Origin of the sequence: Erythrobacter sp. YT30 (assembly GCF_001542875.1) — a bacterium.
GTDB lineage: Bacteria > Pseudomonadota > Alphaproteobacteria > Sphingomonadales > Sphingomonadaceae > Erythrobacter.
This window is the reverse complement of record NZ_LMAF01000001.1, coordinates 571194-799916: the sequence shown is the minus strand read 5'-3', so window position 1 is coordinate 799916 and position 228723 is coordinate 571194. Positions and strand designations below refer to the sequence as shown.

225 protein-coding genes and 2 tRNA genes (2 of these 227 running past the window's edge) are annotated in these 228723 nt (G+C 57.2%); 142 read left to right on the top strand and 85 right to left on the bottom strand.

All coding sequences use genetic code 11. The annotated features are described in order from the left end of the window. From smpB to AUC45_RS03770, 9 genes are all read left to right on the top strand, one after another. Positions 1 to 22, top strand: the end of a protein-coding gene (gene smpB, locus AUC45_RS03810) for an SsrA-binding protein SmpB (protein ID WP_067598333.1). It extends 461 nt beyond the left edge of the window; the window shows 22 of its 483 coding nt (coding positions 462–483); the start codon falls outside the window, past its left edge; it ends in the stop codon at positions 20 to 22. 170 nt (positions 23 to 192) lie between these two features. Next, positions 193 to 714 (top strand): DUF2062 domain-containing protein, encoded by a 522-nt coding sequence (locus tag AUC45_RS03805; RefSeq protein WP_067599044.1) that lies wholly within the window; start codon positions 193 to 195, stop codon positions 712 to 714. 30 nt (positions 715 to 744) lie between these two features. After that, positions 745 to 3264, top strand: a complete 2520-nt coding sequence (locus AUC45_RS03800) for a response regulator (RefSeq protein ID WP_369815212.1) — start codon at positions 745 to 747, stop codon at positions 3262 to 3264. Between the two features lie 65 nt (positions 3265 to 3329). Beyond that, positions 3330 to 4835, top strand: coding sequence for a DUF4139 domain-containing protein (locus AUC45_RS03795; protein WP_067599038.1), 1506 nt, complete (start codon positions 3330 to 3332; stop codon positions 4833 to 4835). Between the two features lie 22 nt (positions 4836 to 4857). After that, on the top strand, positions 4858 to 6504 hold the full coding sequence (locus AUC45_RS03790; protein ID WP_067598330.1) for a DUF4139 domain-containing protein: 1647 nt from the start codon (positions 4858 to 4860) through the stop codon (positions 6502 to 6504). Positions 6505 to 6640: 136 nt separating this feature from the next. Continuing rightward, complete coding sequence (gene recA / locus AUC45_RS03785) at positions 6641 to 7705, top strand: recombinase RecA (protein WP_067598327.1); 1065 nt, start codon at positions 6641 to 6643, stop codon at positions 7703 to 7705. Between the two features lie 174 nt (positions 7706 to 7879). After that, on the top strand, positions 7880 to 10552 hold the full coding sequence (alaS, locus tag AUC45_RS03780) for an alanine--tRNA ligase (protein WP_067598324.1): 2673 nt from the start codon (positions 7880 to 7882) through the stop codon (positions 10550 to 10552). A 100-nt stretch (positions 10553 to 10652) separates the two neighbouring features. Beyond that, positions 10653 to 11177 (top strand): hypothetical protein, encoded by a 525-nt coding sequence (locus AUC45_RS03775; protein WP_156423728.1) that lies wholly within the window; start codon positions 10653 to 10655, stop codon positions 11175 to 11177. Further along, on the top strand, positions 11155 to 11718 hold the full coding sequence (locus AUC45_RS03770) for a hypothetical protein (RefSeq protein ID WP_156423727.1): 564 nt from the start codon (positions 11155 to 11157) through the stop codon (positions 11716 to 11718). Before AUC45_RS03775 ends, AUC45_RS03770 begins: the two co-directional genes overlap by 23 nt. Here the strand turns inward: AUC45_RS03770 and AUC45_RS03765 are convergent, their stop codons facing one another. The 6 genes from AUC45_RS03765 to cpdR form a co-directional block, all read right to left on the bottom strand. Beyond that, a complete protein-coding gene (locus tag AUC45_RS03765) occupies positions 11719 to 13482 on the bottom strand; it encodes a cation:proton antiporter (protein ID WP_067598315.1) in 1764 nt (587 codons plus the stop codon). Between the two features lie 9 nt (positions 13483 to 13491). After that, positions 13492 to 15147: a bifunctional GNAT family N-acetyltransferase/carbon-nitrogen hydrolase family protein gene (locus AUC45_RS03760; protein ID WP_067598312.1), complete on the bottom strand. Its 1656-nt coding sequence runs from the start codon at positions 15145 to 15147 to the stop codon at positions 13492 to 13494. A gap of 123 nt (positions 15148 to 15270) precedes the next feature. Next, positions 15271 to 16491 carry an NADP-dependent isocitrate dehydrogenase gene (locus tag AUC45_RS03755; RefSeq protein ID WP_067598309.1) on the bottom strand — a complete coding sequence of 407 codons (1221 nt, stop codon included), beginning with the start codon at positions 16489 to 16491 and terminating at the stop codon, positions 15271 to 15273. 153 nt (positions 16492 to 16644) lie between these two features. Beyond that, on the bottom strand, positions 16645 to 17340 hold the full coding sequence (locus AUC45_RS03750) for an NAD(P)-dependent oxidoreductase (RefSeq protein ID WP_067598306.1): 696 nt from the start codon (positions 17338 to 17340) through the stop codon (positions 16645 to 16647). A 71-nt stretch (positions 17341 to 17411) separates the two neighbouring features. After that, a tRNA-Val gene (locus AUC45_RS03745) sits at positions 17412 to 17486 on the bottom strand. Positions 17487 to 17594: 108 nt separating this feature from the next. Beyond that, positions 17595 to 17984 carry a cell cycle two-component system response regulator CpdR gene (gene cpdR, locus AUC45_RS03740; RefSeq protein ID WP_067598303.1) on the bottom strand — a complete coding sequence of 130 codons (390 nt, stop codon included), beginning with the start codon at positions 17982 to 17984 and terminating at the stop codon, positions 17595 to 17597. 152 nt (positions 17985 to 18136) lie between these two features. Between cpdR and AUC45_RS03735 the strand changes: the two genes are divergently transcribed. Next, on the top strand, positions 18137 to 19141 hold the full coding sequence (locus AUC45_RS03735; RefSeq protein WP_082700941.1) for an N-formylglutamate amidohydrolase: 1005 nt from the start codon (positions 18137 to 18139) through the stop codon (positions 19139 to 19141). Positions 19142 to 19414: 273 nt separating this feature from the next. Here the strand turns inward: AUC45_RS03735 and AUC45_RS03730 are convergent, their stop codons facing one another. Continuing rightward, positions 19415 to 20200, bottom strand: coding sequence for a SapC family protein (locus AUC45_RS03730; RefSeq protein WP_067598300.1), 786 nt, complete (start codon positions 20198 to 20200; stop codon positions 19415 to 19417). 125 nt (positions 20201 to 20325) lie between these two features. Next, positions 20326 to 21813, bottom strand: a complete 1488-nt coding sequence (locus AUC45_RS03725) for an FAD-binding oxidoreductase (RefSeq protein WP_082700940.1) — start codon at positions 21811 to 21813, stop codon at positions 20326 to 20328. A 159-nt stretch (positions 21814 to 21972) separates the two neighbouring features. Between AUC45_RS03725 and AUC45_RS03720 the strand changes: the two genes are divergently transcribed. The 3 genes from AUC45_RS03720 to AUC45_RS03710 all read left to right on the top strand — a co-directional run bounded on the left by AUC45_RS03720 (position 21973) and on the right by AUC45_RS03710 (position 24831). Beyond that, positions 21973 to 22557, top strand: coding sequence for a hypothetical protein (locus tag AUC45_RS03720; RefSeq protein ID WP_067598296.1), 585 nt, complete (start codon positions 21973 to 21975; stop codon positions 22555 to 22557). Between the two features lie 203 nt (positions 22558 to 22760). Beyond that, the gene (locus AUC45_RS03715) at positions 22761 to 24119 is read left to right on the top strand and encodes a DEAD/DEAH box helicase (protein WP_067598293.1); all 1359 of its coding nucleotides are present in this window, start codon (positions 22761 to 22763) and stop codon (positions 24117 to 24119) included. 55 nt (positions 24120 to 24174) lie between these two features. After that, complete coding sequence (locus AUC45_RS03710; RefSeq protein ID WP_067598290.1) at positions 24175 to 24831, top strand: hemolysin III family protein; 657 nt, start codon at positions 24175 to 24177, stop codon at positions 24829 to 24831. A gap of 29 nt (positions 24832 to 24860) precedes the next feature. Here AUC45_RS03710 and AUC45_RS03705 read toward each other — a convergent pair whose 3' ends face one another. Beyond that, positions 24861 to 25952, bottom strand: coding sequence for a helix-turn-helix transcriptional regulator (locus AUC45_RS03705; RefSeq protein WP_067598287.1), 1092 nt, complete (start codon positions 25950 to 25952; stop codon positions 24861 to 24863). Between the two features lie 206 nt (positions 25953 to 26158). On the opposite strand from AUC45_RS03705, the gene AUC45_RS03700 reads away from it, so the two are divergent. Beyond that, positions 26159 to 26482 carry a UrcA family protein gene (locus AUC45_RS03700; RefSeq protein ID WP_067598284.1) on the top strand — a complete coding sequence of 108 codons (324 nt, stop codon included), beginning with the start codon at positions 26159 to 26161 and terminating at the stop codon, positions 26480 to 26482. A 69-nt stretch (positions 26483 to 26551) separates the two neighbouring features. On the opposite strand, the gene AUC45_RS03695 is transcribed toward AUC45_RS03700, so the two are convergent. Beyond that, the gene (locus AUC45_RS03695) at positions 26552 to 28855 is read right to left on the bottom strand and encodes an ATP-dependent helicase (RefSeq protein ID WP_067598280.1); all 2304 of its coding nucleotides are present in this window, start codon (positions 28853 to 28855) and stop codon (positions 26552 to 26554) included. A 169-nt stretch (positions 28856 to 29024) separates the two neighbouring features. Between AUC45_RS03695 and AUC45_RS03690 the strand changes: the two genes are divergently transcribed. Then, complete coding sequence (locus tag AUC45_RS03690) at positions 29025 to 29327, top strand: hypothetical protein (protein WP_156423726.1); 303 nt, start codon at positions 29025 to 29027, stop codon at positions 29325 to 29327. Positions 29328 to 29589: 262 nt separating this feature from the next. Then, positions 29590 to 30060 carry a hypothetical protein gene (locus AUC45_RS03685; RefSeq protein ID WP_156423725.1) on the top strand — a complete coding sequence of 157 codons (471 nt, stop codon included), beginning with the start codon at positions 29590 to 29592 and terminating at the stop codon, positions 30058 to 30060. Positions 30061 to 30134: 74 nt separating this feature from the next. Here the strand turns inward: AUC45_RS03685 and rsmD are convergent, their stop codons facing one another. The 3 genes from rsmD to AUC45_RS03670 are packed head-to-tail and all read right to left on the bottom strand — an operon-like array spanning position 30135 to position 32653. Beyond that, a complete protein-coding gene (rsmD, locus tag AUC45_RS03680; protein ID WP_067598272.1) occupies positions 30135 to 30677 on the bottom strand; it encodes a 16S rRNA (guanine(966)-N(2))-methyltransferase RsmD in 543 nt (180 codons plus the stop codon). Beyond that, a complete protein-coding gene (locus AUC45_RS03675; protein WP_067598269.1) occupies positions 30674 to 31453 on the bottom strand; it encodes a pseudouridine synthase in 780 nt (259 codons plus the stop codon). Before AUC45_RS03675 ends, rsmD begins: the two co-directional genes overlap by 4 nt. A gap of 21 nt (positions 31454 to 31474) precedes the next feature. After that, positions 31475 to 32653: an aromatic ring-hydroxylating dioxygenase subunit alpha gene (locus AUC45_RS03670; RefSeq protein ID WP_067598266.1), complete on the bottom strand. Its 1179-nt coding sequence runs from the start codon at positions 32651 to 32653 to the stop codon at positions 31475 to 31477. 84 nt (positions 32654 to 32737) lie between these two features. On the opposite strand from AUC45_RS03670, the gene AUC45_RS15675 reads away from it, so the two are divergent. After that, a complete protein-coding gene (locus AUC45_RS15675) occupies positions 32738 to 34543 on the top strand; it encodes an MFS transporter (RefSeq protein WP_233998516.1) in 1806 nt (601 codons plus the stop codon). Positions 34544 to 34549: 6 nt separating this feature from the next. After that, on the top strand, positions 34550 to 35845 hold the full coding sequence (locus tag AUC45_RS15670) for an MFS transporter (RefSeq protein ID WP_067598260.1): 1296 nt from the start codon (positions 34550 to 34552) through the stop codon (positions 35843 to 35845). On the opposite strand, the gene AUC45_RS03655 is transcribed toward AUC45_RS15670, so the two are convergent. The 8 genes from AUC45_RS03655 to purB all read right to left on the bottom strand — a co-directional run bounded on the left by AUC45_RS03655 (position 35842) and on the right by purB (position 43388). Then, the gene (locus AUC45_RS03655; protein WP_067598257.1) at positions 35842 to 37149 is read right to left on the bottom strand and encodes a folylpolyglutamate synthase/dihydrofolate synthase family protein; all 1308 of its coding nucleotides are present in this window, start codon (positions 37147 to 37149) and stop codon (positions 35842 to 35844) included. The two genes, AUC45_RS15670 and AUC45_RS03655, sit on opposite strands and share 4 nt — an antisense overlap. Positions 37150 to 37154: 5 nt before the next feature. Then, positions 37155 to 38018 carry an acetyl-CoA carboxylase, carboxyltransferase subunit beta gene (accD, locus tag AUC45_RS03650; protein WP_067598254.1) on the bottom strand — a complete coding sequence of 288 codons (864 nt, stop codon included), beginning with the start codon at positions 38016 to 38018 and terminating at the stop codon, positions 37155 to 37157. Beyond that, the gene (gene trpA, locus AUC45_RS03645) at positions 38015 to 38797 is read right to left on the bottom strand and encodes a tryptophan synthase subunit alpha (protein WP_067598251.1); all 783 of its coding nucleotides are present in this window, start codon (positions 38795 to 38797) and stop codon (positions 38015 to 38017) included. Before trpA ends, accD begins: the two co-directional genes overlap by 4 nt. Positions 38798 to 39056: 259 nt before the next feature. Next, positions 39057 to 40292: a tryptophan synthase subunit beta gene (trpB, locus tag AUC45_RS03640; protein WP_067598249.1), complete on the bottom strand. Its 1236-nt coding sequence runs from the start codon at positions 40290 to 40292 to the stop codon at positions 39057 to 39059. Further along, positions 40289 to 40942, bottom strand: coding sequence for a phosphoribosylanthranilate isomerase (locus AUC45_RS03635; RefSeq protein ID WP_067598246.1), 654 nt, complete (start codon positions 40940 to 40942; stop codon positions 40289 to 40291). Before AUC45_RS03635 ends, trpB begins: the two co-directional genes overlap by 4 nt. A gap of 13 nt (positions 40943 to 40955) precedes the next feature. Continuing rightward, a complete protein-coding gene (gene pyrF / locus AUC45_RS03630) occupies positions 40956 to 41630 on the bottom strand; it encodes an orotidine-5'-phosphate decarboxylase (RefSeq protein WP_067598243.1) in 675 nt (224 codons plus the stop codon). Further along, positions 41627 to 42007, bottom strand: coding sequence for a hypothetical protein (locus tag AUC45_RS03625; RefSeq protein ID WP_067598240.1), 381 nt, complete (start codon positions 42005 to 42007; stop codon positions 41627 to 41629). The genes pyrF and AUC45_RS03625 overlap by 4 nt, the downstream gene beginning before the upstream one ends. Positions 42008 to 42077: 70 nt before the next feature. Continuing rightward, positions 42078 to 43388, bottom strand: a complete 1311-nt coding sequence (purB, locus tag AUC45_RS03620) for an adenylosuccinate lyase (RefSeq protein ID WP_067598236.1) — start codon at positions 43386 to 43388, stop codon at positions 42078 to 42080. A 274-nt stretch (positions 43389 to 43662) separates the two neighbouring features. Between purB and AUC45_RS03615 the strand changes: the two genes are divergently transcribed. Together AUC45_RS03615 and AUC45_RS03610 are read left to right on the top strand one after the other, a co-directional pair. After that, complete coding sequence (locus tag AUC45_RS03615; protein WP_082700938.1) at positions 43663 to 46479, top strand: DUF3857 domain-containing protein; 2817 nt, start codon at positions 43663 to 43665, stop codon at positions 46477 to 46479. Positions 46480 to 46557: 78 nt separating this feature from the next. Next, the gene (locus AUC45_RS03610; RefSeq protein WP_067598230.1) at positions 46558 to 48753 is read left to right on the top strand and encodes an FAD-dependent oxidoreductase; all 2196 of its coding nucleotides are present in this window, start codon (positions 46558 to 46560) and stop codon (positions 48751 to 48753) included. Here AUC45_RS03610 and radC read toward each other — a convergent pair. Further along, positions 48750 to 49418, bottom strand: coding sequence for a DNA repair protein RadC (gene radC / locus AUC45_RS03605; protein ID WP_082700963.1), 669 nt, complete (start codon positions 49416 to 49418; stop codon positions 48750 to 48752). The two genes, AUC45_RS03610 and radC, sit on opposite strands and share 4 nt — an antisense overlap. A 151-nt stretch (positions 49419 to 49569) precedes the next feature. Here radC and AUC45_RS03600 point away from each other — a divergent pair, with 151 nt between their 5' ends. The 8 genes from AUC45_RS03600 to AUC45_RS03565 all read left to right on the top strand — a co-directional run bounded on the left by AUC45_RS03600 (position 49570) and on the right by AUC45_RS03565 (position 56328). Next, positions 49570 to 52806: a YdbH domain-containing protein gene (locus AUC45_RS03600; RefSeq protein ID WP_067598224.1), complete on the top strand. Its 3237-nt coding sequence runs from the start codon at positions 49570 to 49572 to the stop codon at positions 52804 to 52806. A 77-nt stretch (positions 52807 to 52883) separates the two neighbouring features. Further along, positions 52884 to 53075: a YnbE family lipoprotein gene (locus AUC45_RS03595; protein ID WP_067599029.1), complete on the top strand. Its 192-nt coding sequence runs from the start codon at positions 52884 to 52886 to the stop codon at positions 53073 to 53075. 27 nt (positions 53076 to 53102) lie between these two features. Beyond that, positions 53103 to 53495: a YdbL family protein gene (locus tag AUC45_RS03590; protein WP_067598221.1), complete on the top strand. Its 393-nt coding sequence runs from the start codon at positions 53103 to 53105 to the stop codon at positions 53493 to 53495. A 216-nt stretch (positions 53496 to 53711) separates the two neighbouring features. Then, positions 53712 to 54050: an AtpZ/AtpI family protein gene (locus AUC45_RS03585; RefSeq protein WP_067598218.1), complete on the top strand. Its 339-nt coding sequence runs from the start codon at positions 53712 to 53714 to the stop codon at positions 54048 to 54050. Positions 54051 to 54163: 113 nt separating this feature from the next. Beyond that, positions 54164 to 54922 (top strand): F0F1 ATP synthase subunit A, encoded by a 759-nt coding sequence (locus AUC45_RS03580; RefSeq protein ID WP_067599026.1) that lies wholly within the window; start codon positions 54164 to 54166, stop codon positions 54920 to 54922. Between the two features lie 57 nt (positions 54923 to 54979). Beyond that, a complete protein-coding gene (locus tag AUC45_RS03575) occupies positions 54980 to 55207 on the top strand; it encodes a F0F1 ATP synthase subunit C (RefSeq protein ID WP_040964046.1) in 228 nt (75 codons plus the stop codon). A 109-nt stretch (positions 55208 to 55316) separates the two neighbouring features. Beyond that, positions 55317 to 55808 carry an ATPase gene (locus AUC45_RS03570; protein WP_067598215.1) on the top strand — a complete coding sequence of 164 codons (492 nt, stop codon included), beginning with the start codon at positions 55317 to 55319 and terminating at the stop codon, positions 55806 to 55808. Continuing rightward, complete coding sequence (locus AUC45_RS03565) at positions 55801 to 56328, top strand: ATP synthase subunit B (RefSeq protein ID WP_067598212.1); 528 nt, start codon at positions 55801 to 55803, stop codon at positions 56326 to 56328. Before AUC45_RS03570 ends, AUC45_RS03565 begins: the two co-directional genes overlap by 8 nt. 13 nt (positions 56329 to 56341) lie before the next feature. On the opposite strand, the gene AUC45_RS03560 is transcribed toward AUC45_RS03565, so the two are convergent. The 4 genes from AUC45_RS03560 to rpsA form a co-directional block, all read right to left on the bottom strand. Next, positions 56342 to 57322 (bottom strand): NADPH:quinone oxidoreductase family protein, encoded by a 981-nt coding sequence (locus tag AUC45_RS03560; protein ID WP_067598209.1) that lies wholly within the window; start codon positions 57320 to 57322, stop codon positions 56342 to 56344. Positions 57323 to 57329: 7 nt separating this feature from the next. Then, complete coding sequence (gene gloB / locus AUC45_RS03555) at positions 57330 to 58085, bottom strand: hydroxyacylglutathione hydrolase (protein WP_067598205.1); 756 nt, start codon at positions 58083 to 58085, stop codon at positions 57330 to 57332. Beyond that, positions 58085 to 58423 (bottom strand): GFA family protein, encoded by a 339-nt coding sequence (locus tag AUC45_RS03550; protein WP_255356283.1) that lies wholly within the window; start codon positions 58421 to 58423, stop codon positions 58085 to 58087. Before AUC45_RS03550 ends, gloB begins: the two co-directional genes overlap by 1 nt. Before the next feature lie 226 nt (positions 58424 to 58649). Then, positions 58650 to 60356 carry a 30S ribosomal protein S1 gene (rpsA, locus tag AUC45_RS03545; protein ID WP_067598199.1) on the bottom strand — a complete coding sequence of 569 codons (1707 nt, stop codon included), beginning with the start codon at positions 60354 to 60356 and terminating at the stop codon, positions 58650 to 58652. 342 nt (positions 60357 to 60698) lie between these two features. Here rpsA and AUC45_RS03540 point away from each other — a divergent pair, with 342 nt between their 5' ends. Continuing rightward, positions 60699 to 61277 (top strand): hypothetical protein, encoded by a 579-nt coding sequence (locus tag AUC45_RS03540; protein WP_156423724.1) that lies wholly within the window; start codon positions 60699 to 60701, stop codon positions 61275 to 61277. 12 nt (positions 61278 to 61289) lie between these two features. Here AUC45_RS03540 and AUC45_RS03535 read toward each other — a convergent pair whose 3' ends face one another. Genes AUC45_RS03535 through aroA form a run of 4 tightly spaced genes read right to left on the bottom strand, consistent with a single transcriptional unit; the run spans position 61290 to position 63728 of the window. After that, positions 61290 to 61913 (bottom strand): d(CMP) kinase, encoded by a 624-nt coding sequence (locus AUC45_RS03535; RefSeq protein ID WP_067598193.1) that lies wholly within the window; start codon positions 61911 to 61913, stop codon positions 61290 to 61292. Continuing rightward, positions 61910 to 62128, bottom strand: a complete 219-nt coding sequence (locus tag AUC45_RS03530) for a hypothetical protein (protein WP_067598190.1) — start codon at positions 62126 to 62128, stop codon at positions 61910 to 61912. Before AUC45_RS03530 ends, AUC45_RS03535 begins: the two co-directional genes overlap by 4 nt. Next, positions 62125 to 62400 carry a permease gene (locus AUC45_RS03525; protein ID WP_067598187.1) on the bottom strand — a complete coding sequence of 92 codons (276 nt, stop codon included), beginning with the start codon at positions 62398 to 62400 and terminating at the stop codon, positions 62125 to 62127. The genes AUC45_RS03530 and AUC45_RS03525 overlap by 4 nt, the downstream gene beginning before the upstream one ends. Then, positions 62397 to 63728 (bottom strand): 3-phosphoshikimate 1-carboxyvinyltransferase, encoded by a 1332-nt coding sequence (gene aroA, locus AUC45_RS03520; RefSeq protein WP_067598184.1) that lies wholly within the window; start codon positions 63726 to 63728, stop codon positions 62397 to 62399. Before aroA ends, AUC45_RS03525 begins: the two co-directional genes overlap by 4 nt. Positions 63729 to 63907: 179 nt before the next feature. On the opposite strand from aroA, the gene AUC45_RS03515 reads away from it, so the two are divergent. The 11 genes from AUC45_RS03515 to AUC45_RS03465 all read left to right on the top strand — a co-directional run bounded on the left by AUC45_RS03515 (position 63908) and on the right by AUC45_RS03465 (position 72485). Beyond that, positions 63908 to 64249, top strand: a complete 342-nt coding sequence (locus tag AUC45_RS03515; protein WP_067599023.1) for a TIGR02300 family protein — start codon at positions 63908 to 63910, stop codon at positions 64247 to 64249. A 184-nt stretch (positions 64250 to 64433) separates the two neighbouring features. Next, a tRNA-Ala gene (locus AUC45_RS03510) sits at positions 64434 to 64509 on the top strand. Between the two features lie 122 nt (positions 64510 to 64631). After that, a complete protein-coding gene (gene ffh / locus AUC45_RS03505; protein ID WP_067598182.1) occupies positions 64632 to 66122 on the top strand; it encodes a signal recognition particle protein in 1491 nt (496 codons plus the stop codon). A gap of 44 nt (positions 66123 to 66166) precedes the next feature. Further along, entirely contained in the window at positions 66167 to 66730 is a 564-nt protein-coding gene (gene rpsP, locus AUC45_RS03500; protein ID WP_067598180.1) for a 30S ribosomal protein S16, read from the top strand. A 120-nt stretch (positions 66731 to 66850) separates the two neighbouring features. After that, positions 66851 to 67369 carry a ribosome maturation factor RimM gene (gene rimM / locus AUC45_RS03495; protein ID WP_067598177.1) on the top strand — a complete coding sequence of 173 codons (519 nt, stop codon included), beginning with the start codon at positions 66851 to 66853 and terminating at the stop codon, positions 67367 to 67369. 4 nt (positions 67370 to 67373) lie between these two features. Next, complete coding sequence (locus AUC45_RS03490) at positions 67374 to 67709, top strand: hypothetical protein (protein ID WP_067598174.1); 336 nt, start codon at positions 67374 to 67376, stop codon at positions 67707 to 67709. After that, complete coding sequence (locus tag AUC45_RS03485) at positions 67706 to 68662, top strand: carbon-nitrogen hydrolase family protein (protein ID WP_067598171.1); 957 nt, start codon at positions 67706 to 67708, stop codon at positions 68660 to 68662. Before AUC45_RS03490 ends, AUC45_RS03485 begins: the two co-directional genes overlap by 4 nt. Further along, the gene (locus AUC45_RS03480; RefSeq protein WP_067598168.1) at positions 68637 to 69026 is read left to right on the top strand and encodes a hypothetical protein; all 390 of its coding nucleotides are present in this window, start codon (positions 68637 to 68639) and stop codon (positions 69024 to 69026) included. Before AUC45_RS03485 ends, AUC45_RS03480 begins: the two co-directional genes overlap by 26 nt. After that, positions 69023 to 69763: a tRNA (guanosine(37)-N1)-methyltransferase TrmD gene (gene trmD / locus AUC45_RS03475; RefSeq protein WP_067598164.1), complete on the top strand. Its 741-nt coding sequence runs from the start codon at positions 69023 to 69025 to the stop codon at positions 69761 to 69763. The genes AUC45_RS03480 and trmD overlap by 4 nt, the downstream gene beginning before the upstream one ends. Beyond that, complete coding sequence (gene rplS, locus AUC45_RS03470; protein WP_067598161.1) at positions 69760 to 70128, top strand: 50S ribosomal protein L19; 369 nt, start codon at positions 69760 to 69762, stop codon at positions 70126 to 70128. The genes trmD and rplS overlap by 4 nt, the downstream gene beginning before the upstream one ends. Positions 70129 to 70265: 137 nt before the next feature. Next, entirely contained in the window at positions 70266 to 72485 is a 2220-nt protein-coding gene (locus AUC45_RS03465) for a S9 family peptidase (RefSeq protein WP_067598158.1), read from the top strand. On the opposite strand, the gene AUC45_RS03460 is transcribed toward AUC45_RS03465, so the two are convergent. Next, positions 72486 to 73352, bottom strand: a complete 867-nt coding sequence (locus AUC45_RS03460; RefSeq protein WP_067598155.1) for an alpha/beta fold hydrolase — start codon at positions 73350 to 73352, stop codon at positions 72486 to 72488. Between the two features lie 70 nt (positions 73353 to 73422). Between AUC45_RS03460 and AUC45_RS03455 the strand changes: the two genes are divergently transcribed. From AUC45_RS03455 to AUC45_RS03410, 10 genes are read left to right on the top strand one after another with little or no spacing between them, the layout of a single operon-like run. Beyond that, positions 73423 to 74448, top strand: a complete 1026-nt coding sequence (locus tag AUC45_RS03455) for an aspartate-semialdehyde dehydrogenase (RefSeq protein WP_067599020.1) — start codon at positions 73423 to 73425, stop codon at positions 74446 to 74448. A gap of 5 nt (positions 74449 to 74453) precedes the next feature. Continuing rightward, entirely contained in the window at positions 74454 to 75020 is a 567-nt protein-coding gene (locus AUC45_RS03450; RefSeq protein WP_067598152.1) for a hypothetical protein, read from the top strand. A 12-nt stretch (positions 75021 to 75032) separates the two neighbouring features. Then, a complete protein-coding gene (locus AUC45_RS03445; RefSeq protein ID WP_067598149.1) occupies positions 75033 to 75683 on the top strand; it encodes a 2-hydroxychromene-2-carboxylate isomerase in 651 nt (216 codons plus the stop codon). Positions 75684 to 75712: 29 nt separating this feature from the next. Beyond that, entirely contained in the window at positions 75713 to 76123 is a 411-nt protein-coding gene (locus AUC45_RS03440; RefSeq protein ID WP_067598146.1) for a GFA family protein, read from the top strand. After that, positions 76120 to 76878, top strand: a complete 759-nt coding sequence (locus AUC45_RS03435; RefSeq protein ID WP_067598143.1) for an alpha/beta fold hydrolase — start codon at positions 76120 to 76122, stop codon at positions 76876 to 76878. Before AUC45_RS03440 ends, AUC45_RS03435 begins: the two co-directional genes overlap by 4 nt. Then, entirely contained in the window at positions 76875 to 77402 is a 528-nt protein-coding gene (locus AUC45_RS03430) for a hypothetical protein (protein ID WP_067598139.1), read from the top strand. The genes AUC45_RS03435 and AUC45_RS03430 overlap by 4 nt, the downstream gene beginning before the upstream one ends. A gap of 28 nt (positions 77403 to 77430) precedes the next feature. Further along, positions 77431 to 78450 (top strand): YncE family protein, encoded by a 1020-nt coding sequence (locus tag AUC45_RS03425; RefSeq protein ID WP_067598136.1) that lies wholly within the window; start codon positions 77431 to 77433, stop codon positions 78448 to 78450. Further along, positions 78447 to 78902 carry a RimK/LysX family protein gene (locus AUC45_RS03420; RefSeq protein ID WP_067598133.1) on the top strand — a complete coding sequence of 152 codons (456 nt, stop codon included), beginning with the start codon at positions 78447 to 78449 and terminating at the stop codon, positions 78900 to 78902. Before AUC45_RS03425 ends, AUC45_RS03420 begins: the two co-directional genes overlap by 4 nt. Continuing rightward, positions 78899 to 79804, top strand: coding sequence for a 30S ribosomal protein S6--L-glutamate ligase (rimK, locus tag AUC45_RS03415; protein ID WP_067598130.1), 906 nt, complete (start codon positions 78899 to 78901; stop codon positions 79802 to 79804). The genes AUC45_RS03420 and rimK overlap by 4 nt, the downstream gene beginning before the upstream one ends. A gap of 36 nt (positions 79805 to 79840) precedes the next feature. After that, positions 79841 to 80359, top strand: coding sequence for a YbjN domain-containing protein (locus AUC45_RS03410; RefSeq protein WP_067598127.1), 519 nt, complete (start codon positions 79841 to 79843; stop codon positions 80357 to 80359). On the opposite strand, the gene AUC45_RS03405 is transcribed toward AUC45_RS03410, so the two are convergent. The 8 genes from AUC45_RS03405 to rpsF form a co-directional block, all read right to left on the bottom strand. Then, the gene (locus AUC45_RS03405; protein WP_082700935.1) at positions 80356 to 81864 is read right to left on the bottom strand and encodes a methyl-accepting chemotaxis protein; all 1509 of its coding nucleotides are present in this window, start codon (positions 81862 to 81864) and stop codon (positions 80356 to 80358) included. The two genes, AUC45_RS03410 and AUC45_RS03405, sit on opposite strands and share 4 nt — an antisense overlap. Continuing rightward, positions 81861 to 82160, bottom strand: a complete 300-nt coding sequence (locus AUC45_RS03400; protein WP_156423723.1) for a hypothetical protein — start codon at positions 82158 to 82160, stop codon at positions 81861 to 81863. The genes AUC45_RS03405 and AUC45_RS03400 overlap by 4 nt, the downstream gene beginning before the upstream one ends. 143 nt (positions 82161 to 82303) lie before the next feature. Next, the gene (locus tag AUC45_RS03395; RefSeq protein WP_067598118.1) at positions 82304 to 83758 is read right to left on the bottom strand and encodes an AMP nucleosidase; all 1455 of its coding nucleotides are present in this window, start codon (positions 83756 to 83758) and stop codon (positions 82304 to 82306) included. An 85-nt stretch (positions 83759 to 83843) separates the two neighbouring features. Further along, a complete protein-coding gene (locus AUC45_RS03390) occupies positions 83844 to 84506 on the bottom strand; it encodes a Fe2+-dependent dioxygenase (protein ID WP_067598115.1) in 663 nt (220 codons plus the stop codon). Between the two features lie 10 nt (positions 84507 to 84516). Beyond that, a complete protein-coding gene (locus AUC45_RS03385; protein WP_067598112.1) occupies positions 84517 to 85551 on the bottom strand; it encodes a hypothetical protein in 1035 nt (344 codons plus the stop codon). A gap of 46 nt (positions 85552 to 85597) precedes the next feature. Further along, positions 85598 to 86269: a 50S ribosomal protein L9 gene (gene rplI / locus AUC45_RS03380; RefSeq protein WP_067598108.1), complete on the bottom strand. Its 672-nt coding sequence runs from the start codon at positions 86267 to 86269 to the stop codon at positions 85598 to 85600. A 12-nt stretch (positions 86270 to 86281) separates the two neighbouring features. Beyond that, positions 86282 to 86506 carry a 30S ribosomal protein S18 gene (gene rpsR / locus AUC45_RS03375; protein WP_034904833.1) on the bottom strand — a complete coding sequence of 75 codons (225 nt, stop codon included), beginning with the start codon at positions 86504 to 86506 and terminating at the stop codon, positions 86282 to 86284. Next, on the bottom strand, positions 86506 to 86871 hold the full coding sequence (rpsF, locus tag AUC45_RS03370) for a 30S ribosomal protein S6 (protein WP_067598104.1): 366 nt from the start codon (positions 86869 to 86871) through the stop codon (positions 86506 to 86508). Before rpsF ends, rpsR begins: the two co-directional genes overlap by 1 nt. A gap of 204 nt (positions 86872 to 87075) precedes the next feature. Between rpsF and AUC45_RS03360 the strand changes: the two genes are divergently transcribed. From AUC45_RS03360 to AUC45_RS03350, 3 genes are all read left to right on the top strand, one after another. After that, positions 87076 to 88023: a DUF808 domain-containing protein gene (locus AUC45_RS03360; RefSeq protein ID WP_067598098.1), complete on the top strand. Its 948-nt coding sequence runs from the start codon at positions 87076 to 87078 to the stop codon at positions 88021 to 88023. 10 nt (positions 88024 to 88033) lie between these two features. After that, on the top strand, positions 88034 to 88675 hold the full coding sequence (locus AUC45_RS03355) for a glutathione S-transferase family protein (protein WP_067599017.1): 642 nt from the start codon (positions 88034 to 88036) through the stop codon (positions 88673 to 88675). An 82-nt stretch (positions 88676 to 88757) separates the two neighbouring features. Next, on the top strand, positions 88758 to 89573 hold the full coding sequence (locus AUC45_RS03350; protein WP_067598095.1) for a zinc-dependent peptidase: 816 nt from the start codon (positions 88758 to 88760) through the stop codon (positions 89571 to 89573). A gap of 13 nt (positions 89574 to 89586) precedes the next feature. Here AUC45_RS03350 and AUC45_RS03345 read toward each other — a convergent pair whose 3' ends face one another. Further along, positions 89587 to 90270 carry a LuxR family transcriptional regulator gene (locus tag AUC45_RS03345; protein WP_197409497.1) on the bottom strand — a complete coding sequence of 228 codons (684 nt, stop codon included), beginning with the start codon at positions 90268 to 90270 and terminating at the stop codon, positions 89587 to 89589. A 236-nt stretch (positions 90271 to 90506) separates the two neighbouring features. On the opposite strand from AUC45_RS03345, the gene AUC45_RS03340 reads away from it, so the two are divergent. Further along, the gene (locus AUC45_RS03340; RefSeq protein WP_067598090.1) at positions 90507 to 90812 is read left to right on the top strand and encodes a hypothetical protein; all 306 of its coding nucleotides are present in this window, start codon (positions 90507 to 90509) and stop codon (positions 90810 to 90812) included. Positions 90813 to 90846: 34 nt separating this feature from the next. Here AUC45_RS03340 and AUC45_RS03335 read toward each other — a convergent pair whose 3' ends face one another. The 3 genes from AUC45_RS03335 to AUC45_RS03325 all read right to left on the bottom strand — a co-directional run bounded on the left by AUC45_RS03335 (position 90847) and on the right by AUC45_RS03325 (position 94175). Beyond that, positions 90847 to 92391: a class I adenylate-forming enzyme family protein gene (locus AUC45_RS03335; RefSeq protein WP_067598087.1), complete on the bottom strand. Its 1545-nt coding sequence runs from the start codon at positions 92389 to 92391 to the stop codon at positions 90847 to 90849. 75 nt (positions 92392 to 92466) lie between these two features. Further along, on the bottom strand, positions 92467 to 92739 hold the full coding sequence (locus AUC45_RS03330; RefSeq protein WP_067598084.1) for a hypothetical protein: 273 nt from the start codon (positions 92737 to 92739) through the stop codon (positions 92467 to 92469). Beyond that, positions 92736 to 94175 (bottom strand): Mur ligase family protein, encoded by a 1440-nt coding sequence (locus AUC45_RS03325; RefSeq protein ID WP_067598081.1) that lies wholly within the window; start codon positions 94173 to 94175, stop codon positions 92736 to 92738. The genes AUC45_RS03330 and AUC45_RS03325 overlap by 4 nt, the downstream gene beginning before the upstream one ends. A gap of 54 nt (positions 94176 to 94229) precedes the next feature. On the opposite strand from AUC45_RS03325, the gene AUC45_RS03320 reads away from it, so the two are divergent. The 6 genes from AUC45_RS03320 to AUC45_RS03295 all read left to right on the top strand — a co-directional run bounded on the left by AUC45_RS03320 (position 94230) and on the right by AUC45_RS03295 (position 99867). Continuing rightward, complete coding sequence (locus AUC45_RS03320; RefSeq protein ID WP_067598078.1) at positions 94230 to 95057, top strand: LD-carboxypeptidase; 828 nt, start codon at positions 94230 to 94232, stop codon at positions 95055 to 95057. A 32-nt stretch (positions 95058 to 95089) separates the two neighbouring features. Next, positions 95090 to 96028, top strand: coding sequence for an ACP S-malonyltransferase (fabD, locus tag AUC45_RS03315; RefSeq protein ID WP_067599014.1), 939 nt, complete (start codon positions 95090 to 95092; stop codon positions 96026 to 96028). Continuing rightward, complete coding sequence (fabG, locus tag AUC45_RS03310) at positions 96028 to 96792, top strand: 3-oxoacyl-[acyl-carrier-protein] reductase (RefSeq protein WP_067598075.1); 765 nt, start codon at positions 96028 to 96030, stop codon at positions 96790 to 96792. The genes fabD and fabG overlap by 1 nt, the downstream gene beginning before the upstream one ends. A gap of 173 nt (positions 96793 to 96965) precedes the next feature. Then, complete coding sequence (gene dnaN, locus AUC45_RS03305) at positions 96966 to 98093, top strand: DNA polymerase III subunit beta (RefSeq protein WP_067598072.1); 1128 nt, start codon at positions 96966 to 96968, stop codon at positions 98091 to 98093. A gap of 20 nt (positions 98094 to 98113) precedes the next feature. Further along, positions 98114 to 98740, top strand: a complete 627-nt coding sequence (locus tag AUC45_RS03300) for a glutathione S-transferase family protein (protein WP_067598069.1) — start codon at positions 98114 to 98116, stop codon at positions 98738 to 98740. Between the two features lie 35 nt (positions 98741 to 98775). Continuing rightward, positions 98776 to 99867: a DUF2855 family protein gene (locus AUC45_RS03295; protein WP_067598067.1), complete on the top strand. Its 1092-nt coding sequence runs from the start codon at positions 98776 to 98778 to the stop codon at positions 99865 to 99867. A gap of 72 nt (positions 99868 to 99939) precedes the next feature. Here the strand turns inward: AUC45_RS03295 and AUC45_RS15665 are convergent, their stop codons facing one another. Further along, entirely contained in the window at positions 99940 to 100149 is a 210-nt protein-coding gene (locus tag AUC45_RS15665) for a hypothetical protein (RefSeq protein WP_156423722.1), read from the bottom strand. 261 nt (positions 100150 to 100410) lie between these two features. Between AUC45_RS15665 and AUC45_RS03290 the strand changes: the two genes are divergently transcribed. Then, positions 100411 to 101385 (top strand): glycerophosphodiester phosphodiesterase family protein, encoded by a 975-nt coding sequence (locus AUC45_RS03290; RefSeq protein WP_197409496.1) that lies wholly within the window; start codon positions 100411 to 100413, stop codon positions 101383 to 101385. A 3-nt stretch (positions 101386 to 101388) separates the two neighbouring features. On the opposite strand, the gene AUC45_RS03285 is transcribed toward AUC45_RS03290, so the two are convergent. Both AUC45_RS03285 and AUC45_RS03280 read right to left on the bottom strand, forming a co-directional pair. After that, on the bottom strand, positions 101389 to 102258 hold the full coding sequence (locus tag AUC45_RS03285; protein ID WP_233998513.1) for an alpha/beta fold hydrolase: 870 nt from the start codon (positions 102256 to 102258) through the stop codon (positions 101389 to 101391). A gap of 131 nt (positions 102259 to 102389) precedes the next feature. Next, positions 102390 to 104087 carry an alpha/beta hydrolase gene (locus tag AUC45_RS03280; RefSeq protein WP_067598059.1) on the bottom strand — a complete coding sequence of 566 codons (1698 nt, stop codon included), beginning with the start codon at positions 104085 to 104087 and terminating at the stop codon, positions 102390 to 102392. Between the two features lie 256 nt (positions 104088 to 104343). Between AUC45_RS03280 and AUC45_RS03275 the strand changes: the two genes are divergently transcribed. The 4 genes from AUC45_RS03275 (at position 104344) to lepA (ending at position 113697) form a co-directional block, all read left to right on the top strand. Then, positions 104344 to 106545 (top strand): bifunctional diguanylate cyclase/phosphodiesterase, encoded by a 2202-nt coding sequence (locus tag AUC45_RS03275; protein WP_067598056.1) that lies wholly within the window; start codon positions 104344 to 104346, stop codon positions 106543 to 106545. 93 nt (positions 106546 to 106638) lie between these two features. Then, positions 106639 to 109386: an EAL domain-containing protein gene (locus tag AUC45_RS03270; protein ID WP_067598053.1), complete on the top strand. Its 2748-nt coding sequence runs from the start codon at positions 106639 to 106641 to the stop codon at positions 109384 to 109386. A gap of 184 nt (positions 109387 to 109570) precedes the next feature. Further along, positions 109571 to 111763, top strand: coding sequence for an EAL domain-containing protein (locus AUC45_RS03265; protein ID WP_233998512.1), 2193 nt, complete (start codon positions 109571 to 109573; stop codon positions 111761 to 111763). Between the two features lie 116 nt (positions 111764 to 111879). Then, the gene (gene lepA / locus AUC45_RS03260) at positions 111880 to 113697 is read left to right on the top strand and encodes a translation elongation factor 4 (RefSeq protein ID WP_067598050.1); all 1818 of its coding nucleotides are present in this window, start codon (positions 111880 to 111882) and stop codon (positions 113695 to 113697) included. Between the two features lie 91 nt (positions 113698 to 113788). Here lepA and AUC45_RS03255 read toward each other — a convergent pair whose 3' ends face one another. The 5 genes from AUC45_RS03255 to AUC45_RS15465 all read right to left on the bottom strand — a co-directional run bounded on the left by AUC45_RS03255 (position 113789) and on the right by AUC45_RS15465 (position 117279). Beyond that, positions 113789 to 114640 carry a hypothetical protein gene (locus tag AUC45_RS03255; protein WP_067598048.1) on the bottom strand — a complete coding sequence of 284 codons (852 nt, stop codon included), beginning with the start codon at positions 114638 to 114640 and terminating at the stop codon, positions 113789 to 113791. Between the two features lie 233 nt (positions 114641 to 114873). Next, positions 114874 to 115494, bottom strand: a complete 621-nt coding sequence (locus AUC45_RS03250) for a hypothetical protein (protein ID WP_067598045.1) — start codon at positions 115492 to 115494, stop codon at positions 114874 to 114876. Positions 115495 to 115518: 24 nt separating this feature from the next. Next, positions 115519 to 116172: a TetR/AcrR family transcriptional regulator gene (locus tag AUC45_RS03245; protein ID WP_067598042.1), complete on the bottom strand. Its 654-nt coding sequence runs from the start codon at positions 116170 to 116172 to the stop codon at positions 115519 to 115521. 109 nt (positions 116173 to 116281) lie between these two features. Beyond that, complete coding sequence (locus AUC45_RS03240; protein WP_067598039.1) at positions 116282 to 117067, bottom strand: hypothetical protein; 786 nt, start codon at positions 117065 to 117067, stop codon at positions 116282 to 116284. Positions 117068 to 117120: 53 nt separating this feature from the next. Continuing rightward, entirely contained in the window at positions 117121 to 117279 is a 159-nt protein-coding gene (locus tag AUC45_RS15465) for a Flp family type IVb pilin (RefSeq protein ID WP_082700933.1), read from the bottom strand. 174 nt (positions 117280 to 117453) lie between these two features. Between AUC45_RS15465 and AUC45_RS03235 the strand changes: the two genes are divergently transcribed. Continuing rightward, on the top strand, positions 117454 to 118260 hold the full coding sequence (locus AUC45_RS03235) for an outer membrane protein assembly factor BamD (RefSeq protein ID WP_067598035.1): 807 nt from the start codon (positions 117454 to 117456) through the stop codon (positions 118258 to 118260). 7 nt (positions 118261 to 118267) lie between these two features. On the opposite strand, the gene AUC45_RS03230 is transcribed toward AUC45_RS03235, so the two are convergent. Then, positions 118268 to 118705, bottom strand: coding sequence for a DUF1499 domain-containing protein (locus tag AUC45_RS03230; RefSeq protein ID WP_067598032.1), 438 nt, complete (start codon positions 118703 to 118705; stop codon positions 118268 to 118270). Positions 118706 to 118797: 92 nt separating this feature from the next. Then, positions 118798 to 120345 carry an EF-hand domain-containing protein gene (locus tag AUC45_RS03225; RefSeq protein ID WP_197409495.1) on the bottom strand — a complete coding sequence of 516 codons (1548 nt, stop codon included), beginning with the start codon at positions 120343 to 120345 and terminating at the stop codon, positions 118798 to 118800. Between the two features lie 242 nt (positions 120346 to 120587). Here AUC45_RS03225 and recN point away from each other — a divergent pair, with 242 nt between their 5' ends. The 7 genes from recN to AUC45_RS03195 all read left to right on the top strand — a co-directional run bounded on the left by recN (position 120588) and on the right by AUC45_RS03195 (position 127157). Then, positions 120588 to 122255 (top strand): DNA repair protein RecN, encoded by a 1668-nt coding sequence (gene recN, locus AUC45_RS03220; protein ID WP_067598027.1) that lies wholly within the window; start codon positions 120588 to 120590, stop codon positions 122253 to 122255. Continuing rightward, the gene (locus AUC45_RS03215; RefSeq protein WP_156423721.1) at positions 122255 to 122764 is read left to right on the top strand and encodes a hypothetical protein; all 510 of its coding nucleotides are present in this window, start codon (positions 122255 to 122257) and stop codon (positions 122762 to 122764) included. Before recN ends, AUC45_RS03215 begins: the two co-directional genes overlap by 1 nt. Further along, positions 122761 to 124824, top strand: a complete 2064-nt coding sequence (gene ligA / locus AUC45_RS03210; RefSeq protein ID WP_067598021.1) for an NAD-dependent DNA ligase LigA — start codon at positions 122761 to 122763, stop codon at positions 124822 to 124824. The genes AUC45_RS03215 and ligA overlap by 4 nt, the downstream gene beginning before the upstream one ends. A gap of 11 nt (positions 124825 to 124835) precedes the next feature. Further along, positions 124836 to 124976: a hypothetical protein gene (locus AUC45_RS15830; protein WP_197409494.1), complete on the top strand. Its 141-nt coding sequence runs from the start codon at positions 124836 to 124838 to the stop codon at positions 124974 to 124976. Continuing rightward, positions 124977 to 125471 (top strand): CinA family protein, encoded by a 495-nt coding sequence (locus AUC45_RS03205; RefSeq protein ID WP_067598018.1) that lies wholly within the window; start codon positions 124977 to 124979, stop codon positions 125469 to 125471. A gap of 101 nt (positions 125472 to 125572) precedes the next feature. Beyond that, positions 125573 to 125923, top strand: coding sequence for a YciI family protein (locus tag AUC45_RS03200; RefSeq protein ID WP_067598009.1), 351 nt, complete (start codon positions 125573 to 125575; stop codon positions 125921 to 125923). A 1-nt stretch (position 125924) separates the two neighbouring features. Next, positions 125925 to 127157, top strand: coding sequence for an RNA polymerase sigma factor (locus tag AUC45_RS03195; protein ID WP_067598006.1), 1233 nt, complete (start codon positions 125925 to 125927; stop codon positions 127155 to 127157). 14 nt (positions 127158 to 127171) lie between these two features. Here the strand turns inward: AUC45_RS03195 and AUC45_RS03190 are convergent, their stop codons facing one another. From AUC45_RS03190 to AUC45_RS03170, 5 genes are read right to left on the bottom strand one after another with little or no spacing between them, the layout of a single operon-like run. Next, positions 127172 to 127843 carry an SDR family oxidoreductase gene (locus AUC45_RS03190; protein WP_067598003.1) on the bottom strand — a complete coding sequence of 224 codons (672 nt, stop codon included), beginning with the start codon at positions 127841 to 127843 and terminating at the stop codon, positions 127172 to 127174. 54 nt (positions 127844 to 127897) lie between these two features. Next, positions 127898 to 128611, bottom strand: coding sequence for a DUF2459 domain-containing protein (locus tag AUC45_RS03185; protein ID WP_067598000.1), 714 nt, complete (start codon positions 128609 to 128611; stop codon positions 127898 to 127900). Beyond that, positions 128604 to 129515 (bottom strand): 50S ribosomal protein L11 methyltransferase, encoded by a 912-nt coding sequence (locus AUC45_RS03180; RefSeq protein ID WP_067597998.1) that lies wholly within the window; start codon positions 129513 to 129515, stop codon positions 128604 to 128606. The genes AUC45_RS03185 and AUC45_RS03180 overlap by 8 nt, the downstream gene beginning before the upstream one ends. Next, complete coding sequence (gene bla, locus AUC45_RS03175) at positions 129512 to 130444, bottom strand: subclass B3 metallo-beta-lactamase (RefSeq protein WP_067597995.1); 933 nt, start codon at positions 130442 to 130444, stop codon at positions 129512 to 129514. Before bla ends, AUC45_RS03180 begins: the two co-directional genes overlap by 4 nt. Then, positions 130422 to 131147 (bottom strand): SDR family NAD(P)-dependent oxidoreductase, encoded by a 726-nt coding sequence (locus AUC45_RS03170; protein ID WP_067597993.1) that lies wholly within the window; start codon positions 131145 to 131147, stop codon positions 130422 to 130424. The genes bla and AUC45_RS03170 overlap by 23 nt, the downstream gene beginning before the upstream one ends. 141 nt (positions 131148 to 131288) lie before the next feature. Here AUC45_RS03170 and sdhC point away from each other — a divergent pair, with 141 nt between their 5' ends. From sdhC to AUC45_RS03140, 6 genes are all read left to right on the top strand, one after another. Beyond that, complete coding sequence (gene sdhC / locus AUC45_RS03165; RefSeq protein ID WP_067597990.1) at positions 131289 to 131669, top strand: succinate dehydrogenase, cytochrome b556 subunit; 381 nt, start codon at positions 131289 to 131291, stop codon at positions 131667 to 131669. Between the two features lie 14 nt (positions 131670 to 131683). After that, positions 131684 to 132070, top strand: coding sequence for a succinate dehydrogenase, hydrophobic membrane anchor protein (gene sdhD, locus AUC45_RS03160; RefSeq protein ID WP_067597987.1), 387 nt, complete (start codon positions 131684 to 131686; stop codon positions 132068 to 132070). Positions 132071 to 132108: 38 nt separating this feature from the next. Continuing rightward, positions 132109 to 133926: a succinate dehydrogenase flavoprotein subunit gene (sdhA, locus tag AUC45_RS03155; protein ID WP_156423747.1), complete on the top strand. Its 1818-nt coding sequence runs from the start codon at positions 132109 to 132111 to the stop codon at positions 133924 to 133926. A gap of 73 nt (positions 133927 to 133999) precedes the next feature. Beyond that, positions 134000 to 134839: a hypothetical protein gene (locus tag AUC45_RS03150; protein WP_067597981.1), complete on the top strand. Its 840-nt coding sequence runs from the start codon at positions 134000 to 134002 to the stop codon at positions 134837 to 134839. A 51-nt stretch (positions 134840 to 134890) separates the two neighbouring features. Further along, on the top strand, positions 134891 to 135589 hold the full coding sequence (locus AUC45_RS03145; protein ID WP_067597978.1) for a hypothetical protein: 699 nt from the start codon (positions 134891 to 134893) through the stop codon (positions 135587 to 135589). Positions 135590 to 135605: 16 nt separating this feature from the next. Further along, complete coding sequence (locus tag AUC45_RS03140) at positions 135606 to 136634, top strand: C13 family peptidase (RefSeq protein WP_233998511.1); 1029 nt, start codon at positions 135606 to 135608, stop codon at positions 136632 to 136634. On the opposite strand, the gene AUC45_RS15460 is transcribed toward AUC45_RS03140, so the two are convergent. Further along, positions 136635 to 138215 carry an esterase-like activity of phytase family protein gene (locus tag AUC45_RS15460; protein WP_197409493.1) on the bottom strand — a complete coding sequence of 527 codons (1581 nt, stop codon included), beginning with the start codon at positions 138213 to 138215 and terminating at the stop codon, positions 136635 to 136637. It lies immediately after the preceding gene. 132 nt (positions 138216 to 138347) lie between these two features. Here AUC45_RS15460 and AUC45_RS03130 point away from each other — a divergent pair, with 132 nt between their 5' ends. From AUC45_RS03130 to creD, 3 genes are all read left to right on the top strand, one after another. After that, entirely contained in the window at positions 138348 to 138746 is a 399-nt protein-coding gene (locus AUC45_RS03130; RefSeq protein WP_067597973.1) for a BlaI/MecI/CopY family transcriptional regulator, read from the top strand. Further along, complete coding sequence (locus AUC45_RS03125) at positions 138743 to 140437, top strand: M56 family metallopeptidase (protein WP_067597970.1); 1695 nt, start codon at positions 138743 to 138745, stop codon at positions 140435 to 140437. The genes AUC45_RS03130 and AUC45_RS03125 overlap by 4 nt, the downstream gene beginning before the upstream one ends. A gap of 182 nt (positions 140438 to 140619) precedes the next feature. Beyond that, positions 140620 to 142020, top strand: coding sequence for a cell envelope integrity protein CreD (gene creD / locus AUC45_RS03120; protein ID WP_067597967.1), 1401 nt, complete (start codon positions 140620 to 140622; stop codon positions 142018 to 142020). Between the two features lie 63 nt (positions 142021 to 142083). On the opposite strand, the gene AUC45_RS03115 is transcribed toward creD, so the two are convergent. Together AUC45_RS03115 and AUC45_RS03110 are read right to left on the bottom strand one after the other, a co-directional pair. Further along, positions 142084 to 142617: a hypothetical protein gene (locus tag AUC45_RS03115; protein WP_156423720.1), complete on the bottom strand. Its 534-nt coding sequence runs from the start codon at positions 142615 to 142617 to the stop codon at positions 142084 to 142086. After that, positions 142580 to 143446 (bottom strand): neutral zinc metallopeptidase, encoded by an 867-nt coding sequence (locus AUC45_RS03110; protein ID WP_067599005.1) that lies wholly within the window; start codon positions 143444 to 143446, stop codon positions 142580 to 142582. The genes AUC45_RS03115 and AUC45_RS03110 overlap by 38 nt, the downstream gene beginning before the upstream one ends. Before the next feature lie 108 nt (positions 143447 to 143554). On the opposite strand from AUC45_RS03110, the gene AUC45_RS03105 reads away from it, so the two are divergent. From AUC45_RS03105 to AUC45_RS03080, 6 genes are all read left to right on the top strand, one after another. After that, positions 143555 to 144322 carry a 3-hydroxybutyrate dehydrogenase gene (locus AUC45_RS03105; protein WP_067597961.1) on the top strand — a complete coding sequence of 256 codons (768 nt, stop codon included), beginning with the start codon at positions 143555 to 143557 and terminating at the stop codon, positions 144320 to 144322. Beyond that, positions 144319 to 145779: a M20/M25/M40 family metallo-hydrolase gene (locus AUC45_RS03100; protein ID WP_067597957.1), complete on the top strand. Its 1461-nt coding sequence runs from the start codon at positions 144319 to 144321 to the stop codon at positions 145777 to 145779. The genes AUC45_RS03105 and AUC45_RS03100 overlap by 4 nt, the downstream gene beginning before the upstream one ends. Before the next feature lie 93 nt (positions 145780 to 145872). Further along, complete coding sequence (guaB, locus tag AUC45_RS03095; protein ID WP_067597954.1) at positions 145873 to 147327, top strand: IMP dehydrogenase; 1455 nt, start codon at positions 145873 to 145875, stop codon at positions 147325 to 147327. A 24-nt stretch (positions 147328 to 147351) separates the two neighbouring features. Then, complete coding sequence (locus tag AUC45_RS03090) at positions 147352 to 147609, top strand: hypothetical protein (RefSeq protein WP_067597952.1); 258 nt, start codon at positions 147352 to 147354, stop codon at positions 147607 to 147609. Continuing rightward, positions 147606 to 148784 carry an RsmB/NOP family class I SAM-dependent RNA methyltransferase gene (locus AUC45_RS03085; RefSeq protein ID WP_067597949.1) on the top strand — a complete coding sequence of 393 codons (1179 nt, stop codon included), beginning with the start codon at positions 147606 to 147608 and terminating at the stop codon, positions 148782 to 148784. Before AUC45_RS03090 ends, AUC45_RS03085 begins: the two co-directional genes overlap by 4 nt. Positions 148785 to 148846: 62 nt before the next feature. Continuing rightward, positions 148847 to 149341, top strand: coding sequence for a lipopolysaccharide assembly protein LapB (locus AUC45_RS03080; RefSeq protein ID WP_233998510.1), 495 nt, complete (start codon positions 148847 to 148849; stop codon positions 149339 to 149341). Between the two features lie 18 nt (positions 149342 to 149359). On the opposite strand, the gene AUC45_RS03075 is transcribed toward AUC45_RS03080, so the two are convergent. Beyond that, complete coding sequence (locus tag AUC45_RS03075) at positions 149360 to 149845, bottom strand: RNA pyrophosphohydrolase (protein ID WP_067597943.1); 486 nt, start codon at positions 149843 to 149845, stop codon at positions 149360 to 149362. Continuing rightward, entirely contained in the window at positions 149842 to 150789 is a 948-nt protein-coding gene (locus tag AUC45_RS03070; RefSeq protein ID WP_067597940.1) for an alpha/beta hydrolase, read from the bottom strand. Before AUC45_RS03070 ends, AUC45_RS03075 begins: the two co-directional genes overlap by 4 nt. A gap of 81 nt (positions 150790 to 150870) precedes the next feature. Here AUC45_RS03070 and AUC45_RS03065 point away from each other — a divergent pair, with 81 nt between their 5' ends. The 3 genes from AUC45_RS03065 (at position 150871) to AUC45_RS03055 (ending at position 154530) form a co-directional block, all read left to right on the top strand. Then, positions 150871 to 151857 carry a metal-dependent hydrolase gene (locus tag AUC45_RS03065; RefSeq protein WP_067597937.1) on the top strand — a complete coding sequence of 329 codons (987 nt, stop codon included), beginning with the start codon at positions 150871 to 150873 and terminating at the stop codon, positions 151855 to 151857. A 15-nt stretch (positions 151858 to 151872) separates the two neighbouring features. Next, positions 151873 to 153264, top strand: a complete 1392-nt coding sequence (locus AUC45_RS03060) for a deoxyribodipyrimidine photo-lyase (protein WP_067597934.1) — start codon at positions 151873 to 151875, stop codon at positions 153262 to 153264. Positions 153265 to 153333: 69 nt separating this feature from the next. Then, entirely contained in the window at positions 153334 to 154530 is a 1197-nt protein-coding gene (locus tag AUC45_RS03055; RefSeq protein ID WP_067597931.1) for a serine hydrolase, read from the top strand. Between the two features lie 20 nt (positions 154531 to 154550). Here the strand turns inward: AUC45_RS03055 and AUC45_RS03050 are convergent, their stop codons facing one another. The 3 genes from AUC45_RS03050 to purF form a co-directional block, all read right to left on the bottom strand. Next, entirely contained in the window at positions 154551 to 154898 is a 348-nt protein-coding gene (locus tag AUC45_RS03050; protein ID WP_067597927.1) for a PilZ domain-containing protein, read from the bottom strand. A gap of 141 nt (positions 154899 to 155039) precedes the next feature. Continuing rightward, a complete protein-coding gene (locus AUC45_RS03045) occupies positions 155040 to 155756 on the bottom strand; it encodes an SDR family oxidoreductase (protein WP_067597924.1) in 717 nt (238 codons plus the stop codon). After that, complete coding sequence (gene purF, locus AUC45_RS03040) at positions 155756 to 157255, bottom strand: amidophosphoribosyltransferase (protein WP_067597920.1); 1500 nt, start codon at positions 157253 to 157255, stop codon at positions 155756 to 155758. The genes AUC45_RS03045 and purF overlap by 1 nt, the downstream gene beginning before the upstream one ends. 219 nt (positions 157256 to 157474) lie before the next feature. On the opposite strand from purF, the gene AUC45_RS03030 reads away from it, so the two are divergent. The 5 genes from AUC45_RS03030 (at position 157475) to AUC45_RS03010 (ending at position 160866) form a co-directional block, all read left to right on the top strand. Beyond that, positions 157475 to 158713: a lipoprotein-releasing ABC transporter permease subunit gene (locus AUC45_RS03030; RefSeq protein WP_067597913.1), complete on the top strand. Its 1239-nt coding sequence runs from the start codon at positions 157475 to 157477 to the stop codon at positions 158711 to 158713. Beyond that, a complete protein-coding gene (locus AUC45_RS03025) occupies positions 158706 to 159386 on the top strand; it encodes an ABC transporter ATP-binding protein (protein WP_067597909.1) in 681 nt (226 codons plus the stop codon). Before AUC45_RS03030 ends, AUC45_RS03025 begins: the two co-directional genes overlap by 8 nt. Positions 159387 to 159451: 65 nt before the next feature. Further along, positions 159452 to 159733 carry a hypothetical protein gene (locus AUC45_RS03020; protein WP_067597906.1) on the top strand — a complete coding sequence of 94 codons (282 nt, stop codon included), beginning with the start codon at positions 159452 to 159454 and terminating at the stop codon, positions 159731 to 159733. A 120-nt stretch (positions 159734 to 159853) separates the two neighbouring features. Next, complete coding sequence (locus tag AUC45_RS03015) at positions 159854 to 160390, top strand: hypothetical protein (protein WP_067597902.1); 537 nt, start codon at positions 159854 to 159856, stop codon at positions 160388 to 160390. Further along, entirely contained in the window at positions 160387 to 160866 is a 480-nt protein-coding gene (locus AUC45_RS03010) for a glutathione peroxidase (RefSeq protein WP_067597900.1), read from the top strand. Before AUC45_RS03015 ends, AUC45_RS03010 begins: the two co-directional genes overlap by 4 nt. Positions 160867 to 160884: 18 nt before the next feature. On the opposite strand, the gene AUC45_RS03005 is transcribed toward AUC45_RS03010, so the two are convergent. Both AUC45_RS03005 and AUC45_RS03000 read right to left on the bottom strand, forming a co-directional pair. Next, complete coding sequence (locus AUC45_RS03005) at positions 160885 to 161400, bottom strand: DUF2165 domain-containing protein (RefSeq protein WP_067597898.1); 516 nt, start codon at positions 161398 to 161400, stop codon at positions 160885 to 160887. Positions 161401 to 161425: 25 nt separating this feature from the next. Further along, positions 161426 to 161725, bottom strand: a complete 300-nt coding sequence (locus tag AUC45_RS03000; protein ID WP_067599002.1) for a hypothetical protein — start codon at positions 161723 to 161725, stop codon at positions 161426 to 161428. Positions 161726 to 161823: 98 nt separating this feature from the next. On the opposite strand from AUC45_RS03000, the gene dnaE reads away from it, so the two are divergent. Then, positions 161824 to 165312 (top strand): DNA polymerase III subunit alpha, encoded by a 3489-nt coding sequence (gene dnaE / locus AUC45_RS02995; protein ID WP_067597896.1) that lies wholly within the window; start codon positions 161824 to 161826, stop codon positions 165310 to 165312. 57 nt (positions 165313 to 165369) lie between these two features. Here dnaE and AUC45_RS02990 read toward each other — a convergent pair whose 3' ends face one another. After that, the gene (locus AUC45_RS02990; RefSeq protein ID WP_067598999.1) at positions 165370 to 166500 is read right to left on the bottom strand and encodes an OmpA family protein; all 1131 of its coding nucleotides are present in this window, start codon (positions 166498 to 166500) and stop codon (positions 165370 to 165372) included. 120 nt (positions 166501 to 166620) lie between these two features. Then, positions 166621 to 166989 carry a hypothetical protein gene (locus AUC45_RS02985; RefSeq protein ID WP_067597893.1) on the bottom strand — a complete coding sequence of 123 codons (369 nt, stop codon included), beginning with the start codon at positions 166987 to 166989 and terminating at the stop codon, positions 166621 to 166623. 98 nt (positions 166990 to 167087) lie between these two features. Between AUC45_RS02985 and AUC45_RS02980 the strand changes: the two genes are divergently transcribed. The 5 genes from AUC45_RS02980 to AUC45_RS02960 all read left to right on the top strand — a co-directional run bounded on the left by AUC45_RS02980 (position 167088) and on the right by AUC45_RS02960 (position 170400). Beyond that, positions 167088 to 168686 carry a long-chain fatty acid--CoA ligase gene (locus AUC45_RS02980; RefSeq protein ID WP_067597890.1) on the top strand — a complete coding sequence of 533 codons (1599 nt, stop codon included), beginning with the start codon at positions 167088 to 167090 and terminating at the stop codon, positions 168684 to 168686. 5 nt (positions 168687 to 168691) lie between these two features. Further along, positions 168692 to 169057 carry a hypothetical protein gene (locus tag AUC45_RS02975; RefSeq protein ID WP_067597887.1) on the top strand — a complete coding sequence of 122 codons (366 nt, stop codon included), beginning with the start codon at positions 168692 to 168694 and terminating at the stop codon, positions 169055 to 169057. Then, positions 169050 to 169511: a DUF1330 domain-containing protein gene (locus AUC45_RS02970; protein ID WP_067597884.1), complete on the top strand. Its 462-nt coding sequence runs from the start codon at positions 169050 to 169052 to the stop codon at positions 169509 to 169511. Before AUC45_RS02975 ends, AUC45_RS02970 begins: the two co-directional genes overlap by 8 nt. A 146-nt stretch (positions 169512 to 169657) precedes the next feature. Then, a complete protein-coding gene (locus AUC45_RS02965) occupies positions 169658 to 169849 on the top strand; it encodes a hypothetical protein (protein WP_067597881.1) in 192 nt (63 codons plus the stop codon). A gap of 332 nt (positions 169850 to 170181) precedes the next feature. Next, the gene (locus AUC45_RS02960; protein WP_067597879.1) at positions 170182 to 170400 is read left to right on the top strand and encodes a cold-shock protein; all 219 of its coding nucleotides are present in this window, start codon (positions 170182 to 170184) and stop codon (positions 170398 to 170400) included. A gap of 47 nt (positions 170401 to 170447) precedes the next feature. Here the strand turns inward: AUC45_RS02960 and AUC45_RS02955 are convergent, their stop codons facing one another. The 4 genes from AUC45_RS02955 to AUC45_RS02940 form a co-directional block, all read right to left on the bottom strand. Then, on the bottom strand, positions 170448 to 171548 hold the full coding sequence (locus tag AUC45_RS02955; protein ID WP_067598996.1) for a PA0069 family radical SAM protein: 1101 nt from the start codon (positions 171546 to 171548) through the stop codon (positions 170448 to 170450). Between the two features lie 80 nt (positions 171549 to 171628). After that, positions 171629 to 172159: a molybdenum cofactor biosynthesis protein B gene (moaB, locus tag AUC45_RS02950; RefSeq protein ID WP_067597876.1), complete on the bottom strand. Its 531-nt coding sequence runs from the start codon at positions 172157 to 172159 to the stop codon at positions 171629 to 171631. Positions 172160 to 172171: 12 nt separating this feature from the next. Next, the gene (locus tag AUC45_RS02945; RefSeq protein ID WP_233998509.1) at positions 172172 to 173941 is read right to left on the bottom strand and encodes a lytic transglycosylase domain-containing protein; all 1770 of its coding nucleotides are present in this window, start codon (positions 173939 to 173941) and stop codon (positions 172172 to 172174) included. Next, positions 173938 to 174714: a hypothetical protein gene (locus tag AUC45_RS02940; RefSeq protein WP_067597870.1), complete on the bottom strand. Its 777-nt coding sequence runs from the start codon at positions 174712 to 174714 to the stop codon at positions 173938 to 173940. Before AUC45_RS02940 ends, AUC45_RS02945 begins: the two co-directional genes overlap by 4 nt. 104 nt (positions 174715 to 174818) lie before the next feature. On the opposite strand from AUC45_RS02940, the gene AUC45_RS02935 reads away from it, so the two are divergent. Genes AUC45_RS02935 through AUC45_RS02900 form a run of 8 tightly spaced genes read left to right on the top strand, consistent with a single transcriptional unit; the run spans position 174819 to position 183062 of the window. Next, a complete protein-coding gene (locus tag AUC45_RS02935; protein ID WP_067597867.1) occupies positions 174819 to 176465 on the top strand; it encodes an electron transfer flavoprotein-ubiquinone oxidoreductase in 1647 nt (548 codons plus the stop codon). A gap of 31 nt (positions 176466 to 176496) precedes the next feature. Next, positions 176497 to 176802, top strand: coding sequence for a hypothetical protein (locus AUC45_RS02930; protein WP_156423719.1), 306 nt, complete (start codon positions 176497 to 176499; stop codon positions 176800 to 176802). 2 nt (positions 176803 to 176804) lie between these two features. After that, a complete protein-coding gene (locus AUC45_RS02925) occupies positions 176805 to 177614 on the top strand; it encodes a 4-(cytidine 5'-diphospho)-2-C-methyl-D-erythritol kinase (protein ID WP_067597861.1) in 810 nt (269 codons plus the stop codon). A 9-nt stretch (positions 177615 to 177623) separates the two neighbouring features. Further along, entirely contained in the window at positions 177624 to 178346 is a 723-nt protein-coding gene (locus tag AUC45_RS02920) for an N-formylglutamate amidohydrolase (RefSeq protein WP_067597858.1), read from the top strand. Between the two features lie 41 nt (positions 178347 to 178387). Then, positions 178388 to 180103: a dihydroxy-acid dehydratase gene (gene ilvD / locus AUC45_RS02915; protein WP_067598993.1), complete on the top strand. Its 1716-nt coding sequence runs from the start codon at positions 178388 to 178390 to the stop codon at positions 180101 to 180103. Beyond that, on the top strand, positions 180084 to 180461 hold the full coding sequence (locus AUC45_RS02910) for a hypothetical protein (RefSeq protein WP_067597855.1): 378 nt from the start codon (positions 180084 to 180086) through the stop codon (positions 180459 to 180461). The genes ilvD and AUC45_RS02910 overlap by 20 nt, the downstream gene beginning before the upstream one ends. Positions 180462 to 180471: 10 nt before the next feature. Continuing rightward, entirely contained in the window at positions 180472 to 181863 is a 1392-nt protein-coding gene (locus AUC45_RS02905) for an NAD(P)H-hydrate dehydratase (protein WP_082700928.1), read from the top strand. Then, positions 181860 to 183062 carry a class I SAM-dependent RNA methyltransferase gene (locus AUC45_RS02900; protein WP_067597849.1) on the top strand — a complete coding sequence of 401 codons (1203 nt, stop codon included), beginning with the start codon at positions 181860 to 181862 and terminating at the stop codon, positions 183060 to 183062. Before AUC45_RS02905 ends, AUC45_RS02900 begins: the two co-directional genes overlap by 4 nt. On the opposite strand, the gene AUC45_RS02895 is transcribed toward AUC45_RS02900, so the two are convergent. The 4 genes from AUC45_RS02895 to AUC45_RS02880 all read right to left on the bottom strand — a co-directional run bounded on the left by AUC45_RS02895 (position 183059) and on the right by AUC45_RS02880 (position 185998). Then, positions 183059 to 183862 (bottom strand): hydrolase 1, exosortase A system-associated, encoded by an 804-nt coding sequence (locus AUC45_RS02895; protein ID WP_067597846.1) that lies wholly within the window; start codon positions 183860 to 183862, stop codon positions 183059 to 183061. The genes AUC45_RS02900 and AUC45_RS02895 overlap by 4 nt on opposite strands. Beyond that, positions 183859 to 184404, bottom strand: a complete 546-nt coding sequence (locus tag AUC45_RS02890) for a hypothetical protein (RefSeq protein WP_233998508.1) — start codon at positions 184402 to 184404, stop codon at positions 183859 to 183861. Before AUC45_RS02890 ends, AUC45_RS02895 begins: the two co-directional genes overlap by 4 nt. 159 nt (positions 184405 to 184563) lie before the next feature. Beyond that, positions 184564 to 184881, bottom strand: coding sequence for an acyl carrier protein (locus AUC45_RS02885; protein ID WP_082700927.1), 318 nt, complete (start codon positions 184879 to 184881; stop codon positions 184564 to 184566). An 85-nt stretch (positions 184882 to 184966) separates the two neighbouring features. After that, positions 184967 to 185998, bottom strand: coding sequence for a GNAT family N-acetyltransferase (locus AUC45_RS02880; protein ID WP_067597840.1), 1032 nt, complete (start codon positions 185996 to 185998; stop codon positions 184967 to 184969). Positions 185999 to 186026: 28 nt separating this feature from the next. Between AUC45_RS02880 and AUC45_RS02875 the strand changes: the two genes are divergently transcribed. From AUC45_RS02875 to AUC45_RS02815, 13 genes are all read left to right on the top strand, one after another. Then, entirely contained in the window at positions 186027 to 187583 is a 1557-nt protein-coding gene (locus AUC45_RS02875) for an acyl-CoA ligase (AMP-forming), exosortase A system-associated (protein ID WP_067597837.1), read from the top strand. Then, positions 187580 to 188806, top strand: coding sequence for a pyridoxal-dependent decarboxylase, exosortase A system-associated (locus AUC45_RS02870; RefSeq protein ID WP_067597835.1), 1227 nt, complete (start codon positions 187580 to 187582; stop codon positions 188804 to 188806). The genes AUC45_RS02875 and AUC45_RS02870 overlap by 4 nt, the downstream gene beginning before the upstream one ends. Positions 188807 to 189006: 200 nt before the next feature. Further along, complete coding sequence (locus tag AUC45_RS02865) at positions 189007 to 189648, top strand: XrtA/PEP-CTERM system exopolysaccharide export protein (RefSeq protein WP_067597832.1); 642 nt, start codon at positions 189007 to 189009, stop codon at positions 189646 to 189648. Between the two features lie 15 nt (positions 189649 to 189663). Beyond that, positions 189664 to 191184: an XrtA system polysaccharide chain length determinant gene (locus AUC45_RS02860; protein WP_067597830.1), complete on the top strand. Its 1521-nt coding sequence runs from the start codon at positions 189664 to 189666 to the stop codon at positions 191182 to 191184. A gap of 10 nt (positions 191185 to 191194) precedes the next feature. Then, on the top strand, positions 191195 to 192157 hold the full coding sequence (locus AUC45_RS02855) for an AAA family ATPase (RefSeq protein WP_067598988.1): 963 nt from the start codon (positions 191195 to 191197) through the stop codon (positions 192155 to 192157). 2 nt (positions 192158 to 192159) lie between these two features. Then, positions 192160 to 193830: a hypothetical protein gene (locus AUC45_RS02850; protein ID WP_067597827.1), complete on the top strand. Its 1671-nt coding sequence runs from the start codon at positions 192160 to 192162 to the stop codon at positions 193828 to 193830. Between the two features lie 21 nt (positions 193831 to 193851). Then, positions 193852 to 195000: an XrtA/PEP-CTERM system-associated ATPase gene (locus tag AUC45_RS02845; RefSeq protein ID WP_067597824.1), complete on the top strand. Its 1149-nt coding sequence runs from the start codon at positions 193852 to 193854 to the stop codon at positions 194998 to 195000. A 2-nt stretch (positions 195001 to 195002) separates the two neighbouring features. Beyond that, a complete protein-coding gene (locus AUC45_RS02840) occupies positions 195003 to 195938 on the top strand; it encodes an XrtA system polysaccharide deacetylase (RefSeq protein WP_067597821.1) in 936 nt (311 codons plus the stop codon). Beyond that, the gene (locus tag AUC45_RS02835; RefSeq protein WP_067597818.1) at positions 195935 to 197008 is read left to right on the top strand and encodes a FemAB family XrtA/PEP-CTERM system-associated protein; all 1074 of its coding nucleotides are present in this window, start codon (positions 195935 to 195937) and stop codon (positions 197006 to 197008) included. Before AUC45_RS02840 ends, AUC45_RS02835 begins: the two co-directional genes overlap by 4 nt. Positions 197009 to 197021: 13 nt before the next feature. Further along, a complete protein-coding gene (locus AUC45_RS02830) occupies positions 197022 to 198245 on the top strand; it encodes a TIGR03087 family PEP-CTERM/XrtA system glycosyltransferase (protein ID WP_067597815.1) in 1224 nt (407 codons plus the stop codon). Then, entirely contained in the window at positions 198235 to 199266 is a 1032-nt protein-coding gene (xrtA, locus tag AUC45_RS02825; protein ID WP_067598985.1) for an exosortase A, read from the top strand. The genes AUC45_RS02830 and xrtA overlap by 11 nt, the downstream gene beginning before the upstream one ends. Before the next feature lie 11 nt (positions 199267 to 199277). Continuing rightward, positions 199278 to 201176, top strand: a complete 1899-nt coding sequence (locus AUC45_RS02820) for an XrtA/PEP-CTERM system amidotransferase (protein WP_067597812.1) — start codon at positions 199278 to 199280, stop codon at positions 201174 to 201176. Positions 201177 to 201363: 187 nt separating this feature from the next. Next, positions 201364 to 202287: a crotonase/enoyl-CoA hydratase family protein gene (locus AUC45_RS02815; RefSeq protein ID WP_067597809.1), complete on the top strand. Its 924-nt coding sequence runs from the start codon at positions 201364 to 201366 to the stop codon at positions 202285 to 202287. Between the two features lie 18 nt (positions 202288 to 202305). Here AUC45_RS02815 and zapE read toward each other — a convergent pair whose 3' ends face one another. From zapE to AUC45_RS02800, 3 genes are read right to left on the bottom strand one after another with little or no spacing between them, the layout of a single operon-like run. Next, positions 202306 to 203430, bottom strand: coding sequence for a cell division protein ZapE (gene zapE, locus AUC45_RS02810; RefSeq protein ID WP_067597806.1), 1125 nt, complete (start codon positions 203428 to 203430; stop codon positions 202306 to 202308). Next, positions 203427 to 203912, bottom strand: coding sequence for a PaaI family thioesterase (locus tag AUC45_RS02805; protein WP_082700926.1), 486 nt, complete (start codon positions 203910 to 203912; stop codon positions 203427 to 203429). The genes zapE and AUC45_RS02805 overlap by 4 nt, the downstream gene beginning before the upstream one ends. 49 nt (positions 203913 to 203961) lie before the next feature. After that, a complete protein-coding gene (locus AUC45_RS02800; RefSeq protein WP_067597804.1) occupies positions 203962 to 204744 on the bottom strand; it encodes a succinate dehydrogenase iron-sulfur subunit in 783 nt (260 codons plus the stop codon). A gap of 301 nt (positions 204745 to 205045) precedes the next feature. Between AUC45_RS02800 and AUC45_RS02795 the strand changes: the two genes are divergently transcribed. Continuing rightward, the gene (locus AUC45_RS02795) at positions 205046 to 205780 is read left to right on the top strand and encodes an SDR family NAD(P)-dependent oxidoreductase (RefSeq protein ID WP_067598980.1); all 735 of its coding nucleotides are present in this window, start codon (positions 205046 to 205048) and stop codon (positions 205778 to 205780) included. On the opposite strand, the gene AUC45_RS02790 is transcribed toward AUC45_RS02795, so the two are convergent. Next, complete coding sequence (locus AUC45_RS02790) at positions 205777 to 206820, bottom strand: hypothetical protein (RefSeq protein WP_067597801.1); 1044 nt, start codon at positions 206818 to 206820, stop codon at positions 205777 to 205779. The genes AUC45_RS02795 and AUC45_RS02790 overlap by 4 nt on opposite strands. 163 nt (positions 206821 to 206983) lie before the next feature. Between AUC45_RS02790 and AUC45_RS02785 the strand changes: the two genes are divergently transcribed. Together AUC45_RS02785 and AUC45_RS02780 are read left to right on the top strand one after the other, a co-directional pair. Continuing rightward, positions 206984 to 208582, top strand: coding sequence for a hypothetical protein (locus AUC45_RS02785; protein WP_067597798.1), 1599 nt, complete (start codon positions 206984 to 206986; stop codon positions 208580 to 208582). 40 nt (positions 208583 to 208622) lie between these two features. After that, positions 208623 to 209258, top strand: a complete 636-nt coding sequence (locus AUC45_RS02780) for a class I SAM-dependent methyltransferase (protein ID WP_067597795.1) — start codon at positions 208623 to 208625, stop codon at positions 209256 to 209258. Positions 209259 to 209296: 38 nt separating this feature from the next. Here the strand turns inward: AUC45_RS02780 and AUC45_RS02775 are convergent, their stop codons facing one another. Further along, positions 209297 to 211969, bottom strand: coding sequence for a ribonuclease E/G (locus AUC45_RS02775; protein ID WP_067597792.1), 2673 nt, complete (start codon positions 211967 to 211969; stop codon positions 209297 to 209299). A gap of 430 nt (positions 211970 to 212399) precedes the next feature. Here AUC45_RS02775 and AUC45_RS02770 point away from each other — a divergent pair, with 430 nt between their 5' ends. The 11 genes from AUC45_RS02770 to AUC45_RS02720 all read left to right on the top strand — a co-directional run bounded on the left by AUC45_RS02770 (position 212400) and on the right by AUC45_RS02720 (position 222677). Next, positions 212400 to 213293 carry an N-acetylmuramoyl-L-alanine amidase gene (locus tag AUC45_RS02770; protein WP_067597789.1) on the top strand — a complete coding sequence of 298 codons (894 nt, stop codon included), beginning with the start codon at positions 212400 to 212402 and terminating at the stop codon, positions 213291 to 213293. Between the two features lie 95 nt (positions 213294 to 213388). Beyond that, positions 213389 to 215905 carry a penicillin-binding protein 1A gene (locus tag AUC45_RS02765; protein WP_067597786.1) on the top strand — a complete coding sequence of 839 codons (2517 nt, stop codon included), beginning with the start codon at positions 213389 to 213391 and terminating at the stop codon, positions 215903 to 215905. Between the two features lie 54 nt (positions 215906 to 215959). After that, entirely contained in the window at positions 215960 to 216493 is a 534-nt protein-coding gene (locus AUC45_RS02760; RefSeq protein WP_067597783.1) for a peroxiredoxin, read from the top strand. 73 nt (positions 216494 to 216566) lie between these two features. After that, positions 216567 to 217694 carry a peptide chain release factor 2 gene (prfB, locus tag AUC45_RS02755; protein ID WP_067597780.1) on the top strand — a complete coding sequence of 376 codons (1128 nt, stop codon included), beginning with the start codon at positions 216567 to 216569 and terminating at the stop codon, positions 217692 to 217694. After that, the gene (locus AUC45_RS02750) at positions 217691 to 218404 is read left to right on the top strand and encodes a class I SAM-dependent methyltransferase (RefSeq protein ID WP_067597777.1); all 714 of its coding nucleotides are present in this window, start codon (positions 217691 to 217693) and stop codon (positions 218402 to 218404) included. Before prfB ends, AUC45_RS02750 begins: the two co-directional genes overlap by 4 nt. Before the next feature lie 118 nt (positions 218405 to 218522). After that, positions 218523 to 219032, top strand: a complete 510-nt coding sequence (gene fabA / locus AUC45_RS02745; protein WP_067597774.1) for a bifunctional 3-hydroxydecanoyl-ACP dehydratase/trans-2-decenoyl-ACP isomerase — start codon at positions 218523 to 218525, stop codon at positions 219030 to 219032. Positions 219033 to 219040: 8 nt separating this feature from the next. Next, positions 219041 to 220270 carry a beta-ketoacyl synthase N-terminal-like domain-containing protein gene (locus AUC45_RS02740; protein WP_067597771.1) on the top strand — a complete coding sequence of 410 codons (1230 nt, stop codon included), beginning with the start codon at positions 219041 to 219043 and terminating at the stop codon, positions 220268 to 220270. Between the two features lie 25 nt (positions 220271 to 220295). Then, on the top strand, positions 220296 to 221084 hold the full coding sequence (locus AUC45_RS02735; RefSeq protein WP_067597768.1) for an enoyl-ACP reductase: 789 nt from the start codon (positions 220296 to 220298) through the stop codon (positions 221082 to 221084). 20 nt (positions 221085 to 221104) lie between these two features. Then, positions 221105 to 221494, top strand: coding sequence for a hypothetical protein (locus tag AUC45_RS02730; RefSeq protein WP_067597765.1), 390 nt, complete (start codon positions 221105 to 221107; stop codon positions 221492 to 221494). Continuing rightward, positions 221491 to 221961, top strand: coding sequence for a GNAT family N-acetyltransferase (locus AUC45_RS02725; RefSeq protein ID WP_067597762.1), 471 nt, complete (start codon positions 221491 to 221493; stop codon positions 221959 to 221961). The genes AUC45_RS02730 and AUC45_RS02725 overlap by 4 nt, the downstream gene beginning before the upstream one ends. Then, complete coding sequence (locus AUC45_RS02720; protein ID WP_067597759.1) at positions 221958 to 222677, top strand: triacylglycerol lipase; 720 nt, start codon at positions 221958 to 221960, stop codon at positions 222675 to 222677. Before AUC45_RS02725 ends, AUC45_RS02720 begins: the two co-directional genes overlap by 4 nt. On the opposite strand, the gene AUC45_RS02715 is transcribed toward AUC45_RS02720, so the two are convergent. Then, positions 222674 to 223690, bottom strand: coding sequence for a D-glycerate dehydrogenase (locus tag AUC45_RS02715; RefSeq protein ID WP_067597756.1), 1017 nt, complete (start codon positions 223688 to 223690; stop codon positions 222674 to 222676). The two genes, AUC45_RS02720 and AUC45_RS02715, sit on opposite strands and share 4 nt — an antisense overlap. A gap of 89 nt (positions 223691 to 223779) precedes the next feature. Here AUC45_RS02715 and AUC45_RS02710 point away from each other — a divergent pair, with 89 nt between their 5' ends. Beyond that, complete coding sequence (locus AUC45_RS02710) at positions 223780 to 224277, top strand: SH3 domain-containing protein (RefSeq protein ID WP_233998507.1); 498 nt, start codon at positions 223780 to 223782, stop codon at positions 224275 to 224277. 37 nt (positions 224278 to 224314) lie between these two features. On the opposite strand, the gene AUC45_RS02705 is transcribed toward AUC45_RS02710, so the two are convergent. Further along, positions 224315 to 225511, bottom strand: a complete 1197-nt coding sequence (locus AUC45_RS02705; protein ID WP_067597753.1) for an acetyl-CoA C-acyltransferase — start codon at positions 225509 to 225511, stop codon at positions 224315 to 224317. A gap of 164 nt (positions 225512 to 225675) precedes the next feature. On the opposite strand from AUC45_RS02705, the gene AUC45_RS02700 reads away from it, so the two are divergent. The 4 genes from AUC45_RS02700 to AUC45_RS02685 all read left to right on the top strand — a co-directional run. Next, the gene (locus tag AUC45_RS02700; RefSeq protein WP_067598973.1) at positions 225676 to 227106 is read left to right on the top strand and encodes a coniferyl aldehyde dehydrogenase; all 1431 of its coding nucleotides are present in this window, start codon (positions 225676 to 225678) and stop codon (positions 227104 to 227106) included. Between the two features lie 157 nt (positions 227107 to 227263). Continuing rightward, positions 227264 to 227638, top strand: coding sequence for an NADH-quinone oxidoreductase subunit A (locus tag AUC45_RS02695; RefSeq protein WP_067597750.1), 375 nt, complete (start codon positions 227264 to 227266; stop codon positions 227636 to 227638). After that, positions 227635 to 228204: an NADH-quinone oxidoreductase subunit B family protein gene (locus tag AUC45_RS02690; RefSeq protein ID WP_197409492.1), complete on the top strand. Its 570-nt coding sequence runs from the start codon at positions 227635 to 227637 to the stop codon at positions 228202 to 228204. Before AUC45_RS02695 ends, AUC45_RS02690 begins: the two co-directional genes overlap by 4 nt. Positions 228205 to 228206: 2 nt before the next feature. Continuing rightward, positions 228207 to 228723 carry the 5' portion of an NADH-quinone oxidoreductase subunit C gene (locus AUC45_RS02685; protein ID WP_067597748.1) on the top strand. Its footprint extends 242 nt past the window's final position, so 517 of the gene's 759 nt are visible here — the first part of the coding sequence; its start codon is at positions 228207 to 228209; the stop codon falls past the right edge of the window.

Genomic DNA, 228723 nt, shown 5'->3' with positions numbered 1-228723 from the left:
CCTGATGCGAGAGAAGGGGTGAGTTTTTCCGGGAATCTTGCATTCCCTCGATTCACCCACTGGTCATAGAGCCTCGGCTACCCATATGCCCTCTATGGAAAGTCTGCGGAGATAATGGGAAAAACGCGCGCATCGGATTGGTTTCGGGCATTCAACTCGAAAACCTTTGGAGCGGATACGATCCGCCGTCTGATGCCATCGCGTGAGCAATTGGCGAATAACAAATACCTGGCCCCCATCGCGCACCGTTTTCTATCACCTGAGTTGTGGCGCTTTACCCGGCGCTCGGTCCCACGCGGGGTCGCCTTGGGGCTGTTCTCGGCGTTCATCATCCCTGTCGGCCAGATTTTCCTGTCGGCATTTCTTGCGCTTCCCTTGCGCGCCAATGTGCCTGTGTCGGCGCTGGTCACTTTCATCACCAACCCCTTCACGTTTCCATTCTGGGTGGTCGTTGCCAACCGGGTGGGGGCGCTCTTTATCGAATTTGAAGCTGTCGATGCCGACGAATTGAGCGGCGGAGCGTGGACTTGGCTGGTCGACTTTTTCGAGATGGCGGGCACCACCGTGTTGGGATTTGTCGTGCTGGCGATTGCCACGTCTGCCTTGGGTTATCTCATCTCGGGCGCTGTCTGGCGCGTGATAGTTGCACGCAAGCGGGCAAAACGTCTTGCTGCAATGCGAACCCGTCTCGACCATACGCCCGGCAGCAACTAAGTGTGCCTGCCGATTTGAGAGCAGGCACGCGTGAGCACAGATTCGTCCAAAATCATTCCGGCAAGTGAGACTGAAGCTGCGCCATTCGGCGCGTCCAAATCATCGCTTAATCGCGCGGTCTTGGGCGGACTTGGTCTTGCTGTCGTTATCAGCGCCGTCGTTATCTATGTCGCGACGTCGCAAGCGGTTTTGGCGCTGGTCTTTGCAGTCGGGCTCGCCGCGATTGTAGGCATCATCCTGGCGGTTGAGAATATGCGGGTGCTGCCCGTCGCCGCTGAAGAAGCATCGCCTGACTGGTCTGTCACCATTGCCGCGATTGAAGCGCTTGGCGATGACGCTGGCGAGGCAGTGGCCATTACAGACCGCGCCAATCGCCTCGTCTGCGCGAACACCGCTTTTTCCGATGCATTCGGGCTCAAAAGCGCGCCGCCAGCGTTGCCACTGGAGCGCGAGGCGTTCGAAGCGATGACGCGCGTCGCGCGCGAGGCGTGGCGCGATGGCATGGCGAACATTGAGGAATTTGAAAACCGCGAAGATCAATCCGCGTGGCGCGCCATTGCAAGGCGTGCAGGGCGCGGGGACGATCATCTTATCTGGCGGTTCAAACGGCTCTCGACTTCAAGCGAGCAGGCCTTGGCTGAACTCGATCTGGGCGGGGCATTCGGGCAGATGCTGAGCCGTGCCGGAATTGAAACCGCGATCACGACCGCTAGCGGTGTGATCCGCTCTGTCAGCAGCGGCTTTGCCGAAAGGGCCGCAGGCGATCAAAGCGCGACACTGGCGGGGCAGGACTTCGTCTCCTTCCTCCGCTCAGATGAGCGCGAGCGGCTGTTCTTCGCGCGCGAAGGGCGTGGCGGCACGCCGCAAACGCTGATCGACGTTCCCTTGATTGATCCTGAAACACAGCCTCAGCTGGAAAGTGGTGTGGGGCCTGACGAAACCACTACCTTGATGCTGGTCGTGGATAGCGGTGTCGGGATCGGAAGCGGCTGGGATGGCTCAGCGCAAGCGGGTGTCGCACAGCTCGATGCTTTGCTGGCGCAATTGCCTTTGGGCCTTGCCATGACGGATCGCGATGGGCGGTTTCTGTTTGGAAACCAGGCATTCCTGCGCGCAATCGATCGCGAAGGGCGCGGGCTGCCCGCATTCCCGACCGATCTGGTCGTGCGCGAGGATAAGGGCGCTTTGTCCGATGCGGTACGCCGCCACGGTCGCGGCCCTGCAACGAGCGGCGATATGGCCGTGCGCCTCACATCGCGGCCCGAAGAGCCCGTTTCACTGGGTCTTGCCGGTGTGCGCGGGCTTGGCGAGGCGGCAGTGCTGGTCAGCCTTGCCGATTCGGCAGAGGAGAACCAGCTCAAACGTCAGGTCGCACAGGCGACAAAGATGCAGGCGGTGGGCCAGCTCGCAGGCGGCGTCGCGCACGATTTCAACAATGTCCTCACTGCCATCATCGGCACGTGTGACTTAATGCTGCTGCGCCATACGCCGGGCGACAGCGATTATGACGACATCCAGCAAATCCGCGCCAACTCCAACCGCGCCGCTTCGCTGACGCGGCAATTGCTCGCCTTTTCGCGTCAACAGACCTTGCGGCCGGAAATCCTTCAATTGCCCGACGTGGTGAGCGAAGTGAGCCCGCTGATCAAACGTCTGCTCGGTGAGCAGATCACCTATTACGTGCAGCACGATCGCAATCTTGGTGCTGTCCGCGCTGACCCGCAGCAGCTTGAGCAGGTGATAATGAACCTTGCGGTTAATGCGCGCGACGCGATCCAGGAAAAGACGCGCGGGGGAGGGCGCATCTCGCTTTTCACGCGCAGCCTTCAAGCAAAGGAAGTTATCAAGCTCGGATCAGAAGTGCTGCCCGCTGCTGATTACACCGTGCTGATCGTTCAGGACACGGGCGGCGGCATCCCGGCTCACGTCCTGCCCAAGCTGTTCGAGCCGTTCTTCACCACCAAAGAACAGGGTAAGGGAACCGGCCTCGGCCTTTCCACCGCTTATGGTATCGTCAAACAGTCGGGCGGCTTTATCTTTGCCGACAACGTGACCGATCAGTCCGGGCAGCCTGTAGGGGCTCGTTTCACAGTCTATTTTCCGGTCCACCGCGGCGAAGCTCCCAAGCGCAAGGAGCCGAAAGCCCCGGCACCTTCTTCCGATTGGTCGGTCGGCGGATCAATTCTCTTGGTTGAAGACGAAGATATGGTCCGCGCCGTGGCCGAACGCGCTCTCACCCGAGCAGGCTATGAAGTCACAGCATGCGAGGGCGGCGAAGAAGGCCTAGCAGCGATTGGCGAGGGCAAGGCGTTTGATCTTGTCGTTAGCGATGTTGTCATGCCCGGAATGGACGGCCCCGCCATGGTCCGCGCCATTCGCGAGCGGCTACCCGATATGCCGATCCTCTTCATGTCCGGTTATGCCGAAGAGCAATTGCGCAAGGACATCGACATCCCCGACATGCACTTTATCGCCAAGCCTTTCAGCGTTGCTGCGATAGGCGACAAGGTGGGCGCCGTGCTCCAATCGGCCAAGGAAAACGCTGAGTAACTTGCCCATTCACCTTGGATAAACCGAGCGATTGCATCATGATGCTGCATCTTGGGGAGGGCATCATGAACAATCTAAAGCGTATTGCAGGTCTGGGACTTGTTTCAGCGGCAGCCTTGGCAGCGAGTTCCGGCACGGCGCAATCGGTGCCCGATCATGACGCGACAGAGCAGGGCGACGTTTCGGTTACAATCTACAACAGCAATCTCGCGCTGGTGCAGGATGTCCGCCAACTCGATATCGCGCAGGGGCAAAGCCGGATCGAATTTCCTGACGTTTCGGCTCGCATCAGGCCTGAAACGCTTAGCTTTTACGCGCCCGACACCACCATCGTAGAGCAGAATTTCGATTATGATCTGCTGACGCCCACCAAGATGATGGAAAAGGCGATTGGCCAGACGGTCTCCTTACTGCGCACCAATCCCGCCACTGGCGCTGAAACGCGCGAGCGGGCCAAGGTTCTTTCCACCGCAGGCGGCGTGGTGATCCAGATTGGCAACCGGATCGAAGTGTTGCGCGATGATGGTTTGCCCGTGCGCGTTATTTTTGACCGCGTACCGCCAAACCTGCGCGCACGCCCCACGCTTTCGGTCAATCTAGATTCCACGCGCCCCGGCCGCCGCCCCGTTTCGCTGCGCTATCTCTCCAGCGGGCTCGGTTGGAAGGCAGATTATGTCGCCCTGTATAATGAGGGTGACAATTCGATCGACATGCAGGGCTGGGTGACGCTTACCAACAATTCGGGCACCACTTTTCACCGCGCGGATACCCTGCTGGTTGCGGGCAATCCCAGCGGCTCTGGCGGTCGCGGTTTCGGCAATCGCGGCATGACCCGTGCGGGCACCGAAAGCGCGGATCGTGAGCGGCTCGGCGATTTCTACCTTTATCCGATCAGCGGTCGCACCACGATTGCCAACGCGCAGACCAAGCAGGTGAGCTTCCTTGATGTACAGGGTGTTCCAGCGCGCAAAGTCTATTCCATTGCCGTCGGCTGGCAGCAAAACGACAGCACTCCGCGCAATGTCGCCAGTGCAATCAGCTTTTCCTCCTCGCGCGATCAGGGTCTGGGCGATGCCTTGCCCGCTGGCACGGTGCGCTTCTACCAACGCGACAGCCAGGGCACGCCGCAATTCATCGGCGAAAACTCCATCGGACATACACCCATGGGTAGCGAATTGACGCTGACAACGGGCGATGCTTTCGACATCACAGTGCAGGCCGAGGTCGAGAAACGCGAAACCATCACCGAACGTCAATGGCGCGAGAGCGAGCGCTTTCAGGTCTTTGATGCTGACGATAATCTGGTGTCGCGCGGATCGGTCGAGCGGCAGGAACGCACCTATTATTATCGCACGACCATGCGCTACACTTTGACCAATGCAAAAGACGAACCGATTGAGGTTGATCTCATGCAGACCGGCCTTGACCGGTATTGGTGGGCCTATGACTATCGCGTCGTCAGCGAGGATGTTCCGGGCGAACAGATCAACTACAGTCGACGCAAATACGTGATCCCCGTCCCCGCAGAGGGTAAACGCGTGGTTCGCGTCGTATACGAGACCCGCTGGTAAGCCGCCCGCAGGAGGCTGAGCCATGCGTTGGTTTCTCACTTTAGCAGCGATAGCAGGGCTGGGCGCGCCCGTCCTTGCGCAAGATTTGGCGCCGCCGCGCGCCATTGTCGAAGCGTCCGCGCCAAGCGATCTCTCGGTCACGATTTACAGAGATCCAGATCGCGATCCTGAAGAGGAGATAGAGCGCGATTATCCGCAAGGCTTTGCAATGGTCAGCGAAACGCGGAGAGTCACTCTGCCTGCCGGCGAATCGACTATCCGCTTCATTGGCGTTGCAGAAGGGATGGTGGGCGTATCAGCCATCGTCACCGGGCTTCCCGGCGGCACGATTGAGAAAAACCGCAATGCCGAATTGCTCTCTCCCGCCGCATTGGTGAATGGGGCGCTGGGCAACCGGGTCACCATCACCCGGACCAATCCCGCGACCGGAACGTCCGCACCCGAACAGGCGATAGTCCGCACGCGGGCAGATGGCGGACTTGTCCTGCAATCTTCCGCCGGTTTTGAAGCGGTGCGCTGCGCGGGTCTTCCTGAAAAGCTCACCTTTGACCGAGTGCCAGCAGGGCTTTCAGCGCTGCCCATCTACTCGGTCGACACCCGCTCTGACGCGGGCGGCACTTATGAAGTGACGCTTACCTATCTTTCATGGGGTTTCGATTGGCAGGCCAATTATGTTGCCACCATGGGAGAGAAGGCTTCGGGCGATGATTTCACCATGCAATGGCTCAGCTGGCTGACGCTGGTGAACGACAATGGGCAGAGCTTCGACAATGCCAAGCTACAGATCATCGCGGGCAGGCTCAATGTCGATAGTGATTATGAAAGTCTGGCCGATCTACCTGTGGCGCGTCCCTTGCGTCTGACTTGCTACCCTATCGGCAGCACGGCGAGGGGATCACCGGTGCCTGATTATTCCGACGGCCCGCCGCCAGCGCCTGTTGCCGAAGCGGCTTACTATGGCACCGACGCCGATACGATCGTCGTGACAGGATCGCGCCTAAGACGCGAAGCGCTGCAGTCAGCGGCCCCGGTTTCTGTCGTGACGGCGTCTGAGGAAAATCTCGGCGATCTCAAGCTGTTTCGTGTGCCGAGCAGAGTGGATGTTTCGGCCAAGGGGATGAAGCAGGTCGCGTTTCTCAATCAGGAAGCCGTAAAGGGACGCTTCCTCTACACGTTCGAATGCCAGCGCTACAATTGGATCGAGGATCTGGGCGATCCGCAAAATGCCAATCTTCTGCTTGTGACCAAGAACGAGAAGAAGAAAGGTCTAGGCCTCGCCCTCCCGCAAGGCGCGATGACCCTTTTCGAGCCGACCTCGCGCGGGATGCAATTGGCGGCAACGACCAATCTGCGCGATTTTGGCCGGGGGCAGGAAGTTGAGCTTGAACTTGGATCGAGTGCGCAAGTCTTTGCGCAATGCGCCCGGCTTAAAGAAGATGACTTCGACAACGAATCGCCCAAATGGACGAAAATGGTCACGCGATTAACAAACGCTAATCCGCACGCTGTCACCATGCGCTTGGAGCTTGCCTATTCGGGTGAATACGATGTGCAGTTCCCGCGTCACAAGGTTCGCGTCAAGAACGGCTACGACACCGTAGAAGTGCGTATTCCCGCCAATTCAGAGCGTGAATTCACGTGGAAGCTGCGCAGCGCCTTGGCGGATTGATCCGCTCTAAAACGCTGAAGTAGGAAAAATTCTGTTCCACTCTTGTTCTTTCGGAACAAACGCGGTACATGCTGTTCCCAACAGGAGGCGTCGATAACTTTTTCGGCGGCACTGGTGAAGCAAAGGAGGCCGTGCAATGTCTGCGAAACTCAAGCTGGTTGAAAAGGAAAAAGACGTGGACCGTCAAAAAGCGCTCGACGCAGCGCTCGCGCAGATTGATCGGGCATTCGGCAAGGGTTCGGCGATGAAGCTGGGCTCGAAAGAGGCGATGGAGGTTGAAGCGATTTCAACCGGTTCGCTCGGCCTTGATATTGCTCTTGGAATTGGTGGCCTTCCCAAAGGCCGTGTGATCGAAGTGTATGGGCCTGAAAGTTCGGGCAAAACGACTTTGGCGCTGCATTGCATTGCCGAGGCGCAAAAGGCTGGCGGGACCGCTGCCTTTGTCGATGCCGAGCACGCTCTTGATCCCGTTTACGCAAAGAAACTGGGCGTTGATATCGATGAGCTGATCGTCTCGCAGCCCGATACGGGTGAACAGGCACTGGAGATTACCGATACGCTGGTGCGCTCCAATGCGATTGATGTGCTGGTGGTCGATTCGGTCGCGGCGCTCGTACCCCGCGCAGAAATTGAAGGCGAGATGGGCGATAGCCATGTCGGCCTCCAGGCGCGTCTTATGTCGCAATCCCTGCGCAAGCTGACAGGGTCGATCAACCGCTCGAAATGCATGGTGATCTTCATCAACCAGCTGCGCATGAAAATCGGCGTCATGTACGGCAACCCCGAGACGACGACCGGCGGCAACGCCCTGAAGTTCTACGCATCGGTGCGCCTCGACATTCGCCGGACAGGCCAGATCAAGGACCGCGACGAAGTGATCGGTAACTCAACCCGCGTCAAAGTGGTGAAGAACAAGGTCGCGCCGCCGTTCAAGCAGGTCGAATTCGACATCATGTATGGTGAAGGTATCTCGAAGCTGGGCGAAATCCTTGATCTTGGCGTCAAGGCAGATCTCGTGGAGAAATCGGGCAGCTGGTATTCCTATGACAGCGTCAGGATCGGCCAGGGCCGCGAAAACTCCAAGACATACTTGAAAGAGAACCCCGAAGTTTGCGCCAAATTGGAAGCCGCCATTCGCGGCCGCACCGATGAGGTCGCCGAGGAGATGATGACGGGCCCGGACGCGGAGCCTGACAGCTGACCCTCAAGCGGACGGCTGCCTTGAAGGCAGTGTAGAGCGAAGGCTCATCAGTCCGGAAAAATGGAATACCGGCGCATGCTTCCCCGTGCATGTGCCGGTTTTTCGTGTGGCTCGTTAAGGGCGTGTTGCTGCAATGGCTTGTCGCCTTGCTTCGCATTGCCTAACTGCACCTCCATGTCTTCAAGCACGCTTACATCGACCAACGATATTCGCCGCTCCTTTCTCGAGTTTTTCGGCGCCGCCGATCATGCGGTGGTGCCAAGTGCGCCATTGGTGCCGCACAACGATCCGACCTTGATGTTCGTGAATGCGGGGATGGTGCCTTTCAAGAACGTGTTCACAGGCTTCGAAACCCCTCCAGCACTGCGCGCGACCTCGTCGCAGAAGTGCGTAAGGGCTGGGGGCAAGCACAACGATCTCGACAATGTCGGCTATACAGCGCGGCATCACACGTTCTTTGAAATGCTCGGCAATTTCTCATTTGGCGATTATTTCAAGGAACAGGCGATCGAGAATGCCTGGACGCTTTTGACGCGTGAATGGGGACTTTCCCCCGATCGGCTCACAGCAACCGTCTATCACACTGACGATGAAGCGTTTGACTTGTGGCGCACAATTTCGGGCCTTCCCGAAGAACGCATCATTCGCATCAGCACCAACGATAATTTCTGGTCGATGGGTGACACCGGGCCTTGCGGACCTTGCTCCGAGATTTTCTACGATCACGGCGATCATATTGCCGGTGGCCCTCCCGGAAGTCCGGATGAAGACGGAGATCGGTTCGTCGAGATCTGGAATCTCGTCTTCATGCAATTCGATCAGGGTGCGGATGGGACACGCCGCGATTTGCCCAAACCTTCGATTGACACAGGGATGGGCCTCGAACGGATCGCAGCTGTTATGCAGGGCGTGCATGACAATTACGACACAGACACGTTCAAGACGCTGATTGCGGCTTCTCAATCCATCACGGGAGAGGCCGGTTCCAAGGAACAAACAGCCAGCCACCGGATTATCGCAGATCACTTGCGCTCGTGTAGTTTCCTGATGGCCGACGGTGTGTTGCCGTCGAATGAAGGGCGCGGCTATGTCCTTCGCCGCATCATGCGCCGCGCGATGCGACATGCCCATTTGCTGGGCGCCGATGCTCCTTTGATGCACCGTCTTGTCGGCCAGTTGGTCACCGAAATGGGGCAGGCATTCCCTGAACTCGCCCGAGGTCAGGCACTGATCGAAGAAGTGCTCCTGCGCGAAGAAACCCAGTTCCGCAAAACGCTCGATAAGGGCCTCAAGCTCCTTGATGAAGCCACAGGCTCTCTCGAAGAAGGCGCGGAACTCGACGGGGAAACTGCGTTCAAGCTCTACGATACCTATGGCTTCCCATACGATCTCACCGAAGACGCACTGCGCGCGCGCGGGATTGGCGTTGACAAGGGCGGGTTCGATGCCGCCATGGAGCGCCAGAAAGAGGCCGCGCGCGCTGCCTGGAAAGGTTCGGGCGAAGCTGCATCGGGCGAGGTGTGGTTCGACATCGCAGAACGCGAAGGCGCGAGCGAGTTTACCGGCTATTCCGCGGACAAAGGAAGCGGCCGGGTTGTCGCAATCGTCAAGGATGGTGCCGAAACCGAGCGCGCAGCAAAAGGCGACGAGGTGGTCATCATCACCAACCAAACGCCCTTCTATGGCGAAAGCGGCGGTCAGATTGGCGATACAGGCGTCATTACCTCCCCATCGGGATTGAGCGCGAAGGTGACCGATACGTCCAAACCCTTGGGCAGACTGCACGCGCATCACGCCGCGATTGAAGCTGGTGAGGTGGCCGTGGGCGACACCGTTGATCTCGAGATCGATGCCGAGCGGCGCGAGCGCGTCCGATCAAACCACTCTGCAACACACCTCGTTCATGCAGCGTTGCGCAACCGGCTTGGCGGGCATGTGACGCAAAAGGGCTCGCTTGTGGCCGAAGACCGACTGCGCTTCGATTTCTCTCAGCCCAAGGCGCTTTCAGCTGAAGACATTGCCGCAATCGAAGCTGAGGTAAACGCGGAAATCCGTGCGAACGAGCCTGTCTCAACCCGCTTGATGAGCCCCGATGATGCCGTTGAAGCTGGCGCGCTGGCTCTGTTTGGCGAGAAATATGGCGATGAAGTGCGCGTCCTCGCGATGGGCCGCGAGGGCGGTGAAGGCCGGAACTACTCGGTCGAATTGTGCGGCGGCACTCATGTGAAAGCGACCGGCGATATCGGCGTGTTCCGCATCATATCGGAAAGCGCCGTTTCCTCTGGCGTGCGGCGGATCGAAGCGTTGACAGGCGATGCTGCCCGGCAATGGCTGGTGACACGAGAGGAAGCGCTCAAGTCTGCCGCAAGTGCAATTCGCGCGACACCCGAGGAAGTGCCTGAGCGGATTTCCGCGCTTTTGGATGAACGCAAACGGCTCGAGAAAGAGTTGGCCGAGGCGAAGAAGGCCTTGGCCCTCGGAGGCGGAGGAGCGAGCGCGGGCGGTGCAACTTCGCAAGACGAAGAGGTTGCCGGGATCAAGTTCAGCGGACAGGCGATTGACGGCCTCAACCCCAAGGAACTGCGTCCGCTACTCGATGAAGCCAAGCAACGCCTGGGCTCAGGTGTCGCGGCAATCGTGGCCGTCAATGATGGCAAGGCAAGCATAGCTGCCGCAGTTACCGAGGATCTCACGGAGAAATTCAGCGCGGTCGATCTGGTGCGGGCTGGAGTGGAGGCGCTCGGCGGAAAAGGCGGCGGTGGCCGTCCAGACATGGCCCAAGGCGGCGGCCCTGATGGGTCAAAAGCCGATGCAGCGATCGATGCGGTGAAAGCGATGCTGGCCTGAAGCGTTACGCTGCTATGGCACTGAAATTCAATCTTTTGTAACCAGAGCGTTCTATCTTCGCAAGCCGGAGTGCTGATCTCCGCTAAGAGGATGGATGTTTATGACCACCCATGTTTGCCAGAGGATTACCGCGCCTTTGGTGGCACTTTGCTTTGAGATTGCAGCTCCGCTTTCGGCGCAAGATGCAATCCCGATGCAATCTGCGCCATCTGTCAGCACCGCAGCCGATGAGGAGCCGACTTCGTCCGAGCCCAATCCCGAATATTGGCTATACGCGCGTGTGTTCGGCGGCAAAAGAGAGCTTTGGGCGGGCTATCTGGCGATGACGCCTTATGGCAGGGCGAGCGTTCACACCGATGTCCAGGAAATGGATGCGAATTGTCCTGTGCGAAACAATCGATTTGCACCCAAGCGGAACACCGTTGAACTGAGAATCCGACCGGGCAGGCGAGAGGGCGAAGCGCTCTACGGAGTTGAGGTGAGCTGGACTCGCCCAGCTGAACCATGCTCGGACCGCGGGACGCGTGCGGCCGGTTTCGATATTGAGGTCGAGCTAGTCGACAAAGAAACGCGCGTTATCGAAGGCGAAGGAGGCTTGCGTCTTGAGCTTACACGCAATCCTTGATCGGTTTCCCCGCATTGCTTTGATCAGCCTTGTCAGTGTTTCTGTCTTGCTCGCGCCGTCGGATGGGTTGGCGCAGGATGGCACTCCGCGTGAAAGGGACAAGCCGCGCGAGATGCCCAATATTCACTACTTCACTGAAACGCCGAGGCGCGACACTGCGCTGCAGAACTTTCATTTCTTCGTGAAGGTCATGGGTAAGGACCGCCAGTTGTGGTCGGGCGACTTATGGCTCGCAGAGTATGATGGAGCGAGAATTGAAATCGATTTGCAGGATATCAATCCAAAGTGCAGTTACGAAGAGCGCCGCAAGGTTTCGCGCAACAGCGGCCTGGTGCTTACGCTCAGGTCCTGGGATGGCGTCGATGGATACGGATTCTGGCTGAGAAGCTATTGGACGCACCGTCTGCCGCAATGCGATGAGTTGCGAAATGAGATTTCGTGGATCAGTATTCCCGTCGAGCTAGATGAGGGCGAGACCGAGACTTTCACGGGCAATTCAGGGCTTTCGGTGGAACTGACGCGCCAGCCCTGGATCGAATAACTAGCTCGAAACGCTCGACGTCCGCAGTTTCGGCTTTTCCGAAAGCCCGCCGTCAATCTCCAGTCTTTCGCGGTATTCGTCGCGCTTTTCGTGGATCGAGGCGATGACCGGGCCCATGGCGACGCCGATATCGACGAGCACAGCTTCGGACAATTGCAGCGAACTCTCCAGCGTTTCTGGCACGGCGTGGCTGGCGCCGGCGCGGTACAGGCTGGCCGCGTGTTCTCCATCACGGGCGCGCGCCACGATTAGTAGGTTGGGATATTCTTTGCGCAGTTTGGTGACGATGCGTTGAGCCAAAACCGGTTCGTCCATGGTGAGGACCACAGCGGGTGCCTGCTCCACGCCCAGTCGCGTCAAGGCATCGCCGCGCGCCGCATCTCCAAACGTCGCGCGATAGCCATCGCGTTTGACACGCGCGATCATGTCTGGGTTTGAATCGAGCAAGACATAGGGCTGTTCGTGTGCCGTCATCATATCGGCGACCAGCCGCCCCACGCGGCCTGACCCGATGATGATTGTGCGAGCGATGTCTTCATCGTCGTCTGGCAATTCAGGCGTGCTTTCAATGCGGCGTGCAATGAAGCGGCCAAGCATTGCGAGAAGCGGCGTAATGGTGAGACCAATGGCCGTCACGACCTGCCAGAATTGTGCGGTTTCTGTGTCGACGACGAGAGCACTTGTCGCTGCGGCGAGAACGATCAAGGTTGTTTCCGAAGGGCTCGCCATAAGCACGCCGGTTTCCGCAGCAGTGCTGCGCCGCGCGCCCATGAGGCGAAGAAGCACGCCCGTCACAATGGCTTTGAAAACCAGCACGCCCACCACGGCAAGCATGATGGGGCCAAGGTCTGCCCAGATCTCGAGCAGATCAATGCTCATCCCGATGGTGATAAGGAACACGCCGAGCGCGAGGCCTTTGAACGGCTCGATAATGCTTTCGACTTCGCCGTGATATTCCGTCTCTGCAATCAGAAGGCCTGCGATGAGCGCACCCACAATCGGCGAAAGCCCGGTCGCGGAAGTCGCAAGGCTCGCGCCGATCACCACAAGCATGGTTGCTGCGAGAAACAGCTCAGGGCTTTTCGTGCGCGCAGCTTGAGAGAAGAGGCTTGGAAGGGCGAAGCGGCCCAGAACCAGCAGGATCAGGACGACGAAACCGCCTTGTATCAGCGTGTCCGTCAACCCCGATACACCTTCGGCAGAGGCGTTGGGAGCGAGTGCGCCGAGGATAAAGACGATCGGGACGATCATGATATCTTCGAACAAAAGCATTGAAAGCGCTGCGCGGCCCACCGGGCTCTTCGTGCCCGATATGGGGAGCACGATGGCAGTCGAAGAGAACGCGAGCGCAAAGCCCAGCGCGAGCGCTGCGGTCCCGTTCATGCCGCTCACATAATACAGGAACGCCGCCCCGCAGGACCCGATAATGAGCAGTTCCAATGAGCCGAGCCCGAAGACGTATTTGCGCAATTGCCAAAGCCGGTTGAACGACAGCTCAAGCCCGATTGCGAATAGCAGCAATATTATCCCGAAATCAGCGAACGGCGTCAGTCCTTCAGGGTCTGAAATCGTGACGTATTGCAGCCAGGGTATCTCGCCCACCAGCTTGCCGAGGCCAAACGGCCCCACCAGAACTCCAATAACGATAAACCCGATAATGGGCGTCACGCGAAAGCGTGCAAACACCGGGATCACAATGCCTGCCGCGCCGAGGATGACCAGCGCGTCCTGCATCATGGGTGTTACGGTGAGTTCGCCTGCCATAATGAGGGTTTAGCCAGCGCCGCCGCCCCTGTCATCGTCTGTGTCATCGTCTTCATCGCGGGGAAGGCCAAGGGGATCGGAGATATTGCCGACCCTTTTGTCCCACTCGATGCGGTAGAGATCGAAGCGCCTGTCCGCGAGGTTCTGCACGGTCCCCTCAGCTCTGGCCCATTGCAAGTCAGCAAGGTTCACATCGCTGATGGTGAGCGTTTCGACATTTTCGCTTGCCTCTGCGGCAATCCCGTCGCGCGCAAACGGGAAGTCGCAGGGGGTCAGGATGCAGCTTTGCGCGTACTGGATATCCATATTGGCGACATTGGGCAGATTGCCGACATTGCCGCTCATCACGACATAGCACTGGTTTTCAATCGCGCGTGCTGCCGAGCAATAGCGAACCCGCATGTAGCCTTGGCGGCTGTCGGTGCAGAAGGGCACGAAAATGATGCGCGCACCTTCGTCGACCAGCCTTCGGGCAAGCTCGGGAAATTCGCTGTCATAACAGATGAGCACCCCGATAGGCCCGCAATCGGTGGGGATCGCATCGATGCTGTCGCCGCCTTTGATGTTCCACCAATAGGCCTCGTTCGGGGTGGGGTGGATCTTCTCCTGCGCGTAAATCGACCCATCGCGCAGGCACACATAAGCGACGTTGTGAATGTCGCCATCGGGCATTCGCGTAGGGTGCGATCCACCGATGATGTTGATATTGTACGAGAGCGCCATTTCGGAAAGGCGCTTGCGAATGCGGGGCGTGTATCGACTGAGCGCTTCGATCGATTCCTGCGAGGACAATTCCTCATCCTCCGCCGACAGCAGCATCAGCGTGAACATTTCCGGAAACACGATGAAGTCCGCTTCGTAATCCGCTGCAACATCGACGAAATATTCAACCTGGCGCATGAACTCGTCAAAGTCGGAAACTGCGCGCGCCTGCAATTGGCAGGTCGCAATTCGAACGCTTTCGACATCGCGCGGTAAGCGGTGCTTTCGAGGAGCGTCGGCATCAACGTAGGGGTTTCGCCAGACCATGCGAACGGCATTGCCGCGGCTTGCTTTGTCTTCGGGCAGGTATTTGTGAAGGATGCCGGAAGGCTCAAACCCGTTGGCAAGCTGGAAGCGGAGAACCGGATCGTGGACTTTGCCCTCAAGGATCAGATCGAGATATTCCTGCGGATCATCAGCGCGATTGGTCTTGCGCCGTTTAGCCCGCGCGTATCCCGGCATGCGCCCCCCAAATACAATACCGGTCAGATCAAGCCTCTCTGCCAGAGCGCGGCGTTCTTCATAAAGTCGCCGGCCAAGCCGCGTTCCGCGCACTTTGGGATCAACGCAAAGCTCATAGCCGTAAAGCCAGTCGCCTGTCGGATCGTGGCGCGAGCCAAAGCCATTGCCCGTAACCTCGTCCCAGGTGTGGTCCGATAGAGCGACGTCTTCATCAAGCCGCATCGACGCGCAATATCCCACCAGCTTGCCATCGAGTTTCGCGACAAAACAGCCATCGGGGTAATTGTTTATCTGTCCGCGAATCTCGCCCTGCGTGTAAGCGGGCAGGTCTGCGTAGGCGCGGCGCACGAGGTCGCCGATAGCGCGCACATCGCCAAGCTTTGCCTGTCGAACTTCCAAACGCGCTTTGGGCAGCTTGGTTTTGGCGGGTTTATCGCTCATGCGGGAGGCATCCTGAGATACAATAGAGAAGGGCGGTACGCTCATCGAAGCGCCCGCCCTTTCTCTACGCTGCTTTGTCGCAGCGGTTCCTGTGTTTGACGGTTGGGGAGTGGCGCTAGGCGATCAGGCCCAGCTCTCCATTTCCTTTTCAAGATTGGTCACAATCGCTTCAAAGAATTGCTCTGTCGTCAGCCAGTTCTGGCCCGGGCCGATAAGGAGAGCCAAATCCTTGGTCATCGCGCCGTTTTCGACGGTTTCGATACAGACGCGCTCAAGCGTTTCAGCAAAGCGCACCACGTCCGGGGTGTCGTCGAACTTGCCGCGATACATGAGGCCGCGCGTCCAGGCGAAGATCGATGCAATCGGGTTGGTCGATGTCGCTTTGCCCTGCTGGTGCTGGCGATAGTGGCGCGTCACCGTGCCGTGGGCTGCTTCCGCTTCGACGGTTTTGCCATCGGGTGTCATCAGAACTGATGTCATGAGGCCAAGCGAGCCGAAGCCTTGCGCGACGGTGTCTGACTGAACATCGCCGTCATAGTTCTTACACGCCCACACAAACTTGCCCGACCATTTGAGCGCAGATGCGACCATGTCATCAATCAGGCGGTGCTCGTAATGGATGCCAGCTTCCTTGAAGCGCTCTTCGAATTCGGCTTCGTACACTTCCTGAAATAGGTCTTTGAAACGGCCATCATACTTTTTCATGATGGTGTTCTTGGTCGACAGGTAAACCGGCCACTTGCGATCAAGGCCGTAATTCATTGACGCGCGAGCGAAGGCGCGGATCGAATGGTCAAGATTGTACATCGCCATGGCGACGCCCGAGCTTTGGAATTCGAACACGTCGAGGTCGATTTTCTCGCCATCTTCGCCTTCGAATACGAGGCGCAGCTTGCCCGCGCCGGGGATCAGGGTGTCGGTAGCGCGATATTGGTCACCAAAGGCGTGACGGCCAACCACAATCGGGTCGGTCCAGCCAGGAACGAGGCGCGGCACGTTGTCAATCACGATGGGTTCACGGAAAACAACGCCGCCCAAGATATTGCGGATCGTGCCGTTGGGCGAACGCCACATCTTTTTAAGGTCAAACTCTTCAACGCGCGCTTCATCGGGAGTGATGGTCGCGCATTTTACGCCGACGCCGTGTTCCTTGATGGCGTTGGCGGCATCGACCGTTATTTGGTCGTCCGTCTCATCGCGTTTTTCGATGGAGAGGTCGTAATATTTCAGATCAACATCGAGATAGGGCAGGATCAGCCTTTCGCGAATCCACTGCCAGATGATTTTCGTCATCTCGTCGCCGTCGAGTTCGACAACTGGGTTTTTGACCTGAATTTTCTGCATGGCTTAGCTGCTCATCCCACAAGAGTGATTGTGCACAACAGTATGTCTGATGTGATCCCTGCGGAGCCTCTAGCAGAGGTGGGCAAAGGTTCAAGGTGGGGTGGCGGTTGATCGCTTTTTTCAGGCTGGGCGGGCCAATCCTGGGCGCTTAGCTTAGAAGGGAAGAAGCTCTTCAATCAGCGCTGGCGGTGTCTCAAGCGTGATGCTTTCCTTGCGAGCTATAAAGGGACGCTCGTGCACATGCTTTTCTTCGGCCACGCAATCGAGCATGAATTGCGCCAGATCAGCACGCCGTGTGCGAAGCTTGCCCGCGGGCAGATCATCGAGTGACACCTCAAAATCCCCGGTGCGCTCTCGGCTGAGGAGCCATCCAGGGCGCATCGCTGTCCATTCAATATCCTCACAAACGCGCAAGACCCGTTCCATCTCTGCCATTTGGCGAAAAATACGATCAAGCGGCGCGGTTGCTGCCTTGAACCACAACGGCACCGTGGCATCGGGATCGGCAAACGCTGCCGAGATGGTCACAAAACGTTTCACGCCCGTTTTTCGCATGGCGGAGATGATGTTGACTGCGCCTTCGGTGTAGAGCGGCGGCGGATTGATCAGCGTTTGAGGATCGCGGGGAAGGCCGACAGCAGAGACAACAGCATCAACGCCGTCCATGACTTCGGCCAGATCGCCTTCGATTAAATCTGCCTCTCGCGTTTCGAGGCGCTCATGGCTGGGGAATTTCTCGGAAAAACTGGGTTCTGCTGCGCGCACGCTCCAACCACGGTCCAGAGCCTGATCCATGGCATGGCCGCCGGTATCGCCGCTTGCGCCAAAAAGTAGAATTGAATGCGTCATGCACACATTACGCATGGGAACCGGTTAAGGTTCAAAACAGTGCGAGATTTCTGTGAGCGTACGGAGGACGATGGTGGGCGTAGGAAGAGTTGAACTTCCGACCCCTGCAATGTCAATACAGTGCTCTACCACTGAGCTATACGCCCGCACCATCGTGTGGCCTTGGCAGCGCCAAAGCGAAGCGGCGAATTAGCGAAGCATTTCGGAGTGCGCAAGCCTGTAAGTGGATGGCACCGTAATTGGTCCTTTGACGCCTAGACTTTGGCTTGTTGCTGCTCTTCAAAAACGCGTTCCACCTCAAGTACGAGGTCGCGCAGATGGAAAGGTTTCGACAAAACCTTCGCATGCGGCTGCTCGCGGCTTGCGCGGAGCGAAACGGCAGCAAAGCCTGTGATGAACATCACTTTGGTTTTCGGGCTCACCTCCGCACATCGCTGCGCCAATTCGATCCCGTCCATTTCAGGCATGACAATGTCTGAGAGCAGAAGATCGAACGATTCGCTTTCCAAAAGCGGTACGGCTTCTGTCCCGCGATCCACCGCTTTCACGTCGTATCCTGCATTGGAAAGCGCACGCACGAGATAGGTGCGCATGGCTTCGTCATCTTCAGCCAACAGGATGCGGGGAGCGTGAATTTCGGTCATGCGATGCCCATACCAGCACGGGCTTAAGAAATCTTTCCTGAATCGATGAGTGTCGCAGATTGAGATAGTGGCACACCGCAAAGTGAATATTGCGGCGGATCTTGAGGAATGACCCTTTGACTTGGACTTGGAAACGGGGCAGCACGCACATTATGAGATCCCCTCGCAATCCCGCGAAAATCGGCAGTTTTGAGCCCGTCAATCAATCCGACCTCGTGAAGATTGAGCGAGGCGAAGTGGGCATCGCCAAGGACGCGTCATCGCTCGGCCCCGCGTTCACCTACATCGCGCCGCCTAGCATGCCTTTACCCGTTTTGATTGCGGTGCCGCATGCCGGACGTCTTTATCCGCCATCGGTTCTGAAACAGATGCGCGATGCGGAGCTGGGCCAGCTGCGACTCGAAGATCGTTATGTTGATGCGATCGGGGTCGAAATGGCCAAGGCAACCGGCGCAGGCCTGCTTGTGGCCCACGCACCGCGCGCGATGCTCGATCTGAACCGGGCCCACGATGATGTCGATTGGGACATGATCGTTGGCCAAAAGCGATCCGATCAAACCAAAAAAGGGCATTCCGCCGGGGTTAATCGAAGAGCGAGAAGCGGACTTGGCCTTGTGCCGCGCCGCTTGCCGGGGTTTGGCGAAATCTGGCGGTCGAGACTTGATCGCGATGAGTTGGATCGGCGGATTGACAGCATTCACCGGCCGTATCACGATTTTCTGGCGAGCGAATTGGAGCGTATTCGAGATATCTGGGGGGCAGCTCTCCTCATTGATTTGCATTCGATGCCGCCGCTTCGCCGACAAGTGGGTCAAAGCAGCGCGCCGCGCATCGTTTTAGGGGACCGTTTCGGTGCAGCTTGCGATGCTTCTATCATCGCCAGGGCCATGCGCTTCCTCGACAATTTCGGCTGTTCGTCGGCGCACAATCGGCCTTATTCGGGTGGATACGTGCTCGATCGCCACGCTTCACCGCCGCGCGGCCTGCATGCGGTGCAGGTCGAAGTATGCCGTTCCTCTTATCTGGATGACCGGCTGAGCGAACCAAGCGCAGAAGTGAAACCCATGGCCGCTATGCTGGCCGGGTTGGTGCGGGAATTGGGCGCTGAAGCTGCAAGGCTGGGCGGTGAAGGGGAAATCGCGCAGGCGGCCGAGTAATCCAGATTCACATCATTTGCGAAAAACGCGCTTCAGGCATTTGAACTTCAAAGAAAAAACCACCTCGCGCACACTGGCACGAGGTGGTCAGAGTTCAGGGAGGGCTGCTCTTTGGAGAACAGCTCTTGAGCGGCAAATGAGGGGGGTGCGCCGCTCACTTGTAAAGATGGGAATTGCGCCAGGCGCGTTCAAGAGCCGAGCGTCGCACATGCTTTGATTGCTTAAGGATGCTGCGGGGTCTGCACTTGCAAACCCCGCAAGATGTCAATCCGCTCAGTTGACCTGTTGCGGTGCGGGCGCAGGCTCTGGAACCTTGCCCATGCGCGATTGCTTTTCGAAAACAGAGCGCATCAGGTTCATTGAGAACAGGTGTGCGTGGATCAGCATGATCATGCCGTTTTTGTTAAGAGCCTCGAGCGTGTCTTTGTCGAGTTCGCGCAGCTTGTTCTCGTCAACCATCTTGAAGCCGCGATAGACAAACGGCTTTTCAGGGTTGTCCGAACGCGTGATGGCGATCTCGCCGTCCATGAGGATGTCGAGTTTTTTGAGCTCTTCAAGAAACGCCTTGGTACGCTGGCCCGATTCTTCGAACTTACGGCAGAATTCGAGCACACCCTTGGTGTATTCGGTTGCCTCACCACCTTCGAAGAGGAGGTTGCCTTCGTCTTGCTTCTTGATGACGTCCGCGCTTGGGTCAAAGCACAGCGACATATCATCGCTGTCTTGCTGAAGTTTGGCGAGGATGAAGGGGTAACGGCGCACATATGCTGGGACATAAACCTCTGACACCAGCTTGCCATCATCACCGATAAAGACGTTGACGCCTTCATTGAGGCCCATCAGCGCGATTGGCAGCGGATCATCACCTGCGGTGAACACGATCGGATAGTTGCGCTGTGCATCGACGAATTCGTCAACCGTCAGCGGAATTGCGTGCGTTGAAGCGAGGAAATCAGCATTGCTGAATGAGCCTACTCTCCAGTCGGCATGATCGCGGCTGTTGAGTGGAAGCAAATCTTTGTAAAACAGCGGAAGTTGTGGCTGCGGCGCGCTGGCCATGAGGTGTCTCCGATAAAGAGGTGAAAACTGGTTTCGGTGTGTTGCGGAAAGCCAAAATGCCCTCCCACAGGCCGAATGCATGGCGCTTTAGGCTTTCCTTTGGCTTGGTGCAAGCGCGGCTGCGGCTAGTTGTGGGTGAGAGGCACCAGTTTGCCAGGATTGAGGATGTTGAGAGGATCAAGCGCCTGTTTGACCTGGCGCATCATTGACAAGGAAGTCGGATCGCCAAGGCGGCCAAGCTCATCCACTTTCATTTGCCCGATGCCGTGTTCAGCGCTGATGGAGCCGCCCCAATCAGTGACGAGATCGTGAACGCGCGCGCTGACTTTCTTGCCTTCCGTTTCTTCCCACTCCCCGCGAACGGCTCCTGGCGGCGCGAGAATGTGAAAATGCACGTTGCCATCGCCCAGATGACCGAAAGCGACGCCGCGCGTGCCGGGGAATTCTCCTTCGATGGAGGGGATCGCGGACAGGATGAATTCGGGCATTTTCTCGACCGGTACAGATATATCGTGCTGCATCGCGGGGCCCAGCGCGCGCTCTGCAGCTGAGATTGAGTCTCGCAAATGCCAGAACGTGTCCGCTTGTTTCTCGCTAGATGCGATGACGGCATCTGCCAGCAATCCGCGCTCCAACGCTTCGCCTAGCGCGATCTCCAATCGCCCGCGCAGTGCCGCATCATCACCCGTGGTCGCGACGCATTCGACAAGCGCATTCCATTCATGCCGTTCGCTGAGAGGCGAGCGGCTATCGGGCAAATGCGCCAGCACACTGTCGAGGCAATGGGCGGGGACGACTTCAAAGCCTTCCAGCGTGTCGCCGAGTGCACTCTCAACATGACGCAGCAGCGCGCGTGCCTCTTTGATGCCCGGCAGACCGATCCACGCTGTTGCTCGCGCGGTGGGGGCGGGAAGCAGGCGCAGTGTCGCGGCAGTCACAATGCCCAATGTGCCTTCCGATCCGATCAGTAATTGTTTGAGATCAAAGCCGCGATTGTCCTTTTTTAGGGGTGTGAGGCCATTGAATATCTGACCATCGGCAAGGACACCCTCAAGTCCCAGGACCTGCGCGCGCATCGTGCCGTGGCGCAGCACCTGTGTGCCGCCCGCATTGGTCGATATGAGCCCCCCAATCGTTGCTGAGCCGCGCCCTCCCAAAGTCAGCGGGAAACGCAATCCGTTCTCCTCGGCCGCTTCTTGAAAGGTTTGCAGTATGACACCCGCATCGCAAACGGCCTGTCCTGATGTCGCGTCGATCGAACGGATCTGGTTCATACGCCGCAAGGACAGGAGCAATGATTTGCCGCTTGTATCCGGGGTCGCGCCGCCCACCATGCCGCTATTGCCGCCCTGGGCCACGACAGGAATACGGTAACGCGCGCACAGGGCGACGAGATCGGCGACTTCCCGTGTGGAGGCAGGCGAGGCGAGGCCCAATGCCGAGCCGGTGTAGCGTCCGCGCCAATCGGTGAGCCAAGGTTCAAGTGCATCTGCCTCGGCGGTGAAGCCTTTAGGCCCCAAAAGATCTGAAACCTGCTGCAAAAACGCCGCATCATCGCGCCCGGTATCCGGACGGTCGGCCGCATCGCTATTCACAATTGTGCTCGTTGCCATAATTGTTGCGCCTATGCCACAATCGAACGCGTTTTGACCAGACGCTTGCAACGTCTGACCGTACAGTTAAGCCGTCGTTCAACCCTTTTCTCTAGGGACAGCAAGTCGCCCACGGGCCTGACAACGATATCGGGAGCTTAGGAGGGTCCCCCCTTTACCATGCCGAGCCTGCTTACTCTTGCTGCGCCTGCGGTGCTGCTCATGCCAGCGCTTGGGGTGAGTGGTGCGTCGGTTAATGAGACAGGGACCGGTACACAAAGCGCGCGAGAGGCCGCTTCCACTTTGAACGCGACCTATCCCGCAACAGAGCAAACCGGCAGCCCGCTTCGCGAATTGCGCGTACATCGCACTTGGCGACAGGCGCAAACCCGGATTGAACAACGGGTCATCATTCGCATATCTCCGCAGCGTGCCAGCAACAGCGACAGCCTGTTGAACCGATTGCCCCGTCAGTCGCTCAATGCGCGCTATGTCGAGAAGAAGACGGACAAATGTCTCGCGGTGGAGGGTATTGCGGGGGTTCAGACCGGCAGCGGCAATCGTCTTTTGCTGTTCCTGCGCGACAAAAAGATCATCACGATCAACCTCGAAAAGGCGTGCCGCGCGCGCGATTTCTACTCCGGTTTTTACATCGAGAAGAACAAGGATGGTAAGCTGTGCGTGAAGCGTGATCGCTTGCATTCGCGCAATGGTGTGAAATGCGAAGTTGAGCGCATGCGGCAATTGGTCGCGGTGACCGAGTAATCGAGCGCAACCCGTTCGCTGTGCGCCATGTTGCAATGCAGCGCGAATCCTTGACTTTTACGCCATTTTGCGACTAGACGCGCCGCAATTGGAGACGCTTTGCGTTTTCGATCTTACAGCTTTGCCAAATGCATCGCTGCTTCATCCCGATCACCGGCCATTGCTGGACAGGTGATCGCCTTTTCAAAGATTGATGTTGCTGCATGAAATTTGCCGATCTCGGCCTGTCCCCTGAATTGCTGAAAGCCGTCGAGGATGCGGGCTATGAAGAGCCGACCGCGATCCAGGCTGAGGCTATCCCCGCCATCCTGATGATGAAGGATATGATCGGGATCGCGCAGACGGGTACGGGCAAAACGGCGAGCTTTGTGCTCCCGATGATTGATGTGATGGCGGCCGGGCGCAGGCGCGCATTGATGCCGCGCTCGCTTATTCTGGAGCCGACGCGCGAATTGGCCGCGCAGGTTGCCGAGAATTTTGAAAAGTACGGCAAAAACCATGATCTAAAAATGGCACTGCTAATCGGCGGTGTGCAGATGGGCGATCAATTGAAAGCGCTGGATGAAGGTGTCGACGTCCTGATCGCGACGCCAGGCCGATTGATGGACCTGTTTGAGCGGGGCAAGATCTTGCTTTCCGGCTGCGAGCTGTTGGTCATCGATGAGGCGGACCGGATGCTCGATATGGGCTTTATTCCCGATATCGAATTCATCTGCTCCAAACTGCCCGAAACGCGGCAAACCATGCTTTTCTCGGCCACCATGCCGCCGCCGATTGAGAAGCTGGCAAAGCAATTCCTTTCCAGTCCGAAGCGGATCGAAACAGCGCGCGCGGCGACGACCAACAAGGACATCACCGCGTTCAAAGTGCCGGTGCATTCCCGCAAAAAGCGCGAGACGCTGCGCTGGCTACTTGCTCATGACCAAGTTGAAACGGCAATCATCTTTGCAAACCGCAAAACGACAGTTCGCGAGCTTAACAAGAGCCTCCAGCGTCACGGCTTTGCGAGTGGTGAGATCCATGGCGACATGGATCAGAACTCGCGCCTTAAGGAGCTTGATCGATTTAAGGCCGGTGATGTGAACATTCTGGTTGCGTCCGATGTTGCAGCGCGCGGGCTCGACATCAAAGGCGTCAGCCACGTCTTCAATTTCGACACACCCTGGCACCCGGATGATTATGTTCACCGCATTGGCCGCACCGGCAGGGCAGGGGCGAAGGGCCGCGCATTTACCTTCGTCACCGATGAAGATGCCGAGGCCATTGCCAATGTCGAGAAGCTAACCGGCGCCAAAGTGAAAGTGTTCGGCAAGGACGATGTTCGTGTTGAACTTGCTGAACCGGGCGATGAGGCAGAGCCGCAGGAAGGCGCGAAAGATACCTCTCGCGAAGAAAAGCCCAAAAAGCAGTCCAAAAAGCAAAGCCGCGAACGCAGCCCTCGCAGCGAAAAACCAGAGCGTAAAGCCCGCTCCCGCCGCGATCGCGAAGAAGACAACGAGCCCGTCCCGGCAGGCGAATGGAATGGCCCGCGCCCGGGCTTCCTCGACGTAGGTTTTGGTTGAACGCTAACCCGGCCCTACCTGAAAGTTTCGCATAAAGAGGGTCGGCGGCTTCTCGATGCAACCCACTGATCATTCCCCGACCTTTCCGAGCAAAACCGCTGCGGAACGCCGCGCGGATTTCGCCATCCATGCGGTCAGCCTCGTCGGTTTTGCGACTGCGTGCGGCTTCTTGATGATGCGCGGTACAGAGCGGGGTGATCCCCTCTTGCTCATCGCCATCCTCGTCTACGCATTTGGTGCAATTTTCTCGATCAGCATTTCCTTCGCCTACCACCTTCTGCCTCGTCATCAATGGCGCGGATCATTGCGAAAGTGGGATCATGCCGCGATTTACGTGGTGATAGCAGGCACATTCACCCCGCTGCTTGTGAGGGCAGGGACCGACTATGCCTATTCGGTGCTGGTGCTGATCTGGATTTGCGCGATTGCGGGTTTTGCAGTCAAATTGAACACGTCAAATCTGGATTCGCGCTGGTCGCTGATGTCCTATCTTGGCCTTGGCGGTTTCGCGCTTATCGCCTTGCCAAGCTTTTGGAGCGAGCTCCCGCTGTTTTCGACCATCGCGATTGTCTTGGGCGGAACATTCTACACCATCGGCACGCAATTCTACCGGCGCAAGGAAATGGTGTTCCGCTATCCGATCTGGCACACATTCGGGACGCTTGGTGGAACGGCGTTTCTTGTCGCGATTTGGGTGGCGGTTTCAGCCTAGTAACCTTCCGGTGTTCGGTCGGTAGCAAATCAGCCTGCAAGCAATCGAACCAGTTCAGACTGACGATGAATTCCGAGTTTCTCGAATATCACGGTTAAATGGCTGCGAACTGTGCTTTCTGAAATTGACAAACGTCGTGCCGTTGCGGCCCTGCCATCTCCTTTGATGATCTCCATAGCAACGGCCTCTTCTGCTGGAGTTAGCCCGAATTCCACAGCAAGTCCTTTCAGCCTCAAATCGATCCGCTTGTTAGGTATAGACAATTGTAGAAGCGCAATTGGCTTTTCGAAGTTCAGCAAGTCCCTTTTGCGATTGTCGCCCGGCCTGACCGGGATGACATCAACCCACAACGACTCCCCACTTTCCGTTGAAATGCAACATGAGCCACCTGAATACTTCGGCGGCCGGGTTTCATCGATCAGTCGACAGAGTGGGTCATTTCTAGATATTTTCCGGACGCCTGAGGCAGATGTTGATACTAAGCCAATGCGATGAAGCATCTCAGCGACTTCGCCGTCTTCGCCAAGAAGTGTGTAATCTTCGTCGACGGTGATAAAGCCTGCATGCCCAAAGTCTCTGGACATGTTTGCCTTGGCGCTTCCTAATCTAAAGCGCTGCTGGATCTGGCTCGCTCTGACTACATGCTCGCAAAGCTGTGCGAACTTTGTGCGATCATCGGAAGTAAATCCTGATTCTTGGGGTCTATAGAGTCCAATCTGAGCGAGCCGGGAGCCTCCAAACGAGACATTTGCAAACAGCGCTCCGATCCCCAGATCGTGTTCAGTCCACCATTCTTTGAATTCGGTGCTCTTTGTGAAGTTTTCCCTCGCGCGCGGATCGTCAATTCCTACAACTTTGCCCAAAGCGGCGGTTGCAGGTGTCTCAATGGAGCTTTGCTTTGCAGTATGTTGCTGAATTTCGGCATATGTTTGAAGGTCTTCAGGGTCCATCAAAGGCATAATTCCGGCCACTAGACGACCACCGTTCAGCACCATGAGTGCCGACTGGCTCGCCGACATTGCTTCCGCAATCGAGACAAGAGCCTGGTCCCAGAGATCAGGTTCCACTGCGGCATCGTAAATTGCCGATACCGCCCGCGTGAATGTGGCAAATTCGGTCATTTCGTTCCCACTGCTCGATTGAGGCCTGTGGAGGACACTCTTTTGAAAGATACCAGAACTGGGCCTCGGCTGCATCTTTCAGCTTAAGTTTCTGACTCTGGACGGCATCAGACGTTCGTCCGATGTGACGAATCCCGAATCGCCATAGCCTTCAAATCAGCTTCCCGGCTTGGGGGGGTGATTGGAACCAAGTATGGAGATTTGTAATGAATACGAACTTGAAGCTCTTCCTTTCGGCACTGACGCTCGCCTTTGTTTCAACTCCGGTTGTAGCCGAACAAGTTACTGTCAGTGTTGAACATGCCGACCTCAACCTATCGAATGAAAAGGGCATCGAAACTCTAAAAGGCCGCCTCAATGGCGCAATCAATAGAGTGTGTGGCCCGGTTGGATTCAGATCTGTGACCCAGATTTACCGGGCGCGAAAATGCAGGCGGACATTGCGGCGTCAGGCACGAATGCTGTTGAGCGAAATCAGGGGAGGAAATGTAGCAATCGCGTCGAATTTCGAAATTGAGTACCGCGGTTGATTCATTCCCATTACCCTCATTCCAAAATGAGGCGGCGATTGAACGCAATCGTCGCCTCTTGGGCGCAAGCTAGTCAACAACCTTCACAAAGCTATCGATCACCCGTTTCGTGCCGTGGTTTTCAAATTCGATCTCCAGCTTGTTGCCTTCCTGATCGATGACGCAGCCTGTGCCGAATTTCGCGTGCTCAACCATCGCGCCGATGCGGATGTCGGGGCGGGGTGGGGCGGCAAAGCTCGCCGCGGATCGGCCGGGTTCTTTTACGCGCACCTGTTTTGTTTCGTAGCCGGACGAGATCGCGCGCTGCCATCCCGGTCCGCGCTTTTCGGCTTTTCCCGGACGCTGCGCGGCGACGTGGGCGAAGGGATCTTCGTTTTCAGACCAATTTGCCCGCCATAGCGATGCACCGCCCGTCATCGTCGTTTCCTGCTCGATATGATCCTCGGGCAATTCCTCGATAAAACGGCTGGGGATCGAGCTTACCCATTGGCCGTAAATGCGGCGGTTTGCCGCGTGATAGATATGGCAGCGCCTGCGGGCACGGGTGATTGCGACATAGGCGAGGCGGCGTTCTTCTTCGAGGCTCGCCAAACCGCCTTCATCGATGGCGCGCTGGGAGGGGAAGACGCCTTCTTCCCAGCCAACGCAGAATACGTGATCGAATTCGAGGCCTTTTGCCGCGTGGATCGTCATTATGGTGACGGTCTCTTCCTCGTCACCGCGATCATTGTCCATGACGAGGCTGACATGCTCGAGGAAATCGCCGAGCGTCTCGTATTCTTCCATCGCGCGGGCGAGTTCGGAGAGGTTTTCCGCCCGGCCTGCGCTTTCAGGAGAGCGATCATTAGCGAGCATGTCGTTGTACCCGCTCTCATCAAGCACAAGCCGCAGAAGGTCCGCAGGGGTCATTTCCTCAGAAGCCTGACGCCAGCTCAAAAACTGTCGCATCAGCCCGCCGATGGTGTTGGCGGCGCGCTTGGGCAATTCGTCACTGTCGGCCAATTCCAAGGACGCTGCCGCGAGCGGCAGGCCTACCCTGCGCGCGTGCTGGTGCATCTTTTCAAGCGTCTTGGAGCCCAGCCCGCGTTTGGGCTGGTTGTAAATGCGCTCAAAAGCGAGATCATCCTGCGGTTGCGCGATCACACGTAAATAGGCGAGTGCATCGCGAATTTCGGCGCGCTCATAGAAGCGAAAGCCGCCGATAATGCGGTAGTTGATACCGATCTGGATAAAGCGGTCTTCAAATTCGCGCGTTTGATATTGCGCGCGCACAAGGATGGCGACCTGATCGAGCGGGGCGCCTTCGCCTTCCAGCCGTTCGATCTCTTCGCCCACGCGGCGGGCTTCTTCTGGAGCATCCCACACGCCAACCACCCGCACCTTGTCGCCGCCGTTTACTTCGGTCCACAGCGTCTTGTCATGACGATCCGAGTTGGCCTGGATCAATCCTGAGGCAGCACCAAGAATATGCGGGGTGGAGCGATAATTCTGCTCCAGCCGCACGACATGCGCGCCGGGAAAATCCTTTTCGAAACGGAGGATATTGGCGACTTCCGCCCCGCGCCAGGAATAGATTGACTGGTCGTCATCGCCGACCACGCAGATATTCGTGCGAGTTTGGGCCAGCAGCCGTAACCACAGATACTGGACCGCGTTCGTGTCCTGATATTCGTCGACCAGAATGTATTTGAAGCGCTGCTGGTATTCGGCGAGCACATCGGTGTGCTTTCGGAAAATGTTCAGCACATGCAGCATCAAATCGCCAAAATCGCAGGCATTGAGGGCCTTCAACCGGTCCTGATAGAGGCCATACATCGCCTGGCCGCGACCATTGGCGTAGGATTCGTTTTCGACCGCATCGAGATCAGCCGGATTGAGGCCGCGGTTTTTCCAGCGATCAATCAGCCCCGCCAATTGCCGCGCTGGCCAGCGTTTTTCATCGAGATCATTGTCCGCGATCAATTGTTTGAGCAGCCGCAGCTGATCGTCGGTATCGATGATGGTGTAGTTCGATTCCAACCCAACCAGCTCTGCATGCCGGCGCAGCATCTTTGCGCAGATCGAATGAAACGTGCCGAGCCACGGCATGCCTTCGCCCGGTGCGCCCAAATGGCTCGCGACACGCTCCCGCATTTCGCGCGCGGCCTTATTGGTGAAGGTCACACACAGGATTTCACTGGGCCAGGCGCGCCGCGTCGCCACCAGATGCGCAAGGCGCGCTGTTAGGGCTGCTGTCTTGCCAGTGCCAGCGCCCGCCAGCATCAACACCGGGCCTTCGGTTGTCAGCACGGCTTCGCGCTGCGGCGGATTGAGCCGCGCCGCGTAAGGCGGGACCTGATCATCATGGGAGTGCGGGGCGGGGGCATTGGTCATGTATCAATCGAACAAGTAGGGAACGCATCCGTCGCCCGCAAGCGCGCAATTGCCCGTTATCGACCGGATGGCGTTGCAATCACCGTCAAGCGCGCCGCCCGATTTGGAACGATTGGGAGCGGGAGCGGATAAGTGCCCCGTACCCAAACCCGAACGAACGGAGCAACAATTGAAAAACCTGATCCCAACGGTAATCACCACCGCCTCACTCGCAGTGCTGGGTGTCTCAGCACCAGCGCTCTCACAAAATGATACGATGACAATGAACGACGGATCGACCAAGGCCGAGACCCCGGTGGTCGTCGAGCGCAACGCCAAAGGCAAAGCGACCAAGGTCCGCATCGGTGGCGAGATTATTGATGTCTGTATGAACGATCGCCAGGATCAATGCATCAATCCGCGCGCAGCAAAGCTGGGTTGGGGCGATCGTCCGCTTGAAACCTACAAGAGCGACTCGAACGACAAGCGGTAAACTTCTGCTTTGAATTCAAACAAAAAGGGGCGGCCAGCCGGCTGCCCCTTTCTTGCATTCAGCGCGCCATCCCATTTCTGACACCCCTTTCGGCAACCCGTGCCCGCCATGCGCTTGGCAAAGCCGCAAAACCTGTTCGGCATGGGTTTGAAGAGGCACAAGGATAGGCGTCTGGACGTCGTGGGGACAAAGGCAGTCAGACAAACCCGCGTTCGTCAATGCTTGGGACCGAGAACATGGAAGAAACCCTTCGGAGAACCCAATGCCTACCCATTCACTCACCCGTACCCAGTCAATGTACCTCGTCAGTGGCAGTTTCGCCGCCCTGACCATGGCCAATCCGACCCTGGTCGCGGCCATGGTTCAGGATGAAGCCACTGTCGCGCAGGGCGATGCGATGACCGATACCTCTGCCGCGATGACTGATGAGCAGCAGGCCATCTTCGACACGTGGCCCGCTGACCAGCAAAGCGCCTTTATGACATGGCCCGCCGAAACGCAGGGTTACTATTGGACGCTGCCGCCTGAACGTCAGGAACTCTTCTGGCGGCTTACCGATGACAACAAGGTCTCACTCAGCGCCATGAGCGAAGAGGATCGCGCCAGTGCCTGGCAGATGATCGAAGCGCGTGCAGCCGCAGTAGAAGGCGGGGAAGCACCACCGCCATCAGAGCCGCAGGCACAAGCACAGCCCGAGACCGAAATGGAAACCGAAATGCCATCCCAAAGGTGATGACGCCCAAGGGTCGCTATACCTCGCCCACGTATGGGTGGTCATTGGGGTGAGGTTGCCGGGTCGCAAGGTTTCTAGGCGAGGCGCAAAAGCGTCAGCTTTGCCTTGCCGACCCGGCGCTCTTTTTCGATCGATAGGCCTTTGACGGCCACATCCTCATTGGCGGCGGTTTCAAGCGCGATCCACGTCGCCTCTCCAATCCATCCCAATCTTAAAAGACGATCAAGCGCCACCGCGCCTGCGCCTGTGTGATAAGGCGGATCGGCAAGTATCAGATCGTATTCCTCTTTTGCAGGGCCTAGCCGCGTAACTGAACTTGCATCGATGCGGGATCTTGTCCGCGCATCAAGTGTTTGAATGTTGGCTTTGATCGCGTCAAGAGCCGCGCGATCGTGTTCAATAAACAGACAATGCGCCGCGCCGCGCGATAGGGCCTCAAGCCCAAGCGCACCTGATCCGGCAAACAGATCAGCTACCCGCAAGTCTTCGAATGAACCGAGCCGGCTTGTGAGCATGGAAAAGAGCGTCTCACGCGTCCGGTCTGCCGTGGGACGCGTGGCATCCTCTGGAGGTGCCACCAGTTTCCGGCCCCGCCAATCGCCTGCAATGATCCTCATGCGCGCTTCTTGAGCGAGCTTTGAAACCGCGACAGATCACCTTTGCGGATCATTGCGGCACGTCCACGCGGCAAATCGCCCAATTCAAACGGGCCATAGGCGGTTCGGATGAGGCGGTTCACCTTAAGCCCCAAATATTCGAGCACTTTGCGCACTTCGCGGTTCTTGCCCTCGGTGATGGTCATCTCGATCCACTGGTTCTTGCCCGAACCTCCGCCTCGCTCCAGATTTGCGTCGATTGAGCCATAGCGCACGCCATCGATGGTCACCCCTTCAATCAAATCCTCAAGCTGTTCCTGCGAGACATCGCCGAAAGCGCGGGCACGATAGGTGCGCGGAATGCCGGTCGCAGGAAGCTCCATCTGGCGTTTCAGACCGCCATCATTGGTGAGGAGCAACAGGCCTTCGGTGTTCAAATCGAGCCTGCCGACAGGCATCAACCGCGGTGTGCCTTTGGGCAGGGCATTGGTGAGCGCGGAATAGATCGTAGCGCGGCCAGCTGGATCGCGCTCTGCTGTGATGAGTCCCGTAGGCTTGTGAAACGCAAACAGCATTGTGGCGTCGGCTTTGCCAACGGGCTTTCCATCGACTGTCACGCCTTTCAAATCCTTGAGGATTGTTGCGGGTGTTTCGAGCACTTTGCCATCAATCGCGACGCGCCCATCGCCAATCATTCGCTCCACTTCGCGGCGGCTTGCGACACCAGCGCGTGCGAGCAATTTGGCTATACGCTCGCCTTCAGGGCGGTCAGCGGATCGGGTTGGGTTGGTTGGCATATCGCCGACGCGCCTAGGCGCTCAGCCGTGCTCCCGCAAGGCATCTGCGAGAACCGAATGAAACCGCGTTATGCCAGCTTCCAGCGTGCCAAGCGTGATATGCTCAATCGCGCCCGACGATAGGCCTTGCTGACCAAGTTCTGCCGCTCGGAAGTCTTCCGATGCAAAGACCCCGCCATCTAGCAAAGCCCAGCTACGTTCCCAGTGATCGCGCGCTTTATCCGTGGGAGGCGCTTCTGGGATGAGCATGAAGTCCTCGACCAGTGTCAAATCGGCTGCCTGCGGCATGAGGACCATGATGTTCACATAGTCAGGGCTGGGCACAATCACTGTCGCGGGCACGAGTTGATAGGCGAATGTGGCAAGCTTTCGCAGCACCGCCATATCGCCAAGATCAAGCCCATCCATTTCTTCGAGCCGCCCGACAAGGCTGCGCTGGTGCGGCCCCACCTGATCGCCCGAGGTCACGCCATCTTTGAAGAAGGGCCCGATGGTGTCGGCATGAAGCCGCGTCACGTGATAGCTTTCCAGAAACGCATCCATGATGAGCTTCCAATTGCCTTTCACCGTGTGCGTCTTGCGCCGGAAAAGGTAAGCATCGGTCATTCCGAAGGCGGCGAAGTCCTCTCCCAGCGTTTCGGCGTGCGAGAAATCAGGTTCAGGATCAGCCGACGGGGCGAACCAGATGACACCGCCTGCCTCGCAGCTCGGCAATTCAGTTAGGGCGTGCTCGCTCTTGTCGAGGCCGGGGAAAGTCTCTGGCCGGGGCAGGGCGAGCAGCTTTCCATCGAGTTTATAGGTCCAGGCATGATACGGACAGACCAGCCGCTTGGCGCATTGAACCTCTTCTCCTTCAACAAGCCGCGTACCGCGATGCTGGCACACATTGAGGAACACATGCGCCTGGCCATCCGCATCACGCGTAATGAGTAAGGGCCGCCCTGTGCCATCGTGCGGAACTGCCATTCCGGGATCGGGAAGCAGAGCCGAAGGGCACAAAACTTGCGGCATCCGATCAAAAAGTGCCGCCTCCTCGCGCGCAAAGTGATCGGGGCAGGTATAAAGCGAGGCGGGCAGATGTCCGACGCTATCAGCCGTCCGCGCCTCGCCAGACCGGATCGCCTCAGCCAAAGCCAATTGTCCCGGTGTCGCGCGAAGGCCCTGGGGCTGTTTGGTCGCTTGTGTTGTGGACGCATTCATATGGGCGTTCCTATTCCTCTCTTGCCCCGCTAGTGTGGCAGAAACCGCATGCGATCTAAAGACGGGATCGAAAGGGATCACAAGTTGACCGAAGCAGTTGCCAAAAAGAAGCCCGGAATGGGCGAAGTTCTGCGTGCCATGGGGCAGCGCAAAACGGCCTTTATGGCGCTGTTCGGCTTTGCCAGTGGTTTGCCGTTCGCATTGTTTTTGGGAACGCTGTACGCTTGGCTTTCCGAAGCCGAGGTTGACCTTGAAACGATGGGCGTTTTTTCGCTCATCGGGCTAGCCTACGCTTTCCAGTTCATCTGGTCGCCTCTGGTAGATAAAATCAACATCCCGGCCTTGCGAGCATTGGGCAAGCGCAAGCAATGGATCGTCCCGATGCAGGTGATCCTTGGCATCATTCTGGTGACGCTGAGCTTGCTTGAACCCAAGACGCAGCTCGGCTGGTTTTCGCTGCTCGCAGGGATCGGCGCCTTGGCGAGCGCGACCCAGGACATTGCGATCAACGCTTGGCGTATCGATGTGGCGGACGAAAAGGCGACGCTCGATATCCTCTCGACGATTTACCAGATGGGCTTTCGCCTTGCCTCGCTATTTGGAGGGGCGCTCGGTCTGATAATCGCAGCGCGCATCGGTTGGCCAGAGACATATCTGCTGTTCGGCGCTTCGATCCTCTTGGTAGGATTTGCTGGCCTGTTTGCCCCCGATGGCGAAGGCGGCAAAGCGAGCGCAATCGGTCCGGGTGAAGACGAGATTGAAGAGCTCTATGCCGTGGGCGAAGTGCGGCGGGATGTGCGCAACAAGCATCTTGTCTGGGTGCTTGCCTTATGGGGATGGGCGCTGCTCATCCTGGGCATCTTCATGGTTCGTGCGCTCGGCGGATTTGTTCCCATGTTCCTGCCTGTCATGGAGTTTGGCAGCGGTGCCTATTTCGATTTCAACTGGCTGCTTGGCATGTTCCCACTCAATGAGAGCGGTCGGCCTGATCCGACCGATTTTACCAAATGGTTTGGCCCCTTCATCATCCTTGCGACCATCATCCTGCCGAGCATTATCGCGGCTCTCTTGCATCAAAAGCGGGTGCTCAATGAAGATGTGATCGAGGTGGGCGAGGTGAGTGCATCAAAGGGCGGCGCTCTTGACCATCTTTACCGCGCTTTGCTGGTGCCTCTGATTGAGTTTGTGGGGCGGATTGGCTGGCCGCTCATCCTTATCCTCGCGCTAGTGCTGACTTACCGCATCTGCGACGCGATCTGGGGCACGTTTGCTTATCCCTTCTATCTTGGCGAATTGCAGTACACCAATGACGAGGTTGCCTTTGCATCCAAGTTCTTTGGCGTCGGAGCAATCATCGCCGGGCTCGCACTGGGCGGATATATGCTGACCGTACTTGGGCGAATGCTGACATTGACTCTAGGTGCCTTGCTCGCCGCGCTCACCAACCTTCTATACGCAGATATGGCCGTGGGCGGCGCGAACATGCAGTGGGCGAGTGATCTTGTCGGGTTCTCCTGGCTGATCAGCACGATTGCTCCATTCGGATCCGATGCTTTGCCGCGTCTAACTTTCACCATCATGTTTGAGAACTTGGCGATTGGCATTGCGGGCGCTGCGTTCGTTGCGTGGCTCTCTTCCATTGTTTCGAAGAAATATGCGGCCGTGCAATACGCGCTGCTGTCCTCGCTCACCTTGCTGGTAGGCACGCTTGGTCGCGGCGCTTTGGGGGATATGATCGAGAACCAAGGCTATTTCGACGTTTTCGTGCTCACGACCTTTATAGGCTTTATTGCAGTCTTCCTGTGCCTTGCAGAATGGTATCGCCAATCGCGGGCAGGAGCCAAAGCCGGCGTTGTAGCGCCCGAAGCTTCCGCGCAGCCTGCCGAATAGTATCAGATGACCAAGCGCACCCTTTGGAGCGCGGCGAAACCCTATGTTGAAAAGGAAGTGCTGGCGGCTTTTGCAGTCGGCGTCTCTTCGGGCTTTCCCTATGCGATGATTGGCGCGACGCTGACGACGCGGCTGGCGCAGGACGGGATCGACATAAAGACCGTGGCTGCCTTCAGCCTCGCGTTTCTCGTCTACAATCTGAAAGTCTTTTGGGCCTGGGTGATTGACGGTGTGCGTTTGCCTTTCATCAGCGCGCTCGGGCAGCGGGTGTCTTGGATGCTGCTCGCGGGCGCTTTTGTTATCGCGGCGGTCGTCAATCTAGCGCTTGTGAACCCTGCCTCCAGCCTCACTGCCACAATCATAGCTGCTGTTCTTGTTGGCGTCGCTGGGGCGACATTCGACATTGTGATCGATGCCTACCGTATCGAAGTCTTGACGCCCGATCAGCTTGGTACGGGATCAGGCATGAACCAATATGGCTGGCGCGTAGGCTCGGCTGGCGCGGGAGCGATCGCGCTGGTTGTGGCTGCGCGACATGGTTGGGAGGCGGCCTATATTGCCTGTGCAGGGCTGGCTCTTCCCGCAATGCTGACCGCTCTTTTCATGGGCGAACCGGCGCGCCGCCAAGCACAAATTGCGCGTAAGAGGCTGGGCGATGTGTGGCGCTCAATCGCCGGGCCTTTCGAAGAGTTCTTCGCAAGACATGGGGCGTGGCTCGTCCTCGCCTTCATCCTGATACACAAGATTGGCGATACGCTTGCAAACCTGACTTTCCGCCTTCTGTTTGAGCATCTTCAATACACCAATGACGAGATAGCCTTGTACGATGTGGGCGTCGGCTTTTGGGCCTATATCATCGGCATATTCGTGGGCGGTATCATCTATGCGCAGGCAGGATTGAAGCGCTCGGTTCTGCTTGCGCTGGTGCTGATGGCGGTGTCGAATTTGAGCTTTGCAATTCTGGCCGGTGCCGGGCATTCCAATCTCGGCCTCGCTGCTGCGATAGGGTTTGAGAACCTCGCCAGTGGATATGGCGGCGTTGTTGTCGTCGCCTACTTCTCCGCGCTGTGCGATTTGCGCTTTACCGCCGCGCAATATGCACTGATTTCAGCAGGAGCGAGCATTGTCGGACGGCTGCTCACTGGCACGACAGCTGGCGCGCTGATTGAAGGCCTTGGCTATGTGCAATTCTATGTGCTGACGACTGTGCTGGCACTGCCGGGTATAGTGCTGTTTGCATGGATGATGCGGTCGGGACTGGTTGATGATGCACTGGGAAGTGCAGGGCGCGAAGGGGCCTAATCGGGTATCTCATCATTCAGTTTGAGCGCCTCACCAGCCAGATAGAGCGAACCTGCAATGAGCACCGGGAAATCATCCGATGGCAGGCTGAGCAGCGCTTCTTCCAGATTGTCAGCCGTCACCGCATCCGGTCCGAAAGCCGAGGCCGGGTGCGCATCGTGGCCGGGTACTGGAACAATCCGAAGGGACCGCACCCGGTCTCCGAGCGGATCGAGCAAAGCGCGTGGGTTCTTGTTGTCGAGCATCCCAAGGATGAGGTGCACCGGACCATCAAAATGCTTCGAAATAGCTTCGCCTGCGCTTGGATTGTGGCCCCCGTCGAGCCAGACCTGTGAAGCGGTCAGGGCAGTCAACGGTCCCGTTCTGAGATGCTGCATCCTCGCGGGCCAATTTGCGCGCATTAGGCCGAGTTCGGCAGCTTTGAATGAAACCGCTAACTTCGACTGGGCGCGGAGCATGGCAATAGCGAGACCGGCGTTCAGATACTGATGCTCGCCTGACAAGGAGGGTTTTGGAAAATCAAGCTCTCGCTCGCGCTCGCAGTACATAAACTCGCCGCTATTCCCCCCTTGTTCCAGCACATTCCACCAATCGAATAGTTCGGCGCCCTGCGATTGAGCGACAGACTCAATGGCAGCCTTTGCCTCGCGAGGATTAAGGCGCCCGCCATAAGTCACCAGCGGCGCACCCCGTTTTGCGATCCCCGCTTTTTCAAACGCAATGCGTGCTATAGGCTCCTCTGGCACGCCTTCCTCCGGCGCCAATAAAAACCTCTCATGGTCCAACCCCAAAGCCGCGATCCCGCAGGCCGCAAGAACTTCCGGTTCCAGCACATTGGTAGCATCGAGCCTCCCGCCAAGGCCCACTTCAACGACGCAAGCATCCGCTGGCACGCGCGCGAACTCGGTGAAGGCGGCAGCGATCGTGACTTCAAAGAAGCTTGGTCCCAAATCCTCGCATGTGTCCAAGACCTCTTTGAGCAGTTCAGCCAGCCGCGCATCCTCGATCAGCTTTCCCGCAACCCGGATCCGCTCATTATAGCGCACCAGATGAGGGGACGTGGTGACATGCACCTTGTACCCCTCAGCCTCCAGCATCGCGCGCAGAAAAGCACAGGTGGATCCTTTCCCATTTGTGCCAGCGACATGAAACACCGGCGGTAGCTTGCGGTGCGGATTACCGAGCCGCTCCATCATCGCGCGCATCGTCTCAAGGCCAAATCGGCCTTGCGGAACGCTCAACTTTGCGAGCCTGTCGAGTTGTGATTGAACGCGCGGATCGTCCGAGCGGCCGAAATCGGGCATTGGCCTCAGGCAGCCTTACTGCCGGTTTTCGGCGGCTGCATGTAGTCGAGCACGCTTGCAAGCGTCGCCTTCAGATCGCGGCGATGCACCACCATGTCGACCATGCCGTGCTTGTGCAAATATTCGGCGCGCTGAAAGCCTTCGGGCAGCTGCTCGCGGATCGTGTCCTGGATCACGCGCTGGCCAGCAAAACCAATCAGCGCGCCGGGTTCAGCAATCTGCACATCGCCCAGCATCGCATAGCTGGCCGTAACGCCGCCCGTGGTTGGGTCTGTAAGCACGACTATGTAAGGCAGACCTGCCGCCTTTAGACGCCGCGTCATCACAGTCGCGCGCGGCATTTGCATAAGGCTCAAAATGCCTTCCTGCATACGAGCGCCGCCCGCCGCCGTTACCACCACGAAAGCCGCCTTGCGTCGAAGCGCGCGCTCAGCCCCTGCACAAAACGCCATGCCGACAGCCATGCCCATCGATCCGCCCATAAAGCCGAAATCCTGCACACCTACGACGGCAGGCTTGCCATCAATCTCGCCTGATCCAACCACGAATGCATCATCATGCGGGTTCTTGGCGCGAGCAGCTTTGAGGCGATCGGTGTAGCGCTTGGAATCCTTGAATTTCAGAGGATCTTCGGTGACTTGTGGCAGCGGGAGCAGGTCGAAACCCTCATCAAGCAGCAGCTTCAACCGAGCATCTGCGCCAATCCGTCCATGATGCTCACACCGGGGGCAGACTGAGAGGTTCTCTTCGTACTCGGCGACAAACAGCATTTCCTGGCAATTGGAGCATTTGATCCAGAGATCTTTCTCTGTGCTCTTTTTCTCGTCGGTAAACCCGAGCGAATTGCGAACGCGGTTGAACCAGCTCATTGTTTCAAGTCTCTCATTGCAGCGACCAGCCTCTCGGTCAGCTCTTGTAGCTTGGCCGGGGCCTCATCGCCAAATTCGCCGACAAGATCCACGAGCGCAGAGCCGACGACAACGCCATCGGCCACTTTTGCGATTTCAGCTGCCTGCTCGGGCGTGCGCACACCAAAGCCGACGGCGACCGGCAGATCGGTCGCGGCTTTGAGTTTCGCGACCGCCTCCTCGATAGAGCTTTGCGCGGCCTGTTGCAGACCCGTAATCCCGGCGACCGACACGTAATAAAGAAACCCGCCCGATCCCTCGAGCACTTGCGGAAGGCGTGCAGCATCAGTGGTGGGCGTTGCAAGCCGAATAGGCGCAATACCAGCATCGCGCAGCGCCGGGCCAAGCTCGCCATCTTCTTCGGGCGGAATATCGACGCAGATGACGCCGTCCACGCCTGCCTTTACGCATTCGGATGCAAACCATTCAGGCCCGCGCCGGATCATAGGATTGGCGTATCCCATCAGGATGAGTGGGGTGTCAGGATGCCGTGCGCGGAAGTCTTTTGTGACTTGAAAGACGTCAGCAGTGGTGGTGCCTTTGCCCAATGATCGCAAATTCGCAGACTGGATCGCAGGTCCATCCGCCATCGGATCGGTAAACGGCATGCCAAGCTCAATCACATCCGCACCGCCCGCAACAAGAGCGTCGAGATTGGCCGCGGTGTCGCCGTCGCCAGCAGTTATGAAAGCGACGAAAGCGGGGTGGGGTTGAGAGAAGGCAGTTTGGAGGCGGGTCATGTCTTAGGCCGAAAATACATGAGTAGTAAGATCGCGAAAGTTGAAGCAAAGGAAGTGAAGCTTATCCAAAACTTATAGCCTTTATCAGCTGGGTGAGTAGGGCAATCTGCGAGGCACCAGATCGGCGCGTGTGGCGAACTCGAAGCTCTCTCTGAAGCATATGTCGCCCTAAAATAGGCATAATCGTAGCTGTAGCTGACAGCGAACCCAATTCCGACGAACAAAAGAACGATGGCCAAGACTGCTCGCCGGTCTCGCTTCACATCTGCACCCCAAGCTTTTCAGCCACGGTGAAGATGTCCTTATCGCCGCGTCCGCACAGGTTCATGCAGATGATCTCGTCCTCGCGCATTTGCGGGGCGCGTTTGGCGACGGCAGCCAGTGCATGGGAGGGTTCGAGGGCGGGGATAATACCCTCGGTCCGGCATAGCAGTTGAAAGCCTTCCAACGCCTCGTCATCGGTAACGGCGGTGTATTCAACGCGGCCTGTGTCTTTGAGCCAGGCATGCTCGGGGCCAATGCCGGGATAATCGAGGCCAGCGCTGATTGAATGGCCTTCAGTGATTTGGCCATCTTCGTCTTGAAGCAAGTAGGTCTTGTTGCCGTGAAGCACTCCAGGTGAGCCGCCGAGGAGGCTTGCCGCGTGTTCGTCACCATCAAGGCCGTGCCCTGCTGCTTCGACGCCGAGCATTTTTACATCGGGATCGTCCAGGAAAGGGTGGAACAGGCCCAGTGCGTTCGATCCGCCGCCAATGCACGCAATCAGCAGATCGGGCAGGCGGCCAGTGCGAGCGAGTAATTGGGCGCGCGCTTCGGTGCCGATCACGCTTTGGAAATCGCGCACCAATTCAGGGTAGGGGTGCGGGCCTGCCGCCGTGCCGATGATGTAAAACGTGTCATGCACATTCGCGACCCAATCGCGTAGCCCTTCGTTCATCGCGTCTTTGAGCGTTGCACCGCCGCTGGTGACGGGCACGACTTCCGCGCCGAGCAGCTTCATGCGGAACACGTTGGGAGATTGCCGCGCGACGTCCTCTGCGCCCATATAGATGACGCAAGGCAGGCCAAAGCGTGCGCACACGGTCGCCGTGGCAACGCCGTGCTGGCCTGCGCCTGTTTCAGCAATGATGCGGGTCTTGCCCATACGTTTCGCGAGCAGGATCTGACCGATGCAATTGTTTATCTTATGCGCGCCGGTGTGATTGAGCTCATCACGCTTGAACCAGACCTGCGCACCCATTCCCGGCTCAGCTTCTTTGCGCAGGTGCTCGGTTAGCCTCTCAGCAAAATAGAGCGGGGAGGGGCGACCGACATAGTGTTCGAGCAGGTCGTCAAATTCGGCCTGAAACGCTGGATCTTTCTGTGCAGCGCGATATTCACGCTCCAGATCAAGGATCAGCGGCATCAGCGTTTCTGCGACGTAACGTCCGCCAAATTCACCGAAATGACCGCGATCATCGGGCTGGGTGCGGAAGGAGTTGGGTTGTGTGTTCATGCTGACTTTGCCGCCTGACAGAAGGCTTTGATCTTGTCCACGTCCTTGACGCCGGGGCTGGTTTCGACACCTGATGATGTGTCGACAAGATCGGCACCTGTTAGCCTGATCGCCTCCGCCACGTTCTCTGGCGTCAACCCACCAGCAAGCCCCCATGGCACTTTGTGATCGTGCTCTTTCAAAAGCTCCCAGCGGAATGCGACACCATTGCCGCCAGGCAGTGCTTCGGTGCCATCTGAAGGTCTTGGTGCAGGCGCATCAAAGAGTAGGCGATCAACCTTGCCCTCAAACCGAGCGGATTTGGCAAGCGTATCAGCATTTCTGACACCAAGCGCCTTCCACACTTCCACTCCGCCTTTTTGCCGGACAAGATCCACCCATTCGGGCGTCTCGCGGCCGTGGAATTGGACGATATCGGGCCTTATCGCGTCAATAGCGCGGCCCGTCTCCTCAATCTGCGCGTTGACGAGCAGAAGCACGGTTTTCACTCTTCCGTCCACCATTGTGCTAAGCCGCGCCGCCGTTTCGATATCAACGTGGCGAGGGCTCTTCTCAAAATGCACCAGCCCAATATGCGTCGCACCTGCTTCAATAGCGGTATTGATGGAGAGCGGGTCCTTCAGCCCGCAGATTTTGATCTGAATTGTCATAGGTTTTCTAGGGTTAAAGCGTTGCTTCAATCGCGCGCGCTGCTACTTCTGGATCATCCGCGCGGCTGATGGGGCGGCCTATTACCAGAACGCTTGCGCCATTGTCGCGCGCTGATCTTGGGGTGACGACGCGTTTTTGATCGCCGGTGCCGCTCCCATTGGGACGCAGGCCAGGGACGACGAAGAAGCCGTCCTTCCATTGTGCATGGACTTTGCCGACTTCCTGGCCCGAGCATACGATACCGTCAAGACCCGCTTTTTGTGCCAATTCAGCGAGCCGCATCACCTGTGTTTCAGCACTGCCGTAAACGCCGGTGTCAGTGAGATCATTGGAATCGAGGCTCGTTAGAGTGGTGACGGCCACGACTTTGCACCCTTCTGCAGCGGCAGCCTTGGCATCTTCCATCATCGCGCGCCCGCCGCTTGCATGGATGGTGACAATCGCGGGTTCATAGACATGGATGGCCTGCATGGCTGCAGCGACCGTGTTGGGAATGTCGTGAAATTTCAGATCGAGGAAGATCGGCAGGCCCATATGCGCAATCTCATGGACGCCGTGGCCGCCATGCGCGCAGAAGAATTCAAGCCCCAGCTTAACGCCGCCAATGTGTGCTTTTACCTTTTCAAGTAGCGCCTTGGCCGGTTCGACCTGCGGGATATCGAGCGCGAGATAGACGGGGTTGGTCATCGGGTGCTTCCTTCTTCGGGTGATAATCCACCCGTTTCCCCCAGTTTTTCAGCAGGTTTATCCGCAGGTTCATCCACAGGCGGGGTCGAATTCAGCTCAGGATCGGGCCTGCGCGACAAAGCGTTGGATTTCATTGAGTTTTCGAGACTGCGAATGCGGCGATTAAGGCTCCATTTGACCCCGCGATGGTAGATCCAGAATGGAATGACACCGAGCAGCCAAAACGCGAGCGCTATAACGCCAACAGGCCAGTCGAAGCCAACCGGATCGGCCGACGGCCAGATTTTCACGCGCTGCGGCTCACCGTAATTGATGAGCACAAAAACGGCGACAAACACCGTCACCAAGATCCAAATTAGTGTGCGGAGGATTTGCACGTTAAACGTCCCCTACCTCTTTTCCCGAAGCCACGAACCTAGGCGATTTATCGCCCAAGTCTAGCGAGACCTAGCCGAACACGCGGGCAAAGATCGTGTCGACATGCTTGAAATGGTAGGCAAGATCGAACTTTTCTTCGAGTTCCTCCTCGCTCAGTGCGGCAGTCACCTCTGCATCCGCTTTGAGGAGATCGAGAAGCGACAATGCGCCCGAACTTTCCCAGACCTTCATCGCGTTTCTCTGTACAATGGCATAGGCATCTTCGCGGCTGACGCCGGCTTGCGTGAGAGCAAGCAGGACGCGCTGCGAATGGACGAGCCCGCCCATGCTGTCGAGATTGGCCTGCATCCGTTCTGGGTAGACCAGCAATTTCTCCACGACACCCGTCAGGCGGGCGAGCGAGAAATCAAGCGCAATGGTCGCGTCAGGCCCGATATAGCGCTCCACCGATGAGTGCGAGATATCGCGTTCATGCCAAAGCGCCACATTCTCAAGCGCGGGCATCGCGTAAGCGCGGATGATGCGCGCTTGCCCTGTCAGATTTTCGGTCAGCACAGGATTGCGCTTGTGCGGCATGGCGGAGGAGCCTTTTTGACCCTTGGAGAAGAATTCCTCCGCTTCCAGCACTTCTGTGCGCTGCAAATGGCGAATTTCGACTGCGAGCCGCTCAATAGAGCCTGCGATGACAGCAAGCGTCGCAAAATACATGGCATGACGATCACGCGGGATGACCTGAGTGCTTATGGGTTCGGGGGTGAGGCCCAGCTGTTCGGCCACATACTCTTCAACTGAAGGGTCAATATTGGCAAAGGTCCCAACCGCGCCGGATACGGCACAAGTCGCGATTTCCTTGCGCGCGGCGATCAGCCGCTCACGGCACCGATCAAACTCGGCATAAGCCTGCGCGAGCTTCAGCCCGAACGTCACCGGTTCGGCGTGGATGCCATGGCTGCGGCCGATTGTGGGTGTAAACTTGTGCTCTTCAGCCCGCGTCTTTAGCGCTGCCAGTAGCGCGTCGAGATCAGCGAGCAGGATATCGGATGCGCGCGCCAGTTGTACGGAAAGCGTCGTGTCGAGCACGTCGGAAGACGTCATGCCCTGGTGCATAAAGCGCGCTTCATCCCCAACCTGCTCTGCCACCCATGTAAGAAATGCGATCACGTCATGCTTGGTAACGGCTTCGATCGCATCGATTGCGTCTACATCTATGGCCGGATCCGTTGCCCACCAATCCCACAGAGCCTTGGCAGCGCTTTCAGGGACGACGCCGAGCTCAGCGAGCTTCTGCGTCGCGTGCGCTTCTATTTCGAACCAGATGCGGAATTTCGCCTCCGGCTCCCAAAGGGCGGACATTTCGGGGCGAGCATAACGCGGGACCATGAATAAGCTTTCTTATCGGGTTAAACCAAACAGCGATGGGGCGCGGCTATGTCGGGTGAGAACAATTGGCAAGGGTGTAGGTCTTTTGGACCGTCGTTGTCCCCACCAGCTTAACCAGGCCCGACGCCGCAACAGCTGTCCAAGCCTTTACGATTTGTATCGACCAAAAGAGTATTGTGCGACACTCGGCAAAACCGTTTGACACGCATCATGGTCGATTTAAGGTCATTGCGGGCAGGTTCACCGGGTATAGTGTTATTTTTGGGGCAGATTTATGAGATTTCGTAAGTGGCGCCGGGCCATTTCTTCGGTGACCATTTCATCGGCTGCTTTGGCATGGAGCAGCATCGCGCTTGCGGGTGAAGAACCGCTTTATGAGCCTGCGCCCGATTGGATTGATCTGGTCGATTTGGGTGAGGTTGAACGCGACGCGGCCAATTCGATGCTCGTCAACGATACCCAACTGCGGATCATTGAAGGGCAGCTGTGGGAATACCGCGATTACGTTTACAAGATTGCGAGCCTTGCAGACCTTTCGAGCGTTGGAACGCTTAAAGCGACCTGGCTGCCTGATAAGGGTGACCTGATCGTCCACGAGGTCTCAATTCTGCGCGATGGCGAAGTCATCGATGTCATTGCCCAAGGCGAAGAGATGGAAGTCCTGCGCCGGGAGCGCATGCTTGAGCAGCGTATTCTAGACGGTTCTTTGACTGCGACAATGGCAGTTCCCGGTCTGCAAGTCGGCGATGAATTGCGGCTGCGTTATTCGGTGACACTCAGGGATCAGGCGCTCGGCGACGAAGTTCAGAGCCAATACTATTTGTGGCGGGAGGAAAAGGGCGGCGGATACGGATCCGATAGCGAGGCAGACTTCGCCCGCGTTCGCGCCTCATGGCCCGATGATTTGGGTGTTCGCTATCAGGCTGGCCCCAATTACGATCTTCCGGCAGTCGAAAATGCCGATGGCTTCAACCGGATCGAGGTCATGATGCCGCTGCCCGAAGCGGACGATGTGCCGGGCGATGCGCCGCTGCGCTATCGGCAGGCGACAATGCTGCAATTGGGCACGTTTGACAGCTGGTCTGAAGTGTCGAGCGTCATGGCACCGTATTACGAGACCGATGGCGCGCTTGAAGGGCTCGATGATCTGATCGCCCGTATTGAAGAAATACGCACATCGCATTCCGGCGAATTGGAGCGGGCAGTCGCCGCGCTGGAGTTGGTGCAGGAGGACGTCCGCTATCTGCTCAATGGCCTCGATGGCGGAAACTACCTCCCGCAAAGTGTCAGCGAGACGTGGGACAAGAAATACGGCGATTGCAAAGCAAAAACCGTGATCCTGCTCGCCATCCTTGACGAATTGGGAGTCGAGGCTGAGGCGGTGCTGGTTTCGTCGAGCGGCGGCAACCTGGTTCCTGTATCGCTGCCATTGCCGGGCGCTTTCGATCACGTCCTTGTGCGCGCGAAAATCGACGGCAATCTCTACTATCTCGACGGCACGTCGCTTGGCGCGAATCTTACAACGGTCGGCAATGTGCCGAACTTCGAATACGCTCTGCCGATCCGTGCAAGCGGCGGCGATATTGAGCCGATCAAACAGCTTCTTCCCAGAGCTCCCGATGCCATCACCGAAGTGAACGTTGACGCGACTGCGGGCATTGATCTGCCCATGCTCGTGTCGATGACCGCAAAGCTCTTCGGTCCTTCAGCAGCCCAGTTCAACGCGGCTGCTGAAAAGCTGACAGAAGACCGCAAGCGCCAGATGGCGCGCGGGATGAACAACAGCCTTGCGATGATCGATTTCGACATCATCCCGGGCGATGATGACAGCGTTTCGACCATGGTCATCACCGGAATCGCAACGCCGGAGTTTCGATTTGAAGGACTGCGGGGCGAACTTGGCCTTGGCATGTTTGCAGGATCAATGGGCTTTTCGCCTAATCGATCTCGGCGTGAATGGCGGGACATTCCGGTGAGCAACAGGAGTGGGGCGAGCACTCAGTTCACCGTCAATATGACTCTGCCCGATGGTGCCAAGGGATTTGAGTTGCGCGATGCTGAACCCGTCGACGTTGAAATTGCGGGCCGCCACTACACACGCATGATTTCGCTTGATGGCGGCACTATCTCAGTCAGTGAAACGCTAACCGCAAACGGTGGAGAAACGCCTCCCGAAGCCTTCCGAGAAGAACGTCGCAAAGCCGCAGCCTTGGCAAGGCAAAAGCCAAAGCTGATCGCGCCGACGGATCTGCCGCGTGTTTGGAGATTTGCAACGCAAACGGACCGAAGCACGCTTGCACCAATAGAGGATGCTCTTGAACAGCTGATCATCAAAGATCCTGAGGAAGTGACCCCGTATCTCACGCGCGCCGCTTTCCGGTACAACACCTATGATTTCAGCGGCTCGCTTGAAGACATGGACAAGGTGGTGGAACTCGAGCCTACTGCCGAATATTTTGGTCAACGATCAACCGTGCATACGATGCTCGGCAATCACGATGCGTCACTCGCTGATCTTGAAGAAGCCTATTTGCTTGATCCACGGCCTGCACGAGCGATCAGTCTGGCATCAATGCTTGCCGTTCAGGGTAAATTTGCCGAAGCGCGCGACATCCTTGAGTATGAAGATGGCGATGAGAATGTGCGAGAAGAACTCGCCGTGTCTCTGGCCGAGCTGGACGCATTGGAAGGCCAGCGGGAAGCTGGCTTGATGCGGATCACGAATCTGCTCGCCGACAAACCCAACGATTCCTACCTTTTGAACGAGCAATGTTGGTTCATGGGCGTCTGGCAGGTCAATGTCGGTGACGGTATCTCGGTGTGCAAGAAAGCGGTCGAGAACAGCGACAACACATCAAACGCCATTGATAGCCGCGCGATGATCTTCCTGCGCAATGGCATGCTCGATGAAGCGAAAACCGATATCGCTGCAGCGCTTGACCTCAATCCCAATCAGACGGCATCGATTCTGCTCCGCGGCCTTATTCGCCTAGAGGAGGGCGATAAAGGCGGGCAGGAAGATATCGATAACGCCTTGGCCCGTGATCCAAGCCTGCGTCCAACGTACCGGCAATGGGGTTTTGAGATTTAGCGTTTTGAGCGTTTCGCCTGTTGAGGGGTGTAACCCAGACTGATTTCCTGCGAACTAAGGTGCAGGAGGAAATTGGCTATGACCAGCGCTGTTGCAGACGCGCAATCAGATGGCGCGCGTCCTTTGCAGGAGGAGCGCTTCTCACCGTTCATTCGCGTGACGCTAAGGCGTTGGACCAAATGGTATGCGGGTGGGACGGAGCTGTTCTGGCCCTTCACCGATATCACGATAAGGTTCTTCGTCGCGCTGTGGTTTTTGCGCTCGGGTCTCGTCAAAGCGGCTGATTGGGAAACGGCGGTCTATCTCGCGGCCAATGAATACCCGGTCAGTTGGATGAGCGCGCACAATGCGGCGGCGACGGGTCTTGCGATTGAGCTGATTGCGCCTTTGCTTCTGATCGCTGGGCTGTTCACCAGACCTGCTGCTTTGGCGATGGCAGCGCTCACAATCATTTCGCAAGCGGTCTACATTCCAACAACGACCAACCTGATCGTTTCGGCTATTCTCATCTGGTACGTGATCCACGGACCTGCTGCGTTCTCGATCGATCGCGCTTTGGCTTCAGGGTTCAAGAACAGCGCGCTTCCTTTGGCCCGGCCAGTGGTGGCGGCAGGCGAATGGCTGCGCGACAACGCGGCGCCGGCTTTGCTGGCGATTATCCGCATATGGCTTGGGGTCACCTTGCTTGCCTATGCGGACGTGATCGAGCCGCCGATCAGTGTTCAAACCTGGCTTCCGATGACGGTTTTCTGGGGTTTTCCCGATTGGTTGGCTTTGATCACCGCTGTTCTGTTTATCGCAGGGATTGGGGCAGGAATTGTATCCTATCTCCTGTTCTTCCTGATCGGCTTTTTCATGATCGCCGGCGCGCATCCCAACATAACCTTTTTCCCCTTTCTGCTGCTCGCCATTTACGAAGCGAAAGGGGCCGGCTTCTTGTCAGTAGATAGAGCGATCTGGGGCTGGCTTGAACGCAATATCCTGTTTGATCGCGACTATGCCGACATTCCCGATAGCTGGCCGCACATCGTAGTTGTGGGCGCTGGTTTTGGAGGTCTTGCAGCCGTCAATCGGCTCAAGCGCTTGCCCGTGCGGATCACTTTGATCGACAAACGCAATTATCACCTGTTCCAACCGCTGCTTTATCAAATCGCCACCGCAACGCTGAACCCTTCCGATATTGCAACTCCCATTCGCAGCCTGTTCCGCTCTGATGGCAATGTCCGCGTGTTAAAAGGCGAGGTGGCAGGTGTCGATAAAGAGGAAAAGACGATCACTCTGGCGCACGGTGAGACGTTGGTTTTCGACAAACTGGTCATCGCAACGGGCGCGACGCACAGCTATTTTGGCAAGGATGAGTGGGGCAAATTTGCGCCTGGTCTCAAGACTGTCGAAGATGGCGTGGCTGTGCGCGGAACAATCCTTAATGCCTTCGAAGAGGCGGAAGCTAGCGATGATCCAGAGCGGATAAAACGCCTATTGACCTTCGTGATCGTCGGGGCAGGGCCCACCGGTGTTGAGCTGGCCGGCGCGATAGCGGAATTGGCGAAAATCAACGTTGCGCGCGAGTTCCGCACGGTCGATCCCGCCACGGCGCGCGTCGTTTTGGTGCAATCGGGCGACCGCATTCTGCCAGCTTTTCCCAAAGATTTGTCAGCAAAAGCAGCCGCCTCGCTTGAGGCTTTGGGAGTTGAAATCAGACTTGGCAGCCGGGTAACCGAAATCGCTGAACGCCATGTGCGCATTGGCGATGACGCTCGGATTGAAACCGAGACAGTGCTTTGGGCTGCTGGCGTTGCAGCATCTCCCGCTGCGCGTTGGCTTGGCGTGGAAAGCGATCGGTCTGGCCGCATCGCAGTTGATGACCACTTGCGAGTTCAATCAGGCGAGGGCTCATTGCAGGATATCTTTGCTATCGGTGACACGGCGGGAAGCACGGCATGGGACGGCAAACCCGTTCCAGGCCTTGCTCCAGCGGCGAAACAGGCAGGCACCCATGTCGCAAACGTTGTTGAGCGCGAATTGCTCGGAAAATCCAAGCCCAAGCCCTTCGTCTACAAGCACCAGGGCAGTCTAGCTACAATCGGGCGCAAGTCCGCTGTTGCCGACTTTGGCCGCTTCCACTTGTCGGGCGCGAAGGCCTGGTGGTTGTGGGGCCTCGTGCATGTCAGTTTTCTTTCCGGCGCACGAAACCGTGTGACGGTTGTCATCAATTGGCTTTGGAGCTTTTTCGCGCAGCACTCCGGCGTACGACTGATTACAGAGCGAAACTAGATAAGACCTTTCGCGCGAAGGCTGACATGCCCCTCACGCCCGATAATCACGTGATCATGCAACGTAACGCCCAGCAGGCGACCCGCTTCTGCGATCTGGTTTGTGATCTGGATGTCCGCGCGACTTGGCTCTGGATTACCGCTGGGGTGATTGTGAACCAGAATTAGCGCCGCCGCGCCAACATCCATCGCCCGGCGGATGACTTCGCGAGGATGGACCGAGGCTTCATCGATTGATCCTTCAGCTGCGTGATGATCATCAATCAGGCGGTTCTTTGTATCGAGATAAAGAACGCGTACCCGCTCGACTTTCAAATGCGCCATATCAATGGCGAGATAGTCGATCAGCGCCTGCCAACTTGACAGCACCGGCTTTTCGCTCACCTCACTGCGGGCCATTCTTCGAGCGGCGAGATTAACGGCTTTTAAGGCCGCTGCAGTTGTTTCGCCCACACCTTTCACCCGCTGAAGGGCATGTGGATCGGCGTTGAGGACGTCTGAAAGCGTGCCAAATTGCTTCAAAAGCTCTTTTGCGACAGGCTTCGTGTCGCCCTGCCGAACGCCTGCGAACAGCAAATATTCTAGCACTTCATAATCGGCGAGCGCTTCTGCGCCGCCTTTCAAAAGGCGCGCGCGCAGGCGAGATCGGTGGCCATGGCCCGCCATTTTGCTGGACTCAGACTTCGCCGCGGTCGTGTTGCCGAACGCGTTATCGAAATCAAAAGTGCCCTCCCGCTCCGCCAAAGCGTCCCTTTCTTCGCGAAGTTAACTGTGCTTCATTGCCTTTCGCACTGGATATGCGCAAGGGTCCCGCGCGATGGACGCCGACGAACTGCATGATGAGCCTCGCCGCAATAGCGTGCGCTTTTGGTGGCTCAGTCGCGTTGCTATCGCACTGCTCGCATTCATCGCAATTGCAGGTACTGTCTTCTGGTTCAGCCGCGAAAGAATCGCTGGCAATCTGATCGATGATGCATTGGCGGGAAGCGGGCTTGAAGCACGATACGACATCATCTCAATCGGCCCTCAGCAGCAGATAATCGAGAATTTTGTGATCGGCGATCCGGCAAGGCCTGACCTCACGATTGAGCGGATTGTTGCGGAAGTCGACTATGGTTTCGGAGCCCCGCAAATCGGCCGGATCACAGCTTTCAACCCGCGCTTTTACGGCACTTTGCGTGATGGCACGCTTAGTTTCGGCGCGCTAGATCCCGCGATTTATGGTGAAGGGGAAGGTGGGCTTCCCGAACTCGATATCGCGATCGTCGATGCGCGCGGCCTTATTGAAAGTGATTTCGGCAAGATCGGGCTGAAACTTGCTGGCGAAGGGATGCTCAATGATGGCTTCGCAGCAAAGCTCGCCGCCACGGCGCCCGGATTTGGGACCGAAACCTGCAAAACAGGCACCGCGACGCTTTATGGCGATCTGACAACCAATGCGGGCCTGCCAGAATTTTCAGGCCCTTTGCGACTTCGCGATCTCGATTGTGAAGGCGTGACATTGGCCAACGCGGATATCTCAGCTGACCTCACAACAATTGATGATTTCTCAAAGCTAGAAGGTGCATTCGCCCTGGCAGGGGCCGATCTGGCGCTTGCGGGCATGCAAGGCCAGAAATTGAGCGGCACAGCGCGCCTAGTTATTGACGAGGCCAAAGCCAGCCTAGCGCATGATTTGGAGATAAACGCATTCGAAACTCCCTATGGCGGGCTAGAAAAGATCGCAGCTGACGGCTCTTTGCGGAGCATTTTTGAAAGCGGGGATACCGAATGGAGCGCGGATGTCACAGGGCAGAACTTCACTCCCGGTGATACCGCGACGGCATTGGTTGCCGAAGCGAAGGCCGGACTCACTGGGACGCTGCTCGAACCGCTTCTCACCAAGTTTACGCGAAACCTTGATGCTGAGGCACAAGGTGCCTCGCTCGCTGCGACGGTCACGATGCGCCAGAATGAAAGCGGGCTCGCGGTGATCATCCCGGAGGGCCGCGTATCGAGCCCTTCGGGCGAGCCTTTGTTAGCTCTCTCCCGTGTCAGTTGGTCCCCTTCCGGATCCACGCGAGCAGGTGTTCTGACGGGCAATTTCATAACGGGCGGCGCAGGTCTGCCGCAGATTAACGTTCGGATGGAACAGCGCGGGCGCGGCGCACTGACTGCACGAATGACGATGGCCCCCTACAGCGAGGGCGGCAATCGACTTGCAATTCCGCGCCTAGAGATGCGCCAGAGCCGCAGTGGCGATCTCGATTTCAAAGGCGTCATTCGCGCAAGCGGAGACATACCGGGCGGCAACGTGTCTGATCTAACGCTGCCAGTTGCGGGAACATGGGCGCGCAGCGGTGCGCTCGCATTGGGACAAGAATGCACCACTGCGCGTTTCGAAGCGCTCGCATTGTATGACCTTGCCTTGCAAGCTCAGCAGATCGAATTGTGTCCCGAGCCGGGGGAAACCGCCATGATTGCTTACTCGGACACTCTTAGCGTTGGGATTGCCGCTGAGAATCTCGAATTGCTTGGCAATCTTGGCGAAAGCCCAATCAGGATGGCCGCGGCGACCGGCGCGCTGCGTTTTCCTGAACCTTTTGAATTAAGCGATGTCTCTGTGCGGATTGGCGAGGCGGAAAGCGGTCTTGATCTCGCTGCGGTGAGCTTGGTGGGCGATTTCAAAGGCGAGGATGGCGAACTTGCCAAGGGCGTATTCTCGGGCGGTTCTGCCATGATCGATGCCGTCCCGCTCGACTTTGGGCAGATTGCAGGGAACTGGCGCTATCAAGATGAAACGCTCAAGCTTGATGAGGCATCACTGACCGTCACCGATCGCTCGCCCGGTTTGCCGCGCTTCAATCCGCTTGAAGCGAACGGCGCACGATTGACGATGGCGGGCAGCGATATCCGCGCCGACGCGCAGTTGCGCCACCCTGGATCGGGACAATTGGTGACGGCGGTCGATCTCACTCATGATCTCGAGAGCGGAGCAGGGCAGGCTTTGCTCGATGTTCCGGGAGTGACTTTCGGCACCGGATTGAAAATGGAAGAACTCTCGAGCCTCGCGCAAGGCGTGGTCGCGCTTGCGGACGGAACCATCACGGGTGGGGGTGTCGTCAATTGGACTGCAGAAGACGTTTCCAGCACCGGCGTTTTTGCAACGCAAGACTTCGACTTTGCAGCCGCTTTTGGCCCCGTTGAAGGTGTTTCTGGTGAGGTCCGTTTTACCGATCTGCTTAACCTCACCACTGCGCCCGATCAGGAACTCTTTATCGCGTCGATCAATCCCGGGATCGAGGTCTTCAGAGGCAAGGTCGTCTACTCAATGACCAACGGCAAATTGATTTCGGTGAAAGACGCGCGCTGGCCATTCATGGGCGGAGAATTGGTGCTGCGCCCGACTGACATCGTTTATGGTGGAACAGGTGACCAAAGCTACGTCTTCGAGATTATCGCACTCGATGCGGCCAAGTTCGTAACACAGGTCGAATTGACCAACATCGGCGCTACGGGGATTTTTGACGGCACCATTCCGGTCATTTTCGATGAAAACGGCGATGGCAGGATTGAACAAGGGGAACTGCGATCGCGTCCGCCGGGCGGCAATGTCTCTTACGTCGGAGAGCTTCTTTACGAAGACCTCGGCGCAATGGGCAATTATGCCTTCCAATCGCTGCGCAGCCTCGACTACACTCAGATGGCTATTGGCCTGAACGGCGATCTTGCAGGCGAAATCATCACCAACATGACATTCGAAGGCGTCAGGCAAGGCGAGGGTGCGAGCCGCAATTTCATCACGAAAAGGCTCGCCAAGTTGCCGATCCGTTTCGATATCAACGTGCGCTCTCAGAATTTCTATCAATTGGCGACGATGGTGCGATCATTCTGGGATCCATCCCTGCTTGGCGATCCAGTCAGTCGTGGAACACTTCCCGGATCGAACGGACGACTGCGATTGGAAATTCCTGATAACAATGATGATCCAGCAAATCCGCCCACTGACCCGCCCGAAGTAAGGCGACCGGATGAACCCGCCGTTCAAGCTGGCGAAAGCGAGGAAGACTTATGACACTGCGTAAATTGACCCGCACTCCCGGTTTCGCCAAAAGTTCTTATCTGAAGCGAAATATAAAGGGTGACGGGGCGATGAGACAGAAAACCGGATGGGCGATGCTTGTTGCCTTGGGGCTTTCGGGCGGACTTACAGGGTGCATCAATATCGATGCGCCGGACGAACCGATCGTGATCGAGCTCAACATCAACATTCGGCAGGAAGTGATCTATCGGCTTGCAGAGGATGCTGCTGAAACTATTGAGGAAAATGCGGACATCTTTTGACGTCTGCCATTTCGAAGGCGTGAGATTATGATGAGCAAACTTCGAACGACGACATTGGCACTCGCTGCCGGTGCAGCGGCTATCACTGCTTTTGCTGTGCCTGCCAACGCTCAGCGCGATCCTGCCTATGCAGCGGCACGGTCTTCGGGCCAAATCGGCGAGCAGGTGGATGGTTATCTTGGAATTGTCGGTTCGCCGACGCCCGCGCTGCAGCGACTGGTTGATGATATCAATATCAAGCGGCGCGCGGTCTATGCTCGCAAGGCGCAGGAAAACAGCGCCACGCTTGAAGAATACGCTCTTACAGCCGGTTGTCAGGCGATCATGCGCACCGTGCCGGGCGAGAAGTATCAGGCACCTGATCGCACGTGGAAGACGCGCACCAGCGCTCCGCCAGAGCGCGATCCTAGATGCCCGTAAAATCTGGGACCGTTGGACTCAGACAGCGGGCAGCGTTTGCCGATAGCTGACCTGCGAAAGCGCGCTCACTTGCATTCTTATCAACACAGGCCGCGATAAATGCTGCGCTGCAACGCGGCGCGCCATTGACTTGGGATACACCCGATTCTAAGGGGTGCGCGCCTCTTGCGGGGCCCTTTGTTGCGCTTGTGCTATCTCGTTTATAGGAAGGCATTGATGAGCGACGAGAAACCCGCACGAGAACCCATCGCTGAAGATGCGCGAATTGATGCGCTCGAGGCGCGGTTGAAAGCCGCACGCGAGCGCGAAAATGAACGCAATCAGCCAAGAGTAAAAGGCTCTGATGCGAATTACCGCAGCGGAAGCCGAGTTTTGGCTGATCTGATCGGTGGGATTCTTGGGGGAGTGGTTGTCGGATATGCCATCGGCTATCTGACAAACACCAATCCATGGGGCCTGTTAGTGGGGCTGTTCCTCGGGATAGTGGTTGCTTTCAGAAACATTATTCTCAGCGCAGATGCGCGCTCTGAGAGTGACGCGAACGAACCGGAATGAGGCGCTAAGCGCGTTTCCGGCCTCGCCAATCTCTCGATCAAGGGCACGCGTTTTTCGCATGTAGTATTGAGGACTGATCAGCCGTGGCAGGCGAAGAAGGCAAAGTCGATCCGATGAAGCAGTTCGAGATCGAGCCCATGTTTGGCTCGGACTCGTGGGACGTCGCTGGCATGAACATCGCGTTCACCAATTCGACGCTGTGGATGGCGATCACCACGATTTTGCTCGTGGTCTTCGTTGCTGGCGGGATGAAACGCGAACTGGTGCCGGGACGCTGGCAAATGGCAGTGGAGTTTTTCACAGGCTTCATTGACGACATGCTCGATGCGAACATCGGCAAGGAAGGGCGCAAATATGTGCCTTATGTCTTCACGCTGTTCATGTTCATTCTGTTTGGTAACCTGCTCGGACTGTTGCCGCTCGGTCTCGTGGGTGTTCACCCATTCACCTTCACCAGTCACTTCACCGTCACCGGTGTATTCGCAGTGATCAGCTTCTCGATCGTCCTGATCGTCGGTTTCTGGAAACACGGTATCAAATTCTTCACGCTGTTCGTGCCGCACGGCACGCCGCTGCCAATGATCCCCGTGATTTTCCCGATTGAGCTTATCTCATTCCTCGTCCGCCCATTCAGCCTCGCTCTGCGTCTGTTCGTTGCGATGATGGCGGGACACGTCCTGCTCAAGGTTCTAGCAAGCTTCGTGATCGACAGCACGAACGCAGGGGCAGGGTTTGGCGTCCTCGTCGGGATCCCAAGCTTTACGCTGATGATTGGCATCAGCGCTCTCGAAATTCTCGTGGCCGGTATCCAGGCCTATGTGTTCGCTCTTTTGACGTCGCTCTACATCAACGACGCCGAACACCTTCACTAAAGTTTTGGCACTTATTTTTCCCAACGATTTTAATTAGATTTCCAAAGGAGTTTTCAAATGGAAGTAGAAGCTGCAAAGCTCGTAGGCGCTGGTCTTGCCGCAATCGGAGCCGGTATGGCTGCCATCGGCGTTGGTAACGTTTTTGGCTCGTTCCTCGAAAGCGCGCTGCGCAATCCTGGTGCGGCTGACGGCCAGCAGGGTCGTTTGTTCATCGGCTTCGCGGCTGCTGAACTTCTCGGCCTGCTCGCATTCGTCGTCGCGATGATCCTGATCTTCGTCGCCTAATTAAAGAAGTGGCCGCTTCTCGCGTGAGCCTGATTAAAGGTCCACGCGGGCGCGGCCATCTGAGCGCGGCACAGCGCTCTTAACCGGCACCCGTGCGGAGCTTATCGCAATGCCTCAGATAGCCCAGCTGCTTGAAACCTACTCCAGCCAGATTTTCTGGCTTCTGGTTTTCTTCGGCATCACCTTTTTCGTCGTCGGCCGGGGCATGGTGCCCAAGGTCCTCGATACCGTGTCTTTGCGTGACAAGCAGATCGCCGACGATCTCGCTGCTGCGCAATCGGCACGTGATGCAGCAGGTGAGCAAGAAGAGGCATGGCGAGTTCGCGAGAATGAGAACCGTGCAGCCGCGCAAGCTCTGATTGCGGACGCTAAGGCGAAAGCTGCGGCCAACACAGAGAAAGCCTTGGCCAAAGCGCAGGAAGGGCTGGATGCGCAATTGGCCGAAGCGGAAGGGCGCATCGAAGAGGCGCGCAATTCGGCCATGGGCGAAATCGAAGGCGTAGCAGCGGAAGCTGTTCAAGATATCCTTCTTAAAGTCGCCGGGACGAAGGTTACCAAGCCAACCGCGAACAAAGCGGTGAAGGAGGCTCTCAATGGATAGCACTCTCGTTATTCTGACAGCCGCGGGCACCGTTGCCGAGCCGGCATCATTCGGCCTCAAGGCATACCAGTGGGTCTCGCTCGCAATGGGCGTCCTCTTCGCGATCTTTATCTGGAAGAAAGTTCCAAGCATGATCACGCGCGGTCTTGATGACAAGATTGAGGCGATCAAGCAGCAACTTGATGAAGCCAAGAACCTTCGTGCCGAAGCAGAAGCTCTGCGTGACGAATACGCGGCCAAAATTGCCGGCGCTGAAAAAGACGCCGAAAGCATGATGGAAAACGCCAAGCGTGAAGCTGAGGCCATCGTCTCCAAGGCGGAAACCGAAAGCGCAGCCATGGTTGCACGGCGTGAGCGTATGGCAGCGGACAAGATTGCAGCTGCTGAGCGTGACGCAGTGGCAGAAGTTCGCGAGCGCGCGGTTGAGGCTGCGGCGTCTGCTTCAAAGAAGCTGATCGCTGACAAGCATGGCAAGGAAGCAGACAGCGCTCTTGCCGATGAAGTGATCGCATCGCTTTAGTCTGATCTGGGCCTTACGCGCCCGGCTCAAACACCACTTTCCCCACCAACTCGCGTGACGCCATCGCGTCGAAGCCTTCTCGCCAGCGCGACAAGGGCAAGACACGGTCTATGGCTGGTGTGATGCGCTTTTCCTGAGCAAGCTGCGCTATAGAGGCGTTGATCGCTTTGCCCCTTTCGGGAAAGCGGCGCGCATATTCGCCTGCGCGCAGTCCATGAATCGAAAAGCCTTTGATGAGCGGAATATTGGTCGCCACATCGGCAATGCGCCCGCTCGTAAAGCCTACCACGACAAGTTTGCCTCCGAATGCAACGCAGCGCGTGCTCTCATCAAAAACGTCGCCACCAACCGGATCAAACACGATGTCACAAAGCGCGCCGTTGGTGATGTCGGCGACGGACTCCCGAAAGCGTCCTTCAGCAAGGATGGTGGCATCGGGAGCAAAGAGCGCGTCAATCCGCTCGCGTTTGGCCTCAATACCCGTCGCGGCAATAACGCGTGCGCCCATCGCCTTGGCAAGGTCAACCGCTGCTAGCCCCACGCCGCCCGATGCTCCATGCACCAACACCCATTGCCCTTCTTTCAGGCCACAAAGTTCGATCAGCCCAGTGTAGGCGGTTGAATAGGCCGCGCCCATGGCGGCTGCTTGAGCGTAGGAGAGCGCATCAGGAACAGGGGAAAGGCTGCGGGACGGCAGGCTGGCAATTTCGGCAAAGGCGCCGGTTTTGTTGCCACCCATTACCCGGTCGCCAATCTTGAAGGCGCTATCAGGGTCGGCTTCGATCACTTCGCCAGCCGCTTCAAGCCCGCTGATGAATGGCACCTCTGGTTTGAACTGGTAATCTCCGCGCGTCATCAACAAATCGGGATAGTTGAGCGAAGCCGCGTGAATGCGCACGAGCACTTCGCCCGGCGCGCGCTCTGGAATTGATGTTTCGACAAGCGCGAGGCCCGAGAGATCCTCGGAGAGGTTTTCGACACGCAGGGCCTGCATCAGAGACTTAGAAATTGTCCTTGGCCGCCCGCAATGCTGCAAAAGTTTCATGCGGCGCACCTCCGCCCCATTTCGCAATAATGGCCGGATCATCCGCACGTAGGAAAGGATTTGTAGCAAGCTCGCGGCTCAGCACTGTTGGCACGGTCGGTTCGCCTTTCGCGCGCTTAGCATCGATCTCTGCGGCGTAGTCCTGAAGCGCTTGGTTCTCGGGGTCTGCGTGAAGCGCAAATTTCGCATTGGCCTGTGTGTATTCGTGCGCGCAATAGAGGGTGGTTGCCGTCGGCATGCGGCGAATGCGATCAAGACTGTTCCAGAATTGCTCAGGCTCACCTTCAAACATGCGTCCGCAGCCGAGCGCGAAAACGGCATCGCCTACAAATGCGATGCCCTCTTCGACGATATGAAAGGCAACATGGCCGTCGGTATGGCCTGACACGTCAATCACGTCAGCGCGATGCTCACCCAGGTTCACGACATCCCCGTGCTCGATGACACGGTCGATCTTTGAAAGCTTCTCGACCTCCTTGGGAGCAAGCACGCGTGCGCCGGTTGCTTCAACGATTGCTTTGTTCCCGCCCGCGTGATCGGGATGCCAATGGGTGTTCCAGATATGCGTTATCTTCCACCCCTTCGCCTCAGCCTGGCGCAAGTATTCTTTGGCATCAGGCGTATCGATCGCTGCTGTTTCGTCAGTCACGGAATTGTGCAGCAAAAAGCCGTAATTGTCGCTGAGGCAGGGGAATTGGTGAACCTGAAGCATTATCCATTCCTTCCGCGAGGAAAGCGTTGAGTTGATTGCGGGACCGTAACCCAGTCGTGCTTGTTGCCTTCTTCAAAGACCGACCGGACCGGGTAGGGCGGTGACCAATCCTGTATCGCGCCGACAGCAATCCCGATTCCATCCGGGTGAAGTGCAGTTTTGAGATACATGGTAGACCCGCAAATCGGGCAGAACCCGGTGGTCACTTCATTGCCGCTGTCCGCTAGACGGGTGAAATCGGTCGCCTTACCGGTAATCTCCACAGCATCGGCGCTGAAGTAAACCATCATCCCATACGGACTGCCGCTGCGTCGTTGGCACGCTTTGCAATGGCACATCACTCCAGCACCAAAGCCCGATATCTGAGCAGTGAGCTTTCCACATTGGCACTGCGCTTCCATGAGGCAAGTGTACGGCAACAGTGAACATTAGAAAAGGCCCGCCTGCATTGCTGCAAGCGGGCCTTCTCTTTTCTTAGTCACGGCGGTCATAGAGCGACCGCGCGTCTGCAGCTAGGCTGCAAGTTTAGCGAGGAGGTTCACCCTGATGGGCGAACCCAAGCAATCAGTCGTCGCTCTTCTTGAGAGCTTCGCCAAGGATGTCGCCGAGCGATGCACCTGAATCGGATGAACCGAACTGTGCCACTGCTTCTTTCTCTTCGGCGATCTGACGCGCCTTGATCGAGAAGTTCGGCTTTTTCGAGCGGTCGAACCCGGTGACCATCGCATCGACTTTGCTGCCGACCTGGAAACGGTCAGGACGCTGCTCATCGCGGTCACGGCCAAGATCGCTGCGCTTGATGAAGCCGGTTGCACCATCATCGCCAACCTGCACTTCAAGGCCGCCATCGCGAACTTCGAGAACGGTGACAGTGACAGTCTGACCTTTACGCAGTGCGCTCGTGTCAGCACCTTCGGCAGATGGAGCACCTTTCTCAAGTTGCTTCATGCCGAGGCTGATGCGTTCTTTTTCGACATCGACATCAAGCACGACCGCCTTGACTTCTTCACCCTTGCGGTGGAGCGCCAGCGCGTCTTCGCCCGAAATGCCCCATGCGATATCCGACATGTGGACCATGCCATCGACATCGCCGTCGAGGCCGATGAACAGGCCGAATTCGGTCGCGTTCTTGACTTCGCCGGTGACTTCCGCGCCCACAGGGTATTTCTCTGCGAATTCGTCCCAAGGATTGCGCTGAGCCTGCTTGAGGCCGAGCGAAATGCGGCGCTTCTCGCTGTCGACTTCGAGGACGATAACTTCGACTTCCTGGCTGGTTGAGACGATCTTGCCAGGGTGGACGTTCTTCTTCGTCCAGCTCATTTCGGAGACGTGGACGAGACCTTCGATGCCAGCTTCCAGCTCAACAAATGCACCGTATTCGGTGATGTTGGTGACCTGACCAGAGAGTTTCGCGCCGACCGGGTATTTCGCAGCCACGCCATCCCATGGATCGCTTTCGAGCTGCTTCATGCCGAGGCTGATGCGCTGTGTTTCTGAGTTGATGCGGACGATCTGAACCGTCACGGTGTCGCCAATGGCGATGACTTCGCTTGGGTGGTTGACGCGCTTATAGCTCATGTCGGTCACGTGGAGCAGGCCATCGATGCCGCCCAGATCAACGAATGCGCCGTAATCGGTGATGTTCTTGACAACACCGTCGATCACCTGACCTTCGGCCAGCTTGTCGATCAGTTCGCTGCGCTGTTCGGCGCGGGTTTCTTCGAGAACCGCGCGGCGAGAGACAACGATGTTGCCGCGGCGACGGTCCATCTTGAGGATTTGGAAGGGCTGCGGCACTTCCATAAGCGGAGTAACATCGCGCACAGGGCGGATGTCGACCTGGCTGCCGGGCAGGAACGCGACAGCGCCGTCGAGGTCGACAGTGAAGCCGCCTTTGACGCGGCCAAAGATGCGGCCTTCGACCCTCTTGCCTTCGCCAAATTCGTTTTCGAGCTTGTCCCAGGCAGCTTCGCGGCGTGCGCGATCGCGGCTGAGCATCGCTTCGCCATCGGCGTTTTCGACGCGGTCGACATAGACTTCGACTTCGCCGCCTACGGTGAGGCCGTGATCGTCTTCACCGCGGCTGAATTCTTTAAGGGAGATACGACCTTCAGATTTGAGGCCTACATCGATCACAGCCATGCCGTTTTCGATTGCTGTCACGGTGCCTTTTACGACGCGGCCTTCAAAGCCTTCGTCGCCGGCGCCGCCGAGTTGTTCGTTAAGAAGCGCTTCGAAATCGTCGCGCGTGGGGTTAGGTGCAGTTGCCATAGGTCTGGGCAAATCCTGTATTCGTTTTGCTACCGGCCACCGGTTTTCCGGGGTCTTAAACCGCCGCCTGGCGCACCATTGCGCTGGCCTTGCGGGCAAGAGGCCGACGTCTCCATGAAGCCGAATGCTGTCATGAAGGTTCTTCCAACCAGATCGATTGCGAGAACGGGCGCGCGCCTAGTAGAAATCGCCCAGAAACGCAAGCGAAAGCGGTCCACTCGGTATCCGCGCACGGTCAATCCTGCTGAGCGCGGTCAGTGTGTCGCAATTAATCAACGTCGGATTAACCCCCTTCTGTCAAAGCCGCTTGGATTTCTATCAAGGTTTGAGGGGGCTCAAGTGATGAGAATTGCTTCGAAATTCAGGAATGCCACACTGGCTGGCTCGGCCTGTTTCACGCTCGCCGGTTGCTCGGCAGGGGCTGAGGGCGATACCTTTGCAATGCCGATAGCAGAGGCACGATCAAAGCTGTCCAACGTGCAGTCGTCCTATGAAACAGGATCGCAAACCCGCACAATGCGTGCGTCCGGTGTGTCTCCTAAGGGTATTCCGGTGAAGCTTCCCAAAACGGGTGCGTTTTCGTCATCCTGTCACCTGGTCCTTGAGGAAGTGGATGCCAATTCCACCCGAATAACGCCCGATTGCGGTGATACAGGCGCAACGACAACCGATGTCGCAGCCGAGTTCTTCGAGTACGAGATTGCCGCGCACGTCCGCAAAATTCTGACCGGCGAAGAGATCGATACGGATGCTCTTGGCAAGAAGATGGCAATTCTGGCGATGAAGAACGCTTCCGCGATGATCAAAGAGGGCGGGCAGGCCGATCAGCAATGGGTCGAGGAGCAACAAGAAGCAGCCGTCCAGCGTGCGCGCAACACTCAGGATGGCTGGGGCGATGATACATCCAGCAATGATTGGTGAGGTTTGTGCGGTCTAGCTCTTTAGGGCTTCTTCGACGGCTTCTCGCACCATTACGAACGCAGCATCGCGATCAAAATTGGTCGTATCGATGGTGAGGGCGTCAGGCGCCGGCTTTAAGGGGGCATCGCTGCGACCCATGTCGCGTGCATCGCGGCGAGCGATATTGGCTTCGATATCACCAAGCTCAGCCTCAATGCCGCGTCCCTTGATCTCCAGCCAGCGACGCCGTGCGCGTTCTTCAACGCTGGCCGTAATGAAGAGTTTCACATCGGCATCAGGCGCAATCACGGTGCCAATATCGCGTCCATCCAGAACCGCGCCTCCCGGTTGCGTGGCAAAGGCGCGCTGCCGCTCAAACAGGGCTTTGCGAACTTCGGGATGTATCGAAACGCGGCTTGCGAGCCCGCCGGTTGCTTCATTCCGCAAGACAGGATCATTCAAAAGATCATCGGCGAATTCGCACGCGGCAAGTGCGTCATCAGGGTTATCGGGATCGCCGCCATTGAGCTCGACCTGTCGCCCTACCGCGCGGTAGAGCAATCCGGTATCGAGATGCGGAATGCCGAAATGGTCTGCCAGCCGTTTTGCAATGGTGCCTTTGCCCGATGCGGTCGGGCCATCAACGGCAATGATCACGAAAAAATATCCTTCGCCTTGTCGGCAGAAATGCGCGGTTCGCGCGCTCGCCATTTGAGGTGGAGTAGGGCCAGGCCAAGTGTCGCAAGCCCAAGATTGATGCCAAGCATTACCCAATCAAATTCGCCTTCGCGCCAGAACAGCACCGATCCCACGGCGAATCCATAAAGCAGGATGGCAGCGACAATGCGGCGATTGCGAGCGCGGGCGGTCATGGCTTTTCTTGCATCTCCTCATGGGTCGATCTGCGGGCGGCTTTCACAAGACCGATTATCGCGATCGCAGCCCAGAACCCTTCAAGAACAAGGCTTGGCCAATTGGTGTGGACCAAAAGCGATATTGTGAGAAGCCCGGCGCCCGTCAGATTGGTTCCGTGGAGAATGTAGGGATTGGGATCGTCTTTCAGAGTCAAATAAGCGTAGGCACCAATAATGCAGGCGGTGCCGAAAAAGCCGATCAAGCTATAGATGTCGAGTGGAGTGTTCACGCGGCGGCATCCTGCAAAAGCTGCTCAAAGTCTGGAAAGCTCGTCGCAATTGGCGCTGTGTCATCCAGCATTACGCCATCGCGGCTGACCAGCCCCGCCACGGCCATGCTCATGGCGATGCGGTGATCGAGCCTTGTCTCAACGCTCGCGCCTTCGGGGGTGCCACGAAGCAGCTCGCCGCCAGTGCCATGAATAGTGAGGCCGTCCTCTTGTTCTTCAAGCCGTGCGCCCGCCAGTTTCAGCGCATTGGCCATCGTTGTGATCCGGTCGCTTTCCTTGACGCGCAGTTCTTCAAGGCCGGATGTGCGCGTGGTGCCCTGGGCAAGGGCGCCTGCTACGAAAAGGACGGGGAATTCATCGACCATGCTTGGCACAATGGCCGGGTCGACATCTATACCGGAGAGGGAGGAATGCCGGACATGCAAATCAGCGACAGGTTCGCCGCCCACTTCGCGGCGGTCCAGTTCTTCTATTGATCCGCCCATCTGGCGCAGGACCTCGATGATCCCAGCCCGAGTGGGATTGAGGCCCACATTCTCAATTACGAGATCGCTTCCTGGCACCAGCAAAGCTGCGACAATAAAGAACGCCGCCGATGATGGATCGCCCGGCACTACAACATCGCAAGACGAAAGATCAGATTCGCCATGCACCGCTATCATGCGCTCGCCATTCTCCTCGCCGATTTCAAGTTCGACGCCAAAACCTTTGAGCATTCGTTCGGTATGATCGCGGGTAGGCACAGGCTCAATTACGCGCGTAATGCCTGGGGTGTTAAGGCCTGCGAGAAGTACAGCGCTTTTCACCTGGGCGCTTGCCACCGGAAGCCGGTAGGTGATTGGCACCGGTGGATTTGCCCCGCGCAGCATGAGCGGCAGCGTGCCGCCATCGGACGCCTCAAAATGCGCGCCCATTTGGCTGAGCGGAGCGATAACCCTGTTCATGGGGCGGCCGGAAAGACTTGCGTCCCCTGTAAAGGTTGCAGTCATCGCGTGGGTTGCAAGCAGGCCCATCAACAGGCGGGTCGAAGTTCCCGAGTTGCCCATATCAAGAGCGGCCTTGGGTTCGAGAAGGCTTCCAAGGCCTGCGCCCAGCACCTCCCATGCGCCATCATCTTTGCGCTCTATTAACGCGCCGAGCTGCCGCATTGCCGCAGCAGTCGCGAGCACGTCTTCCCCTTCGAGAAGCCCTTCGATCCGGCTTTTGCCCACGGCAAGGCTGGCAAACATCAATGCGCGGTGGCTGATCGATTTGTCGCCCGGAACGCGCAAGCGGCCGCGCAAAGGAGCGGACGAGGAGAAGATTTTGTCTGGAGCTTTGGTCGCCATTTCGCGCGCGTCTTTGACAGCGCTGTGTCGCTATGGCAAGGCGCCGCGACTTCGGGCGGAGCAACTTGATTCCCGGTTCTTGGACGTCGCTTCTTGAACCAATGCGCTACTCGCCCCATCAATACATTGCCAGTGCAGCCCATCATGATTTGGGCGCAATAGACTTTAAGGATTTTCGAATGGCGAAGCCGGAATGGGGAACCAAGCGTTCCTGCCCCAAATGCGGGACACGTTTCTACGATCTTGGCAAGGATGACCCTGTCACCTGCATCGAATGCGGTGAAACCTGGGATCCAGAGCCCGTGCTCAAATCCAAACAGCCAATCCCGTTTGATGAAGACGACAAGAAGAAAAAAGACGGCGAGGCTGATAGCGATCTCGGCGGAGATGATGATCTCGACGATATCGGCGATATCGATGAAAGCGAGAACACACCTGACAGCGACGTCGATCTTGGCGGCGACGATGACCTTGGTGTTTCCAAGGGCAAAGGTGATGACGACGGAGAGGACGACAGCTGACGCTGAAGACTGGTCGCTGTCACAGTCTATTGCGACAAAGACTTAGCGACCTTTCGTTCAGGCGCAGTCCGGGATCCTTTACCTTCCGAGAAATTTCTTGCTTTTTGTGGGGAGCAGCCATAGTGGCGCTGCTCCTTGCGAGAGCAGGGATGCAGGTTTATGTTAGGCCTGCAAATGATGATATGGGGCCTTAGCTCAGCTGGGAGAGCGCAACACTGGCAGTGTTGAGGTCAGCGGTTCGATCCCGCTAGGCTCCACCATCATTTTGAATTGAAGTAAGCAAGCCGAAGCAATTGCTTCGCACGCTGGCCGACGAGGTTTCGTCCGCCGGCGTTTTTCGTGTTTTTTTCGGGCTGTTGTTCGGAAGAGGAGTTTGAAGACGATGTTTGACAATTTGTCTGACCGCTTGGGCGGCGTCTTTGATCGCCTCAAAGGTCGCGGCGCGCTTAAAGAGCAGGACGTGCGCGATGCGATGCGCGAAGTGCGCGTTGCTCTGCTTGAAGCCGACGTTGCGCTGCCTGTTGCACGCCGGTTCATCGACAGTGTCACGGAAAAGGCAGTCGGTCAGGAAGTCCTCAAATCGGTCAAACCCGGCCAACAGGTCATAAAGATTGTCCATGATGAACTCATCGCCACACTTGGCGGTGAAGACAGCGATGGCGGCTCTGAGGGACTAAATCTTGAGGTCAAGCCGCCGGTCGTGATCATGATGGTGGGCCTCCAAGGCTCGGGTAAAACCACCACCACGGCCAAACTCGGAAAAATGCTGCGCGAAAAGCACGGCAAGAAAGCGATGATGGCATCGCTCGACGTCAATCGTCCGGCGGCGCAGGAACAGCTTGCCGTGCTGGGCGAGCAGGTTGATGTCGCGACGCTTCCGATTGTCGCAGGCCAGCAGCCAGTTGATATCGCCCGCCGCGCGATGGAGTCCGCAAAACTCCAGAATTTCGATGTGCTCCTGCTTGACACCGCAGGCCGTTTGCACGTCGATGAGGCACTGATGGCGGAGATGAAGGCCGTTTCCGGCGTATCGGCGCCAACCGAAGTGCTCTTGGTCGTGGACTCGCTGACAGGTCAGGACGCGGTCAACGTGGCCCAAAGCTTCACCAATGAGGTGCCGCTGACAGGCGTTGTACTTACCCGGATGGACGGCGATGCGCGCGGCGGTGCTGCGCTCTCGATGCGCGCTGTCACAGGCAAGCCGATCAAGTTCGCAGGCACAGGCGAAAAGCTCGACCAGATCGAAGCCTTCCGCCCCTCCAGCGTTGCAGATCGTATCCTTGGCATGGGCGATGTCGTCAGCCTTGTCGAAAAGGCCGCGGCAACGATCAAGGAAGAGGAAGCCGAAGAGCTTGCTCGCAATTTTGAGAAGGGCAAGTTCGATCTCAACGATCTGCGCATGCAGCTTAAGCAGATGCGCAATATGGGTGGGCTCGGCGCGCTTGCTGGCATGATGCCGGGCATGAAGAAAGCGAAAGCGGCGATGGCTGCTTCGAACATGGATGACAAAGTGCTCGTCCACATGGATGCGATCATTTCATCCATGACAGCCAAGGAACGCGCCAATCCCGGCCTTATGAATGCCAAGCGCAAAAAGCGTGTGGCAGCAGGCAGCGGCACCGATGTGCAAACGGTCAACAAGGTGCTCAAAATGCATCAGGAAATGGCCCGCGCGATGAAACAGATTAAGAAGATGGGTGGCCTCAAGGGGCTTGCCGCAATGTTCGGCGGAGGGTCTGGCGGAATGCCGGGAATGGGCGGCCCCGGTGGCGGAATGCCACCTGGCGGACTTCCAGGCCTCGGCGGCCCCGGCGCCGGCGCCGACGGATTGCCACCGGGCCTTCCCGGTTTGGGCGGAAAACCCAAGAAATAATTTGTACGTAATTTCAGATATTTGAATGTGAAAGGTAGACTATTATGGCAATTGCATTGAGGCTCTCGCGCGGTGGCGCGAAAAAGCGTCCTTATTACCGCATCGTGGCGGCTGACAGCCGTTCCCCGCGTGATGGTAAGTATCTCGAGCAGATCGGAACCTACAACCCGCTGCTCGCCAAGGACGATGAAAAGCGCGTCACGCTGAACGAAGACCGCGCACGTTACTGGCTCGGCGTTGGTGCCCAGCCTTCTGACCGCGTTCTGCGTTTCCTTGATGCAGCAGGCATCAAAGAGCGTCCCGCTCGCAACAACCCCAATAAGGGCAAGCCGGGTGAGAAGGCTGTTGAGCGCGCCGAAGAGAAAGCTGAGAAGCTGAAGGAAGCCGAAGAAGCAGCCAAGGCCGCTGAAGAAGAGGCTAAGAACGAAGAAGCAGCCACCGAAGAAGCAGCCACCGAAGAAGCGGCAGCCGAAGAGGCTCCAGCCGAGGAAGCCGCAGCAGAAGAGGCATCTGCAGAAGAAGCTGCTGCTGAAGAAGCACCGGCGGAAGAGGCACCAGCCGAAGACGCTCCCGCTGAAGATAGCGGCGAAGAGAAGGCCGAGGGTTAAGCGCCCAATGCCATTTGCCGCTCGTACTGAGCTTTTCGATACAGTGCTCTTCTGTTTGGCCCCAACGAGCCATCAGAAGTGCAAACCTTCGGCAGGCTCAGGGCGAGCGGCTTTCTGAGTATGAGCAACGCCAGACCCATCGAACTTGCCGCCATAACCGGCGCGCATGGGGTAAATGGCGAAGTGCGCCTCAAATTGTTCGGAGAGGGCGTGGAAGCGCTCTCCCAGCACAAGGTCTTTTTGGCGCGTGATGATGGCCGCGAACTAAGGCTCAGCAAAATCCGCTCTGACAACAAAGGGGGCGGTGTCGCCCGCTTTGCAGGCATATCCAATCGCAACCAGGCCGAAAAATTGCGCGGTACCGTGTTGACTGTGTCGCGCGATGCTTTGCCAGATCTGGGTGAGGGCGAATACTATCACGCCGATTTGGTGGGCCTTCTGGTCGAAACAGATGTGGGCGAGGCCGTGGGCACGGTGGCTGCCGTCCAGAATTACGGCGCGACTGACATTATCGAAATCACCCGAGAACCGGTACCAGCCAAGGGACAAAAGACCTTCATGGTCCCGATCACCGAAGCTGCAGTCATCGGATGGGATGAGACAAGACTTGTGATTTCAGCCGCTTTCGCGGAAGACTGAACGCATGGTTTCTGGACTCATCGGACTGCTTGTTTTGGTTGGCTTTGTCGCCGGAATTGCACTTTTGCTCGCCTTCGTCATTGATCTGCTTTTTTCCAATAGAAGCACCATTGGAAAGTCGCTTGTTGCAGCTGTGATCGCTGGCGCCATCCCGATGCTTCCTGCATATTGGACGGTGGTGGCGCTTTCTGGACCGACCGATCCGACGGTTGCACTTTTTCCTCTCATTGTCGGCGCTCTTATTCTTGCGCTGGTGATCGGGTTCCCTTTCGCCTTCTTTCTGATCAGGCGTCGAAGTCGCGGTCGGGTGTCCAAGATCGATCCGGAAGTATTTGAATGACCACTCTCCCCGTCGCCATCTGCCAGGCCGCTCCGATCCCGCTCGATTTCACCGGCGGTATCGAAAAAGCGACGCGTCTCGCTCGTGAGGCTATTGAAGGCGGTGCAAAGCTAGTTGCTTTTGGCGAGACGTTTCTGGGCGGCTATCCGCTGTGGCTGGATGAGGCTCCGGGTGCTGCCTTGTGGGATCATCCGGGGACCAAGGCGCTCCACCAGATCATGCTCGATCAAGCAATTGTGCCGGGTGACGAGCGACTGCTCCCTTTGCAGGAACTGTGCGATGAAAGCGGGGCGTGCATCTCTATCGGCGCGCATGAGCGAGTGCGCCGGAGCCTTTACAACAACCAATTGCTGCTGCGCCCCGGCGAGCCGCCGCTAGACCATCGCAAGCTGGTGCCGACCCATGGCGAGCGTTTAGTCTGGATGCGCGGCGATGGATCGACACTTGGCGTGCACGAGGCAGAATGGGGCAGAGCGGGCAACCTCATCTGCTGGGAACACTGGATGCCGCTCGCCCGCGCTGCGATGCACAATCTGGGTGAGAGCGTGCACATCGCCGCTTGGCCCACAGTGCGCGAAGAATATGCGCTGGCCTCGCGGCACTATGCGATGGAGGGGCGGTGTTTTGTGCTGGCCGCAGGGTTGGTGCAGTCGAAAGAGGACCTGTTCGAAGGCTTAATGCGCGTCGGCGGTTCGCCAGAAGCCAGAGAACTCTTTGAAGCCATCGAGAATTCAGTGCTCAATCGCGGCGGCTCAATCATCGTGGCACCCGATGCGCGGGTGCTAGCACAGGCAGGCGAAGACGAAGAAATCCTCCACGCTGAGCTGGATTTGTCAGAGATCGGGCAGGGGCTAGCAAGCCTCGATACCGACGGGCATTACTCGCGGCCTGATGTGTTTGAGCTCAATGTGGATACGGAGCCCAAAAATGGGGTTGTTTGGTCGAAAGGCTAACGCACCGCCGTTTGACGAGGGAGCAAAGCCTTTCGTCCTTTGGCTCGCCCGCGAGGAGTTCGGGTACAAGCACGCGACCCTCTCATCTGCCGTCGATCAGGATCTCACTGTCACAGGAGACGACGGCGATGACTTCGTGCTTCAAATCGTGGACCGCTACGGCGAATGGGTGCGAGAATGGCCGTGGGAGCGCTTTATCTGTTTCAACGAAGGCGTGTCGATGCTCGCACCTTATGCTGCCTTGTGGAACTTCCTTCGTTTGCCATGGAGCGATACTGCATTTCCGCAAAAGCCCGAACTTGAGCGGCTTGAACTCGGGCACATCGCCAAAGTTCTCGAACGTGGCGAATGGATAGATCCATGACCTTCGCCGCCACCATCCTCACGCTCTATCCGGAGATGTTTCCCGGACCGCTGGGCACTTCGCTGGCGGGCAAGGCGCTCGAACGCGACGATTGGTCCTGCGCGACCGTCAACCCGCGTGACTTCACGACCGACAAGCACCGCACCGTTGACGACACACCCGCTGGCGGTGGAGCAGGGATGGTGCTCAAGGCGGATGTGATCGCGGCGGCGCTTGATAGCGTCGCGGATAGCCGTCCGATCATCGCAATGACCCCGCGCGGCAAACCTATCACGCAAGCCCGGATCCGCGAGATTGCTTCAGGTCCCGGAGTCACCATCATCTGCGGCCGTTTCGAGGGTTTTGACGAGCGCCTCTTCGAAGCGCGACCTCAGATCGAACAAGTCTCTCTCGCCGACATCGTTCTTTCCGGTGGCGAAACGGCGGCCATTGCCATACTTGATGCTTGCATTCGGCTGCTTCCCGGCGTAATGGGCGCGGCTTCTAGTGGGGCTGAGGAATCTTTCGAAGAAGGATTGCTCGAATATCCGCACTACACCCGACCTCAGGAATGGGAAGGGCGCACGATCCCTGAAGTGCTGCGATCGGGGGATCATGCGAAGATTGCGGCTTGGCGTCATGCCAGATCGGAAGAGATTACTCGGTTACGCAGGCCGGACCTTTGGGAGCGCTATATCAGCGCTCGGGACCAGTCTGCCTCTGGCGCGCGGCGACAAGACAAGGAAACGGACCAGTGAACCTGATCCAGCAAATCGAAGCCGAAGAAATCGGCAAGGTTGAAAAAGAAATCCCAGACTTCCGCGCAGGCGACACCGTTCGCGTGGGCGTTAAAGTTATCGAGGGCACGCGCGAGCGTATCCAGAACTTTGAAGGCGTTGTGATTGCGCGTTCCAACCGCAGCATCAACTCGAACTTCACCGTTCGTAAGATGAGCTTTGGCGAAGGTGTGGAGCGTGTGTTCCCGCTGTATTCGCCAATTGTCGACAGCATCACCGTGGTGCGCCGCGGCGTCGTGCGTCGTGCGAAGCTCTACTATCTGCGTGGCCGCACCGGTAAGCGTGCGCGTATCGCGGAACGCCGTGAGAATGCGCCCAAGGCGTAATTTCTCTCGCACATGAGATTTAGAAAGGGCGGTCCGGCTGGGCCGCCCTTTTTCGTTTGAGCCGAATGACGGGCTTTGCAATTTGTTTGAGGTTTCTCCATGTCCATTGAAGAACAATCAAAGGGGCCTTCTTTGACATGCGCTTACCCATTTTCGCCGCTGCAGCCGCACTGCTTTCCACCTCTGCCCTCGCGGACGATCATATGACCACCGAAACCGAGCTGACGTTTGAGCGGGTTTTCGCCTCGCCAAGCCTTAACGGGCCAGCGCCACGTCAGGCCAAATTCTCGCCCGACGGCAAATTTCTAACGCTCCTGCGCAATCGCGAGGATGACCGCGAGCGCTACGATCTGTGGGGTTTTGAAATCGCCACGCAGGAATGGCGGATGCTGGTGGATTCAGAGAAGCTCGGCACTGGGCGCGAGCTGTCTGAAGATGAAAAGATGCAGCGCGAGCGCGCTCGGGTCGGCAACCTTAAAGGCATCATCAGCTACCAGTGGGCAAGCGATGGCTCGGGCGTTCTGGTACCGCTCGATGGCGATCTCTACCTTGCAAAGCTCGATGGGACAGTAACTCGCCTCACCGATACCGAGGAAAGCGAGCTGAACCCGAAATTGTCGAGCAAGGGGAACTACGTCTCCTTTGTGAGAGATCGGCAATTGTGGGTTGGTGAGGTCGGATCCGAAGCGGCCCCGATCACGCCCAAAGAGGATGGCCCGATCCGCTGGGGCGAGGCGGAATTTGTTGCACAGGAAGAGATGAGCCGCATGGATGGCTACTGGTGGGGTCCCGATGACAGCCGACTTGTCGTCCAGCGCACTGACGAAAGCCCGGTCGGCATTGTAACTCGCGCAGCGATTGGCGCGACGGGTACCAAGGTTTTCGATCAGCGCTATCCGGTCGCGGGATCGGACAATGCGATTGTCGAGCTGTTTGTGATGGATCCTGATGGCGGGAACCGGGTGAAGATTGATCTGGGTGAAGACACCGATATCTACGTCGCGCGCGTCGACTGGGCACCTGATGGCTCGCTCTATGTCCAGCGGCAGAACCGCGAACAGACGGTGCTCGATATGCTCAAGGTCGATCCGGCGACAGGGGCGAGCGAGATTTGGTTCACCGAAAAAGCGGCTCGCGAGGACTATTGGATCAACCTTTCCGACAATTACCGTTTTTTGAAGGATGGCAGCTTGCTGTGGTGGTCGGAGCGTAGCGGGACTGGCCAATTCTACCGATTTGATGGCGAATATTGGACACTTCTGACGAGCGGCGCTGAACCCACAACCGAGCTTGTTGGCGTCAATGAAGAAGAAGGCGTATTTTTCTATCAGGCGACAACCAATGTTCTCACCCAGCAGATTTATCGCGCGCTTTTGCGAACTTCAGCGCCTGCAACTCAGCTCACAGATGGAGACTTCACGAATTCTGCCAGCATGGACAAGACCGGCAGTGCACTGCTTGTCTCAAGGTCTGGCACAAGCCAACCGACGCAAAGCTATCTCGCATCGAGTGATGGCGAGAGGCTGACGTGGGTTGAGGAAAACGCGCTCGATCAAGACCACCCTTACACGCCCTATCTCGCCGGCCATGTTACGCCAGAATACGGCACTATTCCTGCAGAGGACGGGACGCAGCTTCACTGGATGATGATGAAGCCAGAGATGGAAGAGGGCAAGACATACCCTGTCTTCTACTATCACTACTCGGGCCCAGGTCCGCAGATCGTCGATAAAGGTTGGGGTGGGGCACTGGCCCAGGCTGTCGTCGATAAAGGATATATCTACTTCGCGCTCGATAATCGCGGGACTGCCAATCGCGGGGTCGACTTTGAGCAGCCGATTTATCGCGCCATGGGCGGTGTAGAAGTGCGCGATCAGAAGACGGGCGCTGAGTATCTTAAAACGCTTGATTTCGTCGATCCCGACAAGATCGCGCTCTATGGCTGGTCCTATGGCGGATATATGACGCTCAAACAGTTGCAGGCCGATCCGGGGCTCTACGCAGCGGGCATTTCGGGCGCGCCTGTTACGCGCTGGGGCCTTTACGACACGCATTATACAGAGCGCTTTATGGGCGATCCGCGCGAAGTGCCCGAGGCCTATGAAAAGGCCAGCGCCATTCCTGATGCTACCAAGATCAGCGACCCCTTGTTGCTGATCCACGGCATGGCGGATGATAACGTAGTGTTTGAGAATTCATCCGAACTGATCAGCGTTCTGCAGGAAGGCAATGTGCCATTCGAAATGATGCTTTATCCCGGATATACGCACCGGGTGGCAGGCGAGAATATCTCCCCGCATCTGTGGAACACGATTTTCCGTTTCTTGGAGAGCCACGGCGTTACGCCGCCAGAGTGATCAGTCGGAAAGCCACTCCAAGGCCTTAGTCGCAACCTCTTCGGGCGCTTCGACCTGCGGGTAGTGTCCTACCGTCTCGATAAGGTGGTGCCGCGCGTTCGGAACCACTTCGCGCCATTTGTCATAAGCATGGCGGCCTGAAACTGGATCGAGCGCTCCGTTGATTAGGCCAATGCGATCCTGCGCGGCGATGATTGCTGATTCCCAACGCTCTTTATGCCTGCGCCGATCCGCTATGTAGTGAAGCAGCTTATGCGTGATCCGGTTTCCGCCCTTGTGGCTGATGAATTCCCAGAACTTGTCAAGATCGGTTTCGCTCGGTTGTGTGTCAGGGCCAAACACTTCGGAAAAGCTCTTGCCGAATGCCTTCCGGCTCATGAGGAGTCCGACGATAAAGCCAAATGGGGACACACCGAGCTTCTGAATCGGGCGAGGGCGGTGCTGATCGGGGAAAATGCCGCCGTTCAGGAACACCATTTGACCAAGCGCCGATGCGCCTGATCCATCCAACTGGCGCGCAAGCATTTCCTGTCCCACTGAAACGCCGTAATCGTGGACGAGAGCATCGTAGTCGCCTACGCCAATATGGCTGAGCAAAGCCTCTTGGATATCGGTTTGCAGGTGGATCGAATAGCCAGCGCGAGGTTTATCCGACAGGCCAAATCCAAGCATATCGCAGGCGATCAGACGGTGTTTTTCACCCAAGACTTCCCAGACAGCCGCCCAATCCCATGAGCAAGTTGGAAAACCATGGACCAGCAACACCGGAAGCGCCGTTTCATCGCCGCCCGTCCAGTAGGCAATCTGGTGTCCCCTAAAGTCAAAATACTTGGCGCTTTCCCGCCAGCTTTGTGTATTTGCGACCACGTCTTTCCCCTTGCAAAGCGACCGTAATCCCGTCAGCAAGCGGCGCAACATCAAACGCGGAGTATGTGAATTGGGTTATCGGGTGGCAGTCGTTGGCGCGACCGGCAATGTCGGGCGCGAAATGATGCAGGTTCTGGCAGAGCGTGAGTTTCCCTGTGACGAAGTCGCAGCAGTGGCGAGCGGCCGTTCGCAAGGGACCGAAGTGGAGTTCGGCGACACCGGCAAGATGCTCAAATGCAAGAACATTGAGCATTTCGACTGGTCGGGCTGGGATATCGCTCTGTTTTCAGCAGGCAGCGGCCCGGCCAAGGAATACGCCCCCAAAGCGGCCGCCGCTGGGTGCGTCGTCATCGACAATTCCTCGCTCTACCGGATGGAGCCTGACGTGCCGCTGATCGTGCCGGAGGTGAACCCGAATGCGATTGACGATTACACAAAGCGCAACATCATCGCGAACCCCAATTGCTCGACCGCGCAGTTGGTCGTGGCGCTCGCGCCTTTGCACAAGGCGGCGACGATCAAGCGGGTGGTGGTCTCAACCTACCAATCGGTTTCCGGCGCTGGCAAAGCTGGGATGGACGAACTGTTCGAGCAATCGCGCGCGATCTTTGTCGGCGATCCGGTTGAGCCTGCGACCTTTACCAAGCAGATCGCCTTTAACGTGATCCCACATATCGATGTTTTCCTGGACGATGGATCGACCAAGGAAGAGTGGAAAATGATGGTCGAGACCAAAAAGATCCTCGATCCCAAGATCAAACTCAACGCGAGCTGCGTGCGTGTGCCGGTGTTTGTCGGCCATTCCGAAGCGGTGAATATCGAATTTGAAAAAGAGATGTCGGCTGAGCAGGCGCAAGAGATCCTTCGCGAAGCCCCCGGCATCATGCTCGTCGATAAGCGTGAGGATGAGGGGTATGTGACGCCCGTCGAAAGCGCCGGCGATGGCGCGACTTACATCAGCCGCGTGCGCGATGATCCGACGGTAGAGAATGGCATCACGCTGTGGTGTGTCTCTGATAACTTGCGCAAAGGCGCAGCGCTCAACGCAGTCCAGATCGCTGAACTGCTTGGACGGCGCCATCTCAAGAAAGGGTGAGAGCAATGCGCGCACTTGTAATCGGGCTTGCGGCTCTTGGCCTCGCATCGTGCGGCGGAAACGACGTGCCGAGCCCGTCCGAACGCGAAGCGCGCGGGCTCACCGCTTCCAATCCGGTGGTTGAAGATGCGGTTCTGCTGAACAGCAAAGGCATGAAAGCCGGCGCCGAAGGGTTCTTTTTCGGTGCGGGAAGAAATGAAGCGGTTGGTTCGACAACAAAGCTATTGAACGAACCTGTGCGCGCCGCGACGAATGAAGAATGCGGTGCGGGCCCGATTGAAAGCGCAGACTTTGCTGGCGGTCTCAGCCTCAATTTCTCCGATGGAGTATTAGTGGGTTGGCTCTGGCGTCAGCCGCAAGATGGCGATGCGGACCCAGCCGTCCCGATTTCGCTCCAGGGCGATGTGCAGCTTGGGACACCGCGCGCGGAGCTTGAAGCAGCCGATGGATACCTCGCCATCCCACAAAGCACTTTGGGAGAAGAATTCTCATTGGGCGATGCGCTAGGCGGGTTTGTTGAGAATGACGCGGTTTCGATGCTCTATGCCGGGACGCAGTGCTTCTTCAGATAAGGGGATGGGTGGGTGACACTTAAGGCCGACTTGTTTTTCAGCTTTCGTTCGCCCTATTCCTATCTTGCGATTGGCCGATATCGCGCGATGGCTGAGGAGTACGATCTCGATATCAATCTGCGTGTCGTCTGGCCGATTGCTATCCGCGATCCCGACATCCTGTTCACTGGCAACCCTGCTGCACCGCGATACATCCTGATGGACTCTTTTCGCACAGCCCAGCACCTCGGCATCCCCTTTCGTTGGCCAAGGCCCGATCCGGTGGTGCAGGATCTCACCAGTCGCGAAATTGCAGCGGAGCAGCCGCTCATCCGACGAGTTTGTCGCTTGGGTCAGGCGGCCAGCAGGCGGGGCAAGGGATTGGCATTTGCCGATGAGGTTTCGCGCGTTATTTTTTCGGGCGAAGTTGATGATTGGGACAAAGGCGATCACCTCGCCAATGCGGCCATGCGTGCAGGGCTCGACCTTGCTGAACTGGATACCGAAGCTCAAAATGACGCAACTGCGCTCGATGCGGAAATCGAAGAGAACCAAATCGCGCTAGAGGCCGCCGGTCATTGGGGCGTGCCGACCCTTGTTTTCGAAGGCGAACCTTTCTTCGGTCAGGACAGGGTGGAAATGGCTCTTTGGCGCATGGAGCAAAAGGGATTGAAGAAGCGGTGAGTTTTAGCGGGGGATGCCAATGCGGGGCCGTGCGATACACCATCGCGGCTGATCGTCTTGCTGCGTACACCTGCCATTGCCGCGAATGCCAAAAACAATCGGCGAGCGCATTCGGCATTTCTGTGCCTGTGTTCAAAAATGTACTCACTCTCGAGGGCGAGACTGCAAGCTGGGGCCGGCCAACCGACAGCGGCAGCTACACGCATTGCCATTTCTGCGTAACATGCGGGACGAGGCTCTATCATGCTGGAGAAAACCGACCCGCCATGGTGACTATTAAAGGCGGATCATTGGATAATCCCGACGATGTGGAGCCGGTCGCCCATATCTGGGTATCGCGCCGCCGACCGTGGCTGACGCTTCCTGACAACATTCCGCAATGGCAGACACAGCCTCAAACGCAGGAGGAATGGATGGAATTGTTGGGCGGGACGCAATGAGCCAGTCTTATTTCAAAAGCTTCGATGGCGTCGAACTGGCTTATCACCGAACTGGGGAGGGCAGGCCGGTCATCCTCCTTCACGGGCTATTCTCTTCTGCCAAAATGAATTGGATCAAGTGGGGGCATGATCTTTTGCTGGCGGAGGCTGGATTTGAGGCAATCATGCTCGATTTCCGCGTCCACGGCGAAAGCCCTTCGCCGCAGGATCCTGCTGCCTATCCATCGGATGTGCTTGTACGCGATGCGGCGGCTCTCGTGGCGCATTTGGGGCTGACGCATGGCGAGTACGACCTCGTGGGCTTTTCGCTTGGGGCCCGCACGGCGATCCACGCGGTTGCAAAAGGGATGCTAGCACCGCGCAAGCTGATCGCCTGCGGTATGGGTATCGAAGGGCTGTCCGAATGGGAGCGGCGTGCGGCGCACTTTATCCGCGTGATTGATGAATTCGACACGATCAAGCCCGGCGATCCGGCTTATGTCGCGCGAACATTTTTGAAAAGCCAGGGAGTGGACAGGGTCGCAGCGAGGCTGCTGCTTAAAGCGTTGGAGCCGTTTGACATTGCCGATCTTGCGAAGATCACCATGCCCGCACAGGTTATTTGCGGAGTGGATGATGGCGACAATGGATCGGGTGAAGAGCTGGCGCGTTTCCTTCCCAATGCCAGTTTTGCCGAAGTGCCGGGAAATCACTTAAACAGTGTCACCTTCCCCGATTTGGGAACGGCAATCGCGACCTTTCTCAGCCAACCATGATCGTTTCCAAGCGCACGGCGATGATCTGGTGGGTGGGCGGCCTCATCGCTTTTGCCATCGTGATCGCATTGTCGGTTCCGCTCATCACGGATTCTGTGCCAGGTGGAATTTCAGACCATCAAAATGCGCCCGATGCGGCCGCTGTTGACGGTATCCAAAACGCCTGGCGCGCAGACGGTCTTGCAGGCCTCGCTACGATTTCAATGATCGGAGATCTGATTTTTATCGGGATTTACGGTATTGGATGTGTTCTCGCAGGAATGCACTACCGGGCGCATGGAGCAGGTGTGCTGCGCGTGCTGGGCTGGATAGCGATGGGCTCTGGCATCGTGTTTCTCGTGAGCGATTACGGCGAAACGGTGTGCCAGCTTATCCAGATGGTGCGCTTTGCTGGCGACAACGATCTTGCCGCCATTGCATCGGGGTTGAGACCTATAAAGGTGGCAGCTTGGATCGTATCGTTTCTGGCCGTATTAGGAGCACTCCTCGCTGAAAGATCTTATTCGGGCAAAGCTCCTGGCTGATCTTGCGGACCGTAAGGGAGAGAATGAGATGCGAGCGGCGTTTTTCATCGGAGTGAGCCTGTTTATTGCAGCAGGGCTTTCAGCGTGCGCCAATGTTGAGGCGGCCGTTGAGGAGCCCAGCACTAGCGAAGAACCCGCAAAGGTCCTGTTTGTCGCCAACAAACGCGGCAATACCCTCACAAAAATCGATCTCGCGTCAGGTGAGACTATTCTCGATTTGCCAAGCTGCACCAACCCACACGAACTTGCCACATCGCCTGATGGGGCGCACGTCGCGCTTGGATGTTATGGCGGCACAACGGTCGACATCTTCAAGACGGATGACCTGGCAAAAGTTAAAAGCATTGATCTGGGTGAGAACGCGCGTCCTCACGGGATCGTGTGGCATGCCGATGGCGATATCTTCGCAACCGCTGAAGGGCGCCGCTCCATTTTCTGGATTGGCAATCCCTTGGGTGATGAAGAATTGCAGGAATTCGGCACCAACAAGGACGGGAGCCACATGGTCGCGGTCGCGCCTGATACACGTTGGGCGTGGACCACGGATCTCTCCTCAAAGACCGTCACTCGAATTGACTTGCGCGGTAGTGAAGATCCGCTTTCGGTGACCGTCGGAGAAGAGCCGGAAGGGATCGCACTGTCGCCTGATGGCAAGAGCTTGTGGGTGTCAGCGCGCGGATCAGATCAGGCGTTTGAGCTTGATCCTGTCACGATGGAAGTGCGCAATACACTCGATACGGGCCGTTTCCCATTGCGTTTGGCGATCCGACCGCAAGGCGATGTTGCTGTGACCTCGGATCTGCGCGACGGCAGTTTGAGCGTCATTGATCTGGCAAACGCCAAATTGGTCCGCACTATCGCTGTATCTTCACCCGACGAAGCGGACGACAGATTTCAGGTCACGATCCTGTGGTCATCTGATGGAGAGCGCATCTACGTGGCAGAGACCGCAAGCAACACGGTTGCCGAAGTCGATTTCGAGACCGGTGAAGTCCTGCGCCGACTTGCAACGGGCGAGGGCGGTGATGGGCTTGCCATCCTCCCATGAATGAAGTGCGTCCGCTCCCGATTGTCGGTTGGCGAGAGCTGGTCGACCTTCCTGACCTCGGTCTTTCGGGCATTCCTGCCAAGATCGACAGCGGCGCGCGCACATCTTCGCTTCACGGCCGCGTAACCGAGCAATTTGAGCGCGATGGTGTGCCCTTCGTCCGATTCGCCGTTGATTGGGATGATATCAGCCATGAATGCGAGGCTGTGCGCGTCGATGTGCGCGGTATCACCAGTTCCAACGGCAAAACGCAAAGGCGCTATGTCATCAAATCGCCGTTAAAAATCGGAAGTCAGACTTTTCGCGCTGAAATCAGTCTTGCGGATCGTTCCGATATGAAGTTTCCCATGCTGATAGGAAGATCGGCCTTGAGGCGGCGTTTTGTCGTCGACAGCGGGCACTCCTGGCTCCAGACCGACGGTATGCAAATCGCAAAAGGCCACAACCCATGAAAATCGCAATGCTCGCGCGCAATCCAAATCTTTATTCGCACAAGCGGCTTGTCGAAGCTGCCGAGGAGCGGGGGCACACCCTAGATATTCTCAACACAACGCGCTGCACCGTCCATATCGCCAGCCATAGACCCGAAGTGTATTACAATGGCGAAGCTTGCGAGGGGTATGACGCGGTGATCCCTCGGATCGGCGCTTCAATTACGAACTATGGCCTTTCCATCCTGCGACAATTTGAGATGCGCGGGTGCTGGCCTTTGAATGAAAGCGTCGCCATCGGGCGCAGCCGAGACAAGCTGCGCAGTATGCAAATCCTCGCCAAGCATGGCCTGGGTCTGCCGCTGACAGCCTATGCAAACGATCCCAAGCAGGCTGAGGAAATCATCAAGGCGGTGAATGGTCCACCGGTGGTCATAAAGCTTCTCGAAGGTACACAGGGCATCGGTGTCGTTCTGGCCGAGACAATGTCGAGCGCGAAATCTGTAATCGAGGCCTTTCGCGGGGCGAACGTGAACATTCTAGTACAGGAATTTATCAAGGAAGCTGGCGGCACCGACATCCGGGCTCTGGTGGTGGGCGGCAAAGTGGTAGCAGCCATGAAGCGTACTGGTGCTGCCGATGATTTCCGCTCAAACCTGCACCGCGGAGGCAGCGCAGAAGTGATCAAGATCACGCCAGAGGAACGCTCTACTGCGGTGCGCGCGGCCAAGCGGATGGGGCTAAACGTGTGCGGCGTCGATATGCTCCGCAGCAATCATGGGCCTGTCATTATGGAAGTGAACTCTTCGCCAGGGCTGGAGGGCATTGAGACAGCGACGGGCAAGGATGTCGCAGGCCAGATCATCAGTTTCATCGAATCCAACGCAAAGGCAGGCGCTACCAAGACGAAGGGCAGGGGATGATTGCCTCGCCTTTGTGGATGTGGTGGAAGGCCGATCATGAAACACCTTTTTATCGGCTTAGCCGCCGCACTTTTCGCACTTGGCAATAGCGCCCCCTTTTCCGCGCAAACGTCTCCCCAAGTGGTCATCCGGTTCGACGATGCGACCATTGCGCGATTGCTGCTTGCAGTTCAGGCAACGTGGCGCACTGAAGCCGGTCCCGAAGGGCGGTCACTTTACCGGGCGAGCGCGGATGGCGGGATCAACTTCACGCTTCTTCCCCAGGCGTGCAGCGCAGAACAGGGCTGTGCCGCGTTGATGGTGCTGGCGAATTTCACGGGGGTTACTGCCGACGATGTTGCTGCGCTCGACAACTTTCTTCATCGCTTCAATGATGCAAATCCCATCGCCAAAGTGTACCGCGCGGGCGAAAACAGCGTTGTGCTTCAGGCCTATGTCAATTCGGCGCAAGGGATCAGCTTTGCCAATGCGCAGACTCAATTGCTTGTTTTTGGGCAAAATCTGACAGTGCTTCGCGAAGATCTGACGGCGCTGACAACCGCGCCCTCTCGCTAGGCGGCTCTCAAATGCTGCGCGAATTCCTGTGCCGTCTGTTCCAGTGAAGTTGCGTTCTTAAGCAATTGCGCGGCCGCATCATCAAGCTTGCTTGAAAGCTCTTTTGCCGCACTTGCTGTGTCGGCAAGTGATTGGCTTTGCTTTGCCATCTCGTCGACTTCGCTCGCAGCGTTGCGTGCAAAATCCTCCATCGTGTCGGCAGATCGGCGCTGCGTTTCGACATCTTCGCGGATCGATTGGGCGGCCTTGTTCAGTTCGCTAATCGCTTGGTCGATATCGGTGAACGATGTTTCCGCATCGACAGCCCCAATACGGATACTTTTGAGGAAATCGTCAATCTCTGTGGCTGCTTCGCCTGCCTGCCCGGCTAGCGCCTTTACCTCTTGCGCAACAACGGTGAAACCGCGCCCTGCTGGGCCCGCGCTGGCCGCTTCAATCGCGGCGTTCAGCGACAGCAGGTTGGTGCGTTCCGCAATCCGCACGATGGCCCGCGTTGCCTCCTCAATCGTATCGGTGTGCTGAGCGAGTGATCCAACTGTCTCTCCGCCACGAACCGACCTTTGCGTTGCATGGAGTGCCAGTTCGCGCTGTCGCCGAACGCCGTCGGCAATTTTTGCGATTGATTGCGACAATTCTCCAATGCCGCGTGCCACTTTGTTCGTCGTCTGCGTCGCGGCAGAGGCTGTGTGCGCGACTTGTCCCGCCTGATCGCCTGTCTCCTTCGCAACCTGATCCAGCGATTTCGTCATTCCTCCAAGAAGCTGCGCTGTGTCGGCGACTGATTTGGTGACTGAGCGGATTGAGGATTCAAAGCTTTCGGCGACCAATCGATATTCAAGAGCGCGCTTGCGCTTGGTTTCATCCTCTGCGTGCTTGCGCGCTTCTTTTTCTTCTTCAAGCGCGTTGAACGCGACTTGCAGACTGGCAGCCTGCTCCTCCATCATCCGTGCCTGCTCCTCGCTCAAATGGTGCGATTTCTCCGCGCGCCTTAGAATCTTGCCGAGAGCGACGCTCATATAGCACAGCGTCACGCACATAATCACGACCGCAACTGCATGAAAAAGCACTCTAAAAATGCTTCCATTGCCGGAAAAGACCGCTGCAGGCATCGCGAAGTTCAACGCCAAATGGTGTGTTGCGATAAGGACTGCCGAGAGAATTAGAGGCCGAATATCGCACAAGGCGGCGAGCGTTGCCATTCCGACAAGAAAGTACAGGTGTCCATCAACCTGCCATCCCAAATCCTGCATTCCGGTGACGGCGATTGCGGGCTGAATGAAAATCAGCGCTCCGACCATCATTCTAGCGAAATAGTCGGTCCGCGCGGTTATCGCATGGATGGTGGGAATTATGTTCGAGGCTATGCTGATCCCGATCATCACGATGGAAACTTCCAGCCCGCCAATGGCCATTAGCGCGAGGATTGGTGGGAAGAGCCAGCATCCTGCTACAATGATACGGATTGTCCGGCGTCTTAGTGCCTTGATGTCTCCGAAGATTTTCATGTGGCGGCACCCGCTGTCTGGCAGCCGGGCGCATCAGCGTTGAGCAACAGCAGGTGATCAGACCAGAAAAGGGTCACATCGCTTTCTTCGGGCGAACGAATGATCAAACGATCGCCCCATGTGGAGCGTCCCAAAATCCGAGTCTGCGGCGCAGAATAAAGCTGACGTAGCCTTTCTTCGCCTTGTATGGTCAGGGGAAGAACCAGAACAGGGCGGTCCGCTTTGGGAGAATACATGACCACGACCAGCGCTGTTACGCCAAAGCATAATGCGACCAAAGTTGGTGCCAATGCCACGGCGCGTCCCTTGGCTGCGGAAAGGAATGCAAAAACCATCCCGGCGACATGGCACCGGTTTGGTTAGCGTCATCACTCAGGCAGTATGGGGGAAAATACAGTGCCTTGGATAAGGACGATCCTCCGCAAGCCTTCAGCCTCGATCAGCGGAAAGGCGGTTCGTTAAAGGCCCGCAATTTGCGACTGTGGAGGCCATCACCTTCGGCTCGAAGCCGGGCGCACGCTTCCAATCCGATTTGCAGGTGGGCGGCAATAGCCTCTTCATAGAACTTGTTTGCCTGCCCAGGCAGCTTGATTTCGCCGTGCAGCGGTTTGTCGGAGACGCACAGCAGAGTGCCATAAGGAACGCGGAACCTGTAGCCTTGTGCCGCGATCGTCGCGCTTTCCATTTCAATTGCGATGGCGCGGCTGTGCGAGAAGCGTTTTGCGCTGCTGGCATACAGCAACTCCCAATTGCGATCATCGGTGGTGACGACAGTGCCTGTGCGCATACGCTGTTTCAAATCTGCACCTTGCGTTCCCGAAACCTCCTCGGCCGCTCCTGCCAATGCCAATTGCACCTCGGCAATGGGTGGGATCGGAATTTCCGGTGGCAGTACGTTATCGAGCACATGATCATCGCGCAGATAAGCGTGAGCGAGCACGAAATCGCCAATTTTCTGGCTTGAGCGCACGCCGCCGCAGTGGCCGATCATCATCCACGCATGGGGCCGCAGAACGGCAAGGTGATCACAAATCGTCTTGGCATTGGACGGACCGACACCAATGTTGACGAGAGTAATGCCCTGGCCGTCTTCCCGGATAAGGTGATAGGCGGGCATCTGGTGGCGACGCCATGCGGTATCGCTCAATTGTTCCTGCGCATTGTCGGCAGGCAAAGTGATGTGCAGCCCGCCTGCACCTGTCAATCCGACATATCCATCGCTGCCGATCCGTTTTGCACCCCAGTTCACAAATTCATCGACATAGCGGTGGTAGTTCGTAAACAGGATGAAGTCCTGAAAGTCCTCCACCTTTGTGCCGGTGTAATGGGCAAGGCGGGCGAGCGAATAATCAGTGCGCAGCCCATCGAAGAGCGACAACGGCATATCCTGGTCTTCATCAAACTCGATTCCGTCGGCCAATTCGTCTCCGATAAGCGCCAGGTCTGTCGAGGGGAAAAACGCTGCAATTTCCTGCGGCGCAATGCCCACCATCGCGGCGCCCGCTTCGCCATCAAGCACATAGGGAAAGGGAATTTCCTGCCGCGATCGATCCACGCTCACTTCGATATCGTAAGCGTCGGTTATCAGTTCGAGCTGCTCTTCGAGGTAAGCCGCGAACAGATCCGGCCGCGTGATGGTAGTGGTGTATGTGCCCGGTATCTCCAGACGGCCAAAAGCGCGGCTTCGATCCAGCGTTTCAGGGTCGCTATCGGCTGCTGCCAGTCCGGCATATTTCAGAGTGATCTGGGGGTAGGCATAGGCCCCATTGTTGCGCTTTTCAGGATCAGGAACCTTACCATCGCGACCATAGGCGATCACGTCAGCACGGAGGGAAGCAATCGCATCATCGTAGTGCTCTTGCAGCTGCTCGATTATATTTTTTGTAGAAATCATGGCGGCAGCTAGCGCCAAATCATACGGTTCGCAAACCCCGGAATTGAATGCGGACCAATAATTCTTTGGTCAGTTCCGCCCGTCTTCAGGACCGTTGCCACATCCGCCTGAGATTGAACTGCACCGCCTGCAACCGAGTGTAATTCTCGTGGCTCATCGAATTGCCTTCAAGCGCTGCGATTTCGCCAAGTTCATACAGCAATTCGCGCTGGAAACCGTCTGGCACCTGGCTCTGGATGAACGTGATGGCGACTAGGCGTTCACCCTTTGTCACTTCTTCGACTTCGTGAAGAGTGTGCGAGGGATAGACGATGGCTGATCCGACGGGACCTTTCACGCGGACTTCCTCCGTGCCCAATTGAGTTCGAAGGGCACCGCCATCGTAGCTATCGGGGTCATTGAGGAAGAGCGTGCACGACAGGTCTGATCGGATCGAGACATTGCCGATCCCCATAGTCGCCGCGTCAGGATGCAGCCCGTATTTCATGCCGGGTGTGTACCGGCAGATAAGCGGCGGCGCGAACTGGGTTGGAATGGCGAAATTCATGAAATCTTCGCACGCAAACAAGGCCTGCGCCATGATGTTGACCGCCTCTTGCTGGAGGTTTTGATCATGCATTTGCAGGTTGGATTTCGCCTTTGAGTGGGGGTTTGAGATTTTCCCGTCCACAAAAGTGGCTCTTGCGGCGATATCCTTCAGCTTGGCGACTTGGTCGTTTGACAGGACGTTTTCGATTAAGCGGAACATGGTATCGCTTCTAAGCCCGGTCGAGCGCGCTCGCAATCACTGGATGATCCTTTGCAGCCTTCTCAAGCCAGGCGAGCGCGGCGATGATATCGTCTCTACGTTCGCGCGCCGCACCTGCCAGCACCTCTTCGCGCAGCTCGGGCGAATATCCTTGCTCGGGTGCCTTGGAATAGCGGTGCATGATCGGGCCTTTCACCCACGTCTGCGCCTGCTGCTGCGAGAGTGAAATTTCGAGATGCGCTGCGGTTGCGGCGAGTGCCTCTGCAGGTGATGCGAGAAAAGCGTCAAAATCCTGCCAGGCGACGTTTTCGTTTGATGCGGCGCAAAGTGCCGTCATTTCGCAAGCCCACGCCATCGCCGCACGGCGAGCCTCATCGAGCTCCCACAGATTGATGGGCGGACCCTCCAATCGGGTGTTGAGTCGCTGAATTCGCGTGCCGGACAGCACCGCGAGTTCCTGACGAGATGCCTCGCCTGCCAAGATTGTCTGGAGATAGCGTTCTGGAGACAAAGTCAGACAGACCGCTTTGCGCGTGTCTTCGATAAGATCGCCTGCAATGTCGCTCACAAAACTGGTCGCCTTGATCAGTGCGCGCTGATTGGGCTCAAATGTGCGCGAAAGCCACTTTCGTGCAAGCGGCAATCGCTTTGCAACTCGTCCTGTCGGCCACGGCGAATGCGGCTGGCCTTCGACCATGCGCAGCTCTGCAAACTGGCGGAGCAATTGCGGTTCGCGCAACGCCAGCGTTCCCGGCGCTTCGCCGAGCAGACGCGCCAGCAGGGTGGAGCCAACATGGCCGATGTGAAAGATAAATCGCGCATCATCGCGCGCGGGCGTTCCAGCATCTTCGGTTTGCGGCGCGATCGTCGACCAATCCGCCCATTGCATCGCGCGCTGCGGTTTGCCGGGTTGCGGTTCAATCAGACGCTGATCAAGGAAGCTTGCTGCTCGCAGGTCATCTTCGCTCACCCGCATCAACAGCAGGCGATCGTGCGCGATGTCCATCTGATGAACAAAAAGGCTGGGATCCGAGGCAAAAGTCATCGGGTCCCAGCCTTTCGTTTTTGATCAAAGATACGATGCGTGCGTGTTACGCGTCGTCTTCGGTTTTGTGGTCGGTTGCTTCAACCAGAGCTTCGGTTTCGGAGGTGCCTTCAGGTGTGGCAACGCCTTCATCCAGAAGCTCGGCGGGGATTTCGCCCGGCTCAAGGTTGGGATCGATGCGGTTGGCTTCGGCCGCTTCTTCGATCTCTCGCTGTTCTTCTTCGAACATCTGCGCAAGTACGTCGACGCCTTGGCTTTGCAGCTCAGCTTCGTCATCCGAACGCGCGACGTTCGCTTTGACAGTCACGTGAACTTCTGGGTGAAGAGCGACGGTCACATCGTGCATGCCAATCGTCTTGATCGGCGCGCCCATGATGACCTGCTTCTTGTTCACTTCGTGGCCCTGGGCTTCGAGCCCTGCAACCATGTCGCGCACGTTTACAGAACCATAAAGCTGGCCGGTGTTTGACGAAGCGCGGATGAGGACAACCTCAGCGCCAGCAACCTTTTCACCAAGCTTTTCAGCATCGGTCCGCTTTTCAGCGTTCTCTTTTTCGAGACGTTCACGATTGGCTTCGAACACGGCCTTGTTGGCTTCGTTTGCGCGCAGGGCTTTCTTCTGCGGGAGAAGGAAGTTGCGGGCATAGCCATCCTTGACGGTGACGACATCGCCAATGGTGCCGAGCTTTTCGATGCGTTCGAGGAGAATGATATCCATGTTCTTTCTCCCTTACTTCACGATGTAGGGCAGCAGGCCAATATGACGTGCGCGCTTGATAGCTTTAGCAAGTTCACGCTGTTTCTTCGCAGAAACGGCAGTGATGCGCGAAGGCACGATCTTGCCACGCTCGGACATGAAGCCCTGAAGCAGGCGCACGTCCTTATAATCGATTTTTGGGGCGTCATTGCCGGAAAACGGGCAAGACTTGCGGCGGCGGAAAAACGGGCGTGCCATCAGTCGCGCTCCTCACGGTCAGAGCGACGCTTACGGTCGCGTTCATTCTTGCGCATCATCACGCTGGGGCCATCTTCGTGTTCGTCGACGCGGATGGTCATATAGCGGATGACGTCTTCGTTGATGCGGGTCTGACGCTCAAGCTCGGCAACAACGCTGCCGGGGCCGTCAATGTTCAGCATCACGAAGTGCGCTTTGCGGTTGCGTTCAATTTTGTAGGCAAGCGATTTGAGGCCCCATGTCTCCGTCTTGGTGACTTTGCCTTCATTCGCTTCGACGATTTCGGTCGCCGTGGCCGCCAATGCGTCAACCTGGGCTTGTGACAAGTCCTGGCGCGCAAGGAAGATATGCTCGTAAAGAGCCATCTTAGCTTCCTTTCATTTCCATGCCGATCGCTGGCTTATCCGCGCGGATCGCGGGGCCCCTCCGGCTTTCTTTTGCCCGCCATGTAAACAGCGGATGCGCGCACATAGCGGGATTGCGGCAAAAGACAAGTGGGAATGCGCTTGAAGCTCCCTTGCCAAAGCTGGGTGAGCGGGCGATTGATCGGGCAAACGAGGGGACAATGAATGCCATCAGGTCTGGTCGCACTTTTGGACGACGTATCGGTGATCGCGCGCGCAGCAGCAGCGTCTGCCGACGATATCACGCTCGCGGCATCTAAGGCAGGCTCCAAAACAGCGGGCGTTGTGATTGATGATGCGGCGGTTACGCCAAGCTATGTGACAGGTCTGACGCCGGCGCGCGAACTTCCCATCATTTGGGCAATCACCAAGGGCAGCTTGTTCAACAAGCTTGTGATTTTGCTGCCCGGCGCCATCCTGCTTTCAGAATTTCTTCCGTGGCTGATCATTTGGATACTGATGTTGGGCGGCGCTTTCCTATGCTATGAGGGCGCGGAAAAGGTGATGGAGAAGCTCGGCGGGGCAAAGCACGGCAAAACCGTTGAAGACGAAATCACTGATCCGGTTAAGTTTGAAAAACAGCGGATTGCTGGCGCGGTCCGGACCGATCTGATCCTTTCAGCAGAGATAATGGCGATCACGCTGAACGAACTTGATTTGCCGACATGGTGGGAGAGGGGCCTCGCGCTGGCGCTGGTCGCGGTTGTTGTAACGGTCGTGGTGTATGGTGCAGTAGCGCTCATCGTGAAAATGGACGATGTGGGCCTTCATCTCAGCCAACAAGAAAACGGAGCCAGTCAGTCGCTCGGACATGCTCTGGTGAACTCTGTCCCCTATTTGCTCACGACATTGTCAGTGGTCGGAACGGTTGCGATGCTTTGGGTTGGAGGCGGCATCATCGTTCACGGAACCCATGAGGTTGGCTTTGATTTGCTCTACGACATTGCTCACGGGGCCGAATATTGGGTGAAAGGCGTGACGGGTGCACTTTCCGGTGTGGCAGGCTGGTTCACATATGCCTTTATCTCGGGCGTGATCGGCCTTGGACTTGGCGTGATTATCGCAATCGTCCTGCACAAAGTGCTGGGTGTGGGAGCTTACGAAGCGCATTAAGGCGGCATCCATGACAAAGCCAACTCTCTACACCTGCGCACGTTCGCGCGGGCTTCGCGCAACCTGGGCCGCTGAAGAGGCGGGCGTTGATGTTGATCTGAAAGTCCTCCCGTTTCCGCCTCGCTATCTTGCGCCTGAATACCTGGAAATAAACCCGCTTGGCACAGTACCTTTGCTGGTCGATGGCGATGCGCAGATGACTGAAAGCTGCGCCATTGCGCACTATCTAGCGACACGTTCCGGCGCGAGTGAATTGGCGATATCGCCGGGTGAGCCCGACTACGCTGCCTATCTCGATTTCACCTATCATGCCGATGCAACGATCACATTCCCGCAAACGGTCTACATGCGCTTCGCCATCTTCGAGAAGGAAAAGGGATGGACCGAGGCAGGTGTCGCTTATGCGAAATGGTTTGAAAAGCGGCTGGTCAAGGTCGAACAGCGCCTCTCAGCGCGCGAATATCTGTGCGCGGATCGATTTACCGTGGCGGATATTTGCGTGGGATACGCGCTGATCCTTGCGCAGAATGTTGGGTTGGATGACCGTGTGCCCGATAGCCTGAAGGATTATCGGGCGTGGCTGACTGAACGCGAGGCATACAAGCGGGCCTTTGCTCGCGAGGAAGAAGGGCGGAAGGCGCTTGAGGGCTAAAAGGTTTCAGACGCTTTGACCGGAAAGTCCGGAATTTAATGCGCATCTAACAATGTCCTGATCGCCATCCTACTTCTCATGTATGACGCCTTATCTTCTGCTCTTGGCTTGTCTGCTTATTGCCGGGCTTTTCTGGTATCGGCGCCGGTCAAGGCTGCTTAAGCGAGAGCATCTCCTCGCAACACCGCTCTCTCAAGAACAGCGTGCAATGGTTGAAAAACTGGTGCCGATCACTCGCCGGCTGCCCGAACCCCTCCGCCTCAAGCTTGAGGGCAAGATTCATCTATTCCTCGATCAGATCACCTTCCATGGGCAAAGCGATCTTGAGGTTAGCGAGGCGATGAAACTCTCCATCGCCGCTCAGGCCTGCCTTTTGGTGGTGAATAGTCCAGCCTGGTACGAAACGCTCAGGACTGTGCTCGTCTATCCATCAGCTTTCTACGCGCGTCGAAACACGCATGATGGATACGTCGTCCAGGAGGAAGACTTCACCATGCTCGGCGAGAGCTGGGCGCGCGGACCGGTCGTCTTGTCATGGGATCATGCACTCCAAGGCGGGCTTGATGATGCAGATGGACACAATGTCGTTATTCACGAATTCGCGCATCAGCTCGACAGTCTTACGGGATATGTAAACGGCATTCCTATCCTCCGCAAAGGACAAGCCTATGCGGGCTGGGAAAAGGCCATGCTCGATGCTTACAACGACCATGTGCGCAGGGTCGAAAGCGGGCTCGAAACACTGATTGATCCCTATGGCGCAACTAATCACGAAGAATTCTTTGCTGAAGCGATTGTGACCTTTTTCGAAAAGCCTCGAGCGCTTCACCGCGAGGAACCGGCACTCTATGTGCAGCTATCGCAATTGCTCGCGCTCAATCCAGTGGAGTGGCACTGAACGCTGCTTTCGGTCATGCCGCGTGGATCAGACCGAGCTTTAGCGCCCGGATAACCGCGCTCAGGCGATCGTGTACCTCCAACTTATCGTAAATCCGCTTGCGATATGTCTTCACGGTATCGGGCGAGAGGCCCAGAATAACCCCGATATCGAAAGAAGATTTGCCTCGCGCCATCCATGTCAGGACCTCGCTTTCCCGGTCTGACAGGTCTTTTGCATCGTGCTCTTCATCAACAAGGTGGCACAGGCGTTGATGCGACATCTGAGCAAGCGCTCTCACCAACGCTATCTTCTCCTGGTCAATCTCTTCAAGCGGTTTGCCGAAATCAAACGAGGCGTAGGCCTGCCTTCCGCGCGGGCCAAAGAGTGTAAGGCCAAAGCCATGTTCAAGCCCCGCTTCTTTCATCGCTTTCAGATATTCGTCCTGCTCAGGAGTGTTGGGCTCAGCCTCCATGGCTTCGACCCAGGTCATAAATTCACCGTTCGCATAGGTGCGGCTGGGGATCGGATCATGCGCTCTGAAGTCTGCCTCTTCATAAAGCTTGAGCCATTCGGGCGAGAACCCGTGCGCATACACAACCGTTCGGATTGAATTGGGCTCATCGAAAATCGGCGAGAAATGATAGCTCATTCGCTTCACGCCGTTTTCGATGCAGACATCGCGGGTGAATTCCAGCACCGACGTAAGGTCATTCAAAGCATCAATCGATGGTAAAAGCCCCTGCATCCCGACAGAATATCACATGTCCCCCCGGTGGGCGACTGCATCATTTTGAGGAATTCCCTAGCTAGGCCCAGCGCTCCGAGTAGCGCAGCCGTTCGGGTCGCATTCGGATAGGCTTTTTTGCAGCCTCGAAATCCGAACAAAGTCCCGGTGATGTGCCGGATTTTCGGATGTCATCACCGGGCATCTGCTCTTTAGGGAATCGTGATATGCGTTCGCTTGGGGAATTTGTGACGCGTTTGATACCTCGGACCGAGGGGACGGCGAGCGTTGCCGAGGAGGCTTCGCACGCCGATGTTCTTAGTGACGCCAATGTCCAGAGGGTGTTGGAAACACTGTCTCATCGACAAACGCACCGGCTCAACACCAACATCCGCCAGCTGCCCTCATATGCCAGTCTTTCGCAAGCAGATGCTCTCAGAAGCCTTCGCGCGCTTGAAAAGGCAGGTTTAGTGAAGGTTGATTACGATCTGCACGACGCTTTTCTCTCAACGATCCACGTGATCGAAGCCTAAGACAATTGATCGTTAGCAATTTGCGTTTCAAATCTTAGGCTGCCTGATCGTCGCTTACCGGCCGAGCGCTTAGCTCGCGCCTGAGAAGCTTTCCAAGCGGATCGCGCGGCAACTCGTTCACGAACTCGATGTAACGTGGGCGCTTGTAGCCCGCGATTGTGCCTTTGAAGCGGGCGGTTATTTCCTCGCGGGTCAGCTCGGCACCCGGAGCAAGAACGACGAACGCCTTTACCGCTTCGCCCCACTTTGGATCAGGGACGCCAGCGCAGCCTGCATCAGCGACTTCGGGCATTTCTGCGAAGACTGCATCGACTTCGGCCGGATAGACGTTTTCTCCGCCTGTTTTGATCAATTCCTTGGCGCGGCCGAGCAGGTATCCGAGACCCTTTTCATCCATCGTGCCCAAATCGCCGGTGCGCAGCCAGCCATGCGCTAATGCCGCCTCGCTCGCCTCTTCATTGCGCCAATAGCCAAGCATGACCGAGGGGCCGCGCAAGCAAATTTCGCCCTCTTCACCGGGGGGCAGTTGATTGCCGTCTTGATCCAGGATCGTCATTTCGACATGCGGCATGGGCCAGCCGATTGATCGCGGATTTTCTAGCATGTCTGGATAGTCGATAAAGGTCGCAAAGCCGCACACTTCGGTCTGTCCATATCCGCCGACCACCCGGCAATCCCAAGCCTTTTCAAAGCCCTCATAGATTTGCGGTTTGCCCATACCGGCGCCGCCAGTGTAATTCGTAAGCGGCATCACGCCATCACGGATCGCATCCATCTGAAACCATGGGAAGCTGATCTGCGGAAAGGCGCTGGTGGTGGTGCAGGCCTCGCGGTGGACCAGGTCAAGCACCGCAGCGCTGTCCATATCGCGCCCGGCGAAAACGCTGCATCCTCCGCAGGCGAGGATGGCTGCAATCTGCTGCATGCCCACGACATGAAAAAGTGGATTGATCGAAAGCAGTCGTTCGTCCCGCGTGAACCCCCGCCGCACTGCAAATCCCATCGCTGATGAGGCGACCGCGCTACCGGCCTGCAGGCAACCCTTGGGCTTCCCGGTCGTGCCGCTGGTGTACATCATGTAGAGCGCACGCTCGGGTTCGAGATCAGGCAGAATCAGCCGCTGTTGGGGAACGCTCACAATGGGTTCAAATTGACCATCTCTCGCGTGCGTTTCGTCAACTTGCATTACTTTTCCGGGCTCAGATTCAGCCAGCAAATCAACAAAGCGAGGGTTCACAAAGGTTGTCGAGGGTTCGGCATTGCCGATAATCCACGCGATTTCTCCGGGAGCCAGCCGCCAATTGAGCAGCACCGCAATCGCCCCAATCCGCCCGCAGGCGAGAAGGGTGGTGAGATAGGGCGCGCCATCTGTGAGGAGGATCGCGACACGATCGCCCGGAATGATCCCTTGTGCTAGCAGCCAGTGCGCCAGATTCTCAACTCGCTGGTTTAGCTCGGCATATGTCAGCCGCTGATCGCCATCGATGCAGGCCTCGCGCTCAGAGTATTGGGCAGCATTGACGCGCAGCAATGTGTCGAGTGAGAAATCGCGCGGATGTGAACGGGGTCGCAGCAGCATTCGGGTCTCCTTCGTCAAAGGAGTTATCGGTGTCGGCGGCCACTCGCCATGCGCGTTTTTGAGGGCCGCTGCGTCTCAGCCCTCGTTAAGCGCTGTTCCGCATTTTCCGCACACCTTGTTGGGCCATGGAATGACGAACATGCCGCGAAAAAAGAGGTTCTTGCCGCAGACCGGGCAGTTGTAACTGAGCATCCTGCGATTGGCGGCAATCAGGCCAATAATCGCGGCGGCAAACGCGATGGTAGAATGGCCAAAAAAGCGATCTATGACCAGCACGAACATGACTGCCACCAAAAGCGAACCTGCCATCCATCTCGCATGGCGAACGGCCGCTTGGTAAACTGTCACGAAAGCCGCTCGTAAACGGATCTGGCGAAGCTCGACAAGGTATCGTCGCGCGCGCCCATGATGACGATCCGATCGCCGGGCTTGGCAAGTTCAACCAAGCGATTGCCGCAATCATCGCGCGAGGGAATGTGTTCAGCCGAACCGCCCGCATCCTCAATCAGTTTGATGATCCGCTCGGTCCCCTCGCTTCGGTCAACCGTGCCGCCAAAATAGACAGGGTCACACATGATTGTGATATCTTCTTCGCCTGAAAGATCAGCGAAGACTTGCGCGAGTTCATCGCCCATCTGTTTTAGCGGACCATATCCGTGCGGTTGGAAGAAGGCGATCACCCGGCCTTCGGTCGATTTCAACGTTCGCAGAGTTGCGGCGCATTTTTCGGGATTGTGGCCGAAATCGTCAATAACGGTGATGTCGCTTTTGCTGGTGCCAACAACATCAAATCTCCGCGCCAGTCCGGCAAAGTTTCTCAGCGCGCCTACAGCCGCTTCAACCTCCACTCCGGCTGCGCTGACTGCTGCAATTGCTGCCAAAGCGTTTGCGAGATTATGCTCCCCTGGCATGGGGAGATTGAGCGCGAACACTTCTCGCTTGCGCGTGTCGACGATCGCCGCGCCAATGCCGAGCGGTGTGTGCGCAATCGATCCCGGCTCAACTGTTATATCGGCATCGGCTGAATTGACACCAAAGCTCACATATTGATTGGCGCGCCGAGCAAGGTCGCGAGCTTCCTTGTTGTCGAAATTGATCGCAGCGCACCCCGACGCTGCGACATAATCGCCAAACAGCACACGCAATTCTTCGATCGATTTGTGATCGAGGCTGACATTCAAAAGCACGCCGATCGTCGGGCGATAAAGCGCGATGGAACCATCGCTTTCGTCTACTTCACTGACGAACAAAGCCGGATTGCCGATACGCGCGCTCGCGAAAGGGTTGTCTTCGCTCACGAAGTTTTTCATCACCGCGCCGTTCATCACGGTGGGATCATGACCCGTGTCGGACAATATCCAGGCGATCATCCCTGTGACCGTTGATTTGCCCGAGGTGCCGCCAATCGCAATCGAGTAGCCCGCCTGATTGAAGAAGGTGGAAAGCAATTCTGCCCGGGTCATCCGCGAAAGCTGCTTCTCTTTTGCGCGCGCCGCATCTGGCACCGTGTCTTCGACCGCGGCAGAGGCGATAAGGATCTGATCAGCCGAGGTGATCCCGCTCCCATCTTGCGGAAAGAGGCTGTATCCATTTGCCTCAAGCCATTCGAACTTTGAAGGTGTGCGCCCCTGATCCCGGCTGCGATCAGATCCTGCCACTTCATGCCCGCTGCCATGCGCGATTTGTGCAAGGGGAAGCATTCCCGATCCGCCAATGCCGCAAAAGAACAGCGGACGGCCCGCAATATCAGGGGTTTCCGGGGGAGAATGAAGCGCTGACGTCATGCGGGCACGGTTATTGGCTTGCGTCTTGGCTGACAAGCGACATAGGCTTCGTTCATGACAAATATTGCAGTTTGTGCCCCGGCAAGACCGATAAGACGCGATCATGCGGAGGCCTTGGAAGCGCTCGTGGCAGCCGAATTCCCCCAGCATACGGTCAGCTTTCACGAACAATGCTTCCAATCAGAGGGGCATTTTGCAGGCAATGATCTGACCAGGCTAACCGCGCTGCTGGAATGCGCGAATGACAGCGCGTTCGATGCGGTTTGGTTTGCGCGCGGAGGCTATGGCTCCAATCGCATCGCTGAGGCGGCGATTGTGCGCATGAACGAGGCGGCCAAGGCCAAGACTTACGTCGGATTTTCGGATTGCGGCTATATGCTGGCCGCGCTTTATCGGGCTGGCATTGGGCAGAGCGTTCATGGTTCGATGCCGATCAGCGCTGGTTCTGAACGGGGCCGGCGGGCTGTCCGCCGCGTGCTAAACTGGTTTGGCGGGGATACCTCAGGCCTTGAACCCAGCCTTGACGGGACGACGCCAGCTGCTGCGTTTAACCTCTACACGTTGGCGATGCTCGCAAACACGTCGCTCATGCCCGATCTGGAAGGCCACGTCGTGATGGTAGAAGAAGTGAGCGAGCAATTATACGCGGTTGACCGGTTGTTTTTTCACCTGACCGGTAGCCTTTCAAAGCGAATTGCGGGCCTACGCTTGGGCGAAGTGACCGACATTCCAGAGAACGATGTTGATTTCGGCCAAAGCGTCGATGAGATAGCCAAATTCTGGTGCGAAAGGGCTGGCATCCCATATCTGGGCCGCGCGAAGATCGGGCACACATCGGATAATCACGTTGTCCCATTCGGGCTTGCGGGGCCAGCAAGCTGACCGTAAGCGGCGGGCCACAAGAGGAGACAATGATGCGCGCTTTCGTATTTCCCGGACAAGGCAGTCAAAAGGTCGGCATTGGGGCAGAATTGGCCGACGCGAGCAAGGCGGCCCGTGATGTCTTTGCCGAGGTGGATGACGCGCTCAGCCAAAAACTGTTCGATATCATGCGCGAAGGCCCAGAGGATCAGCTAACCCTCACAGAAAACGCGCAGCCAGCGATCATGGCCAACGCTATCGCCACCCTGCGCGTTCTTGAGACGGATTTTGGAGTGGCACTAGCCGATAGCGCTGGTGCAGTCGCTGGGCACTCGCTCGGTGAATACACCGCCTTGTGCGCTGCAGGTGCGTTTGATCTGGCGACCACGGCGCGACTCCTGAAACTGCGCGGGCAAGCCATGCAGGCCGCTGTACCAGTGGGAAAGGGTGCAATGGCGGCTCTCCTCGGCGCAGATATCGACAAAGCGACAGCTTTGGCAGAAGCGGCAGCTGAAGACGAAGTCTGTGAAATCGCCAATGACAACGATCCTAGCCAAGTCGTCCTCTCAGGCCACAAAGGCGCGATTGAGCGAGCTGTAGGCCTTGCCAAGGAACACGGGATCAAACGCGGCGTTCTTTTGCCTGTTTCGGCTCCGTTTCATTGCTCGCTTATGCAGCCAGCAGCTGACCGCATGGCCGAAGCCCTCGCAGGAACGCCTCCATCTGACTTCGCTGTCCCCCTGTTCGCTAACGTCACCGCGTCAAAAGTGACCGACCCTCATGAAGAGCGCCAACTGTTGGTCGAGCAGGTGACAGGCCGTGTACGCTGGCGCGAGAGCGTGGTTGCAATGCGTGCCGATGGCATCGAAAGCTTCGTTGAACTGGGTGGCAAGGTGCTCGGCCCGATGATCGGCCGGATTGACAAAGAGGCGGCCACTTCGAGCCTTATAAATATGGATCAATTAGAAGATTTTGCGAGGGAGATCGCCTGATGTTTTCGCTTCAAGGAATGAATGCACTGGTTACTGGTGCATCGGGCGGGATTGGCTCTGCCATCGCGATCGCACTTGCGGGGCAGGGCGCACGGCTCGCTCTGTCAGGTTCGAACGGCGACAAGCTTCGCAGTTTTAGAGAACAATTGATGAGCGAAGTAGGCTCTCCCGATCATGGCGATCACGTGGAGATTACTTGCGACCTGTCCGACACTGTTCAGGTTGAAGAGTTGATCCCTGCAACCCTCGATACGCTCGGCGGGATCGACATACTCGTCAACAATGCCGGGATCACGCGCGATAACCTTGCGATGCGAATGAAGGATGAGGAGTGGGATCAGGTAATCGCGCTCAATCTGGAGGCCGCATTTCGCCTGATGCGCGCAAGCGCAAGGCCAATGATGAAGGCGCGCTTCGGCAGGGTCATCAACATCACATCCGTCGTCGGAACCACGGGCAATCCCGGCCAGATGAACTACGCGGCTGCAAAAGCTGGCCTCACAGGCATGACGAAAAGCTTTGCTCAGGAAGTCGCCTCACGCGGGATCACCGCAAACTGCCTCGCGCCTGGGTTTATCCGGACGGCCATGACAGCCGCATTGGATGAAAAACAGCAGGCCGCCATCAATGCGCGAATTCCTGCAGGGAAAATGGGCGAAGGCGCAGATATCGGGGCTGCTGCCGTCTACCTAGCCAGCCGCGAAGCCGGATACGTTACCGGCCAGACTCTGCATGTGAATGGCGGCATGGCCATGATCGGGTGAATTTGGTCCGATATTGGCATTCTAAAGGCCTTATCCCCAACCAATATTCGCTCTCCGCCTCACAAGCTTGCCCGTATTGCGCACACCGCTAAGGTTTTTGTAGATCAATTCTTGGTGGGGCGGCGATTCCGTGTGCCTTCTCACTCGAAACACAAGTGATAGGCTGAATAGCGATGAAAGCTACCATCGAACGCGCGACGCTTTTGCGGTGTTTGTCCCATGTTCAATCCGTGGTTGAGCGGCGCAACACCATCCCGATCCTTTCCAATGTTTTGATCGAAGCGTCAGATAGTGGCGAAGTCAAAGTCATGGCGACAGACCTTGATTTGCAGGTGGTCGAAACAATGACGGCATCGGGCGTGGAAAGCGCTGGCGCGATCACGGTGTCTGCACACTTGCTCTTCGATATCGCTCGCAAGCTTCCCGATGGCAGTCAGGTGAGCCTCGAGACGGCCGAAAACCGCATGGAGATCAAAGCCGGCCGTTCACGTTTCAAGCTGCCAACCCTGCCGCGCGATGATTTCCCAGTGATCGTCGAAGGCGATTTGCCCACCTCATTCGAGCTTCCGGCCAAGACCCTGGCCGAAATGATTGATCGCACTCGGTTTGCAATCTCAACCGAGGAAACCCGTTATTACCTCAATGGGATTTTCTTGCATGTTACCGATGAGGATGAGCCCGTTCTAAAAGCCGCCGCCACCGATGGTCACCGTCTTGCGCGCTTTACCCTTGCTCGCCCCGAAGGTGCGGCCGGAATGCCCGATGTTATCGTCCCGCGCAAAGCCGTGGCGGAACTTCGCAAGCTGCTAGATGAAGCGATGGATGCCGCGGTGCAGGTGGATCTGTCAGCCAGCAAAATCCGCTTCACTCTCGGCGGAGAGGGCGGTGTTGTTCTGACTTCCAAGCTTATCGATGGCACCTTCCCTGACTACAGTCGGGTCATTCCGACAGGCAATGACAAGCTCTTGAAAGTTGATCCCAAGCTTCTGTTTGCAGGCGTTGATCGCGTTGCAACGATCGCGACTGAAAAAACTCGTGCGGTAAAGATGGGTCTGGATACTGATAAAGTCACTCTGTCTGTCACATCCCCTGATAACGGGACCGCGACGGAAGAATTGGCATCTGAATACAAGTCCGACGGTTTCGAAATCGGCTTCAACGCCAATTATTTGAAAGATATCCTCGATCAGATCGACAGCGACGAGGTCGAATTGCACCTTGCGGATGCTGGAGCTCCGACGTTGATCCGCAAGAATGAAAGCTCACCGGCGCTTTACGTGCTGATGCCAATGCGAGTGTGATTTAGAGCGGCGTCGCAAACATGCCGCCGCAAGCTCGCATTTTCGGGACTGTAATTTCGACTTACACGCGCATCGTCGAGATCACGTGTGAGGAAGCCGGCATAGCGCACGAAACCATCGCGACTGCGGCGCAAAGCCATCAGAATCGGCATCCTTTCGGCAAAGTGCCGGTCGTCGAGATTGATGAGCTTGAACTGATCGAAAGCGTCGCGATCACGCAGTATATCGACAACGCGCATAACAAGAGCGCGCTACAGCCTTCCGATCCTGCAGCGCGCGCGATTTGCGACAAATGGGTCGCCATCGCCAATAACTATCTGTTTCCACTGTTCGAGCGCGGATTGGTGATGCCGTGGATCATGCACCGAGTGGCGGGCTATCCCCTGGATCCGGAAAAGATCAACTCGGCTCTTCCTCAAATCAGCCGCGCGCTCGGTTTTTGCGAAGCGGAATTGCAGCGTGATGGCGCTTGGAAAGTGCATGATTTCTCGCTTGCTGATGTATTTCTCTATCCTGTTTTGCGCGGTCTTGAGCTTACTCCGCAAGGCGAGGTCGGTATCAGCCAATGTGATGCAATCTCATCATGGATGAGAGTTTGCGAAAAGCGCCATTCGATCGAAGCAACACGCTGGGAAACCGAAAGCTGATCGGCTAAGCTCTGTCCAAATTGGAGGAAGAAACTATGCCGCTGACACAGGTCCAGGTTCGCAAGGACGAACTTTCAAACACTGCATTGGTCGAAGCTGATTTGGGATCCCTGGGCCAGGGGACAGTGAGGCTCGAAATTGAGAGCTTCTCGGTCACCGCCAACAATATCACCTATGCGGTTGTAGGCGACGGGTTTGGCTACTGGAACTTCTTCCCTCCCAAGACGCAGGAAGATGGTTTTGGGATTGTTCCGATGTGGGGGCACGCCAAAGTGATCGATAGTAATTGCGAAGATATCTCGGTGGGTGAGCGGGTGTATGGCTATCTCCCGATGGCGAGCCATCTGGATGTGATTCCTGGAAAAATCAGCGCATCAGGCTTTGTCGATACAACCGATTACCGGCAACCGATGAGCCCGATCTATAATCAATACTCCCGGCTTGCAGCTGATCCTGAACATGATCCTGCTCGCGAAGCCGAAAGGATGATATTTGGCCCGCTGTTTAAGACGGGCTTCCTCATCGAATATTTCATGCGGAATGAAGATTGGTTTGAGGCCAATCAGGTCATCCTGACGAGTGCGTCATCAAAGACTGCCATGGGCTTGGCCAGCGTTGCGAAGCAGAATTCGCCAAAGATAAAGCGAATTGGATTGACTTCCTCTGGCAACGTTGAGTTCGTCGAGCAGACAGGTCTTTACGATAGTGTCGTCTCCTACGACGAAGTCGGCCACATGACGATAGCCGACAGCGTCATCGTTGATTTTGCGGGCAACGCGCAATTGCTGGAAAAACTGCATGAGCATTTCGAAGCGACGCTCAAGTATTCTTGCCTCGTCGGTGCAACTCATATCGAGGGGCGCAGCACATTCGGGGGATCAGACAGCCTTCCCGGGCCAAAGCCTGTTCTGTTTTTCGCGCCCGATCACGCAATGGCGTTTTTCAAGGAACACGGTGCGGAAGAAGGCGGGAAGTTGGTTGCCGCAAGCTGGCACGGGTTCCTTAATGCGGCATCAGGAAGCGTGACGATCGATAAGCGGCAAGGTTTGGATGCGGCGCGAGACGTCTATCTCGAAATGCTCAGCGGCTCTGTCGATCCATCGCAAGGCATCGTTATCGAGCCGTAATTGGCAAACTCAAAAGAAAAGCCCCCGAAGCGATCGCGCTCCGGGGGCTTTTCCATTCGTTCAAGAAGAGTCTTAGGGGCTGGTAGGCTGATCGTCGTCGTCAGTCGCCGCGAGAACGGCAAGGGCAACGATACCTGCGATTAGGCCTGCAATGATGACGGTTTCACCGCCGCCACCGAGCTCTTCGCCGTCGGCAACTGGTGCCACGACGGGTAGGCTCTGCGCCGCAAGAGGGGCTCCAGCGAGAGCAACGGCTCCCAAGCCAAGTGCAAGTTTACGCATTTCTTTCTCCTTTGATCGCGCGCTAGCTTTAAGCCCGCGTCATTTCAATCTGCTTCCCTGTTAAAACTTCGAACACGCCAAGTCTGCTGTAGTTCCATTACACTCGGAGGGCCGCTTTTGCAGGGCAGATGCTCGAAGAAAATTCGGCATTGTGTAATAGACTTTGGTGTATTGAGCTTGCAAACCAATTGACGCTTGAACGTGCATCTCGTTCGCTGGATAGAGCTTATGCCGCATTACAAAACAGAGGGCGTCTCAACTATGAGCCCATTTCTTTCTCATGCTGCCCTGTCTGCTGCCATAGCGATTGGGCTAGGCACAACTGCTTTGGGCCAGAATACTGACAATGCGTCGGGCAATAAGGGAACATGGCACTTGGTGCCAGAGACCACTTTATCGGCAATGCTCGATTGCATCGAACAGTCCGACACCAGCCTCATCTCCGCGCACCGAGGCGGTCCTTCGCCAGGGCTTCCGGAAAACAGTGTCGAGACAATGGACGCGCTCCTCACGGCCATTCCTGCAGTGATGGAGATTGACGTCGCGCAGAGCCCCGATGGGGTCCATTACCTTATGCACGATCGCACGCTCGATCGTACGACCACCGGCACGGGTAATGTAACCGATGCGCCGTGGTCAGAGGTTCAGAAGCTATTTCTGGTCGATGAGGCTGGCTGGGTCACACCGTACCGCGTGCCGACACTCAATCAGGCGCTTTCTTGGGCAATCGGGCGCACCGTGCTGCAGATCGATTTCAAGCGGACTGCGGATTACGAAGAAGTGATCGAATTGATCCGGGCACAGGATATGGCCGAAAGTGTAATTCTTATCGCCTACTCAGTCGAAGCTGCTCAAAAGCTGTACGCCCTTGCACCCGAGATGCTCATATCATTCTCCTTGTCCGCGCCAGGTGACCTGGATGAGGTTGTTGCTGCAGGAATTCCAGCAGATCGCATCGTCGCGTTCACAGGTACCCGAACGGCGAAACCCGACCTATATCAGGCGCTCGACGAGGCTGATGTCGAAGTTATATTTGGGACGCTTGGTCGTTCGCCCAATTCGATCGACAATATAATTGATCGCTTCGGGATAGATGAACGGTATGCCGAGTTGTCCGAAGGTGGTGTCGATGTCATCGCGACGGATCGTCCACGCGAAGCTGCGGCTGCGCTTAGCGCTGCCGATAGATTGCCCAAAGAAGGTCGATGCGGTGTGAGAAGGGCTAGCAATAAGTAGACCTTAGGCGGCGTACGCTTCTAACCGACTCTTTTCCTCATCCGTTTCAGGCGCATCCAGAAATTCGCGGATCGCTGCAACGCTCTCGTCTGCATGGGTCAGCAGAAAAAGATGACCGCCGCCCTCGAACATCTGGATCCGAGCATTGGGAATCATCGCTTTCAGGATCTGTCCGTTAATCGGGCGCACAATCTGATCATCTTCGCCCATCATTATCAGCGTTTCTTTCTTTAGAAACGGCAAAGCAGGCAGGCTGGTCCATCCCAGCATACACAAAAGCTGATACATGTAACCGCGTGGAGAGGGTGGCTTGAGGCGGCCGATATGGCTGTCCTTTTGATGCGCCGCTCCGTCAGCATCAACGCCGCCGTATAGTGTTGCGAAATGCTCGTTCATGAACTCAGGGTCAATGTAGCGGCGTGGATTGGCCATCTTGGTAAAAGCAGCGGGATTGCCCGGCACCATGGCCATACCTGGTGTCGTTGCGATCAATGTAAGACGTCGCGTCCGCGCCGGATGCTGGAGTGCGAAATGCTGAGCCATCGCACCTCCCCAAGAAACGCCCATCACATCGACATCGCCAAGACCAAAGCGTCCGAGCAATTCGGCCGCGGTCCAACTCATGGTGAAGGGGTTGTAAGGGATCACTGGGTCGGGCGATTCGCCCACGCCTGGCATGTCAAACATAATGAAACCGCGTTCTGGCATGGCTTCAGCAAGAGGGGCGACGGCCTCGATATTTGCGCCAATTCCGTTGAAGAACAAAATCGGCAAATGCTCGCTGGGTTCATTTAGCCGCCACGTAGCAGTCCGTAGCGTCCGTCCGGCCACCTCTTCCATTGTCACGGAGGCATTTTTCATCAAATCTGACACGAATTCCCGTCCTTATTCAACAAGCGCCTACTGTCGAGCTCCCCATTGACATGGGTGGAGGGCAGCCTCGTAGATCCCTTACGGGGGTGCCCTCCATAAGCTCAAAAAGCGCTATTTCAGGAGCGTCCCTATCAGACTTCTTCCACCACGTAGAGTCCCGGTGCTGCTTCGAGTGGGGGATGTGCCTTGCTTCCCACACCATCGGGGGCGGCTTTCTTCTTGCCGGATCTTTTCTGAATCCATTCCATCCACAACGGCCACCAGCTTCCCTGAACCTCTTCGGTGCCTTGCAGCCACTCATCAGCCGTTGCTGGAAGTTTACCAGCCTTCTTCTGAATAAAATACTTGGCCTTGGGATTGGTCGGAGGGTTAAGGATGGCCTGCATGTGCCCCGATTGACTGAGCACATAGGTCACGTTCTTGGAGCCAAAGAGTTGGGTCGAGCGATAGGTCGCTTTCCAAGGTGTAATGTGATCGGTGACCCCGCCAAGAATGAACAGATCAGCCTTAACCTTGGTAAGATCGATCGTGTGATCAGCCATTTCGACCGTTCCCGGAGTGGAAAATGCCAACGTTTGGAACAGGGTCAGGAAATCGCCCATCAAGCTAGCGGATAGGTTCGTTGCATCCGCATTCCAGAACAATACGTCAAAAGCGGGCGGATCCATGCCCAGGAGGTAGTTGTTGATGACATAGTTCCAGATGAGGTCATTGGGGCGCAACCAGGCAAATCCGCGAGCGAGATCATCGGCCTTGATGACGCCTTTTTTGGCAGCGCGCTGTTTGGCAAGTTCAATCCCGTGCTCGCTGACAAGTGATGCCGCTTCGACGTCGGTGGGCTCTGGGTGCAAAACGCACACCATCAGTGTGAGCGTGCCGAGAATGTCGTTGCCGGTCGCGGCCAGTTTGGAAGCTAGGACGGACGCTGTTTGGCCGCCCGAGCAGCCAGCCGACACATTGACTTTTTTAGAGCCGGTTATTTCGGAAACGACTTCCAGTGCTTCCTCGCATGAAGCGATGTAGTCCGCCATGTCCCAGTGGCCCTGATCCTTCGATGGATTTCGCCATGAGATCACAAAGGTCTGGATGCCGTTGTCGACCTGCCACTTCACAACCGATTTTTCGGGCGACAAATCGTTGATGTACATTTTGTTGATCTGAGGCGGGATCGTAAGCTGAGGTGTCTCGTAAACCTCGTCCGTGGTGGGCGCATAGTGCACCAGTTCATACATTTCGGTGCGGTGGACCACATTGCCCTTCGAAGTCGCGATATTCTCGCCAAGTTTGAAGGGGCGCTTGTCAACCTGACTGACCATTCCTTTGTTATGGACGATATCGTTGTAGGCATTTTGCAAGCCCTTGATCAGCGAGAGACCACCTGAATTGATGATCTGCTTTTGCGCAATGGGATTGCCTGCGAGAGTGTTTGTGGGCGCCAGGCTGTCTATGATAATGTTTGAGATGAAATTGGCTCGATTGCGCTCAAGCTCATCAAGCTCAAGCTCTTCAATCCAGTTCCGCATGCCCTTTTGAACCGCGAGGTAATACTGGGCGCCAGCCCGAAAGAATGGATTGTATTGCCAGGCCGGGTCCATGAACCTTTTGTCTTTGGGATGCGGGGCCAGATCGCTTTTGCCGGTCATGATTTTCACCATGTCCTCGGTCATCGTCTTCGCGTGGCGCATTATACGGGCCGGATCAGATGCAGTCTCGCGCAGCAACAGCGCGACAGCGCTCACAAAATCCTCGCGCGCTACTCCGACCAAGGGCCCAAGGGCACTGGTTGATTGTGCTGCCTCGTTTTCGAGCGTTACTTTGGATTCTGCCATATTATCCCCTCTGCCATGTCTGGCTTATCGTTGAATTGGGTGTCCGGCGCATTGCCGATTTGTTTCACTACCTTCTTTCTACGCAGGGCACCTGTATGCGGTTCCTTCTGCCGTCCGACTTGAACGAATTCAAGCCGCCTTTTGTTGCTGAGGAATTGCGGGCGAAATCGAAGGGGCATTACGCTTTATTCACCCTTAGACCGTATGCGTCACGCGGGGTTTGGACGTATCGCGTTTTCGGAGTGGGCTTTTCAACATGGCGGGTTTGCTTTCGCGCATCACCAAGGGTGCTGAGAAAAAGCCGGCCGCCGACGGTGAACCTGCGGAACTTGATCCTATCCGCGCAGACGATCAAGCGCGCCGCGTCGCTTTGCTCGACAGTCTTGAAAACTCCGGGCTTGGTTGGTTCTGGGCCAGCGATGCCGAGGGTCGTTTGACCTATCTCACGCCCAAGGCGCTCGAAATGCTCGAACTGGAGGAAACCGATGTCGTCGGACGGCAGGTTTCCGAACTTTTCGAGGAGGATACCGAGATTGAGCGAGACGAAGCGCAAAGGCCTTTGCGGTTCATGCTGGCGGCTCGCAATTCGATCAATGCAAGTGCTGTCAAACTTACCGCAGGCGACAAGTCGGCATGGTGGGAAATCTCGGGCAAGCCACATTTCTGCGGCGACGGCACTTTCGAAGGTTATCGAGGCAGTATCAAGGATATCAGCCGCACCCATCAAGACCGCGTCGATGCCGAACGTCTGTCTCAATTCGATTCCCTGACGGGTCTTTCCAATCGCCACCGCATGGCGCGCAACCTGACATCGACATTAAAGGCCTTCACCCACGCGAAGCGCAGCTGCGCATTGATGATGCTTGATCTGGATAGGTTCAAGCAGGTGAACGATACGCTCGGCCATCCTGCAGGCGATGAGCTCTTGAAGCAGGTTGCAGCCCGCATTCAGCGCATAATTGGTGATGAGGGCGAAATAGGTCGCTTGGGCGGGGATGAATTCCAGATCATCCTACCCGATTACGATGATCGTGGGGAATTGGGCGAACTTGGTCAGCGCCTTATTCAGATGGTTTCGCAGCCCTATTCGATCGGTGGAAGCCGCGCGGTGATCGGATCATCGGTTGGCATCGCTGTTGCGCCGTACGATGGCGTGGAAACGGACGAACTGATCAAGGCTGCCGATCTTGCTCTTTATGCCGCAAAAGGCGGTGGCCGAGGGCAGCACCGGTTTTATTCAAGCGATCTTCAGGACAAAGCCAGCCACCGCCACCAGATCGAGGCGGATTTGCGAGATGCGGCCGCCAAAAATGAATTGCTGATGTACTATCAGCCGATTGTGGATGCCAAAACGCACGAGGTTGTCTGCATGGAAGCGCTCATGCGCTGGGATCACAGCGAACGCGGAATGATTTCTCCTGCAGAATTCATCCCTGTTGCAGAGGATGTCGGATTAATCCGCGAGCTTGGCGAATGGGCGCTCAACGAGGTCTGTCAGCAAGTCGCCAAATGGCCGAACAAGGTTAAAGCCGCTATCAACGTTTCCGCAGTTCAATTCGCCTCCGATGACTTTGTGGAAGTCGTGCGGACTGCTCTTAAACGAAGCGGCGTCAATCCTCAGCAGATCGAGCTTGAAATTACGGAAAGCGTGTTTGTTGGCGACATCGAGCGCACTCTTTTGATGTTCAAGAACCTCAAAGAGCTTGGGATCCGATTGGCATTGGACGATTTTGGCACTGGCTATTCCTCGCTCAGCTATCTGCGCGACGCACCATTCGATAAAATCAAGATAGATCAGGGTTTTGTTCGGGGTTGCTCAAGCGGTGACAACAATAACCTTGCCATCATTGCCGCCGTTGTGAGCCTTGCCAGTGTCCTCAGAATGGAGACAGTGGCCGAGGGCGTTGAGACCAAGGACGAGCTTGCAGCGGTGACAGGGCAGGGCGCGACCCATTTACAAGGCATTTTGTTTTCTCGTGCTGTTCCGATTGAAGAAGTGACCGAGCGATTTGAGAAAGGCGATCTTGTCTATGTACCGCGTGGTCCTGAAAAATTTCGCGCTGATCGGCGCACTGAATTCAGAAAGATTGGTCTGATTCACGGGGATCACCGCTACACGGTGATACTGCGTAACCTGTCAAAGACAGGCGCCAAGGTCGAGGGGCTGCTTGATGTGCCGCTCGAAACCAAAGTCGTGCTTGATCTTGGCGGGGGACAATTGGCTGTCGCGACGGTAAAACGATCTGAAGGGTACAGCCAGGGGGTCGAATTCGAAACACCGCTGATCAGCGACGGGGCTGATGGATTGTGCACGCGCCACCGTGTCTCGCCCTATCAGATGGAATTGGCCGGACGGCCCCTGCAGGCGTTGAACGATGACTCGTATGCAGGATACATGCACGCCCAATCCAAGGAGCCCAAGGCGTTTATGGAAGTTCAGCTTTCCGGCCGAGGTTAATGGCTATTTTCTGCGGGAAACGGCCATATCCTACCCCTTTTTCAACCATTCCGATTAACCGTTTTTCAAAAGGGGTGGAGGCATGGTTTTGATATGACCATGCGCTCGGCCGCTCCTGACAACCAACCACCCGATAAGTCGCCTGTTCCAGGTGACGAACGGTCGGTTTCGCGCGATCCTCAGGTCGATGAACAGGTAGGGAATGAGCGGAAAGCAGCGAAAGGCGAAGACCGCAAAACTGGCGCGCGCAATTCTCAAGATCGTCGAAGCCCGATCCGCGATTTGAATGCCAGCCTCGATCTGAAAGTGGATCCCGACAGCAAAGACTTCCCCGACCACCAGTATTACCTGCCCCGCAAATCGCGCAGGTTGGCTTTGGTGCTTGCGCTAGCGTATGCGATGGCGGCGCTGGTCGCGGTGGATGTGCCGCTCGGATGGCCTGTCGCCGCCGCGGCTCTGTCGCTTTTCATCTTTGGCTTTGGGAAGCGGCTCGCTTATTGCGAACGAAACGCCGATCGAACGCAGGCATCGCGATATGGCCTGCTGTTTGTGGGGGTCATTATCCCGATGCTTTGTACGGGATATGTGTTTGCAAGCTGGGTTCAAAGCGGCCTCGCGTGGCAATGGGCAATTGCCACACTGGTTTGTATTAATGCAGCCTGCGCAGCCATTCTCAGCATGCGCGTCATGTCCCTGTTTGCGGCGAAAATCGCCATGTGGGGTGCTTTTGCGCTCCTCGATTTCAGCTTGGTCAGCATAGCGGCAATCGTTGGGGCGACCTTTGCGCTTGTCCTTATTGCGCGGTTTGAATGGCATTCGGCGGAAAAACGCCGGATTGCCAATGATGCGCGCGATAGGGTCGCAGCGCGCGCTGAAGACATTTTGCGCAGCTTTGAGGAAACAGGCCATGGCTGGTTCTGGGAAACTGACCGCAGAGGGCAGATCAGCTACATCTCTCCGTCTGCCGCCAGCGTGGTTGGCTACTCGCCCGATCAATTGCGAGGGCGTTCGCTCAGCAGCATTGTTGAAGCTGCGCCTGGCGCAGTCGCACCTGAGCGCAGTCTTGGATTTCATCTATCCGCTCGATCCGCCTTTAAGGATATCGAATTGCGCGCGGCAGGGAGCGACCGCCTTTGGTCACTCACGGGCAGGCCTGTCTATGACGGCTTTTCGAACTTCTGCGGGTTCAGGGGCCATGGCACCGATCTCACGGAAAAACGCAGCAACGAGCAGCAAGTCACGAGACTTGCTCATTACGATTCTCTGACAGGGCTCGTAAACCGAGCCCAAATGCGCGATCTACTCGATCAAATCCTTGCAGCGCCCGCAGAACGCGGCGGCGCCTGCACTCTGCTCATGCTCGATCTTGATCGCTTCAAGCAGGTCAACGATACGCTCGGTCACCCAGCAGGTGATGCACTGCTCAAACAGGTTGCTCAGAGGCTCGAACGTGTGCTCGATGGTATTGGGCGATGCGGAAGATTGGGTGGCGATGAATTTCAGGTCATCATCCCGGGGAGTCAGGATCGGGACAAGCTGGGCTTCGTGGCAAACGAGATCATCAGCACTTTATCGCAACCATACTCCGTCGAAGGCCAAGGCGTGATCATCGGTGCGTCCGTTGGCATCGCGAGAGCACCAATGGATGGCGAAACCAGCGAAGAGCTGATCCGAAATGTCGATCTGGCGCTGTATGCGGCGAAAGACGCGGGGCGCGGCAAGTTCCATTTTTATAACAAGAGCCTGCATTCCGCAGCCGAAGAACGCGCCGAACTCGAGCAGGATCTGCGCGAGGCAATCGGACGCGGAGAGCTGGAGCTGTATTATCAGCCTGTCGTTTTCACCGCGACTGAAGAAATCACGGGCTTCGAAGCGTTAATGCGATGGAACCATCCGCGCCGCGGTTCGCTCTCGCCAGAAAAGTTCATTGCGGTGGCTGAAGATGCCGGACTGATCGACAAACTTGGCCAATGGGCGCTGCGAAAAGCCTGTGAGGATTTGGCATCCTGGCCTGAAAGTATTCGTTGCGCCGTCAACGTATCGCCCTTGCAATTCTCACAGAAGGAATTGCCGAGCATTGTCGCCAACGCGCTGGCACATAGCGGCATAACGCCATCACGGCTTGAGCTTGAGATCACCGAAAGCGTGTTCTTGAACGATACGGCTGGAACAGATGCGATGTTCAAGGCGCTCAAGAGGGTGGGCGTGCGTCTGGCGCTGGATGATTTCGGGACTGGGTATTCCTCGCTTGGCTACCTCAAGAAAGCGCCATTCGACAAGATCAAGATCGATCGCAGCTTTGTGCAGGGCGCCACCAAACCGGGCAGCCGCAATGGTGCCATTATCGCTTCGATCACATCTCTTGCAGAAGCGCTCAAGATGGACACCACCGCAGAAGGAGTGGAGACGCTGGATGAGCTCGAGCTTATCCGCGTGCTTGGCTGCAGCCATGTCCAAGGTTTCATTTATCATAAGCCCGTCTCGGCGGTGGATGCGGGCAGGCTGGTAGAAGGCAGCAAAATCGTCGCAGCTGAAGGCCCTCAATCATCTCGAGGTAAACGACAGGTGCTCCTCAAGCGCGTTTTCATAAGCCACAACGGCAATCGGATGCCAGCCACCTTGCGCAACATTTCCTCAGGCGGAGCGATGGTCGATGGTCTCTGGAACCTGCCTGAAGGCGCGACCGTCCAGATTGAATTCAGCGCTCAAGTCAGCGCGCGTGCAAACATTCGCTGGTCGATAGAGGATCGTGCCGGTGTGGAATTCACGCTCCCTCTCAGCCGCCGGCAGGATGGCACATTTGAGGTGCTGGCAGGGACACGGATGAGCGCATCGGGCTGAGAACGTCAAAATAGCGCTGCACTCTGCAATTCCGTTGTGTCCGGCCAAATTCTTAGCAGAAAAGTAACCAAACGGATTTACATCTTGGCATTGTTAAAGCGCCCGTTGGGGCCAGTTCACACGAGAAGGACCTTTGCCAGTGCCCTTTAAGGGTTTCTTGTCATCAAAATCAGGCAGTTCGTCGGTGCGGGGACGCAGCGGCGGCTCGAGCTATGCCGGTGATGCGGCAAATGCACTGTCTGATGGTGAAAAGCTGGCAATGCTTGATGACCTGGAACAATCGGGCCTTGGCTGGTTCTGGGCCAGTGACGAGGCGGGAAATCTCACCTATTTGAGTGCCGCCATTGCCGAGCGCGTCGATCTGCCTCTGGGCGATCTTATCGGCCAGCCGCTGTCGAGCATTTTCGAATCCGCTTCACGCGAAGGACGAACCAAGTCGCTTGCATTGATGCTGGGTGCGCACAAAGCGTTTTCAGGCTTTGCTTTGCGTGCTGTAAAGAAACCGGACGGTGCAGTGCTTCGTTTGTCGGGCCAGCCTGTATTCAGTAAATCCGGCGACTTTCGCGGCTTTCGCGGCACCGGAGCGGACATTACCGAGGAATTCTACCGCGAACAGGAAACCGCGCGGCTCGCCAAATTCGACTCCCTGACAGGCCTCGCCAATCGCCATCACATGGCGCACCGGATTGAGACGACGCTGACAGCTTTCAAATCAGCCAAGCGCAATTGCGCGATCCTGATGCTCGATCTTGATCGTTTCAAGCAAGTAAATGACACTTTGGGTCATGCGGCAGGCGATGAGCTGCTGAAGCAGGTTGCGACGCGTCTTGGCCGCGCGATCGAGCGTGAATGTGAGATCGGACGGCTCGGCGGCGATGAATTTCAAGTGATGATTCCCGATTGCGATGATCGCGGTGAACTTGGCGATATCGCGATGAAGATCATCGATATGCTGCGCCAACCCTATTCGCTTGATGAAGGTCGCTGCGTAATCGGTGCATCTGTCGGCATAGCGATCGCTCCGCATGATGGTGTGACTATGGATGAGATCGTGCGCTCAGCCGACCTTGCTCTTTATGCGGCAAAAAATGGTGGGCGAGGGCAGTATCGCTTTTTCTCGGGCGATCTTGAAAATGAGGCCATTTTCCGTCGCCGTCTTGAAGAAGACCTTGGGGAAGCAGTTCGCGACAACCAGCTCTTCCTCGAATACCAACCCATCGTTGATACCAAGACACAGCAAGTTCGCTGCCTTGAAGCGCAAGTCGGTTGGAACCATGCCCAGCGCGGCGCTATTGTAAGCGAAGAATTTGCGCAGATTCTTGATGGTTCAAGCCAGACCAGCGAAGTCGGGCTTTGGTCGATCAAGGAGGCCTGCCGCAATGCTGCCGAGTGGCCCGAGAGCGTCCGTGTATCGGTGAATGTCGCGCCGGCTCTACTCAATTCGCAAGACTTCGTCGAAAGAGTTTCCGATGCGCTGACAGATGCTGAGCTATCACCGGCACGTCTCGAATTGGAAATCACCGAAGCGGTCTTTTTCGGTGACACCAATGCCGTTGACCGTATCCTCGCCTCATTGTTCAAGCTTGGCGTCCGTTTGACGCTCGATGAGTTTGGCTCGGGCTATTCATCGCTTGCCTATCTGCGCCGCGCACCATTTGATTCGATCAAAATCGACGAAGGATTGATTGCAGAGGCAGACCGCAACACGGAAAGGCGCGGTGACGGTGATGATGCAAGCGGTCTTGGCCTGATCCGTGCAATTGTCGCGCTCGCAGGCGCGATGGAAATGAATACGATTGCAAATGGCATTGAGACTGAGGCTTTAAACAAGGCGCTCGTCGAGTGCGGCGTCAAATATGTCCAAGGCCCCATCTACTCCGATCCCGTCAGCGGCACGACAGTCGCTGAGGAATTGACGGGCGATGCCTGGAAGATTGCGCCAAGCGGGGACAGGACCAAACGCGCGCGCCGCCGTACCGTCTTCCGTAAGATCCAGGTGATCCACGATGATCACTCTTATGAGGTCACCTTGCGCAATCTGTCGCGCTCAGGCGCATTGATCCAGGGTTTGGTGGATGTACCCAAGGGTACGCAGTTCGTGGTCGATCTGGGCGGTGGCCAGTTGGCCGTTGCGACAGTCATTCGTACCAATGATGATACACAGGGTCTCGAATTTGAGCAGAACCTCATCGATGATGGTTCGGGCGGCCTTGTAACGCGCAACCGCGTATCTCCTTATGCGCTGGCATCCGCAGGAGCGCCTTTGGCAGCCCTATCGCAAGGCAATTATGCGGGAATGGAAGGCGGATTGCTGGGTCAAACAGGCAGTGTCCCTCAGTTCGGCTACGCCACCGCGATGAAACCCGAAGCCGCCTGATTGCGTACCTAGTCTGCGTTAAAAACGCAGGTTCTCAGCTTTGCAACACATTGCTTCTGGATTTGCGCGTTTTCGCGAATGACATCGCCGTTTCCTAAAGCTATCTGCGCGTAACAATGACTGACCTTTCCAAGATCCGCAATTTCTCGATTATCGCTCATATCGATCACGGCAAGTCCACGCTTGCTGATCGGTTGATTCAATTCACTGGCGGCCTCACCGAGCGTGAGATGTCGGAGCAAGTCCTCGATAACATGGACATTGAGAAAGAGCGCGGCATCACCATCAAGGCACAGACCGTCCGTCTCAATTATAAAGCCAAGGACGGCGAGACCTATCAGCTCAATCTGATGGACACACCCGGTCACGTCGATTTCGCTTACGAGGTCTCTCGCTCACTCGCCGCCTGCGAAGGCGCGCTGCTGGTTGTTGACGCTGCACAAGGTGTCGAGGCGCAAACGCTTGCCAATGTCTACCAGTCGATCGAGCATGACCACGAAATCGTCCCCGTCATAAACAAGGTCGATCTTCCCGCTGCTGAGCCCGAACGCGTCCAGCAGGAAATCGAAGATGTGATTGGCCTTGATGCATCCGAAGCCGTAATGGCGTCTGCCAAAACCGGCATTGGCATTGAAGACGTGCTCGAAGCTGTCGTCGCCAAGATCCCTCCGCCCAATGGTGAGCGGGACAAACCCCTCAAAGCCAGCCTCGTAGATTCTTGGTACGATCCCTATCTCGGCGTCGTTATTCTTGTCCGCGTGATCGAAGGCGCGCTCACTAAAGGGCTCAACATCAAGTTCATGCAGGGCGGCACGCAGCACCTTGTTGACCGCGTCGGCTGCTTCACCCCCAAACGCACTGACCTTGAAGAGCTTGGCCCCGGCGAAATCGGATTTATCACCGCGCAGATCAAAGAGGTTGAACAGGCCCGCGTCGGTGACACGATCACGACAGTGAAGGGCGGGGCAACCGAAGCGCTCCCCGGATACAAGGAAGTCCAGCCCGTCGTTTTCTGCGGCCTCTTCCCCGTCGACGCTGCTGACTTTGAGAAACTGCGCGAAAGCATTGGCAAACTGCGCCTTAACGATGCCAGCTTCAGCTTTGAAATGGAAAGCTCTGCCGCATTGGGCTTTGGTTTCCGGGCTGGCTTTCTGGGCCTTCTCCACCTTGAGATCATACAGGAACGCCTCTCACGCGAATACGATCTCGATCTCATCACCACCGCGCCAAGCGTCGTTTACCGCGTGCATCTCTCCAAATCGAAGACCGAAGACGCGCAGGTTATCGACATCCACAACCCGGCTGATTGGCCCGATGTAAACCGCATCGAAATGATCGAGGAGCCGTGGATAAAGGCGGTGATCTACACCCCGGATGAGTATCTGGGCGCGATCCTCAAACTGTGCCAGGATCGCCGCGGCATCCAGACCGATCTCACCTATGTCGGCGGGCGCGCGCAGGTGACGTACGAGTTGCCATTGAACGAGGTCGTGTTCGACTTCTACGACCGCCTCAAGTCCATCTCGCGTGGCTATGCCTCGTTTGACTATGAACAGATAGGCAGTCGCGAAGGCGATCTTGTTAAGATGAATATCTTGGTTAACGCAGAGCCCGTTGATGCGCTGTCGCTGATCGTGCATCGGGGGGTCGCCGAAGAGCGTGGTCGGGGCATGTGTGAGCGCCTTAAGGACTTGATTCCACGGCACTTGTTCAAGATTCCCGTTCAGGCCGCGATAGGCGGCAAGATCATCGCCCGCGAGACGATCGCAGCCATGCGCAAGGACGTTACGGCCAAATGCTATGGCGGCGACATTAGCCGTAAGAAGAAGCTGCTCGAAAAGCAGAAAAAGGGCAAAGCGAAGATGCGCGAATACGGAAACGTGAGTATTCCGCAGGAGGCGTTTATTGCCGCGCTGCGAATGGGGGAAGAATGAAGGTCCGCGGTTGGTCCAGCCCATCGCGCTCGGGATCGTTGATCAGTACCAATCTCAAGAAACGAGCAAATATGCGCTGGTCACATCAAGGCTATTCCGGATTTTCGGGAGCAAGATCGACCAATCTGCGGCACTCATCAAGATAGTCTTGGACGTCCGGGAATGCTGCGATCTGCTCTGCTCTTTCGGCGTCGTCGAGGTAGCTGACCTTCCGCGAGAGAAGCGGCACGATTGTCGCGTGATTGCTCTTATCGACATCTAAGGGTGGCACTTCGCCGGTGTCGTAGTGCAAACGAGTGCGAACGATCCCCGGCAAGCCGCCCGCGCGCTCAGGGGCTATCGCTCCTTCACACCGGAAATCATCGGAATTTGGGACATAGTGCAAAGCTGTCCAATCAGCATCAGTCACTCTAGCAACCATGAAGGGCCAAGGCTGAGCTGATCGCGATGAAGGCTTCAACCAGTATAAACCTGGTTTGGCTTCGAAAAGAGCCGAAATGTGGCTCTCACCTGGTTCCAGATTGATCAGACCGTGTGGCCCAGCAAAGCGACGTCTTTCCTCGTCGTTGAGCGGTAAGCCTGGGACATCGGCTTTGTCTATGATTGCACGGCAACGGTCGAGCACATACGCGACCTCTCCATCATCTCGCGCATCGATTGCATCATTGCTCCAAACTTCGATGATTGGACGTGACAGCGCGATGAGGATTGTTTGCGAGTCGGAGACAAATGTTTCGGTAGCCGACACTTCATCGGTGGCGTCATCGATCTCGATCGAAGCGGTCACGATGGAAGGCAAACCCCATTTTCGGACAGGCGCACGAGAGCCTTCGCACGAATATCGGTCTTTGTCCCGATCGAAAGCCACGCTTGTCCATTGGCTATCTTCGATACGGGCGATGGCTAGCCTTTCGACTTTCAGGAATGGGGCGGTGTCAAACACGAAAATCCCGGGCTCGCTACCGAATATGGCGGTGTAGGTTGGGACGTATCTTCGTAATCCAGACGTCAATCTAATATCCTGCTCAGACAGTCTGGGCACGAGACGGTCTTCAGAATGGTCAGCCTGCTCAGTTTCCTCGTGCCGTTCTAGGGTGTGGCTTTGTGCCAAGCTGCTAACAGATGCTGACAAGAGTGCGCAGGCCCCTGCGGTTGCTCTGATTTGGCGCCAACAGGTCATTGTTCAGCTTTGTATGCTTGCCAGCGTTCGTTCAGCTCTCGCTCCGCTTCTTCAAGGGGAAGGCCTTCGCGCCTTGCCAGTATCACCGCAGCAAAATGATCTTCGGATTTCATTTTATCGCCTAGGTACTTGGGCGCTAGGCGTTCGTAGATGCCCCAAGCATGGTAAAATTGGTTGCGAGGGAGATCTTTGGCTTCCTCACCAGAGACAAGGCGAAATCGTCCGTCGAGCTTCGTGACCGTTCCTTTGTAATATCGATCGGCTGCGATGCCCAACCGGAACGGATCAAGCGGCAACCCGGTGCCTTCTGCTGTTTGCTTGTATCTGATGCCATATTGGCGTTTGGATTGATCCTCGAAATTCAAGACCCGAAAATAGGGGTATCCGGCTTCGAGCGTCTGCTGCGCCATCCGCAGGTTCGCGTGATCGAATGCCGTTTGGCGCTTGGTCGACGTGCTGACATTGACGTATATGCGGTACGTCTTGTCATCGAGCTGTTCAGTCTTGCTGCCGCGGAATAATCCAACAGGCAGTCCGCCCATGTCATAGGGCGTAGCGCATGCAGACAAAACTATTGCGGCCATGCCAGCGACAATCATCATTCGCGCAGTTTTCATTGTTCGATCCCTTCATGAAATTGCTCACGATTTGTTGGAGGCGCTCATGATCGTTCGATGCTGAGTGACGAGCAGAAACGCCGATTCCTTGATGATGCGGGTGCGTTCCGCAGGTTGGGCATTCAAAGCCAATTCGAGCGCGGCGTAACCCATTTCGATGCCAAGGCGCACTTGTGTGCCGAGCGGCGCATCTGGATCGGTCGATGCTCCGGGAAGGCCCATTGAGATGAGCAGGGGAACAAGCTCTGCCGAGGACTTGTCGAGAATGCTTGCGGTGGTCGGCGACGCCCGAAGCGCACGGGTGATCCATAAGCCGCCCGGCTGCTCCAAAGTCACTTCGAGCTGTCCGGTTAAGAGGAGCCGATAGCTCTCTTCCAGATCGCCAGCATTAAACTCGTTGAACGCCCACTGCGCCATGCGTTCATTTTGCTTGCCAAGAAGGCGCTCAGCCAATGCAGCGAGCACTGCATGCTTATTGGGCCAATACCGATACAGCGCCGGTGGTGTGACGCCAGCGTGGCGACAAATCGCGTTGGTGGAAAGGTCTTCGAATCCCGTCTCTTCAAGAAGCGCTGCGGCGGCATCCAGTATGCGGCTGGCCGTTTGCTGTGCCCGCGTCTGCGCCGGTTTGCGCAACGCATCGAGCGGCGTTGTTTCTGATTTGCGATGGGCGTTCATGCCACCCCCTCAACGAGCGAATCGATAGTGATCACTATCTTATGAATGAAGCTTCGTTGAAGGCAAGACCTTATGCGCGGATCTGCATTTCTGTGCGCAATCGCGCGCGCTAGGCGGGGTCGTTCTTCTCCACCAACAATCGCGGCTTTCGCTCTACCGCACGCCGCATGTCTTCATCGGCGCGCATTGCGTCTAGGTCTCGGTCGCGCAGGGTTTCGAAGCGCTCCCATGCGGCTCGGGTTTCTTCTGAGAGCATGTCCCATTCGCGCTGACGCTTGATTTCGGCTTCGCGGCGCAGGCTTTCGATCTTGCGATCAATGCTTGCGCGCACTTCGGCGGCGGAGGTCTGCCTTTGGCCGGCGCGCTCACTGGCAGCGCGTTCTTCCTCCCATTTCTTGCGCCATTTCCGCTTGAGGCGGGTTTTCTCGCGCGCCCATCCGGCCTTGCTCATGGGGATGCCGGCCTGGCCTTCGGGAAACCGCTGGGGCGCCCTGTTCTTGAGCAGGAACATGAGCAGGCGATCATTGTATGCTCGGCGCGTGCCGATCAATTCGCCTGCGTGATAGACCGGTACTTCGACGCCGTTCACCGCGCGCTCCATCGCGATATCCTCGATCCGCTGGATGCCGCAATCAAGCGCTGCCTCCCAGGCTTTGCGAAAGCTCTCCGCTTCGGGGTGGCGGCGCAATTTGTAGATGTGGTGCTCGCCCACGCCAAGACGGCGGCAGGCGGCGCGCACGCTGCCGGTTTCGGCTAAAGCTTCGATAAAGGCGCGCTGGCGATCAGCGCTCCACCCGCCGCGGCGCATGCGTTGGCGCGGGACGGGGGTGAAATCGGGGATGGTGCCGGTAAGCGCGGGGAGCTTTGCGGCGTTTTTGGGTGTGGCCTGGCTCATGCACGGGCTAGATCACAAACCCGCCGAGTAGGAAAATGGTTGGGGCGAGGGGCTTAGCCTGCCATCGCCTCGCTCACCGTGTTGAACGTGTTGCCAAGATTGAGGCCCAGCGCCTGAAACGCGAGGATGGCGGCGATCGAAATGAGCGCCGCGATAAGGCCGTATTCAATCGCGGTGGCGCCGCTTTCATCGCGGAAGATCTGACGCAGCATTGTGGGTTCCCTGTCCATGGAGGCCCAGGTGATGGGGCGCTAAGCGTTTGTGCTATGTGGAGAAACAGGGTTAATCGCCGCTTGGTTTTGCGGCGGTTGGTGGGGCGTGCGGCTTTTGGGAAAACAGCTCCCTTTCACTTGGCGTTCACGTGGGGGCCGGTTATACGGCGGGCCATGATCGTATTCTCGCGTAAATCCGCCACCCGCCTTGTCGCCCGTTCAGCCGTTCTGGGCGCGGCCATCGCCACTCTTGCTGCTTGCGGAGGGTCTTCGGCGAATGAAGATGTCGCCTATGTCGCGCGCGATGTGGAATCGCTTTACGGTGAGGCGCAGCGACGCTTGGACAGCGGGAACACTCTGGTGGCAGCGGCGCTGTTTGACGAGGTGGAGCGCCAGCATCCCTATTCACCGTGGGCCCGGCGCGCGCAGTTGATGAGCGCATTCAGCTATTACATTGCGAGGGATTACAACAAGTCGATCCAGAATGCGCAGCGCTTCTTGTCGATCCACCCGGGCAACAAGGATGCGCCCTATGCGTATTACCTGATCGCGCTGTCGTATTACGAGCAGATCTCGGATGTGAACCGCGACCAGAAGATTACCGAGCAGGCGAGGACGGCCTTGCGCGAGGTGAACCGACGCTTTCCTCAGTCCGAATACGCGGCTGATGCGCGCTTGAAACTGGACCTTGTGGCCGATCACCTAGCGGGCAAGGAAATGGAGATAGGGCGGCACTACCAGCGTTCAGGCCAGTGGCTCGCTGCCGCGATCCGTTTCCGCAATGTGGTCGATGATTTTGATACGACGAGCCACACGCCCGAGGCGCTTTATCGTCTTGCCGAAAGCAATCTGGCGCTTGGCATTCCTGAAGAGGCGGTGAAGTACGCAGCTGTTCTGGGTGCGAATTATCCGGGCAGCGAGTGGTACGAAAAGGCTTATGAGCTGGTCGAAGATCACGCGAGCGGTGTCACCGCGAGCTAAGCCCGCACTACTCCGCCAACCTTTCCCGCAATTCCGCGACGCGTTTTGCGTTGGCTCCTGCGTCTGAGTATCCCACTCGCGATGCCGAGCGCACATGCACCGCCTCATTGGCCTTGCGCAGCTCCAGATCATCGACAAAGCCGAATGTCGCTGAGGTAAATTCGGCGGCGATGTAGTCTTCGCCTTGCGTGGTGACGCGGCCGCCCATCGCTTCGACTATGCCGGGAAGGGCGTCCCAGGCATCGATCGGCAAGACATCAACTTGCTTGTCGCTCACGGTCCCCGGCTCGCTGGAGACGCAATTGGGCGAATCCGGACACGGCGCGAGCGTTCCATTCACCATGCCAGGGGCAGTGCCGCTCTTCGATTTTTGCCCGAGATAGGCAAAGCCTCCAAGGCCGATAAGCGCCAAAACGAAGACTATTATCAGAATTGTTTTCAGCACTTTTGTCGCAGCCTCCGAAGTTGGATGGCGTCATAGTCGTAAAGTGTGCGGCCGTGCAATCGGCTATGCGTTCGGCAGTCTTTGACCGTGGATCAGCGCTTCAAAGATCCGCGTTCGATATCAACCGCTGAGGGGATGCTTACGCTCCCTTTTTCCCGGCAGAGCCGTTCCCAATTGGCTTTGGCACCATCTTCCTCGCTCAAGACGCAGCTATGTCCCAATCGTCCGTCAGGCGTGGGGATGCCTTCTGGCTTTACAAATGCGGTCGAAAGCGCGCCGCCCATCCCAGCAGGCCAACGTGCAATGGGCTTTAACAAGGTGAATTTACGACTGTGGAAAGCCTCGCCTTCGAACTTCAGATGTCCTGATGCGACCAGATTTGAAAGGCCAAACTTGTTGGGAAGAACCTCGTATTCACCTACGGGCTCTGCCGCTATCACAGTGCTTTCGTCAATGATGGCGAGACCGCCCGGGTGGAAGTGTATGGCATCCTCCCAGATGACCGGGTCAAACCCCTCTAACGGTTCGGGCTTTTCCTTGCGGCTAAAGCGCGAAAACTTAATCGAAGGAAGGGACAGCGTGCCAATCGGGTTTTCCCGTTTAATCACGTCTGGCTCGCGACCAAAAAGTGCCACCATCGCTTGCTGGGGGACGCCAGCATCGATTTCTCGCTGGTCCGCAAAATCGGGAATGCAGTCGCGATTGGCAATGCGGACCTTGTTCTTTTGTAAGCCGATGATGCCCACTGCGGATGTCGAATGCGGGGTGCGGCTGTCGCGGCGATGGACGCTTTTGAAAGACGCGGCGATGACACGTTCCACCCGATCGGTCGCGCCTTTAAAGCGCCATATGACAGAATCATAGCTCGTGAACACGAGGTAGAGCGGCTCTTTGCCAGCCTCAATTGTCATATCGACGATGCTGGTTTCGATATCCGGGCTTCCGACAAATACGTTTGAGATGGTTTGCCCGCCATAGGGGGCGTAAGCGATAAATCTGGCACCTGCGGACGGCGGCCTAAAAAAGCACCCAGCTTCGCGGCGCTTACGCACTTCTTCAGCAAGGCGCCGTTCCTCCTGAATAGCGAGCGCTTCCTCGCGTGACAGCGTGCCGTTTCCATCGCTGTCAAAATAGTCGAAAGCAGCCTCCGCCAAACCCTTCAATTCTGCCGGTGTAATCCGCCCATCACCGTTTGGATCAAGCGCCAGCAGATCCGCACCACCAGTGCTGCGCCGGCGACCATAGGATGGAGTTGTGTAAGTCAGCGCCTCTTCGAGTGTAGCCGTGCCATCGTTATCCTGATCGTACTGGTCAATGAACCGATCGGCGACGCGAGCAGCGACTTCTTTCTCTCCGGGAGTGAACTTGAGAATTTCGGCCCGGTCCACTTTCAGATCGCCGTTAAAATCCATCCGAAGAAATTGCTGTGCAAGCCGGGCGCGTTCGTTCGCCTTTGCCACCGCTTCTTGTTGCTCAACATCGGCCTTTGTCAAACCGTCGCCGTCCTTATCCATCGATCTCAAAGGACGCAGAGCGTTGGCAATGTATTCCTCGAGGTGCACATTATTGCGCATTTGATCGAGCAAGACTTCGCTTACAGGCGTGGTGAAACCATCTTGAGCGAGCGTGGCACTGCTCATCGCCGTGCACCCAAGGGTTGCGGCAACGCACAAACTGGAAAATCGAATTTGGTGCGGTGTTTCCATATCAGACTTAACTACCCCCGCGCGCTCGCAAATCGGTTCAAAGATGTGTTTGCCCAGCGGTTTAGCCGGTTCGAGTTAAAGCATCTTGAAACCGGGAAGCGCGTCCGAAAATGGCTGTGCCTAAAGGGCGGCTTGATGCGTGACCTTGCCAATCGCTTGGGCTAGGTAGGGCCGCAATGCTTACCCGGCTTTCGATCCGCAATATCGTCCTTATTGAAGCGCTTGATCTCGATTTTGCGCGCGGGCTGGGCGTGCTTACGGGCGAGACGGGGGCGGGGAAATCGATCCTGCTTGATGCGCTGGGGCTGGTGCTTGGAGACAGGGCGGAAACATCGCTGGTGCGTAGCGGTGAGGAAAAGGCTAGCGTCACCGCCAGTTTCGAATTTGAGACCATGCCCACGCTGATCGCAGAAACCTTCGATGAGGCGGAGATTGAGTGCGAGCCGGGCGAACCGCTAATGATCCGGCGTCAGGTGAAGGCTGATGGCGGCTCAAAGGCGTTTATCAACGATCAGCCGACAAGCGCGCGCACTTTGCGCGATATAGCGCCGGCCTTGGTGGAACTGCACGGCCAGCACGATGATCGCGGTCTGGTAAACCCGCGCGGGCACCGGATCCTGCTGGATCGCTATGCCGGAACCGATCTCGATGCTTTGGCAAACAGCTGGCAGGCCTGGGCCAAGGCGGATGCGCAGCTTGCAGAAGCGCGGCGCGAAGTGGAGCAGGCGCAAGCGGATGAGGAGCTGCTGCGCGCTCATCTGGCCGAACTCGAAACGCTCGCTCCTGTGGTGGGCGAGGAAGCGGAATTGGCTGGAACGCGCTCCGATATGCAAAAGGGAGAGAAGCTTTCAGGCGACTTGGAGGAATTGCGCCATCTGTGGGAAGGCTCCGAAGCGCCATTGGCGACGTTACGCGTGGCTGCGCGAAAGCTTGATCGGATCGCCGAAGAGCACGAATTGCTGGCCGAAGCGCTCGCTGCACTGGACCGCGCAGTCATCGAAGCGGGCGAGGCGGAAGAGAAGTTGGAAGCTGCAGCGCAGGCCCTCCATTTTGATCCAGCGGCTCTCGATGCTGCTGAAACGCGCCTGTTCGAACTGCGTGCGCAGGCTCGAAAGCACCGCTGCGAGGTCGATGCGCTGCCTGATCTGATGCAGGAAATGCGCGGGAAACTCGATGCGATTGAGAGCGGCGGCGCGCATCTGAAGACCCTGGAAGCAGCATCCGGCAAAGCGCGCGAAGCCTATGTCGCAGCGTGCGAAAAGGTCCATAAGCAGCGCGTCAAGGCAGCTAAGACGCTCGACAAGGCGGTCGCGGCAGAGCTTGCGCCGCTCAAGCTCGATGCGGCTCGGTTCCAGACAGCGATTGAGCCTTTGCCAGAGGACAAATGGGGTTCGGCAGGGGCAGACGCGGTTGAATTCCTGATCGCGACCAATCCGGGCGCGGACTTTGCGCCGCTTGCAAAGATCGCATCGGGTGGCGAACTCTCGCGCTTTATCCTCGCGCTCAAAGTGGCGCTTGCAGAAAAAGGCGGGGCCGCGACGATCATCTTCGACGAGATTGACCGGGGCGTTGGCGGTGCGGTCGCCTCCGCCATTGGAGAGCGGCTTGCGCGGTTGGCACAAGAAGAATGGCAGCTGCTCGCCGTCACTCACAGCCCCCAAGTCGCCGCGCGCGGCTCACAACACTACCTCATTGCCAAATCGTCGAGCGGTACTGTCACCAAGACCGGCGTTGTTGAGCTTGACCAGTCCGGAAGGCAGGAAGAAATCGCACGCATGCTGTCGGGCGCGGAAATCACTTCCGAAGCCCGCGCGCAGGCGGACAGGCTGTTGGAGGACGTGTGATGGAAGTGATTGCTGCTATGTTTGCCTCGCTTGTGGCGATGGCGGTGCTTGCCGGCATTGGGCTGATGACGATTGTGGCGCTTGCGGCCATGTTGGTGCTCGGATTGCTGACCGAGATGAGCTTCAGGCGTGTCTTCTTCGTATCATTCGGCATCGGGCTGATCGCGCCGTTGCTGCTTGCCTTTGGCATTGGGGGAGCGATTGCAGACGGCTCGTTTGAACGCGATTTGCGCACCGAACTGGGCGATGTGGTTCAATTGCCCGATGATATCGGCAAAAACTGGCCTGAAAAACTCGCCGAACTCCAGGAAATCTCGCGCGAACGCGATGCTGGCAACTTGTCTGAGGAAGAAGCGAGACAGCGCGTCGAAGCGATCTTCAGCGAATTCGAGGACCTGCAGATCAGGATCGACGTGGATGGCGATGGTCAGGTGATCGGCGAGACCGACACGGGCGTCCCGCTGGAATTGCCCGAGCCGGTTGAAGCTCAAAGTGACGGAGAGAGATGAGCGGCACGAACCTCACAGAAGCTGAAGCCGCCAATGAACTCATGCGCCTTGCGCGCGAGATCGCGCGGCATGACAGGCTTTACCACGCCGAAGATTCGCCCGAAATCACCGATCCTGAATATGACGCCCTGATCCGTCGCAATCGAGAGCTCGAAGAGGCGTTTCCGCATCTGATCCGTGAGGACAGCCCTTCGCGCAAGATCGGCCATCAGATCGCCGCATCGCCGCTCTCGAAAGTCACGCACGAGGTTCGCATGATGAGCCTCGACAACGCCTTCAACCCCGAAGAAGTCGCCGAGTGGGCCGCGCGCCTCAAGCGCTTCCTCTCGCTTGCCGAAGATGCGCCGATGGCATTTACGGCGGAGGACAAGATTGATGGGTTGTCGTGCTCGCTGCGCTATGAGGCAGGAAGGCTGGTACGCGCGGCAACACGCGGCGATGGCCAGGTGGGTGAGGATGTGACGGCCAACGTTGCCCATATCGCTGACATCCCGCAAGAATTGCCAGCAGGCGTGCCCGAAGTCTTCGAAGTGCGCGGCGAGGTCTATATGGAGCGCGCAGCTTTTGCTGAGCTTAATCGCAAGGCTGAAGAAGAGGACACCAAACGCTTTGCCAATCCGCGCAACGCAGCCGCCGGATCGCTGCGGCAAAAGGATGCGAGCGTCACCGCCAAACGGCCTTTGCGGTTTTGGTCGCATGGCTGGGGCGCAGCCTCGGATGTACCAGGCGAAACACAAACCGAGGTGGTTGAGACCTTGCGCAAATGGGGCTTTCCCATCTCGCCTTTGTTCACGCGGGTCGAAAGCGTCGATGCCCTGATCGCGCATTACGAGACCATCGCGGCGGCGCGGCCCGATCTCGACTACGAGATTGACGGCGTCGTTTACAAAACGGACCGGCTCGATTGGCAGAGCCGACTTGGATCGGTCGGCAAGGCCCCGCGCTGGGCGATTGCCCACAAATTCCCGGCAGAGCGCGCCGAAACAACGCTCGAAGCCATCGATATTCAGGTCGGGCGCACGGGCAAACTGACGCCGGTGGGCAGGCTTGCTCCGGTGCTGGTGGGCGGGGTTACGGTCACCAATGTCACGTTGCACAACCGCGATGAGATCGAACGGCTGGGTGTTCGTCCCGGAGATCGTGTGGTCATCCAGCGCGCGGGCGATGTGATCCCGCAAGTCGTTGAGAATTTGACTCGCGACAAGGAACGCGATCCCTTCCACTTCCCCGATGCCTGCCCCGAATGCGGCAGCGAAGCCGTGGCGGAAGAGGGGGAGGTCGACGTTCGCTGCACGGGAGGCCTGATCTGCCCCGCACAAAGGACGCAGCGGCTCGAGCATTTCGTCAGCCGAAAAGCGCTTGATATCGAAGGGTTTGGCTCCAAAACCATAGCGCAGTTTTTTGAACTGGGCTGGCTCGAAAGCCCCGCTGATATCTACCGCCTGAAAGACCGCCGCGCCGATATCCTCGCGCTTGAGGGGTGGCAGGATAAGTCTGTAGATAACCTGTTGGCGGCTGTGGAAGAAAAGCGCGAGCCCGATGCGGCAAGGCTGCTGTTCGGCCTCGGCATCAGACACGTCGGTGAAGTGACCGCGCGCGATCTCCTAAAGCATGTACACGAATTGCCCGCGCTTCGCGATCTGGCTGAAAAAGCGCATGGAGGCGATGAAGATGCGTCCTCCGAACTCACCAGTATCGACGGCATCGGGCCAAGCGTGGTGACGGCTCTGGGCGATTTCTTCCACGAACCGCACAATGTCGCAGTGTGGGAAGACCTGCTGAGCCACGTTACCCCACCGCGATACGAAGTCGAAGTGCTCGACAGTCCAGTGGCGGGCAAAACGGTGGTCTTCACAGGAAAGCTTGAAACTATGAGCCGCGATGAAGCCAAAGCGCAGGCTGAAAGGCTTGGTGCAAAGGCCGCTGGATCGGTTAGCGCCAAAACCGATTTGCTGGTTGCGGGGCCGGGTGCAGGCTCCAAGCTGAAGAAGGCGCAGGAGCTTGGTATCGACGTGACCGATGAGGCGGGATGGGCTAGTATTGTCGCGGGGGCCGGTTGAGGAGATGAGCAATGCGGCCAGTCATATGGGGAGTTGTTATCGGCGTGGCGATCGGCGCAGCGCTGGAGATGCCAGCGATCGGTGTAGCCGTTGGGCTTGTGCTCGGCGTCGCCTACGAGGCAATTCAGAGGCGTAAACGTGCGGATGAGTGAATGAGCTTCCTGTTTGAGCTACACCCTCAGTCCCAACGCATCGCAAACCTTTTGCGCCAACGTGGCGAGAAAATCGCGGTCGCGGACGGCGCTACGGGTGGCCTGATCGCTGCAAGCTTGTTGACGATACCCGGTGCGCTTGATTTCTTCGTCGGGGGCGGGGTGGTTTATTCATTCCGCGCAAGAGACGTGCTGTTTGCGCTCCCCAAGGATGCGTACAAAGGCATGCGCGGGGCGAGTGAGGATTATGCTCTGCTCCAAGCGCGCGCGATGAGGGACAATTTCGGCGCGGATTGGGGACTTGCCGAAAGCGGATCGGTGGGCGGTTCCTCCCATCCCACAGGCGCGGCGGCCGGAACAAGCGTCGCAGCTCTTGTCGGGCCTTTGGGTGAGTTTACGCAAACGCTTGAAACCGGCAGCGATGATCGCATCGCCAATATGGAAAGCTTTACGCGCAACGCGCTCGATCTGCTTGAAACCACGCTTTCACAATAATTCTCAAAAAGATTTCGTGAGCCTGTCGAATCCCGGCGTTCCCATCCGTCTCCCTTGCGAAGCTTCGCCAAAGGGGAGAAGCTCGCGAATGGAGGTTACGGATGAAGTACACACTGATGATCCATGAAAATGAAGCCATCTACCAAGGCGATGATGGCGGAAAATTGATGGAGGAAGTTGTCGGCAAACACATGGCCTTGATTGAGGATATGGTCGCTGCGGGCGTTTATGAGGGCGGCAACCGCCTTCAGGGCGCAGACAGCGCGACGACGATCAAATACCAATCGGGCAAGGGCACCTTGCATGATGGCCCCTTCATCGAAACGCACGAAGAATTGGGCGGATATTACGTCATTGACGTTGGCGATCTTGACGCGGCGATTGAATGGGCGCGCAAGATCCCGGTTCCTGGCGATGGAGCGATTGAAATCCGCCCCAACTTCGAAATGTGACATGAGCGCAGCTGGTCTTGATGACAAGGCGGCAGCGCTCAGCGCCGCGCGGCCACGGGTGATTGCTGCCCTGGCCGCGCATTTGCGCGATATTGACCGCGCAGAAGATGCCTTTGCCGATGCGTGCGCGGCCTTTCTTGAAAGCGAGGCAGAGCCGCGATCGCTCGAGGCGTGGTTGATCACCGTTGGCAAACGCAAGGCCATTGATGCTGTGCGCCGACGCGACGCCGAAACCCGCGCTGTTGAGGCCGAAGCGAGGATCCAGCCAAAGGAGGACGATATGGGCGAGGTTATCGCATTTCCCGATCCGATCCCCGATGAGCCGCTGCGATTGATCTTCGTTTGCTGCCATCCCGCGATTGCCTTGGAAGCGCGCACTGCGCTCGCGCTCAAGGTCCTTTGCGGGCTGCCTGTCGCCGAAATCGCGCGCGTCTTCGTTACCAGCGAGCAGGCCATGTTCCAGCGCATTACCCGCGCAAAAGCGAAGATACGCGATGCGGGGATAGGGTTCGCAATCCCTGAGCGAAAGCACTGGGGAGAGCGGCTAGAGGCCGTCCTACTGACCTTGGAGCTGGCCTACACTGTTGCCTATCAGGATGCGGCGCAAGCGCGCGACACCGAGCTGGCTGGTGAGGTGGAACGGCTGGCCTTGATGCTGGCTGAGTTGTGCCCGGACGAGCCCGAAGCGCTAGGCCTTGCCGCGCTGGTGTTGCTCGCCCGTTCGCGTGAGAATGCGCGGGTTGATGGCGGTGGCGCGATGGTGCCTTTGTCAGAGCAGGACGCGCAGCTGTGGGACGGCAAGCGGATCGATCGCGCTCGCGCTTTACTCGAAGAGGCCGCTGTGATGGTAGCCACCGGGCCCTATCAGGTGATGGCGTCTATCCAGCTGACCCATGCGCGGCGCGCTTTTGAGGGGGGAGTAGACTGGGAGGCTGTCGTTAAGCTCTACGATGCGCTGGCAATCATGCGTCCCAGCGCCATGGTAGCGCTCAACCGAGCGGTTGCAATCGGGCAGCGCGATGGGGCGGCGGCGGGACTAACCGAGTGGGAGAAATTGCCTGTCGATCAGCTTGCACGATCGCGCCCCTATCATGCGGCCGAGGCAGAGCTGCGCGCGCGGCTTGGGGAGACTGACAAAGCGGCGAGGGCTTACAAGCGAGCGCTGGAATTGGACCCCGCGCCCGCTGAGAAGCTGTTTCTGGAAGCCCGTCTGGCGGCTCTTGCGAAAAGGTAGAAAGCCGCGCTGCCTCAATCGTTCGGCATAAGATAGACCTCGCGCACGGCGGCCGTTTGGGGCTGCTCTAACGCAAACATAACTGCTGCGGCGACATCTTCGGGCTGGATCTTCGTAGGCTTGGGCTCATCAAAAAACGCGGTGTCCACCATACCGGGCGCAATAACTGTCGCGCGGCCGCCCCATTCGCGCATTTCTTCGGCGAGGTTTTCGCCAAAGCCGTGCACGAAGTGCTTGGTTGCGGAATAGACCGAGCCTTTGAACGTGTCGCGGCCCGCCTTTGATCCGGTGACGACGAATTGCCCCTTGGTCTTTTTGAGATGCGGGATCGCTTCGTGCGCGGCATATAGAACGGCCAAGATATTGACGTGGATCATATCGTGCCATTCATCCGGATCGCCGCCTTCAACGCCGGGTTTCTGAGCGCCCGTTCCCGCATTGGCAAACACCGCATCGACACCGCCAAAATGATCAGCGGTTTTCTGGAGCGCGGCCTTGATTTCCTCGCGCTTGGTCACATCGCACGGCGCGGCAAGGGCGGCATCGCCGATATCTTTCGCCAACGCCTCCAGCTTGTCAGCCGATCGCGCGCACAATGCTACATTCCAACCGGCGCTCGCGGCAGCTTTTGCGGTTGCAGCGCCGATACCCGACGATGCGCCGGTGATGAGAAGTGTCTTGGCCATGGGAGGTGTCCTTTGAGAAAATGTGCGTGTTCCTTCTCAAAGGATTGAAAGCGGTCACGGTTCCACTTTGCGAACCGCATTGGGTTTCGGCACCCATTTCATCACTCCGCCCGAAAACGGGGTTAACCAGCCGGTGCGAATGCCAGCGTTGGCCAGCCTGTCGCTGGTCCACTGATTGCAAGTGGTGATAAGGGTGTAGCGTTGAGGTGACGCGTAATAGCGCCCGCGATCATAGGTGCTTGTTTCGAATGTGCGTGCTTCGCCAGCGGCAAGTGGCGGCAGATCGTCTTCGAGAGCGTTTACCAGCCGCGCATACTGCTCGCGCGATATGGTGAGTTTTCGGCGATTTTGATGCGCGCCCGGATTGGTGAGATTGATTACGCGGATCATGCCTTCGCCGCCCGTTGTCGCCACGCGCAGGGCGGTGGAAAGCCTCATATCGTAGAATGTCGGCGTGTTGATGAAGACGTCGCGCTCGCCAAAGCCGATTGCGATATGGGTGGTGACATCCCCGCTTGCCGTCTTTGAGACGCTCGGCAGGATCTCGCGCCAATCCCTGGTCGAATTGACAACCGGGACCACGATTTCGGTGTGTACGCCATTGGTTGCTATCATGATTTCAACAGGGTCGGCGGGCGCGTCCAAAAGCGGATCGCCGCGCGGTATCGACGAGCCGATCCATCCCGCAAGCCCAGCGATGGCGATGATCGCTAATATGGCGGCGAAGGTCCGGCGGACGGCCTTCCACCAGAACGATGATTTAGGCAATTTGCGCTCGCCGTCTCATCCAGAGGATTGCCCAATCCCCGCGCTGCAATCGCGCCCGAGGGCGAAATCCTGCGCGGGCGTAAGCGCGGCGCACTTGGCGTTCTTGCTCGCCTGCCAGCAGTCCTGCCAGAACTAGGCTGCCCTTGGGCGCCACAGCCGCTGCAAAATCGGGCGCCAGATCGACCAATGGCCCAGCAAGAATGTTGGCGATCAAGAGATCATACGGTCCGCGCAGGGACAGCAGCGGATCGTGCATGCCATCGGCGATCACCATGGTGAGAGCGCCCGAACCAGCTCCCACCGCGATGCTATTCATCGCCGCGTTGTCCAGCACAACATCGGCGCACACCGGATCAATATCCGATGCCGTAGCCCGTGCTCGCGGCCATAATTGCATCGCGGCAAAGGCAAGAAGCCCGGTGCCGGTCCCGATATCGGCAATGCGCCGGGCAACGAGCCCTGAGCGTTTGACGACTTCGAGCATTTCAAGACACCCGGCGGTCGTCTCATGCTGACCAGTTCCAAAGGCCTGAGCTGCTGGAATGGTAAAGTTGATGGCATTGGGATCGGGCTCGAAATCAGGCGTGTGGACGTAGAATTTGCCTGCGCGAATGGGCTGCACACCTTGCTGGCTCAGTGCCAGCCAATCCTGCTCCTTGAGCTTCTGCGCTTTGATATCGGGGACTTTCCCAGCGAAAAGCGAAGCCATCGCCTTCTTTTGCGCGGCAGTCGGTTTGCGCGGGTAATACCCTTCGAGCACCCACTCTTCCGGCCTGTCCTCAGCAATCTCGCGGCCCGTGATGACGAGTTCTGGATCCCAATCCTCAATCTCGTCATGCGCGAGGAGGGCGGCCTGAACCTTTATTTTGGGCGCATGGGCAGACAGCAAATATGTTGCGCTCATTCGTCCGCCATCTCCTTTGCGAGGCGAGCGTCAAGATCGCGGTGCTTTTGCGCGGCGTACTCGGCGCAGCTAACACCGCCTTCAAAGCTGCCCGTGGCGGCGCGTTTGACCATCTGGCTGTGCGAGGGATGGGGGGTGAGCAGAATGTCGCATTCGAGTTTGCCGAGCCGATCAATGCCTGCCCGATATGCGGCAAGGTATTCGGGATGATCTGAGAATTTATAGCCATCCCGGCTGACCGGAGACATGCTGTCGGCATATACGATCGTCTTGCAATCGTCGTCCCCGTCTTTTTCGGCGCAGCTTTCCCATTGCCAGATTGTCGCGCCAGGGGTGTGGCCAGGTGCAGAAAACGATCTGACCAGCAACGATCCGGTTCCCATCGCATCTCCGTCCTTATGAACGAAATCAACACGGGCTGGGGCAAAGGGGGCATGCATCCCGTGCTGCGGATCAGTTGGGTCGCTTGCTCCACTCTCCATCACCTTTGCGCCGGCTTTGAGGGAGACTAACGATCCGCCGGTCAATTCCTGCAAATAAGCCATACCGCCAACGTGATCGAAATGTTCGTGACTGTATCCGAGAAGCAGGACGTCACCGATATCGAAGTTCAGCATTTCAATGTTGCGCTTGACAACTCGGGCGCCAGCCTCAGTTCCGCTATCGAGCAGGACATGACCTTCATCATCGGTGATAAGGATCGACGCTATACCGCAAGTTCCGACATAGTATGTGTTGCCATGCACTTTAAATGGTGGCGCTGGCTTGTCCCATTCATCCCAAGGTTCGCATTTCTCTGCCCATTTCTGTGGAGAATTGGCAGTGCTTTGTGACGCATCGGCCTGCGCAACAGCCGAGAATCCAGACAGCACTCCAAGAGCGAGAATCTGCGCAATCTTATCGTACTTATCGTACAAAACTGGCTCCATTCGCATCAATCACAGCGCCCGTCATGCTGGAAGGGGCATCGCAGGCGCAAAAGCTCGCAATAGCGGCAATCTCTTCGGGTTCAGCCACCCGGCCAAGCGGAATATCGGCAAGCAAATCCGCGCCGCCACGACTTTCGAGATAATCGCCTGCCATCGCCGTATCGGTAAAGCCCGGTGTGATCGCAAAGCTCAAAATGCCCTCGCTCGCATAGGCGCGCGCTATTGTTTTGTGCATCGCTACCATCCCGCCTTTGGCTGCGGCATAGTGCCAGTGATCGGGCGAATCCCCGCGATAGGCGGCGCGGCTTGCCACGTGCACTAGCCGTCCGCGAACGCCGTCCGCATCGCGCTCGCGCTTCTGCCAATGTTTGACGGCAAATCGCGACAATTGCGCGGCTGCCGTCAAGTTGATTCGCAGCGTGTCCTCCCACGCATCCAGCCATTCTATGTCTGAATTCGCCATTGGGTTTGCAGCGAAAAGCCCAGCATTGTTGATGACAGCTGTGATTTCGCCATCGCCCAGCGCCAACGCCTCTTCCCACAGGGATTGCGCGGCAAATGTGTCATTGAAATCGGCAGCCAGTTCATCCGCACCATCGCCGCGCGTGCTGTGGCCGACCACTTGAAGGCCTCGCGTTTCCAGCGCTTCCCTTATCGCAGCGCCGATCCCGCGACTTGATCCGGTGACTAAAATGGCGCTCATGGCAGTCCTCTATCCCCAATTTTGCAAGCTGTTATCTCAATCTTTGCAAGAGAGCCATGGCCTCTCCGCTTGCCTCTATCGCACGGTCCGCTAAGTGAGAGAGCAACAAAAGGTACATATTCGAAGGTTTTTGGGATCAATATGAGTAACAGACCGCTTTCGCCTCACTTGCAGATTTGGCGCTGGGGACCGCATATGCTGGTGTCTATCCTCCACCGGGCAACCGGTGATGGCATGGCACTTGTCGGCCTTGCGCTGCTGGTTTGGTGGCTGGGCGCGATTGCTGCGGGTCAGGCTCAGTACGATCTCTTCTATGGCCTGATGACGACGCCGATCGGATATATCGTGATGGTGGGCCTCACCTGGGCGTTTTTCACGCATTTGATGAGCGGCCTTCGCCACTTCGTGCTCGATATTGGCGCAGGTTATGAGCTTAACACGAACAAGATGTGGTCAATCGCATCGCCGCTGATCGCCATTGCCCTGACCGTCGCGGTCTGGGCGTATGTGCTTCTGCGCTAAGGGATTTGGGGACTATGGGTAACGGAACCTCTATCGGCCGCGTGCGCGGCTTGGGATCGGCGCATGAAGGCGCGCATCACTGGTTGATCCAGCGCTTTACTGCGATTGGCAATCTCGTGCTGATGAGCTGGCTTGCGGTCAGCTTTCTTGCGATGGGCGATCTGAATTACGATGCCGTGTCAGCCTGGCTTCGAAAGCCGATTTCGGCCGTGCCGATGATGCTGCTTGTGATCAGCCTATTCTGGCACGCGCGGCTTGGCCTTCAGGTTCTCATCGAAGATTATGTTCAAAATTCAGGCACCAAATTTGGGCTGCTTTCAGCTCTCAATCTGGCAGCCTTTGGCGGCGGCGCATTTGCTTTGTTCAGCGTCGCGAGCCTCGCATTCGGAGTTCAAGCATAATGGCGACAGCAGCCGCAAACGATGCAACTGGCCCTGATCTGAAGGGTTCGTACAAGATCATCGATCATACCTATGACGTCGTCGTGGTGGGCGCAGGCGGATCAGGCCTCCGCGCGACGATGGGCGCGGCCGAAGCGGGCCTTCGCACCGCGAACATATCCAAGGTTTTCCCCACGCGTAGTCATACAGTCGCAGCGCAAGGCGGGATTGCGGCATCACTTGGTAACAACACGCCTGATCACTGGACCTGGCACATGTATGACACCGTAAAGGGGTCAGACTGGCTGGGCGATCAGGACGCGATTGAATATCTTGCACGCGAAGCTCCGCAGGCGGTTTACGAGCTGGAGCATGCTGGCGTTCCATTCTCGCGCAATGAAGATGGCACGATCTATCAGCGTCCCTTTGGCGGGCACATGCAGAACATGGGAGCAGGACCGCCAGTGCAGCGCACCTGCGCGGCGGCTGACCGAACGGGGCACGCAATGCTCCACGCGCTCTATCAGCAGAGCCTTAAATACGATGCGGATTTCTTCATCGAATATTTCGCGCTCGATCTGATTATGGCCGATGTTGATGGCGTCCGTCAGTGCGTCGGCGTGATGGCGATGTGCCTTGATGATGGCACCATCCACCGCTTCCGCGCGCAATCTGTGGTGCTGGCAACGGGCGGTTATGGCCGGTGCTATTACACCGCGACATCCGCGCACACCTGTACGGGCGATGGCGGCGGTATGGTGCTGCGCGCTGGTCTGCCTTTGCAGGATATGGAGTTTGTCCAGTTCCACCCCACCGGCATTTATGGTGCAGGCGTCCTCATCACCGAAGGCGCACGGGGCGAGGGCGGATACCTCACCAATTCCGAAGGCGAGCGCTTTATGGAGCGCTATGCCCCTAGCGCAAAGGACCTCGCATCGCGCGATGTTGTCAGTCGCTCAATGGCACTCGAAATGCGCGAAGGGCGCGGCGTGGGTGAGGATGGCGATCATATTCACCTTCACCTCGACCACATCGATCCCAAAGTCCTCGCAGAGCGTCTGCCGGGTATCACCGAAAGCGGCAAGATTTTCGCAGGCGTTGATCTGACGCGTGAAGCTCTGCCAGTGACCCCAACGGTCCATTACAATATGGGCGGCATTCAGTGTAATTATCACGGGCAGGTTGTGACTATCGGCCCCGATGGCGATCCTGATGCGGTTGTACCCGGTCTTTATGCTGTGGGTGAAGCAGCCTGTGTGTCGGTCCATGGCGCAAACCGTCTGGGCTCTAACTCACTGATTGACCTTGTCGTGTTTGGCCGCGCAACCGGCCTCCACCTCAAGGAAAAAACCGTAGCAGGCGCAAGCCAGCCCGAGTTGCCGGGCGATAGCGCAGACTTCGCTTTGAGCCGCCTCGATCACTTCCGCTACGCCGAAGGTGGATCGCCAACGGCTGAAATCCGCTCGGACATGCAAAAAGCGATGCAGAAACACTGCGCCGTGTTCCGCGATCAAAAGCTGATGGATGAAGGCGTCCAAAAGCTCGCCGAACAGAACAAGCGGATGGAAGACATCCACGTCACCGACAAGTCGCTGATCTGGAACAGCGATCTGATCGAGACGCTGGAACTCGACAACCTGATGGCGCAGGCGAATGTCACCATGGCATCAGCCGCCAACCGCAAGGAAAGCCGAGGCGCCCACGCGCACGAGGACTATCCCGATCGCGACGACAAGAACTGGATGAAGCACACCGTCGCTTGGTTCGATGGCTGGGGCGGACGCGGTTCCAACACGCGCATCGATTACCGTCCAGTGCACGAATACACGCTGACCGAAGACGCGGAATACATCGAGCCGAAAGCGCGGGTTTACTGATCTTACACACCCGGTCTTACGGGCAGGATCTTCGCTTAACCAATACGTAGTCTAGACCAGCTAGATTTTGGGCATGGCTACGTTTGCAGGCATTGCGTTACTATTAGCAGCAGCGACACCTGGTGTCGTTGAACTGCAAGCGCAGTCAGTGGTTCAGGAAGAGCCGATGAGTGAGTTGTCTCGCTCGATAAATTTCTTTGGAAACGAAGATAGCGTTGAAGAGCTGCGCCGTGTGAGCCTCGCTCACGAAAAGGCGTGTCGCGATATGGGCGCGTCGAACTGCGAAGTGGTGCGATTTACTGCGGTCCGCGGCTCCAATTCATACGATAATCCGCACGGTCATCTCGAAGTCAGATTGGCGAAGAATTCTGCCAGTCGCTTTGTTGACAAATTGATCGCCGAACGCGGCGATTTGAGCTTTGCCAAAGAGCCAAACAGGGTGCGCGGCAGCAACGGCAGACGGTCGCCTGCCGAGTTACTTGTTGCCCGCGAAAAGAATGCGGGGGCAATTTCAGCCCTTAAAGGAGTCGCCGAAAGCTCAGACAATTATGCCGCGCGCAGGGCGATAAACGAGATAAGCAGACTTGAACGGGAACTCGAATTAATCGAGCTCGAAATGACAGCCGCCGAAAAGAGCGCTGCCTTCGACACACTTTCCGTTTCGTATCGCGCCGAAGGCATGCCGCGCGGGACATTTGCCCGGGCAATTCGCGAGCTTGATGACCTTCTGGCAATGTTCGTACTGTTCTCGCTCGGCGCAATTGGACTGGCGATCTTGCTTTGCCTTTACTTCGGCGTGACCGGTTTCCTGCTCCTTAAGATGCGGCAATTCGCGATCCGGCTAGGACTCTTGCACAGCGAGGGCGATGAAGAGGCAAAGAGGCCCAGCGGCATCAAATCGACCACTGAATAATCTGAATCTGTTGGACTTTCCGCGTTTGGATTTGGAAGCTAGCTTAGCGATATGTCCGCACCAGACCCCAAAGCTATCGACTGGCGCCTCAAAGACGCCGCTCGCAAGGACTTTTCCAAGCGGGCCAATCTTGCGTTTTTGATTAAGTCCCTTGGCATTGGCATTATTGCTTTGCTCATCCCGATCATTCTCCCGCTGGTTGGTGGGTATGACGGGCATTATTCGATCAGCTATTTCTACTACGTTCCTGCGGCACGTAATTGGTTTATCGGGCTTTTGTGGTCGGTCGGGGTGTTCCTCATCCTTTACCAAGGGCTTTCCAGATGGGAGAACACGTTCCTGACAATTGCAGGTGTGTGCCTCATTTGCGTTGCGATGATCCCGACATCTGAGGATCAATATTCGGAAAGTGTCTTTTCGCTCCACGCCCTGTTTGCCGTGGCGTTTTTCGCCTGCCTTTTCGTGGTTGCGATCGTGTTCTCGAAATCACGGCTCGATTACATCTTGTGGCCGCCGCTGCGCGCGCGGTTCGCCATGGCCTATAATATGACGGGCTGCGCGATGATCATCTTGCCGCTCCTCGCATGGGCAGTGCACCTGTTTGATGACCGCCCGCGAGACCATTCGATCTTCTGGATTGAGGCGGCGGCAATCCTCGCTTTTTCGCTCTTCTGGTTTGTGAAGACTTGGGAATACAAGCGTCTCCTGGGCCTTAGCGTGGGCGCCATCATCGGGCTTGTGAAAGGCTGAGGAATAACTTGCGCTTTTGCGGCATTCGCTTCAGCCTGCAGCGATGATCAAAGGTGCATCCCTGGGCTTTGCGATAGCGGCTCTTCTTGCAAGCCCCGCCATCTCGCAATCCTTTTCAAAGGACGGGGAAGGGGGGCAAAACCCCAATCAGCCGCCAGCGCACACCACGCGGATCCCCGATCTCTCGATGGGAAACACGCGCGCTCAGAAGCAGAAGAGCTTTGAGCAGGCCCCCCAATTGCAGCGCGGATTTGATGCAAAGGATCTGCTTGAACAAAGGCGCCGATTGGATGCTGCAATGTCGGCCATCCGGCCGCAGCGGCCCGGCGTGGTGGATGCTTATGTGGTGACGGTCGCGCTCGACAGCGATCCGGTGTTTGCCCGCGAGGCGCGAGAGGCGGGACGGGTGCTTGCGCGCCGCTATGATGCAGACGGGCGCACGTTGACGCTGGCAGGCCCGGACGGCGTGCGTGACGATCTGCCGCGCGGGTCGATCGATACACTGCTCGTCACTCTCGCCGCGATCGCTGAAAAGATGGACCGGGAAGAAGACGTGCTGGTGATGTACACGACCAGCCACGGGCTGAAGCTGGGGCTGGCCTATCATTACGGCGATCAGGGGTTTGGCGTTCTAAGCCCGGCCAAGCTTTCGCAGGCTCTTAAAGACCTCGGCATAGAGCGGCGCATCCTCATCCTTTCGGCGTGCTATTCCGGTGTCTTCGTACCCGCACTTGCAAGCGATAACTCCGCGATCCTGACCGCTGCTGCAGACAATCGCACCTCGTTTGGCTGCCGTGCGGAGAATGACTGGACGTTTTACGGGGATGCGATGATCAATCATGCGCTGCGAAAGCCTCAACCTTTGCAAGCAGCGGCCAACGAAGCGGCGCGGACGGTTGCGGAGTGGGAAATAGGCCAGCGCCTGCTTGCATCGCTGCCGCAGACGCGCATTGGGCGAGATGTTGAACAATGGCTGCCTGCGCTTGAAGCTCGCATGCCGCAAACAGCAAGCGCACCCGTGGGACGGCCTGCAGTAGGGGAATAACTACTGAGTGCGCGGCTCCAACCGGCGCACGTCGATAATTGTTACCGGCTCTGCAAGCATCTGCCCTTGCATCACGCCTTCGCCCTTTTCGGGATCGGTTGGGCTTGCATGAATGGCGGCGACCACATCCATCCCATCTGTGACATAGCCGAACACGGCATATCCGTTCTGCCAAACGGGATCATCGGATTGGGGATTAGCATCAAGTCCGGTCTGATCGCCGAGCATGATCGAAAAATCGCCGTTTGCCGTCCCGGGTTCTCCCATCGCCATCGATAGCGCGCCCACTGTATGCGATAGGCCGGTTTCGGTTGTGGGTTCATGCTGAATGCCCGGCAAAATGCGTTTTGGATCCCACTGCGTACCGCCCTGGATCAGGCCGTTGGGCTGATCTCCCCAATTGATGTGCATCGCGCGGTAAAAGACCGTGCCGTCAAAGCGATCTTCATCGGCATAGCGCAAGAAGTTCGCAGCGGTGATCGGCGCGCGCTCTGTTTCGAGCGCGACGGTAATGTCGCCCATGCTGGTTTCGAGGATGACTTTGGTCGTCTCATACGTGCCGTCGGGTTCAGGCGCATTAGCGACAGGGGGAGGGGGCGGGTTTTCCTGCCTAATCTCGAACTTCATGATGAGCGTGTTCTGACACCCATCACGATCTTTCTCGAAGCAATTGTTAAAGTTATCGTCCGAGGCGAGATAGAGATAGCGGCGGCCATTGTGCTCGCGGACCGCGAGGCCTTCGAAATTGTCGAGGGTGAGCGGTGCGTCGAAGATGGCGAGAGTGGTCGTTTCTTCGCCATTCACAGAGACGATTGCGGCGCGGTTGCCGTAGCCAGACAAATAGCTTCGAAAGAGGATGTAGCATGTTCCATTTTCTGCGCATGACGCATCAACGGGCGCACCGCCATGCTCTGCTAAAAGTGATGGAACTGTGAGTGTGTTGGGAAGCGACCAGCTACTTCCCGCAAAGATGCATTGCGCCTGGTCTCCATCGGTCCATTCACCGCAGGCAAGAAGGCCGTGTATCGAATAGGTTAGCGTTTCGAGGCCGCCATTGGGCTCGGCATCTTCCAATAAATCAGTTGCTTTCGTGTCGTGGACCGAGGCGGCGCCGTCCAGCGTTTCATATCGCCAAATGCGGTGATCACGCTCAAACGCGACCAACCAGCCGCCATCGGGATCTCGGGTGATCGCTTCGGCATCAGCGAGCTCTTTCTTCTTGAGCTCCTTGCCGTCCAGATCGCGCAGCGTTCCCATGTCCATCGAGGTAAGGTCAACCAGCTGAGCGCCCGCTTCATCAGGCACAATCCGCATCCAGCGGCCATCATCGCTCACCGTCCAAAGCGCGCCGTCATGCCATTCGAGGGAGGATATGCCCCCAATTGTGTGTTCGCCCGGTCTGATCTTGACCCCGCCTTTGTAGATCAGTTCGCCAACCTCTTTGATCTCCGGATCCTCGGCATTGAGATCAACGGCCAGCGTCTCAGGCCAGATGTCTTCCTGCGCAAATGCATGCTGGGAAGCACCCAATGCGAGACCCGTAAGTGTGAAAACGGCCAACTGGGCGAAGGAGCGGTTCATCCATGTCATTCGTGCTTTGATATAGGTCGTTCGTCGAAGAGCAAGCCGTTCAGCATGTTGTTCATCCTAGCGAAATGTTTACAGACGTAGTCGTTGTGACTACAGGCGTAATCGGTCAGGTGGAGGGTGTCTGTGTCGTCAACCAATTCCAATTCCGGCAATTCCCCAGAACGCATCAGCGAGGCGGAGCTTGCCGTTATGGAAGTGCTGTGGGCCAATGGCACCACCAGCGCTTCTGACGTGTGCGATGCCGTGTGCGAACAGCGCGGGTGGAGCCTTCCTACAGTCAAGACATTGCTATCCCGGCTCGTCCAGAAACAGGCGATTGCCGCAAAACCCGATGGCCGCCGTTATCTCTACACCGCGATGATTGCGCGAGAGGATTATGTCGGCGGCGAATCCAAACGTCTGGTCGATCGCTTGTTCGGCGGCAAGGCCGCTTCCCTTGTCGCACATCTGGCCGAGACCGAAGCGCTAACCGAGGATGATCTGAAAGAGATTGAAGCCCTTTTGAAGGAGCTGAAGCAATGACGGACTGGTTTGTTGATACGCTTATCTGGACTGGTGTTCTTATCGCTCTGGTCCTCATCCTTCGTCGTCCGGTTGCGCGGGCATTTGGTCCGCAAATGGCCTATGCCTTGTGGGCGCTTCCCATGTTGCGCCTGCTCTTGCCGCCCATTCAATTGCCAGCATCTTTTGCGCCCCAGGAAGCTGCCGACCCCGGCCTTTCTGCAAACGATCAAAGCGCTGCCCTGTTAGCGTTAGACAATGAAGCTCGATCCTCCGCTCCAGTTGCGACAACAGATGGATTTGCGGGATCGACAGCGGCAGCGTCTGAACAGGCATCACTGATTACCCCGATCGCAAATATAGACAGTTCCATGCTTGTCTCGATTGTGTTCGCAGTGTGGCTGATCGGCGCTGCCGCTTTCCTTTATTCCCGGTTTTCGGCCTATTTCAGGCTGCGTGCAGATCTGCTCAAAGGCGCGCGCGAAGTGGGCCGCGAGGGAGCCATCCGCTTTATCGAAACACCGGGAACGGACGGACCGCTCGCCTTTGGTGTTCGCAACAAGGTTATCGCGCTACCGCAAGGTTTCATGGCACAGCCTGATCGCAAAGCGCGCGATCTCGCGCTTGCGCATGAACTGGCGCACCATCGCGGGCACGATCTTGCGATCAATATGGCGGTCCAGCCGCTGTTCGCGATGCACTGGTTCAATCCGCTCGGGCGGTATGGCTGGCTTGCTATGAGGCGCGATCAGGAAGCGGCCTGCGATGCCCGTGTCATTGCAGCTGAACCACTCGAAACGCGCGCACAATATGCGACCGTCATCGCCAGCTTTGCCGCTGGCCCGAATGTCGCGCTTGCAGCGCCCATGGCGTGCCCTGTGTTGGGCGATAAATCGATAATCCACCGGCTAAGGAGCCTGAATATGAACGATACCTCCAAAACCCGCCGCATTGCCGGACGTTGCATGCTCGGGGCAGCCGCGCTCGCTTTGCCGCTTACCGCTTCGATCAGCTATGCTGAAAGCCAGACAGAGGCTCCGCCCGCACCCCCGGCGGCACCTGCTCCAGCCCCTGCGCCTGTGCCGCCTTCGGTGGATATCCCTGCGCCGCCTGCACCACCTGCACCGCCCGTTCCGGATGCTGCGCCCGTGCCTCCAGCACCTCCGGCAGCGGCTGCGACAATTGTCACTGTCGATCCAGACACGGGCAAGAAGCGCAAGATCAAGGTCGATAAGACCAAGGAAGTGTCGGTTATTGTCAAATCTGACGAGAAGGGCGTCGAGAAACGCGAGTACAAAAAGAAGACCTGGACCGACAAGAAATCCAAGAAGCTGAGCATGGAAGAGCGTGAAGAGATGCTTGCTGAGCTTCGCAAGGAATTGGCTGAGGCTAACCGCGAGCTTGAGGAGCTTCCGCAAAGGCTTGAAATGGAAATGGCCGAGATCGGAGAAGTAAGGGGTGGACCAACGCGCACCCTTGTCAAAATGGAATGCGATGCGACAACCGATGATGTCGCGACAACCACCACCGATGAAAACGGCGTCACCGTAACGAAGATCTGCCAGAAGCGGGTCATGGTGCACGCGCTGACGGGTCTTAAAGAAGCGCGCAAAGCCATTTCCATGAACGAAGAAATCGATGCAAAGACCCGCAAGGACATCGTCAAGGAACTCGATCAGCAGATCAAGGAATGGGAGAAGTCCACCAGCTGATCTGCCTTAACTGAACCCGGCGCGCCCCATTTCTGCGAACCCCCCAAGGGTATCAATTGCGCGCCGACTGGAGGGAGCGTTGGACAGCACGATGTCCTCGCTCCCTTCTTTTTGAAGGGGTTCACATTCAATTCAGTTCATCGCTCTCAAAGCACGTTTCGTCTCAGTTATAGGAGGACGAGATGGTACGAAAAGAGCGAAGTCCGGGTGTGAAACTGCTGCTGGCAGGATTGGTGGGGCTCGCGCTCATCATCCCATTGGCGATGGTCTATATGCTGGTGAGCGACCGCCAGCATCAGGCCCGGATTGCGCAGAATTCGATCGAAGCAGGCTGGGCAGGATCGCAGACGATTGCTGGCCCGATGCTGGTGGTGCCGTACACCACCACCACGCAGTCCACAGAGGAAGTAAACGGCAAAACGGTAACGCGCAGCTACCAGACCCGCCGGAACCTTTTCATCGCCGCGCAAAGCCAGAGCATTTCGACCAATGTTGATCCTGAAAAGCGATCACGCGGGGCGATTTACGAAACAATCGTCTATGATGCCCAGATGGCGGGAGAGGCGCAGTTTGCGCTGCCGGGCGATCTCGATAAGCTCGGCATTGAGCCTGATGAGCTGCTTCTCGATGAAGCGTTTATCCAGCTTTCGGTGAGCGATCCAAAGGGCCTGCAAACTGATGCCAGATTGTCTGTGGATGGTGAAGCCATCGAACTCAACCCCGGACTTGGCCCCGATAGTACGGGCAGCGGAGTTCATGCATTCTTCGATTGGACCGGGGCAGAGCCGATTGCGCTCGATTTCGGCTATTCGCTGCGCGGCTCGACCAATCTGAGCTTTGTCCCGCGCGGGCAGGCGACCGAATGGAGCGTTACCTCCTCATGGCCGCATCCCAGCTTTTCCGGCGGATTTCTGCCCGGTGATGAGGACAAGGAAGTGAGCGCGGATGGGTTCAAAGCCAAATGGTCGATTTCCAACTTGGCTCTCGGTCAGTCTTTGGTCACCATCGGCCAGCCAGATATGCCGAGCGGTGAGACGTATTACGATGACGGTTTTGGCGGGCGGATGCCGGCTCCGGGTTCCGACAGCATTGCGGCGATTGGCTTTATGGAACCGGTGGATCTCTACAAACAGGTGGAGCGTGCGCTCAAATACGGGTTCCTGTTCATCGGCTTTACTTTCCTTGCTTTCCTGATGTTTGATGTGGTTGCTGGCGCTCGCGTTGCATCGGCTGAGTATCTGCTGACGGGGGCGGGGTTGATCCTGTTCTTCGTGATGTTGCTCGCCTTTGCTGAATTGATCGGTTTCGCGGCTGCCTACACCGTATCAAGCGGCGCGATCATTGGCCTGCTGACGACATACAGCGCAGCGGTGTTGAAAAGCTGGAAGCGTGCCGGGCTAATCGGCGGGATGCTGTTGGGTCTTTATGCAGTCCTCTACGTGCTGCTCAACCTTGAAGCATGGTCGCTTGTGATCGGTTCGGTGATGCTGTTCGCAGCTCTAGCAGGGGTCATGTACGCAACCCGCAACATCGACTGGACGCAGGTGCGCGTGACGAAACAGGATGAGGAGGTTGAGGCCTGATCGGCTCTCACTTCACACGCAAACAAGGGGCCGGGGGATGGATCGCCATCTCCCGGCTTTTTCTTATTCCTCGGTTTCGGCTTCCTGGATTTTGGGGCGCGCCGGATAATCGCAACCGCGCGATTGGCCGAGACCTTTTAGGTATCCGCGCCGCACCATTCCCGCGATCACGGCTGCGCGCATCTTGCGCTCATCGCCGGCGGCACCTGATATTTCGCGCACCACGCCGCGAAACGGGATGATGGAGCCGACGACGCTTTTTGCCGCGCCCTTCATGTCGAGGCCCGTATCGGCAGCGCCGGCAATGTCGTAATCCTCGCCCAGAACGGTGTCGAGTTTGGCCACTTCTGCGACGATCGAATTGCAGGTTGCAAATCCTTCGGACGCATAGGGATCTTTTGCAGCTTCTACCAAGGCTTCGGGGATTTCGTCTGATGACAGGCCAATATCCTCTAGCGGGGTTTCCGCCACATCTTTCACATCGTCGCCATCGACATCCTGTGATGCCGCAGGTGAAGCAAGGCCGATGGAACTCGCGACAAGCGCCAGAACAACAGCTTTAGTTGAAGTCGAAATATGCATCGCACGCTGTAACATCGGCGCTCCTTAGTCCGCGCTGCAACGCCTCGCGGCGCTGCTGGCTGGTTCCGTGGGTGAATCCTTCAGGGTTGATGCGCTGGCCTGCATTGCGTTGCAGCGTGTCATCGCCAATCGCGCTGGCTGCTGCCATGCCTTCCTGCATGTCTCCCGGTTCGATCTTGTCTCTGTTCAATCCTGCCCAGACGCCCGCATAGCAATCGGCCTGCAATTCCATGCGTACTTGCAGCTGGTTCGCCGCGCGCGGATTTTGCCGCTGTGCGCTGCGCACCTGATCGGCCAGTCCTCGCATGTTTTGAATATGGTGTCCGTATTCGTGAGCGATGACATAAAGACGCGCAAAATCTCCGCGCGTTCCCGACATCTGCGCCAGTTGATCGTAGAATGAGGTGTCAATGTAAATGCCGAGATCGGCCGGGCAGTAGAACGGGCCAGAGGCGGACGTCGCACCCCCGCATCCTTGCGTCATGACCCTGCCATCGCGGAACAGATCGAGTGTCGGCTGTTCAAACCGAACATTGGAGCGCGCGAAGATCGGCTCCCACGTCCCATTGAGGCTGGTGAGCGCCGCGCATGCTTCCGTGGCGTATGGCCCCATATTGCAGACCTGTTCTTCGGTCATATCGTTGCTGGAGCCCGCTGGCGCAGTCTGCTGCTGCACGCCTTCGACCATGCCGATTGTCTGCATCGGATCAACGCCAAAAACCAATGCTGCGATAATGGCAATGACAATCGTGCCGCATCCAACACCGCCCGCACGCCGAACGCCTCTTCCGCCGCTGCTCGATCGCACCTTGATCTTGGAGGTATCAAACGGATTCAATCGCATGCAGCGTTCCCCTCTTCTTTGCAGCCCGCGCGCGACGAATACACTGGACACGCGCGCAGGTTCCAAGCAATTGACGCAAATCCATGGAACACATGAGAAAGGTTGGCAATGCCGGAAACTGGGCTGCTTGAAGGCAAACGGGCTTTGATAACGGGTTCGACGTCGGGGATTGGCCTCGCCATGGCCAAGGCTTTGCAAGCCGAAGGTGCCTCTGTGATCCTCAACGGTTTGGGCGATGCCGATGAAATCGCAGCGCTTCAGAAAGAGTTGGGCGCGGATTACAATGGCGCGAACCTGCTCGATCCTGCAGCCATCGAAGCGATGATGGAGGAGATCGGCCCCCTCGACATTCTAATTAACAATGCAGGCATGCAGCATGTCAGCCCGGTTGAGGATTTCCCGACCGAGAAATGGGATGCTGTGATTGCGCTAAACCTGTCGGCCGTATTCCACACCACGCGCTGCGCCGTTCCAGCGATGAAAGAGAAGGGGTGGGGCCGCATAATCAACACAGCCTCTGCCCACTCGATCACGGCTTCTCCCTTCAAGAGCGCTTACAACGCTTCCAAACATGCCGTGGCTGGATTTACCAAAACCATTGCGCTTGAGCTTGCACAGTCAGGCGTAACCGCGAATTGCATTTCGCCTGGATATGTCTGGACACCGCTGATCGAAGGGCAAATCCCCGACACGATGAAAGCGCGCGGGCTAAGCCGGGAAGAAGTCATCAACGATGTCCTGCTGGCCAAACAGCCGACCAAGAAGTTCGTCCAGCCTCATGAAGTGGGCGCGCTTGCCGTGTTCCTGTGCCGCGAGGAAGCGGGTAACGTGACAGGCGCGAACTGGAGCATTGATGGGGGCTGGACCGCCGAATGAACCGGGCGTTCTGGGTACTTTGTGCAAGCGCGCTTCTATCTGCGTGCGGGAGCAAACCGCTCGCCTCTGCCTCCGTGGCGGAGCGCGAGCTGATTGCGAGCGCGATGATGCGCGATATCGAAGTGCTCGCGAGCGATGAATTCGGCGGGCGCAAGCCGGGTACCTTGGGCGAAGAACGCACCGTCGCCTACATCACACAGCGCATGGGCGAGGTGGGTCTTGTATCCGGCACCAATGATCCAGGCAGCGAATGGCGCGCGCCGGTTTCCCTTATCAGCACAAAACCCTTTACCAGCGTAGTTGGCCTACGCGTCGGGCGGCGCTCCATTGTCTTTGAGGAAGAGGCAGCCGTCGCATTTACCTCGCCTCGCCGCGCTTTGGTTGAACGGGGTGAAACCGTGTTTGTCGGCAGGCTGGGCGCCGAAGTGCCTGATGATGTTGTCGCTGGCAAAGTCGTCTTGATGTTGGGCGAACCGGGCGAAAGCCCGCGCCGCCGAACCGAGCTGTTCGCCAAAGGGCCAGCGGCCATCATCACCGTGGTCCAGAACGAAGCTGAAATTGCAGGGCTGAGAACAGCTTTCGGCACCGAACGCATCCTGCTCGCCAGCGAAGAACCCCTTGATCTGAGCGCTTTTGCGACAGAGGAAGCCGTTATCAGGGCGCTTGGGCAGCTAAGCTGGGATCGCCTTGTCGAGGCTGCTGGCAGAGACGATTTCGAGCCGCAAACGATGAAAGCGCTCGCAACGGTCGAGGCAACTTCGGACCGGCGCGAGTTCACCAGCTACAACGTCATCGGCAAACTCGGAGGCGCCGTGCCAGACAGCGGCGCTGTGATGATGATGGCGCATTGGGATCATTTGGGCGAATGCGGCCCGCCAGATGCAGCGGATCGCATCTGCAATGGTGCGGTTGATAATGCTAGCGGGGTGGCCGCCATGCTCGAAGTGTCTCGCCGCCTTGCCAATCGCGGCCCTCACGATCGAGATGTCTACGTCGTCGCTACCAGCGCGGAAGAAGCGGGCCTGTTGGGCGCCAAGGCATTTATCGAGCAGCCGCCTTTTCCTCTCGAAACAATCAAGGCCGTTTTCAATTTCGACACAGTTGCCATCGCCCCAGAAGGAAGTCCGGTGGGCTTTATCGGGGAAGGGCGCACTGCGCTCGATAGCACTATCAAGACTGTTCTGGCTGAGGCCAATCGTGAGCTCGGTGATAGCGAATTCGCCAACTCATTCGTTCAACGTCAGGATGGCTGGGCTTTCCTGAGTGAAGGCGTGCCAGCCGTGTTCCTCTCGACCGCATTCGGATCGCGCGAAGTGATCGCGCCCTTTCTCGACAGCGACTATCACGCGGCCTCGGATGACGTCGACACAATCGAATTGGGCGGGGCGATTGACGATGTTTTGCTGCACGAAGAACTCGTGCGCCGTTTCGCCGACACTGAAACTTATCAACCCTAGGCTGACCTAGAGCGTTGCAGGACGGGGCTGTGCCTCGTAAGCGGACGTGCACGATTCGTCTCTCGCATTCTTTGCTTAGAAAGCCCCGTGCACATGGAAATCCCTCTCGGCCTTACCTTTGATGATGTTCTGCTCCGCCCGGCAGAAAGCAATGTGCTGCCTTCAATGGCGGACACACGGACAAAGCTGACGCGGGAGATCGCTCTCAACATTCCGGTGCTTTCATCCGCGATGGACACCGTGACTGAAGCTGACATGGCGATTGCCATGGCGCAGTTGGGCGGGATTGGCGTGCTTCATCGCAATCTCGAAGTGCCCGATCAATGCGCGGCGGTGCGGGCGGTGAAACGCTATGAAAGCGGGATGGTCGTCAATCCCATCACGATCAGTCCCGATGCGCAGCTGGGCGAAGCACAGGCGATCATGGACCAGAACCGTATCAGCGGCATCCCGGTCGTCGATAACAATGGCAAACTGGTCGGCATCCTTACAAATCGCGATGTTCGATTTACCGAGAACCCATTGCAGCCTGTGCGTGAGTTAATGACGACAGAGAACCTCGCCACGGTCCCGCTTGGCACAAGTCAGGAAGACGCGCGCCGGCTGCTCCACCAACGCCGGATTGAAAAGCTGCTGGTGGTTGATGACGATTACAAATGCATCGGCCTCATAACGGTCAAAGACATCGAAAAGGCGGTGACTTACCCGAACGCGACCAAGGATGAAGCCGGGCGCTTGCGGGTGGCCGCTGCGACCACGGTGGGCGATAACGGATTTGCTCGGACCGAAGCCTTGATCGAGGCGGAAGTTGACGTGGTCGTGATCGACACCGCGCATGGCCATAACAAGGACGTAGCAAAGGCCGTGGAGCGCGCGAAAAAGCTCTCCAATTCAGTGCAGGTGATTGCGGGCAATGTCGCGACCGCCGAGGCGACCCGCGCGCTGATTGATGCAGGCGCAGATGCGATCAAGGTGGGCATTGGCCCAGGCTCAATCTGTACGACGCGCGTTGTCGCTGGCGTTGGTGTACCGCAACTCACTGCCGTCATGGAAAGCGCTGAAGAAGCTGCAAAATCGGGTGTGCCCGTCATTGCAGATGGCGGCCTTCGCACATCGGGCGATGCGGCAAAGGCTCTGGCCGCTGGCGCATCCTCTGTCATGGTCGGTTCGATGCTTGCAGGCACCACAGAAAGTCCTGGCGAAGTGTTCCTGTATCAGGGGCGTTCTTACAAGGCCTATCGCGGCATGGGCAGCGTTGGCGCGATGGCGCGCGGAAGCGCTGATCGGTACTTCCAGCAGGACGTGTCGGCATTGAAACTCGTGCCCGAAGGAATCGAGGGTCAAGTGCCGTTCAAAGGGCCTGCTGCTGACGTAATCCACCAGCTTGTTGGCGGGGTGAAAGCCGCAATGGGCTATACCGGATCATCGACAATCGCCGATCTGCAGCAGCGCGCAAAGTTCGTCCGCATCACCAATGCCGGCCTTTCGGAAAGCCACGTTCACGATGTCGCGATCACGCGCGAGGCTCCGAATTATCCCACGCGATAGTATCCCACGCGATAGGAGGCTGTCATGGTCGAAATCATCCCATTCATCGTAGTCATGCTCGGCTGGCTGCCTGACAGCCCAGGCGAATTCAGCATCGAACGTCCGGAAATCGTTTTTGAAAGCCGAGAGGCTTGCGAAGTAGTTGGTGCCAAAATGGCCGCGCGCATGACGCAGATGGCTGAAACTCAGAGCGGAGCACAATACGAGCACCGATGCTTCGCAGTGCCGAGCAAGGAAGAATTCGAAGCAATGTTCAAGCAAATGGAAGAAAGCCGTAAGTGACACCCGCTGCGCGCGTTCAGGCTGCGATTGAGCTGCTCGATCAGATCATTGAAGCGGCAAAATCAAAGGGCGCGCCTGCTGATCGCTTGATTGCCGACTATTTCCGAGCGCGCCGTTACGCCGGGTCCAAGGATCGCCGGGCCGTGCGCGAGCTTGTTTACCAGGCTATCCGTCTGTGCGGCCCGGTGCCCGAAACGGGTCGTGCTGCGATGCTGTCGCTGGCGGAAACGGACGAAGCGCTTCCAGCTCTATTCGATGGATCATCCTATGGCCCCGCAGCCATTGATGAGAATGAACAAGCAGCCAAGACAGGCCTCGCTCCGCAATGGCTCACCGAAGCGCTCGCAAAGTCGGATATGAAGGGCGAAGCGGCTCAGGCGCTGCTTGATCGCGCTCCGCTTGATGTTCGCGTCAATGCATTCAAGGCAGACCGCGCGCAGATCGAACTGCCGGAAAAAGGCGAACCGATCGCCGCGCCGCAAGCTTTGCGTTTTCCATTCGGCACACAGGTCGAGCAGTGGGAAGCATATCGTTCTGGTGCAATCGAGATACAGGATCACGCAAGCCAGCTCGTATGCGAGGCTGTGCCCGCTGAAGCTGGAGATACTGTTCTCGACCTTTGCGCAGGAGCTGGAGGTAAGACCTTGGGCCTTGCAGCGCGGTTCGGCAATGCGATCAGCCTTATTGCAGCAGACACCGATAAACGCCGCCTCGGCAACCTGGCGCCGCGCGCAAAGAAGGCGGGTGCGGGCATTGACCACACAATTTTACTCAATCCGGGCAAAGAGATGGAAGCGCTCGGTCCTTGGTTGGGCAAAGTGGATCACGTGCTTGTCGATGCGCCTTGCTCAGGCTCTGGCACGTGGCGACGTAACCCGGAAAGCCGCTGGCGATTAGACCCTAAAGAGCTGGAACGCCTCACCAATCTACAGCGCCACGTGCTTGATATCGCTCGCCAATGTGTACGGCCAGGCGGAACAATTACATACGTCACGTGTTCTGTTCTTGATGCCGAGGGTGCAGAGCAGGTCACCGCCTTCCTCAGTGCGCATCCCGCCTGGAAAAGCGAGCCTGCAAACCTGCCAATTGGAGAAAACCGTGGAGAAGGGGCAAGGCTTGATCCGTTTCACCACGATACAGACGGGTTTTTTATCGCCATTTTGCAAAGCCCGTGATAGCCATTCGTGTTATGGATGATGTGTCGCCATCCAGACTTGCTGACCTTAAGGAGCTTTTTATGCGTTTCGCGCCCGCTGCAGCCGCTTTGTCTCTCTTTCTCGCTACAACTGCGAGTGTGACAGTTGCGCAAAGCGGGGAGCCCGATCCGCGCGCCGTCTCCTTGGTCGCACAGGGGCAAGCTGCGCTGAAAGCAGGCGATACGCAGGCCGCAATCGATGCTTACGAAGCGGCACTGGCGGTCGATCCTGGTTACACTGGCATTTTCCTCGAATTGGCGGAAGCTGCGCGGCAAGATGGGCTTCAGGGTAAAGCGATCCGGTATTATCGCGAAGCTTTGGAGCGGGAACCCGGTAATTTCGCCGCGATTTCAGGCGAGGGTGAAGCTCTGGTTGAAAAGGGCGCCGTTGAAAAAGCGAAGCGCAATCTTGCCCAGTTGCAAAGCCTTTGCGGTGACAGCTGCCCTGAAACGGTCGCCCTCCAAAGCACCATCGCAAAGGGTCCACCTGCGCGCCTCGCCGCTGAAACGAGCGAAGAGCAAACCGCAGCGAACTGATCATCGCTTCGGTGCGGATCAGATCAGTGGGCTGAATTCAGCCACCAGTTTCGCATAAACCTCGCGTTTGAACGGCACGATCAGTTCGGGCAGTTTGTGCGGCTCCACCCAGCGATATTCGCCAAACTCTGCAGGATTGTGAGCGTTGAGGTTGATATCTTCATCAGACCCCAAGAATCGGCCCAGGTACCACCATTGCTCCTGTCCGCGATACTTGCCCTTCCACACTTTACCGAGCAGGTCCGGCGGCAGATCATAACGCATCACTTCGCGTGAGGGCGCTATGATATCGACCATTTCGGACGTAACGCCGGTTTCTTCCTCCAGCTCTCGCAAGGCAGCGGTTTCTGGGTCTTCGCCCGGATCAATGCCGCCTTGTGGCATCTGCCATTTGCCATGCGCGCGCTTTTCAAGCCGCTGGCCGACAAAGACGAGGCTTTGCTGGTTAACCAACATGAAGCCTGCACAAGGGCGATAGGGAAGCGAATTGGGATCGATGCTCATGAACTGGTGCCCAGCATAAACTGCATCGCTCCGATCATGCGCTCGAGATCACCTTGTGCACTCGGCACAGCGCCGCGGATGTTGGTGAAGGAATGGGTGACACCCTTCATCTCCAGAAACACGAAATTCGCGCCGCTATCTGCAAGCGCCTTTGCATAGTCGCGCCCGGAATCGCGGATCGGATCAAGGCTGGCCGTGACCAGCACCGTGGGAGGAGCTGACGTGTGATCGCCAAGGATTGGAAAGCCGCGCGCATCTTTGCGGTCGGCTTTGTAAGCTACATCGAAGAACTCGACCGCCGCTTTGGTGAGGATGAAACCGTCGGCGAAGTCTTCAAGGCTGACGGAGCCTTCTGCCGGACTTGCGAGCGGGAAAATGGGCACTTGCAGCACGACCGGAACATCGGCCGGATTGTTCGCAAGCAGTTGGCTGACCGCAATGGTCGCCGTGCCGCCTGCGCTGTCGCCAATGGTGATGATCCCGGTTGCCTTGCGCCCCAGAGCGCCTGGTGAAGAAGCAATCCACCGCGTTGCCGCTTCGCAATCATTGATGGCTGCGGGGAAGGGTGCTTCGGGTGCGCGCCGGTAATCGACCGCGATCAGTGGCATGTCCATCAGAGCAGCGATTTCAGTGCACAGCGCATGGTGGGTTTCCAAATCACCGATGACAAATCCGCCGCCATGAAAGAACGTGATGATCGGCGAAGGTTCCCGGCTCTCGCGAGGATCGTAGAGGCGAAGCGGGATATCGCCTTCTGGTCCGGGGCAGGTGAGATCCTTGATCACCGCCAGTTCGCGCGCAGGCCTGTCGCTCATGGCATGAAGCGCCTGGTACGTCATCCGCGCTTCTTCGAGCGTCATATCGGCGATCTTCGGCCCGTTTGCCGCTGCCAGCGCATCGAGAAAAGCCTGCATGTCAGGCCGGATAAAAGGCGTGTCGGTCACTTACGCATTCTCCAATGTTTTGACGGGCCTATGCACCATCGGTAGGGCCCCGCAAATAACAAACGCAAATGAGAAGCGCCGATGGACAACCTCACGCACAGCCTTGTCGGCGCCTTGATGGGCCAGATGGGCCTCAAGAAAAAGACCGGGCTTGGCATGCCAGCGCTAATTATTGGCGCAAATATTCCCGATGTGGATGCTGCGTGCTTTTTCTGGCTGGAGGGGACAGAGCATCTGGGCTTTCGCCGCGGGATCACCCATGGCCCGCCAGCGATGGTGCTGTTGCCGCTGGTGCTGGCAGCGGGGTTGTGGTGGTTTGACCGCTGGCAGGCCGGACGTGGGAAACGGCCTGATGACCGGCTGCCGGTGAGCTTTAAATGGCTCTATATACTGAGTTTCCTTGCCTGCTTAAGTCACCCTATTTTCGATTGGTTCAACGTCTACGGCATCCGTTTCTGGGAGCCATTCGCGCCTAACTGGGCCTATGGCGACACGCTATTTATCATCGATGTGTGGCTGTGGGCGCTGTTTGGGCTCACAACATGGTGGTCGCTTCGGGCAGAAGGGCGCGGATCGAATTGGAAGCGGCCGGCTTGGATCGGAGCATTGGTCGGCGTCGTTTACATCGGCACCAACTTTGCCATTACCACCGTACGCGAGGTGGAAGATAGCGATGTCGCATTCCCTGGAAGGATTGTGATTGCTAGTCCTTCGCCTGTGTTCTCTTGGAAACGCGAGATGATAATCGGCGAGGCTGGCCGCTATACAATCAGCAGCCCAGTTCTCCCGCTGATATCAGCGCAGGAGCATGACGAGCACCATCAGAGCCGCACGGTACAAACAGTTGGCGAATGCCAGTTGGAGCCGGTCATCGCCGGGGCCACGGGCAATTCGCAGGCAGAAGCATTTCTTCGGTGGTCGCGGACACCTTTTGTTGAGCTAGCTGAGAATGGGGGCGTCATCCTATACGATGCCCGCTTTTACGATCCTCGCGCTCGCGACCGCTTCAGCATCGCACTACCCGATGTGCAATGCGTTCCGATCGAGGGGGAACTTCCCGAAGACTAGCGCGCTTCATCACACATGAGTGAAACCCAAATCGTCTGGCTGCGACGCGATCTGCGCATGGCCGACAATCCAGCCCTGTATCACGCCGCGCAAAAAGGCCCGGTGGTGCCTGTTTATGTGCTCGATGATGACGCGCCCGATCATCACAAAATGGGTGGCGCATCGCGGTGGTGGCTGCACCATTCGCTTGAGAGTCTTTCCAAAAGTTTCGGCCAACGCAATGCGAAGCTGATCCTGCGCCGCGGTGATGCGGTGGAGGAACTGACTAAAGTCGCCAACGCCACCGGCGCCAACACCGTCCACGCCAACCGCCATTACGAACCCTGGTGGCGAAAGGTGCAGGGCGCGCTCGCAGATGAACTTGAACTCGAGCTCTATGATGGCGTTTATCTCTTCCCGGCTGGTCACGTTACGACTGGCTCAGGCGATCCGTATAAAATCTACACGCCGTTCTATAAAGCGATGCGCGAGGAATTTCCGCCTCGCGACGTGTTGGGCGAGCCTGAAACGCTATCATCGCCCGAAAATTGGCCCGCCAGCAATGATCTCGCTGATTGGAACCTGCTTCCCACCAAACCGGATTGGTCTGGTGGGATTGCCGAATTCTGGGACGTGGGCGAAGACGCCGCGCATCGACGGCTCGAAGACTGGAAAGACGACGTGGGCGCTTACGAAGACAAGCGCAATTTCCCCGGTGTCGATAAAACCTCGCGCCTGTCTCCGCATCTGCATTTTGGCGAAATCTCGCCCGTCCAAATCTGGCATGAGCTGAAGCACAAACGCTCTGATGGCTGGCAAAGCTATGAAAGCGAACTGGTCTGGCGCGATTATGCAGCGAACGTGATCTGCCAATTCCCCGCCTACGCGAGCGAGAATTATCGCGGGGACTACGATGATCTCAAATGGCGTGATCCGTCAACCGACGAAGACGCCGCTGCAGATCTGGAAAAGTGGCAGAAAGGCGAAACGGGCTATCCGATTGTCGATGCAGGCATGCGCCAGCTTTGGAAGACCGGATGGATGCACAACCGGGTGCGCATGATCACCGCGAGCTTTCTCATCAAGCATCTGCTGATCGATTGGCGTGAGGGCGAGAAATGGTTCTGGGATTGCCTTGTCGATGCCGATTACGGATCGAACGCGGTCAATTGGCAATGGAATGCGGGGACGGGCGTCGATTCCAACATGTTCAGCCGCATCATGGCTCCGCTCACCCAGTCAGAGAAATTCGATAGCGCGGGTTACATCCGGGAATACGTGCCAGAACTTGCCGACCTCGATGAGCCTTACATCCACGATCCCGAAGAGCACGGCTGCCTGCCCGATGATTATCCGCCCAAGATGATCGCGCACAAGGAAGGCCGTGAGCGCGCGCTTGATGCGTATAAGCGGATGAAGGATGGCTAACGGGCTTTACCCCAAGCCTTGCTCCACTCTAGAGACAGGTCCCGAGATTAACGGACGGAGAGGTTTGGGATGAATTGGGCACGTATTGGCCTTTTTGCGGGATCTGCATTGGCACTGGCTGCGTGCGCGCCGACTTATCAGGGGGCGGACAGCGCTGCGACCGAGACGCCGCTGGCAGCGGTTGAGTTTAATGAGCCTCCCGCGCGGGACCCATCCGAACTCCAGGTGCTTTTCTGGGATGATGCCACCCGTTCCGCCCGCTTTCGCGATATGGAGAGCTGGTTTGCCGGCCATGAAATACCGGCTGCCACAACACCGCGCACGCTCCCTGAAGGAGAGCCATTAAGCGCGGATGTGCAGGCCGAAATCAGGAAGCTGATGGCGGACACCAATGCCGCTGGCGTCATGGTGCTTCAGGATGGCGAGGTGCGCTTTGAGGAATACGGGCTGGGTTTACGGAAAGAGGATCGCTGGACGAGCTTTTCCGTGGCAAAAAGCTTCACCTCAACCCTGCTCGGCGCAGCGATTGCTGATGGCTTTATCGGCGGACTTGAAGATCCCGTGACGCAGTACATTCCCGAACTCGCGGGATCATCATACGATGGCGTCACCGTCGGCCAGCTCGTGACAATGACAAGCGGCGTTGCCTGGAATGAAGACTACACCGACCCTGAAAGCGATGTTGCGCAGCTCAATACATATGTCGTCGAATACGGGCCGGACGCCATAGTTGAGCAAATGAAGCGGCTGGGCCGCGCCAATGAGCCGGGTGAGAAGTTCTCTTACTCAACAGGAGAGACCAATCTGATCGGGCTGCTGATCGAGAATGCCATTGGCCTCACCATGGCTGAATATGCTCAGACCAAGATTGTTGAACCTGCGGGTTTTGAAGGTGGCATGTTCTGGATGACCGATCCGCGCGGCGGCAATATCGGCGGCTGCTGCCTGTCGCTTCGGCTCGCAGATTATGCTCGCATGGGTCAATTCGCGCTTGAGGGCGGCGATGGTGTTGTGCCCAATGGATGGTTTGCCGATGCGGGCGCTCCCAAAGTCGAGTTCGGCGGTGGCTTCGGCTATGGCTATCAGTGGTGGACCTATCCCAGCGCGAATTACGGCGCTCAGGGAATTTTCGGGCAGGCGATCACCGTCATTCCGAGCACGAACACGGTGATCGCGATTGTAAGCAATTGGCCAACGGCAACCTCCGGCGATTACCGCTTGCAGGCAGGATCAATCGTTGCCAAGCTGGCGGTTCCGGCGAACTAGAGCACGCCGGCCCGTGCCGCTTAGATGGCTTTTCTGGGAGCGTTCAGATTGCTGTAGCGCTGCAGAATGTTGTCGTGCACGATTGGGCTCAAAAGCTCGGTAAACGCGCACCCAACGATGCAGTTATCCCACCACACAACCTCAGCCTGAAGCGATTCGAGGCCCGGCAGCGTCAGCCAGCACATCTGGCCTTCGTGCATGCGGTTGATCGAAGCAGCGGAAAAACCCGAGATCGACAGATCATGCACAACGCTTTGAAACGCGCGGCCGCCAGAGGCCCGCAGCGTGGCAGGAATCGTCAGCTTGGTACGCGGTGAACAGCGATCTTCTTGCGCTGCGAGTGCGTAGGTGTCTTTTTCAGTCGGCATGGCCCGATACTCTTGTCCAATTGGCTTTTGGTCTCTTCGCCCTTGGTCGAAATACCTAATCGGCCAAGTGCACCTTCCAACTCGTCACCGTGAATGGTTACTATCGGGTAAATTTTTGGAGCGGATTCCGGGGAATTGCGATCAACCGTCCACGCGTTCGCGATGACCCGTTTCGAAACCTTCGATGGCAAGGGCTGCGATTCGCTCTGCCACCACCTCTGGCGCCTTCACTGATTGCGGATCTTCGCCGGGATAAGCGCGCTCTCGCATCTGCGTGCGCGTGGCGCCGGGATCGATGATAGCGACTTTCAGCCGGGAGAGTTTTTCGACTTCCGCCGCATAGCTCTCCAGCAGGTTGTCGAATGCAGCCTTGGTTGAACCATAGGCTGACCAGAATGGGCGAGGCGATGCGCCCACGGAACTGGTGAGGCCGATTATCTTGCCGTTTTCAGCGCGGCGCATCAGCGGATCGAACGCTGCAAGTATCGCCTGAGTGGAAACCAGATTGGTCATCACGGCCTGTGTGAATTGCTTGGGATCGATCTGCGATACAGGTGTAAGCTCTGGCAGATAGGCGGCTGATAGTACGAGAATATCAAGCGTCTCCCAGCGTCCACCGATCGCGCTTGCAAGGCGGCTGACGGCATCGGGTTCGGTCAGATCAACTGGCGCGATCGTCGATGTGCCGCCCGCTTCGTGGATTGCATCTTCGATGACTTCCAGCGCTTTCACCTTGCGCGCCACCAGGATGACATGCGCGCCCTTTTCAGCAAGAGCTTTGGCCGTCGCCGCGCCAATTCCGCGGCTCGCACCGGTTACCAGGGCCGTTTGGCCCGACAGGGGTTTGTTTTCAGACATTACGCCGCTTTTGTATCGTCAAAAGGGAGCTCATCACCGCCTTGCTCTTTCAAGCGCAGATCGGTGAGAGATGTGGGATAATCGCCCGTGAAACAGGCATCGCAGAATTGTGGGCAGGCTTTGTCGCGTCCTTTAGCTCCGACAGCGCGATACAGCCCGTCGATCGAGATAAAGGCAAGGCTGTCAGCTTTGATGTATTCGCGCATCGGCCCAATCTGCATGCGCGCAGCGAGCAGTTTGTTGCGTTCAGGCGTGTCGACACCGTAGAAACAGGAATGCGCAGTGGGCGGGCTCGCAACACGGAAATGCACTTCCTTCGCGCCAGCTTCTCGCATCATTTCAACGATTTTGAGGCTGGTGGTGCCGCGCACAATCGAGTCGTCGATTAGAACAATGCGCTTGCCTTCCACCAGGGAGCGGTTGGCGTTGTGCTTGCGTTTGACGCCTGCGTGGCGCGCGCTGTCCGATGGCTGGATGAAAGTGCGCCCGACATAGTGCGAACGGATAATGCCCAGCTCAAATGGAAGACCTGATGCCTGCGCGTATCCAATCGCTGCCGGCACGCCGCTGTCGGGAACTGGCACGATGAGATCAGCCTCGCAGGGCGATTCTTTGGCAAGTTCGGCGCCAATGGCCTTGCGCGCTTCGTAAACGCTGTGTCCCGCAAAAAAGCTGTCAGGCCGGCTGAAATACACGTGCTCAAAAATGCACGGGCGCGCTGGGCTTTTGCCGAAGGGGTGGACGCTTTTGACTTCGCCATCGGTGCTGACCTGCAGCAATTCCCCTGGCTCAACCTCGCGGATGAATTCCGCGCCAACCACATCGAATGCAACGGTTTCCGAAGCAAAAACAACCGCATCGCCCATTTTGCCCATGACGAGGGGACGAATGCCCAGCGGATCGCGGCAGGCGATCATGCCTTCGGGTGTCATCACGATCAGCGCATACGCGCCCTCTACAAGGCGAAGCGCATCGACCAGCCGATCCGCAATCGTTGGATAGCGTGATGTTGCAACAAGGTGGATTATGACTTCGGTATCGGAGGTCGACTGGAAGATCGAACCTTTGCCCACCAGGTCTTTTCGCAGCATCTGCGCGTTCGAGATATTGCCATTGTGCGCCACGGCAAACCCCCCGCTCGCAAGCTCTGCATAGAGCGGTTGCACATTACGCAGGCCGCTACCCCCGGTGGTGGAATAACGCACATGGCCTGCCGCCATCGTACCGGGCAGTTCGGCGATTGCTTCGGCTGAAGAGAAGTTTTCCGCCACATGGCCAAGGCCGCGGCGTGAGAAGAATTCCTTCCCATCAAAACTGGTGATCCCAACCGCTTCCTGTCCGCGATGCTGAAGAGCGTGGAGGCCAAGTGCGGTTGCTGCAGAAGCGTCGGCTGCGTTGATCGCGCCAAAAACGCCGCATTCCTCGCGCAGCTTATCGCCGTCGAGGTCAAGCCAAGGGTGGGTCATATTGCCCGCGACGTCATTATCGATGTTAGGCATCACCAGGTGTCCGCTGCGCTGCTCCGGTGGGATGCGGCGTCAATGGCGATGTTACGGGATAATTACAAGGGAGACTCTCCCCATATAACCGAGTTTTTCCTTAGCGATTTTGCTGGGGTTCCATTTACGCACAGCAGCGCGCCGTTTGGCGATTGCGGGCAGGGGATGCTCCGCCTACAGCGGCCATTCATTTTGTCCATGTCACGCAACGCCTAGTCTATGCTCACTCCCTTCGAACTAATGATCGCCAAACGGTATTTATGGCCGGGCAAGGGCGAAGCGTTCATTGCGCTCGTCGCTGGAATATCCGTGGGCGTCGTGATGCTTTCGGTTGCGCTTCTTGTTGTTGTGATGAGCGTGATGAATGGCTTTCGCTCGGAAATGATTGATCGATTTGCAGGCGTGAATGGCCATGCCGTCGTGCAGGCGTTTGGTGGACGGCTCGACAATTGGGAAGGCGTGCTGGAAGAGGTTCGCTCAACCGATGGCGTGGTGAAAGCTTCCCCGCTGATCGAACAGCCCTTGCTCGCAAGCTTCAATGGCCGCGTGAACCAGATCTTTGTGCGCGGGCACACGGCTGAGGATATCAACGAGCTTGAATCCAATGTGATGCTAGGCACGATGGTGAGCCTTGAGCCGGGTGAGCAGCGTGTCGCTATTGGCACAAGGCTCGCCGCCAATCTGGGCGTCCGGGTGGGCGATACCATCACGATCATCAATCCGCAGGGGCGTTCAACGCCGTTCGGTACGTCGATCAGGCAAGTGCCTTACGAAGTGGGCGCCATTTTCGAGATTGGTCTTTATGATTTCGACGAAACTTTCGTCATCATGCCGATGGAAGATGCTCAAACCTTGCTCTTAATGGAAGGTCAGATTGGCCTGATTGAAGTGACGGTGACAGATCCGGACAATGCGGTTGAGATCTTGGAGCCTTTGCAGGCATCGCTAACGGGGCGCGCGCAGGTGGTGGATTGGAAAACCATCAACTCGACCATCTTCGAAGCGCTTGAAGTAGACCGCACTGTTTCCTTTTTCGTGCTGAGTTTCATGGTTCTGGTGGCGAGTTTTAATATCTTGTCGAGCTTGGTCATGCTGGTCCGCGCGAAAACGCGCGACATCGCGATCATGCGCACAATGGGGGCAACCCGGCGTTCTTTGCTCAAGATTTTTGTGACGACCGGTACTTCAATTGGAACTATCGGGACAATTGCAGGGCTGATCCTCGGTTTTGTTATTCTCTATTTCCGCAACGCAATCGCGGAATTTGTCGCATTCGTAAGCGGACAGCAGATCTGGGATCCAAAGGTACGCTTTCTGACCGAACTGCCGTCGCGGGTCGATCCTTGGGAGATCCTCGGCATCGTCGCGCTTTCGATGATCCTGAGTTTCCTTGCGACACTCTATCCCGCATTAAAAGCGGCCAACACCGATCCGGTGCAGGTGCTTCGCTATGAGTGATGCTGCACCTATCGCCAGCCTTCGCGGGCTTAAACGCACATTCGAGCAGGGCGGCCAGCGGATCGAAGTGCTGCGCGGCGTCGATCTCGACATCATGCCGGGTGAGATTGTCGCACTGCTTGGCCCGTCTGGTTCGGGCAAATCGACCATGTTGCAGGCTGTGGGCCTGCTAGAGGGCGGCTTTGAAGGGAGCATATGTATCGCGGGCGAGGCGGCCGAAATGATGCCGCCAGATCAGCGAACGCGGCTGCGGCGTGAGCATTTGGGTTTTGTCTATCAGTTCCATCACCTGTTGCCCGATTTCGATGCGAGCGAGAACGTTGTGATGCCGCAAATGATAGCTGGATCGACGCGCGATGCCGCGCAAGAACGCGCGCACAAACTGCTAACCAGTCTTGGCCTCGGCCACCGCCTGACGCACCGGCCAAGCCAGCTTTCAGGCGGAGAGCAGCAACGCGTCGCCGTCGCGCGAGCGCTTGCCAATCAGCCAACACTGGTTCTCGCCGATGAGCCTACGGGCAATTTGGACGAGCATACGTCTGATACCGTTCTAGGCCAATTCCTCGAACTGGTGCGCGGAGAAGGCAGCGCTGCACTGGTCGCAACGCACAACGAACGTCTCGCCGCGCGGATGGATCGCGTGGTGCGCCTGCATGAGGGTGTGCTCGAATAATCGCGCTGAACAATTGGGAGCCAATTCCGTATCCGGCGTGTTATGATCCACAAAGGAGAAAACCGATGGCCGATCATCCCAGCACATTTCAAGGCACCCCAAACGAAAGCGGAGAACATGCGTGGGAAGACCGTGCGGCGCTGCATCACAAGGATGATGGCGATGGTGTGCTCGACGGCGCGAAGGCTCTGCGCAGAGGCACGTTTGCAGAAATGATCCGCCATCTGATGCTTCTTCCTGAAAACGAGCGCGAGAAGTACGTGATAGAAAAGTCCGGCGACCGCGAATATTCGGCAATCGAAGCAACCGAGCTTGCGGCCCGCGATGATTTTCCTTCCGGAGAATAATCAGGGCGCTGCTCTTGTTTGATTGACGCTGATAGCCCGACATCACCACCCCGACGATTTGCATTGGGATCAGAAGCCGGTTCCGCTAATCTCACGCGCATCCATTGGGGGGGACGAAAAATGCACGCTCTGATCTATCCACTCGCTTTGTTGCAGGCATCACCCGACGCCGCAGAAGCCGGTGCTCAAGCAACTCCGCCACCCGCCTGTGAAAGCGAAGCGCATAGCGGTTTTGATCTGTGGGTTGGTGAATGGGATGTCTTTCCCAATGGCGGCGATGCGCAAGTGGGGAATAGCCGCGTTGAGCGCCTTTCGAGCGGTTGCACCATCCGTGAAAAATGGATGCCTTTCAAAGGCGGCGGCGGGATCAGCCAGTCCTGGGTCCATCACCGCACTGGCCGGTGGGAGCAGACTTGGGTCGGCAGCGATGGCAAACGCGTCGATTTCGAAGGCGGCGTTGTCGGCAATGATATGGTGCTGACCGGTTATTGGGACGATATTGGCGGACCGGGCGTCGATGCTTTGGTCCGCATGACATACTCAAAGCAGGAAGATGGGAGCGTCCGTCAACACGGAGAAGCCTCGACGGATCATGGGCTTTCGTGGCAGACGGCATTTGATTTTATCTACCGCCCCAAGAAGGAAGCGTCTGAATGACCACTATTGCCGATTTCAAAGTGACCACCAATCGCGGCGAAGAACTCGATCTTGCCACCAAAAAAGGCAAGGTTCTGCTGGTCGTCAACACGGCGTCCAAATGCGGCTTCACCCCGCAATATGATGGGCTCGAAAAGCTGTATCAGGACTTCAAGGATGAGGATTTCGAAGTGCTGGGCTTTCCCTGCAATCAGTTCGGCGCGCAGGAGCCGGGCAGCGCGGATGAGATCGCGGAATTCTGCAAAGTGAATTTCGGCGTCACCTTCCCTTTGATGGAGAAGGTGGACGTCAACGGCCCCAATGCATCGCCTCTGTTTGACTGGATGAAGTCAGAGCAAAAAGGGCTGATGGGCTCCAAAAGCATCAAATGGAACTTCACGAAGTTCCTCATCAATCGCGAAGGCGAGGTCGTGAAGCGTTATGGATCGAACGACACGCCTGCGCGGATTGCGAAAGATATCAAGAAGCTGCTTTGAACCGGCGATAGTGGACGCCTATTCGGGCTGCGCGACCAACAGCGCGATAAGGCCGATGAAGCCCCCGTACCTAAAGGCAGCGATGCCAGCGCCTTCCAGTCCATCAAAGCCCGGATCACGCCAGAACTCAAACCAGCCCTCTCCGATTACGATCCAGCCTGAAAACAGGCCGAATACAGCAACCAAGCACCCAGCAATCGCTATCGATTTGGCATTTGCAAACTCGCTCGCCTGCGATTGTCTCGCGCGCCACATCTGTACCGCGCCCATTCCACAAAGGAGAGCGGAGACGCTCTTGAAGATCACAATGAAGACTGCACCAGCATAGTTGACGATTGGGCTGTTTGTGGCTCGCCAATCCTCAGCGCCGCCGCTGAACCGGGCCATCGAACTGACCGCTTCGACCGATCCGACAGTGCCTGCCCAGTCGATGATGTTGCCCATCGCGCCGAACGCTCCCCATGCACCCACTGCAAGGATTAGTGCGATTTTGACCAGGCGGAGAATTTGCCCACTCGCTGAGATGCTTTCCAAGATTGTGCCCCTCTTTTCAGTTCGTTTACTCCAGAGGCCTCCAATGCCATCGCAAAGGCTTGGTAACCTCACGCACCAGCAGGCCTTTTGCTTCCAGGTCCAGCTGCACGGTCTTCGCCCACCATCCGCTGGTTTTGCCGCCTGGGAACAGGTCATCGCTCAAATGTGGCTTCACCGCCTCGCGCGTTTCAGCTTGCGTCAGGCCCGGAGATGATTTTGGCAAAGCCGCGTCGAATGCTGCGCGCATATCATTGTATTTGGCAGCGTTTACGCAGGAGCTTTTGCCCGGCGTATTCACATTCTCGACCGTCACCATGTCTGTCATAATGTCCTCCCGCACCACGCTATAGATTGCCCCCAGCTTTTCCCCAAGTGGCGAGCGCGCCCGGTTGAATGTGGAGCGCGCATGCGTAACTTCCAATAATGCCTTTCGCTCCCTTCATACCATTGCGCGTTCTGTCGTCTTATTCGATGCTCGAAAGCATGGCGGATCCAAAGGCGATCGCCAAGCTGGCAAGGGAACGCGGCTTTCCCGCCATCGCGATCTGCGATCGGAATGGGCTTTATGGCGCGGTGATGTTCGCCAATGCCTGCAAGGCTGAGGGCGTGCAGCCGATTATCGGCACACTGCTGGGCGTCGCGCGCGATGGTTCGGATGGCAAACTGGTCGATTACATCCCGCTCTATGCGCAGGATGAGGCGGGGTATGATAATCTGTGCCACCTCGTATCGAAAGCGCATCTTGAACGGCCGCTCGAATTCGAACCGCACGTGGTGTGGGATGATCTTGCAGGGCACACGGATGGCCTGATCGCGCTGACGGGAGCGGGCGAGGGCGCCCTGACCCGGCTATTCGCTGAAGGGCAGGACGATGCTGCGCTTTCGGTAGCCGATCGGCTGCAATCGCTGTTTCCCGACCGGCTTTACATTGAGCTTGCGCGTCACGGCGATCCGGCTTGTGCTGCTGCCGAAGAAGCCCTGATCAATCTCGCCTATGACCGCGACATCCCTCTTGTCGCCAGCAATCCTGCAAACTTTGCCGAACCCCACATGCACAAGGCGCACGATGCGATGTTGTGCATCGCGGGTTCGACCTATGTCGATAACGAGGACCGAGCGCGCACAAATGAGCAAGGGTTTGTGAAATCCGCGCACATGATGCGCGATCTGTTTATCGACTTACCCGAAGCGATCCAGAACACGCTCGTTATCGCGCAGAGGTGTGCATACGCGCCGCCCTATCGCGACCCGATCCTTCCCAGCCTTGCAGGGGACCTGGAAGGCGAAGCGCGGATGCTCGAAGAGCAATCGCGCAGCGGTTTGGAAGAACGGCTATCGCTCTATGAAGACTTGAGCGAAGAGGATCGCAAAACCTATTTTGATCGCCTCGATTACGAGATCGGCATCATCGTCAAAATGGGTTTTCCCGGTTATTTCCTGATCGTTGCTGACTTTATCAAATGGGCCAAGGATAATGGCATTCCGGTGGGGCCAGGGCGTGGTTCCGGAGCGGGTTCGATTGTCGCATGGGCGCTGACAATCACCGATTTGGACCCCATCCAACTGGGCTTGCTGTTTGAGCGCTTCCTCAATCCTGAGCGCGTTTCCATGCCGGATTTCGATATTGATTTCTGCGAAACGCGCCGGGGTGAAGTGATCCGGTATGTTCAGCAGAAATACGGGCAGGATCACGTCGCCCAGATCATCACATTCGGTAAGCTGAAAGCGCGCGCCGTTTTGCGCGATTGCGGTCGGATTTTGCAGATGAGCTATGGCCAGGTCGACAGGCTTTGCAAAATGGTGCCCAACCACCCCAGCGACCCATGGACGCTGCCGCGTGCTCTTAACGGAGCGGCGGATTTCAAGGCGGAATACAACAACGACAATGAGGTAAAACGGCTCGTTGATCTTGCCATGCAGTTGGAGGGCCTGCCGCGCAATTCTTCGACTCACGCTGCGGGTGTTGTGATCGGCGATAGGCCGCTTGCCAAGCTGGTGCCGCTTTACCGCGATCCGCGATCGGATATGCCGGTGACGCAATTCGATATGAAACATGTCGAAAGCTCTGGCCTCGTCAAATTCGACTTTCTGGGGCTCAAAACGCTCTCGGTCCTGCGCAAGGCGGTGGACCTTCTGGAAGAGCGCGGGATTACGATTGATCTCGGCACACTCCCGCTTGATGACACTGCGGTTTACGATCTTATGCAGGCGGGTAACACGGTTGGCGTGTTCCAGCTGGAATCGGAAGGAATGCGGCGCACGCTGAAGGCCGTGAAACCATCCAATTTCGGCGATGTTATCGCGCTCGTTTCGCTCTATCGCCCCGGTCCAATGGACAACATTCCGCTATTTGGTCAGCGCAAAGCGGGCGAAGTAGAGATCGAATACCCGCACCCCAAACTCGAAGGCATCCTGGCTGAGACTTACGGCATCTTCGTCTACCAGGAACAGGTGATGCAGGCCGCGCAAATCCTTGCCGGATATTCGCTCGGTGATGCGGACTTGCTGCGCCGCGCGATGGGCAAGAAAGTCCAGGCGGAAATGGACATCCAGCGTGGGCGCTTTGTCGAGGGGTGCAAGGAAGTCTCGGGCATTGAGAAGAAGCAGGCCAACGAGCTGTTCGACTTGATCGACAAATTTGCAGGATATGGCTTCAACAAGTCGCATGCCGCTGCCTATGCATTGCTCGCCTATCAGACAGGGTGGATGAAAGCGCATTATCCGGAGGAGTTTTACGCCGCTTCGATGTGCTTTGACTTGCACCAATCAGAAAAACTGAGCGTGTTCGTCGATGATGCACGGCGATATCCAGTAGAAGAGGGGATCGAGGTCTTGCCCCCGTGCATCAATCACTCCCAAGCCAAGTTTTCGGTTGAGCAGACTGACAACGGTTATGGTGTGCGCTACGCTCTCGCCGGCATTCGCAATGTTGGCGAAAAAGCGATGGACGCGATTACGAAAGAGCGGGATGCGTCAGGACCGTTTGAGAGCCTGAAAGACCTGTTCGAGCGCGTCCCCCAAGGATCGATGAACCGCCGCCAGTTGGAGGGCCTTATTTGTGGCGGAGCGCTCGATTGCCTTCATCCCAATCGCGCGGAATTGTTCGAGAATGCTGACATGCTTCTCGCCGTCGCAGATGCCGCTGCTCGAGAGCGGGATAGCGGGCAGGGCGGCTTGTTTGGCGGCGAGGATGCGCCTGAAGACACTCTGCGTCTCAAGGAAATCGAGCAATGGTCTCGCACTGAGCAGATGTCGAAAGAGCGCGAGAATTTCGGCTTCTATTTTTCCGCGCACCCGGTGCAGCAGTATCGCGATGTCGCCTCCGCGCAAGGCGCGCGGTCTTATCAGGCGGTGATGGATGCAGGCGCGCCTCCTGGCGGCAAGGGCTCCGCCATGATCGCCGCCATGGTTGAAGGCATGTCCAAATTGCGCACCAAACGCGGCGCCGAATATGTTCGGGCCGATTTCTCTGACAGCTCAGGCCAGTTTTCGGCCGCGTGTTTTGAAGAGGCTCTGGTGCCGCAATTTGAACAATGGGCCGCCGAAGGCACTTGCCTGCTCCTGAGCGCCGAACTCGACGCGCCCAATCCCGGCGAACCGCCCCGCCTCACCATCCGCGGCGCGCGGCCCTTGGACGGAGTGCAGGGCAGCATTCCAATGATCTTGAAAGCCGATGTGCTGAGTGTATCGGCCATTGCGGACCTGAAGCTGGAACTCGCCACCAGCGAAACCGCCATGGGCGAGGTGCTCTTGCGGCTCGTTTTGGGCGCAGACGAGGACGCTTACCTTAAGCTCGTTGGACGATATGCGCTCGACGGCAATCTTGCCGACAGACTGCAAGAGGTGGAAGGGTTGGCCAATGTCTCGCTCGAACCCTTGAGGGATCGCGTTAAGCTGAAACGAGTGGCCTAGCGGCTCTTCTGGAGGGACGGCGTAAGGCGGGGTCCCTCCTGAAAAGCCTTCGCAACTCTACATGCCTGCGCCCGGGCCATAAGTGATTTCGACACGGCGGTTCTGGGGTTCGCGAACTCCATCGCCTGTCGGCACGCGTGTGTTGCTTTCTCCGAACGCTTCGGCGGCAATTCTCGCATCGGGAATGCCGCGTCCGGTTATGTACGCGCGCACGGCCGCATTTCGGCGCTCAGCAAGGCCAATGTTGTATGTCGCACTGCCTGATGTGTCAGCATGGCCTGCCAGCATGACCCGCGCAGTTCCGCAATTGGCATATGCGCTGATCGCTCCGTCAAGCACGGTGGCAGCATCAGCTTTGATCGTCGATTCATCCCAGTCGAAGAAAACGATGAAAGGGCCAGTGTTGCAAGGCGGCGGTGCCGGTGGCGGCGCTACCGGTGCGGGCGGCGGCGGTGGCGGCGGGGCGGGAGGAGCGGGCGGCGGCGGTGCCGGTGCTGGCTCTTGTTTCTGCCCGAAATTGTAAAGCACACTCGCAAGCACCGAATGCGCTTGATAGTCGACTTCGAGGGGGGCACCGGTCGTCGTGGTCAGTTCGAAATCGTTGACTACGAAATAGCGATATTTGATGCCCAGATCGACGTTGTCGGTTACTGCCAAACGAAGCCCGGCAAGACCCTGAAAAGCGAAATCTGCCGCATCGCTCTCAGAGAGTGTCCCGACGCCTGCCACTTCGACAGGGAGGTCTACCAGCGCGACACCCACACCTCCGCCGAAGAAGACTTGAACGCCATCATCGTTGCCGAACTCGATGAGACCATTGAGCATGCTGCTGTAGATTGTGAGGTCCCGTTCGTTTTCCACGACCGTGCCGGGAACGACTGCGACGCCGGGAACGAGCGCGGGATTGACCACTGTTAATCCATCATAGCCGTTCCGCTTATACCCGGCTTCTGCTTCGAGGCGGAAAGCGCCGAAATCATAGCCAAACACGATATCGGCATCGAGACCTGTGTTGGTATCTGCAAATGCCGCATTGGTCTGCGGGTCGGCATTTACGAGGTCGATGTCGACCTGATCTTCAAAGCTAATTCCACCTTCAACGCCAATGTAAGCTTGTCCCTCTCGCGCTTGAACCGGGGCGGTGAGAAGTGCGGCTGTGCCAGCCAGAAAGATAGCAGCATATTTCATTGCAACATCCTTGATCAGTCGAACACTCGTGCTGTGTCGAGCGCTATAGGATGACTGCATGGCAAGCAGGTTACAGCCGCCCGAACTCATCTGTGATCGGGCCGGACTGACAAGAACGGGTTAGGCGGCCTCTCCAGGTCTGGCATCGCCGCTGGATGCCGCATTGCCTTTGGGTGTTCGCTGAAAGACTTGGCTATACCTTGCCGCGATGAAAAGCACGGTCGGCAGTAGCATCGTGTTCCAAAGATCCTTCCAGTGATTTTCAACTACAATCGCATTGCCCAGCCTGATGCTGTCATGCACGTCCCATACTTCGCCCGCGATCGCGGCGATCAGCACCACAAACCAGGGTTTCCAGCTCGACGCGCGCCAGCGCATCAGCACGCAGGCCAGCATAAAGACCAGCAGCGCAACGTAGATGTGCAGTGCATCCTTCTCCAGCCCGACGGTCTGCATGATCAGCAACTTGGTTTGATGAAAAACGCTCATAATCAGCGGCGCTCTATCCTCGCTTGGAAGTAATTGCCAAGCCAGTAATCCATCGGCATGAATGGCAGCAGAACTAAAACGAGAGAGGTTTGAAATTCATGCTCGGAGCAATGCAACACTGGACCATGCGCGTGACGCATGTGATCGATCATGCCGCACGCGAGGCAGGTGGGCGCGAGATTGTGACGCGCTGGGCTGATGGCAGCGAAACGCGCACGACATGGACCGGGATCAGAAGCGATGCTCTGAAGATGGCGCAAGCGTTGGAAGCGCTTGGCCTGAAACCGGGCGACAAGGTGGCGAGCCTTGCGATGAACCATTCGCGCCACCTCGTCAGCTGGTATGGCGTCGCTGGCATGGGCGGGGTGCTTCACACGGTAAATCCGCGCCTGTTCGCTGATCAGCTCGAATACATCGTCAATCACGCCGAAGATAAAGTGATGCTATACGATGCCGCGTTCCAGCCGATCATCGACCAGATGAAAGACCGGTGGACCACAGTGGAGCACTACATCTGTTATGATTCAGCTGAGAACACGCAAAGCTTCGAGGATTGGATCGGCGGACAATCTGGCGACTATGAATGGGTTGAGGGTACGGAGACCGATCCGTGCATGATCTGCTACACCTCAGGCACGACGGGTAACCCCAAGGGCGTGCAGTACGAGCATCGCTCCACCGTGCTTCACGCACTCGCCGGACTTCAGCCTGCCGCTTTCAACTTCTCAAGCTCCTCCGTAATGCTTCCCGTGGTCCCGATGTTCCACGCAGCAAGCTGGGGTCTACCCTATGCGGGGGCGATGGCAGGGATCAAATTCGTGTTCTCGGCCGTCAATGATCCGGCCGTCCTGCACGAGCTGATGATCCGCGAAGGCGTGACTGATAGCGCCGGCGTACCCACAGTCTGGCTCGCGCACTTCCAGTATTGCGACAAGGAAGGCATTGATCTCCCGCCCTTGAAAGCGGCCACCATTGGCGGATCAGCCTGCCCGCGCTTTATGATCGAGCGGCTGATGAAGAACGGAACCCGTGTCCAGCATGCCTGGGGGATGACCGAGACTTCGCCCATCGGCACAGTAGGCGGGCCGACCTGGGATTGGGATCAGCTTTCTTTTGAGGAAAAGGTCGACAAGACGGCAATGCAGGGTCGCCCTGTCTTTGGGGTGGAACTGCGCATTGTCGATCTAGATGACATGGCCACCGAATTGCCGCGCGATGGGAAGACGTCAGGCGCGCTGCAAATTCGGGGGCCTTGGATTATCAAGCGATACTTCAAAGCCGAAGAAGATGCCGCCAGTCCCGAAGGCTGGTTCGACACCGGCGATGTCGGCATCATTCATCCCGATGGCACATTGCAGCTGACCGACAGGACCAAGGACGTGATCAAGTCCGGGGGCGAGTGGATCAGCTCGGTCGAATTGGAGAACGCCGCTGTCGGCCACCCCGCCGTGGCAGAGGCTGCATGCATAGGAATGGCGCACCCCAAATGGGATGAGCGCCCGGTCCTGTTTGTGGTCAAAAACGAAGGCGCGGATTGTTCAGCAGATGACATTGTCGAGCACTTAAAGCCCATCGTTGCCAAATGGTGGCTGCCGGACGCAGTCGAATTCGTGGAGGATATCCCGCACACGGCTACCGGCAAGATTTCGAAGAAAGACCTGCGTGACAGGTTTGCGGACTATAAGCTGGAGGCGTAAACCGGTTGGATAAGGGAACCACCATCCTCGTCTACATACTGGCCGGCATTGGCTGTGCATTGGGTTGGCGCCTTCTACTGCCGCGCTTCGTGTTTCGTTTCAAAATCAGGGCCTTGGGGGTTGTTTTGACCTATGTGTTCATGGTCGGTGCTTTCGCGGCGACCTATGCTTATCTCGACCATGCCAACGCGTTCGCACTAAGAGACACTTCAAGTCCCGAAGTGGCCGGATTGATCTTCTTCCTATCGCCTGTAGGATTGCCGCTGGCGATAGGAATACCAGTCGTTTTGTTCTTCGATCTGATACTCGCGGTGGTGCACAAACTCGGCCGATACTTTACCCGGAATTCTGGAGCCAAACTTCATGACTGACCCAAACGTCGAGCACGACCGGGTATATATAGACCCATCGCCCGCCAATTTCACCGCGTTCAAAGACTTGCCCCGCGATGAGCCGATCCATATGCTTAATCTGCTGCGGTACCGTGTGCTTGCCGAATACCCGGAAGGCCACGAACATCACGGTAATGGCTGGACGGGACGGCGTGCCTATGAAGAATACGGCGCAACATCCGGCCCGATCTTCAAACGTGTTGGCGGTGAGATCATCTGGCGCGGCGCATTTCAGACCATGGTAACCGGCCCTGAGCCTGACGATAAAATCTGGCATGATGGCTTTGTCGCGCAATATCCCAATGCGGGCGCGTTTTTCGAGATGATCAAGGACGCCGATTATCAACTCGCGGTGGTGAACCGGACTGCTGCGCTAGTGGATAGTCGCCTTATGCGTTTTAAGCCAGGTGAGGTTGGCGGGGGCTTTGGGTGACCTTCCTCGTTTTGCCAGACGTGTTCGTTCGACGAGTGCGCGACCTCGAGACAAGGGAGCCGGACTTAAGTGCACGCGTAAAGTTTTTTGCTACTGCTGATGGTGGACGCAAAACGCCAGTCCCAAATGGGTTCGGATGCCCGTGCATGCTTTCACGATCTGCAGACAACGCAAACGATGCGCGCCTGCTGGTCAAGAAGGACTGGATTGAATTAGGGGAAGAAGCAGTCGCGAGTTTCTTTTTTGTTTATGGCGATGCCGCAGCCCGCCCTTTTCGAAAGGCCGAAAAGTTCTTCCTGTGGGATGGCAAGATCATCGGTGAGGCTATCGTCATTTGAAATGTCATCTCGGACTTGATCCGGGATCCAGCTGTCTTTCTTCGATGAAGTAGGTAGCGGGATCCCCGCTTTCGCGGGGATGACGTTGGTTTTCATTCATCAAGCACCCGAAGCTGCCAAAACACAATCCTATCCCTGGAGCCCATACCCTGCTACTCCATCCCCGCTGACGTCGAAATTTGCGACGGATTTCGGATTATGACGATCGCCGCTTGCCTCATTTGGCCCCGGCGTAAACCAAACGACGACTTCCTTTCATCGGACGATTTTTGCAAGACCGCACGGCATGTCGCCGCGCGAGAAACCTCATGCGTTCTTGAAAGGAACCCCAAATGAGCAAGACCGGAACAGTAAAATTCTTCAACGCCGACAAAGGCTATGGTTTTATCCAGCCCGATGATGGCGGGAATGACAGCTTTGTTCACATCACCGCAGTGCAGGCCGGAGGCATGCAAACGCTCGATAAAGAACAACGCCTCAATTACGAGATCGAAACCGGCCGCAACGGCAAGGATTCGGCGGTAAACCTGTCGGCTGCTGACTTAGTCTGACTCATAGCGCCCACCATTCCGAGCTAAGCGCCGGGATGGTGGGCTTCTTAAAACAGACGCATCTGTCCACCGACTTCCGGTGGGCGAAAGCGCGAGCAGTCCAATTCGAATCGCATTGCGTTCTTGCCAAGACCAATGCCAGCGCGTTTGCAGGCTAGCGCAAAGCGGGATCGGAAAAGGTCAGCCCACACGCCCGTAGGTTTCATTCGGGTGAAGAAATCAGGATCATTGTCCCTTCCATTGCGGATCGAGCGGACAATACTCATCACCTTGCCCGCGCGATCGGGGTAATGCACGTCCAGCCATTCGCGAAACAGCGAGGAGACTTCGTGGGGAAGACGCAGCGGGATCCAACCTGCACTCGCAACACCTAGCTCGCCAACTCGAGCGATGATGCCTTCCATGAATTCGTCGGTAATCGCAGGAATGATCGGCGAGACTGAGCAGTGGACCGGCACTCCCAGCTCCACCAATTTGGCAAGGGCTGCAACACGTTTTGCAGGCGCAGAGCAGCGAGGCTCTAGCTTGCTCGACAGTGCCGGGTCCAAAGTCGTGACCGATATCGCGACCGCGAGCAGCTTTTCTCGCGCCATCTCCTCAAGCAAATCGGCATCGCGCAGGATGCGGTCGGACTTGGTGGTAATGGTTACCGGGTGGCGCGCTTCAAGACACACTTCGAGAATGCTGCGCGTAATCCGGTAACGTTTCTCGATAGGCTGATACGGATCGGTGTTGGTGCCAAGCGCGATTGGCTTTGGCTGATAGCGCGGCTTGGCAAGCGTTTCGCGCAGCAAATCGGCCGCATTGGGTTTGGCGAAAAGCTGCGTCTCGAAATCGAGGCCTGGCGACAAATCATGATAGGCGTGGGTAGGGCGCGCAAAGCAATAAACGCAGCCATGCTCGCACCCTCGATAAGCGTTGATCGAACGATCAAACGGGACATCGGGCGATTGGTTGAAGGAGAGGATCGTCTTTGGACGCTCTTCAGTCACATGCGTGCGCAGCTTGACCGGAGGGCCATCGAGCGCCTCGACATGATCGCGCCAGTCGCCGTCTATCTCTCGCTGGTTGAGATTGAATCGCGATGATGGAGCGCCGGACGCAGCGCCTCTGCCATGCTCAAAATCCGGATGCTCTCGCGTTCTCATGATGAGAACATATATAGAACAAAATTCAAATGTCAGCCCCATCCTAAAACCCCCAAAAAGGTGGGAATGACAGGACGAGATTATCGCTCCTTAAGCCGCGGCATCAGCTCCACAAAATTGCACGGTCGGTTCCGGCTATCGAGCTGTTCGGCGAGAATGCCGTCCCAGCCGTCTTTTACCGCTCCGTTCGATCCGGGAAGGGCAAAGATGTAAGTGCCGCGCGCGACCACGGCGCAGGCGCGCGATTGCACTGTGCTGGTGCCAATGGTTTGGAAACTGAGCCAGCGGAACAGCTCGCCAAAGCCTGGAATGTCGCGGGCGCCTTCGATGCGGGTGAGCGCTTCGGGTGTCACATCGCGGCCCGTAAGGCCCGTTCCGCCAGTGGAGACAATTGCGTCGATTTGCGGATCATCAATCCACGTGTCGAATTGCTCGGCGAGATGGACAGCGTCGTCTTTAACGATGGTGCGCGCGGCAAGCGTATGTCCCGCATCGGTAACGCGCTTGGAAAGGATATCACCCGAAGTGTCGTTTTCTGCGGTGCGTGTGTCGGAGACTGTCAGAACGGCGATCTGGATGGGTGTGAACGTCCGGTCCGTATCGATCGCCATTATGAAATGCCCCTATTGCGCCAACATCGCTGCCCTGTTCGTAGCCATTTGAGGGAAAACTGGCCAGCGCCCTTCGGCCAAAGCCCGACGCGATGGGGAATCAAGACCTGCAGCACGCTCATACATCCAGTAATTGCGCATCACGATGGCGACATAGCCGCGCGTTTCCCAATAGGGGATCGATTCCATCCAGAGCAACGGATCGCCTTGATCACGGATTTCGTAATTCCAGCGGCTCACCGGGGTTAGGCCTGCATTGTAGGCTGCCATGATTTTCGGAAGCAGGCCTTGCGTCGCGCCGCTATCGCGGAGCATTTCAAGGTGCTGTTGGCCATAGGCGAGGTTGACCGATGGATCATTGAGATCGGCATAGCTCGCGCCAAGATTGAGGCGGCGATTGTGATCGCGCGCGGTGCCCGGCATGATTTGCATCAGTCCGCGCGCATTGGCCGGGCTTACAGCGGAAGCGCGGAAATTCGATTCTTGCAAAGCGTGCGCAAACGCCAGGGCCGGGTCAACCCGCCACCCGGTCGCGGGCTTCCACCGCGCGACGGGAAAGCGCAGGGCGGCATCGCTGCGAGTGCCATAGGGGGCGTTGTACGCCATGAAGAGCTGGGTTGACGGCATGCCCAATTGACGCGCCAGCTTGGCAAGCGAGCCATAGTCTTGCTGACTGCCAATGCGCGCCTCGTGGCGAAGCACTTCGTCAGCCAATGCCGGGCGGCCGATTTCAACCAGCGCCACGGCAACTTTGACATTGCTGCGGTTGGCAAGGGCGCGCCATTCATCCTGCGTCAGTGGAGCGGGTTCGCCAGCGGCCGCCTGCTCAATGCCCAATTGATCGGCCGCGAGCATGCCATAAAGCGTCTCTTGATAGCTGCCAGCACTGCTCAGATGTTCCTGAGCACGGCCCGGCTCGCGGCACCGGATCAGCGCGCGATGCGCCCAGTAATGCGCGGCTGCCGTCAGTTCGACATTGCTGGACATGGCAGCAGCCCGCGAAAATGCTTCTGAAGCAATCCCGCAGTCACCCAATCGCCAGCTGGCAAGTCCCGCCGTCCAGTATCCTTCAGCCACCCACGGACCAGACCCGTCAGCAACAGTGTCTGCAAGCAGAAGAGCGTTTTGATCGTCATTCTCGATGTAATAGCTCCAGGCAACACGCTGGCGCCATTCGGCGCGCGCTTTGGAGCTCAGAAACGGGTCGGCTTCCATCAAAAGCGCGTGTGCGCCAGCAGGATCATCATTTTTGATACGATCACGAATGGCGGTTTTGGTGCTTGCCGAAATTGTGCCGTCATTCACCGGGCGGGGCCGGGTGCGTTTTGAGATGTAAGGCTGGCTCGCAAAGCTGCGGGCTTGCGGCAAATAGGGAAGGCTGGTGAGGCCACGCTTTGCACCCATCCGGCCAAGCTGTGCCGCCTGCGGCAATTCGACGCCAGATGAAAACCAGTTCGCGATCTGATCCGCGCTTACCTTCGGGCTTTTGGCGTGTGTGAAGTATTCTGCCCAAGCGACCTGATGCAGGATGCTGGGCTGCTGATTGTTCAGCAGCTCTTCGACACGCTGCCATTCCTGCGCATCTATGCTGGCGAAGACATCGCGATAAAAAGCCCGCTGTTCTGCTGACAGGGCGCTGAAATTGCTTGTTACTTCTGCGGAGGCCTGCGGTTGCTGGTAATGCGCAACCATGCTGCTCGATTGAGCTGTGGCGATGGAGGAAAATGAAAAGCTGGCGGTAATTCCCGCGGCAATCCCAAGGCCGCGCATCACAGAACTCATAACACTTCCGCTGACCATTCAATCCATCTCCGCCAGAACCGTGCCTTCAATCTCGGCATGGCCGTTAGGCTGTCCAGCCCATCGGTTAACAGTGCTGGCTTTGATGAACCGGTTAGGTTGATTTCACGTAAAGACTGAGGGTCTTTCGTCGATATGCCCCCGATAAGCGGCAAGATGTTCGTTCCCATCACGAGAACCGCTTTGGGCTGGGCGAGCGCTATGTGGTGAAGGGTGACCACATCCATACCGCCTGCTGCAATGGCAGGTGTATCAGCCATGGGCGTGTGGCGGGGTAAGGCGGAGGCGAAATAAATCTGGCCTTCTTCAAAGCCCATCGCGCGGAGCATCGCATCCAGCAGTTCGCCTTGAGGTCCTGATAGCAGTCGATCACGGTCGCCCTGCTCAGGATCGGTGACCAGCACCATCAGTTGAGCGTTTGGCCCGCCTCTTGGCGGCACCCGGCCGCGTGGCCCAATCGCGTCCAATCCCGGCGCTTCCATCCAGAATTCGCGAAAAGCCTCCAAAGTTTCAGGCGGCGAGGAACCAAGCAGATCAACTCGTTCAACCTTTGGCGATTGAGGCACAGATTGCGCAGGCGCGGGCTTTGCCGGCACAGAATGCGCTTCGGGTTCTGCATCAAGCGCTGGCCGCGCGTCCTCTTCAACAAGCCACGCCGTAGCGTCATCGGTGAAGTCCTGATCCACCCCCGCATCGCGCCACCAAGAAAAAGCGCTCGCCAATTCATCTTTATAAGGGGTGGGTGACGTATCCATAACGTGTAGCGAAGTCTTGACTGCGCGTTTCGCAGTAAGCAAGTGATAATGCGAAAGCAGCAGAAATCTGCCGTTTTGATGATCAACTGGGACGATTGAATACCATGACCGAACGCGAATCCATGCCATGTGATGTTGTGATTGTTGGCGGCGGGCCATCCGGCCTTTCGTGCGCAATCCGATTGAAGCAGCTCAATGAAGAGCTGGAAGTGGTGGTGCTTGAAAAAGGATCAGAGATTGGCGCGCATATCCTGTCAGGCGCGGTGGTCGATCCCAAGGCTTTGGATGAGTTGATCCCCGAATGGCGTGAAAAAGACTGCCCGATGGCGGAAACGCCCGTCACCGATAACTGGCACTGGGTGCTTTCAAAGAATGGCAAGACATCGATCCCGCACCTTTTCATGCCGCCGCTGATGAGCAATCACGGCTGCTACACCGGATCTCTCGGCAATATGACGCGCTGGCTGGGTGAGCAGGCTGAAGAGCTGGGCGTGATGGTCTTTCCCGGCTTTCCCGCATCCGAAGTGATGTTTGATGACAATGGCGCGGTGCGCGGTGTCATCACGCAGGACATGGGCATCGCTGAAGATGGCAGCAAAAAGCCTGACTACCAACCCGGCATGGAGATAGAGGCCAAGTACACCCTGTTTGCTGAAGGCGCACGTGGCTCACTCACCAAGCAAATGAAAGCCAAGTACGATCTTGAGGCCAATTGCGAGCCGCAGGTCTATGGTCTTGGCATCAAAGAGCTGTGGGATATCGACCCCAAGAAGCATAAGCCCGGCCGCGTGATTCACACACAAGGCTGGCCGCTGAGCGAAAGCGGCACTTGGGGCGGCGGTTTCTTCTATCACCAGGCGAACAATCAGGTTGCCATCGGCTTTGTCACGGCGCTTGACTACAAGAACCCCTGGGTTTCGCCCTATCAGGAATTCCAGCGTTGGAAGCAGCACCCCGAAATCCGCGAATACCTCGAAGGCGGCACCCGCGTTGCCTATGGCGCACGTGCCATCAATGAGGGCGGCTGGCAGTCTGTGCCGAAACTCGCATTCCCGGGCGGCGCTCTGATCGGGTGTGCGGCAGGATTTGTAAACGTACCGCGCATCAAAGGCAGCCACACCGCGATGAAGAGCGGCATGCTGTGTGCCGAGGCTATCGCAGCCGAGATCGAAAACCACGAGAGCCAGCCTGAATTGCAAGGCTATGAACCGTCTGTCCGTTCGAGCTGGATCGCGGATGAGCTGAAACTGGTCAAAAACGCAGAGCCCGCGGTTGCCAAGTACGGCGAGGATATCGGCGCGGCGCTTGCTGGCATCGATATGTGGATGCGCACGCTCAAGATCGGTCTGCCGATCACCATGAAGCACCATGCCGATTACAAGGCGACAGGCCGCGCGGACCTTTATCCGAAAATCGACTATCCCAAGCCCGACGGCGAAATCAGCTTCGATCGCCTGACCAATGTCGCCTATTCCTTCACCAATCACGCCGAAGACCAGCCGGTCCACTTGCAGGTGGAGGACTGGGATCTGCAGAAGGAAAGCGAGTTCGAGGTCTACGGCGGCCCATCATCGCGCTATTGCCCGGCGGGCGTCTATGAGTGGATCGAAGAAGAGGGCAAAGAGCCCAAATTCCAGATAAACTCGCAAAACTGCGTCCACTGCAAGACTTGCGACATCAAAGACCCGAACCAGAACATCAACTGGGTGACGCCGGAAGGCGGTGGCGGGCCTAACTATCCGAATATGTAGGCAATAGTCTCGACGATCAGTGCTTGTAGGTTTGCTCAAAGCTATATTCTCGCGCATCGGAACGGTGCTCGCGATCTTCGCGAGCGCTGGTTCGATTACTCTAGTCTCCGTAAAGCGCACTCCTGATGAAGTCGCTCAGGCACTTCTTGATGTGATTGATGGCCGCATGACAAAACTGGAATGGGGCGGCTTCATCACTCAGCCCTTTGATGATCCGGAGCTGGAAATCATCCGTGAGAAGGCTTGCCAAGTCGATTGGCCGCTGAATGAGCAAGGGCAAGAAACGCTCCGTGGCCTGAGTGATGAGGCCAAATCACTTTCTACAGCTGAAGAGTAGTTTTGCTAAACGAAACCGCCTACGCCAAGATCAATCTCGCGTTGCATGTCCGCTCTCGTCGGCACGATGGCTATCATGAGCTGGAAACGCTTTTTGCATTCGTTGACGCAGGCGATGTGCTTATCGCGCGTGTTGCGGATCAGGACCGGGTCACGACCACCGGCGAGTTCGCATCTGGGATCGAGAAGCCGTTCGACAATCTGGTCGCCAAGGCGCTCGCCGTTCTCCCTCGCTCGCAAGGGCTCGACATCACGCTTGAAAAGAACCTCCCCGTCGCTGCAGGGCTCGGAGGCGGTTCCGCTGATGCGGGGGCGGTGTTCAGGCTGGTCGAGCAATCCCATGGCCTCCCCGATGATTGGCAGAAGCGCGCGGCAAAACTCGGCGCGGATGTTCCTTCCTGCGTGCGCTCGGAAATGGTCATCGGTCGGGGGACAGGCACAGAGCTTGAACCAGTTGAAAACGATTTGGCTGGAACGCCGGTCCTGCTTGTCAATCCGCGCGTGCCGCTTTCTACCGGCCCTGTATTCAAGGCATGGGATCAAACCGATCGCGGTGCGTTGCCCACCGGCACAGCGCGCCAAATCGCTGAAAATGGCCGCAATGACCTTGAACCGCCCGCATTCACCCTATGCCCTGCCATACCAGAGGTTCTTGCGGTGCTGGGCGAAACAAAAGTGTGGCTCACTCGTATGTCAGGTTCGGGGGCTACGTGTTTCGCCCTATTTGACAGCATCGAAGACCGTGACGCCGCCGCCTCTCACATTGAGACAGAGCATCCGCAATGGTGGAAATTGGCGGGTAAACTGCGCTAGGGGCCGCACATGATTGACGGACAACCATTCAAACAGATCGGCGAAATGAAGACTGGCGGGCTTGTATGCGTTAGTGATCATGCGTCGAATTTTGTGCCTGACGATATTCCGTTGGGTATACCTTCAAGCCTTCTTGAAACGCATGTCGCGCTGGATATCGGCGTTGGCGGAATTGCTGCCAGATTGGCTCGCCGGCATGGAATTCCAGCTCATATTGCGCAAGTCAGCAGACTTGTGGTCGATCTTCACCGTGAAGAAGATCATCCGGCCGTTGTTCCAACCGAAAGCGACGGGCATCTCATTCCAGGGAATATCGGAGCCGACGTTGAAGCGCGGCTCGAGCGGTTCTATCGGCCTTATCATGATGCGCTGGCGAAATGGCTCGATGCAGCAAAGCCTGAGCTGATTATCTCGCTTCATAGCTTTACGCCCGAGATGGCAACCAGCGATGAAGAGCGGCCATGGGAGGTGAGCCTTCTGTACAACGAGGATGATCGCGCCGCGCTCCATGCTATTCGGTTGTTTGGCGAACAGGGGCTGACGGTCGGCGACAACGAACCGTATTCAGGCAAAGAACTGAACGCGACAATGAATCGCCATGCCGAAGCGCACGGGCGATATTATTGCGCCATTGAGATCAGACAGGACTTGATCGCCACTCGTGCAGATCAGGCGCGCTGGGCGACAATGCTGGCCGATGTATGCGGAAGGGTTGCGCTCGCGCTCGACTAAAGGCACTGCCGTTTCGCAAATTCGAAGCAGCAGGAAACAAAATGTCGTTCGACAAGTCCAAATTGCCAAGTCGTCACGTCTCGGTCGGTCCTGAGCGCGCGCCGCATCGCTCCTATTACTACGCGATGGGGATGACGGAAGAGGATATTACAAAGCCGTTCGTCGCGGTGGCGAGTGCTGGCAATGACAGCGCACCTTGCAACACCACGCTCGATCCGCAGGCCGATATCTGCCGCGAGGGTGTGATCGCTGGCGGTGGCACGCCGCGTCGGTTCAACACGATCACGGTAACCGACGGCATCGCGATGGGCCATCAAGGCATGAAGAGCTCGTTAATTAGCCGCGAGGTGATAGCGGACAGTGTCGAGCTTTCGGTGCGCGGGCATTGCTACGATGCGTTGGTAGGCTTTGCGGGATGCGACAAGAGCTTGCCCGGCATGATGATGGCCATGCTGCGGCTCAACGTGCCGAGTATCTTCGTTTATGGCGGGTCGATCCTTCCCGGCGTCTACAAGGGTGAGGATGTCACTGTTGTCGACGTGTTCGAGGCGGTCGGACAGCACGCTGCGGGAAACTGTCCTTTGCAGGAATTGATCGAGCTTGAGAAAGTCGCCTGTCCTGGACACGGTGCATGCGGCGGGCAGTTTACGGCCAACACCATGGCATGTGTTGGTGAGGCTATCGGATTGTCTCTTCCAAACAGCAATATGTCGCCTGCTCCTTACAAATCGCGTGAAGAAATTGCGCGCGCTGCAGGCAAGCAGGTCATGGAGCTTTTGAAGATCAATCTGCGTCCGCGGGATATCTGCACCAAAACCGCGTTCGAGAACGCAGCGCGCGTGGTCGCCGCAACCGGCGGTTCGACCAATGCAGCGCTTCACCTGCCTGCCATGGCGAGCGAATGCGGCATTGATTTCGACCTGTTCGACGTCGCCGAAATCTTCAAATCGACGCCCTACATCGCTGATCTTAAGCCGGGCGGCAAATACGTCGCTAAGGACATGCACGAGGCTGGCGGTGTCTACATGGGAATGAAGACGCTGCTGGATGGCGGTTTCCTCGATCCATCGCCGATGACAGTGACGGGCAAGACACTCGGCGAAAACATCGAGGAAATCACCTGGAACCCCGATCAGAAGGTCTTTTATGACGTGAAAGCGCCGATCACGCCCACGGGCGGCGTGGTGGGGCTTAAAGGCTCGCTCGCTCCCGATGGCGCGATTGTGAAGGTTGCGGGTATGGAGCGGCTGCAATTCACCGGCACAGCGCGCGTTTTCGAATGCGAAGAGGATGCTTTCGCAGCGGTTGAGAAGCGCGATATCGCTGAAGGCAGCGTCATCATAATCCGCTACGAAGGACCAAAGGGTGGCCCCGGCATGCGCGAAATGCTCGCGACGACGGCTGCGCTCTACGGGCAGGGTATGGGTGAGAAAGTTGCGCTTATCACTGACGGCCGGTTCTCTGGCGCAACACGCGGTTTTTGCATCGGCCATGTGGGTCCAGAGGCTGCCGATGGAGGCCCGATTGCTCTCGTTGAAGATGGCGACACGATCAGCATCGATGCAGAGGCTGGCACTATCGATCTTGAAGTCGATGCGGCCACGCTGGTCGATCGGAAAGTAAAATGGCAGCCGCGCACCAATGACTATCAGTCGGGAGCCTTGTGGCGGTATTCGCAGAATGTCGGAAAAGCGCGTTTCGGCGCGCTCACTCATCCCGGCGCCAAGAAGGAAACGCATGTCTTCGCCGACATTTAGAGTTGCGCTTTGTCTGAGCGTTGCAGCGTTCACCGGATGCAGCGCGCTCGAACAAAGCTCGGAGGCTGAAGGTGAGCGCGTCTCATGCGCTATCGGCGAAGGCGTCGAGATGTCAGAGGTTTGCTCAATCGAAAAGGTTGCTAGCGGAGGTGCCGATATCTTCCTTATTCACCATCCTGATGGCGGTTTTCGCCGGATAGCTTTTGATCTCAAAACGCAGGAACTGGGCGTTGCCGATGGTGCGGACAGCCTTCGCATCAGCGATCAAAGCACGGACGATATTACCGATTTCATGATTGGTTCTGATCGCTATCGCGTGCCCAGCCAGCTTATCCGGCAATCCGATCCGGCGCCATGAGGGCGGTAAGGTGAGCGAACGACAAGTCCTTTCCGCAAGCCAGATGCGCGATGCAGAGCAAGCGCTCTTCGATGCAGGGATGAGCGTATCTGACTTGATGGAGATCGCGGCAGGCGGCGCTGCGGAATGGGTGCGGCGGATTGCTGGTGGACGCTCTGTGACGGTTCTTTGCGGTCCGGGCAACAATGGCGGCGATGGTTATGTGATCGCGCGTCGGCTGCGAGATGCTGGTAATGCAGTCCAGATTGTCGCGCCGATGGAGCCCAAGACGGATGCCGCGAAGACAGCCCGTAAACTCTGGGACACGGCGGTTGAAACGTCGGGCGGAGAAGTCCGCGGTGAGGTCTTGGTTGATTGCCTTTTCGGCACCGGACTTGCGCGCCCGCTAGAACCTGAACACGCTTTGCTACTGCGTGATCTGGCGGGGCGTCACACTATTCGAATCGCGATCGACTTACCATCGGGAGTGGATAGCGACAGCGGCGCGCTCCTCAACGATCGGCTGCCGACCTACACTGCCACAATCTCGTTGGGTGCCTGGAAATTCGCGCACTGGTCGCTACCGGCTCGCGCGCAGATGGGCACGAAGCGGCTTGTTCCTATTGGTATTGAGGCGGTCGAAGGGGCGGCTCAGCTTATCGCCAAGCCGAAGCTCCATGCTCCCAAGGCCGATGCGCACAAGTACACAAGGGGCCTTCTTGCCGTGGTTGGCGGAGAGATGCCGGGAGCAGGGCTTCTCGCTTCAGAAGCGGCGCAGCGCAGCGGCGCTGGCTATGTAAAGCTCCTCACCGAGGTTGAAAGTGTCGATGGCGAGCCCGCTCTTGTGATCGAAAGAGGGCCCCTGAGCGAAACTCTGGCAGATGACCGTATCAAGGCGGTGCTAGTGGGCCCTGGCCTTGGTCGCAGTGAGAAAGCCTCTCAGCGACTTAACGCTGTCATGTCCCAGCAAAAGCCGGTCGTGCTGGATGGCGATGCGCTCGTTCTTCTTCGTCCAGAAATGCTTTCACAAGACTGCGTGGTGCTCGCCACGCCCCATGATGGCGAGCTTGACGCGCTGTGCCGATCATTTTCAGTGATTGCTGAGGTTCGCAAGGAACGTGCGGTGGCATTGGCGAAAGTCAGCGGGATGATCGTTTGCGCAAAAGGGCCTGATACGATTATCGCCTCTCCACAAGGCGATATTGCCATCACACCGCCTTCCACCAGCTGGCTATCTGTTGCAGGCAGCGGCGATGTGCTTTCTGGCATCGCCGCGAGCCGGATGGCGGGCGGCGCCGATCCCTTTGCAGCAGCTTGCGAAGCAGTTTGGCTGCACGGCGAAGCGGCGCGCCGCTGCGGGGCATTCTTCACCGCATCCGATCTCGCTCATGCCGTGAGCGATGCTGCCAGTGTCTGCCTGTGAGCGAATACGAAACCATTGTCCGCATCGCTGCCAAAGGCGATGGAGTGACCGAAAGCGGCCGCCATGCAGCCGGCACCTTGCCGGGCGATGTAATCGATGCGAGCGGAGTGATAATCGATCGAGGACCTCGCCACCAAGAGCCTCCATGCCAGCATTTCGGAACTTGTGGCGGATGTCAGCTGCAACATGCTGATAACGCGGCCCTTGCGGCGTTTGTACGCGATAGAGTGGTGAATGCGGCATTGGGGCAGGGGCTCGAAATCGATGAGGAACTACCCGTTCACCTCTCTCCTCCCAAAGCGCGCCGCAGGACGACACTCCACGCGATCCGAACACAAAAAAGTGCCATCATCGGCTTTCGTGAAAGCGGATCGCATAAAATCGTCGATTGCCGCGAATGCCCGGTTTTGCATCCAAGTCTCGCTGATCTGATTGATCCGGTCCGATCGTTGATCGCTCGATATGGACCAAAAGGCGCTGTCGATGTGCAAATGACCGTTTGCGACACCGGTGTTGATGTTGGCTTCACCCATTTCCCGCTGGAAGGGCTCGAAGCGATTGAAGCCATGTCAGATTTTGCGCGCGAACGTGGATTGGCGCGCGTGACGATTGATCAGGGCTATGGCCCGGAAACACAATGGGAGCCTGAGCCAGTAACGGTCACTCTTGGCGGCATTCCTGTGCCGTTTCCTTCAGGCTCATTCCTTCAGGCGACGGAGGATGCGGAGGACCGCATGATCGCCGATGCACAAGAGTTTCTGGGCGATGCAAAGAAGGTCGCGGATCTTTTTTCGGGGCTAGGTACCTTTGCGCTGAACGTTCGGGAGGGGCGCAAGTTCCTCGCTGCCGAGGCTGATCGCTCCGCACACCTTGCGCTAAAATCAGTGGCGGCACGAGCGCGCGGCAACGTCTATCCGATCCACCGCGACTTGTTTCGCAATCCCCTTCAGTCGGCCGAGCTCAACAATTTCGACGCGGTCCTTCTCGATCCGCCCAGGGCGGGCGCAAGATCGCAGGTACAGGAGATGGCGGCAAGCGATTGCGAGAAGGTGGTTTATGTCAGCTGCAACCCTTCAAGCTGGGCGCGTGACGGGTCTGTTATGGCTGAGGCCGGCTTTAGATTGTCAAAGCTGCGCCCTGTGGGCCAGTTCCGCTGGTCGACCCACGTTGAGCTTGTAAGCCTGTTTGAGCGGAATTAGCTGCGCAGCGCGGCAAGCACTTGGCGCAACAGCCAGTCCTGATGAGGCGGCGCTACGTAGGCGTGGCCAGCGCCATCGCATTTCGTGATCTGATGATGAGCAAATCTTGGATCGCCCGCGTCCCAGCTATCCTCAAACGCTTGGGCCGTCCGATCTGCACCTGCAAGCAGGATGCGCACCGCACCTTCAAACTCCGCCAATCCATCGCGCATCTCCCCTCCCAGTGTCGAGGAAGGCGGTGTGTTTCCGACTGATTTCACAAGGCCGCGCGCAAGCTTCTTAAGATCAACGCCCCCGCGCAGCAATCGCCCGATCTCGGAAGGATTTTTGAGCTTTTCTGAATATCGCGCACGGATGGCGGAGGGAGGCGGCATCGCATCGTCATTGTCGCCAGCATCCTCATCCAGGATCCAAGGATTGGAGAGTATGAGCCCATCAAACCCTTGGCCGGACATCAGCATTAGGGCAGAGGCTGCATCGCAATTGCCAAAGGCGAATACGCGTTCAACCTGCGGAGCGATTGCCCTGAATGCATGGCTGGCTGCTTTGATATCGCCTTCGCTTGAGCGGAATCCGCGGTTCTCGCCTTCGCTGTCGCCTACACCCCTGCGATCGAAGCGGAAAACGGGAAAGCCTGCCTTTGCGACTTTGGCAGCGAGCTTTGCCTGTCCTGAAAATGCGCCCGATCTGATTTCATTGCCTCCGCTCACGATGAGCAGGCCCGTGGTGCCGGGGGCAGTGTCGAGGCTGCCAGCGCATTTGAGGCTCCCACAACCAAAATCGAGCGCGAGCCGTGTCATGCGTCCTCGCTACTGGAGCTTGGGATGGAATTCGCGATGAGGCTCGCAATCTGTTGTGCCTGCTTCAAGTCCTCTCCCGGCTCGGCGCGTAGCCACAGCCCGGAACCGCCAGCTTCTTCCTGAGAAATCACGGTCAACAGATCGCCGCCCGGAAAATCCGCACTCTGCAGATCACGGAATAGCTCAGAGCTAACATCCCAGCCGACTAACTGAAGGCCTTCGATCCGGCCTTTGTCCATCATTTGGTCGCTCGCTTCGGCTTTCCCAGCTTCTCGGTCTGCGATGCCTTGTGCGCGTATCATTGTGCGGATCAGCTTGTCCCCTGATTGCGGCGCGTAAAGCCATCCCTTAAGGCCGCTGGGCACAAGCAAGGCACCGCTACGGACCGCAAGCACATGGGTTGCGTCCAGATGCCTGGCGGCCTCTGACATGGCTACGCGCCAAGTCGCAAGGCTCTGTTCCGAACTTGGAAGAAGGCTCTCGTTCCAGCCCGGCAGATCAGGCAGATGAGATGTAATCCCGGCATCTGCGAGATGGCGCATAATCAGCACCAGCTGCCTTCGCATGAGATTTTGCTCAGCAAAAAGAGGAGGAATGATTAGTAGGCTCGCTGCATCGCCTTCCCCGATGGTTACGAGCAACTCTTCCGAAACAGCGCCGTCAGCGAGTGGACAGGGCCAGGTCGCAATCACCGTATCGGCTCAGGCCTCGACCCGTTTCGTATGCGCAAATTCGAGAAGCCCGCCATAAGTCTCCAGCATTTCGCCATCGACATCGTCGTCTTCAATGATGAAGCCCAGTCTGTCTTCCATTTCCGTGAGGAGGCCAGCAACCGCCATAGAATCAAGTTCTGGCAAGTGTCCAAAGAGCCCCGTCTCAGGCGTGAATTCATTTACCGTTGCGGCTTCAAGGCCCAACACATCTGCGATGATCGATTTGAGTGCCGTATCCGTTTCGGAGAGGTTTTCCTCTTGCGTCGAAACATCGTGCTCTTCGGTCTGAGCGGGCTGAGTGCACATGGGCTGATGATCCCCTCTCGCGGCGTTGATTGTTCGTCTAGCACAATATTGCGCTTTGAACGCTGCTCAAAAATGTGGCGCGCCTTTAACCAGCGGTCGGGCGCGGCGCAAGTTTTGGGACATCTGCGTCCCTCAACCGGCCAAATGCGAGTATCGCGAGATCGATCCATGCGGCAGGGCGCTTCCTGTTGAGACAGTCGATCCGATAGCGCGGGCGCGTTTCTCCCATCCAATCGGCCTTATAGCTTTGGTGTCCCGTGCCAAAATCTATCGTCGAAACTCCATCATTGTCGATAACATGCTCAAACAGCGCGGCTGAAAGTACTGTCCCGGCTGACAAATTTTGATGTTCTTCGAGATGGGCTAGCTTGTGAATGTAAGCGCAGCCATTATCGACTGTCCAAAACTGGGCGGCAATTGGCTGGCCTTCGTGAAAAGCCAATCCGAGCCGCAATCGACCCTCTCGTGCCTCCGCCTGAGCGAAGGCGCGGAGCATGTCTGGGTGGTCCTCTTCGGGCTTCCAGCTTGATGCGTAAATTTGCTCATATTGATCCCACAGCTCGGCATCAAAGCTCTTTATGATGCGCGTGGTGACCTGCCTGCCCTTGCGTTTGAGAGTGGTGCGTAAGGGTCCAGGGCGCTCAGCCCAGTATTCGGAAAAGGTCTTGCTGTGCAGATTGATCACATGATTGACGTCGCATTGTGAGACTTCAACACGCCATCCTGCGCCGGCAAAAGCCAGGGCGAGCATTTCGGCAGTCCCGTCCTCTTGAGGCACAGGCTCAAGCGTGATCCTGTGAGCGCGGGTTTTTAGTTCCGTAGCAATCTGACCAATCAGAGCGCCTGTAGCCTCTTCGCTCGTCGCAATTGGCCTCCAGGTGAAGTTGTACCAATTTCGCAAGGAAGCGATACGACCGCTTTTTTGCGTGAGCGCCAGCATGGCAAACGCGTCACCACCCTCCGCACAGGCGTAGAGCGGTTGTAGGCCTGTCTGTTCGAGCAATTCATACCATTGGACCCGGTCAAATGGAGCACTGGCAACGCTTTCCAAAGAGCCAAGCGCATCAAACTTGGCTTGCACATCCTTGACGCTATCGTGATAGCTGGCTTTGATCACAACGCGCTCAATCCTTTGCCAAGCATCAATGTCAAACCATTCAGAAATTAAGTCGACCGTTCCTCGCCCGCTCGATCACCTTGCCGAACTGGCGAGGGAGCGAGGGGATGAGACGCGGCCTGCTTTGGTCCTACGCGACAAGGTGCTTACCCACGAAGCGTTAAGGCTGCGTGTGGCCCAGCTTGCCGCATGGCTCCAGCACAAAGTGCCCGAATGCGGAAGCCGGATCGCCAGTTGGGCAGCAAAGGGAGAGCTCACAGCGCTCCTTCCCCTCGCAGCGGCGCGGGCGGGGTTGGTGCATGTTCCGATCAATCCGCTCCTCAAACGCGCGCAGGCCGGTCATATTCTGCGCGATAGCGGGGCGGTTCTACTGATGGCGACGTCGGCACGATTGAAATCGCTTGAAGATGGCGATGTGCCTTCGGGATGTGCGGCAATCGAGGAGCAGGCAGCGCTCGAAGAGGCAAGCGCATCGGAAGCAACGATTGAGGCCTCATATGCTGATCCGGACGATCTGGTGGCGATCCTATATACCAGCGGTTCCACCGGACGACCAAAGGGCGTCATGCTCAGTCATGCTAACCTGTGGTTAGGCGCCGTGAGCGTTGCGCATTACCTCAAGCTTACCGAGGATGATGTGACATTGGGTGTGTTGCCGTTTTCGTTCGACTACGGGCAGAACCAATTGCTTTCGACCTGGTATGCAGGCGGGAGCGTCGCTCCGCTCGATTTTCTGTTTGCACGCGATGTGGTCAAGGCATGCGCAAAGCACGGCGTCACGACACTTGCCGCCGTCCCGCCACTGTGGGTGCAATTGACCGAGATCGAGTGGCCGTCAGAGGCAACCGCGCAGATGCGCCGTATGACGAATAGCGGTGGGGCATTGACGCGCGAATTGGTGAGTGATCTGACAACGATCTTTCCGGATGCCGATTTGTATCCGATGTACGGACTGACAGAGGCATTCCGATCGACCTATCTCGAGCCAGAGCTTGTCGAAAAACATCCAACATCAATGGGTAAGGCCATTCCTTTTGCCGAGATTCTGGTGATTGATGATAACGGCAATATCGCAGAGCATGGCGAGGAAGGCGAGCTTGTCCATTGCGGCCCCCTGGTCGCTCAGGGGTATTGGCAGGATCCTGAGCGCACCGCGAAACGCTTTCGGCCAGCGCCTGAAACCTCGCGCTATGGTGGCACAGCGGTTTGGTCTGGTGACAGGGTAGTGCGCGATGAGAATGACCTGCTTCACTTTATCGGTCGCCGCGATGCGATGATCAAAAGTGCGGGCAATCGCATCAGCCCGCAGGAAATCGAAGAAGTCGCTATTGCGAGTGACCTTGTGCAGGAAGCTGTGGCGCTGGGTTTGCCGGATGCGGCGCTTGGCCATGCTGTGCATCTGGTGTTGCGGGGGCAAGCCGACGAGGCAGAGCGCGAAGCCTTTCGCAAGTCACTTGGACAGGAGTTGCCCAATTTCATGCATCCAAAGGTGATACATTGGCGCGAATCTCTGCCGCTCAATCCAAACGGAAAAATCGACCGGACAGCCTTGCTACGCGAATTGAGCGAGGGGTTGACGTCATGAAGCCGGTTGGGGCCATCCCAAAAGGATATGACGCGATCGATGGCGAATTGGCAATCGGCGGGCGCAAAGCGAGTGATCTGGTCGCTGAGGCGGGGCGAACGCCCTCGTTCGTCTATTCGCGCGATTTGCTGAGCGGACGTATCGCACACCTGCGAAATCACATCCCTGACAGGATCGGGATCAATTACGCGATTAAGGCCAACCCATTGGCAGAAGTTGTCGAGCATTTAGAGCCGCTAGTGGATGGGTTCGACATTGCCTCTGCGGGAGAATTGCGGCTCACTCAAAGCCTGGGGATTGATCCTGCCCGGGTCAGTTTTGCGGGTCCGGGCAAGCGGGATGAGGAACTGGAAGCCGCGATTGCCGCAGGCGCGACGCTGAATTGCGAATCCGAAGGTGAGGCAAACCGCACGCTCGCCATTGGGCAGCGTCTGGGCAAAACGCCTCGCATGGCTCTGCGCGTCAATCCTGATTTTGAGCTCAAGGGATCGGGCATGAAAATGGGCGGGGGAGCCAAGCCGTTTGGGATCGACGCCGAACATGTTCCGGCATTGGCCCGTCAGATTGTCGAGGAAGGAGCGGAATGGCGCGGCCTGCATATCTTTACCGGCAGTCAGGCGCTGAGCGAAGAGGCGATCATTGATGCGCAGACAAATGTTCTGAAGTTAGCGGCACAAATTTCTGATGATATTGGGGAAAGGCTTACCAAGCTGAATATGGGAGGCGGGTTCGGCATACCTTACTTCCCGGGTGATGAACCGCTCGAATTGAAAGTCATTGGTGAAGCGCTGGCAGAACAAGTCGCGGACCTTCCCGATGCGTTAAAGGACACAGAGCTGTGTCTCGAACTGGGCCGCTATATCGCTGGCGAGGCAGGGGTCTACCTATGCCGCGTGGTCGATCGGAAGGTCAGCCACGGCGTCACCTATCTGGTGACCGATGGCGGGCTTCACCACCAGTTGGCCGCATCGGGCAATTTTGGCACCGTCGTACGTCGCAACTACCCGGTAGCCATCGCCTCCCACTTTTCCGCAGAGCCTGCTGAAGTGGTTAACATTGTTGGATGTCTTTGCACGCCGCTTGATCGGTTAGCTGACAAAGCGCATGTTCCAGCCGCCGATGTGGGCGATTTGGTGGCAGTGTTTTGCGCGGGCGCATACGGCGCAAGTGCCAGTCCTGCGGCGTTTTTGGGTCATGGACCCGCCGCAGAAATGCTAGTGTGACGGCTGAACGCGTTAAGTCGTGTTAAGCTTGCTTGTTGCGCTGTCCCATTCCGGGATAAGCACGCATTAGGGCCATATCACTAACTGGATGTTCACCAATTTCGGCCATTAAACCAAGCGAGATTTGGTGGGTTGGGTGCAGCGGGTCGCTCCTGCATGAAACATTCAAGTCACTGGCGGCATGCTAAGGATACGTATCGATGCTCATAAACCAAACAATTCAGCGTCTTATGGGCGCTGCTTTTGTCAGTCTGTCACTGGCTGCTTGCGTCCCGACAGGTCCTGAATTGCCGCCGGCGACCTACACGACCGATGCAATTGAGCCGAGTGAAGAGTATCGGATCGGTGCTCTCGATGAAATCACGATCCACGTTTGGCGCAATCCTGAGCTGAGTGCCGAGAATGTCCGCGTCCGTCCTGATGGCCGTCTCACCATTCCGCTGGTTCGCGATATTCCGGCAGTGGGAAAGACTGCGACAGAGCTTCAAACTTACATCGCGGAACAGCTTGCGGAGTATATTGAGCAACCGATTGTCTCTGTCATCGTAAACACACCGGAAGGCACTTACGATCAGAGAGTGAAAGTGGTGGGTTCAACTGAACAGCCCGCATCTCTGCCCTATCAAGCAAACATGACCGTGCTCGACGCAATGATTGCTGTGGGTGGTCTCAGCGAATTTGCAGCGGGCAACCGTGCAAAGCTCATCCGCCTGAACCGTGAAACGGGCAGCCAGGAAGAATACCGCCTGCGCCTTTCTGACTTGCTCAAACGCGGTGACAGCACGGCAAATGTGCTGCTGAAGCCGGGCGACACGATCATCATCCCCGAGAGCCGCTTCTAAGGGCGCGTAAGGCTGATGGGCGAGATCATCGAAGAACTGCGCGCAGCACTCCATTCTATCTGGCAGCGCCGCTGGCTAGCGCTGGCGGTCGCGTGGGGCGTGTGCCTGCTTGGGTGGCTGGTGATTGCGCTGATACCAAATTCCTATGAGGCGAAAGCCAGCATTTACGTCGATGTCGATGACGTCCTGTCCGAACAGATGGGCATATCGAACGATGGCCAGGAAGAAATTCAACGCGTCCGCCAAACCCTGGTGAGCGCCGTAAACCTGCGCAAAGTCATCTCCTCGACCGAGCTTGGCAAGGAAATCACATCCGACAAGGAAATGCAGGCCGCGATTGAGGATCTGCGCCCCGATGTTGAAGTGCGTAGCGAGCAGGACAGCCTGTTTTCGATCGTCGCGACTATTGGCGAAGGCAATTTGAGCGATGCTGAAAACGCGTTGGTGGCGCGCAATGTGGTGCAGAAACTGCTCGACATTTTCCGCGAAGAGCACATCGTCGGCAACCGCGCCGGGATCAGCCAAGGCGTCGCTGAACTCAACGAGCAATTGGAAGAACGCAAGGTTGAGCTCGAAGCTGCTGAAGAACGTCGTTTGGCATTCGAAGCGCAGTATCCCGAATTGGTAGGCGGCTCAGAAACGCTCTCTACCAAAATCCAGCAAGCCCGCACCGAATTGCGCGAAATCGAAGCTGACCTTGCGGCCGCTCAAAGCGCTTTGGGAGCGATCAACGGCCAGATTAGCACTACACCCCGCACAATCGTCGGTGGGCCCAATGCAAGCGGCCCTGAGGCGGCTTTGGCGCAGGCGCAAACCCAATTGGCAACTCTACGAGCACGCGGACTGAAAGACAGCCACCCGGACATCGCGGCTGCTACGAGACAAATAGAACTGCTTCAGCGTCAAGTGGCCGCGTCTGACGGAAACGCGGGTGGAACTACCAATCCTGCGTACAGCTCTCTGATTGCTATTCGCGCCGATAGGCAGGCCGCTGTGGAATCCGCGCAAGCACGCCGTGCCGCCGTACAGTCGCAGATCGCATCCCTGATGGCGAGCCAGGCGTCAGAGCCTGCTGTCGCTGCAGAGGCCAATCGGATCAGCCGCGATTACGAAGTGCTGCGCAAAAACTACGAAGATCTGCTGCAAGATCGCGAAGACCTTCGCACGCGCGGCGATGTGGAAGATCAAACGAGCCAGTTTCGCTTCACGGTGACTGACCCGCCGGTCGTTCCGCAAAAGCCAATTGCGCCCAATCGGCCTCTCTTACTGCTCGGTATCCTGTTCATCGGCGCAGCTGCTGGAGCAGGGGCAGCCTGGGGCATGGGGCAACTGCGATCTGGCTTTGCGACACCGCAAAAGCTGGAGCGCGCGCTGGATTTGCCAGTCATTGGCTCAATCTCGCTGAACCGTTCGACCATCGACCAGGCCCTTGAAAAGCGGCGGCTCAAGCAATTTGCAGGAGCATGCGCGGGGCTTGTCGGTGTTTTTCTGATCCTGCTCGTGATCGAAATGATCTCGGTTGCATCGGTGGCTTGAGGATCAGGGCATGAGCGAACACAGCAAAATCGAGAAATCGGGCAACAAAAAGCCATCCTTGCTTGAGCGAGCGAACACGCAATTCGGCTTTGATAAGGTGGATGCGGTAAAGGTGCCTAGCGATCTGCCGGACGGTAAGCGTCCGGTGGCGACAGCTGCCCCCGCTTCTTCGGACCGGGCGGATTCACAAAAGGCGTTAGAGCCTGTTGCTGAGACTGAGTATGCCGTCGCGCTTTCTGGCTCTCAGTGTGTCGTCGATCGCGCGTGGTTGCGCAGCGAAGGGCTGATCGTCCCGGAAGACCCCGTCACAGAACTCCTTGAAGAGTTTCGCATCGTGAAGCGCGAGATCATTGCAGATGCGCGCGCAGGGCAAGACAAACGATCACGTCGCATCCTCATTTCCTCTCCGCATCCGGGCGAGGGCAAGACGTATTGCGCAGTCAATCTCGCGATTGCGTTGGCGGCGGAACGTGATGTTGAAGTTGTGCTGGTGGATGCCGATATGATGCATCCATCCATTATTGATCGCCTGGGCATCACCGAGGAAGAAAGCGATGGGCTGGGCCTGATGGATGCCATTGCCGATCCATCAATCAAAGTCGAAACCCTCGTACGCAAAACTGATATTGAGGGTTTGTTTGTGCTGCCGGCAGGCACGGGCAGCGCAGGCGATTCAGAATTGCTTTCCAGCTCGCGCACCGCCGAAGCTTTCGACCGGCTGACTGCCGGCGCTCCCAACCGCTTTGTCATTTTCGACACGCCGCCAGCCTTGGCCGCATCGACGGCAGCGGAACTTGCTGCGCATGTGGGACAAACCGTTTTGATCGTGCGTGCTGGCGAAACGGGGCGTGCCGCGTTGGAAGACGCACGGCAATTGCTGTCTGCATGCCACGATATCAAGCTGCTTCTGAACGCGGCGCAATTCAGCCCTTCTGGTCGCCGTTTTGGCGATTACGGCGAGAAGGAAGGCTGACGATGCAGATCGTGCTGGACACAAAGGCTTTGCGCCTCGCTTTGCTCCGCCGTGTGGGAATCGCGCTTGGCGCAATTGGCTTTGCTATGGGGTTGTCAGGACCCGCTTACGCTCAGTCTCAGGGCCAGGCGCAACAAGACCAGCGACGCGGCGTGACGGTGCAGCCTTACATCGAAGTGAGCCAGGTGCTTACCGCTGAGCTTTCGCCCGGCGATGATGTTCTGACATTCACCCAGATCGCGGCTGGCGTTGATCTAAACGCGCAGGGACGAAACAGCGGCGGCTCTCTTTCGGTCCGCTACGAACGCAATATCAGCTATGGCGATGATCAGGTTGATACGGATCGGATCACAGGCATTGCGCGCGGGTATGTCGCGCTTGATCCCTCGGTTCAGTTCGATGTGGGCGCGCTTGCCAGTACGACGCGACTTGATGGCGGCGGCGGCTTTTCCGTAAATCCGCTGGCCCGCGAAGATGATGCGACCAGCCAGATCTACAGCATCTTTGCTGGACCGAGCCTCAATCGCCAGTTTGGCATTATCGATGTCTCGGGCGCAACGCGGGTCGGATATAACCGCTTTGAAAGCGACAGTGCGGTTTTCGATGCCGATGGCAATCCCATCGACCTTTTCGAAGACAGCACCACGATCAACAGCCAGATCAGCGGTTCCACTCGCCCGGGCGAATTTTTGCCCGTCGGTGTCGGCATTGCCGTTGGCGCGTTTCAGGAAGACATCTCCAACCTTGATCAGCGCGTGCGCGATGTCTTTGCACGCGCGAATGTCACCGTTCCGGTAACACCCAGCCTGGCGATAACGGGCGGCATTGGATACGAGGATGTCGAAGTATCCAGCCGAGATGCATTGCGCGATGTGAATGGCGATCCGGTCGTCGATAACACGGGTCGGTTCGTCACAGATGAGAATAGCCCGAGGATCATTGCATTCGACGTTGATGGTTTGCTCTGGGATGTTGGCGTGTTGTGGCGGCCCAGTTCGCGAACATCGCTCGCTGCAAGCGTCGGTCAGCGATACGATTCGACCACCTATTACGGCAACTTCACTTACTCGCCCGATGCTCGCAGTTCATTGAGTGTGAACGTCTATGACGGTGTAAGCGGTTTTGGCGGCGGGTTGAACAATGGCCTTGCCAACCTTTCGAACGATTTCAGCGCTATTCGCAATCCGGTTACCGGCAATTTCGGCGGTTTGGTGACGGGTGCAGGCGGCCCAGGTACGGTTGGAGCAATCGGTTCGATCCGCTCAGCAGCATTCAGAGGTCGCGGCGTCAATGCCAGTTATCAGCGCCAGATTGGCCGCTGGAATGCGGGCCTTGCCTTGGGATATGACAACCGCGAATTCATCGGCGCGCCGGGAACGGTTCTGGAGTCGCTGGATGGTGTCACTGACGAAAGCTATTATGCGCTCGCATCAGTCAATCGCCTGCTCGGCAGTACGGCCCAGTTGACGGCTAACGCCTATTTCAATCGTTTTGAAAGCGGCACAAACAGCGGTGACGTCAATGCGGCGGGCGCTTCTGTTGGTTACACGAGGTTTCTCACCACAAAGCTTTCCGCACGCGGCGCGCTTGCTTTAGACTATATCGACAGCGAGTTTTCGCCTGACGATTTCCTCTTTGCATCCGCGCTTCTCGGTTTGCGCTACGACTTTTAGAGCTAAGGGACACAAGCAGCCATGTATGATCAATATTATGGATTCAGTGGTCGTCCGTTTCAGCTGACGCCCGATCCCCAATTCTATTTCGAAAGCGCCACGCACAAAAAGGCGATGTCCTACCTTGGCTATGGCTTGAACCAGGCCGAGGGTTTCATTGTCATTACAGGCGAAGTTGGCGCGGGTAAGTCGACGCTTGTTGCGCATTTGATGGAGCGGATTGATCGCAATTCTCTGAACGTCGCGCAGGTCGTCACTAGCGCGTTGGATGGCGAAGAAATCATTCACGTGGTCGCGCAGGCCTTCGGTCTGGAAGTGGCGGGCCACGACAAAGCGGGCGCTCTGGGCGCTCTTGAACGAATGCTTCAGGACGAGGCGCGCGCAGGACGTCGCTGTTTGCTAATCGTGGATGAGTGCCAGAACCTCAATCTGGAAGCGCTGGAAGAGCTGCGGATGCTCTCCAACTTTCAACTTGGCGCGCACCCGCTGATGCAAAGTTTGCTGTTGGGCCAGCCTGAATTTCGAAGGACACTCGCGCACCACCCCTGCCTTGATCAATTGCGCCAACGCATCATCGCATCGCATCACCTCGAAGCGCTCGATGAAGACGAACTCGAAAGCTATGTGACACACCGGATGAAGCGGGTTGGATGGGCCGGTCGTCCGGCTTTGGACGAAGGATTGCTTCCAGCGCTGTTCACGGCAACCGACGGTATTCCGCGGCGCGTAAACATGGTGATGAACCGCTTGCTACTGCTCGGAGCGATTGAGACCGAAGACAGGCTGACCGCCAGCATGCTCGAAGGTGTGCTGGAGGAAATGTCAGGCGATGTCGAAGGCGGGCTTGAGCCGCCCGAGCCTGCGATAGAACTCACTGGTGAAATGTCTCTTCCCAAAACGGCGGAGGACGTTCCGGTGTCTGCGGGCGATGTTCCAGCAGCGGAAGTTGCTGCTCTGCTGGCTGAACGTGATGCCCGCACGGCGAAGCTGGAACAGGCTGTTGCGGCGCTGCAAGCCAAATCCGGCGCCACTGCGTCAACCGATCCTGATCTTACTGCAGCAATCGAGCGAATTGAAAAGCGTCTCGACGAACAAGAGCGCAGCTTGCGGCATGTTCTCACAATGCTCATTGAATGGCTCGAAGACGATAGCGAGCGTGAGGCTGCCTGACCATGCACGGCACATCATCGGTGGATCATTCTGCAGGCGAGGGCATCGAGCCTATCGTCAACGGTATGTCTGTCGATGTTGAAGACTGGTTTCAGGTCGGCGCATTCGAAAATGTAATCTCCCGCGACGACTGGGACAGCATTTCGTGCCGCGTAGAAAGCAATGTTGATCGTATCCTTGATCTGTTTGACGAAGCCGGGATCAAATCCACGTTCTTCACGCTCGGTTGGATGGCAGAGCGGCACCCGGTCATGATCCGTCGGATTGCTGACAGGGGCCACGAACTTGCCAGCCACGGCTATGATCACGCGCGCGTATTCAATCTTGATAGAAAACGATTTAGCGAGGACATCCTGAAAGCTCGCCAACTGATCGAGGATGCGAGCGGCCGGCGGGTTACAGGTTACCGAGCGCCAAGTTTCTCGATAGACAAACGTAATCCTTGGGCATTCGAAGTGTTGGCAGAGCAGGGATATGCCTATTCCTCCAGCGTCGCACCCATAGTCCACGATCACTATGGCTGGTCCGAAGCGCCGCGCTTTGCTTTCAATCCAGTCCCGGGCTCGCAGTTGGTCGAAGTACCTGTGACCACTGCAATGCTTGGCAATCGCCGGGTGGCAGCGGGTGGCGGAGGCTTTTTCCGTGTCCTGCCATATGCCTTCTCGCGCTGGGCAATCCGGCAAGTGAACAGCGTTGAGGCGCGTCCGGCCATGTTCTATTTCCACCCGTGGGAAGTGGACCCGGACCAACCGCGCGTTGCCAATGCACCTCTCCGCTCAAAACTTCGTCATTACACAAATCTGAAGGCGATGGCGGGCAAACTAAGCCGACTGGCGGATGAGTTCCGCTGGGGCCGATGCGATGACGTTGCGCGCCGCGAAGCGCTTAGAGCGCAGCCTTTCGATGTGACCGCTCCGATGAAGGAGCTTGCTGCGTGAATGCGCCTCTCAAAGCCTCTTCGAACATACAACTCCAGGTAACGCCGGTCGATCTCAATGACGCAAAGACCGCGCGCCGGATCGAGGATTTCGTCAAAGAGCAAGGCGCAAGCCTATTCCACCGTCCGCAGTGGTTGCGCGCTGTTGAGGCCGGTACCGGTCAGCGCGCTGCAGGGTTTTTGGCAGAGACAAACGGCGTGATTGTCGGTTGGCTGCCGATCACCGAAGCTAAGTCCGCGCTGTTTGGAAAAGCCTTCATCTCCAGCGGTTTTGGTGTTGGTGGTGGAATTTGCGCAACTGATCATCGCGCCATCAACATCCTTGCGCACACGGCAGAAACATTCGCCGAAGCAAACAGCTTCACGACCATAGAGCTTCGCGGAGGGACAATACCCGCCACGTGGCAAAGCTGGGATGACAAACATTGCGGTTTCGAGCGGCCATTGGCAGCGGACGACGAAGCAGAGCTGCTCGCCATTCCGCGAAAAGCACGCGCAGAGGTTCGCAAGGGCCTCAAGAATGATCTCGAGATCCGCATCGGCACGGGACGGGATGACCTTGCGGCACACTTTGCGATGTTTAGCGAAAGCGTGCGCAATCTCGGAACGCCGGTTTTTCCCAGATCGCTTTTCGCAGCAATGATAGAGGCATTCCCCGATACGAGCGACATTCTGACCGTCGTGAAAGATGGCAAGCCTATCGCGAGCGTCCTTTCGTTCTATCACGATGTGGCGGTCATGCCATTCTGGGGCGGGGGCACCATGGCCGCCCGTGATGCGCGCGCGAATGAGAGGATGTATTATGAGCTAATGCGCCACGGGCGCTCACGCGGGATGGAACGGTTCGACTTTGGCCGCTCGAAAACAGGCAGTGGTCCCTACAATTTCAAGAAGAATTGGGGTTTTGAGCCTGCTCCTTTGACCTATAGCGCGTGGCACGCTCCTGGACATGCGCCGCGCAATATCGACCCCACCGATGCTGCCTACAGCGGCAAAATCGGGCTTTGGAAAAAGCTTCCATTGCCAATCGCCAACACGATAGGACCGTGGATCGCACGGGGCCTCGCATAGGGGCGCAAGGAAAATGGGCGATATCCTCTTTCTCGCGCATCGAGTGCCATTTCCCCCAAATCGGGGGGACAAGATCCGTGCGCACCATCTGCTGAAACGACTGGCCCAATTGGGCCGCGTGCATGTGGGATGCTTTGCCGACAGCGAACAAGATCGCGGCGCGATTGGAGAGCTTGATGCTGTTGCGGCATCGCACTGTGCCGTGGATCGCAAAAAACCATTGCAGCTTGCTGGCTTGGAAGCGTTGATGACCGGAAAGCCCATCAGTCTTACCGCCTTTCACAGTGCGCGTTTGCAAAGCTGGGTCAATCACACACTACGAGACCAGCCAATCAGTACCGTGGTCATTTTCTCCGGGCAAATGGGTCAATACGTCCCGGATGATTTTGAGGGCAGGGTCATTGTCGATCTTTGCGATGTCGATAGCGCGAAATTCGAAAACTACGCAGAAGCCGGAGAGCGCGTTTGGCTCAACGGGCGCGAAGGTCGCCTTCTGGCACGCGAGGAAGAGCGGCTCGCCGTGCGTGCAGATGCGACAATCCTGATTAGCGATGCCGAAGCGGCATTATTCGCCTCGCGCCTTTTGGATGCAGCGAAAACGCATATCCAGGTGATCGGCAACGGGATTGATGCTGCTTTCTTCGATCCGAAAAAGGTCGCGCCGCTGGAAGAATTAGCAAACGCTCCCGGCCCTCATTTCGTCTTTACTGGCCAGATGGATTATCGCCCCAACGAGCAAGCCGTCCTTTGGGCGATCAATAATTTCTGGCCCGCGCTGCGAGCCTCTCAGCCCGATGCGCAATTGCACATCGTGGGTCGCAATCCAACGCCCACCCTGATGCAGCATGCCCGGACCGACGGAGTGCGTATTTGGAGCGAAGTACCGGATGTGCGTCCTTTCTTGGCCGGCGCCGACTGTGTCCTTGCGCCGCTCCTGATCGCACGAGGAGTGCAAAACAAGGTGCTCGAAGCGATGGCCATGGAAAAGCCTGTGCTTCTATCACCTCAAGCGGCGACGGGAATTGGTGCGGTGAACGGCGAAAATTGGCTGGTCTGTGAACCTGACGCGTCGGCAATGGTCGCCTTGTTCAAGGAGCATTGGGCGGATGGACAAAAGCTCCAGAAGATGGGCAAGTCGGCACGCGCATTCGTGATGGAAAACCACGACTGGAAAGCCGCTCTTGCACCGCTTGATGATCTTGTTGCTCCTGGCGGAGCCGTGCGCGATGCCGCCTGATCAAAAAACATCTCAGATGCAGCGGGGCGGCCTGCTTGATGCCTTGCCGGAGGCTTGGCGTATGCCGATCCTCAGCATCACGGCCGCGGTGGTAGTGCTGATCCTTGTGACCGCTCGCGAATGGGGCGAGATGTTGCACCAATGGTGGAACATCGACACCTATTCCCACATCCTCTTAGTGCCGCTGATCATCGCGTGGCTGGTTGCTCTCAAGATCGATGATCTCGCCACGATTTCGCCCCGAAGCTTTGCGCCCGGGTTGGGACTGCTTTTGCTGGCTCTTGGCCTTTGGCTTGGCGGGCGAGCGACAGGTATCAACTTACTCGCGCATGCAGGGGCTGTTGGCGCAATCCAGGCGACGGTCCTCACAATTCTAGGTCTGCGCGCTGCGGTACTGCTTTTTCTTCCGCTTTGCTTCGCGGCATTCCTTGTCCCGTTTGGCGATGAGATCATCGGCCCCTTGCAAATGATCACAGCGGAAATCTCGATCTGGCTGACAGAGCTTTCTGGCATCGATGCGAGCATTGATGGGATTTACATTGACACCCCCGTCGGCCTTTTTGTGGTGGCGGAAGCATGCTCAGGTGTTCGCTTCCTAATAGCAATGGTGACACTAGCGGTGCTCGTCTGCTTCACCCGATTTGAAAGTTGGTCAAAGCGAGCGCTCTTCCTCGCAGCATCCGCAATCGTCCCGATCCTCGCCAATGGAGTGCGCGCTTGGGGGACGATCTACATCGCTCAAATCTATGGCATCGAATTTGCCGAAGGGTTTGACCATGTCGTCTATGGCTGGTTCTTCTTCGCCTTCGTGGTTGTCGTTCTCCTCGCCGCAGCATGGCGCTTTTTTGAGCGGGAACCCGACGATTACGGATGGACCGCAGAAGAGATCGCGCATTCTCTACCGGTACGGCGATTCGAAAGTGTGGAGTTTGGCGCGGGTGTCGCGCTTGTTGCAGTGATCTCAAGTGCCGTACTTGCAAGCGTCATGGCCGCAGTTCTCGCCAGCTCCACAATCGGATAAGGCCCGATTTGATGTGCGGGATTGCCGGCATATTTCACACCGACAAAGTCGGCGCGGTTGATCCGAACCGGATTGAGGGCATGGCCAATGCACTCGCGCATCGCGGCCCTGATGGGGCGGGTGTTTGGACGGCGCCCGGTATCGGACTTGGCCACCGCCGGCTGTCAGTGATCGATATCGAAGGCTCGCCGCAGCCCATGCACTCTTTCGATGGTCGATATGTGATCGTCTATAATGGCGAAATCTACAATTTCCGCGCTCTTCGCTCCGAGCTGGAAGAGGGCGGGGCACGATTCCGCACATCCGGCGATACTGAGGTGATCCTCGCTGCCTATGCGCGTTGGGGGGCAGATTGCTTATCCCGGCTGGATGGCATGTTCGCATTCGCGCTCTATGACACGCAGGATCGAACCCTGTTCCTTGCCCGCGATCGGTTTGGGGTGAAGCCGCTGTTTCTGGCGCCGCTTGCTGATGGCAGCCTCGCCTTCGCGTCTGAATTGAAAGGTCTGCTCACTCTTCCTGACTTGCCGCGCAAGCTAAGTCCACAAGCGCTCGATGCCTATCTCACATGGGGCTACGTGCCGGACAGTCATTCGATCCTCGAAGGCGTGCGCAAACTGCCTGCTGGGCACTTCATGCTGCTTGAACAGGGTAAGGGAATGGTTGAGCCGCGCCGTTGGTGGGACATTAGCTTTGAGGATCGAGCATCTGGCAGTGAAGCTGATTTAACAGCGGAGCTTAATCACTTGATGGCTGAGGGCGTCCAATCGCGCATGGTTTCAGATGTGCCCCTAGGCGCTTTTCTATCAGGCGGTGTCGACAGCTCCAGTGTGGTTGCGCTGATGAGCGAGCAGACTAGCCAGCCAGTGACGACTTGCTCGATCGGTTTTGATGATCAAGACCTCGATGAAACAAGCTACGCGAACCAGATTGCCGATCAATTCGCGACGGATCACAAATCGCAAATTGTGGATCCCGATGATTTCGCTGGCATTGATGCGCTTTCAGAAATGTTCGATGAGCCGTTTGCCGATGCGTCAGCCCTGCCGACTTGGCGCGTGTGCGAACTTGCGCGCCGCCATGTGACAGTGGCTCTTTCGGGCGATGGCGCGGACGAGGCATTTGCCGGATATCGCCGCCAGGTTTTCCATCATCATGAGGAAAGCATTCGGTCAAGAATTCCCACAGCGATTAGAAAACCGCTGTTCGGCGGGCTGGGGCGCATCTGGCCCAAAGCCGATTGGGCTCCGCGTCCGTTGCGAGCGAAGGCAACCTTGCTGGCGCTATCTGAAAGCGGCGAGGAGGGGTATGCGAGCGCGCTTTCCGTGACGACAGCGGATACGCGCTCTCGCCTGTATTCGAAGGCTCTCAAATCCGAGCTAAGCGGTTTCAGAGGCGAGGAAGAGTTGATTGACCTTATGCGTCATGCGCCGGGGCGCAGCGGTCTCGATCGGGCTCAATACGCCGATCTGAAGTTCTGGCTTCCCAGCGATATCCTTACCAAGATCGACCGCACTAGCATGTCCGTCAGCCTTGAAGCGCGCGAACCATTGCTGGATCACCGCTTGGTTGAATTTGCGGCAAAGCTGCCAGATGATATGCGAGTGCGCGGCAAGACCGGGAAGTATCTCCTCAAACGCAGCATGGAAGACCGCCTCCCACGCGACATACTGTATCGGCCAAAGCGGGGATTTGTGACGCCCATCGCAGCCTGGTTTCGTGGGCCTCTTTCAAACAAAGCGCGCGAGATCGTTTCCCGTTCGGCCATGGCTGAGGCCGGCTGGTTTAACCAAGGTCATCTCGAAAGCCTCGCCGATGCTCACATTGCAGGGCGCGCCGATAACTCGCGGATCCTGTGGCAATTGTTGATGCTCGACAGGTCAACAAAGCGGCTTGAGCTGACCGGCTAACGAAGCGAAATTTTTCAAAAACCGGAAATGATCGATCCAATCTGGGACGTTCGTTAACACAATGGTACGATTTAAAGTTTGCAAAATCTATCCGGTCTCGACTAGCTTCACTCCGAAATGAACCAATAAGGTCTAAGGTCGTTGTGACCACACGAGCCCGAAAATCGGGCCGGGTCGGAGAAAAGAAATGGATAGCGGGGCGAACAGCGCGATACCTTTGTTGGGCGAGGACGACCTTTTCGCCGAAAGCGTGTTGCACGCATCTGTCCCCCCAGAACTCCTAAATCTTCCCCAGCTAGATGTTCTTTATGACGACGTTCGCGCGACCTTGTGGACGTTTATGAGGCCTGAAAATCGTCCCAGCTTTACGCGTGCCATGCTTGATGATTTCGAAGCGTGGCAGCGATTGATTGGCGCGAATTTTGGCGAAGACAAGATTCCTCTGCGGTATCTGGTGCTCGGCAGCCGTGCCGATGACGTCTTCTGTTACGGTGGCGATCTCAAGCTGTTCCAGCAATTGATCAGAGAGCGTGATCGCGCTGGCTTGGTTGAATATGGCCATCGTTGCTGTGCGATCCTCGATCGCAATATCCGCACGCTCGACATTCCGATGCTCACCATTGGATTGGTGCAGGGTGCAGCATTGGGCGGCGGGTTTGAGGCGTTGTTGTCGTTCGACACAATTATCGCTGAAAAGCAGTCCACCTTCGGTCTCCCCGAGATCATGTTCGGTCTTTATCCGGGCATGGGCGCGCACGCTTTGCTCTCTCGCAAATTGGGAAGCGCGCTGGCTGATCGAATTATCACCTCCAATGAAACCTACACTGCAGAGGACATGTACGATCTCGGTATCGTCCACGTTCTGGCAGAACCGGGTGAGGGCGTCCGCGCGGTCCAGGACTACATCCGCAAAACCGAACGTCGCCATTCGGGGATGGTAGGCGCCAGACGTGCGACGAAGCATGTTTGGAACCTTGATGTGTCAGAGCTTTATCGGATCACTGAGTTGTGGGCCGACACCGCACTGCAATTGAGCGAGCAGGATCTCAAAATCATGAGCCGCCTTGTCGCCGCACAAGGCCGCGTGGCTGAGCGGATTGCCGCTGCTTAATCAAAAATCTTCAAAGGGTTAGCCCTCATCAGCGCCATGGCCTAGCGCCATGTATTCATCGCTTTGCATCTCGTTCAGCCGGCTCGCCGTGCGTGCAAATTCGAATGCGCCATCACCTTCCGGATATAGATCGTCCGGATCGGCAGCTGCCGTCACAAACAGCTTCACCCGCATTTCGTAAAGCGCATCAATCAGCTTCGTAAACCGGATCGCTTCGTTTCGATTTTCCGGGCTCATCACCGGAATGCCCACGAGAATAACGGTGTGAAATGCGCGTGCAATCGCAAGGTAATCAGAGGCGCCGCGGTTTTCTCCGCACAACCGCTTAAAGCTGAAAACGCCGACGCCTTTTAACGCCTTGGGCACATGCAGTGTTCGCCCCCCGCCAAGTTCAAGCTTGCCGGTAGGCACGTGATCGGCATCCTCGGGCGCGAAATCGGTGAGGCGGAAGAAGGCCTCGCGAACCTGCGCGGTGGCCGCTTCACCCAGCGGGGTGTGCCATGTTGACAATCCGCCGATGCGATCCAGCCTGTAATCGGTCGGCCCATTAAGCTCGATGACATCCATTTCCCGCTCCACCAGAGCGATAAAGGGCAGAAAAAGCGAGCGGTTGAGGCCGTCTTTGTAGAGGTCGCGGGGAGGCCGGTTGGACGTTGTGACAATGACCGTACCGTTTTCCATCATCGCGGTGAAAAACCTGCCCATAATGGCAGCATCGGCGGTGTTGGTGACCACCATCTCATCAAACGCAAGGCAGCGCGTCTTTTCAGCCAATTCGAGCGCGACCGAGATCAGCGGATCTTGGCGCTGATCCTTGCGGGCTTGTGCCACCAAATCATCAACTTCGAGCATGAATGCGTGGAAGTGGACGCGGCGCTTATTCTCGATACCGAGTGTATCGACGAAGAGGTCCATCAGCATTGATTTTCCGCGTCCCACGCCGCCCCACATGTACACACCGCGTGGTTCTTTGCCGGACGCGCCGTTGCCCGTAAGGCGCTCAAACCAGCTGCGCTTAGGTGCAACGCTGACCAATTCATCCTGCAATTGCTGTAGGCGGATCGCGGCTGACTTTTGCGTCGGATCTTCGCGAAGCTCGCCGCTCGATATCTGCTGTTCGTACCGCGCAAGCACGCCTGTCATACGCGCGCTTTCATCTTGCGCACAATGCCCGAATAACTAGCGACGACTTTACCGCCCTGAACCGCTTGCCCGCGCACAAACAGCATCCGGCCTGTTTCACGAATGATTTCGCTGACCGCGTCGAGGGGAAGGGCAGGATCGCCCGCATCTACAAACTGTGTTGAAAGCTCGACTGTCACTGATGGCCCGGCATCGCCAGTCCCGCACATATGCATGGTCGCAAACAGGGCGATGTCGATTAGCCCCAGCGTAACCGCGCCGTGCACATTGTCTCCCAGATTGGTGTGGTGAAGCTCCGGAAACATGCGCAGACGGCAGAAATCGCCTTCTTTGCGAACCCGCATTTCGCCCAGCACCGCAGTATTATAGCGCTGCCTGTCTATCAGGTTCCAGTTGCGCCATCCTTCTTCCCCATCGGCATTTGCTGGATCGATGGGATCAAAATCAAACGGGACGTTCAAGGAGATTGTGCTGTCTGCCATGCGCCGCCCATAGCCATTGTCTGGCCCTTTGGGAAAGCGCGGAAACGAGTTAGATCGCGCGTTCGGCCATCATCTTCTTTGTTTCGGCGATCGCTTTGGCTGGCGACAACCCTTTCGGGCACACATTCGCGCAATTCATGATCGTGTGGCAGCGGTAGAGGCGGAAGGGATCTTCCAGCTCATTCAGGCGCTCACCGGTCATCTCATCGCGGCTGTCGGCAAGCCAGCGATAGGCCTGCAACAGGATCGCTGGACCCAGGAACTTATCCGAATTCCACCAATAGGACGGGCAGCTTGTCGAACAGCAAGCGCACAAAATGCACTCGTAAAGGCCGTCCAGCTTCTCGCGCTGTTCGGGCGTTTGCAGCCGTTCTTTACCTGAAGGCGTGGGGCTGACAGTTTGTAGCCAAGGACGAATGCTCGCGTATTGCGCGTAGAAGTGTGTGAAATCAGGCACCAGATCCTTGATCACATCCATATGCGGCAAGGGTGTGATGCGGATTTCGCCTTTCAGATCTTCAATCGCGGTCGTGCAGGCAAGGCCATTCTTGCCGTTCAAATTCATCGAGCACGAGCCACAAATCCCTTCGCGGCAGGACCGGCGGAACGTTAGCGTCGGATCAATCTCGTTCTTGATCTTGAACAGTGCATCCAGAACCATCGGGCCGCATTCATCAAGGTCAATCTCGAACGTGTCATAGCGCGGGTTCTTGCCGGAATCGGGATCGTAGCGGTACACTTTGAATTTCTTCACCCGGCTCGCACCCTCGGCCTTGTGGGTGTTTCCGTTCTTGTTGATGACGGAGTTTTTAGGAAGGGTGAAGGTCGCCATAATTCTCGAAATCCCATGTGTCTTGACCTCCTATCTAGCCGATAGGCCTAGCGAGGCAAGATGCGAGTGTTGCGACCTTTTTGATAGGGGTTGAAGGGAAGACAAGTGCATCGCTGTTGATCTGGCGCCTCCATCCACAAAATGGCAGTGAAGGGGACAAAGGTGCCACACTGTCACCCAAGGGTTCCGCAAATAAGCCTCTCATAATATTGCCGAAAAAGCGATATGGGCAGGGTGACACTTCTCCAAACTAAAATCGCCTTTTCAGGAACCGATGCAAAATCGCTGCGCTGTAGAGGATATGCAAAAAGTAGGAAATTGGCCGCGAACGGCAGCTGTTTTTGGAAGCTCGGGCGGTATCGGGCGTGCGCTGTGCGCAAAACTCGCTGAAAATGGGACGCAGCGCATCTATGCAGGATCGCGAGCCGGGGTGACGCCGGAGGGCGATCCGTACCGCACCTTTGCTTTTGATTTGTCAAACGAGGACAGCATCGAAGCGAGCGCTCAAATGATGCGCGATGACCCGCCAGAATGGGTGATCGTGGCCAGCGGCGTTCTCACATTGCCCGATGGCACCGGGCCAGAGCGGACTTACAAACGTCTTGATCCCGTAGTTATGGCTGAAGTCTTGGCGATCAATACGATTGGCCCGGCGATCGTCGCCAAACATATCCTGCCCCTGATGCCGCGCGATGAACGCTTTATGTTCGCTGCCCTGAGCGCGCGAGTGGGCTCAATTTCGGATAATGGCCTTGGCGGTTGGCATTCCTATCGCGCGTCCAAGGCGGCGCTCAACATGCTGCTGAAGAACGTCGCGATCGAAATGGGCCGGACGCACAAGGAAGGCGTCGTTGTGGGATTGCACCCCGGAACAGTGGACAGTGAGCTATCTGCACCATTCCAGAAAGGCCTGCCCGATGGTCAGCTCACCGAACCTGATGCAGCGGCAGATAATCTGCTGGGCGTCCTTAAACGGCTTGGCCCCGACGACAGCGGCAAAGTCTTTGATTTTGCGGGAATTGAAGTGCCAGCCTAGGCTGCAATTGAGCGCGCTTCGGTTGTCTCCACGCGCTTGATAACGCCGCGCCGCAGCATCGAATAGGCGAGGATCGTTTCCAGAAGTTCGGGGTATTCAAGGCCAGCAATCCGGGCAGATGTGCCGATTACGCGCGGTTGCCAGATATTGCACTGCAAGTTGACTTCGATGAACGAAATTTCGCCTGTTTCGGTGTTGAGCCGGAACTCGAAACGTCCGTAATCAAAGGGCGAAAATTCGGCAATCAAGGGCGCTGTCATCTGGTGAACCTGCGCAATGATCTCCGGGTCAGTTTCCTGCTCAAGCTGGGCATTGCTATCCGTTAGCCCGCGCTTTTCCTCGTAGTACCGCACCGCTTTTGGATCATAGTTGAACCGCATCAACGGAAGCAGCTGCTCTTTCGGTCCGGCAATGACGGGCAGTTCAAGATCAATCCCCTCAAGGAAAGGTTCAATGATTGCATCGTGCCCTTCTGCATGAAGCGTTTCGACGTGCTCCCAAAGCTCAGACACCGATTGAACGTGGCGTACGCCCCACGATCCTGACGACGCGTTGGGTTTGACGATCAGGTTTTCCGTCGGGAAGCCTTGCGGCAGTTTCAAATCCTGAAAGCGGCGGATAAGAGCCCAGTCGGCCGTTTTGATCCCGGCAGTCCGCGCCATCAGTTTCGACAAATGCTTGTCATCTGAAACGCCGCGCAGGATCGGGCTTGCGCCGAGATAGGGGAGCGACAGGCGCTCACACAAAAGCGGCATCAGCATTTCTGAATTGAGGAAACCTGCCCGGTTCAACAGTGAGAAAACGAAATCGACATCAGGTTTGTCGAACAGGATATTGGGCCTGTTGCCGACCGTCAGATCAAAGCCAATCTCGCGCAAGGTATCGCGCACATGGCAATGATAGACCGCATGGTCCCCATCCTGCGCGTCGGGCGTTCCGTCTGACAAAGCGTGCTTTGCCACGAACAAGAGCTTAATCCGGGCCTTGTCTGAGGCCGTGAGCCGCGCTGCTTTGATCGGCAAGGGTAGCAATGATGTCATGGAGTTCCGTGTTGTTTATTCGTTGGGGATCAAAACGCGACCATCGTGGATTGTTCCCTGCAGGCCTTCGTGGCATTAACCTTTTTGCTACTAGGCGCTGAAACCGCCCGCGCACAAGCCCAATGGCGCAAACCCTTGCTTACGCACGATAACAGGATTGTTAATGACCGAATTTTCTGCGCCGGAGCTTTCGCTTTCCACCACGACATTGATGAGCTGGGGCGGGGATGACCGGATTACGCTAGACGAAAGGAGCGGGCTTAACTCCTATGGATGTTCGCCAAAACCAACCGCAACGCTCGGCTATTCCTCCTCAACCGCAAGTTTCATTGGGGCTGGCGCATTTGCGCACGTCACATCACTGCATCACCAATTGCGCGAGGCAGTGCGCGAAGGTGATCCTTATTCCGTCTACGAACGCTATCTGACGGCGACTGCCGCGCGCCTGCAATCGTGCTACGATCTGCCGGAGAGCGCGGATATTGTGTTTGGCCCGTCGGGAACGGACCTTGAATACATTGCGCTTGCTTGCTCGCTTCAGGTGAGTTCGAAGGTTTGCAACATCGTCGTTGAAGTGGACGAGGTGGGCAGTGGCTGCCAGCATTCGCAGGCTGGCCGATACTTTGCGCCGCGCACCGCTTTGGGTTTGGATGTGACTAAGGGCGATGCTTTGCCTGGATTTGAGCCGGGATCGATCCGCGTTGAAACGGTGCCGATGCGCAGCGCTTCGGGTGCAGTGATCTGCGAAGAGGCGCATGCCGATCTTCTCGATGTCGCCATCCGGAACGCGCTTGCGAGTGGTGAGCGGCCTCTGCTGCACGTCGTCCATCGATCAAAGACGGGACTGGTCCTGCCATCCTGGCCGGTTCTGGAGCGTCTGGCAAAAACTCATAGCGATGATCTCGATATTGTTGTTGATGCCTGCCAGGGGCGAATTTCACCTGCGATGATTGCGCGATATCTTGATTGCAATGCAAGCCTGCTATTGACGGGTTCCAAGTTCATTGGCGGCCCTCCATTCAGCGGATTTGCGATCTTGTCACCCAGCGTGTCAACTCGAATGCGCGCTGCTGATGATTTGCCTCGCGGGCTTGCCGCTTTCTTCAGCCGGGCAGAACTTTCGCACAGATGGCCAGCGGCGATGGCGCTCGATCCAGTCGCCAATTTCGGCTTGCTCCTGCGGATGGAAGCTGGGCTGTTCGAATTGGAACGGTTGCTGGCGCTTGATAACGATCGGGTTGGCGCGGTGATCGGCGCATTGACGCGCGTGATGGAACATTTGCCCGACGATTTGCCGTTCCAGCTGCACAGCTGTGCGACTTCGGGAAGCCTTCCTGTCGAAACAGGTCATCCGCTGGACAGCCAATCGCTTTTTGTGATCGCGTTCAAGGATGAATTGCTCGCCGATTGCCCAATCGATTTTGACGATGCGCGCATGATTTATCGCATGCTTTACAGCGACTTGTCCGATCGTTTTTCGGACCCGCAGGACCAGATTACGGCAGCCGATATCTGCCATCTTGGTCAACCGGTCAGATGCCTGCGCCATGGGGAGGGCTGGCGGCCGACCTTGCGCATTTCATTGAGCGCGGGGCAGATTGCGGACCTTTCAGGCCTTTCTCCAGAGAGGCTTGAAACCCGCTTCCGAAGCGATATCGCGAGGATAGGTGCCAAAATCAGGCTCGCGGTTGACCTATTGAAAGCCAATCGCGCACCGGAAAATTTTGCTGCTATAAAGGCGCTGGTGGAGCAGGGCGGATAATCAATACCACGCCCGCTCTGATGGGACGGGGGAGCGGCTCATGAGCTTTATCGATTGGTATGACAGGCACATAATGCCGCGGCTCATACGCTGCGCATGCGGAACTGGGCACGTGATGAAGCGGCGCAGCCTTGTCGTCCCGTTGGCCAAAGGCGATGTATTTGAGCTTGGCTGCGGCGGCGGGATCAACCAGCCATTCTACAATGCCGATGCCATCACCTCATATGCGGGGATTGATCCACACGAGGGTCTGCTCGAAAACGCAAGAGAGGCCGCGCAGGCGAAGGGTTGGCCCGCCGATATCAGGCAGGGCTTTGGCGAAGACATTCCATTTCCTGACCGCTTCTTTGACAGCGTCGTGTGCACTTTTACGCTCTGCTCAGTTGAAGATCCCGACAGGGTATTGAGCGAGATGCGCCGGATCTTGCGTCCTGGTGGAACAGCGATTTTCCTGGAGCACGGCCGCGCGCCTGATCATGGCGTTGCCAAATGGCAGGACCGGATCGAACCTGTCTGGAAGAAAATCGCCGGAGGATGTCATCTGACACGGCCCATTGGATCGGAATTTCGAAAAGCAGGCTTTGAAGTCGAACCTATGGGGCAGGGTTACCTGCCCAAAACGCCCAAATTCGCAGGCTGGAATGAATGGGGTCTCGCGCGGAAACCGGGGATTTAGCTTTACGCCAATCCCCGGCTTTCGGTTGTATCAGTCGCTTATTCGCCGAAGGTGCGCTGCCACCAGCCACGCTTTTTCGAGCCGGTTTTGGCAGAGCCTTCTTCCTCTGAACCGTTCGCATCGTTTGCGGCTTCTGGCTCTGATTTGGCAGGCTTGGCCCCACCTGCATCAGCCCCGCCTGTCTCAGACTTGGCCGCGTCTGTTTCCTCGACTTTCTTCTTACGAGGCGCACGTTTGCGTTTTGGTTTTTCTTCAGCGGCAGGCGCTTCTTCTGCAGGAGATTCGGCTTCGGCCATTGGCTCTGCTTCAACCTTCTTCTTGCGCGGTGCGCGCTTGCGTTTCGGCTTTTCAGCAGGAGCTTCATCAGCCTCGGCGTCTTTCTGAGCCGCCATGGCTTCTGCGGTTTCCGGCGCGTCGTCAGGGCCAGCAACGACGGTCATATCTTCCTTGACCTGCTCGGCGATCTCCTCGGCGCCAGATTCTTCGCTGTTGCTGTCGTCATCACTGGTTTTGCGACGACGGCCACGGCCACCTCTGCGGCGGCGTTTCTTTGGCTTTTCATCGCCATCATCGGCTTCCGGCTGATCGCCTGATGCGTCGGAAGAATCAGCTTCATCGCTGTCTTCGGACGTATCATCGGATGAAGTATCACCGCCGTCGTCCTGGCGTTTCTTGTTGCGGCCACGGCCACCGCGGCGCCGGCGACGTTTCTTCTTCTTGGGCGCCTCATCGTCTTCTTCGCCGAAGTCTTCTTCGGTGATGTCCTCGTCTTCGTCCTCATCGATGATGGGTTCGAATTTCGGAGCCGACGTTGGGCGAGGGCCGCTGCTCGATACAGCCATTTTCGCGCCTTCATCCTCACCCTCGGGCGCGATTTCGACGCTGACGCCGTAGCGCTGTTCGATCTCGACCAGTTCATGACGCTTTTCATTGAGCAGATAGATCGCAGCCTCAGTGCTCGCGGCAAGCCGGATGACAGTGCCTTTGCCCTTGGCCGCTTCGTCTTCGATCAGGCGCAGCGCGGAAAGACCGGCTGACGATGCAGTCCGGACAAGTCCGGTGCCATCGCAGTGTGGGCATTCGCGCGTGGTCGCTTCCAGAACGCCTGTGCGAAGGCGCTGACGGCTCATTTCCATCAGGCCAAAGCCCGAAATGCGGCCCACTTGGATGCGCGCTCGGTCGTTCTTCAGCGCTTCCTTCATCGCCTTTTCGACTTTGCGCACGTTGGAATTGTATTCCATGTCGATGAAGTCGATGACGACGAGGCCCGCCATATCGCGCAAGCGCAATTGGCGAGCGATTTCGCGCGCTGCTTCCAAGTTGGTATGAAGCGCGGTTTGCTCAATGCCGTGCTCTTTTGTGGAGCGGCCCGAGTTGATGTCGATCGAAACGAGCGCTTCGGTCGGATTGATAATCAGATAACCGCCCGATTTCAGTTGCACCATCGGATCATACATGGCGCGAAGCTGATCTTCCGCACCATACCTTTGGAACAGCGGCACAGGATCGGAATACGCTTTCACCCGCCGAGCATGGCTGGGCATCAACAGTTTCATAAACTGCTTGGCGGCTTTGTAGCCTTCTTCGCCTTCCACCACGACTTCTTCAATCTCGCGATTATAGATGTCGCGGATCGCGCGTTTGATCAGATCGCTGTCCGAATGCACCAGGCTGGGAGCAGTCGATGACAGCGTCTTTTCGCGAATTTCGTCCCACAGCCGCGCAAGGTAATCGAAGTCACGCTTGATTTCGGTCTTGGTCCGGCTGAGGCCAGCGGTGCGCACGATGAGACCCATCGTCTTGGGCAATTTGAGATCGGCGACAACCTGCTTCAAACGCTTGCGATCGCTGGTGGAGCTGATCTTGCGGCTGATACCGCCACCGTGGCTGCTGTTCGGCATAAGCACGGTGTAACGGCCTGCAAGGCTCAGATAGGTGGTGAGAGCAGCGCCTTTATTGCCGCGCTCTTCCTTGACGACCTGCACCAGAACAACCTGACGGCGTTGAATGACATCTTGAATTTTATAGCGGCGACGCAGCGCCATGCGCTTGGCGCGGACTTCGTCGACTTCCTTGGCTCTGGAGCGGCCCTTGCCATTTGCACCATTGCCTTTGCTGCGTCCCTGACGGCGGCGGCCGCGACCACGGCGGCCACGGCGCGGTTTATCTCCGTTTTCATCGCCATCCTCCGAAGCCTCTTCTTCATCGGCATCGTCATCATCGTCATCCGTATCGTCATCATCCGATGCGCCATCTTCGATCGTGGCGACTTTGTCTTTTTCGGACGTATCGATTTCCTCAAGACCATCTTCTGCAAGGTCTTCGGCAAGAGCTTCAGCGCTTTCATCCTCGGCGTCGTATTCTTCGCCGGGCGCAACGCCTTCTTCCTCTTCCTGATCGCGAAGCCGAGCTTCTTCTTCGGCCGCTTCCGCTTCTTCAGCGAGCAGAGCCTGCCTGTCATCCGCCGGGATTTGATAATAATCGGGATGGATTTCGCTAAAAGCGAGGAAGCCATGCCGATTTCCGCCAAAATCGACGAATGCCGCCTGCAGCGACGGTTCGACCCGAGTGACTTTGGCTAGGTAGATGTTTCCTTTGATCTGCTTGTGTTCAGCAGATTCGAAATCGAATTCCTCAATCCGGTTGCCTTTGAGAACCGCCACCCGGGTTTCTTCCGAGTGGCGCGCATCGATTAGCATGCGCGTTGCCATTAATTTGTCTCCAAACCCATCGGTACAGCGCGTTCAAGCGGCTGCGTATGGGTCGTAATTGTTGTGAGAAAGCGCGCCGATCGGGCGCGCCAATTGCAGTATTCGCGCTGTGCCCTGGGTAAGGGATTGGCGCGATAATCGTGTCTGCGAGTGGCGGGGTGCGGATAGCGTCCGCGTGTCTGCTCGCAAAACCGCCAGCGCGAGAAGCGCTGTTGGTATCGTTTTGCGAGAGGAAGCGTCTCGTCACTGCATCAACCTGTTATATGGCATGCACCAGGTCGTGTGCCCGTGCAGCCTTGAATGGAGAAGAGCGGGGTAGAGGCATCGAACTGCCTTGGCCTCTCTTCTGATTTGATCTGCTAGCACCGTGGGTTACACCTCGCAACTGTATTGCGCATGACTTGCCCATCGGATTAAGCGGTTAACCACGATGAGCATACGCACGCTCCTGTTATTAATTGCTGGACTGCCCGCGCTGATTGTTGGCGCGGCGGTCGCATTGGGCATCAGCATCCCCGTTCCGGTGCTGGGGCGCGATTATGTCGTACGCTGGGAATTGATGCCCACTGGCGGACAGGTGGAGCTTCCAGAAATCGCCGGGCCTGAAGATCGAACGCGTCCCTTGATCGTCATTGATGCAGGCCATGGTGGGCGCGATCCGGGCGCGGTGGGCGAAGATGAGGATGGGCGCGTATTTCTTGAAAAAGAGATTACATTGGCCATCGCCATGGCTCTTCGCGAAGAATTGCTTGAGCGCGGCGGTATCAGGGTGGCTTTGACGCGGGATGGTGATGATACATTGGTTTTGGCCAATCGTCCCGAAATCGCACGTCAACTGGAAGCTGACCTGTTCCTCTCAATACACGCCGATTCCGGAGGCGAGATTGAAACGGTATCAGGCGCGAGCATTTACACCCTCTCCAACGAAGCTTCTTCAGAAGCGGCCGCCCGCTTTGCCGCGCGCGAAAACGATGCGGACCGATTGAACGGCATTTCGGTGGAGGGGCAAAGCGATACAGTGAGTTCAATCCTCGTCGAGTTATCGCAAGCGCAAACGCAGGAAGACGCCACCGAATTTGCACGCCTGATTGATCGAGAGGGCAGGGGCAAGATCACGCTTCACCCGCAATCCCGCCGCTCCGCCGCCCTGGCTGTGCTGCGAAGTCCCGACGTGCCGTCTGTTCTATTTGAAAGCGGATTTGTGACGAACAGCGATGACCGCGCCCGTTTGACGACAGAGGCCGGACGCCAGGCTTTCGCGAGCGCGCTTGCCGATGCCATTCAGGTCTATTTCGCGCGGAGATCCGACACCAGCGACGAGTGATATGTGGCGACATTGCACTAAAGCGCGGCCCACTCAGCCATCGCGCTTATACTGGCTAGCGCGCGTTCATAATCCCATGCTATCGGCACCTCCATATGACTGAGAACGAGAATACCAACCTCTCAACACTGGCCTATATCCGCTATCGCTTGAACCGCGATTTAGGGCGGGCCGGCGGTTGGATTGCGAACAAGTGGAAGTCGAGCTGGCTGTTCAAGATTGGCGCCGGTTTGCTCGTTTGCCTTGTTGCGCTGTGGGTCGCCGCATGGATTTGGCTGGCGAGTGACCTGCCAGAGGCGGAATCGCTGCTTGAATACGAAACGCCGCTGCCGACAGTGGTGCGCGGCATGGATGGCGAAATCATCCACTCCTATGCACGCGAGCGACGCGTTCAGCTTCAATATGCCGATTTCCCAGAGAGGTTGAAGCAGGCCTATCTCGCGGCGGAAGACAAGACATTCTACGATCACGGCGGCGTTGATTTTACCGGCACGGCGAATGCGGTGTTCGATTATGCCACCAAATATGGCTCGGGTGAGCGAGCAGTAGGCGGCTCCACCATCACGCAGCAGGTCGCCAAGGTTCTGCTTTTGGGCGATGAGTATTCGGTGACGCGCAAGCTTAAGGAGATGATCCTTGCAAGCCGTATCGAGGATGCGCTGAGCAAGCAGGAAATCCTTGAGCTTTATCTCAATGAAATTCCACTCGGACGGCGATCTTTCGGAGTGCAGGCTGCTGCGCGCGCGTATTTCGACAAAGATGTGGGGGATCTGGAATTACATGAAATGGCGTTTCTTGCCGTGCTTCCCAAGGCGCCGGAGCGTTATGGGCGCAGCGGACAGGAAGAAGCCGCGCTCAATCGCCGCGCATTCGTGCTCGATCAAATGGCCGATAACGGCTTCATTACCTCCGTTGAAGCCGCCAGCGCAAAAGCGCAACCACTGGGCCTCGTCCGCCAGCGCACCCAGCGCAGCGCCGATGCTGGATATTTCCTCGAGGAAGTGCGCCGCGAGCTGATCGAACGGTTCGGCGAAACCTCAGAAGAAAGCGGCAACAGCGTTTATGGCGGCGGGCTGTGGGTGCGCACATCGCTCGACACCGAATTGCAGGATGCTGCGCGCGATGCCTTGCGCAGCGGTTTGCTCCGCTATCACGGTTCGCGCGGATGGACGGGGCCAATCGCGACCATTGACGTGTCTGAAGGAAATTGGGCGAGCCAACTGGCAAGCTCATACATCTCGATCAATTACGAAGACTGGCGTGTCGGTGTCGTCACCAACCGCTCGGGTAATTCGGCGACAATCGGGTTTTCCGATGGTGAAGAAGCGCCTTTGTCGCGGCTTCCCGGATCGTTGAAAGCAGGAGACGTCATCACGGTTTCGCCTGAAGGCAATGGCTACCGGGTTCGCACGGTTCCGGGCGCGCAGGGCGGGCTTGTGGTGCAAGACGCGCAATATGGCCGTGTGCTTGCGATACAGGGTGGGTTCGATCACCGCCTTTCCGACTTCAACCGCGCAACGCAAGCGATGCGGCAGCCCGGTTCAACCATTAAACCGTTCGTCTATGCGACCGGACTTGATAACGGTATGACCCCATCGACCCAGATCGATAACAGCCGGTTTTGCTACTATCAGGGGCGATCGAAAGGGCAGAAATGCATTCGTGGTGGCCGCGCGGGGCAGTTTCCGATGCGCTATGGCCTAGAGCAGTCTCAAAACATCATGACGGTTCAGATCGGCATGCAGGCCGGAATGGAGAATGTCGTCAACACGATTGAGACGCTTGGCATAAGCGATGATCCCGATCCTTATGCTGCAACGGCGCTTGGCTCTGAGGAAACCACCGTTTCCAAAATTGTCGCAGCCTACGCAGCGCTCGCCAATCACGGGCGGCTTAACGATCCGACGGTGATCGATTATGTGCAGGATCGCCGCGGCAAAGTGATTTGGCGCGCCGATGATCGCCAGTGTCGCGGCTGCAATATGGCGGAATGGGACGGCGAACCGATGCCGCGCTTTGGCCTGAAGGGGCGACAAGCGATGGATCCGCGCACTGCCTTCCAGACAATGTACATGCTTGAAGGTGTCGTGACGCGCGGCACGGCAACGGTGCTCAATTCGCTCGATCTGCCGCTGTTTGGCAAAACGGGCACCACGTCAGGGCCCAAGGACGTGTGGTTTATCGGCGGCACGCAGCAAATGATCGCGGGCGCCTATCTTGGCTTTGATACACCCCGCAACCTCGGCGGATATGCCTATGGTGGCACGATTGTTGCCCCGATTATCAAGGATATGATCCAGAAATCGCGCGACAAATGGTCCGATCTGCCGCCTGTCGCGCCGCCTGGTATCCGGATGGTCCGCGTTGATCGCCGCACGGGCAAACGTGTTTTCGACGGCTGGCCAACCGGCGAGGACAGGGCCGCAATCATCTGGGAAGCATTCAAGCCCGATACCGAACCGGACCGCGCGACGCGAGCTGACGAAATCGCAGCAAAACGCGATGAAATCCTCGCCTTGATCCGGGCTGGCCGCAATGAGGCGGCATCAGGTGCCGAGCAGGAAAGCAACGAACCAGACAACTTCGTCGAGGATCAGGGCGGAATCTACTAGAACGCATTTATTAGCCCGCCCGGAACGCTCCGCAATCAGCAAGGTTGATTGGGTATGAGAAAGCTATTTCGAAACATGCTGCTCGCTCTCGCAGCGATTTGCGCCTCCCATGTTCCCGCAGCCGCCCAACTCGCAGTCGGCGACGACGCGCCCGATTTTACCACCAAAGCAGCGATGGCGGGCACCGAATTCGGCTATAGCTTGGCCATGGCTTTGCGGCAGGGGCCGGTCGTGCTCTATTTCTATCCTAAAGCATTCACATCGGGCTGTACGCTGGAAGCGAATGCCTTTGCCGAAGCGATGCCCCAATTCAAAGCAGCAGGCGCGAGCGTCATCGGCATGTCGAATGACAATATCGAGACGCTAAAACGCTTCAGCCGCGAAGAATGCCGCGATGCTTTCCCGGTCGCGGTGGCTGAGGGAAAGACGATGATCGCCTATGATGTCGGTAAAGGCGATAGCAGCTATGCGAGCCGCACATCTTACGTGATTGCGCCCGATGGCCGGATCGCTTTCGTCCATTCGAACAGCGATTATCGCGGCCATGTCAAAAAGACGCTCGAAGCGGTGCGCAAGCTCGCGAAGTAGACGCGGTGCGCTTTACAATCACGCGCGCGCCGCTAAGCGATGCGCTCTGACGTTTTAACGAAGGTATTGGGACATGCGGGCCGAAGCTCAGGCTCATATCGACAGGATCGAAGCAGCGCTTGATCTGGTGCGGCAATCGCTCGATTGGGAGCGGGCTTTGCGCCGCCTTGATGAGCTGAATGCGCGAGTGCAGGACCCAACCCTGTGGGACAATCCCAAGGAAGCGCAGGCCGTCAGCCGAGAGCAGAAACAGCTCGAAAGCGCGGTCGACACGGTGAACACGATCAGCTCCGAAATGGCGGATGCTGTCGAATTTATCGAAATGGGAGAAGCTGAGGCCGAGGAGAGCGTCGTCAATGACGGTCTCAAAAGTCTCGAAAAGCTGGCCAATCGCGCCGATGCGGATAAAGTGCAGGCTCTGCTATCGGGCGAGGCGGATGGCAACGACACCTATCTCGAAATCCATGCAGGTGCTGGCGGGACCGAATCCCAAGATTGGGCCGAAATGCTGTTCCGCATGTATGGCCGCTGGGCCGAAAGGCGCGGGTTCAAAGTCGAAACGGTCGAATACCAGGCAGGCGATCAGGCGGGCATCAAGTCGGCGACACTGCTGCTAAAAGGCGAAAATGCGTACGGCTATGGAAAAACGGAAAGCGGCGTCCACCGCCTTGTCCGCATCAGCCCTTATGACAGTGCTGCCAAGCGCCACACCAGCTTTTCGAGCGTCTGGGTTTATCCCGTGATCGATGATGACATCGATATCGAGATCAACCCGGCGGACCTCAAAATCGACACATACCGCGCATCAGGCGCAGGCGGTCAGCACGTCAACACGACCGATTCCGCCGTCCGCATTACGCACCAGCCCACTGGGATCGTGGTCGCGAGCCAGAACGATCGTTCGCAGCACAAAAACCGCGCTACGGCAATGAATATGCTGAAAGCGCGGCTGTTCGAGCGCGAAATGGCAGAGCGCGAAGCCGCCGCATCCGGCGAATATCAGGAAAAGAGCGAGATTGGTTGGGGTCACCAGATCCGGTCTTACGTCCTGCAACCCTATCAGATGGTCAAAGACCTTCGTACCGGCGTTACCTCAAGTTCGCCTGACAAGGTTCTGGATGGAGAGATTGATCTTTTCATCTCCGCAGCGCTCGCCCAGCGGGTGACGGGCGAAGCTGTCGAGGTGGAGGATGTTGAATGATGCGGGCAGGAGTGCTCCTTGCGCTCCTCGCGCTGCTGGGTGCTTGCGATCAGGCAGCTGACGCACCGCAGCGCCCCCGAACCGCACTTGAATTTCCGCTGCCTGACAGGCCTGTTGCGAAAATTGTATCCAACCAGTTTTCAAACGAAGACGCGCGTGATGAGCGCGGCGAAGCGCAAAAGGTAATGGATCTTGCCAATATCCGTGACGGGATGACGGTTGCCGATATCGGTGCGGGCGAGGGGTATTACACCGTGCGTCTAGCTGAAAGAGTGGGCGAGGCGGGCCGCGTTTTGGCGCAGGATATCGATGAAGAAGCGCTTGGCCGTCTTGCGCGCAGGGTCGAACGTGAGCGATTGGAGAATATCTCGATCAAGCCCGGCGCGGTTGATGATCCGCGCCTTCCTTCAGACAGTTTCGACCGGATTTTTCTTGTCCATATGTATCACGAAGTTGGCGAGCCCTACGCGTTTTTGTGGCGCATGTGGCCAGCGTTGACGCAGACGGGCCAGATCATTGTGGTCGAAGCGGATCGGCCGACCAATCGTCACGGCATGCCTCCGCCCCAACTTTTTTGCGAGTTTGAAGCGGTGGGATACAGCCTCATCGAATTCATCGAAAAACCTGACATCAAAGGGTATTTCGCGCGTTTTCAACGTGGCGAGGAGCGCGTGGAACCCGGCGCTATCAAAGTCTGCAGCAGCAACTGATTTCGGGCATCATCAACACAATCGCCAGCGTGCATCCTCGCGCGCTCTTTTCCTCGCCAATATGGGCTGCTAGGCGCTCTTTCGAACGTAAAACAACAGGTGGGCAATACCAGCGGGCATGACAGAATTTCCAACCAGCTTTGACCGTGATGATCTCTTAAAATGCGCAAGGGGCGAATTGTTTGGCCCCGGCAATGCGCAATTGCCCGAACCGCCCATGCTGATGATGGACCGGATCACCGATATCTCGGGCGATGGCGGCGAGCATGGCAAGGGCCACGTCGTGGCTGAATTCGATATCAAGCCTGATCTCTGGTTCTTCGATTGCCATTTTCCGGGCAATCCAATTATGCCAGGCTGTCTTGGCCTAGATGGGCTGTGGCAGCTAACCGGGTTCAATCTGGGCTGGCGCGGCTGGCAGGGCCGCGGCTATGCGCTCGGTGTCGGGGAGGTGAAGCTGACCGGCATGGTGCGGCCTGACCGCAAGATGCTGAAATACTTCGTTGATTTCACCAAGGCAGTTCAAACACGGCGTTTGACTATGGGCGTCGCCGATGGCCGTGTCGAAGCCGATGGTGAAGTCATCTATCAAGTCAAAGACATGAAAGTAGCGCTTTCCGAAGCGTAAGGGGGATCATGCGTCGCGTCGTTATAACAGGGCTGGGGATCGTATCCTCAATCGGGAACAATGCAGCAGAGGTGCTTGCCTCGCTGAAAGCGGGCAAATCGGGCATCACATTCAATGAAGACATGGCCGAACACGGTTTCCGCTCGCAGATTGCGGGCGCGGTCGACCTCGACATCAAAGAACACGTCGATAAGCGCACTCTGCGTTTCATGGGGCCGGGTGCTGCCTATGCCCATATCGCGATGGGGCAGGCGGTTGCTGATGCGGGGCTTGAAGAAAAGGACGTTATCAACCCGATGACAGGTGTGATTGCCGGGTCCGGCGGTCCTTCAACATCCGCCATGCTGGCGGCGCATCAGACCGTGCTCAAAACAGGTGCGACCAAGCGGATTGGCCCGTTTGCTGTGCCCAAGACGATGTCGTCCACTGTCAGCGCCAACCTCGCGACGGCCTATCAGATCAAGGGCATGAACTTCTCGATCACGTCGGCCTGTTCCACCTCGCTTCATTGTATCGGCATGGCCGCGCAACAAATCGCGCTTGGTCAGCAGGACGTGATGTTCGGCGGTGGCGGGGAAGAGCTTGATTGGACGCTTTCATGCCTGTTTGACGCCATGGGCGCGATGTCGAGCAAGTATAACGACACACCCGAACGTGCCTCGCGAGCATTCGATGCTGACCGTGATGGTTTTGTCATTGGTGGTGGTGGAGCGATTGTGGTGCTCGAAGCGCTCGAACACGCGCAAGCGCGCGACGCGAAAATCTATGCCGAAGTCACCGGTTTCTGTGCCACATCGGATGGCGCCGATATGGTGGCACCTTCTGGCGAGGGAGGGGAGCGCGCCATGCGCGGCGCTGTCAAAACGCTTAGCGAAGATCGCACAGTCAGCTACATCAACGCCCATGGTACCTCGACCCCTGTGGGTGACGTCGGCGAAATCGAGGCAGTACGCCGGGTCTTTGGCGAGGGCAGCACTCCTCCGGTCAGCTCAACCAAATCGATGACTGGCCACAGCCAGGGCGCAACCGGCGCGCAGGAAGCGGTCTATTGCCTGCTCGCGCTCGAACATGATTTCATCATTCCCTCGATCAACGTCGAAACGCTCGATCCGGCGCTGAAGCCTGAAGAGATCGCAACGCAGCTCGTCGAAAATGCCGGGCTTGATACGGTGATGACCAATAGCTTTGGATTTGGCGGCACCAATGGTTCGATGTTGATGTCGAAATTTCACGGATAACGGCCAAGGATAGGGTGACATAGACATGGGCGCACTCACTGGAAAACGCGGCCTCGTAATGGGCGTTGCCAATGAACGTTCAATCGCGTGGGGTATTGCAAAGGCGTGCGCTGAGGCAGGCGCTGAACTCGCCTTTACCTATCAGGGCGAAGCCTTTGGCAAGCGATTGGAGCCATTGGCTGAAAGCGTCGGCTCTGATTTTATGGTGGATGTGGACGTAACCGATGATGCATCACTTGATGCAGCTTTCGATGCCTTGCAAAAGCGGTGGGGTAGGCTCGATTTCGTCATTCACGCGATCGCCTATTCCGATAAGTCGGAACTCACGGGGCGAATTCTCGACACATCGCGGCAGAACTTCAAAAACTCGATGGATATTTCCGCCTACAGCCTGATCGAAGTGGCACGGCGCGCGCATCCCATGATGGTTGAGAATGGCGGAACGATCATCACGCTCAGCTATATGGGCTCAAACCGCGTGACCCCCAATTACAACGTGATGGGCGTTGCGAAAGCCGCCTTGGAAGCTGCTGTTCGATATCTGGCGGACGATCTTGGCCCCGAGGGTATTCGCGTTAACGCGATCAGCCCTGGCCCGATGAAAACGCTTGCCGGCTCTGCCATTGGCGGCGCGCGAAAGGTTTACAAGCACACCGAAGCCAACACTCCTCTGCGCGCCAATGCGACCTTGGAAGCGGTCGGCGGGACAGCGGTATACCTTTGCAGCGAAGCAGGCGCGTGCACCACGGGCGAGATCATCCGCGTCGATGGCGGTTTCCACGTCCTTGGCATGCCGCAGCACGAAAACCTGTAGGCGGTTCGGCAGGAAGCGTTTTGGCCCGGCTTCCTCCTTTATCTGAAGACGAGATTGCACGGCGGCTGCCCGTCTGGGCCATCCTATCCGAAGCTTTCCAAGACACGGAATTGGAAGATTCCGACTATGATCGGATGGCGCGCGAACTCGCGCAATCGGGATACTATGCGGATGAAGTGGAACACATCTACAGACGCGAGGTTGCACCTGCTTTTTGCGTCAACATGCTGAGCGCGGCAGGCGAATGGCGCGGATGGCCCGATGATTTCATCAAAAAACGCGTTTTGCAGAAGCGTAACTCGTTCCTGTCGAACTTGGTGTGCCGCCTGCTAATTTCAGGTCACATACAGGATGAGTGGAACAAATTGCATATACGGTTGGTGAGGAGACCGGAGGACGTGAGCGAATGACTGGTTCATCTGTCGAGATAGCGCGCACCGATCTGAGCGAGCCCGATGTGATCGCGCTGCTTGAGCTGCATCACGCTGAAATGGAGCAATTCTCGCCGCCTGGCACCTGTCATGTGCTCGATTTGAGCGGTTTGAAATCCCCCCATATCGAGGTTTATGCGGCGCGAAATGCCGGTCGTCTGTGTGCCATCGGCGCGCTGAAGCACCATGGTGACTTTGCCGAGATTAAGTCCATGCGCGCTCATCCTGATGCGCGCGGGACAGGCACGGGTAAAGCGATGCTCGAGCATTTGATTGGGAGGGCGCGCGCACTCGGCTTTGCCAGCATCAAGCTCGAAACGGGCTCCACACAAGTGTTCGAAGCGGCGCTTTCGCTCTATAAATCATACGGATTTGAACCTTGCGGATCGTTCGCGGGGTACACGCCGGGCGAGTTTAACAAGCTCTTTTCGCTGGATCTCGCATGATGGAACAAAAACCACCTTCGCCGGGCTTATTATTCCGCGAAGTCCCAAGTCTCGCGCTGATCTGGTCGAGCCCGGTTCGCCCCGTGCGATTGCCGTCAAAGCACTCCGCTTTGGAAGCCGCATCCGACTTGCCGCCCGTGCTCGTCTTCCCAGGCATTCTTTCGAATGATTACGCAACCTCGCTGATGCGCCGCACTCTCACCGCGTCGGGCTTTCCTGCGTATGGGTCACGAATGGGGGTGGTGACCGGCGTCACACCCCGCCTGTTTGCCAAGGCGGAACGGCGCCTTGACGCGGTTTGGAAGAAGCACGGCCAAAAGGTCTGTGTGATAGGGATCAGCCTAGGCGGGCTATTCGCACGAGTTTTGACGCAGCGACATCCGGAAAAGGTTGAGCTTGTAATGACGCTCGGCACACCGTTTTCCGGCAATCGCCGGGCCAACAATGCCTGGCGCGTCTACGAGGCGATCAACGATCACACGGTCGATAATCCGCCTTTGCCCGACAATCCGAGCGCCAAACCACCGGTGAAGACCATCGCGATATGGTCAAGGCGTGACGGGATCGTAGCGCCAGCCTGTTCACGCGGGACCGAAGACGAAAGCGATATCGCAATTGAAGTACCAGAAACGCATTTTCAGTTTTCGGCGAGCAGACCCTCGATCGCACATGTGCTTCAATTGCTGCACGATCATGCGGCAGATGGCGAAGATTAGCTGATGAGGGCCGTCAGAACCTGATCAGGCGGTCTGTGCCCATCGGCCCAGAACCGGATATTCGCGATGACTTTCTCGCCAGATGCTTCGCGTCCTTCAACGGTGGCGCTGCCGATATGGGGGAATGTCATGACATTGGGGTGCGCGATCAGCCGGGGATCGATGTTCGGTTCATCGGGATAGACATCGAGACCAGCGCCTATCAGATGGCCGTTTTCAAGCGCTGCGATCAGCGCCTCCTGCTCGATCAACTCGCCGCGCGCTGTGTTGATGATGCTTGATCCCGGCTTCATCAAGGCAATCCGCCGCTCATCGATCAGGCCCGCCGTCTCGTCGGTGAGGGGGCAGTGAAGCGTCAGAATGTCAGCTTCCGCCATCAGCGCATCGACATCGGAAACGTAACGCGCGCCCAGCATGCTCTCGACCGCCGAGGGGAGCTGTTTGCGGTTGGTGTAGGCCACCTCAAGCCCGAAGGCGCGCGCGCGGTGTGCCACGGCCTGCCCGATGCGGCCCATGCCAACAATGCCGAGCACTTTGCCGCCCAGCTTGCGCCCCAAAAGGCCAGACGGTGCCCATCCGGTCCATTCGCCACGTCGCACCAATCCCGTTCCCTCGCGGATTCGGCGCGGCACGCCGATAATTGCAGCCATGGTTATGTCAGCGGTGTCGTCAGTGAAGACGCCAGATGTATTCGTTACAATGATCTTGCGTTTCGCGGCTGCTGCCAGGTCAATATGCTCCGTTCCCGCGCCGAAATTCGCAATGAGCCGCAATTCATCACCTGCGGCCGCGATCATTTCAGCGTCAATCCGGTCCGTCACAGTCGGCACCAGCACGTCGCAGCTCTGCATCGCTTCGATCAATGCATCGCGGCTCATCGGTTTATCTTCAACGTTGAGCGTACTTTCGAAAAGCTCGGCCATGCGCGCCTCGACACTCGGCATAAGCTGGCGGGTAACGACCACTTTGGGGCGTCCTGCGGCGAAGTGGGGCGAAGCTGTCGAATTGGCCATGGGCGACGGGCTAAGGCGAGTTGGCCGCTCTGGTCAAGACGCGTGCGAATTCATCATACAAGCTATCCCAATTGGGTTGATGGAATCAGATGTCCAACGCTATTGATAAGACCATGATTGCTCCTCGGTTTGCCTCGCTTTTTGTCTCCGCTCTTGTCGCGCTTGGATTGTCCTTGCCCGCACTTGCGCAAGACAATGATGCGACCGAATGGCGCAGCCTCAGATATGAAGAAGTCCGCATGCGCGTTGGGCCCAGTCAGGATTACCCGATTGACTGGATTTACAAGCGCAAAGGATTGCCAGTGAAAGTCATCCGCAAGCGCGAAGCGTGGAGCCTTGTGGTCGATCACGAGGGCACTCAAGGTTGGGTTGCCGACAGTCAGCTCAGCAAAGCGCGCGGCGGCATGGTGAAGGGCGAGGGCGTCACCGAATTGCGCGCGGAACCAAACGCAAATGCCCAGATCCGTTGGCGGGCCGAACCCGGCGTTGTCGGCAAGCTTGGTGCCTGCCAGGCCGACTGGTGCGAGATGGAAGTCGATGGCCGCACAGGCTGGGTGCAGCGCGGACGTTTATGGGGCGTTGAATAGGGGCGGGGGACCAAATCCGCGCCGCCCCATATCGAGACTAGGCTAGCTCGACAGCAATCGCGGTTGCTTCGCCGCCGCCGATACAAAGGCTCGCAACGCCTTTGCTTTTGCCCTGCTGTTTCAGCGCATTGATCAGCGTCACCAGAATTCGTGTGCCCGATGCGCCGATGGGGTGACCCAGCGCGGTCGCGCCGCCGTTAACATTGATCTTTTCGTGCGGGATGCCGATGTCGCGCATTGCGAACATGGCAACGCAGGCAAATGCCTCATTCACTTCCCAAAGATCGACGTCTTCGATGCTCCAGCCAGCGTTATCGAGAACCTTCTGGATCGCCCCGACCGGTGCGACGGTGAAGTCTTTCGGCTCGCGTGCATGGGCGGCCATACCGACAATCTTGGCGACGGGCGTTTGGCCATTGGCGCTCGCAACACTTTCGCGGGTGAGCACAACGGCTGCCGCGCCGTCAGAGATAGAGCTGGATGTCGCTGCCGTAATGGTGCCGTCCTTGGCGAATGCTGCACGCAGTTGCGGGATTTTGTCTGGGCGGCCTTTACCAGGCTGCTCATCAGTTTCGACCGTCACATCGCCTTTGCGGGTCTTGAAGGTTACGGGCACCACTTCATCCGCGAATGCTCCGCTCTCAATCGCAGCATTGGCGCGCGACAGGCTTTCTATCGCATAGTTATCCTGCTCTTCGCGGGTAAGCTGGTATTCGTTGGCCGTGTCCTGAGCGAACGTGCCCATCGCGCGGCCTTCCTCATAGGCATCTTCAAGCCCATCTAGGAACATATGATCGTAAGTGGTGTCGTGGCCCAGACGCGCGCCTGAGCGATGCTTTTTGAGGAGATAGGGCGCATTGGTCATGCTCTCCATCCCGCCTGCGACCACATAATCAACGGTGCCGCTGGCGAGCGCTTCTGCACCCATAATGACTGTCTGCATGCCGCTGCCGCACACTTTGTTGACGGTTGTGGCCTGCACCGATTTGGGAAGGCCTGCTTTCACCATCGCTTGACGGGCAGGGGCCTGGCCAAGGCCTGCGGGGAGAACACAGCCCATATAGGCTCGGTCAAAATCCTCTCCGGCAACGCCTGAACGTTCAACCGCAGCTTTCACGGCCGTTGCGCCCAGATCGGTCGCCGAAACATCAGCCAAAGCGCCTTGCATCCCGCCCATCGGCGTACGCGCATATGAGAGGATGACGATCGGATCTGAAGAGGAGAATTGGGCCATCGGGGAAATCCTTTGTATGAGTCGCACAATGCGGGGTCTTTCGCCGCCTGATGCCAAACCCATGGCCGTTTGCGCAAGATGAATTGCTTGCCACTTTCGTCGTATTGGGCAAGGAAGATGGCAAAACACAACCTAATCGCGCCATTCCATCGGGGAGAGACCACATGGCAGACAATCACAACGCAAAGCTTGATGCCTTGCTCAAGCATCAGCGCGACGCTTTCACCGCCTCACGCCCTGAAAGCATGAGCGTGCGCAAAGATCGCATCAAACGCGCGATGGCCTTGGTGAAAGAAAATGGCGACGCTTTCTGCAAAGCGATGGCGGCCGATTTCGGCAATCGCTCCATGCACCAGAGCATGCTGACCGATGTCGCGGCCACAGTGGGTGCCGGTAAGCATGCGCTCAAAAACATGGACAAGTGGGCCAAGTCAGAGCGGCGGCCAGTGCAATTTCCGCTCGGGCTTCTCGGTGCGAAGGCTGAAGTTCGTTACGAACCCAAGGGTGTGATTGGCATTCTCAGCCCGTGGAACTTCCCGCTCCAGCTCGCCTTTGGCCCCTTGATGCAAGTGCTTGCCGCCGGCAATCGCGCGATGATCAAGCCAAGCGAATTCACCGAGCGGACGTCGGAATTGATGGCTGAACTTACGTCAGAATTCTTTGCCGAGGACGAAGTCGCAGTCGTGACTGGTGGCCCAGAAGTGGCGGCGGCGTTTTCGGAGCTGCCTTTCGATCACCTGGTCTTCACAGGCTCAACGCCTACGGGACGGCTGGTGATGCAGGCCGCTGCCAAAAACCTGGTGCCCGTCACCCTGGAGCTCGGCGGAAAGTCACCTGTCATCATGGGCCGCAGCGCCAATTTTGAGAAAGCGGGCGAACGGATCGCCTTGGGCAAGATGATGAATGCGGGCCAGATCTGCCTCGCGCCTGACTATATGTATGTGCCTGAGGATAAGCAGGACGAGGCGGTCGCTGGCGTTTCCAACGGTGTCTCGGCGATGTACCCGACACTGCTCGAAAACGATGATTACGCATCGATCGTGTCTGATCGCCATTTCGAACGGCTTCAGGGTCTCGTCGAAGATGCGCGCGACAAGGGCGCTGAGGTGATTGAAGTCAATCCGGGTGGTGAGGATTTCAGCTCTGCCAACCAGCGCAAGATGCCGCTCAACATCCTCAAGAACGTCACCGATGAGATGAAAGTGATGCAGGAGGAGATCTTTGGCCCTGTCCTGCCGGTGATGACATACAATTCGGTCGATCAGGCGGTTGACTATGTAAACGAGCATGATCGCCCGCTCGGCCTCTATTACTTCGGTGAGGACAAATCCGAGCAAGAGCGTGTTCTTACTCGCACAATCTCGGGCGGTGTGACGACAAACGATGTGATCTTTCATGTGTCGATGGAAGACCTGCCGTTTGGCGGCGTCGGACCGTCCGGGATGGGCAGCTATCACGCGATCGAAGGCTTCAAGGAATTCAGCCACGCACGCGCCGTCTATCACCAGCCAAAGATCGATATTGCAGGTCTGGGCGGGTTCAAGCCACCTTATGGCAAAGCGACAGAGAAAGCAGCGGCTGGCATCATGAAATAAGCAAGCCTTAGTGACAGGATTGGCGCGCAGTCCTCTCTGTTCGCTTTCTTGCAACACATATACGCCGATTTACCGGTAAATCCGGGGCGACACGTGCTTGCGAAATCCCGAAGAGGCGCGTAACGGGAGCGCGGGATAAATCATCTTGGACAGCGCCGTGTTGGATCTTAGCCAGTATCTGCCGATACTGTTTTTCATTGTCATCGCTCTCGCGATATCATGCCTCTTCGTCTTCCTCCCCATGGGAGTGTCGCGGTTGACGGGTGCGCACAATCCGGATGCGGAAAAATTGTCGGAATATGAATGCGGTTTCCCCGCATTCGAAGACGCACGCAGCCAATTCGATGTGCGCTTTTATCTGGTCGCCATCAGCTTTATCATTTTCGATCTTGAGGCTGCGTTTCTTTTCCCATGGGCGGTAAGCCTCGGAGAAACCGGCTGGATCGGCTGGGCCGGAATGATGACATTCCTTTTCATCCTCGCCGTTGGCCTCGCTTATGAATGGAAGAAGGGAGCTCTGGACTGGGAATGAGCACCGTAGTTACCCCCCCTAACGCACTTCCCGATGTACCGACCGCAAAACCAGGCGAAATCAAAACACCGGATGCGGACTATTTCAACGCGCTTCAGACTGAAGTGAATGACAAGGGTTTTCTTGTCACGTCTACTGAAGATCTGTTCAATTGGGCCCGCACCGGCTCGCTGTGGTGGATGACATTCGGCCTCGCATGCTGCGCGGTTGAGATGATCCACGTGAATATGCCGCGCTATGACATGGAACGCTTTGGTGTGACCCCGCGTGCTTCCCCACGCCAATCAGACGTGATGATTGTCGCAGGCACGCTTTGCAACAAGATGGCACCCGCTTTGCGCAAGGTATATGATCAGATGTCTGATCCTAAATATGTGATCAGCATGGGTTCGTGTGCCAACGGCGGTGGATATTACCACTATTCCTACAGCGTCGTGCGCGGATGTGACCGGATTGTGCCGGTTGATATCTACGTGCCCGGATGTCCCCCAACGGCAGAAGCGTTGCTCTATGGCGTGATGCAATTGCAGCGCAAAATCCGCCGCACCGGGACGATTGAGCGGTAATCATGGCTGTTGTTCACTCCGCCCCAAAATTCGCCTCGAACGAAGGTGTTCTCGACACGCTTTGCGAGAGCCTCAGCGTGTGGCTTGATGGCGCGCGCGAGGAGCATGGCGAAATCATCCTGACGGCCAAGCGCGATGAAATCGCCAATGTTCTCAAGATTTTGCGCGACGATCACGGTTACCAGCAGTTGATGGAAATTGCTGGCGCAGACTATCCTGACAGGTCTGAGCGGTTCGAAGTCGTCTACATGCTTTTGTCGCTGACCAAGAACCATCGGATCATGGTGAAATGCTCGACTGACGAGAACACGCCGGTGCCGACCGTCACGACCCTGTGGCCAAATGCAGGTTGGCTGGAGCGTGAGGTGTTCGATCTTTACGGCGTAACATTCGCGGGCAATCCTGATCTGCGCCGCATCCTTACCGATTACGGCTTTGAAGGGCATCCATTCCGCAAGGATTTCCCGATGACGGGCTACACCGAATTGCGGTATTCCGAGGATGAAAAACGTGTCGTTT

Bases quoted from the DNA above. Each gene is read 5' to 3' on its own strand.
- AUC45_RS03355 (WP_067599017.1), top strand. From the start codon at position 88,034: ATGACAAAGCCAACTCTCTACACCTGCGCACGTTCGCGCGGGCTTCGC.
- AUC45_RS03750 (WP_067598306.1), bottom strand. From the start codon at position 17,340: ATGACGCATTCAATTCTACTTTTTGGCGCAAGCGGCGATACCGGCGGC.
- AUC45_RS03250 (WP_067598045.1), bottom strand. From the start codon at position 115,494: ATGAAAACTGCGCGAATGATGATTGTCGCTGGCATGGCCGCAATAGTT.
- pyrF (WP_067598243.1), bottom strand. From the start codon at position 41,630: ATGACCAACCCCGTCTATCTCGCGCTCGATATCCCGCAGGTCGAACCG.
- AUC45_RS03215 (WP_156423721.1), top strand. From the start codon at position 122,255: ATGGAAGTGATTGCTGCTATGTTTGCCTCGCTTGTGGCGATGGCGGTG.
- prfB (WP_067597780.1), top strand. From the start codon at position 216,567: ATGCGGGCCGAAGCTCAGGCTCATATCGACAGGATCGAAGCAGCGCTT.
- AUC45_RS02690 (WP_197409492.1), top strand. From the start codon at position 227,635: ATGAGCACCGTAGTTACCCCCCCTAACGCACTTCCCGATGTACCGACC.
- AUC45_RS02710 (WP_233998507.1), top strand. From the start codon at position 223,780: ATGTCCAACGCTATTGATAAGACCATGATTGCTCCTCGGTTTGCCTCG.
- AUC45_RS02750 (WP_067597777.1), top strand. From the start codon at position 217,691: ATGATGCGGGCAGGAGTGCTCCTTGCGCTCCTCGCGCTGCTGGGTGCT.
- AUC45_RS03045 (WP_067597924.1), bottom strand. From the start codon at position 155,756: ATGTCTGAAAACAAACCCCTGTCGGGCCAAACGGCCCTGGTAACCGGT.
- AUC45_RS02965 (WP_067597881.1), top strand. From the start codon at position 169,658: ATGCTTTCACGATCTGCAGACAACGCAAACGATGCGCGCCTGCTGGTC.
- AUC45_RS03705 (WP_067598287.1), bottom strand. From the start codon at position 25,952: ATGACCGAATTTGCCACATTCACGCGGGCGGTATCGGCAATTTACGAT.
- AUC45_RS03725 (WP_082700940.1), bottom strand. From the start codon at position 21,813: ATGGCAACGAGCACAATTGTGAATAGCGATGCGGCCGACCGTCCGGAT.
- gloB (WP_067598205.1), bottom strand. From the start codon at position 58,085: ATGCTTCAGGTTCACCAATTCCCCTGCCTCAGCGACAATTACGGCTTT.
- AUC45_RS02780 (WP_067597795.1), top strand. From the start codon at position 208,623: ATGAGCTTTATCGATTGGTATGACAGGCACATAATGCCGCGGCTCATA.
- AUC45_RS03110 (WP_067599005.1), bottom strand. From the start codon at position 143,446: ATGCGATTGAATCCGTTTGATACCTCCAAGATCAAGGTGCGATCGAGC.
- AUC45_RS15665 (WP_156423722.1), bottom strand. From the start codon at position 100,149: ATGCGTAAACTTGCACTTGGCTTGGGAGCCGTTGCTCTCGCTGGAGCC.
- ligA (WP_067598021.1), top strand. From the start codon at position 122,761: ATGAGCGGCACGAACCTCACAGAAGCTGAAGCCGCCAATGAACTCATG.
- AUC45_RS02765 (WP_067597786.1), top strand. From the start codon at position 213,389: ATGACTGAGAACGAGAATACCAACCTCTCAACACTGGCCTATATCCGC.
- AUC45_RS03320 (WP_067598078.1), top strand. From the start codon at position 94,230: ATGACAAATATTGCAGTTTGTGCCCCGGCAAGACCGATAAGACGCGAT.
- AUC45_RS02700 (WP_067598973.1), top strand. From the start codon at position 225,676: ATGGCAGACAATCACAACGCAAAGCTTGATGCCTTGCTCAAGCATCAG.
- AUC45_RS03755 (WP_067598309.1), bottom strand. From the start codon at position 16,491: ATGCAGAAAATTCAGGTCAAAAACCCAGTTGTCGAACTCGACGGCGAC.
- AUC45_RS03325 (WP_067598081.1), bottom strand. From the start codon at position 94,175: ATGACGTCAGCGCTTCATTCTCCCCCGGAAACCCCTGATATTGCGGGC.
- AUC45_RS03010 (WP_067597900.1), top strand. From the start codon at position 160,387: ATGACCACTATTGCCGATTTCAAAGTGACCACCAATCGCGGCGAAGAA.
- AUC45_RS02980 (WP_067597890.1), top strand. From the start codon at position 167,088: ATGCTCGGAGCAATGCAACACTGGACCATGCGCGTGACGCATGTGATC.
- AUC45_RS03425 (WP_067598136.1), top strand. From the start codon at position 77,431: ATGCGAGCGGCGTTTTTCATCGGAGTGAGCCTGTTTATTGCAGCAGGG.
- AUC45_RS03655 (WP_067598257.1), bottom strand. From the start codon at position 37,149: ATGCCCGATTTCGGCCGCTCGGACGATCCGCGCGTTCAATCACAACTC.
- AUC45_RS03595 (WP_067599029.1), top strand. From the start codon at position 52,884: ATGAGACAGAAAACCGGATGGGCGATGCTTGTTGCCTTGGGGCTTTCG.
- AUC45_RS02920 (WP_067597858.1), top strand. From the start codon at position 177,624: ATGATTGACGGACAACCATTCAAACAGATCGGCGAAATGAAGACTGGC.
- AUC45_RS15465 (WP_082700933.1), bottom strand. From the start codon at position 117,279: ATGCTGCGTCAGATCTTCCGCGATGAAAGCGGCGCCACCGCGATTGAA.
- AUC45_RS03610 (WP_067598230.1), top strand. From the start codon at position 46,558: ATGACCAGCGCTGTTGCAGACGCGCAATCAGATGGCGCGCGTCCTTTG.
- AUC45_RS03290 (WP_197409496.1), top strand. From the start codon at position 100,411: ATGAGCCCATTTCTTTCTCATGCTGCCCTGTCTGCTGCCATAGCGATT.
- AUC45_RS03405 (WP_082700935.1), bottom strand. From the start codon at position 81,864: ATGAAAATCTTCGGAGACATCAAGGCACTAAGACGCCGGACAATCCGT.
- AUC45_RS03200 (WP_067598009.1), top strand. From the start codon at position 125,573: ATGAAGTACACACTGATGATCCATGAAAATGAAGCCATCTACCAAGGC.
- AUC45_RS02845 (WP_067597824.1), top strand. From the start codon at position 193,852: ATGTATGATCAATATTATGGATTCAGTGGTCGTCCGTTTCAGCTGACG.
- AUC45_RS03720 (WP_067598296.1), top strand. From the start codon at position 21,973: ATGCCGAGCCTGCTTACTCTTGCTGCGCCTGCGGTGCTGCTCATGCCA.
- AUC45_RS03515 (WP_067599023.1), top strand. From the start codon at position 63,908: ATGGCGAAGCCGGAATGGGGAACCAAGCGTTCCTGCCCCAAATGCGGG.
- AUC45_RS02735 (WP_067597768.1), top strand. From the start codon at position 220,296: ATGGGCGCACTCACTGGAAAACGCGGCCTCGTAATGGGCGTTGCCAAT.
- alaS (WP_067598324.1), top strand. From the start codon at position 7,880: ATGTCTTCAAGCACGCTTACATCGACCAACGATATTCGCCGCTCCTTT.
- AUC45_RS03575 (WP_040964046.1), top strand. From the start codon at position 54,980: ATGGAAGTAGAAGCTGCAAAGCTCGTAGGCGCTGGTCTTGCCGCAATC.
- AUC45_RS02890 (WP_233998508.1), bottom strand. From the start codon at position 184,404: ATGCGCCATCTCGCAGATGCCGGGATTACATCTCATCTGCCTGATCTG.
- AUC45_RS02860 (WP_067597830.1), top strand. From the start codon at position 189,664: ATGGGCGAGATCATCGAAGAACTGCGCGCAGCACTCCATTCTATCTGG.
- trpA (WP_067598251.1), bottom strand. From the start codon at position 38,797: ATGACCCGCCTCCAAACTGCCTTCTCTCAACCCCACCCCGCTTTCGTC.
- AUC45_RS02740 (WP_067597771.1), top strand. From the start codon at position 219,041: ATGCGTCGCGTCGTTATAACAGGGCTGGGGATCGTATCCTCAATCGGG.
- AUC45_RS03435 (WP_067598143.1), top strand. From the start codon at position 76,120: ATGAGCCAGTCTTATTTCAAAAGCTTCGATGGCGTCGAACTGGCTTAT.
- AUC45_RS03350 (WP_067598095.1), top strand. From the start codon at position 88,758: ATGACGCCTTATCTTCTGCTCTTGGCTTGTCTGCTTATTGCCGGGCTT.
- AUC45_RS03635 (WP_067598246.1), bottom strand. From the start codon at position 40,942: ATGACAATTCAGATCAAAATCTGCGGGCTGAAGGACCCGCTCTCCATC.
- AUC45_RS03360 (WP_067598098.1), top strand. From the start codon at position 87,076: ATGCCATCAGGTCTGGTCGCACTTTTGGACGACGTATCGGTGATCGCG.
- AUC45_RS02820 (WP_067597812.1), top strand. From the start codon at position 199,278: ATGTGCGGGATTGCCGGCATATTTCACACCGACAAAGTCGGCGCGGTT.
- AUC45_RS03050 (WP_067597927.1), bottom strand. From the start codon at position 154,898: ATGCCGACTGAAAAAGACACCTACGCACTCGCAGCGCAAGAAGATCGC.
- AUC45_RS03550 (WP_255356283.1), bottom strand. From the start codon at position 58,423: ATGTGCCATTGCAAAGCGTGCCAACGACGCAGCGGCAGTCCGTATGGG.
- AUC45_RS03395 (WP_067598118.1), bottom strand. From the start codon at position 83,758: ATGATTTCTACAAAAAATATAATCGAGCAGCTGCAAGAGCACTACGAT.
- AUC45_RS03295 (WP_067598067.1), top strand. From the start codon at position 98,776: ATGCCGCTGACACAGGTCCAGGTTCGCAAGGACGAACTTTCAAACACT.
- AUC45_RS03015 (WP_067597902.1), top strand. From the start codon at position 159,854: ATGCACGCTCTGATCTATCCACTCGCTTTGTTGCAGGCATCACCCGAC.
- fabD (WP_067599014.1), top strand. From the start codon at position 95,090: ATGCGCGCTTTCGTATTTCCCGGACAAGGCAGTCAAAAGGTCGGCATT.
- purB (WP_067598236.1), bottom strand. From the start codon at position 43,388: ATGGTCCCGCGTTATGCTCGCCCCGAAATGTCCGCCCTTTGGGAGCCG.
- AUC45_RS02940 (WP_067597870.1), bottom strand. From the start codon at position 174,714: ATGGATACGTCACCCACCCCTTATAAAGATGAATTGGCGAGCGCTTTT.
- AUC45_RS03795 (WP_067599038.1), top strand. From the start codon at position 3,330: ATGAACAATCTAAAGCGTATTGCAGGTCTGGGACTTGTTTCAGCGGCA.
- rsmD (WP_067598272.1), bottom strand. From the start codon at position 30,677: ATGAGGATCATTGCAGGCGATTGGCGGGGCCGGAAACTGGTGGCACCT.
- zapE (WP_067597806.1), bottom strand. From the start codon at position 203,430: ATGACAGGCGTGCTTGCGCGGTACGAACAGCAGATATCGAGCGGCGAG.
- radC (WP_082700963.1), bottom strand. From the start codon at position 49,418: ATGGCGGGCCATGGCCACCGATCTCGCCTGCGCGCGCGCCTTTTGAAA.
- AUC45_RS03670 (WP_067598266.1), bottom strand. From the start codon at position 32,653: ATGAATGCGTCCACAACACAAGCGACCAAACAGCCCCAGGGCCTTCGC.
- AUC45_RS03480 (WP_067598168.1), top strand. From the start codon at position 68,637: ATGGGGTTGTTTGGTCGAAAGGCTAACGCACCGCCGTTTGACGAGGGA.
- rpsR (WP_034904833.1), bottom strand. From the start codon at position 86,506: ATGGCACGCCCGTTTTTCCGCCGCCGCAAGTCTTGCCCGTTTTCCGGC.
- AUC45_RS03410 (WP_067598127.1), top strand. From the start codon at position 79,841: ATGAAACACCTTTTTATCGGCTTAGCCGCCGCACTTTTCGCACTTGGC.
- AUC45_RS03775 (WP_156423728.1), top strand. From the start codon at position 10,653: ATGACCACCCATGTTTGCCAGAGGATTACCGCGCCTTTGGTGGCACTT.
- AUC45_RS03530 (WP_067598190.1), bottom strand. From the start codon at position 62,128: ATGACCGCCCGCGCTCGCAATCGCCGCATTGTCGCTGCCATCCTGCTT.
- AUC45_RS02875 (WP_067597837.1), top strand. From the start codon at position 186,027: ATGTCAAACCATTCAGAAATTAAGTCGACCGTTCCTCGCCCGCTCGAT.
- rpsF (WP_067598104.1), bottom strand. From the start codon at position 86,871: ATGGCTCTTTACGAGCATATCTTCCTTGCGCGCCAGGACTTGTCACAA.
- AUC45_RS03560 (WP_067598209.1), bottom strand. From the start codon at position 57,322: ATGCAGGCCCTGCGTGTCGAAAACCTCTCCGAGGATCTCTCGGGCCTC.
- AUC45_RS03485 (WP_067598171.1), top strand. From the start codon at position 67,706: ATGACCACTCTCCCCGTCGCCATCTGCCAGGCCGCTCCGATCCCGCTC.
- AUC45_RS03615 (WP_082700938.1), top strand. From the start codon at position 43,663: ATGAGATTTCGTAAGTGGCGCCGGGCCATTTCTTCGGTGACCATTTCA.
- AUC45_RS03115 (WP_156423720.1), bottom strand. From the start codon at position 142,617: ATGTTACAGCGTGCGATGCATATTTCGACTTCAACTAAAGCTGTTGTT.
- AUC45_RS02815 (WP_067597809.1), top strand. From the start codon at position 201,364: ATGGATAGCGGGGCGAACAGCGCGATACCTTTGTTGGGCGAGGACGAC.
- AUC45_RS03430 (WP_067598139.1), top strand. From the start codon at position 76,875: ATGATCGTTTCCAAGCGCACGGCGATGATCTGGTGGGTGGGCGGCCTC.
- AUC45_RS03025 (WP_067597909.1), top strand. From the start codon at position 158,706: ATGAGTGATGCTGCACCTATCGCCAGCCTTCGCGGGCTTAAACGCACA.
- AUC45_RS03590 (WP_067598221.1), top strand. From the start codon at position 53,103: ATGATGAGCAAACTTCGAACGACGACATTGGCACTCGCTGCCGGTGCA.
- AUC45_RS15670 (WP_067598260.1), top strand. From the start codon at position 34,550: ATGACCAAGCGCACCCTTTGGAGCGCGGCGAAACCCTATGTTGAAAAG.
- AUC45_RS03280 (WP_067598059.1), bottom strand. From the start codon at position 104,087: ATGGCAGAATCCAAAGTAACGCTCGAAAACGAGGCAGCACAATCAACC.
- AUC45_RS02705 (WP_067597753.1), bottom strand. From the start codon at position 225,511: ATGGCCCAATTCTCCTCTTCAGATCCGATCGTCATCCTCTCATATGCG.
- purF (WP_067597920.1), bottom strand. From the start codon at position 157,255: ATGCCTAACATCGATAATGACGTCGCGGGCAATATGACCCACCCTTGG.
- AUC45_RS03735 (WP_082700941.1), top strand. From the start codon at position 18,137: ATGAGATCCCCTCGCAATCCCGCGAAAATCGGCAGTTTTGAGCCCGTC.
- AUC45_RS03420 (WP_067598133.1), top strand. From the start codon at position 78,447: ATGAATGAAGTGCGTCCGCTCCCGATTGTCGGTTGGCGAGAGCTGGTC.
- AUC45_RS02775 (WP_067597792.1), bottom strand. From the start codon at position 211,969: ATGGCAACGCGCATGCTAATCGATGCGCGCCACTCGGAAGAAACCCGG.
- rpsP (WP_067598180.1), top strand. From the start codon at position 66,167: ATGGCAATTGCATTGAGGCTCTCGCGCGGTGGCGCGAAAAAGCGTCCT.
- AUC45_RS03030 (WP_067597913.1), top strand. From the start codon at position 157,475: ATGCTCACTCCCTTCGAACTAATGATCGCCAAACGGTATTTATGGCCG.
- AUC45_RS03580 (WP_067599026.1), top strand. From the start codon at position 54,164: ATGAAGCAGTTCGAGATCGAGCCCATGTTTGGCTCGGACTCGTGGGAC.
- recN (WP_067598027.1), top strand. From the start codon at position 120,588: ATGCTTACCCGGCTTTCGATCCGCAATATCGTCCTTATTGAAGCGCTT.
- AUC45_RS03450 (WP_067598152.1), top strand. From the start codon at position 74,454: ATGCGCGCACTTGTAATCGGGCTTGCGGCTCTTGGCCTCGCATCGTGC.
- AUC45_RS03335 (WP_067598087.1), bottom strand. From the start codon at position 92,391: ATGCTGCTGCGACCCCGTTCACATCCGCGCGATTTCTCACTCGACACA.
- AUC45_RS02840 (WP_067597821.1), top strand. From the start codon at position 195,003: ATGCACGGCACATCATCGGTGGATCATTCTGCAGGCGAGGGCATCGAG.
- AUC45_RS03020 (WP_067597906.1), top strand. From the start codon at position 159,452: ATGGCCGATCATCCCAGCACATTTCAAGGCACCCCAAACGAAAGCGGA.
- AUC45_RS02785 (WP_067597798.1), top strand. From the start codon at position 206,984: ATGACCGAATTTTCTGCGCCGGAGCTTTCGCTTTCCACCACGACATTG.
- recA (WP_067598327.1), top strand. From the start codon at position 6,641: ATGTCTGCGAAACTCAAGCTGGTTGAAAAGGAAAAAGACGTGGACCGT.
- dnaN (WP_067598072.1), top strand. From the start codon at position 96,966: ATGAAAGCTACCATCGAACGCGCGACGCTTTTGCGGTGTTTGTCCCAT.
- AUC45_RS02870 (WP_067597835.1), top strand. From the start codon at position 187,580: ATGAAGCCGGTTGGGGCCATCCCAAAAGGATATGACGCGATCGATGGC.
- AUC45_RS03065 (WP_067597937.1), top strand. From the start codon at position 150,871: ATGGACAACCTCACGCACAGCCTTGTCGGCGCCTTGATGGGCCAGATG.
- AUC45_RS02805 (WP_082700926.1), bottom strand. From the start codon at position 203,912: ATGGCAGACAGCACAATCTCCTTGAACGTCCCGTTTGATTTTGATCCC.
- creD (WP_067597967.1), top strand. From the start codon at position 140,620: ATGGTACGAAAAGAGCGAAGTCCGGGTGTGAAACTGCTGCTGGCAGGA.
- AUC45_RS03710 (WP_067598290.1), top strand. From the start codon at position 24,175: ATGCAACCCACTGATCATTCCCCGACCTTTCCGAGCAAAACCGCTGCG.
- AUC45_RS03205 (WP_067598018.1), top strand. From the start codon at position 124,977: ATGAGCTTCCTGTTTGAGCTACACCCTCAGTCCCAACGCATCGCAAAC.
- AUC45_RS02960 (WP_067597879.1), top strand. From the start codon at position 170,182: ATGAGCAAGACCGGAACAGTAAAATTCTTCAACGCCGACAAAGGCTAT.
- AUC45_RS02760 (WP_067597783.1), top strand. From the start codon at position 215,960: ATGAGAAAGCTATTTCGAAACATGCTGCTCGCTCTCGCAGCGATTTGC.
- xrtA (WP_067598985.1), top strand. From the start codon at position 198,235: ATGCCGCCTGATCAAAAAACATCTCAGATGCAGCGGGGCGGCCTGCTT.
- sdhC (WP_067597990.1), top strand. From the start codon at position 131,289: ATGAGTAACAGACCGCTTTCGCCTCACTTGCAGATTTGGCGCTGGGGA.
- AUC45_RS02865 (WP_067597832.1), top strand. From the start codon at position 189,007: ATGCTCATAAACCAAACAATTCAGCGTCTTATGGGCGCTGCTTTTGTC.
- AUC45_RS03090 (WP_067597952.1), top strand. From the start codon at position 147,352: ATGGTCGAAATCATCCCATTCATCGTAGTCATGCTCGGCTGGCTGCCT.
- rimK (WP_067598130.1), top strand. From the start codon at position 78,899: ATGAAAATCGCAATGCTCGCGCGCAATCCAAATCTTTATTCGCACAAG.
- AUC45_RS02800 (WP_067597804.1), bottom strand. From the start codon at position 204,744: ATGGCGACCTTCACCCTTCCTAAAAACTCCGTCATCAACAAGAACGGA.
- AUC45_RS02885 (WP_082700927.1), bottom strand. From the start codon at position 184,881: ATGTGCACTCAGCCCGCTCAGACCGAAGAGCACGATGTTTCGACGCAA.
- AUC45_RS02895 (WP_067597846.1), bottom strand. From the start codon at position 183,862: ATGACACGGCTCGCGCTCGATTTTGGTTGTGGGAGCCTCAAATGCGCT.
- AUC45_RS02795 (WP_067598980.1), top strand. From the start codon at position 205,046: ATGCAAAAAGTAGGAAATTGGCCGCGAACGGCAGCTGTTTTTGGAAGC.
- AUC45_RS03080 (WP_233998510.1), top strand. From the start codon at position 148,847: ATGCGTTTCGCGCCCGCTGCAGCCGCTTTGTCTCTCTTTCTCGCTACA.
- AUC45_RS03105 (WP_067597961.1), top strand. From the start codon at position 143,555: ATGCCGGAAACTGGGCTGCTTGAAGGCAAACGGGCTTTGATAACGGGT.
- AUC45_RS03685 (WP_156423725.1), top strand. From the start codon at position 29,590: ATGCCTACCCATTCACTCACCCGTACCCAGTCAATGTACCTCGTCAGT.
- AUC45_RS03715 (WP_067598293.1), top strand. From the start codon at position 22,761: ATGAAATTTGCCGATCTCGGCCTGTCCCCTGAATTGCTGAAAGCCGTC.
- fabG (WP_067598075.1), top strand. From the start codon at position 96,028: ATGTTTTCGCTTCAAGGAATGAATGCACTGGTTACTGGTGCATCGGGC.
- AUC45_RS02770 (WP_067597789.1), top strand. From the start codon at position 212,400: ATGAGCATACGCACGCTCCTGTTATTAATTGCTGGACTGCCCGCGCTG.
- AUC45_RS03585 (WP_067598218.1), top strand. From the start codon at position 53,712: ATGAGCGACGAGAAACCCGCACGAGAACCCATCGCTGAAGATGCGCGA.
- bla (WP_067597995.1), bottom strand. From the start codon at position 130,444: ATGGAGCCAGTTTTGTACGATAAGTACGATAAGATTGCGCAGATTCTC.
- AUC45_RS02945 (WP_233998509.1), bottom strand. From the start codon at position 173,941: ATGAGTTCTGTGATGCGCGGCCTTGGGATTGCCGCGGGAATTACCGCC.
- AUC45_RS03390 (WP_067598115.1), bottom strand. From the start codon at position 84,506: ATGTTCCGCTTAATCGAAAACGTCCTGTCAAACGACCAAGTCGCCAAG.
- sdhD (WP_067597987.1), top strand. From the start codon at position 131,684: ATGGGTAACGGAACCTCTATCGGCCGCGTGCGCGGCTTGGGATCGGCG.
- AUC45_RS03760 (WP_067598312.1), bottom strand. From the start codon at position 15,147: ATGAGCGATAAACCCGCCAAAACCAAGCTGCCCAAAGCGCGTTTGGAA.
- cpdR (WP_067598303.1), bottom strand. From the start codon at position 17,984: ATGACCGAAATTCACGCTCCCCGCATCCTGTTGGCTGAAGATGACGAA.
- AUC45_RS02830 (WP_067597815.1), top strand. From the start codon at position 197,022: ATGGGCGATATCCTCTTTCTCGCGCATCGAGTGCCATTTCCCCCAAAT.
- AUC45_RS02970 (WP_067597884.1), top strand. From the start codon at position 169,050: ATGACTGACCCAAACGTCGAGCACGACCGGGTATATATAGACCCATCG.
- AUC45_RS03700 (WP_067598284.1), top strand. From the start codon at position 26,159: ATGAATACGAACTTGAAGCTCTTCCTTTCGGCACTGACGCTCGCCTTT.
- dnaE (WP_067597896.1), top strand. From the start codon at position 161,824: ATGCCTTTCGCTCCCTTCATACCATTGCGCGTTCTGTCGTCTTATTCG.
- AUC45_RS03340 (WP_067598090.1), top strand. From the start codon at position 90,507: ATGCGTTCGCTTGGGGAATTTGTGACGCGTTTGATACCTCGGACCGAG.
- ffh (WP_067598182.1), top strand. From the start codon at position 64,632: ATGTTTGACAATTTGTCTGACCGCTTGGGCGGCGTCTTTGATCGCCTC.
- AUC45_RS03790 (WP_067598330.1), top strand. From the start codon at position 4,858: ATGCGTTGGTTTCTCACTTTAGCAGCGATAGCAGGGCTGGGCGCGCCC.
- AUC45_RS03190 (WP_067598003.1), bottom strand. From the start codon at position 127,843: ATGGCCAAGACACTTCTCATCACCGGCGCATCGTCGGGTATCGGCGCT.
- AUC45_RS15830 (WP_197409494.1), top strand. From the start codon at position 124,836: ATGCGGCCAGTCATATGGGGAGTTGTTATCGGCGTGGCGATCGGCGCA.
- AUC45_RS03675 (WP_067598269.1), bottom strand. From the start codon at position 31,453: ATGCCAACCAACCCAACCCGATCCGCTGACCGCCCTGAAGGCGAGCGT.
- AUC45_RS03000 (WP_067599002.1), bottom strand. From the start codon at position 161,725: ATGACAGACATGGTGACGGTCGAGAATGTGAATACGCCGGGCAAAAGC.
- trmD (WP_067598164.1), top strand. From the start codon at position 69,023: ATGACCTTCGCCGCCACCATCCTCACGCTCTATCCGGAGATGTTTCCC.
- AUC45_RS03385 (WP_067598112.1), bottom strand. From the start codon at position 85,551: ATGACTTTTGCCTCGGATCCCAGCCTTTTTGTTCATCAGATGGACATC.
- AUC45_RS03180 (WP_067597998.1), bottom strand. From the start codon at position 129,515: ATGAGCGCAACATATTTGCTGTCTGCCCATGCGCCCAAAATAAAGGTT.
- AUC45_RS03240 (WP_067598039.1), bottom strand. From the start codon at position 117,067: ATGAGCCAGGCCACACCCAAAAACGCCGCAAAGCTCCCCGCGCTTACC.
- AUC45_RS03195 (WP_067598006.1), top strand. From the start codon at position 125,925: ATGAGCGCAGCTGGTCTTGATGACAAGGCGGCAGCGCTCAGCGCCGCG.
- AUC45_RS03100 (WP_067597957.1), top strand. From the start codon at position 144,319: ATGAACCGGGCGTTCTGGGTACTTTGTGCAAGCGCGCTTCTATCTGCG.
- aroA (WP_067598184.1), bottom strand. From the start codon at position 63,728: ATGGCGACCAAAGCTCCAGACAAAATCTTCTCCTCGTCCGCTCCTTTG.
- AUC45_RS03145 (WP_067597978.1), top strand. From the start codon at position 134,891: ATGTCCGCACCAGACCCCAAAGCTATCGACTGGCGCCTCAAAGACGCC.
- AUC45_RS02910 (WP_067597855.1), top strand. From the start codon at position 180,084: ATGTCTTCGCCGACATTTAGAGTTGCGCTTTGTCTGAGCGTTGCAGCG.
- AUC45_RS03235 (WP_067598035.1), top strand. From the start codon at position 117,454: ATGATCGTATTCTCGCGTAAATCCGCCACCCGCCTTGTCGCCCGTTCA.
- AUC45_RS02720 (WP_067597759.1), top strand. From the start codon at position 221,958: ATGATGGAACAAAAACCACCTTCGCCGGGCTTATTATTCCGCGAAGTC.
- AUC45_RS03170 (WP_067597993.1), bottom strand. From the start codon at position 131,147: ATGAGCGCCATTTTAGTCACCGGATCAAGTCGCGGGATCGGCGCTGCG.
- AUC45_RS03540 (WP_156423724.1), top strand. From the start codon at position 60,699: ATGAGAATTGCTTCGAAATTCAGGAATGCCACACTGGCTGGCTCGGCC.
- accD (WP_067598254.1), bottom strand. From the start codon at position 38,018: ATGAGCTGGTTCAACCGCGTTCGCAATTCGCTCGGGTTTACCGACGAG.
- AUC45_RS03565 (WP_067598212.1), top strand. From the start codon at position 55,801: ATGGATAGCACTCTCGTTATTCTGACAGCCGCGGGCACCGTTGCCGAG.
- trpB (WP_067598249.1), bottom strand. From the start codon at position 40,292: ATGAACACACAACCCAACTCCTTCCGCACCCAGCCCGATGATCGCGGT.
- AUC45_RS02985 (WP_067597893.1), bottom strand. From the start codon at position 166,989: ATGAGCGTTTTTCATCAAACCAAGTTGCTGATCATGCAGACCGTCGGG.
- AUC45_RS03055 (WP_067597931.1), top strand. From the start codon at position 153,334: ATGAATTGGGCACGTATTGGCCTTTTTGCGGGATCTGCATTGGCACTG.
- rimM (WP_067598177.1), top strand. From the start codon at position 66,851: ATGAGCAACGCCAGACCCATCGAACTTGCCGCCATAACCGGCGCGCAT.
- AUC45_RS02715 (WP_067597756.1), bottom strand. From the start codon at position 223,690: ATGGCCAATTCGACAGCTTCGCCCCACTTCGCCGCAGGACGCCCCAAA.
- AUC45_RS03270 (WP_067598053.1), top strand. From the start codon at position 106,639: ATGACCATGCGCTCGGCCGCTCCTGACAACCAACCACCCGATAAGTCG.
- AUC45_RS15460 (WP_197409493.1), bottom strand. From the start codon at position 138,215: ATGAACCGCTCCTTCGCCCAGTTGGCCGTTTTCACACTTACGGGTCTC.
- AUC45_RS03465 (WP_067598158.1), top strand. From the start codon at position 70,266: ATGCGCTTACCCATTTTCGCCGCTGCAGCCGCACTGCTTTCCACCTCT.
- AUC45_RS02855 (WP_067598988.1), top strand. From the start codon at position 191,195: ATGAGCGAACACAGCAAAATCGAGAAATCGGGCAACAAAAAGCCATCC.
- AUC45_RS03570 (WP_067598215.1), top strand. From the start codon at position 55,317: ATGCCTCAGATAGCCCAGCTGCTTGAAACCTACTCCAGCCAGATTTTC.
- AUC45_RS03805 (WP_067599044.1), top strand. From the start codon at position 193: ATGCCATCGCGTGAGCAATTGGCGAATAACAAATACCTGGCCCCCATC.
- AUC45_RS03275 (WP_067598056.1), top strand. From the start codon at position 104,344: ATGGCGGGTTTGCTTTCGCGCATCACCAAGGGTGCTGAGAAAAAGCCG.
- AUC45_RS03300 (WP_067598069.1), top strand. From the start codon at position 98,114: ATGCCGCCGCAAGCTCGCATTTTCGGGACTGTAATTTCGACTTACACG.
- AUC45_RS03225 (WP_197409495.1), bottom strand. From the start codon at position 120,345: ATGAGCAGTGCCACGCTCGCTCAAGATGGTTTCACCACGCCTGTAAGC.
- lepA (WP_067598050.1), top strand. From the start codon at position 111,880: ATGACTGACCTTTCCAAGATCCGCAATTTCTCGATTATCGCTCATATC.
- rpsA (WP_067598199.1), bottom strand. From the start codon at position 60,356: ATGGCAACTGCACCTAACCCCACGCGCGACGATTTCGAAGCGCTTCTT.
- AUC45_RS03765 (WP_067598315.1), bottom strand. From the start codon at position 13,482: ATGGCAGGCGAACTCACCGTAACACCCATGATGCAGGACGCGCTGGTC.
- AUC45_RS03125 (WP_067597970.1), top strand. From the start codon at position 138,743: ATGACGGACTGGTTTGTTGATACGCTTATCTGGACTGGTGTTCTTATC.
- guaB (WP_067597954.1), top strand. From the start codon at position 145,873: ATGGAAATCCCTCTCGGCCTTACCTTTGATGATGTTCTGCTCCGCCCG.
- AUC45_RS03245 (WP_067598042.1), bottom strand. From the start codon at position 116,172: ATGAACGCCCATCGCAAATCAGAAACAACGCCGCTCGATGCGTTGCGC.
- AUC45_RS02725 (WP_067597762.1), top strand. From the start codon at position 221,491: ATGACTGGTTCATCTGTCGAGATAGCGCGCACCGATCTGAGCGAGCCC.
- rplI (WP_067598108.1), bottom strand. From the start codon at position 86,269: ATGGATATCATTCTCCTCGAACGCATCGAAAAGCTCGGCACCATTGGC.
- AUC45_RS03730 (WP_067598300.1), bottom strand. From the start codon at position 20,200: ATGGCCAGCGCGCCGCAGCCACAACTTCCGCTGTTTTACAAAGATTTG.
- fabA (WP_067597774.1), top strand. From the start codon at position 218,523: ATGACAGAATTTCCAACCAGCTTTGACCGTGATGATCTCTTAAAATGC.
- AUC45_RS03075 (WP_067597943.1), bottom strand. From the start codon at position 149,845: ATGAGCATCGATCCCAATTCGCTTCCCTATCGCCCTTGTGCAGGCTTC.
- AUC45_RS03150 (WP_067597981.1), top strand. From the start codon at position 134,000: ATGGCTACGTTTGCAGGCATTGCGTTACTATTAGCAGCAGCGACACCT.
- AUC45_RS02850 (WP_067597827.1), top strand. From the start codon at position 192,160: ATGCAGATCGTGCTGGACACAAAGGCTTTGCGCCTCGCTTTGCTCCGC.
- ilvD (WP_067598993.1), top strand. From the start codon at position 178,388: ATGTCGTTCGACAAGTCCAAATTGCCAAGTCGTCACGTCTCGGTCGGT.
- AUC45_RS03490 (WP_067598174.1), top strand. From the start codon at position 67,374: ATGGTTTCTGGACTCATCGGACTGCTTGTTTTGGTTGGCTTTGTCGCC.
- moaB (WP_067597876.1), bottom strand. From the start codon at position 172,159: ATGGCGATCGATACGGACCGGACGTTCACACCCATCCAGATCGCCGTT.
- AUC45_RS02790 (WP_067597801.1), bottom strand. From the start codon at position 206,820: ATGACATCATTGCTACCCTTGCCGATCAAAGCAGCGCGGCTCACGGCC.
- AUC45_RS02990 (WP_067598999.1), bottom strand. From the start codon at position 166,500: ATGAAATATGCTGCTATCTTTCTGGCTGGCACAGCCGCACTTCTCACC.
- AUC45_RS03695 (WP_067598280.1), bottom strand. From the start codon at position 28,855: ATGACCAATGCCCCCGCCCCGCACTCCCATGATGATCAGGTCCCGCCT.
- AUC45_RS03060 (WP_067597934.1), top strand. From the start codon at position 151,873: ATGAGTGAAACCCAAATCGTCTGGCTGCGACGCGATCTGCGCATGGCC.
- AUC45_RS02935 (WP_067597867.1), top strand. From the start codon at position 174,819: ATGACCGAACGCGAATCCATGCCATGTGATGTTGTGATTGTTGGCGGC.
- AUC45_RS03600 (WP_067598224.1), top strand. From the start codon at position 49,570: ATGGACGCCGACGAACTGCATGATGAGCCTCGCCGCAATAGCGTGCGC.
- AUC45_RS02955 (WP_067598996.1), bottom strand. From the start codon at position 171,548: ATGAGAACGCGAGAGCATCCGGATTTTGAGCATGGCAGAGGCGCTGCG.